The following is a 230,686-nucleotide window of genomic DNA, read 5'->3' on the forward strand; positions in this document are numbered from 1 at the left end:
CACCGAAGGACTCTTCCCGGCTATCCCGATATAGGTTGTACAGCCGCCACACATTGGTATATCCCCCGCCATAACTGCTCTCGGCGTCTGCCATATATCGCTTGCAGTGCTCGGCAATCGCCGCCTGCTCCTGCGGGCTCTGCCCCAGCGCACTGCCGGTGGACGCCTGGCAATGCGTAAACAGCTCGGTATTGCCGGCGTTGTTGCGGGTGCCGTCGAAGAACACGCCGATGCGCAGCGTGCAGCGACGTTCGGTGGTCTTGCTCTTGTCGCGATACGGCTGCGGGTCGGTAGACGGTTGCGCGTTGGACGTTGCACCCGCCGTGTCGAACGCAGCGAGGACAGGTCCAGCCTCTACGTCGCTGGTGTGGCTGTAATCCTCGATGTACGACTTCCGCCCGTGGATAGCGACCAGCTTCGGCGGACGATCGCAGTGGCACAGAACGATATCCCCTTCCACGGCTTCAAGCGCCTTGAGGGTTGCGTCGTACATGCGCAAGTCGTGACCCGGCGTGCCTGGCCCGGGCACAATGTCGCCGGCGCTTTTGCATACGCCGCAATAAGCGCGATGCCCGAGGAAGGTCTGGCCACGCATCCTTCCGTCGGGGCCTTCGATCTTGCATTCGGGCGATCCTCCGATGACCTGGCTGCCATGTCCGTTGTCAAGCAGGTCTTCTTCGACGATGTGATAAAAAACGCGCATTGCAATGCCACTCCCGCGTGTTGTATTTGTTTCCGGCTGATCCAGCATGGGTGAATGCCCGCATCGGTCTGCGCGTACCCCCGGGTTTCGATGAGCGGTCCGTTAGGACAAATGGGCTCTGGCTGGGATGAGGATGAAGCAGATAACGAAAGCGCCGGAAAATCATCAGCGTGGAACGTTCTACAATGTAGGCGACATGCCTTAATCTTTGTGAGGCATTACCGTCATTCCAGTCAGAGTGCCGGTCAAGGCTGCGGTGTTCGCGTAATGGGCGTGGGATTCCGACGGGTCCCGCCGTGGCAGGGAAATCCGGCGGCCAGGGACATCCAGGAAGGGCGGCCTGCGGGCGGCGACGCCACCGTGGCCGGTGCGGAAAGCGGCCACTTTTCTTTGCACTAGGCATAAGGCATGAAGGGCGCGGTGGACACCGCGCCCTTTTTCTTCGCGGCGGTGGGCTACGGCATACATTAGGCGATGTGCGCAAAAAAAATCCCGGCGGAGGCCGGGATTCGGATGCGACGCATCGCAAGAGGTTGGCAGTGGGCTTGTTGAATCACCAGTGATAGATCACTTTGGTGTAATAGTAACGCCCATTGAAGCCGTCGGGTGAAAATTCTGAGTAAGGAATCGTCCCGTCGTTGTTGTTCGCGGCGATCACCTTGTCCGGATAGCTGTTGCTGGCATTGTCCACGCCAAGCGTGAAGGTCCAGTTGCCGAGGTTGTAGCTGCCGGCCAGATCCAGCACCCACTGCGGACTGTAGATCTGGTTGAGCAGGTAGGACTCGTTGCTGTACGCGGTGAAGCTGCCATAACGGGTCAGGTTGCCGTTGAACACCCAGCGGCCGAGTGTGTAGTTCTCGTTGAAGATCAGCTTGCTGCGCGGCGTGGAGTTGGCCAGCAGGCCATGAATGTCGCGATAGCTCACGCGTTCGAGTTCCAGTCCCAGCGCCTGCAACTGCTCCGGATTGGGCGCGATGCCGTAAACCAGGGTGCGGTTGTAGTTGTAGCTCAGCGTGCTGTCGAGCACGCCGTCATTGCCGAAGTCGGCGTGGTAGCTGGTGACCAGATCGCCGCCTTGGGTGCGGGTATTGACCGCATTGGTGAAGTACTGCGCCGAGGTGTAGGCCACATTGGTGATGCCATTGGCGGCCAGGTAGTTCACCACCGCCGGATCGTTCAGTCCGCTGAGCGTGCTCGATAGCACGATGCGGTTGAAGATCTGGATCTGATAGATATCGAAGGTCAGCGTCAGCGGATCGATCGGATTGAACACCGCGCCGATGGTGTAGTTGTGCGATTTCTCCGGCCGCAACGCCTGCGCGCCCAGCAGCTGCGCCACCGGATTGCTCACCGGCAGCAGGCCGGTCTGGTAGATGCCGGGCGCGATGCCGGGGCCGGCGCTGCTCGGGGTGAGGTAGAGCGAGCCGATCTGCGAATAATCTTCCTGGGCCAGCGACGGTGCGCGGAAACCGGTCGAGGCGCTGGCGCGCAGTGCAAAGCGGTCGGTGAAGTCGTAACGGGCCGCCAATGCACCGGAGACGGTGTTGCCGAAGTCGTTGTATTCCTCATGGCGTACCGCAATCGAGGTGCCGAGCTTGTCGGTGAGATTGGTTTCCAGGCTCACGTACTGCGCGATATCGCTGCGGCTCCAGGCGCCGGTGCTCACTGGGCTATAGCCACTGAAGCCTTGCGCGCCGCCGCTTACGCCCGAAGTGCCGACGTAATACGAGCTCGGATCACCCGCGCTGATGCTATAGGTTTCGCGCAGGTATTCCGCGCCGAAGGCCAGTGTTAGCGGATTAGGCAGCCAGCCGACCGAGAAATCCTTGGCGATATCCACATCCGCGGCCTGCTGAGCGGATGACACAATGCCGTCGAAGAAACTGGTCGGCGTATAGCCAAAATCATTCAGGAAGGCGTAGTTGGCAGAGTGAATCGTGTCGAGCGAGACCCGGTTGCCGCCGTAATTGGCACTCACATCCCAACGCCAGCCGCTTTCCGTGGTGCCACGCACACCGGCTACCAACGCCTGATCGGTGCTGCGGGATTGCAGCAGCGGCTGATAGCCGTCCGGATAGAGCGCGGTCAGCAACGACGACACCGCCGACGGATACCCGTATGGATTGCGATACAGCTCGTCGGAAATCGCATCGCGCTCGTGATAGCTGCCGTATGCGTAGAACTGCACGTTCTTGCTGATGTCGTATTGCGCGTTCAGAAACACGTTGTGCTGGCTGATCGATGGATCGCCGAACACCTGCTTCTCGCCCAGTTGCGGATAGCGCACATCCACACCGCCGTGATTGGTCGGATCCTGATGACCGTCGTCCAGGCTGATGCGCAGCCAACCCTTGTCGCCGTTGAGCGGAATGCCGAAGTTGGCCGAGCCCTGCCACTGCTGTCCGCCACCGCGCTGGTAGCGGCCGCCGTCCAGTTCCACCGAGCCGCCCTGCGCACCGTGCTTGAGGATGATATTGATCACACCGGCGATGGCGTCGGAGCCGTATTGCGCGGATGCGCCGTCGCGCAGCACTTCAATGTGGTCGATCGCCGAGAGCGGAATGGTGTTCAGATCCACCGGCGCCGAACCGCGGCCGATGGTGCCGTCGGTGTTGATCAGCGCGCTGGTGTGCCAGCGCTTGCCATCGACCAGCACCAGCACTTCATCCGGCGACAAGCCGCGCAACTGGGCGGGACGCTGTGAGTCAGTAGTATCGGTCGCGGCGGGACGCGGGAAGTTGAGCGATGGAATCAGGCGGGCGAGGGCCGTGGCCAGCTCGTTGGTGCCGGTGCTTTGCAGCGCCGAGGCCGGCACCACGTCGATCGGCGACAGCGAACTGCTGTCGGTGCGGTTCTGTGTGCGGGTGCCGGTGACGATCACCGCCTGCAAATTCTTGGCGTTGTTGGACGTGGCGGGAGGAGGGTTTTGCGTGCTGTCTTGTGCGGCGGCCGTGGCGGCGAATGCGAGCAGTACGGCGGCGGCGAGCGGTCTTGCCTTGTGCTGGTTGGAACGATTCCGGTCTTGCTTCATTACGGGCTTCCCCTGACGTGTTAATTGCTGCTGCGCAACAATTTCAGGTTAGTGACAATCGGATCCGGCCGGAACGGATGTTTAGGCGTCTAAAAGTCCGAATAGGAATATCCATGTCGAACAAATAGTTGCTGGCTTGCCTGCGATCGGGTGTCGGCTGCTGACGGCCAGTGACATGGCGAGGCGCAGGTTCATTCACCGCGCTGCCCCCTCGGACTAGGGATGCTCTGATCAATTCTGCGTAGGCGTCACCGGCTCTGTCCGTTCGCAGGCCGCAGGACCGTCGGTGCACGCGGGGAGGGTACAAGGATGTACCCGGCTTTGAGGAGCGAGGAAGGCATGCGGACGGACAGAGCTGGCCCCAACGTATTGAATTTAAATAGTGACGGGGTGATGCCCAGAAAGCACGCAGGCTGTGCCGCGCGTCTTGGCAAGACAGCCAGTCTTCCCGGCGCCGCGCAACACACCCTGCGAGCCTTCTGGACATCATGCCGCCTACGCAGAATTGATCAGAGCATCCCTAGGCGCGCCCGAGGGCAGGCACTAAGATGCCGGGGCCTGAGGTGACGGTCGGCGCAGTGCCGGTCGTTGAAACGGGAATCCGGTGACGCCGTTCAATCTTGCACGGCCATTCCGGAGCTGCCCCCGCAACGGTCAGCGAGCAACGCGATCCCCACATCGCCACTGTGCCTGGGCATGGGAAGGCGGGGATCGGAAGGTCTGAAACCTTCGCTCGCGAGCCCGGAGACCGGCCCAGGCGATAACCGGACGGCGGAGGGCCAGGTCGGGACCGCTGCTGCATGGGTGTCGGTGCCGAGTTCCTTCACAAGTCCCCCCAGGCCTGTGTGCCACCGTGTGAAGGAGAGTTGCTGCGATGAAGCCTTTGTCCCGATCGATCGCCATCGGCGTGTGGGTGTTGCTGACCTTGTTGATGGTCACCACTCGCTTCAAGCATTTCGGCGACGCCTTGCATTTGCCGGATGCCTCGATGGCGGTGTTCTTCCTCGGCGGTCTGTACCTGCGCCGGCATGCAGTCTTCGTGTTCTTCGTGTTGCTGGCGGTTCTGCTCGATTACCTATCGATTCACTACGCTGGCGTCAGCGATTTTTGCGTCACCGCAGCCTATGCGTTCCTGCCGCTTGCCTATGCCGCGCTCTGGTATGGCGGCCGCCTCTATACGCGTGAACTCACTGACAGCATGCGTTCTCTGCTGGGCGCATTCGTGGTGGCCACGGTATGCGCGGCGTTGTCGTTTGCCATTTCCAACGGCTCCTTCTACTGGCTCGGCGGCCGCTATGCGCAGCCGCACATGGCTGAATATCTGCAACGCCTGTGGCAGTGGGGTCCATTGTTTGTGCGCACGACCTGTGGCTACGTCGTGGTGGCGCTGCTGCTCCATGCAGGTCTGCAGCGCTTGATCCATCGCGAAGCCACCGCGCAGGTGCGCGCATGAGCGAGCAGGGTTCGCGTGATGGCATGACGCCGGAAGAGCGTCATCGCGAACGCATGCAGCGCAAAAAGGAACTGATCGATCGCAAGATCGCCCGCGCCACCATCGATCGCGGCGTGCTCGTGGTGAATACCGGCAACGGCAAGGGCAAGAGCTCGTCCGGCTTCGGCATGCTGGCCCGTTCGCTTGGACACGGCTTCAAATGCGGCGTGGTGCAGTTCATCAAGGGCACGTTCTCGACCGGCGAAGAAGCCTTTTTCCGCCACTTCGCCGGTGAGCTGCTCGACTACCACGTCATGGGCGAAGGTTTCACCTGGGAAACCCAGGACAAGGCGCGCGATATCGCCGCGGCGCAGGCTGCATGGGCGGTTGCTGCGCGCATGCTGGCCGATCCGGCGTACGACTTCGTGCTGCTGGATGAGCTCAACATTGCGCTGGTGAAGCAATACGTGCAGCTCGAGCAGGTTCTGGCGGCGGTAACCGCTCGCCCGCCACGGCAGCATGTGGTGATCACCGGACGCGGCGCGCCGGATGGATTGATCGCCGTGGCCGATACGGTCACCGAGATGCGGATGGTGAAGCATGCCTTCGAGGCTGGCATCAAGGCGCAGAAGGGTGTCGAGTTGTGAGCAGTATTCTGACTCCCCGAACGGCAAAGGGAGTGATGCGCGAAATGGCATCGGGGACAGCGTGACGGCTTCCAAAACACATCACTGCCCGGCGTTGCTGATCTCTGCTCCGGCATCAGGCCAAGGCAAAACCTCGGTAACCGCCGCACTGGCACGCTGGCATGCACGCCAGGGACGCCGCGTTCGGGTCTTCAAGACCGGGCCGGATTTTCTCGACCCGATGGTGCTTGAGCGCGCCGCTGGCACGCCGGCCTATCAACTTGATCTGTGGATGTGCGGCGAAGCCGACGTGCTTGCGCGCTTGCACGAAGCAGCGGGCAGCGCCGACCTGATCCTGGTGGAAGGCGTGATGGGCTTGTTTGATGGTGACCCATCGAGCGCGGATCTTGCGCAACGCCTTGGCGTGCCGGTGATGGCGGTGATCGACGGTTCCGCGATGGCGCAGACCTTCGGTGCGCTGGCGTGCGGTCTGGCTGCCTATCGCTCGGACTTGCCGATGTACGGTGTGGCGGCCAATCGCATCGGCAGCGCCTATCACGCGCAACTGTTGAAAGAGAGCCTGCCGCCCTCGCTGCAATGGCTCGGCGCACTGCCACGCGATGCAGCACTGGCGTTGCCGGAACGTCATCTCGGCTTGGTTGCCGCCGCCGAACTGGCCGACATCGACAAGCGCCTTGATGCGCTTGCCGATGCCTGGGCGCAACACGCCGCGACGGCTTTGCCGCAACCGGTTGGGTTCAGCGCGTCATCCAGCGATCCCGTGCCTCCGCTGTTGCGTGGGCAGCGCATCGCGGTCGCGCGGGACGCCGCATTTTGCTTTCTGTATCAAGCCAACATCGATGTGTTGAACGAAGCCGGCGCGGACTTACGCTTCTTCTCGCCGCTGGCAGGCGAAGCCTTGCCGGATTGCGACGCGGTGTGGTTGCCCGGCGGTTATCCCGAATTGCATCTGGATACGCTGTCCAAACAGCAAGGCTTGCATGCGGCTTTGCGCGTGCATCGCGATGCAAATAAGCCGATCCTGGCCGAATGCGGCGGTCTGTTATTTGCGCTGGATTCGCTGGCCGATCGCGACGGATACGAAGCGCCGATGTCCGGCTTGTTACCAGGCCGCGCGGTATTGCAAGCGCGTCTGGCGGCGCTGGGTTTGCAGGGCGTTGCGATGCCCGAAGGCGATTTGCGCGGACACACCTTTCACTACGCACATGCCTGGATCGACGCCGAGCCGCTGGCGCATGCGACCAATCCCAATGGTGGACCCTGTAAAGAAGCGGTCTACCGCCAAGGCCGGCTCACGGCGAGCTTCGTGCATTTCTATTTCCCATCGAATCCACTCGCCGCGATAAGGCTGTTTCTGCCGTGAGCACCGCTTTGGCCATGCTTGCCGCGGTATTGCTGGATGCCTGGCTGGGCGAGCCGCGCCGTGCGCATCCATTGATCGGCTTTGGGCATCTTGCCAAGTGGATCGAGCAGCGCGCGTATGCGGATAGCCGAGTGGCGGGCGTCCTGGCATGGTCGCTCGCCGTGTTGCCGCTGGTGATGGTGTTGTGCAGTGTCCAGCGGCTGATGCCATCCTGGGCGTCGTGGAGTATCGCGGTAGCGATGCTTTATCTGGCGCTGGGATGGCGCAGTCTGGGCGAGCATGCGCGACCGGTTGCGACCGCGCTTGAGGACGATGATCTGGACGCTGCACGTCGCGCGGTCGGCCGCATGGTCAGCCGTGACACCGCCGTGTTGAATCACCGCCAGGTAGCGGCCGCCGCGACCGAATCGGTACTGGAAAACGGTAACGACGCGGTGTTCGGCGCGTTGTTCTGGTTTGCTGTGCTGGGTGCGCCGGGCGCGTTGTTGTACCGGCTGTCCAACACCCTCGACGCGATGTGGGGCTATCGCACGCCGCGCTATGAAAACTTCGGCTGGGCTGCGGCACGCATCGACGATGTACTGAATTTCCTGCCCGCGCGGCTCGCCGCGCTGACCTACGCCATCTGCGGCGGCCGATTCAGCGCGGCGTGGCGGTGCTGGCGCACCCAGGCGCCGCAATGGGACAGTCCCAATGCCGGCCCGGTGATGGCGGCCGGTGCCGGTGCTTTAGGCGTACGTCTGGGTGGACCGGCGCCGTATCACGGGGTGTGGGAACCACGTCCGGAACTGGGTGAGGGCGATCCGCCGAGTGCCGCTTCGATTGTGTGCGCCTTGCGCATGGTGCTTGACGGCGTGCTGATCTGGCTGATGGTGGCCTTGCTGCTCGGCTTGGTTTTTCACGGTGGCGCGCATGCTTGAACATGGCGGTCGTTTGCAGCGTGCGGCGCGCGAGTACGGCATTCCGCTCGAACAATGGCTGGATCTTTCCACCGGCATCAGTCCATTCGGCTGGCCGGTAGCGGCTGTGCCGCCCTCGGTGTGGCAGCGCTTGCCGGAAGACGATGATGGTTTGATCGACGTGGCGCGCGCGTATTACGAAGCGCCCCAATTGCTGCCAGTGGCCGGTTCGCAAGCGGCGATTCAGGCCTTGCCGCGGTTGCGTGGTCCATCACGGGTGGGAATCATCGCGCCCGGTTACGCTGAACACACGCAAGCCTGGCAACGTGCAGGTCATGCAGTAACGTGTCTGGCGGCCGATGTCTTGCTGCAAGACCTGGATCGATGGGATGTGCTGGTGTTGATCCATCCCAACAACCCGGGCGGTGAACGCTTTCCGTTGCAGGAGCTGCTGCGCATGCATGCCCAATTGGCGGCGCGCGGCGGCTGGTTGCTGGTCGATGAGGCCTTTATGGATGTCACACCGGAAGAAAGCCTGTGCCGTTACTCCGATCGCGAAGGGCTGATCGTGTTGCGTTCAGTAGGAAAGTTTTTTGGTCTGGCGGGTGCGCGTGCAGGCTTTGTCTGTGCCGCGGCGCCGCTGCTCGAGGCCCTGCAGGAGAAGCTTGGGCCCTGGACGCTGAGCGGACCGACGCGTTACGTAGTGCGGCAGGCGTTGGGCGATCGTACGTGGCAGGCATCCGCGCGCCCGCGTCTGGTCATGGCCAGCCGGCGTCTGGCCGGCTTGTTGAGCAAGCATGGACGGGCTCCCACAGCAGGCTGTGGTCTGTTTCAGTGGTGCCGTTTCGAGCAGGCATCCGCGCTGCATCGCGCACTGGCCAGACGCGGCATTCTGACGAGGCTGTTCGATACACCGCCCAGCTTGCGTTTCGGCCTGCTTCCCGATGATGCGGCGTTCATGCGGCTGGATAACGCACTAAGCGAGATAGCGTCATGACCGCACGTGTATTGATGGTGCAAGGTTGCACCTCCGATGCCGGCAAGAGCGCCTTGGTCACGGCCTTGTGCCGCTGGGCACATCGGCGCGGTGTGCGCGTGGCACCTTTCAAACCGCAAAACATGGCGTTGAATTCGGCGGTTACTGCAGACGGCGGCGAAATCGGCCGGGCGCAGGCCGTGCAGGCGCAGGCCTGTGGAATCGAGCCCCAGGTGGATTTCAATCCGGTATTGCTCAAGCCCAATAGCGATATCGGCGCGCAGGTCATCGTGCACGGGCATCCCGTGGCGGATATGGACGCGCGCGATTATCACGCTTACAAACGGCGTGCCTTCGATGCGGTGATGGCTTCACACCAGCGTCTGACCCATGCCTACGATGCAGTCATTGTCGAAGGCGCGGGAAGTCCGGCGGAAATCAATCTGCGTGATCGCGATATCGCCAACATGGGGTATGCCGAGGCGGTGGATTGCCCGGTGATCCTGGTGGCGGATATCGATCGCGGCGGGGTGTTCGCGCATCTGGTCGGTACGCTGGCGCTGTTGTCGCCGAGCGAGCAGGCACGCATTGCGGGTTTCGTGATCAATCGTTTTCGCGGTGATCTTGCCTTGCTGCAACCAGGGCTCGATTGGTTGCAACGTGAGACCGGCAAGCCCGTGCTCGGTGTTCTGCCGTATCTGCATGGCTTGTATCTCGAAGCCGAAGATGCGCTGCCGCGCGGGCGGGATCACAAACCCGATGCCCAGCTGCGAGTGGCGGTGCCGGCCTTGCCGCGCATCAGCAATCACACCGATTTCGATGCCTTGCGTGCGCATCCACAGGTCGATCTGCATATCGTGGGGCCAGGGGAGGCTCCGCCCGCCTGTGATCTGATCGTCTTGCCTGGCTCCAAATCCACACGCGCCGATCTTGCCTGGCTGCGGGCACAGGGCTGGGATAGGGCGATCGCGAAACACCTGCGCTACGGCGGCAAGCTGATCGGCATCTGCGGCGGTTTGCAGATGCTGGGACGCACCATACACGACCCGCTGGGCATCGAGAGTGAGCCGGGATCCAGCGTGGCGCTGGGCTGGCTGGAGCTGGAAACAACGCTGGAAATGGGCAAGCAACTGCATCGCGCACGCGGCCATCTGAGCTTTGCCGATGCCCACGTGCATGGTTATGAAATCCACTGCGGCGTGAGTTACGGCCCGGCGCTGGCGCAGCCGTTCGCACAGCTCGACGGCGGTCGCAGCGATGGCGCACTATCGGCGGATGGACAGATCATCGGCACCTACCTGCACGGCGTGTTTGACGATCCACAAGCACTCCATGCCTTGTTGCACTGGGCTGGCTTGCGCAACGCGCAGACGATCAACGTCCATACGCTGCGCGAGGCCAGTATCGATCGGCTTGCCGATGCGCTCGAAGCCCATCTGGACACCGCCAAGCTGGAGCAATTACTCGGAATGACCGCATGCGTACCCTGATCCTCGGCGGCGCCCGCTCCGGCAAAAGCGCCTTGGCCGAACGCTTCGCCGACGACAGCGGATACGAACAGATCTATGTCGCCACGGCGCAGGCGGGTGACGAAGAGATGGCAGCGCGTATTGCACATCATCGCGCACGCCGTTCTGCACAATGGCGTTGCGTGGAGGAGCCGGTGCATCTTGCGGAGGTCTTGCGCGAGCATGCCCGCGCCGAGCGCTGCATCCTGGTCGATTGCCTGACACTTTGGTTGAGTAATCTGCTCGGCGATGCCGATCCCGGACGTTTCGAGCGCGAACGGCAGGCTTTGCTTGAGGTATTACCGCATTTGCCTGGCCAGATCGTGCTGGTCAGCAACGAAGTCGGCCTGGGCATCGTGCCGATGGGAGCGCTGACGCGCCGCTTCGTCGATGAAGCCGGACGCCTGCATCAATCTGTCGCCGCGGTGAGCGAACGGGTGTTGTTCGTCGCAGCAGGACTACCAGTTGTTTTGAAGGGAACCATGTCATGAGTCTCGATTGGCTTTCTGCACCTTGTGCTCAACCTGATACGGCACTCGCCGAGGCGGCGCGTGCGCATCAACTGCAATTGACCAAGCCGCCGGGCTCGCTCGGCATGCTGGAGGCGCTGGCCATCCAGTTGGCATCCTTGCAACACACGCCGCGGCCGGCGGTGGAGCGCGTGTGGATCAGCGTGTTTGCCGGCGATCATGGTGTCGCCGATGAGGGCGTGTCGGCCTTTCCGCAAGTGGTGACCGGTGAGATGGTGCGCAACTTCGCCACCGGCGGCGCAGCGATCAGCGTGTTGGCGCGCAGTCTGGCGGCGACTCTGGACGTGGTGAACCTGGGCACGGTCAATGATCCTGGCGAGATTCCCGGCGTACGCCGCGCCATCATTGCGCCCTCCACGGCCAATTTCTGTCTTGCTCCCGCGATGACGGTTGCACAGTTTGATGCGGCGCTATCCGTGGGCGCAGAAAGCGCGCGGTCCGCGAAGGCTGCCGGTGCGCAGTTGTTCATCGGTGGCGAAATGGGCATTGCCAACACTACGTCGGCAGCGGCCGTGGCGAGCGCGCTGCTCGATGAACCGCCGTCGGTGCTGGCCGGTGCGGGCACGGGTCTCAACGCCGAAGGCATCCGTCACAAAGTGAGCGTGCTGGAACGCGCCCTGGCGCAGCACGCCGGCGCCACGACGGCCCTGGAGCAGCTGCGCTGCCTGGGTGGTTTTGAAATTGCCGCGCTCGTTGGTGCATACATCGCTGCCGCGCAAACCGGGCTGCCGGTGCTGGTGGATGGGTTTATCACCACGACGGCAGCCTTGGCGGCGGTCATGATCAACCCCGATGTGCGTCCATGGTTGCTGTTCGCGCATCGCTCAAAGGAGCACGGTCATGCGCGGCTGCTGCAGGCGTTGAATGCCGAGCCGGTGCTCGATCTGGGCCTTCGTCTGGGCGAAGCCAGCGGCGCCGCCACGGCCGTACCCTTGTTGCGGCTAGCATGTGCGCTGCATAACGGCATGGCAACGTTCGAACAGGCAGGTGTATCGACATCATGACCCCGGGCGGGCTCTTCAAGATCGAACTCCTGCGGCATGGCGATACCGGTCAGCGCAGCTATCGCGGCCAGCTTGACGATGCCTTGAGCGAGCAGGGCTGGGCGCAATTGCGTGCGGCGGTGGAAGGGCGTGTCTGGGACTGCATTGTCTCGTCCAGCCTGCAACGCTGCGCGGCGTTTGCCCGGGAACTCGCACAGGCGCGCCAACTGCCACTACGTCTTGACGCGCGGCTGGCCGAGTACCATTTCGGGCAGTGGCAGGGCATGCCGATCGAGCAGATCGCGCAGGAGCAGGGCGACGCACTGGCCCGTTTCTGGGCTGACCCGGTAGCGTTTCCTCCGCCGGGTGCTGAAACTTTCGAAGCTTTTCGCGATCGGTTAAGTGCTGCACTGGACGACATTGCCGCGCAGGCGGAAAACCAACGTGTATTGGTGGTGACTCATGGAGGCGCGATTCGTTTGCTGCGCTGTCTGGTTGAACAACGAAGCTACGGGGACATGGCCGGCATCGACGTGCCGCATGCCTCCTTGCATGGCCTGCCGTGGCGTAGTGCGGTGACCAGCTGATGCGTAGTTTGCTGGTCGCGATCGGTTTTCTCACGCGATTGCCCGTGCCGATGGGCGCGTTTGACGATGCGCGCGCCAAAGCCTCATCGCTGGTCTGGTATCCGCTGGTGGGTCTGTTGATCGGCTTGTTGCTGGGGGCGCTGGCCTGGCTGCTGCGCGATACACCCCCGCTGTTGACGGCCGGCCTGGTGGTGTTGGTGTGGGTGGTGTTGACCGGCGCACTGCATCTGGACGGCCTGGCCGATAGCGCGGATGCCTGGATTGGCGGAATGGGCGATCGCGAAAAGACCCTGGCGATCATGAAGGATCCCCGTTCCGGGCCCGCCGGGGTGCTGGCCCTGGTGTTGGCCGTATTGCTGAAATTCGCGGCCATCGCCAGCCTGCATCCGGCACCCTGGTCCGAATTGATTCTGGCGCCATTGCTGGCGCGGGCGAGCTTGACCGCGTTGTTTCTCACCACCCCCTATGTGCGTAGCGGCGGTCTGGGCGCGGACTTATCCGGCGCCCCGCGTAATGCTTGCGCGGTCGCTATTGCGATGAGTGCCGGGTTCTGCCTGCTTGGTCGTTGGCACGGCGTGATTGCCTTGGCGGTGGCCGCGGCCGTGTTCGGTCTGTGGCGAGCAGCCTGCATGAAACGGTTGGGCGGCACGACGGGTGATACGGCCGGGGCTCTGGCGGAAATGGTCGAGGTGGCGGTGTTGGCCATCTTGGCCGTGCACTAAGCCGTGCTGTGCGGCAGACATGCCGCACCGTAGCAGTGCGTTCGGCCACGCGTAGTGTTACCGCCAGGCTTGCCAGCGGTAACGTGTGCAGATCCACAGGGGTTTCGTTCAACGCATTACGCTTTCACCGCTTGAGCCACGGCGTTGTTGCATAGGCTACTTTTTTAAGACGACGCGCTGAAAGAAGTGCTGTAGACGTAGTGGCTCATCATCCACCGCGTCCTGCTGGTGGCGTGATTGAGCTATGCGGGCCTATCCAATTCCCTTTATGCGTCCTGAGGTTTATGAACAGGGGCTCTCCGAATTTGTCGATGGACGAATCAGCAGGTTTGCTGCCGCCGTGGCCGTCTGGAATGGCCCAGTATTTGCTCTTCCCGTCTCCGGACTCCGTCAAATAGCGAGAATCCGGTACGGGGCCATAGCCAGAGTAAGGCAATTTCGGTCCTTTCGATGGTGAGTAGGCTTGGGCTTCCCAGGTGCCAGGCTTTGGGGGCCGCGGAGGGGCGGCGTTAGACGCCGAGGTGCCAGACGTTGAGGGAAGTGAAGGGGCGCCGGTGCTCGGCGTGTTTGGATTACTCCACGCGCTTTGGTTGCTATAGGAATGCCCTTGAGTGCCTCTGCTCGAATCGCGCGCGAAGGGTGAAGATTGCGCGCTGCTATGAGCGCGGCTGTAGTCCGCTATGGGCTGGTATCCACCTCCTTTCGACGAATTTTGCCCGCCGCCGGGCAAGCCGTTGTCGAGCTTCCATTGACCCTGGCCATCCTGCACGGCTTGCTTGGCTGTCTGCTTAAGCCCATTCCCGCTCATCGTGTACAGCTGGTGAGGTCCATCGGTACGTTGAGAAGGCTTGATGTAGTAGGTGGTCGAGGGATCGCCCTGCAGCTTGACCGGCGTGGGTTGCAAGCTTGCCAGCAGGCCTGTCGGTTGGCCGCTTGCACCACTGGATACAAACGCACTTCCCGCTGTGATCGAAGGATGGGAGGCGTTCTTCATGGCCGAATCGTTCGACTTAGCATGTTCTTCTGGAACATGTAGATTCGTGCTGACGTGCGTGGTGTTGGTGTGTGAATGAAGTGAGAACATATAAGAGCTTTCCTTGCAACATTGCAGTGTTTATTGGGGATTGCTTCGATTTGTTGGTGATTGCAGAGTGCATGCGAGCCTTGGTCATGCCCTGATGGATAGACAAAGACAACGAACATGACCGCGTGCCACGCCATAACCCTGCGTTGATGGCGAATGCCTCGATGCGCTCCCGACCATTACGCCAAATGAGCTGGCTTGCTTGGTCATAGCATGTTGATCAGAGGCAGCGTGTTTTGACCTTCACGCTTGGCGGGTTCAGTCGAGGCGTATCGTTCTGGCGAATGGAGTGGAGTGGGTATTCCCCACATCCATCGATGACGACCAACGCCGTTGGACGTACAGCAAATGTCAACGAAATCCTACATGACAGCTGTAGCAGCACTCGATTAAAGTGGTGGGGTCATCAACGCAGTTCGCGAAACAGCCAACGCTGATGGCCCAGGCAGCAATGCTTGGAGAGGCGCGAGTCGCGGGAGTTCGAGCTCCCACGACCCGCTAAACCACAAACAACTTCTAGAGAGTTGCTCATGATCTCCCAACATCATACGGCACCGCCGTGCCCCTCGGATCGCAACGATCCAACACCGGCACCCACCTTGAACCTCGACGGCACGCTCCCAGCGCGGAGTTTGGGTCGGGAAATGCGGCAAATCCCCACATCCAGGCAGGCTGACATTGCACTAGCGGTGCTTGTGGCTGAAGGCAAAGGCCGGGTGGACAAAGCCTTCACATCCCATCGCACTGGCGAACGCAACGGCCTGCACGCCGCCCCTCACTTTCTGCATCACCGCGTCGACACGCACACCCCAGCGTAGGGTGGATTAAGCGTGTCCGTATGAGGGCGACCATGTTGGTTCGCTGAGTCAGGACAGTGCGCCATTTTCGGCACGTTGAGTGACAACAACGTGCCGCTTTTTCGGGATGGCAAACCACTCCACATGCAATACGCAGGCTGGGTTAGCGCAGCGTAACCCAGCAAATCAGCATTAAAAGCGTGGACAGTCCTCAGAATGAGAGGCGAAATCGAGGCATGCCCGTCGCTTCAGCACTGCTCCATTCTCCGAAGTCAGTGCGCAGTGGCTTACGCATGTGTCCGTGCTAATAGTAAGAAATATCCTTGCATTACTTGTATAGGTAATCCGCGGCTACGATCCGATCTTCTCGAAAAAACGTAGCGTGCTATGAACATCACCAACAACACTTTGTCGCCGATGCATTATGGGGGCGACACACCCAATAGCGATTTTCCCGCGCCCCACGCATCAAGCAAATTCGATTCGGCGCCGAAGGCTCCCGCGGTGGCACATAACCCCACGCCATTTAATCCGGCGCCGATACGCAAGAATGCAGCTACCCATTCCACCTCCAAGGCCACGCCAAAAACTGGCGAAAGTGGACGGGCTGTCAACCAACGGGAGATGGATTCAGCGGTATCGCAGGACTTGTCGTCGCGAACCGAGCGGCTCAGTCGCGACGAACGCTCACTGGCCGCGAACATTCCCAATTACCATGCCGAAGCTTCCGCTTATATGAAGCAATTCATCAAGGATCATTTCGGTAAGGACATTGATCCGGACCAGGTGTATTTGAACGAATATGACCCTGTATACGAAAACGTGCCGAGCCTCGCCGGCTCAAAGTTTCCTCCTGTCAAGAGAGAGGTGTCTGCCGGAGCCCTTGTTGCATCCACGCCGCTGTCCCAAATTGCTTACGCCAATCAAAGTGCCAACATTGCGCCGGACATCAAGCGCTTTCATATCACTGCGAGTAATGATCCTCACCAAACCTGGGCGGGTCAAAAGGACCTGATCGAACCTCACGATTTTTACAAGTCGCTAAGTGACTTGGATTTCAAGGCTTATTACGCCGGCAAGATCGATCGGTTCTATAAAGAGCATGGTGGCGACATGCGTCGGGTGGCGCAGGAACGGGCCGTGCTTGAACTGGATGCTCAGCACAGTCTTGGGCAGTTGAATGATAAGGACTATGCATTGGCGAAACGGGCTTTCGTGCCGGACCCCCATGATCGGAATCCGCCCAAGGTGTATCCGTTTGAGATAGGTGGATATCAATCCAATGACGGCCTGATGATTATCGGCGAGGATCGCGTCATGGTCTATCTGCGAGGTGAAGATACGCCACTGAAGTGTTTCAACAATCAACAGGCTGTCCAGGCATGGCTTGAAGCACTTGGTGCCAGGAGAGAGGATTTACGCATCTTTGCCAACAAGCATTTCTCGTCAAACGAGGCCGATGGGCGCACAGGAGGGCCCGGGGTGATTGGGGAACTTGATCCTGATTCGAGTTATGCCTTTAAAAACACACATCAGGATATGAGAGTCGATCTCGAGGATATTCGCGCAGATCCCTTTGGCCATCTTGTCGAGGTCAGCCATAGGCATGACAAGGAAGATGCGGATTTCGACATTACCTCCAATGCGGATGTCAATGAAAAGAAAGTCATGGCTCTGATGGATGATCTTCCTATTCCGGTTGCTCCAGGCATATTGGAATTAGTTCTGGGTAAAACAAAATCCCAGAAACTGGACGGGGTGATATCGCTGGGGACGGATATGGTCTCGGAAGGCGCGGCCAAGGTACATCCCCATTTATCTTATGTCTCTGATAGCGCAATTCCTTTGGCGGAGGGCAAGGGCGAGAGTGATCCTGCTCCAGGTCCGGACGCGCGTTCGCGTCCTGTTGATCACGATGATCCGGATAGCCCCGGCAAGGTGAAGTACGGCATGCAGGTATATGGCACGAATAATTGGAATAAAAGTTGGTAGTGTCCATCCGATCGCCATGTGTCTTCGTTCGCATCACATTGGCCCGTGATCAACGAATTGCGGCTCGCGCGCCCATAAATGCCTGACTGCTCCAGGCAGCCCTGGCTCGATACGGAATGCTCCGGTTGCGGCTCAGGGCTGCCTGAGAAAGCTATCCGTGACCAAGCAAGCCCAATGTCGGCAGGAGGGGCTTGGATGTTCTCAAGATCCATAACCTTTCCTGCGTTTCTGGATCACCTGTGTGGCAGCCGGGACTGCTTCGCTCCAGGTAAAGGCTCTTGCGGTCCATGACTTTTAAACAGTGCGATAATGGTGGGGATATATATCGGCCCGAGGCCGATGTTGTTATGGAGAATATGCGCAGTGCCCATCTACGAATTTCAGTGCAATAGCTGCGGCCATCGCTTTGACCGGCTGCAGAAGATGTCCGATGCCGATCCCACCGACTGCCCCAGCTGCGGTGCGCCGCAGGTCCAGCGACGCTTGAGTGCGCCGCAGTTCCGGCTGTCCGGTGGCGGCTGGTACGAGACCGATTTCAAGAAGGACGGCGATAAGAAGCGCAATCTGGCCGGTGATGGCACGGCGGCCAAGCCGGGTGAAAGCACCCCGGCGCCGGCACCGGCGAAAACGGACGCCAAGCCGGCTGCCTCCAGCGGCACCGAGTAATTTGCCGCTTCCTCCGCGCAGGGAAGCGGAAGAACAAGCCATGGCAGTGTTAAGATTCCGGGCCTTTCCCACGTTTATTCGCCGCCTGGGCGGCCCGGAGTTTCGAGCGCATGCGCACGCATTATTGCGGCCTCATCAATGAGTCGCTGGTCGGCCAGACCGTTACCCTGTGCGGCTGGGTCAACACCCTTCGCCTGCAGAGCCACGTCGCCTTCGTCGACCTGCGCGACCATGAGGGCATTGCCCAGGCCGTGATCGAGCGCGAGAACGCCGCTGCCTTCGCCGTGGCGGGCGAGTTGGGCTACGAATACTGCGTGCGCGTCACCGGCACCATCCGCAAGCGCCTGTCGGCCAATGACAAGCTCAAGACCGGTGCGGTCGAGTTGCTGGCGGAGAAGCTGGAGATTCTCAACGCAGCGAAGGATCTGCCGTTCGCCCTGCACGAGAGTCCCAACGAGGACATGCGGATGACCTACCGCTACCTCGATCTGCGCCGTCCCGAGATGCAGACGATGATGCGCACCCGCATCAAGCTGGTGCAGGCGCTGCGCCGCTATCTGGATGCGCGCGGTTTCCAGGACATCGAAACGCCGATCCTCACCAAGGCCACGCCGGAAGGTGCGCGCGATTACCTCGTGCCCAGTCGCGTGCATCCCGGCCAGTTCTACGCCTTGCCGCAGTCGCCGCAGCTGTTCAAGCAGATCCTGATGATGGCCGGTTTCGACCGCTACTATCAGATCGCGCGCTGTTTCCGCGACGAAGACCTGCGCGCCGACCGCCAACCGGAATTCACCCAGCTCGATCTTGAATTCGCCTTCGTCGAAGAGAAGGACGTGCAGGATTTTGTCGAAGGCCTGATCCGCCACGTGTTCAAGGAAGTGGTGGACGTGGCGCTGGATGCGGTGTTCCCGCGCATGACCTGGGAAGAAGCCATGCGCCGCTTCGGTTCGGACAAGCCTGACCTGCGCATTGCGCTGGAGCTGGTGGATGTAGCCGACGCGCTCAAGCATGTCGAATTCAAGGTGTTTGCCGAACCGGCCAACGATCCGGCGGGACGTGTCGCGGCTTTGCGTCTGCCGGGTGGTGCAACGCTCAGCCGCAAGGAGATCGACCAGCTCACCGAATACGTGGCCAAGTACGGCGCGAAGGGGCTGGCGTGGATCAAGGTGGAAGACCTCGCCAAGGGCCGCGAAGGCGTCAATTCGCCGGTAGCGAAGTTCCTCGACGATGCCGCGCTGGAAGCCGTGCTCAAGGCTACTGGCGCGCAGTCGGGCGACATGGTGTTTGTCGGCGCAGGCAAGTGGAAGGCGGTCACCGACTTCATGGGCGCGTTGCGCCTGAAGGTCGGCAAGGATCGCGGTCTGGTCGAAAACAGCTGGAAGCCGCTGTGGGTCACCGATTTTCCGATGTTCGAGTACGACGAAGAAGAACAGCGTTTCGTCGCCCTGCATCACCCGTTCACCGCACCCAAGGTCGACGATATCGCCGATCTGCGCGCGAACGCGGCTGTTGCGGTGAGCCGCGGTTACGACATGGTGCTCAACGGTAACGAGATTGGCGGCGGTTCCATCCGTATCCATCGTCCGGAGATGCAGAGTGCGGTGTTCGAACTGCTCGGCATCGGCGCGGAAGAGGCGCAGATGAAGTTCGGCTTCCTGCTCAAGGCACTGAAGTTCGGCGCACCGCCGCACGGTGGCCTGGCCTTTGGTATCGACCGCATCGCCGCATTGATGGCGGGCACTGAATCGATCCGCGACGTGATTGCCTTCCCCAAGACCACCAGTGCACAGGATTTGATGACCGACGCCCCGTCGGTAGTCAGCGAAGCGCAGCTCAAGGAATTAAACGTGGCGGTGTCCGTCACTCAGGCAGTGAAGCGCTGAGTGGCCATCACCGCGGCCCTCTCTCCCAGAGGTGAGAGGGCCATGGACGTGGCGAGAAGATAGGTATCCATGACCGAACACGTCATCCTGCTGCACGGCCTGTGGATGCGCGGTTTCGCGCTGGGCTTGCTGCATCGCCGCCTGATGGAAGAGGGCCTTCGCGTCCATCGCTTCGACTACATGAGCGTGGCGGCGAATCAGCAGCATGTACTCGCGCGCCTGCGTGCGGGCATGCTGGAGTGCGCTCCGGAAACCGTGCATCTGGTCGGTCATAGCCTGGGCGGCTTGCTCGCCTTGCGCGCATGTCTGGAGCCGGGCGAGCTTCCGCCCGGGCGGATCGTCTGTCTGGGTTCGCCGCTCAAGGGCAGCGCCGCCGCACGGGCTTTTGCCGGCCTGGGGCGCGGTGGCGGGGTGCTGCTGGGATCCAATCGGGTGCTGCTTGAACAGGGCTTCGAAGCCTGGAGCGGACCGCGTGAGGTGGGCATGATCGCCGGGTGCATGCCGATCGGCCTGGGCGCAATGCTCAGCCATATCGCCGGCGAGCATGACGGCACGGTGGCGGTGGAAGAGACCTCGCTGCCGGGTCTTGCCGGCCATTGCGTGGTCGAAACCAGCCATACTGGGCTGCTGCTGTCGGCAGAGGTGGCCAAGCTCACCACCCAGTTCCTGCGTGAAGGGCGCTTCGGACCCGTCCCGAAGGGCGCCGGTTGATGCTGGGGACATCCCTAGATATTTGCGCGATGCAGTAAAATCGCTCGCTTGTCATCAGATCCAGTCAGGAATCGCCATGGGTAGAGGCCCGTCCATCGAAGGTCGCAAGAACGCCGAAGACGCCAAGCGCGCCAAGGTATTCACCAAGCTGATCCGAGAAATCACTGTTGCCACGCGTGCCGGTGTGGCCGATCCGAACCTCAACCCGCGCCTGCGTACGGCGGTGGACAAGGCGCTGACGGCCAACATGTCCAAGGACACCATCGAGCGCGCGATCAAGCGCGGCTCCGGTGCCGACGGCGGCGCGAAGATGGAAGAGCTGCGCTACGAGGGCTATGGTCCGGCCGGTATCGCACTGATCATCGAGTGCTTCACCGACAATCCCACCCGCACGGTGGCCGACGTGCGTCACGCGTTGACCAAGCATGGCGGCAATCTGGGTACCAGCGGTTCGGTGGCGTTCCAGTTCACGCGTTGCGGCGAACTGGTGTTCACCACCGGCGGCGATGCCGCCGCGGAAGAAAAAGTGCTGGAAGCTGCGCTGGAAGCCGGTGCCGATGACGTGATCAACGAAAACGGCGAAAGCACCGTGATCTGTGCGCCGGAACATTTCGAAACGGTGCAGCAGGCGCTGATCGATGCGAAGCTTGATGCACAGCACGCTGGCGTGGTGATGCGTCCGAACAATCGCACTGCCGTAACGGGTGAATCGCTGGAGACGCTCACCGATCTGCTGGAAAAACTCGACGGGCTGGATGACGTCAGCGAGGTATATCACAACGCCTCACTGCCGGCCGACGCCGCGTAAATGACGGCGGCCACAGCTACCTCGCGATGATCCGCATCATTGGCATCGACCCAGGCAGCCAGCGCACTGGCATCGGCATCGTGGATGTCGATGCGGCAGGCAAGCTGTCACATGTTTTTCATGATGCGCTGGTCGTGGCCGGTGAGGACAGCTTTCCGCTGCGCCTGAAACGCATTTTTGATGGCGTCAGTGAGATCATCGCGACCCATCGTCCGGTGGAGTGCGGCATCGAGCGCGTGTTTATGGCGCGCAATGCCGATTCTGCGCTTAAACTCGGGCAGGCACGCGGCGCCGCCATCTGCGCCGTGGTCAATCGGGGGATTGCCGTGCACGAATACGCAGCGACCGAAGTAAAGAAAGCCGTGGTCGGTGGCGGCCGCAGCGACAAGACACAGGTGCAGCACATGATCGGCGTATTGCTCGGGCTGAAGGGCCCCATCCAGGCGGATGCCGCCGATGCGTTGGCCATTGCCGTCGCACATGCGCACACCCGTTCCAGTCTCGAACGCGTGGGTATTCCGCGCACTGCATGGAGGCGTCGCCGATGATCGGTCGACTTCGCGGTATTCTCGTTTCAAAGCAGCCGCCCAGGTTGCTGATCGATGTGGGTGGGGTGGGCTACGAGGTGGAAGCGCCGATGTCCACCATCTACGACCTCCCGCCCACCGGCAAGGAAGTCACCCTGCTTACCCATTACGCGGTCAAGGAAGACAGTGTTGCGCTGTATGGTTTTCTGCATGAATCCGAGCGCACCGTGTTCCGTGATCTGCAGAAAGTAAGCGGCATCGGCGCCAAGATTTCGCTGGCGGTATTGTCCGGTGTATCAACGCAGGAATTTGCGCGCATGGTGCAGGCCGGCGATGTCGTTGCGTTGACCAAGATTCCCGGCATCGGCAAAAAGACCGCCGAGCGCATCGTGGTGGAACTGCGCGATCGCGTGCACGGCCTGGGCGCAAGCGCGCCGGGTTTCTCCGCCGCGTCGGATGCACCGCTTGATCCGACCGCAGAAGCCACCGTTGCGCTCCAGCAACTGGGCTACAAGCCGGCCGAAGTGACTCGGCTGGTGCAGAAAGTCGCCGCCACAGGTGACAGTGCTGAAACCATTATCCGCAAGGCGCTGCGCGCCGCACTCGGGAGTTAGTTCGTGGGCCATGATATTTACCAGGGAATGAGTGAGTCAGAAGCCAGGAAGCGCATGGCGACACTGGCCCTGGGTGCGATCGGCGTCGTGTACGGCGACATCGGCACCAGTCCGCTCTATACCTTGCAGACCACGCTCAGCTACGAGGGCAAAACGCCGCATGCGGATAGCATTTTCGGTGTGTTGTCGCTGATTTTCTGGGCGCAGATCATCGTGGTGTCGTTGAAGTATGTGGTGTTCATCATGCGCGCCGACAACAAGGGTGAAGGCGGCATCATGGCGTTGATGGCGCTGGCGCTGCGTGGTGTGCGCGGCAGCGCAAGGATGCGTTGGTTGCTGGCGATCATCGGCATTTTCGGCGCGGCGCTGTTCTACGGTGACGGCGTGATCACGCCGGCTATTTCGGTGCTGTCGGCGGTTGAAGGCGTGAAAGTGGCGGCGCCCGGCTTGGGGCACTGGGTGATGCCAGTCAGTGCGGTCATCCTGTTTTTCCTGTTTGCGCTGCAGAAGCACGGCACCGATCGTGTGGGCAAGCTATTCGGGCCGGTGATGGTGGTGTGGTTTATCGTCATCGCGGTGATCGGTGTGCAGAACATCGTGCAAAACCCCAGCATTTTGCGCGCGCTTTCTCCCCACTACGGTCTCGAATTTTTCATGCATCACGGCTGGAGCGCGTTCGTTGCGCTGGGCGGTGTGGTGCTGGCGCTGACCGGCGCCGAGGCGCTGTACGCAGACATGGGGCATTTCGGCAAGCGGCCGATCCAGCTGGCATGGTTCAGTTTCATCCTGCCCGCGCTGGTGCTCAATTATTTTGGCCAGGGTGCGTTGCTGTTGCGTGATCCAAGCGCTATCGACAACCCGTTCTTCAAAGCCGTGCCGTCGATGTTCCTGTACCCGATGATCGGGCTGGCGACGATGGCCACGGTGATTGCTTCACAAGCGGTGATTTCCGGCGCGTTCTCGATGACTCGCGAGGCGATGTCGCTGGGTTATTCGCTGCGCATGCCGATCGTGCATACCTCGCGTGAAATGTCGGGGCAGATCTTCGTGCCGTGGGTCAACAGCTTCCTGCTGGTGATGGTGCTGGTGGCGGTGGTGGGATTCGGCAGTTCCGACGCGCTGAGCGCCGCCTACGGTATTGCCGTGACGGGCACGATGAGCATCACAACGATCCTGGCGCTGTTCGTTGCGCGTCATCAATGGGGTTGGCGCCTGCCCTGGCTGATCGTGGTGGGTGCGTGCCTGTTGATCATCGATCTGTCGTTCTTCTCCGCCAACCTGCTGAAGGTCGAGGCCGGTGGCTGGTTCCCGCTGGTGCTCGGCCTGGGCGTGTTCATCGTGATGACCACCTGGCGCCGTGGCCGCGAACTGGTGGTGCGCGAGATCAAGCAGGGGGGGCTGGCGCTGATGCCGTTTATCGAGAACATCATCGAACATCCGCCATTGCGCGTGCCGGGCACCGCCGTATTTCTCACCGCCAACCAGAACGCCGTGCCGCACGCACTGCTGCACAATCTCAAGCACAACAAGGTGCTGCACGAGCGCAACGTGATGTTGACGGTGGACATCCTCGAGACGCCGGTGGCCGAAGCGGAGGAGCGTATCCGCCTGGTACCGATGGACGGCGATTTCTACGGCCTCGAACTGCGCTTCGGTTTTGCCGAAGATCCGAACATACCGCTGGCGCTCTCCAAGTGCGCGAAGAGCGGCCTGCCGTTCGACCTGATGGACACCACCTTCTTTCTCTCGCGCGAGAACGTGGTGGCGGACAAGCGCCGTCCTGGCATGGCGCTGTGGCGCGATCGCCTGTTCGCCTTCATGTCGCGCAATGCGCTGCCGGCGACGGCGTTCTTCCAGATTCCGGGTAACCGCCTGATTGAGCTGGGAACACAGGTGGAAATCTAAGTTCAGGAGATAAGAGATAGAAGTGAGTAGTGAGAGGGTCGCGGGGTCAGCTTTCTCTTACTTCTCACTCCTCTTCCCTCACTCCTCGCCCCATAATGGCTGCCATGACCGACCGCCTCATCACCGCCAATGCCCAGATGGACGACGAAGCCCTCGAGGCGTCGATCCGTCCCAAGCGGCTGGCCGAATACCTCGGTCAGCAGGCGGTGCGCGAGCAGCTGTCGATCTACATCGAGGCTGCCAGGAAGCGTGGCGGGGCGCTGGACCATGTGCTGATCTTCGGGCCACCGGGTCTTGGCAAGACCACGTTGAGCCATGTCATTGCCAATGAGTTGGGCGTCAATCTGCGTTCTACCTCCGGTCCGGTGCTGGAACGCGCGGGCGATCTGGCGGCGCTGCTGACCAATCTTGAAGCACACGATGTGCTGTTTGTCGATGAAATCCATCGTCTTTCGCCCATCGTGGAGGAAGTGCTCTATCCGGCGATGGAGGACTTCCAGATCGACATCATGATTGGCGAGGGTCCGGCGGCGCGTTCGATCAAGCTGGATTTGCCGCCTTTTACGCTGATTGGTGCCACCACGCGCGCGGGTTTGCTGACCGCACCGCTGCGCGATCGCTTCGGTATCGTGCAGCGTCTGGAGTTCTATTCGCCCGAAGAGCTCACCGCCATCGTGCGCCGATCGGCGCGCATTCTTGGTATTGACTGTGACATCGAAGGTGCGCAGGAAATCGCGCGTCGTGCGCGCGGTACGCCACGTATCGCCAACCGCCTGCTGCGCCGTGTGCGTGACTACGCCGAAGTGCGCGCGGGCGGACGCATCACGCGCCAGGCCGCACAAGCCGCGATGGACATGCTCAAGGTGGATGCCGAGGGTTTTGACGAACTCGATCGGCGCCTGCTGACCGTCATCATCGAAAACTTCGATGGTGGTCCGGTCGGTGTCGAATCGCTGGCGGCGGCACTTAGCGAGGATCGTGGCACGCTCGAGGATGTGGTGGAGCCCTATTTGATCCAGCAGGGCTTCCTGGTGCGCACCGCTCGCGGACGCATGGCCAGTGCGAAGGGCTGGCGCCATCTCGGGCTCACGCCGCCGCCGCGTCAGGTTCCGGTGAGCGATTTGTTTGGACCCACGGGGGCAGGGGATGCGTAGCAGGGGTATGGCCACCGTCAGATCGGGCTGTTGTCGTCGCTTTTTTCGATTACGGTAGAGCGGATCCTGGCGGATGAGCCGTTGCTGTTCGCCCACTATTGACTCCCCATCCCTCTCGCCAAGTCTTTGTCATGTCACCAACAAGCCGCTCCCCCTTCAGCTGGCCGGTCCGCGTCTACTGGGAAGATACCGATGCCGGTGGCGTGGTCTACCATGCGAGCTATCTGCGCTTTCTGGAGCGGGCTCGCAGCGAATGGCTGCGTGGGCTGGGCGTCGACCAGCTGGCCCTGAAGGAGACCACCGGGCTGGGCTTCGTGGTGCACCGGATGGAGATCGATTTCCTCCGGGCCGCCCTGCTGGACGATGAACTGATGGTGAGCGTGGAAGTCAAAGAACGCCGTTCAGCCAGTATCCTTTTCACGCAGAGTATTACCCGGGCGGATGGAGCCGCGTTGATCCAGGCGCAGGTGCGTGCCGCATGCGTGGATTTGAAGCGAATGCGACCCGCCCCGATTCCGGTCGATATCACCGGCCGGATCGATCGGGCTTGATCCCCATCCCGGCCTGACCCAAGAACATATACATACCCATGTGGTGGAGTACCCCCAAGCCATGAACGGTGGACTGAACGTTTTCGAGATCGTTGCGGATGCCAGCTGGCCCGTGAAATTCGTGATGCTGGCGCTGATGCTGTTCTCCTTCCTGTCCTGGGTGATCATCATCCGCAAGTACGCGCAGCTGAAGGCGGCGATGGAAAACGCCGAGTCGTTCGAGGAGCGCTTCTGGTCTGGCGCGGATCTGGCCCAGTTGTTCCGCGAGGTCAGCAACAACGGCGGTGACAACGGCGGCATGGAGAACATCTTCGAATCGGGCTTCCGTGAATTCGTGCGCCAGCGCCAGCGCCGTGCCAGCGACATGCGCACGGTGATCGAAGGCTCCGAGCGTGCGATGCGCGTGGCGGGCACGAAGGAAATTGGTGCGCTGGAACGCAATCTGGAATTTCTTGCCAACGTTGGCTCGATCAGCCCCTATGTCGGCCTGTTTGGTACGGTGTGGGGCATCATGGGCGCCTTCCAGGGCCTTGGCGAAATGAAGGATGTGACCATCGCCGTCGTGGCGCCGCACATCTCCGAGGCGCTGATTGCTACCGCGATGGGTCTGTTCGCTGCGATTCCCGCGGTGTGGGCCTATAACCGCTACGCCAACAAGGTGGAGCGAGTGGCTTCGCACTACGAGGTGTTCCAGGAAGAGTTCTCCTCCGTGTTGCAGCGTCAGATCCAGATCGACGACACGAACTGATCGAGGACGCAATCATGCGTAGCTCTGCGCGCCATAAGCGCTTCAAATTGAAATCCGAGATCAACGTCGTGCCTTACATCGACGTGATGCTGGTGCTGTTGATCATCTTCATGGTCACGGCGCCGATGCTCAACGCGAACGTTGATGTAAACCTGCCGCAGGCCAATGCCAAGTCGCTGCAGGACAAGAAGGAGCCGGTGATCGTCTCGGTGGATAGCCAGGGGCAGATGTACCTGACCCTGGGCACCAGTAAGAAAGAGCCGATCGACGCCAATGCCCTGAAGGTCAAGGTTGGTGCGTTCGTGCAGCAGAATCCGGATGTCAGCGTGCTGGTCGCGGGCGATCGCGATGGCAAGTACGACGGCGTCTATCAGGTACTGGCCTTGTTGCAGCAGGCCGGCGTCGCCAAGGTCGGCTTGATGAGTGCGCCGGAGTCGGGCAGCCCGAATGGACGACCGTAACACCAAAGGAACTCCGCTGGCGGTAGTTCTCTCGGCCATCCTGCACCTGGGTATCGTCGCCTTTCTGTTCCTGGCGATGCTGCCGTGCACGCGCTACGACAAATTCCTGAGTGCGCTGGGATTGCCCAATCCCATTACCTGCACGCCGCCGCCATTGCAGCTGTCGGGGCCGCCGATCGAGGCGACCCTGATCGGCAATACCGGTGCGCCGCCGCCGAAGGCACAGCTCGTCAAGCCGATTCCGAACACCGTGCCGCCGCCGCCCGCGGTGCCGCCGCCACCACCCCCGCCGCAGGTGCAGCCGCCACCGAAGCCCAGCCAATTGCCGCCGCCGCCGGAACATCCGGATACGGTGGATCAGGAGCGTGTGGTGCAGGATGCGCTCCAGAAGGCTGAAGATGCCAAGAAGGAGCAGGAGGAGAAGGAGCGTCAGCGTCAATCCGAGTTGGACGCCCAGGCCGCCAAGCGCAAAGAGGAGCAGCAAAAAGTGGATGAGCTGTTCAAGCAGCTCAATGCCGCTTCCCAGCAGACCCAGAAGCTCGACAGCAAGGCCAAGCAGGCCAAGCAGCAGCTGGCGGATCTGAAGAACGCGCAGGACAACGGTCAGCCTGACCTGCCCAACGCCGAGCAGCGACAAAGCGGCAACAATTCCAACAGTACCCTGTTGTCTCAATACATGGCGGCGATTCAGAACGCCGTCACGCAGAATTGGCTAAGGCCGGATAACATGCCGAACGCGCCGTGCGTGGTCCATATCGTGCAGCTTCCGGGCGGCAATGTGCTCAGTGCCAAGGCGTCGCCCAGCTGTCCTTATGACGCGGCCGGCAAGAAGTCCGTCGAAGATGCCGTGCTCCGCGCGCAGCCGCTGCCCTACAAGGGCTTCGAAAGCGTGTTCCATCGCGAAATCGATTTCACCTTCACCCCGCAGTGAGCAAGCCCATGCGCAGATCATCCCGATCATTACTTACCCTCATCCTGCTGTTGGTAGCGGGCCTGATCGTCGGTCCCGCCGCGGCACAGACCTTGAACGTGCAGATCGTCGGTGGCGTAAAGACGGCTACCCCGATTGCCGTGGTGCCGTTTGCACAGCAGGGCGGTTCGCCGTTGCCGACCGACGTTGCCGACGTGATCCGCAATGACCTCAACCGCTGCGGCAAATTCCGCTCGCTGGCAGTGAGCGAAATCGTCGAGCAGCCCAGCCAGGGTTCGGACATCAAGTTCGCCACCTGGCGCCTGCTCAAGCAGGACTACATCGTGATCGGCCGCATCAAGGATGCCGGCAATGGCATGGTGTCCGTCGAATACGAACTGTGGGATGTCAACCGTCAGCAACGCCTGCTCGGTGCGGCCATGCCGCCCGCTTCGGTGAGCGATCTGCGCAGCGTGGCGCACCAGATTGCCGACGCCATCTTCCAGCAGATCACCGGTATCCCGGGGGCATTCTGGACGCGCATCGCCTACATCACTTCGGTGGGCACGGGCGCCAATCAGACCTACTCGCTGATCGTGGCCGACTCCGATGGCTACAACCCGCAGGTCGTGGCCCGTTCGCACGAAGCGCTGCTGTCGCCGAAGTGGTCGCCGGATGGCAGCCGCATCGCTTATGTGTCGTTCGAAAGCGGCAACTCGGCCATCTACGTCCAGAACATTTCGACTGGTGCGCGCCAGCTTATTTCCGGCCGCGGCAAGGGCATCAACAGTGCGCCTGCCTGGTCGCCGGATGGCACCAAGCTTGCGTTGTCGCTGTCGTATACCGGTAATCCAGAGATCTATGTGATGGATCTGGCCAGCCGCCAGGAAACCCGCCTTACGCGCAGCCTGGCGATCAACACAGAGCCGGTCTGGTCGCCGGACGGCCAGAGCATCTATTTCACCTCCGATCGCTCGGGCCGTCCGCAGATCTATCAGATGTCGGCCTCCGGCGGCACGCCACAGCGCATCTCCTTCCAGGGGCAACAGAACCTGGATGCGGCGATCAGTTACGACGGCAAGCAGATGGCAATGGTGCAGGCCAACGGGAACGTGTATCGTATTGCCATCGTGGACCAAAGCCTCGGCGGGCAAGTGCGCTACATCTCGCCCGGTCCGATTGACGAATCGCCAAGCTTTGCACCAAACGCCAGCATGCTGATCTATGCCGCCAGTGATGGACCCCGGGACGTGTTGTATGCCGTTTCGGACGATGGCATGGTCAGGCAGCGGCTGATGCTGGCCGATGGCGACGTCCGCCAGCCGGCGTGGGGACCCTATCGTAAAAACTGAATTTTCGATCCAGCCGTAGCCTTCGGGGCTGCGGCCGGATGCCCTAAGGAGGGCCCGGAATGCTTTTTGAGGTGTTCCGGCAAGGTGGGTCGTGGCACTTTGCCTCGCCCCACAGCGGCCTGAAGCAGTACAATGCGTGGCCGTAAGTTGAAGGTGTAAGAAAAATAAGTAAAACAGCCGGGCCACCGGCGACTACTGTCCCGTAACCGCAATCGTCATTGACTGTCGGAAATCAAACCCGTTTGAAGGAACGTCACCATGAATAAGACCGTTCGTATCGCTCTGGTCGCCCTGCTTTGCGTTGGCGCGGCGGCCTGCTCCAAGAAGCAGGAAGTCAAGCCGCAGCAGGAAGCCCCGCAAGTTGCGCAGGAAACCGCTGCTCCGCAGGGCACCGGCAAGTACACCCCGGCTGACCTCGACACGGATCCTTGCCTGCGTCAGCGCGTTGTCTACTTCGACTTCGACAAGGACGAAGTGAAGCCGGAGTTCGCCCAGATCATGCAGTGCCACGCCAAGTACCTGCAGGATCGTCCGACCGCGCAGATGCGCTTGGAAGGCAACACCGACGAGCGCGGTACGCGTGAATACAACCTCGGCCTCGGCGAGCGCCGCGGTAACGCCGTGTCCAGCGCACTGCAGGCCAATGGCGCCTCGGCCAGCCAGATCAGCGTGATCAGCTACGGCAAAGAGAAGCCGGTGTGCCGCGAGCACAACGAGGATTGCTGGAGCAAGAATCGTCGTGTTGAGATCGTCTACACGGCTGAGTAATGGTGTTTCGGCTGGCTAATCGTTTCACGGCCAGTTTCAGCATGGCGGGCGCCTTGGCGTCCGCCATGCTGTTTATGGCTCCGGCACATGCTCAGGATTCATCGCCGATGAGCCTGTCCGACCGGGTTGCTCGCCTCGAGCAACAACAGCAGAACCAGGATCAGTACCGGACCAACCTGCTCAACCAGCTTCAGCAGATGCAGTCGCAGATGCAGAACATGCAGGGCCAGATCGAAGAACTGCAGCATCAGGTGCAGCAGTTGCAGGATCAGAGCAAGGCGCAGTACACCGATCTGGACAGCCGTGTTGGACGGTTGGAAAAGAGTGCCAGTGCCAATCCGGCACCTGCTGCGAGCAGTAATGGCCCGGCTCCGGCCGCATCCGCTCCTGCTGCCAGCACCAGCTCTGCCCCGGCTGCACCCACGGCGCCATCTGTACCCGCCGAATCCGCCGCGCAAAAGGCTGCGGCGCTCAATGCTTACAACGCGGCCTTCAAATCCATAAAGGCTGGCGATTACGTATCTTCTTCGCGTGGGTTCCGGGAATTCATCGAGAAATACCCGAACGATGCGCTGACTCCGAATGCCTTCTACTGGCTGGGCGAGTCGTACTACGCGACGACCAACTATCAGGTTGCGGTAGAAGCCTTCAAGCACCTGCTGAGTCAGTACCCGCAGAGCGAGAAGGCGCCGGATGCCACCCTCAAGCTCGGTTATAGCCAGCTTGAAATGAAGCAGACGGACGCAGGCACCGCGACGCTGAAACTGGTGGTGAGCAAGTATCCCAATTCCAACGCCGCCAAGCTGGCTCAAGAAAGACTGCGCCGGCTGCCGCAGCAGCCGGCTCGTTGAGTACCACCATGGCGATAGGCAGTCAGGCAAGCGTGGAAGAGACCACGTCGGCGTCGTCAACAGCCGAGCGTTTGCGCATCACCGAGATCTTCCATTCGATCCAGGGTGAGGCGGATGCGATCGGCTGGCGCACGGTATTCGTGCGCCTCACCGGCTGTCCGCTGCGCTGCGTGTGGTGCGATACCGAGTATTCGTTTTACGGCGGCAACTGGCGCGATATCGACGACATTCTTGCCGAGGTCGCGGTGCATGGCGCGAAGCATGTCTGCGTGACCGGTGGCGAACCGCTGGCGCAGAAACGCTGCCTGATCCTGCTGCATAAGCTGTGTGATGCGGGCTATGAGGTTTCGTTGGAGACGTCCGGCGCGATTGATGTGTCCTCGGTCGATGCGCGCGTGCGCAAGGTGATGGATCTGAAGGCGCCGGATTCCGGCGAGAGCCAGCGCAATCTGTGGTCCAACCTGGGTCATTTACTGCCGCATGATCAGGTGAAGATCGTCATCGCCAGTCGCGCCGATTACGAATGGGCGCGTGATGTTGTAGCCGAACACGCGATCGACAAGCGCTGCATGGTGCTGTTCTCACCGGTACATGGCGCGGTAGAGCCGCGGGCACTGGCCGAGTGGATCATCGAGGATAAGTTGCCGGTGCGTTTCCAACTGCAGTTGCATAAGCTGCTGTGGAACGATGCACCGGGGCACTAGTTGATTACGTAAGGAAAGGGGGCCGGTTATGTCTGGTCATCCACCCTTCGATCGCAAGCCGGAATCAAAGCGTCCGTCGTACTGGTGAGCTGCTTTCCGTTGCTTCTGTTTTATGCGCGCCGGCCTGTGTCGCCAGCAAGCGCTTCCAGGCCGGTGACCGGCCGTTTCATCATGTTGGAATCCAACCATGTCAGCATCCAGTCCCCGCAAGGCCGTCATCCTCGTTTCAGGAGGCATGGACTCGGCCGTTACCATCGCCCTCGCCCGTGAACAGGGCTATCAAGTGCATGCCTTGAGCGTGGCTTACGGGCAACGCCACAGTTCCGAGCTTGAGGCCGCCGCACGCGTGGCGAACATGCTGGGTGCTGTCGAACATAAAACGGTACACGTCGACTTGCGCAGCATCGGCGGCTCGGCGTTGACGGCGGATATCGATGTGCCGGAAGAGGGTGGCGAAGGCATTCCCGTAACATACGTACCGGCCCGCAACACCATCATGCTGTCGATTGCACTGGGCTGGGCGGAGGTGCTTGGCTCCACGGACATCTGGTGCGGCGTCAACGCCGTGGACTACTCCGGCTATCCCGACTGCCGCCCCGCCTTCGTCGAGACGTTCGAGCACCTCGCCAATGTCGCCACCAAGGCTGGTGTGGAAGGGGCGGGCATCCGCATCCATGCCCCGCTGATGGCGATGAGCAAGGCTGATATAGCTCGGGAGGGCCAGCGCTTGGGCGTGGACTTTGCCGCCACGGTCAGCTGCTACCAGGCCGATGCCGAGGGCCGTGCGTGTGGCCACTGCGACGCCTGCCGACTGCGCGCCCAGGGTTTCCGTGCCGCCGGCCTGCCTGATCCGACCCGATATGCGTGATGCGCTTGTGCCACAAGCGCTCAGGTCATAAAATTGCCAGCTAACTTTTTTACGGGCCGTTAGCTCAGTCGGTAGAGCAGTAGACTTTTAATCTATTGGTCGACAGTTCGAATCTGTCACGGCCCACCAGCATTCAGAGGGACTTACGGCGACGTAAGTCCTTTTTTTGTGTTTGGCGGATCGATCTGATGCTCATTCCCGGTCTTCGTGTTTGGGGCCAATGTCGCAATAATCTGAGACTTTGTCCGCAGGGCTCCCCTCGAAGTCGCATGTTAATATCGTAAGAATCTTGGCTAGTACCCTGTAAAGGTGCCAGAGGCCAAGCAGGGGATGTCGCGGCAGACGTTGCATCCAGGGGTTCTGTAACAGGCGGGCAGATCACGCCGGCGCGGTTTATTGCGTGCCTCGCGGATAAGTGCGCCTGTCATGTCGAACAGAAGATGGCGGGGATATGGGGTTTCGGAAGGATATCAATGGACTGAGGGCGGTCGCCGTTGTCCTCGTGCTCTTGTTTCACGGTGGCGTGACCGCGTTCCCATCCGGCTTTATCGGCGTGGATGTGTTCTTTGTCATCTCCGGGTTTCTGATCACCTCCATCGTCAGGGCCGATCTGGCTGCTGGCACATTTTCGTTCCGTGGCTTCTACGTACGCAGGCTTTGGCGCATCCAGGTTGCGCTGCTCGCTGTGGTCGCTGCGACCTTCATGGTTGCGGCAATCTTCTATCTGCCCGACGACTTCAACGTCTATTTCAAGTCGGCGATGCAGACGATCGGGCTCTCGTCGAACTACTACTTCGCCAAAACGACCACCGCTTATGCAGCGACAGGGTCGCAGACGCTGTTGCTGCTGCATACCTGGTCGCTTTCGGTCGAATGGCAGTGGTACCTGATCATGCCGGTGGCGATGTGGCTGCTGTATCGCTATGTGTCGCCACTGCAAACCCGGCTGATGCTTCTGACCGCGCTGGTCGCGCTGGCTTGGTATGCGTTGCGCCAGCCGGTCATGCATGGTGACGCGGCGTATTTCTGGTTCTCGACGCGCATTTTTGAATTTCTGTTTGGTGCAACCTTGGCCGTACTGGTCGAGGGACGAAGCGCGCCTCCGGATGCGCTGCTGTTGAACCTGCTAGGCGTGTTGGCGCTGGCGGTGATTTTTGGCATTGCTGCGATGCACGGGGTGATTGCGGACTACCCGAATCGTTACGCGGTATTGCTGTGTGCGGCTTGCGTCGTCGTGCTCTGGATGGGCGCGAACGAAAAGTCCTGGGTGTCGTGGCTGCTCTCGCTGGCGCCGGTGGTGTTCATCGGCGATATCTCCTATTCGCTTTATCTCTGGCACTGGCCGATTTTTGCGACCTGGCGGTACCTGGAACTGCCGGAAAGCGCCGCAACCCTATTGCTTTGCTACGGACTGACGTTCGCGCTCGGTTATCTCTCTTACCGCTTTATCGAACAGCCTTATCGCCGCCTGCGCCCGAGCTTTGGACGATCAGTGGCGGTACTGGTAGTTGTTCCGCTGTTTGCGGTGGCGGCGCTGTTTGTCGTCGCGCAGAAGCATGAGTTCTTCCCGGCGCGTTTCGGTCCGGAACTGGCTTACGTGGATGGCTCGCTGAGCAAATACGACCCGCCGATGCGCAGGCATTGTCTGCAAGGCCGTGGCACGAATGGCGGGAACGTGGACCTCCGCTATCTGGATGTCTGCGTGATCGGGCACAAGGGTGTACCGGTTACCGGTTTGATGATTGGCGATTCCTATTCCAATCAATATTGGAATTTCATCGATCGGCTATCCAATGCGGCGGGTGTGTCGGTGGCGTCGCTGGCCACGCCTTCCTGCCTCGCACTGCCCGGCGTGACGCTTTATGACTGGCATTCCATCAATTACCAGCAATATCGCGTTTGCGAAGATCGCACCAAGAATTACTACAGCATCATTCAGTCGCACAAATTCAAATACGTGATCATCGGCGAGAACTGGGTGTATTACGACTTTCCGGCGATTGTGAACAAGCCAGGCGACCTGCAATCCAAAGAACTGGGGCGGGCGCGCATTGAGGCGGCGATGCGGCATGCGTTGGACATCGTCACTTCAACCGGCGCGATACCGGTGGTGATCAAGGGGGCGGCAACGATGCCTGACGATTTTCAGGGCTGCTTCTATCAGCATTTCAAGCTACGCCAGAGGTCGGGTGGAGCCGACTGCACGCTGGGAAGCACCAAGGGCGACGTGGATGTCTGGTATGACCAGCTCTTCGAGCGGCTGAAAACGAGCTATCCAACCTTGGTGTTGATCGACCCGCGCCTTGTGCAATGCTCGGGCGACAGCTGCATGACCACCTACAAAGGGGTGCCGATCTACCGGGACACCGGGCATATGTCGGACTACGGCTCCTACCAGCTGGGGCAGCTTTACCTGGAGAGCCAGCCTAATCCGTTCACGGAGCATGTGCCGTCAGCGGTTGCGCCTTCGGGCTGACGGCCGGCAAACAACAAGCGTCGTGGTGTCAGGCAGATATCAAGACTGGTCCGGGCGATTGTCCGGACGAGGTGTCGACGGGTGCCAGCGCGATTTCAGCCGTTCCAGGACTAAGGGCACCAGCGACAACAAGGCCAATACGCCCAGCGGCGCCAGGACGCCGGGATCGAACATCAACCCAAGGCCAATCTGTTGGCCGTGACTGAGCGCCTTCCCCAGTCCCGCGCCTATCGAGGTTTCGAAGCCCAGCATGATCGTGCCGCCGAACCAGGTGGCGCCGAGAAACAGCCAGAGCGAGCAGCGCAGCCAGGCCAGCGCCACGGTGATCAGGCCAAAGGGCGCTACCGGTACCAGCCGCAGGAACAGGGTGTAGACCACCGGATGGCGTTCGAAACCATGATGCAGCTTGTCGGCGATAGCCGGCGGGTGTTTGCTGCCTGCCCCGAATGCATAGCGGCTGGCAAGGAACAGCACCAGCGAGCCCAGGGTCAGGCCGATGGAGGAGTAGATGGTGCCCTCCACCACGCCGAAGGCGAATCCCCCGGCCAGGATCAGCACGATGGTCACCGGGATGCCCGTGCAAGTCGCCAGGATCAGCAGGCCGATGTAGACCAGCCGGCTTAGCCAGGGGTCCTCATTGATGCGCGTGTGGAATTCTTGCTGATGCGCGACCAGTTGCTCGGGGTGGATGCGATCGAACAAGCCCGATGCAAGCAGCACAATGCCTGCTGCGATCAGCAAGAGCAGCGGCAGTGCTGCGCGCAGGCGTTTCAATAGCTGGCCCCGGTGGTGCCGTAAGCGGCCAGTACCGCGCGGGCTTCGTTGCGCAGGATGTCCCGGCGCACGGCAATGCCGCGGCGTTCCAGTTCGCCGACCCAGTCGGTCGGCAAGGGGCCCTCGTCGAATTCGGTAAGCGCCTCGACGTCCTCGGCGCGGGCGCCGATCAGCAGCGTGTCGACGCCGGCCCAGACGGTGGCGCCATAGCATTGGCAACAGGGCTGGGAACTGGTGGCCAAGGTGTAGTGGCCGCCCTGCTCATTGAGCCGGTAGCTCGCCAGGCGCTGCTGAGCTGCCATATAGGCAAGCATTTCCGCATGCGCCACCGAGCAGGTCTGGGGGACCACGCGGTTGGTCGCAGCGGCAATCAGCCGGCCGTGCTCGTCGAATACGGCGGCGCCGAACGGCCCGCCACTACCGTGCTGGATATTGCGCTGCGACAGTTCAATCGCCAGCCCTACACGCTCCTCATCGGTGAGATAGCGCCGACCGGCGTCAGCCACTTCCTCGATCCAGGGCGGTAGGGTGAGATGGATCTGCAACGGCAGCATCATGCCTGTTTGGCCCAGGTGTCGCGCAGGGTGACCGTGCGGTTGAACACCGGGGCTTCCGGGCGATGGTCGAGGCGATCGGCCACGAAATAGCCCAGGCGCTCGAACTGGTAGCGCTGCTCGGGTTCGGCGCTGGCCGCGGATGGTTCCAGCCAGCCGCGCACGGTGCGCTTGGCGTCCGGATTGATGTGCTCGATCCAGCTCTTGCCGTCGCTTTCGTCGTCCGGGGTAGGGACGTTGAACAGGCGGTCGTAAATGCGGATTTCCGCCGCAACGCCGTGTTTGGCGCTCACCCAGTGGATGGTGCCTTTGACCTTGCGATCGGCTCCGGGCATGCCGGAACGGGAATCCAGGTCGAGCGTGCCATGCAGCTCGGTAACGTTACCGGCGGCATCCTTGACGACCTGCTCGCACTTCACGATGCCCACGCCACGCAGGCGCACTTCGCCTTCCGGCTTCAGGCGATGAAAGCCCTTGGGCGGTATTTCGGCGAAGTCCTCGCGTTCTATCCACAGTTCACGCGAGAACGGCACTTGGCGGGTCCCGAAGCTCTCATCCTTGGGATGATTCGGGAAGCTCAGCGTTTCTTCGTGCCCCTCGGGCAGATTGGTGATCACCAGCTTCAGCGGATCGATCACCGCCATGCGGCGCGCGGCGCTGGCATCGAGGTCTTCGCGGACGCAGTTCTCGAAGATGGCGTAGTCGATCATGCTGTTCTGCTTGCTTATGCCCAGGCGCTCGATCAGCAGGCGAATACCGCCCGGCGTGAAACCGCGGCGGCGCAGACCGCGCAGGGTATTCATGCGCGGATCGTCCCAGCCATCGACCAGCCCCTCGTTCACCAGCTGGGCAAGCTTGCGCTTGCTGGTGATGCTGTAGCTGAGATTGAGGCGGGAGAACTCGATCTGTCGCGGCTTGGCCGGTTCGGTGCGAAAACCGGCATCGCGCATGTGCTGCCACAGCTCCGGGTGGTTCGGCAGGTCCACGTTGTCCACGAACCAGTCGTAGAGCGGGCGGTGATCCTCGAACTCCAGCGTGCACAGCGAATGGGTGATACCTTCCAGTGCATCCGAAAGGCAGTGCGCGTAGTCGTACATCGGGTAGATCGGCCACGCGTCGCCGGTGTTCTGGTGGGTAACCTTGCGGATGCGGTAGATCGCCGGATCGCGCAAATTGATGTTGCCCGAGGTCATGTCGATCTTGGCGCGCAGCGTCTTGCTGCCGTCCTCGAACTCGCCCGCGCGCATGCGGCGGAACAGATCCAGATTCTCCGCCACGCTACGATCACGGAAGGGGGAATGACGTCCCGGCTCGGTCAGCGTGCCGCGGTATTCGCGCATCTGCTCGGCGGTGAGGTCGTCCACATAGGCGTGGCCATCCTCGATCAGCTTGAGCGCGGCGCGGTAGAAAACTTCAAAGTAGTCCGAGGCATGGCGCAGGTCATGCCACTCGTAACCCAGCCAGCGCACATCATCCTTGATGCCCTCGACAAACTCAGGGTCTTCCTTGCCCGGGTTGGTGTCGTCCAGGCGCAGGTTGCACCAGCCCTCAAACTCCCGGGCGATACCGAAATCCAGGCAGATTGCCTTGGCGTGACCAATATGCAGGTAGCCGTTGGGTTCCGGCGGGAAGCGGGTGCGGATGGCCGTGTGCTTGCCTTTGGCCAGGTCCTCGCGAATGATCTGGCGGACGAAATCGCGCGGCGCGTCGGTCTCAAGGGTTTCAGCAGGCTTGGCGGCGGCGGATTCGGTGGACATCGGGTTCAAAAGTCTGCACGAGGGGCGGGAATCCCCAAGTTTAACCGGTTGAAAGAGTTGCGTAACCGCTGGCCGAAGGGGTGTCTTTGGCCGCAGTTAACGCCGGTCAGCGGCCAATTCAAGGTAGCGTTGATGCAGGGCGGCTACCTGGGCGTCCAGCGTAGCCTCCGGGCCCGCGTTGTCGATCACATCATCCGCCAGCGCCAGGCGGGCGGAGCGGGAGGCCTGGCTGGCCAGGATGCGCGTGGCAAGCGTCTCCTCGATCCCGTCTCGCGCGATCAGCCGCGCCATCTGGGTAGCTTCCGGCACATCCACCACCACAATCCGGTCCACCCAGCGGTAATGTCCGATGTTCTCCGCAAGCAGCGGAATAGACAGCATGACGTAGGGCCCCTCGGCACGCTGCGCATGCTCCAGCATCCACTGTCGCACGCGCGGATGCACGATGGATTCCAGGGTCTTGCGCGCGGAAGGATCGGCGAAGACACGCTGGCGCATCGCTGGTCGGTCGAGGTTGCCATGCGGATCCAGGACGTCAGGGCCGAAAGCGGCAACGATGGCAGCAAGGCCGTCGCTGCCTGGCTCTACGACGACACGTGCGGCGTAATCCGCATCGCATACCCGCACCCCCAGCGCCTTGAAGCGTTGTTCCACCACGCTTTTGCCGGAGGCGATGCCACCTGTAAGGGCTGCTGTAAATGGCATGGGGCGGCTTATCGGATACCAGAGAAACTCATATAGGCGTGCCACAGGTAATCACCTGCCACAAACCAGATCCAGCCCGCCAGGGCGATAAAGGGCCCAAATGGCATCGGTACCTCGCGCGCGTGTTTGCGCAGGACAATCATGGTGCCGCCGATAAGCGCGCCTACCAATGAGGACAGCAGTATCACCGGCAGCAATGAAACCGGTCCCATCCATGCTCCGAGCGCGGCGAGCAATTTGAAGTCACCAAATCCCATGCCTTCCTTGCCCGTCAGCAGTTTGAACAGCCAGTACACACTCCACAGACTGAGATAGCCGATCGCGGCACCAAGAATGGCCGCATTCGGTTCGACGAAAAGATGGCAAAGGCTCAGAGCAAGCCCAGCCCAAAGCAAGGGCTGGGTGATCTGGTCCGGTAGCAGTTGGGTACGGAAATCGATACCCGACAACGCCACCAATGCCCAGGTAAAGAACAAGCCTGCCAAGGCAGCCCAGGTCGGGCCGAATTTCCACACCACAATCGCGCTAAGAACGGCGGTCAGCGCCTCAACCAATGGGTATTGGATCGAAATAGGGGCCCGGCAATAGCGGCAGCGTCCGCCCAGCAGTAGCCAGCTGAAAAGCGGGATATTGTCGTACGCTGCCAAGGGATGCTTGCAATGTGGGCAATGTGACCGCTCACGCACGATACCCGGCGGCAATGGCTCGACCGGCGTATCCACGCCCAGTACTTCGCGGGCTTCCTGTTGCCATAGAGCATCCAGTCGCACCGGTAGCCGCAAAATCACCACATTAAGAAAACTGCCGATCAGCAGGCCGAACACCCCGGCGATAAGCGCCCACATGATCAGTGGCAAGTCGGGCATGCCTGGATCCTGGTTATGAAAACGCGCCACATTATCGCCGTAATGCGGCAATCCTGTGGCGCGGTTAGAGACGATTGATTAGAAGGTGCCGGCGAGTTTGAAGATGGGGAGGTATAGGGCGATCACTATGCCGCCGACCAATACACCCAGGATCACCATCATCAAAGGTTCTAGCAGCGAAGCCAACGAGTCGACGGCGTTGCTAACTTCCTCTTCATAGAATTCAGCGCACTTGAACAACATGTGATCCAGGGCGCCGGATTCTTCACCGATGGCGACCATCTGCGTGACCATGTTTGGGAAAAGCCCGGTCTGTCGCATTGCCAGCTGTAGTTGGTGACCCACCGCGACGTCGTCACGCATCTGGTGTACACCCTCGGCGTATACAACGCTGCCTGTCGCACCGGCAACGGCATCCATCGCCTCGACAAGCGGCACGCCGGCACGGAAGGTAACGCCCAAGGTGCGCGAAAAACGTGCAATAGCTGACTGACGAAGGATGTTGCCCATCACGGGTAATTTGAGGGTTAGGCGATCGAGGAAATGAGCAAACTTCACCGACCGCTTCTTTGCCATGACCAGGGCTACGATCGCGCCGGCACCTCCAAAGATGATCACCCACCAATACTGCTGCATGAATTGCGAGAGGTTCACAAGAAGCTGAGTCGGTGCCGGCAACTGTGCGCCTGCATCCTTGAAGGTTTTGGCAAAAACTGGCACGACGAACAACAACATGATCATGATGACGGCAACGGCGACCACCATGACCATGATTGGATAGAAAAGCGCCTTCTTGATCTTGCCCTTGATGCTCTCGGTTTTCTCTTTGTAGGTGGCGACGGTGTCGAGAATGGTATCGAGCACACCTGCCGACTCACCTGCCCGAACAAGATTTCGGTAGAGCTCATCGAATTGCACGGGATACTGGCCCAGGGCTTCGTGCAGGGTCGAGCCGCCTTCGATGTTCTGTTTGACATCGATCAGCATGTTCTTGAAACGGGGGTTTTTCTGGCCGTCGGCAATAATGTCGAAAGCCTGCACCATGGGCACGCCTGATGCCATCATGGTGGCGATCTGTCGGCTGAAAATGGCCACATCACGGGGCTTGACCGCTTTGCCGCTGGAGCCGAACAGGGGCTTGGCGCGTTCGCGAACGGTCTGGGGGTTCATGCCTTGGCGGCGCAGCTCGGCCTTTACCAGCGAGGCATTTTTTGCCTGTGTGGAACCCTTCATGCGTTTGCCGCGCTTATCCAGCGCCACCCAGTCATAGGTGGGCAACTGGCTGATCTGAGCACGTTCAATGCCCTGTTGCCGGGTGTTCTTCGTGGCAGCGGTAGCCGTGGCCATGCGTATCTTCCCCCAATAATTCGGTCCGTCGCCTCTGTGGGGCGACGGGCAGGACAGCGTGCAGCTTACGTCATTTCAAAACGGGATTTTCGTGGCCCTTGGCGCAAGTCCATTATCAAAATGTTTCGAATTGCCCCATCCCGGACGTCAGTCCTTGGTCACACGGTCAATTTCTGCCAAGCTCGTCACGCCTTGCTTGACTTTGAGCAGGGCCGATGCCCGCAGATCATTGATGCCCAGTTTGCGGGCGACTTCGGCGATCTGCAGCGCGTTCCCACCCTCCAGCACGATCTTCTGGATGTCCTCGACCATGGGCATGACCTGGTAGATGCCCACGCGTCCCTTATAACCTTCGTTGCAGTCGGGGCAGCCGACGGCTTCATAGACGGTCAGCCCGTCGTCGATATCCTGCTGGGTGAAACCGGCGTCCAGCAAGGTTTTGGGTATGAGGCTCATCTGCTTCTTGCAGCTATGCAAACGACGCGCCAGACGCTGGGCAATGACCAGGGTGACGGACGAGGTGATGTTGTAGGGCGCAATGCCCATGTTCATCAAGCGCGAGATGGTCTGAGGCGCGTCGTTGGTGTGCAGGGTGGACAACACCATGTGACCGGTCTGGGCGGCTTTGATGGCGATTTCGGCTGTTTCCAGGTCACGGATTTCGCCCACCATGATCACATCAGGATCCTGGCGCAAAAACGAGCGAAGCGCTGCCGCAAAGGTCATGCCGCGCTTGGTGTTCTGCTGGACCTGGTTGATGCCTTCGACACGGATTTCGACCGGATCTTCCACCGTAGAAATATTGCGTTCGGCGGTGTTGAGAATGTTCAGTGCTGTATAAAGCGATACGGTTTTGCCCGAGCCAGTGGGTCCGGTGACCAATACCATGCCGTAGGGCTTGTGGATGGCATCGATGTAGAGCTGTTTTTGATGTTCCTCATAGCCCAGCTTATCGATGCCGAGCTTGGCCGATGAGCTATCCAGGATACGCAGCACGATCTTCTCGCCGAACAGCGTGGGCAGTGTGCTCACGCGGAAGTCCATCGCATGGCTCTTCGACAGGTTCAGCTTGATGCGCCCGTCCTGCGGTACGCGCCTTTCGGCGATATCCAGGCCGGCCATCACCTTCAGGCGTGATGAGATACGGTTGGAAAGTTTTATCGGCGGACTGGCTACGGCACGCAGCATGCCGTCCATGCGCAAGCGTACTCGGTACTGGCTTTCGAAAGGCTCGAAATGGATGTCGGAGGCGCCGCGCCGTATGGCGTCTACCAGAATCTTGTTGACGAACTTCACGACCGGAGCGTCGTCGTTGGCGTTGGCATCAATGCCGCTGCCTGTACTGTCGTCGTCCCCATCCCCGGTTTCGAGCGCAAGATCCTCCAGATCTCCCCCGCCCAGGTCGGGAGTGACATTGTTAAGTGTGCTTATCGCGTTTTCGATGGCACGGTTCAGCTGGCTGCGTTCAACCAGGATCGGTTCCACCATGCAATTGGAGTGGAACTTGATTTCATCCAGGGCGTGCAACTGCATGGGATCGGCGATGCCGACAAATAATCGCTTGCCGCGCTTGAGTAGCGGCAGTGCCTGATGCTTACTGATCAGTTCCTGGCTGATCAGGCTTAATGGCATGCTGGCAGGTGCCAGAGCCGCCACATCCATCATGGGCATGCCGAATTCGGCGGAAGCAATCTGGGCGAGGCGGTTGTTATCCACCAGGCCCTGATCCAACAGCCATGAGGTCAGCGTTTTTTTTTGCTGAAGCGAATCGGCGACGGCTTTACGGACGTCTGTCTCGGGCAGTAGACCTTCGGCCACGAGGCGACGGGCCATGCCGGACAGGCCTAGCGCGGTTGGCTGTGGTTGCGATGACATGAGTAAACCTGCTTAAAACCCCTGATTGAACTCGAATTTAGCGCACATTGGGGCGCCAGGCTATGAGTACCGGCCAGTTTGGCAAATCCGGGCACATCCCCGGCGGAGTTCCGCTCGATCAAGGCCGGGCCCACGGGCAAAACGCAGGCCTGGGAAGGAAGAGTGACCTGGGCAGCAGTTCGGCCGGAATCTTCGAGAACCGGCCGGCCGGCGCGGTAGGTGCTTCATGCTTCACGCGTTATTATCGGCTGCCTCATGGGGAATCGACCTGATTGAATAGTCTCAGCATCATCCTGCCTGCCAAGAATGAAGGCCCTGCTCTGGCCGAGTTGCTGCCGCGTTTGCGCGCCATGTACCCAGCCGCCGAGATCATCGTGGTGGACGATGGTTCCACCGACGACACGCGGGTCATCTGCACCCGCAACGATGTGAAGTGCCTAAGTTCACCCTATTCCATGGGTAATGGTGCAGCCATCAAGCGAGGGGCCAGGGCCGCGACTGGCGAGATCCTGGTTTTCATGGACGGCGATGGCCAGCATGATCCGGCGGATGTGACACGCTTGATCGAAAAACTGGAGCAGGGATACGACATGGCGGTGGGGGCCCGCGATTGGGGTAGCCAGGCCGGCGTCGGGCGAGGCATCGCGAACACTTTATATAACTGGCTTGCCACCCAGATGACGGGTCATGCAGTGGCGGACCTCACTTCTGGTTTTCGTGCAGTGAGAGCAGACCGGTTTCAAGAGTTTCTGTATCTCTTGCCAAATGGATTCTCGTACCCGACGACCAGCACCATGGCTTTTTTCCGCAGCGCCTACCCAGTGGCTTATGTGCCGATCAAGGCCGCACAGCGGGTCGGGAAGAGCCACATCAAGCCGTTGCGCGATGGCTTGCGGTTCTTGCTGATCATCTTCAAGATCGCCACGCTTTATTCGCCATTGAAGCTGTTCGTCCCCGCGAGCGCGGTGTTTTTTTTGCTCGGTTGCGCCAATTACGCATGGACTTACATTCGTGAGGGCCGACTGACGAACATGAGTACCCTGATGTGGAGTGCTGCCGTGATCGTTTTTCTGATTGGTCTGGTTTCCGAGCAGATAACGGCGTTGACGTACCGGCGTCATGGGTGAGCCGCCTCGTTCCACGCTTTTGGTACTGGCCTCGACCTATCCACGCTGGCGTGGAGATCCCGAACCGGGTTTTGTGCATGAGCTGTGCCGACGTCTTGCGGATCGATTTCATGTCATTGCATTAGTGCCGGATGCACCTGGAGCGGATCCGGACGGGGTGCTGGATGGTGTCGAGGTTGTGCGCTTTCGTTACGCACCGCGCCGTTGGCAGACGCTAGTCAGCCATGGTGGTATCGTCAGTAATTTGCGCCATCACAAGTGGAAGTGGCTGCTGGTGCCCGGATTCATTGTGGGACAGTATCTGGCGGCAAGACAGCTTATCCGGCATAGACAGGTCGACGTCATTCACGCGCATTGGCTGATCCCTCAGGGCATGATCGCTCGCCAGCTGAGGAGTGTTGCGCGCATCCCATATATCGTGACTTCCCACGGCGGGGATCTCTATGGCTTGCGAGGTGCGTTGCTTGCGAAATTGAAACAAAAAGTAGCCGATGCTTCATCCGGCATGACAGTGGTGAGCACAGCCATGCAAGCTGAAGCGCAGACAATAGGGCTTATGCCTCCGAAGCTTGCCGTGTTGCCTATGGGCGTCGATTTGCGCGGGCGTTTTGTCGTGGACTCAAACGTAAAGCGAGCCGATAACGAATTGCTTTTCGTAGGCCGCTTGGTAGCAAAAAAGGGATTGCCGGCGCTCTTGAAAGCGATGCCCTTGGTGCTTGCGCATCGGCCGGAAGCGGTCCTGACCATTGCCGGCTTTGGTCCTGAAGAGTCGGAGCTGCGTGCGCTGGCGCATCAATGGGGTATCGTCGAACAGGTAAGGTTTCTTGGGGCGATGACTCAAGACAGATTGCCGGAGCTTTATCGCCGCGCAACGGTCTTCGTTGCTCCTTTTATTCGCGATACCTCGGGCGATCAGGAGGGACTGCCGGTGGTTCTTATGGAGGCAATCGGTTGTGGATGCCCAGTGATAGTGGGAGACGTAGCGGGCATTCGTGATTTGCTGGGTAATGCGGCGGAGGAAGTATGTGTGGATCCCATGGATACTCAGGCGCTTGCGGCATCCATCCTCGCCGTGTTGGAGCATCCAGAGCGGGCTCAGGACCAGACCCGGAAAATACGTGAAACGGCGGCTAAACGTATCGACTGGGCCACGGTAGCAGATGGTTATGCCCGCATCATCGAGGACTGTGTCGAAGGATCGGTCGAGGGGAGCGGCTAATCGTGACCAGTGTATTGATCTGTGGCGGAGCTGGTTATGTCGGCGCGCATATGCTTAAGATGTTTGCGCTCCAGGGCCACGATGTCGTCGTATTCGATAACTTGTCGACCGGCCATCACGCCGCGGTGCGATGGGGCAGCTGGTCGAAGACGATATCCTGGATCCTCTTGCGCTGGAACGGCTATTCGGCACACATCAGTTTGATGTGGTTATGCACTTCTGTGCACTATCGCAAGTGGGGGAGTCGGTAAGGGATCCGTATAGCTATTATCGAAACAATGTCACTGGCACCCTTAATTTGCTTAAGGCGATGCGTCGCGCCGGGGTGGCAGGCTCGTATTTTCTTCAACAGCGGCGGTCTACGGCGTTCCCAGAGATAATGGTCGCCTCGACGAATGGCATCCTACGATACCTATCAATCCATACGGAGCTGGCAAGCTGATGGTGGAGCGAGTGCTTGAGGACGCAGCGCGTGCCTATGGGCTTCGCTCAGTCGCATTGCGTTACTTCAACTCTGCCGGCGCGGATCCCACCGGAAATATCGGGGAGTCGCATATGCCAGAAACGCATCTAATTCCCAATGTATTGCGTGCAGCGTTGGGTGTGGGTGACGGGGTGCTAAAGATTATGGGGACGATTACGATACTTGTGACGGTACTTGCGTGCGCGATTACGTGCACGTCAATGATTTGACAAGTGCACATCTTCAGGCGGTGCACTTTCTCGAAAATCGTGGCGGCGCACATTGTTTCAATCTTGGCAGCGGGAGAGGGGTTGCAGTGATGGAGATCATCGCAGCTTCACGCGAAGTAACCGGCTGTGAGATTGCATTTAAGCGCAAGCCTCGTCGCTCAGGTGATCCGCCGACACTGGTGGCTGATACACGACGCGCAGAAACGGAGCTCTTTTGGCAGCCGGCATTTGCTGATACCAGGGCTATTATCGAAACAGAGTGGCGCTGGCCTTGTTCGCCGCATTACTGAGATACATCTTCGATGAAGAAGCAGCCAAAACTTATTTTGCGGGAAAGTTGCGTCAATGACCTGAGCGGGATGTGGCCTGTCGGGCGATTTGTCGAAATGGGTGCCGGTACCGGGCATATGACGCGGATTTTTCTTGAGCGAGGGTTTTACGGCGCTTGCTACGATCTTGGTATGAATAGTCGCCAGATATTGCGCGAAAATCTCGCGTATGTGGGTGAGCGCATGCTGGTGGTGGATCGGTTATCCGAATTGGCGGCAGAATCGTTCGACTATGTGTTTGCGTTTGAGGTGCTTGAGCATATTAAAGAAGATGGCGCAATGCTGCGGGAATGGATGCGATACCTGAAGCCGGGCGGGCGTATTCTTCTGTCTGTTCCAGCGCACCAACGAAAGTACGGCAAGTCTGACGAGCTTGTTGGGCATATGAGGCGTTACGAAAAAGAAGATTTACACGCGCTCTTGTCAGATGCGGGTGCAGGCGACATCCATATCGTAAATTATGGTTTTCCGGTTACTGAACTTACCCGTAGGCTGTCCAATCGTTTGATCAAGAACGATCATAGCTGCGATCAAATGACACCTGAGCAACGAAGTATTCGTAGCGCGCAAGCTAGGCCGGTAGTTATTAACAGGGTGCTTTCAGCCGTAAGTGGTGATTTATTTGTTCCATTTTGCAGCATACAGCGTTGGTTTTACCGTTACGACCTTGGGGATGGTTATGTGGCTAGTGGAGTAAAGCGCTAAGCTTCGTGATCCACTAATTGGATCAGTCGTGGCTCAAGCGAGCTAATTAGTTGTGCCCAGTCATCGATTGCCACAGTGGGAGAGAGTGGATTGTTGAGCTGAGTAAGCAGAGTGCTAGCCAGGCTATCTGGATTAGCCGCTTGATAAAGAGCTGAGGGCGTATCAGCTAATAAGTCTGCCATTGCTCCAACGCTGGCAGCGGCTACCGGTAATCCGCAGGCTAGCATTTCGTAGGCTTTTTGCGGGAAGCAATAACGACCAAATGGCGTATCCAGGATACAGATGGCGCCGACATCTAATGCGTTGAACAGCTCGGCTGTACGCGGATGCGGTAGAGAGCCGAGATAGTGGATCCGGCTACTGGACGGTGGAGGAAAATGCGAATCGATGGGGCCCGCGAGCACCAAGTGCACATCAGGATGCCGTTTTTCGACCACTTTCCAGGCTTCATAAAGTGTCTCTACGCCCTTGTCTCGGTAGAGGCCTCCAGCGGTGCCAATCAAGGGAATATTGGCGGGCAGTCCGAGCGATTTGCGGCATGCAGCCTTATCCAGTGGTCGAAAGACCGCTTTGTCTACCGTGCTCGGCATCGATATAACCTCGCCACGTGCACGATAGACATCAGTCACAAAATCTTTCAGCGGTTTGCTGGTAGTTGTAACGAGTGCTGCATTGTGTACCGTCCTGCGTAACGTAGGCACCATGCCCGGTATGCGTGCTTGCCCAAAGCCCTCGAAATTGTCGTAAAGATCCACTGCATAAGGCCGCTTGAGCCGCTTGGCCAGCCATGCAGATAAAACTACATGTGGTATGTCTGATGCCCCTATCAATAGGTCGGGTGCGAACTCGCGTAGGCGGCGTAGTAACCTATATGGATAAGCAATAAGCGCAGGTGCATATAGACGACCTAGGGATTGCGATTCCCATCGCAATTGCCCAGGTAAGGCTTCGTGCGTTTCGTAAATATCATCGTGCTTCTGGTAACTGAGGCAGAATCCCCTCACGTCATGCCCAAGCTTGGCGAGCTGGAAAGGAATTTCGTACAGTCGGGCGTAGCGGTCGACGATAACGTCCTTGCTCATATAGCGACGCTTGCAAAGAAATGCTATGCGCATCCAGGTCAGCCCGTCAGTCGCTTGGCGGCTGCCAGGGCGGCACCTACAACCTGATCCATGTTGTAGTAGCGATATTGCGCCAGCCGACCTACAAACGTCACATTTGATTCCTTCATGGACAGGTCTTCATAGCGCTTGAATAGTGCTTCGTTTTCTGCTCGAGGCACAGGGTAATAGGGATCGCCTTCGGCCTGTGGGTATTCGCGCACGATAGACGTTCCTTTATGTTTTTGCCCAGTTAAATGTTTGAACTCCGTTATTCGGGTGTAGGCATGGTCATTCGGATAATTGATCGTGCCTGTTTCCTGATATTGCTCGACATTTGGCAGATGTTCGTGCTCGAAACGTAAAGAGCGATAGGGGAGGTGGCCGTGGCAATGATTGAAGTAAGCATCGATCGGGCCGGTATAGACGATATGCGACGCTTTTATATTCACGCGTACGTCGGCAAAGTCCACACCAAGCTCCACGGAAATGTTTGGGTGGTCAAGCATGGACTCGAACATTTTTGTATAGCCATGCAGCGGCATGGCCTGGAAGGTGTCAGTGAAATAGCGATCATCCGTATTCGTGCGAACTGGTATGCGGGCCGCCACACCAGCCTTTAGTCTTGATGGGTCCAGTCCCCATTGCTTCCGTGTGTAGTTTAGGAAGAATTTTTCGTACAGGTCACGACCTACGCTGTTCAATACGACATCTTCGCTGCTGAGTACGGGGTCGCGGGGTTCGCGCACCTGCTCAAAAAAAGCCGCTGCGCCCGCCTCATCCAGGTCCAGGCCATAGAGTTGATTGAGCGTGTCGCGGTTGATTGGGAACGGGTAGCTCTTGCCACCGACGATGCCGCGTACTCGGTGCTCATAGGGTCGCCATTCGGTGAACCGCGACAGGTATTCGAAGATCCGCTCACCGCTGGTGTGGAAGATATGTGGGCCGTAGCGGTGGACCAGGATGCCGTGGGTATCCAGTTCGTCATAGGCGTTGCCGGCGATGTGGGGCCGCTTGTCGATGACGTGCACGTGCCGACCGGCGTCCGCCAATTCGCGTGCAACCACGCTTCCGGCGAAGCCGGCGCCGACGATCAGGATGTAAGGAGCAGCTTGCATCTGGATATCCTATCGAAGCGGTATTGTCAGCATTTCGGCTTAAATGGCTGGCTCTACCCTTTGAAGCGGTTTCGCAGGGAGTCAACAAAAAGTACGAACTCCAAAGGGATGCGAACATGCCATGGGGAAAGGGCCATCGAACCCTCCAGCCACATGAAGGAGGGAGATTCGAAACTCTTCCTCTTCGATAGTGCCATGGAGATAACGGTCCATACATCATTTGGGCGCAAGGGGCGGCATAGTGGTTTCACGAATGATTTCTCGTGCCGCATGTCGGCGACAGTACCAAACGTGGCCATCGCGCGCGCATCCGACTTGTGCGGATGTCGCAGCAAGCCTTCCGCGGTGGAAAGGATCTCGCCAACGTGCTCGGTCAATGCGGCCGCGATCTTGGGGTTGGCAGAGACCAGGCGTGCGGCGGAAACGGCTGCTTCGTGCAGCCGCGTTACATAGGCTAACTCTGCTTCGCTTCGTAGTTCCGGGCCAAAGACGGGGATGCTCCGATTTCCTTCCATGCGATAACCACGCGTGGTCGCGTGTGTGGAGGGTAGGAAACAGTGCTCGATGACGACGCGGCGCCGAGAGAAGATGGATCCGGCTTTGGAAATAAATGGGTAGGCAACGCCTGCTTGAGCCTCGTCGAGATGATCGCGAGCCAGCGCGAGGTAATAGCCTTGCGGGGCATAATGTGAGGCTCCCCCGATATCCATGATGCGTTTGAGGGCCGCCTGGGAGTTCAGAGACCAGCCCGCGTCGACCAGGGCCCAGGATACATCCTCGAAAAGCCCTTCTTGCTTAAAGTATGAAAGCGCGATTTCACGTTTCCGAGTGACCGATGAAACGATCAATTCCGAGGTGGAGGTGTCGCCCATCAGCTCGTCCAGGAAGCGGCGAGCCTGGTCGTGGGACAAGTGCTTCGACCACTCGGTGGCGTTGCAGGAAAGCAACTTTCGGATAGTCTCCTGGGTGCCGTTGTCCAGTCCCATCCTCGCAGTAATGTCGTGTCTGCTGCTGGCCTGGCCGGGAATCACGAGCAAACGCTGCCAATCGGCATTGTCCTGGCTGATAGAGGGCGATAACCACGCTCGGCGTGATCCGTAAAAGTAGTGCAGTTCTATGCCATTGCCTTCGCTCTGCAGCGCTTGTGCCATCCGAAACATGACCTCGGCATCGCGGGCTACGAAATAAAGCCGGTGTATGCCGTTGCGCTTTGCATGATCCAGAACCCACATGACGTAAGCCAACAGTAGAGGTACGATGATGCCTTGGATCGCATGGTCCAGTGGGTCGTCTTTATGATCGAGTTGTGCGGCCCCGAATAGGCGCAGCCGCCTGGTCAGCGCGGGCAGGAATGACCTGGCCCTGTGCCTGGGTAGTTGGTGGCCAGCCATGCTGGCTTCGCGGGCGGTCAACATGCCGCCGCGGAAATGGCTGGCTTTGATGCTGGCCCTGGTTGCCATCCGGATGTCTGCATGCAGATTGTCACCGCTGTGGATAAGTTGCGATGCGTCCAACCCTTCCGCCTTTAGGACGTGTTGGAAGAGTTGTCCATAGTGTTTCGTAACGCCGACATCGCAGGAAACATATAGCGCGTCTTCTTCCTTCATCACGCCACGCTCCTTGAGTATGGGGGCGAGGAGGGCAGACGGCAGATACATGTCAGAAATGAAGATGATCCGGTGACCCATCCGGCGCAGGTTTTCAATGTGGGAAACTACTGCTGGGATGGGATAGATGCTGTCTCGCTCGAGATCGATCTCTGCCCGTATCAGGTCTTGCGTCTGGGTGGCTAGGCTATGCGGTATAGGAAAATGTGCGTAGATTTCGTCAATCGTCACTGCTTGGCGTGGTTGCGCGTGCCTGTACGCTCTCTTCTCGGCGCGTATGCGTAAGGACTGGAAACGCGCGGCAAACTTAAGCTTTTCCTTATCCGTGAGGCCCGCAGGGGCGAGGCGCAGTCCCAGTTCGTAAAAGAGGTCTCTCGGGTGCGCGCATGTCCGTGTGATGCAGGTGTCGAAGACGTCGAAGGAATATGCGACGGGTCGCAGATTGTCAGAGAAAGACATGGATTGCCGTATTTCCTTTAGCGCCGTGATCTATGAGGCTGGGGAGTGCCTGTTAGTTATGGCATGCGCGGTATGTCGCGGTTAATGAATTTTGACCATAGCCGAATGAAGCCACCGATGACAGGATGCTCGTACAAGCGCCTAAGTCGTTGTGAGGAGAAACCCTGTTGGAGCAATGCGGCCAATGCAGGGTTGTATGTCTCACTCCGTAACATGCGATTTCGCACTATCCCCTCGTATAAAGCGAAATGATTGGACTTGTCTATAACAGAGTTGGCCATAATCCCGGAGCTGGCACTGCGGACGTGGTAGTTGGCTAGCGCCTCGGGTATTACACCGACGTCAAATTTGGCGATGAATCTGAGCAAAAAATCCCAGTCTCCCAGCACAGGTAGGGATTCATCAAATGGTCCTACAACTGTGTAGGCTTGGCGCCTGAAAAGAAACGATATTGGAGGTATTTGGTTGACTTCGGCGATTTGAGCAGCAGACAAGCAGCCACCAAGGGCTCGGAATTGCTTTTCACTTACTTTTGAAACAAGATCGCCCTCTACCTTCTCATCAATCTGTAGTGTCAGGGTGGCGACACCATGGATGGTCGGATATGGTGGGTTGTCGATATAGGCCATCGTTTTCTCTAGAAAACGTTCATTCAACGAGTCATCATCGTCATGAATAAGGATGTAATCCGAATGGCTTTGGGCGATGCCAATATTGGATGCTGCCTCCATGCCGTGAGATCGATTGTTATGGATAATTTTTAGGCGGCCATTGTATTTTTTGGCGTTTTCGCGTCCAAGGGCTTCTACGGGAGCCGAATCGCCCCCATCATTAACGATGATATGTGTCCAGTTTTCTTGGGTCTGGTTCAGTACGCTATATATGGCGCGCTTGAGTAGTAAAGGACGGTTCTTCGTCCTGGTGATAATAGCCGTAAGCGTGCTCATACAGGATCCTTCATAATGCGCTTGGAATTAGACTTTTGTTGCTTCTAACGTCATGGTTTCAAGTTCAAGAAACCCTTCGGGCATCCTATTTCTATTTTCCAATCCAATAAATTCACTCGATTGGCTCTCATTTAATTTACATTTCTTGATTTCAGTAAATCCACATTTTTTCAACGAGTGGCGTAGGGTTCGCTCTGAATAAATGAATTGATGCCCCCAGTCACGAAAGAAATTATTTATTACAAAGGTAGGGTCGTCAGGTAGTGCGTCCTTCAAGAATGTTTCTGCTGACCATTTCACATATAACTGATGCAGCGGTCTTGTTTTTTGGTAGAGTTTGGCTAGGAAGAAAATATCTGGGGTCGATATCCGAATTCTTCCGCCTTTGCGAAGAATTCTGTGGCACTCGGATAGCATATTTACACCATCTTTGTATGATATGTGTTCGATCATGTGTTCGGTGAATATGAAGTCGAATGACTGATCAGAGAACGGGAATCGTTTTGTTGCATCTAAGTGGAATACATGGGGGGATGTTGGGTGCAAATCGGCATTGATGAAATCATTTAGGGTATGATTTCCGCATCCAATATGTAATTTCCACTTATTATCTTTTGGCTTGTAATTGGAGATTAGTTTTTTTTCGACTCTTGCAAGCATCCGTTTTGCGTTCTCTGCGAATAGCCGCGTCTTTCTATAAGCCTTGATCGCAAGGCGGCGCAGTGAGCTTTCCTTGATTGCTGTGATCATGAGATGGGCTCTGGCAAGGATTTTTTTCGCGTAGCAAAAGTGATTTCTATCACAATTTCGGCGTGCTCTTGTTTTTCCTATTTTTTGGTGCTTTTGCTTTTTTATCTGCTTTTACAGGGCTATTTGGGATAAAAATTGGGGCGCAATAGTCTTTTAAGTTGGTGGCCGGCTAAGTATTTTATGGCTAACTGAAGTGGTTTTTTTTTCCTAAGGAGTGCTTTGTGAGTTATAGGGGCATCACGTAGGACGGCTCGAAACATCGATAGATTGAAGTAACTGTGATACCAGGCTAACCATGTGTCGCATGCTTTTCGAGCATAGGCCTGATGAGGGCCTGGGAATTCTGCCATTGCTTTCAAGCGTAAGGCGTCCTCGTCCAGGAAGTTTTTTCTCTGCGATGTAGAGTGGTTGTTCGCAGCAGCTTGAGTTATTGATGCATCATGGCGCCGATAGTCGACCAGCACTTCGTCAAGGTAGGCGACATAGTTAAGGTTAGATGCGACAAATGCTAACCACCAGTCGTGTGGCACCATTTTTATAGCTCCGTAACCATTCAGTATGTGCTTACGGAATATCATGGCATGCCCAAGTACGGAGTTGCTAAAGAGGAAGGGGCGCGGGTCGTTGCCCTGAATCATGTTGAGGGTGTCTGCCAGGGTGGAGCCTGAAGGCCGGCCCTTGTCGTCGATGAGCCGGCTATTGCAATAAACGAGTAGAGCATCTTTCATGTTTTCGATAAGACGACGGGTCTTGCTGGGGTACCAAATATCGTCTTGGTCGCAGGGTGAAATCAGTTCGCCGCGGCAAGCTGAGAAGCAGTGCGCGAAATTTTGAATAATCCCATGATTTCCATTGCGAGTTAGGAGGCGTATGCGCTGATCTTTCGAGGCGTATCTCTCCAGTATTTGCCAAGTAGCATCAGTAGAACCATCATCCGAGACAATAATCTCGAAATTCGAGTAGTCCTGCGCCAGCAGTGAATCCATCTGCTGTGCAAGGAATTTCTCGCCGTTAAAGGTCGCAAGTGCGATGGAAACGAGTGGCGGGTTATTCATGAGTGTCTTCTTGCTTCGGTGTGACAGCTAGATCAACTCCGAATGATCGCTTTGAGCTGCACTGTTCGTTTCCCCCGAGGGGGTGGGCTCATTGCCGACCACGACCATTTTCTGGCAATGCCGCAGCGATGCTTCTTTATGTGCGATGACAATGATGGTTTTACTGCCAGATAGAGCTCGGATCGCCTCGTTCAGCGCCTCTTCGGTCTGCTCGTCCAGTGCGCTGGTCGCTTCGTCCATGAGCAACACGGAAGGGTCGCGATACAGCGCACGGGCGACGCCGAGGCGTTGGCGCTGTCCTCCGGACAAGCGTATGCCGCGATCGCCGACTTGGGTGTCGTAGGCCTGCGGCAGCTCGTCGACGACGAAGTCGTGGATTTGCGCGGCACGGGCGGCGCGTTCCACGGCGGCCATGTCGATAGCATCGCGGGGTACGCCGAAGGCGATGTTCTCGGCGACGCTGGTGTCCGAGAGGTAGATATGCTGTGGTACATAGCCGATGGTACACCGCCAGTTTGCTGCGTTGTCGGCAGTGATGGGGACGCCGTCCACACTCACCGTGCCTGATTGCGGATGAAGCAGGCCGAGCAGGATATCCATAAGAGTGCTTTTGCCGGCGCCGCTTTTGCCCACGATACCCATGCTGCTGTTGGCGGGGATAACTAGGTTAAATCTATCGAAGATCCATTTATCCGGTGCTGATGGGTAGGCGTAGCGGATGCCCTGCAGGCGGATCTCCTGGTGCAGGGGCATGACGGTGGCTGGCGTTGCGGCGGGTTCCTTAGGCAGGTTCAGGTCCCGAGCGATGGAGTCCAGGGTAGACGACGCAAATCGTATCTTTGCGAGGCCCCGATACATGATCTGAGCCGAAGGCAGCATGCGATAGGCCGCGAAGCCATATAGGCCTAGCGCAGGAAGTACGTGGGCGATGTCGTTGGTTCTCTGCAGTAGCACTAGGGCGATCACAATGAGCCCGGTATAACCCGTGGCCTCAACCAGATATAGGGGCGACTGGGCTAAGGTCTCGTTGGTGGCGAAGTGCCGGGAAAATAGGCGCGATGCACGTTCAAAGTGACCGAGATAGGCCTTGGTGGAGTGAGTGACCTTGACGTCCTTGATGCCGCCCAGAGCTTCGTTGCAGGCTTGGTAGCGGTGCCCATCGGCCGCCTGGCGCTCCAGCCCGATGCTGGTCAGGCGCTTGCGCACCAAACCGTAGATGGTGCCGTACAGCACCCCCAAGGTAGCCATGATGCAGATGGCCGTCAGTGCGTCGTAGCAAAGGATCAGCACTGTCATGGCCAGTAGTACGGCGCCCTGGGCCAGCAGTTGCGACAGGGGTTGCACCAGCTCGAAGAGCAGTTGGTCAACTTCGGAAAGGACGTTCCTAGAAAGAATCGAAGGATTGTGGGTCAGGAAGAACTCGTAAGGCTGCTGGAGGTAGCGTGACAGCAGGCGTGTGCTGACGGAGTGCCGCTCCATGTGCACGAAGCGGTTCAGGGTGTGCAGTGTGATGCTCTTGAACAGGGAAGAAGCAATGACCAGCGCGATGGATGCGAAACCGAGAAGGAAGATGAACTGGCGCGTATCGGTCAGTCCAAGCCGAAGATAGGCGGCCATGAGCACCGGTGTCTCCTGGATGATGGTCGGCCGGCCGAGCACCGAGAGGAAGGGCATAATGGACAGTACGCTGGCGGTCTCCGCCATCGCCATCAGCACGACCAACACGAGCATCCGTATCGCTTTGCGCCGCTCGGCTGGCGTAAATATGCTCCAGATTTTTCTCAGAGTGTCGAACATGTAGGGCGCTGTCGAGAGGAGATTTGATCAGGGCTTGGTAGTGGAAGCGGGCTGACTATGGGCTTCGATCATATCGAGTAGGCTCTTCAATTCCTGATCGAGTCTACCTCCGACATTCATCAGTGCCAGCTGCTGATATCCACACATGGCTTCCGATGTCTGGCCAAGCACTACACGCATACGTATCAGGGTGATCCGGTAAGTCGTTTCACTCGGGTCCGCTTTAACGGCCTTTTCGGCCATGCGCACGCCCAAGTCTCTATCATCAAGTACGTTCCATGCATAGTCGCCATACATGGCAAGTAAACGCGCGCTTGGATTTGGGTGCGATAGCGCTGCCAGATAGGCATCTATCATGTGTTGAGGGGGAAGATCGCAGTCATGATCGCGGGCGCAGTCGGTCAAGGCGCCGAGCGAACTTTCGTCCTGTACGCCCGGAGGGCGGGATTTCAGCTTTTCTATCATGCTGGTCCACCATGCATCCTTCAGTGGTAGGTGCATGCGGGAGTTCATGAAAATAAGCGCTTGTTGCGGAAGAATGGAGGAGTCGGGCAGTGCTGCGGCACGTTCCAGCGGCGCGTAGGCCATGGCTGTAAATGGTGAGCTCGGGTCGTAATGCGAGTAAATGATATAGGTGCGACCCAGTTCGTATTCTGCGCGCGGCGAGCCGGGTGCCCGGGTTGCCAGTGTCTCAGCCAAACTGAGCGGCGAGCTCCACGCGATGGCGGTGATGGCTGTTTCGAAGGTCCACAACAACAACAGTGTAGCCAACGTGGTGCTGCGGGCAAGGATAAAACCCTGCGCTGGCTGTGAGGCCTGGCGCGAGAGGCCCGTGGTTAGCAGAGGTACCACGGCGAGCAAGAGCCCGAAGCTTGCGAAGTAGTTGCGGTGTTCGTAGACCAGTTCCAACGGCAGGATGGTGGCGGTAAGTAGGTGAGCGCCTAAAAACAGTGCTATACCAAGTGATGCCAGCGGACGTCGCTGGCGCAGTACGAGTACCAGCCCGGCCATGGCAACCAGTATCAGGATGCAGGGAAGTGTGGTCCATGGATGCCACAGTCCCGTCGAGATGACGAAATTGTCGTGGTAGAAGGAGAGCGCATGTGGAGTAGGCAATAAGGTCCAGATGATGTAGTCCACCACGATGCGGGCTTCGCTGAGCAGCCGTGTGCTCAAGGTAAAGTTGCGCGTAGCCCAGCTTTCCGGCCTTAGCAGGCTGGGTAGCAGCCATGCAAGGCCGACAATGAGTGGAATAAGCAATCCGATTGTATAGAGGCTGATAAGGCGCCACTCCCGCAAATGAGTATTCTGCGAAGGTGTGATTGGTCTCCTGTAGAAGCCGAATAGAACCCACTCGATCAGAAACGCATAGAGCGGCAACATCACAGCTGTTTCTTTGGCCAGCAGCCCAATGAGAGTGAAAATAGCGAGGCTGGCCGCACAGATGCCAAACCCGCCCCAGTCGGATCGGAATTGACTGGAAAACGGGTTGTTGGATTGGGTCAGCATGAGCTTACGTCCCGCTACATAACCGATCAGGCCCATCAACACAAACAAGTTGGCGAGGCTTTCCATGCGTTGGACGACATAAAGCACGCCAGTAAGGTTGATCGGCAATAGCATCCAGCCGCATGCAATAAGCGCGGCGATCACACCGGTGCGTTGCGTTTCGATGGTAACTGCTCTTTGCGCAAGGGCAATTAGAGCGCGGGCAAGTAGAAAGACCAGCCATCCGTTGAGCAGGTGAATGACCAGATTGGTCAGTTTCATCCAGTACGGATCGAGTCCGGTCAGTAGATAGTTCGCAGCAAAAGTCAGTGATGACAATGGCCGCTTGAATTCGCTTGAGGGCGATGACAGTGCTGCGTTGATCAGTGACGGAAGTGAGGCGTCGGTGGGCTGCACGCCTTTGTTGTCTACGATGTTGGGGTTGTCATCAAAAAAAAAGCTGCCGGAAAGCCCCGGCCAATAAATTGCGGCGGTAAGTGCGAGCCCGAGGATCAGTAGGCTCGCCGGAAACCAGCGATGTTGTACGGTTTGCTTGACGAGTCGGCTGAAGGTCATGGATGGCTGATGGCTTGGCGCGTGGCGTCTCGCTGCAGTGTAACGCGCAGGTGCGCCATCTCGCGGGGCCAGTATTGTTGTCGTTGTAATACCCAGGCGTGCAGGCGCGGCATGCCGAAATCCGGCTGGGCTTCGCGGTCGCGTTCGGCATCGTAGTGATCGAGATGCGCCAGGCCAAGCGCAGGGTAACCCGCGGCCCCGAGCATGGCAGCCTGCTCCAGCGCTGCAGAAGCGCGCACCTGGACATCCAGTGCCTGATTGAAGTCGTTCAGCGCTGTTTGCGCATCGCCCTGGATGAGTGCCAGGCGCCCCTTTAAAAAATAAATGTCCTGTTTACGTCCGGGGGTGGCGGCAAAGTATGGGTTGATGAGTGCGGCATCCAGCAGGTTGCCAAGGGTGTCGTAGGTCAGTTGCGGGCAGGGGCGTGCGGCGACTTGATCCATGGCGCGGTCGAACCAGTTGGCAAGCAAGGTGCCTGGATCGCGGGCTGTACTCAGCGCGAGGCGGGTGACCTGGAGCGCATTCGTATCGATCTGACCTAGCTGGCATTCGGCGTCGAAAAGGGACAATGCCAGCTGTAATTGGTCAGGGTGTTTGGCCAGTAAAGGCTGCAGGGCGGCAATGGCTAGGGACGGGCGACCGCCTGCTAACTCGACGTCGGCGGCATAAGCCTGGGCGCGCGGGGAATCGGGGTTAAGCCTTGCCCACAGCAACGCCTGATCGCGGCTATCGCCCCATAGCTCGGCGCGGGCGTGTGTCATCACGCCAAGGCCTAGCAGGATCAGCGCAGCGAGCGCTGGCTTTGCAAAACTCTGGGTGACGAGGCGTGGCCGAGTACCTTCAACGGTTTGCGGGGCGAGGGGGGACACGTCACACAGCCACAACGCAAGTGGCCAGAACATCAGTATGGCCGGCAAATAATTGCGGTGCTCGAAATACAGTTCGAGGGCGACCGTACTGGATTCGAGCGACTGTCCCACAAAGTAGAACAGTATCGCCGCGGCCCACGCCGGCCAGCGCCGACGCAACCGCCAACTGGTTACGATCAGCACGGCAATGGCACAGAGCGCAGGTAGTGTCGTTATCGGCGCCCAAAGCGACGTGGAAGCTTGAATCTGATCGTTGAACAGTCCGGGCGTAAACGGACGCGGCAGCCACAGCAGGGTGAGGTAATCCATCAACACGCGAGGCTCGGTCAGCAGACGCTGCCCCAAGGTCCAGGGCCGGATGGAGGAAATGCCATGAGTAAATCCGCTCCAGCCCTCATACAGCAGATAGGCGGCAACTACCGCCGCTGGCAGCCACCCAAATAGCAGCATGATGCTGCGATAGGCTACTTGGTCGCGTCGGTAAACGTTTGAAGTGGGCAGTGCCACGCCAGCGGTGGTTGCCGTTCCGGCGTTTCTCAGCAACACGTATTCCACTACCATGGCCTGGGCGGGAAGCAGAATCCCATTGGCTTTGCTGAGCAGGGCAAGCAGTGTGCAGGCGCCTAATCCGGCGATGATCCAAATGAGGCCTTGCGCAATATACCCTTGCCTTATCGTCCGCCGTCCGTGCAGCCACCAAAGCAAGCCGATCAGCGTAAACGTGGTCGGCAGTATCGCTTCCCGTTGCACGATGTAGAGCGTGGTGGATACGAACAGTGGGTGTAGCAGCCAGAATGCGGCGCCCAGCAGGGCAGCCATTTCGATGCGTGTGTCGTTATGCGGTCTCGCATTTTCTTGAGGATGACCGCTAAGGTGACGGCCCAATTGCCGCAGCAATAAGGCGAGCAGTGCACCATTAAGCAGGTGCAGCAGCAGATTGGTTCGTTTGAATGGAAGCGGGCTGGCCGGCCAGTCGTGTGCGTCGAGCAAAAAGCTCAGCAAGGCGAGCGAGCGTCCAGTGGGATCGGCGTGTCCACTGGTTATGTAGCGCCAGAATGTGGCCCAGTGGTTGATCGGCCCCGTTTCGCCCAGGGCAGGCAAGCTGCCGTAATCGTCGAACAGAAAAACGCCGTGCAGTCCTGGCACGTAGAGCAGCCAGGCCGCGAGCAAAAGCAGCCCAAGCAATGGCCAAAACAAAAAAAGGCGTTGACCTAAACGCACGCGATCGTTCAACCGTGATGAGTGGCATAAAAACGAAGGGCCACCATGGGTGGCCCTTCGCATGTGGTACCGACAAAACGAAAATTAATTAATTGCCCGGGCGGCACGAAGTCGGCAGGTATTGCGCCGGTACAGTTGTACTATTGCTGTTGCTGCAGCTCCAGCCAATTGAGCCATTGGTGACGGTGGCGGAAAGGCCAAAAGTATCACTTGAGATAGCCGAATTCGCCTTCGGACCATCGAAACTGGCCACGATAAAGCCGGAGCCGGAGACGGTAACCTGGCCTACATAATTGCCGCTGATGGACGTGTCCGTTGCGAGACCAGCCGAGGCGTTGTTGGTCGGGAAATGTCCGGTGTTCGAATAAAATTCCGCTACGGCGGTCTTGGCGCCATCGGTCAGCACGGCACCTTCACTCACTTGCGAACGGATCAGATAGTTCTGGTACGCCGGAATAGCGATAGCGGCCAGGATCGCGATGATCGCCACCACGATCATCAGTTCGATCAAGGTAAAACCTTTTTGCATGGTCTTCATGGTTGTTCCTCTGTTTTGGTTAGCTAACCGTAGACGCCCCCTGAGCCCCAGCCCCGAGCCCCCTAGGCGGGATCGGACCCATTCATCATGGTCAGGAAAGACCAGGAAGCCGTGAAAGTCGAAGCACTATACATGCCATTTTGTCGTTTGATTAACGCCCTTGAACGCTGCAATACCGCACTCTGTGGGGACCATCACGAAAGGCATCTACCTTTGTCGGGCGTGCCTATTCGAGGTGTAAGGCTGATAAAGCTTGAATAACCGTTCCGCAGACCTTGCGGGTCTGAATGTGACGTTTTTTGTCAGCTTTTGCCTCGCGACGAGGGGCTTGCGTCACATCCAGTGCCTATCAGTCGCGGCAACTACTGGGAAGGTATTCGCCGGAAACCGTCGTGTTGGGTGGACCGCAGGTCCAGGTGATGCTGCCGGTGCTGATAGTCGGCGAAAGCACCAGTAGCTGACCGCTAAGCGCAGTATTGGCCTTGGGCCCGGAAAAAGCGACCGTGACCTGTCCGCCAGAAACATTCACGCTGGATACGTAATCGCCAGATATGGAGCCGGGTGTTGCCAGGCCGGCGGACTGGTTGCTGGGTGGAAAGTGCCCCGTATTGGCTGCGAAATCCCATACCGCTGTTTTGGCCCCGGTCGCCAGGCTAAAACCTTCAGCGACTTGTGCGCGGATCAGATAGTTTTGATAAGCCGGAATCGCAATTGCCGCGAGAATGGCGATGATTGCCACCACGATCATCAGCTCGATTAAGGTAAAGCCTTGTGCAAGTTTTGGCCGAAGCATGTGATGTCCCCCTTGTCTAATCTAGGGCAGAAGCACCCTCCGTACCAAAGTGGCGCGGATGTGAGCCTAAAGACGGGTTTCAGTCCGCGCTGATGCCATGAGCGTGATGGGGTTCGCAGTGTGGGGCTGAGACGACTCACAACTTTCGCTAGAGCATGGCCAGGGCGAGATGTTGGAAACTGGGCGTTTCGAATTCTGTGTTAGTGCCCTGCAGGTGTGCTAAGGCTTTTTGGCGAACTGTCGTGAAGCTGTTGCAGAAAACGTGCAAACCATCGCTGCTGTTGTTCGCGCTGGCTGGGTTCCATTAACGCGATGGCCGTATTTTCCACTTGTATGGCTTCGTCGGTGCTCCCCTGTATCGCCAGCGCTTCTGCTAGGAATAGCTGGGGGTTAGGATCGAGCTTTTCTCGGCTGGCGGCCAGACGCTCCACTCGTTCGGCCACTTCAGCATGGCCTTCCATAAGTTGTAGGGCGCCGATATCAGTGAGGTAGACGCGAACTGAGGTGGGATTGTCATATAGATCCCGCTCATCCTTGATTCTTTGCAGGAAAAAATCGGCGCGCGTAGTGTTGTGTTCGCGCAGCGCAAGGGTGGCTGCATTCAACATACAGTTGGTGCATGGCGTGTTGCTGGCTAACAGTCCATCGATAAGCCGCCAGGCATCGGCGTGATCTCCTGCATCGATATATCCGCTGATGAGTTCGTCCTTGGCGGTAATGGAGTCAGGGTTTTCCTGCAGAGCCCATTGCCATAGATTCACCTGCGTAGACCACAGGGGAATAGTCACCCTGATATTCATAACTGCCAAGACCATCCAGATAGCGAGACCCACGTAGGCTACCAGCGATAGCGTGCGCTGCATGTTTCGAGGCGCGGGAATCTCCGATAACGCCGACGGAAACCATGCGCACGCGATGGCCAGCGCAGTGAGGGCATAGCGCTCGTGGTACAGGCTGGTATCGAAGTTTGCGGCAATGATGTGCAGCACTGGGAAGAGCGCTAATGTCACGCAAAATATCAGTGCTCCGACATACCTGCGGCGTATCGTAAGAACGATACTCGTCGCTACGATGCAAAATCCCAAGGCATCCTGCAGTAGCGACCGGGCGTTAATCTTGAGAAATCGATCGATGTCCACCTGATGGATGGGACCCATGTGCACTGTGGGCCAGAAAAACATGCGCCAATAATGAAGGTAGAGAAAATTTGCTTCCTGCAGACGCCCCCATAGCGGCAATATTTTACCGGCGGTATTCGGGATGAGATTGCCCAGTGCCAAGTGTCTCAGGGCAAGGTATACGATGCCGGCCAGCAACACGCCGATGTAAGTCGCAGCATGTTGCATGAGCAGTTTGCGTAGTTGGGCAAATAAGGATTCGTCCTGCGATACCTCTAGGGTAAGCCAATTCAGCACGATCAGAATGGGGAAGAAGGCAATGGCGGACTCTTTGGCGCACGCCGCAAGGAAAAAGCAGGCGGTTACGCTAGCGGCACGAGGCATTGGGCGTTTGATGCGAATGCCTATAAGCCAGCCCAATAGCATGAATAATGTGGCCGCAAGGTCGAACTGGCAGCCGATCCACACAACGGGTTCCACCAGGACTGGGTGCAAGCCGTAGAGCAGCATGGGCAATACCATGGTACGAACGCGCCTACTTTTTTTAAGTTGTTCCCCGCCAAGTTCCAGAGCTAGTACACCTACCAGCAGGGTGTTGATCAGATGGATCAGCAAGGAAACCATGTGCATGGGGCCGGGTGTGCTGTCGAAAGCGCGCACTTCGGCGGTAAACAAGGCAACCCCTAGCGGGCGAAAATAGGCAGCCCAGTCATTAAATCTATTCAGCAGCAAGTGTACCCAGTCATTGCCATGGCGAAGCCAGCCCATTCGCTGAAAATCGACAATATCATCCCAGACGAATTGCGCATGTCGCACTGGCCAATAGGTCAGTGCAATGATCAATGTGACGACTAGGACGCTGATGCCTGCCAGCCATTTCTTTTCGCGTATGTCGGTGCTGGGTGATACGTTCAAGCGACAATCCCCTTAGTGGACCTGCCAAAATATCCTATCAGGCGACACTGTTGCGAGTAAGCGCTGGGGGCAGGGTCGGCGATGCATCGGGTATTTTGGATTTGCCGAGCGCCGGCCGGGCTGGACTTACGCCAATATTTATTAACCGAGTGGAGATCGTTGTTTGGGCTACACGGAGTGCGGCTAGCTTATGGCGCGCGTCTTACAGGTGGATTGCTCGTCAATCCCATTGGCGCATCCGGAAATGAATTCTTATGCGGTGGCTCGGCGAGAACGTGCGCGTAGGTATGCTACCTTCCCAGATAGCCAATAGGCGGAAAACATGCCAAGCAAGATCTCAGGGCCTCGATAAGGAATGGAGTAACGCGGTTCTGCTTGCAAAATGCTGTAAACCAGCGTGACGAAAAGCAGCATGAGTGCTGTTGCGGTCATTGAAAGTGGGGCCCTGGAACGCATGGCGAGTATGCAGCCCGCCGCGGCAAGCAAAAGCAACAATGGGTTGATGGCGTAGCAAATGGCAGATATCGCACGCCACGTTGGAACAGTGTCATAGGGGGAGTTGCGGGTGCCGTAGACGTAGATACCCCCCTCTCCGATCCGGATGCTCCAACCCCACATCAAAGCTGGCTTCGTTAGATACCAGTGAACATATTTCCATGGATCACCCGCAAGTCGGTGCAGAATCGCCAGAGTGCCTGCAGCCGGGTGGGCATTTATAAGATCGACTTCCTGATTGATCTGGGTCAATACGCCACTGGTTTTTGGATCGCCACTTCGCGCCCAAGTCATATAGGCGTCGTGGTATTCAGGCCATGATCCTTGCACCAGATTCATCCGTGCCCGGGATGTCGAGGATAGGTGTCCACCAGGCAACATGGTGTTTCGGATTGACCAGGGAGCTAGCGTGCACAGCGCAACTGCAACGAAGACGCCTGCGGTCTTTGTGCTCATTTTTCGTTGCATTCGTGCGTAGATGGCAAGACAGATGCCAAAGGGAAGCATGACGGCGTTGGTAAGCGCAGCAAGCGAAAAGCTGATGCCGCTGATGGCTATCGAGCCTGTATTGTTTCGATTTGTTGCTATGCGAAATAGCAGCATGGACATCGCGCAAAGGAATCCGAACAGGGTTTCAGAAAGAATGTAACTGCTCATGGTTACGCTGTGCGGCCAAACTCCCATAAGGAGGCCTGCTGCAACCAGATAGGGCGTGGGCATCCATTCGCGTCCGACACCCATCCATAGGACAACCGTTATTGCGCCAAGCAACGCTTGGAAAATGAGCACGGCGGCATACCAAGTACCCCATGATTTGAACGCCAATAATAGGCCTGCAAGCAAGACCGGGTAACCGGGGTCACGAAAATTGTCCGGTTTGGGTTCGCTGTTGGATGGTAAGTCTAAAGAAAATACCGAATGCCTTAGCAGATTCACGGCATAGTGGTAATACTGAGCGCCATCGCCATGCACATTAGCCAGGTAAACCGGCTGGAAAACAACCGAATGCGTAACATAATAAATGCGTATCCCGAAAGCTAAAGTGCCCAAGGCCAGGATGAAGAGCCACCAATGCCATTTGGGGGGCGAAGGGGGTAAGGCAGCATCGGACAGGCCTTTATTTTCGTCAGCGGTTATGGGGAGCAGGTTGCGCATGTACTATTTGTCCAATAAGGGCGCTGTCGAACGTATCGCACAATCTTAAGCGGTTAGAGTTTGCGCGGGTTGGACCTGTTCGTGGGTTTTGATTTTTGTCAGTTGGGAGTTCTCATGAAAACTCTGTTCATCGCGTTATCGCTGACCTTGGCGACGACATTTGCCGCAGCCGCGGACATCACCACCGGTACGCTGGTGGAAAGCAAAGCTCCGCACGCTTTTGACATAAGCGATCTGGTCATGATGGATCGTGTGAGCGACCCGCAGCTTTCTCCTGATGGCCACTACGCTGCCTTTAGTGTACGCAGCACCGATTACGCCGCCAATAAGGGCGTCAACGCGATCTACGTGAAGGATGTAAGCGCGGCGGGCGTTCAGCCGGTCAAGGTGGTGGCGAAGCAGGCTTCATCGCCGCGCTGGTCGCCGGATGGCCGCAGCCTGTACTACGTGGCACCTGCGGGTAGCGTCGCCCAACTCTGGCGACTGGATTTTCCGGCCGGCAAGCACGGTTTGGACCTGGCCGCGGCCGGTGCGCCAGTGCAGATCAGTCACGGTCCGCTGGATATAGATGACTACAAACTCTCGCCGGATGGCAAGAGTGTGCTGCTGTCCTACGCCGTATTCACCGACTGCAACGACCTGGCCTGCACCAAGGAGCGCCTCGATGGCCGCGCCCAGGACAAATCCACCGGTACGCTTTATAACAAGTTGTTCGTGCGGCACTGGGATACCTGGTCCGACGGTCGCCGCAGCCAGCTCTATCTCGCCCATTTCGGGGCGGACGGCAGCCTGCCGGTCGAGCCGACCCGGCTGAGCCGCGGTATCGACGGCGATATCCCCAGCAAGCCATTCGGCGACGATAGCGAATTCGCCTTTTCGCCCGATGGGAGCACGGTGTACTTCGATGCGCGCATTGCCGGCAACAGCGAGCCGTGGTCGACCAATTTCGACGTGTTCAAAGTGCCAGCGGACGGATCATCTGCGCCGCAAGATCTCACTACGGCAAACAAGGCCTGGGATGCCTATCCCGTGCCTTCGCCGGACGGCAAGACGTTGTACTACCTCGCCATGAAAACGCCCGGCTTTGAGGCCGATCGTTTCGGCATCATGGCAATGGATCTGACCACGGGTACCATCCGTGAGGTGGATCCCTCTTGGGACCGCTCCCCTGGCAGTATGCAGATCAGCGCCGATGGCAAAACTTTGTTCGTAACGGCGGATGATGAGGGGCAACACCCACTGTTTGCCGTGGACGTCGCCAGTGGCAAGGTCGACAAGCTGGTCGATAACGGATCGGTGAGCGCGTATTCCATTGCCGGCAAGCGCATCCTGCTGGCGCGTGATGACCTTAAGCACCCTTCCGATCTCTACACGGCAGCGACTGATGGCAACGATCTGAGGCAAGTCACACATTTCAATGTGGAACGCCTGAAGAACGCGAGGATGGGTGATGTGCAGTTCTTCACCTTTCAGGGCTGGAACAATCAGACCGTGCAGGGCTATGTGGTGAAGCCGGTCGACTATAAGGCTGGCCAAAAGTACCCGGTCGCCTTCATCATTCATGGTGGTCCACAGGGTGCCATGAACAACGACTGGAGCTATCGCTGGAATCCGCAGACCTACGCGGGGCAAGGCTTTGCGGTAGTTACTATCAACTTCCATGGTTCCACTGGCTATGGCCAAGCCTTCACCGATTCCATCTCCGGTGATTGGGGCGGCAAGCCGCTGGAAGATCTAAAGCTTGGCTGGCAGGCCGCGCTGGACAAGTATCACTTCCTCGACGGTGACCATGCCTGCGCACTCGGTGCCAGCTATGGCGGATATATGACCTACTGGATTGCCGGCGTATGGAACAAGCCATGGAGGTGTCTGGTCGATCACGACGGTGTGTTCGATGCCCGCATGATGTATTACGCCACCGACGAGTTATGGTTCGAAGAACATGAAAACGGCGGTCCTCAGTTCGACGTGCCGGAGAATTACGAGAAGTTCAATCCGCTCAACCATGTGAAGGATTGGCGCGTGCCGATGCTGGTCATCCATTCGGGCGATGACTTCCGCATCCCGATTACCCAAGGTCTGGGCGCCTTCACAGCGTTGCAGCGTCAGGGCATTCCCAGTGAACTTCTGACCTTCCCTGATGAGAATCACTGGGTGCTGAAGCCGCATAACAGCGTGTTGTGGCATGAGACCGTGAATGCTTGGCTTAAAAAATGGACTGCGCCAGATGCCGCATCCATCAAGCAATAAGCCCTTTTGTTGTTGATGGCGTCAAGGAGATGGTCGCGGTATGCGGCCATCGTTTTTTTGCTTGTTCGTGGTTGCCGGCGTCAATTAGCTGTTGCCGGCATGGTTATTCATCAAGCGACTGGTGTTTTACGAAAGGTGGAGTCATGGCGCTAGATCAACATGGAAGGCTGGAGCGCATCCTGATAGGGGTGGTATTACTGCAATTTCTGGCTTTGGTTGCCATACCGTTGTGCGCAATTCCGTTGCATGTATCCAGAAACTACAACGAGGGATGGAATGCGTATTTCGCCCAGATTGCGTTGCATGGTGGAGTGCTGTATCCACCCGTCGATGCCATGGTTACAAACAACTATCCGCCCCTGTCGTTCTATTTGGTGGGGGCGGTTGGGAAAGTGGTGGGAGACAATATCGTCGCCGGTCGTTTGCTCGCCGTGTTATCGCTGATAGTTGTCAGCATCAACGTGGGGCGATTCAGTCGTTGGTTAGGTGCTGGCCGGGCATTGTCGGTGCTGGCCTCGGCGCTGTTTCTGTTGGGCGTTTACACCCTAATGCCTGACTATATTGCAATTAACGATCCACAATTTTTGGCCCACGCTTTCGTTACCTCGGGTGCTTTGGTTTTTCTCAAGGCAAGCTCTGGGCGTTTTTGGAAATCGATGTTGTTGTCGGCGGGGCTGATCGTGGTCGGTGGGCTGGTAAAGCACAGCGTGATTTCGTTGCCGCTGGCACTTTGTGCCTGGGCGTTATTTTATGATCGCCGTCGTCTTGGGGTATTTCTTGTCTCAAGTCTTGTGGTGGGGATCACTGCGTGCACCGTGGTTTATATGGCCTGGGGCGAACCAATGGTGCGGGATCTCCTGTTTAATGCCAGACTTGCTAATCTAAGCCGCGCTTTTCCTATCATGGGATACGTTCTGCGTTTTCTGTGGCCTTACGTCGTCATGGTCATCGTGGGGTGGTGGCGGTTGGGGCATCGGGACAAGGCATCATTCGTTGTCTTGTACCTGACATGGTCGATGCTAAACGCATTCTGGATGCTCGCCGGAGCGGGTGTAAACCTGAACGTGCTTTGCGATGTAGCTATTGCGTTGACGCTTGGGGCTGTGCTCTTTGTGAAGGCTCTATCGGGTGATGAGCGACCTGTGCGAATATTTCACGGTCATGCAAAAACGGTGGCATGCTTGTTGATGGTGCTCCCGTGGATGGTCGCAAGCCTTTTTATTTATTTTTCAAGGCCCGATGCCCACAACGTAAATGACCTTGCGGATGTGCATCAGTGGGAGGGGCTCTCGCGAACGCTTTCGCTAACAAAGGGTGAGGTGGCGTGCGAGACCCTGGCGGTTTGCTATTGGGCGCATAAGCCAATGGAGATCGACTTTTTTAATTACGGTGAAAAAGTTTACGCGGGATCGGTATATGCCGATGCGCCTGAGGGCTTCTTGGTCAAGGTTACCCAAAAATCCTACGCTTATGTGGTAATAGAAAAGAACTCTCTGATTTACGGCCGTCTTCCGTCGGTCTTGATGCGTGCTCTGTTTGATAACTACAAGCCAGTGGCGATGGTTGCGGATGAGGAAGTGCTGATGGCGCCCCGCAAGTGATGGATGGTATTTCTTGCGTGTGCACAGCCAGTACGGCTTAGAGCCACTTTGCCCGCTTGAGCGCTATATAGATGGTTGAGACCAGGCAGGCGACCACCACCATGATGGTGGGATAAGCCCAAGGTTTTTCCAATTCGGGCATATGTGTAAAGTTCATGCCATACCAGCTTGTAATCAACGTCGGCGCAGCCAGCATGGCAGCCCAACCAGCAAGCTTTTTCATCACCTCGTTCTGCCCGAATGTGACCAGTGAGAGGTTGACGTTGATGGCAGCGGCGAGCATTTCCCGCATGGCGCTGATGGATTCGTTGACGCGGAAGACGTGGTCATAAACATCGCGAAAGTAGACGCGCAGTTCGTCGGGAATCAGTTCGGGGTGCAGGCGTACGAGTTGGTTGATGACATCCTGCATCGGTGCGACGGCGAGGCGTAGGGACATCAGGTCGCGTTGCATGTCGTAGAGGCGGCGGATGGTATTGCGGTTGAAGGTGTCGGCGAAGATGTCGTTTTCCAGTGTCTGCAGTTCCTCACGGAACTCGCGCACAATGGGGGGCAGATTGTCGACGATGAAGTCGAGCACGCCGTATAGACCGTAACTGGGGCCGTGCGCCAGCAGATCGGGTGTTTTTTCGCAGGTATGCCGTGCCGGGGTGTAGGAGAGCGATGCACCATGTCTAACGGTGATGAGATAGCGCTGTCCGAGGAAGATGTGTGTTTCGCCGAAGGCGATGTGGCCGCTGATCAGTTGTGCGGTTTGCACCACGATAAACAGCGAGTCGCCATAGGTTTCGACTTTGGTGCGCTGGTGCGCCTGTTGGGCATCTTCGATGGCCAGGTCATGCAGATCGAATTCTTCCTGCAATTTGAGCAGCAACGGCTCATCGGGTTCGAGCAGGCCGACCCAGACAAAGGTGTCGGGTTCTTTCAGTATTTCACTGATGTCGTCGATGTTTATATCGCGCAGGCGTGTGCCATTGTTCCGGTAAGCCACACAGTTCACCACCATGGGGCTTTTGGGCCTGCTTGCGGTTGCTGCTAGAGCATCAAAGGTGTCCATGGGGCGATGATGCTACGCGTTAGAAGTGCAGGCAATGTGGATGGATCAAGCAGCTTTGTTTTGCCTTAGCGTCCACGCCAGCGCCAGCCAGCAAGGCAGGGCGAACAGAATCCAGGGTTGGTTTTGCTGCACGACGCCGGGCATCAGGTGCAAGAGCAGGGCGGCCAGCAGGGCGATCAGTTGCAATAGCAGTACGCCGTTGGCGAATCGCGAAGGCGGATTGTCGCGACGTGCGCGCCACAGCGGCCGCAGCAGCGCGTAGGCAAGCGGATTGAAGAGCAGGAGATTGGCGTTGGCCCAGGCTGAGTGATGCGCGGTCAGCGTCCAAAGAAGCAACATCAACAGGCCGGCTGTGCCTGCAAGGAGCAAATATAGGTTACCCAGCAGGGCGTAGACGATGGGTGCGCGGCGCCATGCCAGCACGATCAGTACGGCGAGCAACAAGCCGGCCAAGCCAAGTGGAATGCGTAGATCAGGTGGTGTGGCCGGCGGTACGCTGAGGTGGTTGGGAGCGAGCAGATCTTCGTTCTGCACCAGCGGTTGCATGCCACCGTGGCCATCGGAGACGGTGACATCGCGGAGCGTCATTTGCAGCTCTTCAGGCAGGAAGCTTTCCTGCCAAGCGCTGAGCGGGTGGTCGGCATACGGGCCAAGGCCGAGGTCGAGGATGAGCATCAGCCATGGTTGTGCGCTCATCAAGCGCACGGTCTGCTGGCGATAGGTCATGCCGCCGGGCAGGGTGGTCAGGCGTGCCTTGATGATGCCCCCGAGCGCACGATCCAGCGCATCGCGTACGCGGGTGGTGCAATTGTCGATGTAGTAGTCGTAGTTGTAGACCGCGTTTTCAGGGCGCAGATTCCACAGCAGGAAGTCACGCAACGCGGCAGCTTGATCGGGCGTTAGTGCCAGACGTTGCTTAGTGATCGAGCGTCCGGCCTGCTTGTAGAAGCCTTCTTCATCCGTGGTGACTTCCGCATCGATCAGATAGTGCATGCGACCGCGTGCGAAGTTGAGGAAGAAGTTCTTCTCGTCGAAGTTGAATACGCCGTAGTTGAAGTTCACTTCTTCGCCGCTGACGGTGTCGCGCAGTTCGATCGCGTCGTGGCCGAAGCGTTCCCAATAGATATCGCCGGGGCCGTAGGTGATCAGCGAGACTTCCAGTTCCGCGCCTGACGCATTGCTTATATCGGCCCAGGCAGGCACGCATGCGCCGCACAGGATCAGGGCAAGGGTTAGCAGCAGGCGGCTGGCGAGCGTCATGGGGGAGCCGTTGGAATGGTGAAGTGCGTAGCTTATCGGGAACTGCTTAGAGAGATTTGTTCGTCCGTGTTTAGCGCGAGGCAAGAGCAGCCCCTCACCCCAGCCCTCCCCCGAAGGGGAGAGGGGGCAATAATTGAGGGGCGACGGAATTAGCGGCGGACGACGCGGAACTGCTGCACGCGGCGGTCATCCGCCTGAGTGACATGGAACTCGAAGTTGCCAATGGAGATCTGCTCGCCCACTTCCGGCAGGTGCCCGAATTCGGAGGTGGCCATGCCGCCGATGGTGTCGAATTCCTCATCGGAAAAGGATGCACCGATTTCTTCGTTGAAATCCGCGATCGGGGTGAGCGCATCCACGATCCATTCGCCCTCGGCCTGGGCGTGCATCAGATCGGGTTCTTCCTCGTCGTCGTGCTCGTCATCGATCTCGCCGACGATTTCTTCCAGCACGTCCTCGATGGTGATCAGGCCGGCGACGCCGCCATATTCGTCCACCACCAGCGCCATATGGTTGCGGCTGCGACGAAACTCGGCGAGCAGCACGTTCAGGCGCATGGACTCGGGAATCAGCACGGCCGGGCGCAGGATCGAGCGGATGTCGAAGTCGTGACCGTTGCCGAAGTACTTGAGCAGGTCCTTGGCAAGCAGGATGCCGAGGATGTCGTCCTTGTCTTCGCCATGTACCGGGAAGCGCGAGTGCCCGGATTCGACCACGGCGGCAAGGATGTCCGAGAGGGGCGCGTCGACATCGATCATCACGATCTGTACGCGAGGCACCATCACGTCGTCGACGTTGAGCTCGGTGACTCGCAGCGCGCCTTCCAGCATGGGAAGGGTGTCGGCGCTTAGCAGGCCGTTGGCCTGGGCGGTGCGCAACTCGTCGATCAGTTCTTCGCGGTTGCGGGGCTCGCCGGAAAACAGATGGCCCAGTCGATCCCACCATGATCGGTGGACCGGGCCGCTGGTACTGCCAGGGTCCTCGTTCATTACTCTTGAAAATACTGCCCATAAACGGGCGGGGAACCAGTTTAGCGGAAAAAACGTGACGATTCAGGAACAAGGCGCGGTGGACAGGGGCGGTGCCCCGCCGCACCGCACCGGCACGGCTTTACTGGGAGACCGTGGCAGACTGCCGTTGCGCTGTTGCTCTGGCCGCGTTGTTGCCGGCAGTGGGTGCTGGCATTTCCCGCCAGCCACCACCCAAGGCTTTGTAAAGGTTGACCTGATTGACCGCCTGGTCCAGCTGCAGACTGACCAGTTTCTCCTGGGCGGCGTACAGTGAGCGCTGGGCATCCTGGGTGGCGAGGTAGTCGTCCATGCCCTCCTTGAAGCGCACCTGCGAAATTGCATAGACGCGCTGTGACTCGTCCACAAGTTCTTGCTGGGCCTGCAATTCGGGCTCGATGTGGTCGCGCACGGCCAGGTCATCGGCCACCTCACGGAAGGCTTCCTGCACCGTGCCCTCATAGGCAGCCACGGCTCCGCCGTAGCGGGCCTTGCTGGCGCCGAGTTCACTCTCATTTTTGCCCCAGTCCAGCAGCGGCACGCTGCCGGACAGGCCCGTGCTCCAGGCTGACGAGCCGGCGCGGAACAGGTTGGACAAGCCGCCACTCAGCGTACCCAGCACGGCGGTCAGCGCGATATTGGGGAAGAAGGCGGCGCGGGCGCGTCCGATATCGGCATTGGCGGCGCGCAGACGGTCTTCGGCGGCGACAATGTCCGGGCGGCGGTCCAGCAGCGAGGAAGGCAGGCCGGCGGGTACGTCGGTCAGCAGCGGGGCTTGCCAGGTGTGCGGCGTGTCATAGCTGGAAGGCACCGGCTCGCCGATCAGTACGGCCAGGGCATCCATGTCCTTGGCGATGCGGATCTGCATGTCCTGCACATCCACCTCGGCCGCGTCCACCTGGGTCTGCGAACGGCGCATGTCGAATTCCGATACGCCGCCGTCGTTGTAGGCCTTGTGCATGACGTTGGCGTGGTACTGCTGTGCGCTATCGGTTTGCTGCGCCAACTGCAACAGGGCACGGTCGGCGTTGAGCGAGAGGTAGGCGTTGGCCACTTCGCCGATCAATGCGATACGCGCTGACTGGTAATCGGCTGCGGTGGCCTCGGCCAGCTTGCCCGATTCGTGTGTAATGGATCGTTGGTGGCCAAAGAAATCCAGTTCATAGCTGGTCAGGCCGGCCTGCACCTGGAAGGTATTGAAGGTGGTCGCGGTGTTGCGATTGTTCTGGATCGGCCCCAACAAACCGGCGGCTGGTTGCTGCGACATGGCGGGCAGGCGCTGGCGTCCGCCATAGCCTTGCAGATCGATCTCCGGAAACAGGTTCGCGCGTGTTTCGCCGTAATCAGCGCGTGCTTCGGCCATCTTGGCGGCAGCGACGCGCAAGTCGCGATTGTTGTTCAGTGCAATGTTGATCAGACTTTGCAGCACCGGGTCGCGGAAGAACGCGTGCCAATCCGTCTCGGCCGCATCGATCGGCGCGGCACCCAATACAGGAGTCGCTGATGTGCCTGTGCTCGATGGATAGCTGTTCGGCACGGGCAACGCCGGTCGCTGATACGTCGGCTCCATTGAGCACCCGGCCAGCACGCAACCGGCGAAGGCAGCGGAAAAGAGCAGTGGTTTCATGACGTTCTCCAGGTCATCGCGGAGGGGAGTTGGATACGCCGGCCATGCGCATCAGCTGTGCGAAGGCGCGCAGTGGTCGTGCCTTGATGGCGATGTTGTGCGGGGCCTGGCAGAAAATCAGCCTGATCAGGCGATGGCGCGTGGCTTCATCCGGTTTGAATTGCACACACAAGCGATGTCGGTTCAGGCGGGCGACCCGCGCCGGCACCCAGCCGACCTCGGGCACCGACACCTCCAGCGATTCGCCTTCTATCGGCATGACGGCACTGGTGTGCAGGGCTGCGCCGTTCAGCGAGATATCGATGAACTGGCTGGCCTGCACATGGCGGCCTTGTCGCCATTGCGTCATGCGGGTGAACGGGAAGCGTTCTTCCTGCCGCAATCGTGGCAGATCCACGCAGGCGATGATGGCGGCCAGGTCCAGCATCAGCGCGATGAGTGTCCAGGCCAGGTTGAACACGATGCTGCCGCTCATAGGCGCGGTCATTACGGTGTTAACCGCGCCGGCCATCAGGCACAACATCAACGCGATGAAGAAACCGGCGAGCTTCCAATGCACCACCACCTTGCTGCGATCAAGCCCTTTGGCGGTGACTTTGAACGGACGGCCAAACGGACGTATGCAGGCGGAAATCATGGTGCGGGTGACTGCGTAGGCGGCCACCAACTGGGTGACTTCGGTAAAAATCGGCAGCGTCTTGCGCTCGGTGATCCACGGCCCATAGAACCAGAACCCGATCAGTGCCGGCAGACCGTAGAACATGAAGGCATCGGGCGTGGTGTAGAACGCGGCGATGCCGAAGTACCAGTACAGCACCGGTGCAATCAGCATCAGCAACAGGAACGGCTTGCCGATCCAGTGCAGCATGCCGTGAACGTAGTGCAGGCGATCGATCAGGCTGTAGCCCTCGCCGCGCAACGGGCCGTTCTTCAGTATGGCCACCTGCATGGTGCCCAGGCACCAGCGGCCGCGCTGGTTGATGTACTCGATCAGGCCCTCGGCAGACAATCCGATTGAAAGGCGTTCGTTGAGCCAACGCGTGATAAAGCCGTGCTTGCGCAGCACGTAAGTGGTGTGAATGTCTTCGCACACGCTATCGGTAGGAAAGCCGCCGGCTTCAGTAATGGCTTTGCGTGATATGACAAAGGACGTGCCGACGCAGAAGGCCGAATTCCAGGCATCGCGTGAAGGCTGGAATACGTCGAAGAACACGCGCTGCTCGTCGACCCAGCTATCCGTCGTCCCCAGGTTGTGCTGGATCGGATCGGCGTTGTAATAAAACTGCGGCGTCTGCACCAGCGCGACATTGGGTTCGGAGAACAGTCCCATCACGCGATACAGAATGTTTTTCTGCGGCGCGAAGTCGGCGTCCAGCACCAGGATGTAGGGGGCGTTGGTGTGCTGCGCGGACAGCCGCAGGCCGTTGTTCATATTGCCGGCCTTGGCGTGGCGGTTGTCGGGTCGACGCACGTAATGCACGCCGATCCTGGCGCAGTAATCGCGCAGCCAGTCACGCCGGGTATCGTCCAGCACCCAGACATCGACATGCGGATAGTCGATGGCCTTCGCTGCGATGATGGTTTTTTCGAGGATCTGCAGATCTTCGTTATACGTGGCGATAAACACGTCCACGGCCGGCACGTTACGTCCCGCCGCGCGCAATCGTGCTTCGCCCGCGTCGGCAAATGGGCGTGAATCGCGTCGGCGGACCATGACCACAATCGTTGCCAGCGTATAGACGATCGAGACCATCTCGAACGCATAGAACACGTAAGACCACACGCTCGCAAAGCCATGACTGGGGTCAGGCAAGGTATAGCTGGTCCGCCACACGGCGTAGCGGAGCAGAAGCACGCCGGAGAACGCGCCGAATACCAGCCGGTCCAGCGCGCGATGCGGATTGGCAAAGTGCGCCATGCCAACCCCGAACAACAAGGTGAGCGCAATCAACTGTAACAATGCCATCGGGTCGACGGGAAAGCTCATGGCGTGTTCTCCGTGCGAGTGATCGGGCCGCCGGTGAAGGGGTTCCAGCCTTTAGCGGCCAGCGCAGTCCAGGCCGTCGCGCCCAGATGCGGATAGTGGTAGTAGAAGAAATCCGCATAGGTGGAGGTGGGGCCGATGGCGAAGTCGGTGCTGATGCGCGCTTGTGGCGTGGCGTAGAGCATGCCGTCGCCACTGTTCTGCGCGGCGAGCAGTTGCCATAACGCATCCGGTACCGGCGTGCCGCTGGCCTGCATCGCGGCGGCGACTTGCGCAGTGCCCTCCGTCCACACGCCATCGGGTTGACGGCGATAGCCATAACCGTCGCCGCTGCGATGCTGCGTGTCGACCCACGTCCACACTTGATTCCATTCGGCAGGATGCGGGTTGAAGGCAAGCAGCGGCCAGACTTGCGCATCCAGTCCGGACTTGTCGCGCGAGAGGGTCTTGCCGTCATCCAGCGTGCCGACCAGGAAACGATGCTGCGTGTTGTCCCACATTGCATAGACGAAACTGCTGGCCAGTTTGGCCTGCTGTGCAAGCGTTGCGTCCTGGGTGTCTCTGCTGGCCCAGGTGGCCGCCGCATAGACATCGATATTGTGTTCGGTGGCTTTCCAGTGTTGTTGACGCTGTGCATTGTCGTAACCGAACAGGCCGCCTTCGTAGGCAGGTGGCGCGCTGCCGGTGGTGTGCGCCTGGATCCAGTGCAATTGCGCGACGGCGGCATCCAGGTAGCGCCGATCGTGCGTGTTGTCGTAAATGGTCAACAGCAGCAAAGCTGCCCAGGCTACATTGCCGGTGGCGGTGCCGACCTGATAGGGATCCTGGCTCCAGTAATTGCCACGGGTTTGCCAGTAGCCGGGAAGCTCAACCTTGCCGTTGTCGACGCCGCCGCTGCGATAGGCATTGCGGAGCCGGCCATCCTTGAAGCTTGGGTCATGCGCTGCGGCGAGCAGCAAGGCGTCGGCAATGCGTCGCGCTTGGGCGGAGTCTCCGCAGGCGGTCAGGGCAATGCCGGCGAGGGCGTTGTCGTAGACGAAAGCGACATTTTCCAGGGCCTTGGTAGCGTCATCGCCCTGTTTGAGGGTGGGGTAGCTGGGCAGCAGCATCGGGCCGTTGCCCGGTATTGCCGCCGCCGCCGAACGCAAGGCCGAACAACTGCTGTCGGCGAGTCGCTGGCGGGTTACGTCCGTTGCATGAGCGTCAGTCGCTGCAACAACCATAAAAGTCAGCCCGATGCTTGCAAGCAGATGCCATAGCATGAACATGCCAATCTCCGTCGATATCACCTCAGCGTAGGCTCGCGACCACGCTGCGGCCAGGGGTGCAGGCGTGTGGCAGGTTGGTAGCGTTGCGGTCGTCATCCCACTGCGCGACGGCATACACCGAGCCGTCCTCAGCGTAAGGGAAGGGGGCGCTGTAACCATTCTGCTGGGATTCGGTAGCCTTCGGCAGCAATTGCGTAATGTGCGCGTCGCGTGGCCGGCTGGCGCCGCTTACGCGTACACGCAGTTCCGTGCCGATGTTGAGATTCGGCGTCATACGCGCAGGGAACACCGCGACCACGTCGGTCTTGCTGCAGTCTGTGGCGCGGACCAGGGTGGCGCCAGCGGTCACCTCCGCACCCACCGGAGCGACCACTTCCTGTGCCGTCCCCGGTGCATAGGCTTTGACGACATAGTCGGAGAGCGCGTGTACGCGATCCTGTTCGTGATCGATCAGCTGGTTGAGGCTTGCAAGTTGCTGACCCAATGCATCGGCCTGTGCTTGTTCGTCCTTGATACTGCTTTGCAGATCGGCGCGGCGCTGGGATAGCTGCGGGAGCTGGCCATCACTGTTCTGCCCGGGGGAAACGTAGACACCGCGCTGTGCGGCAGCGATGCCGGCGCTGATGCTCTGCGCATTTTGATCAAGCGCATCGGCTTCACTACGTGCAGCGTCGGCTTCCGAGCGCGCTTCTTCCACGGCCGAGGCGCTCACCGCGCCATCGCGTTCCAAAGCCATGGCGCGCGCGTATTTGGTGTCGAGTTCTTCCAGTTTTGCGGAGGTTGCATCCTGTTGCGCCTGAACAGATTCGTAGGCGCTTTGGAGCTGTGCCGTGCTGGCATGTTGATATTTCTGGTACTGCTTATCGGTGTAGTCGAGCATGTGCTGATCGGCTTGCAGACGGCTGTTGAGATCGTCCAGATGGCTTTGCAAAGTCAGTCGCTGGGTGAGCAGCGTGGTCAGCGCATCGCGGGCCACGGTGTTGTTCTTCACCACGGCAATGGTTTGTCCTGGCTTGATCGGTTGACCGTTTTGCGCGTACTCGGCACTCACCGTGCCGCTGATCGGTGTAGTGATCAGCACCGCGGGCGCGTTGAGAATGGCGCGTGTCGCGCTGGAGGAAAACCATGGCTCAAACAGCGTGGACATCAGCAGCCACGCGATGAAGGCCATCAACGCATAGCCAGCCAATCGCGGCACAAAGGCAAGCGGCGACGACTTCTTGACGGGCTCGATGTCGCGAGCAGGCGGCGAAGCAGGTTGTGGCAGCGGTTCAGTAGGAAGCAACTGGGTCTTCAAGACGATTCGCCTCTGTCAAATGACGTCGCGCAGACGCCTACGCCCATGCGCTAAAGCGGGACGGAAAAGAGGGCACATCTCATGCGAGATGGCACAACCGATGGCTTACGTCCGGTGCACAGATGGGCTTACGTGCCGCGACTCGTCGCTATGACGGTTCCTGATTGATGCGCTGCGTCAGCACCGAACGCATAAACAAATAGTTGGAACGCAATGAACCTCGCCTGTCTTGAATCGTGTAAGTGCTCAAGATCAGTTAGATTTCAGTTCAAATAATGAATCTGCTTAACGCAGTGAAGACATCTACACAACAAACGCGCGACGGATGTTTAGCACTTAGCTGGCGCGTTGCAGCATGTTGTCTGGCTAAGCTATTGATAGACGTACATGGAGGGGGATGTGCCAGTCGCGGCGGCAGGCACGGTTGCCGCAAGGCGCTGTTTAACTTGTGGCAGATGTTTCGTCGCAGCAGTGGAAATGCTTTCGAAACATTCAGGTGTCGCGCTCGACGGCATAGGGATCGTTGATGCCGAGCTTGGCCAGGATGCGTGTTTCCAGTGTTTCCATCACTTCGGCGTCGGCGTCTTCGATGTGGTCGTAGCCGAGCAGATGCAACACACCGTGTACGGTCATGTGCGCCCAGTGATGATTTACCGGCTTGCCTTGTTCGGCGGCTTCGCGAGTGACCACCGGCGCGCAAATGGCCAGATCGCCGATCAACGGCAAGGATACGCCGGGGGGTAAATCGATCGGAAATGACAACACGTTCGTCGCGTAATCCTTGCCACGATAATCGCGATTGAGGTGACGACCTTCGCGCGTGCCGACAATGCGGATGGCGAGTTCTGCCGGTTTGCGTCGCTTGGCTCCGGCCAGCGCGGCATCCACCCAGCGGCGGAAGCTGAGGGGCGATGGCAGTCCTTTGCGAGCAGCGCCGTAGCTGATGTGCACCTGATGAGCGCTGTGCGACGTCTTATTTCGAGCCATCACCCTGCTTCCCGTCGTTGGCGTTTTCAAAGGCTTCGTAGGCACGCACGATCTTTGCCACCAGCGGATGGCGCACCACATCGCGTGACGTAAAGAAGGTGAAGCTGATGCCATCCACGCCGCGCAACACTTCGATCGCGTGGCGCAGACCGGAGCGGACGTGGCGAGGCAAGTCGATCTGGCTGACGTCGCCGGTGATCACCGCCACCGAACCGAAGCCGATGCGGGTGAGGAACATCTTCATCTGCTCGACGGTGGTGTTCTGCGCTTCATCGAGAATGACATAGGAATCGTTGAGCGTACGGCCGCGCATATAGGCCAGCGGGGCGATCTCGATGACATTGCGCTCGATCAGCTTGGCAACTTTCTCGAAGCCGAGCATTTCGTAGAGCGCGTCGTACAGCGGGCGCAGATAGGGATCGACCTTTTGCGACAGATCGCCGGGCAGAAAGCCAAGCTTCTCACCCGCTTCGACCGCCGGACGCACCAGCAACAGACGCTGCACACGGTTGGCTTCGAGTGCTTCCACTGCGCTGGCGACCGCCAGATAGGTCTTGCCGGTGCCGGCAGGGCCGACGCCGAAGTTGATGTCGTGCGTGGTGATGGCATGCAGATAGCGCGCCTGATTGGGGCCGCGGCCCTGGATTACGCCGCGCTTCACCTTGATGACGACTTCTTGTGCGCCCTCGGCAGCCTCATCGGTGATCGCATCAATGCCTGATTCGGCCAGGTGCAGGTTGATCCTGGCACCGCTGAGTGATTCGTTCTCGGTGGCAGCGTAGAGCGCTTTCAGGACTTTCTCGCCGGCACGGGCGGCGCCTTCCTCGCCGATCACCTGGAACAGGTTGCCGCGGTGATCGATCTCCACGCCCAGGCGCAGTTCCACCTGACGCAGGTGTTCGTCGAAGGGGCCGCAGAGGTTGGCGAGCCGGGCGTTGTCTTCCGGATCGAGGGAGAAATCACGTTGGTTCAAGCCGTTGGTCATAGCGCTCGGTGCATTACGTAGATGTCGGTCGGGCCGTGCACGGCGTGGCGGAATGCTCCCGGTACCTGCCCGACAATGGTGAAACCGAGACGCTGCCACAGGCGCACCGCGGTGGTATTGGTGGAGACGACAAAATTGAACTGCATGGCGGTAAAGCCAGCCTGACGCGCTTGCTGCATCGAATGCTCACACATCTTGCCGGCGATGCCTTGCCCGCGCGCCCTGGGTGAAACCATGTAGCCGGCATTGGCGACATGATCCCCCAGGCCCGGCTGATTGGGTTTGAACATGTAACAGCCAAGTATCTCTTCGTCGCGTTCGGCAACAAAGCAGCGAGACGGCGGGGTGGTCCACCACTCGCGCGCCTGTTCCATGCTGAGATCGGGCGGGTAGCTGTAAGTATCGCCGGTGGCGATCACCGCCTGGAAAATCGGCCATACACGCGGGAATTCGTCGGCGCGGAGTTCGCGAAAGGCGAGTTCAGCGGTTGTGGTGGAGTCGCTCATCCGTATCTCTGATCGCTTCAGTGTCGACTCGCCGTCATTCCGGTTTTCAGCGGGATGACGGGCGAGTTTGAGGCACGGTTCAGGCATCGCGTTAAGCTGCTGCGCTGCCCGATGCATGCATCGCCGCACTGAAATGCGCAGGCTGGTGCGGTACGACTTGCGTTTGTACACCTAAGCTCGCGGCATCTGCGCTCATGCGGTTGTCAGGCGGCCTGGCTGTCGGCGCTGCCGATCCGTCCACGCAGCGAGTTGGTCATCGCCTCGGTGATCACCACGTCCACGAACTGGCCGATCAGGTGGCTCGGGCCAGGGAAGTTCACGTAGCGCATGTTCTCGGTGCGGCCGGTGAGTTCGTTCGCGTTCTTCTTGCTCGGCTTTTCCACCAGCACGCGCTGTACGGTGCCGACCATCGCTTCGTTGATCTTTTTCGCGTTGGCGTTGAGCACGGCCTGCAGTCGCGCGAGGCGCTCGCTCTTCACGGAAGCGGGCGTCTCATCGGCCAGATTGGCGGCCGGCGTGCCGGGGCGCGAGGAGAAGATGAAGGAGAAGCTTTGGTCGAAGCCGATATCGTCGATCAGCTTCATGGTCTTCTCGAAGTCTTCGTCCGTTTCGCCGGGGAAGCCGACGATGAAATCCGAGGAGATGCAGATGTCCGGGCGCACTGCGCGCAGCTTGCGGATCTTCTGCTTGAACTCCAGTGCGGTGTAGCCGCGCTTCATCGCCGCCAGGATGCGATCCGATCCGGCCTGCACCGGCAGGTGCAGGAAGTTGGCCAGTTTGGGAACGTTGGCGTAAGCCTCGATCAGCGAATCGGAGAACTCCAGCGGATGCGAGGTAGTGAAGCGGATGCGGCCGATGCCTTCGAGCTGCGCGATGGCGTGGATCAGGACGGCCAGGTCGGCGGTGCCGCCGTCGTGCGTGGGGCCGCGATAGGCGTTGACGTTCTGGCCGAGCAGGATCACTTCGCGCACACCCTGGTCGGCCAGCTGCGCCACCTCCACGATCACGTCGTCGAACGGGCGGCTGATCTCTTCGCCGCGGGTGTAGGGCACCACGCAATAAGAGCAGTACTTGGAACAGCCTTCCATGATGGAGACGAAAGCGGTAGGGCCTTCGGCGCGCGGTTCGGGCAGGCGGTCGAACTTTTCGATCTCGGGGAAGCTGATGTCCACCTGCGGCTTGCCGGTGGCACGCTTGGCCTCGATCAGTTCAGGCAGGCGGTGCAGGGTCTGCGGGCCGAACACCAGGTCCACGAAGGGGGCGCGCTTGATGATCGCCTCGCCTTCCTGCGAGGCCACGCAGCCGCCCACGCCGATCAGTACCGGTTTTTCGCCTTGCTTGTGTTCCTTCCAGCGGCCGAGCTGGCTGAAGACCTTTTCCTGGGCTTTTTCGCGGATCGAACAGGTGTTGATCAGGATTACGTCCGCTTCCGACTCGTCCTGGGTCAATTCCAGGCCGTGCGACGCCTTGAGCACGTCAGCCATTTTGGCCGAGTCGTACTCGTTCATCTGGCAGCCGTGGGTCTTGATGAAAAGCTTGCCGCTCATGGCGCTGGGTACCGTGGAGTCGAAAGACGGGGCGCTGCTTGCGCCGAACCCTATATTTTACTAGGCCATAGCGTTGTCCGCCACAAAGGGCCGCCGATGGATCAATCACTTGCAGGAGAAGGGCCGAGGCATGAGGGGAAGCCAGGCAATCATGCCCTGGCGCACGAAATCATCCACTTAGGCTTGGCTCGGGCCAGGCATCGGGGCACACTGCCGCCATGTTTGCTGCCGTACGCCAAGGGGGAGGCGCCGGCCTCCGGGCAAATCGCCTCCCCGCGCTTCTGTTGATCCTGTTCCAGGCGGTGCTTGGCTGCGCCTTTTTTGCGGTCTTGTGCGGGGCGGGGCCGGCCCGCGCCGGCACCCTTTATCGTTGCGCGGGTGCACAAGGCGAGGCGGTTTTTACCAGCAGCACGGTGGGCTATCACGAATGCAAGCCGCTTGCTTCGTACGTCAACGCAGCGCCGCGCGCCGCTTCGCGACAGAGCACCTCGAAAGAAGTCACGTCGCTGGCCTGGGTGACCGGATGGGCTGATACCACCGCTCAGCCGGTCGTGATATCGGTGGCGCATGTGGCTGGCGGGGTGGAGACGTCGGCACGTGCCGTGCAGGACACATCGCCATTTGCTGGCAAGCAGGGGCAGTGGACGTATAGCGAGTCGAAGGATGCGCTTCCGGCAGCCTTGGCCTCGGTCGCCGATACGCAGGACTCTGCGGACAACCGCGTGCTACGCGGCGCGGTGTATCGCGTCGTGCATCGCGACGGCAGTGTGGAATACACCAACATCGAGCCGTCCGGCGGATTGGCGCGCAATGTCACGCGGCTCTTCAGCTATATCGCCACGTGCATGGCGTGCAATCTGCATTCGCCGATCAACTGGGGCACCGTGCGGCTGGATCTGACCGATTACGCCGATGTGATCCATAACGCGAGCGTGGAATCGGGCGTTGACGAGGCGTTGATCCGCGCGATCATCCACGCCGAAAGCGCCTTCAATCCGCGCGCGATGTCGCTGAAGGGCGCCCAAGGTTTGATGCAGCTCATGCCCGGTACGGCGAACGACATGGGCGTGCTGGATGCCTTCGATCCGGTCCAGAACATCCGCGGCGGCGCGCGCTACCTCGGCCTGCTGCTGAAGAACTTCAATGGTGATGTGCGGCTCGCTGCCGCAGCCTATAACGCGGGGCCGGCAGCCGTGCAGCACTACAACGGCGTGCCACCGTTTGCCGAGACGCAGGTTTATGTGCAGCGCGTCGGCGAGTTGCTGCAGCGCTATAACAAGGCGTTGCATACGCCGGAGTCGGCGAGCCTCTAGGGCAGGAGTGAGTGGAGAGGAGTGAGAAGTAAGAGAGAGCCAGAGCCGGCACGCTTTTCTCTCACTTCTCACTCCTCTCCACTCTCTCTTAGCTCTCGCTTCCGTCAGCGGCGGCTGCCGTAGGTGCCTTCGGCGGCCGCTGCGCCACTGTCAGCATCACGTGGAAAGGCGTGCCATTGCGCAGTCCCGATACTTCAACCTTGCTGCCGGGCTTGAGCGCTGCCTCGCGGCGGCTGAGATCGGCCGGGTCGCGGATGTCGTCATCGCCCAGCTGCAACACGATGTCATGAAGCTGCAGCCCCCCGATGGCGGCGGGGCCGTTGGGGTAGATTTCCGTGATTTGCGCGCCCCGCACGGCGGCGGCCGGCAATCCGCTGTCCGCCGTCACCGGTACGATGCCGTAATCGGCGCCCAGCCAGCCACGGATCACGTGTCCGGTTGCGATTAATTGTCGCAGGACGTTGGTAGCTGTATCGACAGGAATGGCAAACCCGATACCTTCGGCATTTGCCGCCTTGCCGATCAGTAACGTGTTGATGCCAACCAGATCGCCATTGCTATTCACCAGCGCGCCACCGGAGTTGCCGAGGTTGATGGCGGCGTCGGTCTGGATGAAATCTTCCGGGCTGCTGTTGCTGAGCTGGCGGCCGATTGCGCTGATGATGCCCATCGTTACCGTCTGGTTGAGACCGAGCGGGTTGCCGATGGCGAGCACCACATCGCCCACGCGCAGCTTCTTCGGGTCGGCCATCTGGATCACCGGCAGATTGCTGGCATCGATGATTTTCAGCACGGCAAGATCGGTTTCCTCGTCGGCGCCGACCAGCTTGGCTTTGGCCACGCGTCCGTCGTACAGCAGGACCTCGATGTCATCGGCGTTGGCGATCACATGATTATTCGTGAGCACATAGCCTTCGGGGCTGACGATCACGCCGGAGCCGAGGTTCTGCTCGCGCCGCGCGACCGGGGGGCCGGCCGGTGTGCCGCCAAACAGTTGTTGCATCAGCGGATCGGTGAACATGCGCACGGCCTGTTCGGTGACGACCTTGTTGGCGTAGATATTGACCACCGACGGCGCCGCCTTGGCGACCGCATCGGCATACGAAGCGGGCGCGCTGATATTGCTGGGTGTGGATGGCAAGGCATTGTTCGCCACCGCAGCGGGTGCATGTTGAAACCCAAAGCGTGCACGCAGACGGTCGCCAACCCCCGGTACGATCAGGCTGATCACAAATGCAAGCGCCAGCCCAAGCACCACGAAGCGGGCAATAAAGGCGACGATGCCGGCGGCATGCTTCATGTCGTAATGCGATCCGTAACCGTTTCGTGGAGTGTGGCGGAGCGACGTGACCGCCCGTCCAGTTTTATTGTAGGGTGCTGAACCTGAGACTAGACTAACGTGATTTTTGTAAGGTAACGCGATTTTTGCAGGGGCACGATCCTGGGGCGGTCGGCGAAGCGCAACCTTTTTCGTCCGCAAGGCAGTATCTGGTTTCTGCATTCTCAATGGCATGCAAGTACCGGAGAGCCTGATGGCGAACGAAGTCGTCGATCAAGGCCGCCGCCGCTTTCTCACTACGACAACGGCTGTTGTGGGGGGAGTGGGCGTGGTGGCGGCAGCTGTGCCTTTCATCAAGTCGTGGGAACCCAGTGCAAGAGCCAAGGCGGCCGGTGCTCCGGTTACCCAGTCACTCAAGAAAATCGAGCCCGGCCAGCAGTTGATCGTGGCTTGGCGCAGTCTCCCGGTATTTATTGTCAATCGTTCGCCTGCACAGCTTGCGGCGTTGCCCAAGCAGGACCCGCGTCTGGTTGATCCGAAGTCCGACGGCACTTCTTCCGACCAGCAGCCCAAGTACGCACAAAACGGTACCCGTTCCATCAAGCCCGAATGGCTGGTGATGGTCGGCATCTGCACCCACCTGGGCTGCGTGCCCGACTACGTGGGTGAAATGAAGGCCGAACCCTTCGATCCGAACTGGCAGGGTGGCTACTACTGCCCCTGCCATCACTCGCGCTATGACATGGCGGGGCGTGTTTACCAGGGGGTGCCGGCACCGAAGAACATGGTGATTCCGCCGTATCACTTTCTCGATGACACGACGGTGCAGATCGGCGTGGATCCGCAGGGGGCAGCGTAATGGCGAACGTCTTCTCGAATATCGGTGAATGGGTCAATGAGCGTGCGCCAGGCCTGATGCCGGTGTATCGCAAACACATGACCGAGTATTACGCACCGAAGAACTTCAACCTTTGGTATTACTTCGGCTCGCTTGCCCTGCTGGTGCTGGTCAATCAGATCGTCACCGGCATCTTCCTCACCATGAACTACGACCCGAGCGCGGCAGGCGCGTTCGATTCGGTGCAGTACATCATGCGTGACGTGGAGTGGGGCTGGCTGATCCGCTACATGCACACGACAGGTGCGTCACTGTTCTTCGTGGTGATCTATCTGCACATGTTCCGCGGCATCCTCTACGGCTCATACAAGAAGCCGCGCGAGCTGGTGTGGCTGCTCGGCATGCTGATCTTCCTGGTGCTGATGGCCGAAGCCTTTATGGGCTACGTGCTGCCCTGGGGCAACATGTCGTTCTGGGGAGCGAAGGTGATCGTGTCCCTGTTCGGCACGATTCCGGTGATCGGCAAGGATCTGGTCGAATGGATCATGGGTGATTTCCTGCCTGCCGATGCCACGCTCAACCGCTTCTTCGCCCTGCACGTGATCGCGCTGCCATTGGTGTTGCTGCTGCTGGTGGTGTTGCACCTGGCCGCACTGCACGAAGTGGGTTCCAACAATCCGGACGGCGTCGACGTCAAGCATGGCCCGAAGGGTAATCGCTGGGATCCGACCAAGCCGGCCGATGGCATTCCGTTCCATCCGTATTACACGGTGAAGGATCTGGTCGGCGTCGGTTTGTTCCTCGCCATCGCCGCTTTCATCATCTTCTTCCAGCCAACCTTTGGCGGTTGGTTCCTCGAGCACGACAACTCGATCGCCGCGAACAATCTGGTGACGCCGGCGCAGATCAAGCCGGTGTGGTACTTCACCGCGTTCTACGCGATCGTTCGCATGATTCCCTCGGCGCTCGGCACCGCCGTGTGGGGCGTGCTGGGGATGTTCGGTTCAATCGCCCTGCTGTTTGCGTTGCCCTGGATCGACGTGGGTCCGGTCAGGTCGATTCGCTATCGCGGGACGGGCTACAAGGTGGCGCTCACGCTGTTCGTGCTGGCCTTCCTGGGGCTGATGATGATCGGCACGGACTTTACCGACGAGCTGTTTCCCAAACTGTTCGGCAGCGATATCGACATTACGGCTTGGGATAACACCTTCGGTCGCGTGATGACGTTGATCTACTTCGGCTTCTTCGTATTCCTGTGGCTGTACACGCATCTTGGTTGGGAAAAAACCAAGCCGGTTCCGGAACGGGTGACGACGCATGATTAAGCGCTACATTTCCACCTTTGCGCTGGCATTCGGCCTGCTGCTCGGCACGACAGCAGCGATGGCCGAGGGGCCGGAGCTGCCGTCCGCCGGTACCAACCTGCGCGACACCGCTTCCCTCCAACGCGGCGCCCACCTGTTCTTCAATTACTGTGTGGGTTGCCACTCGCTCAAGTACATGCGTTACGAGCGCATCGCGGACGACCTCGGCCTGACCGAGAACGACGTGATGAGCAACTTCAACTTCACCGGCGCCAAGTTCGGCGACACGGTGATTTCGCACATGCCCGCCGATGATGCGCAGAAGTTCTTCGGCAAGGCGCCGCCGGATCTGTCGTTGGAAGTGGCGGCCAAGGGTCCGGATTGGGTCTATGCCTACCTCAATTCGTTCTATCTGGACCCCAAGAGTCCGATCGGTTGGAACAACCTGATCCTGCCCAATGCCGCCATGCCTTTCCCGCTGTGGGAGCTGCAGGGCGAGCAGGTGCCGGTGATGGGGGCGGCCAAGCCGGGCGACGAACCGCAGATTGAAAAGCTCAAGCTGCTGCATCAGGGCCGCCTCACCCCCGAGCAGTACCAGCAGGCGACCCGCGACCTGACCAACTTCCTCGAATACGTCTCCGAGCCGGCGGCCTTGCAGCGGCGGCACTACGGCATCTGGGTGGTGCTGTTCCTGCTGGCTTTCACCTTCCTGGCCTATCTGCTAAAGAAGGAATATTGGAAGGACGTTCATTAAAGGGATTTGTGACCGCCGCGTGATGGCGAGGGCCATCCCCGGCGGTCATACACATGGGGAGGTCGTGCATGGTCCAGAACGCTCGTTCCCGGACAGTACTCGCCCTGTACTCCGCTGCCGATGACATCCAATGTCACCGCGTACGGCTGGTGCTGGCGGCGAAGGGGGTCACGTATGACCTGATCCAGGTCGACCCGGCCAAGCCACCGGAAGACCTGATCGATCTCAATCCCTATAACAGCTTGCCGACCCTGGTCGATCGCGACCTCACCCTATACGACACCTCGGTGGTGTGTGAATACCTGGACGAACGCTACCCGCATCCACCCCTGATGCCGATTGACCCGCTTTCCCGTGCCCGTCTGCGCCTGGCCGCAGTACGTATCGAGCGCGACTGGTTGCCGGAAATCGAGCACATTCGTGCCGGTGGACGCCCGGCGGAGGCCGCCCGCAAGCGGTTGCGCGAACATCTGCTGGCCGCCTTGCCGCTGTTCAAGGCGTCGAAGTTTTTCCTCAACCCGGAAATGAGCCTGGCCGATTGCCTGGTGACCCCGGTGGTCTGGCGGCTACCCTCGCTGGGGGTCGATCTGGGCCGGGAAGGCAAGCCGATCATGGATTACGGCGAGCGCCTGTTTCACAGTCAAGGCTATGCTCGCAGTCTGACGTCAGAGGAAAAGGCTCTGAGGGCGTCCTGATCGATTCCGCGCAGACGGCATGGTGTCTCCGGAAGGCCCGCAGGCGGGTTGCGTGGTGCAGCCAAGACTGACCGTCTCATCCAGCCTCGCGGCACGCGCCGCGGGCCTTCTGGACATCACCCAACATTTCAAATTCAATACGCGAGGGCCGGCTGTGTCTGTCCGCATACCTTCGGTGCGCCGGCTCGACAGACAGCCAGTCTGCTTTCGCCGACGCCCCTGTGGCCTGCGAACAGACAAGGCCGGTGACGCCTACGCAGAATCGATCAGGATGCCCTCTAGGTGACACAGCAGGACCATGGTATGACTTCGAATCGCCCGTATCTGTTGCGGGCGATCTACGACTGGATCAGCGACAACAACCTCACGCCCTATATGCTGGTGGATGCCACGCGCAGCGGCGTGCGGGTGCCGACGCATGTGATCAAGAACGGGCAGGTGGTGCTCAACCTGGCCATGCGTGCCGTGGCCAACCTGGATCTGGGCAACGAGTGGATCAGTTTCCAGGCGCGCTTCTCCGGGGTCAGTCACAGCATCCAGATTCCGATTCCGGCGGTGCTGGCCCTGTACGCCCAGGAGAACGGGCAGGGCATGATGTTTCCGGCGGATGAGGATGGCGGGGATCCGCCGTCCGATACGCCACCACCGCCACCGGCGCCCGAGCCGCCGACCACCGATGGCGACAAGCCGAAGCGTGGCGGGTCGCATCTGCGAGTGGTGAAGTAATTCGCGATCTGTGCCGGGCCCATCCAGGGCGTAAGTAGGGTTGGCGCGCTAACCCTACTTGAGCTGCGGATGGGATTCAGTGGCGGACATCCCGATCACCGCTTTGGCGCCGAAACGGCAGCACATTTCCGCCGGGTGCGATCGGTGTCTGTTCGACCGAAGGGTCCGCCAGCTCCGGCGTATACAGCTCGATGGTCGGCAGGATCAGCGCGGTGAGCGTGTTGCCGATCATCCATAGATGCCCCGCTTCCCGATCATCCCCATCGATGCTGACTTCAAAACTGTAGCGCCGCTCTACCACGCGCCGGTCGCCGACGCGTCGCAGGCGCAGCCCGCTCAATCCGACGGTCTCATCCAGCAGCTGCAGGCCGTGTTGCTGGCAGCGCGTGCGTGCTTCCTGGACGGCGCGGTCGCGGGCTCGGCTGAGCCTTAGCCATGTCCCGGCTATACCCAGCAGGGCAAAGAGCAGGAAAAGAGTAGTGAAGTCGCCCATTCACCGAGTGTGTGGGCGACCTGCCGCGGCTGCAAGATCAGCCGATCTTCAAACGCAACGAAAGATCGATCGCCCGCACATGCTTGGTCAGTGCGCCGACCGAGATGTAATCGACCCCGGTGCGGGCATAGTCGCCGATGGTGTCGAGATCGACGTTGCCGGAAATCTCCAGCGGGACCCGTCCGCCGGTCCGGACCACGGCTTCACGCATCAGTGGCAAGGTGAAGTTGTCCAGCATGATGCGGTCGACGCCGGCATCCAGCGCCTGTTGCAGCTCGTCGAGGTTTTCCACCTCCACTTCCAGCAGCAGGGTGGGGTGCAGCTGGCGCGCCGCCAGCACGGCGGCGGCGATGCTGCCGGCGGCGATGATGTGGTTTTCTTTGATCAGGATCGCGTCGTACAGGCCGATGCGATGGTTATGGCCACCGCCGCAACGAACGGCATATTTCTGTGCCAGGCGCAGGCCGGGTACGGTCTTGCGGGTGTCGAGCACCCGCACGTTGGTGCCCGCGGTGGCGGCGACGTAAGCCGCCGTGTTGGTGGCGGTGCCGGATAGCAGCTGCAGAAAGTTCAGGGCGGAGCGCTCGGCGCTGACCAGCGCGCGTGCATTGCCATGCATGTGGCAGACCACGGTGCCGGGCGCGACCCGGTCGCCATCGTTCACTTGCCAGTTGATCTGCGCCGTCGGATCGAGCTTGTGTACGCAAGCGTCGAACCACGGAATACCTGCGATCACCGCATCTTCGCGGCAGGTGAGTTGCGCGGTGGCCTGCGCTGCGGCAGGCAAAAGACTCGCAGTGGCATCGCCCTTGCCGAGGTCCTCGGCAAAGGCGCGTTCCACATCAGCGTTGATTGTTGCTTGATCGGGTGGTGTGAAGCTCAGGGCAGTACTCATTCTGGATCGCTGGTGCGAGCGTCTTCATGGCTCAGTCGGTCAACGATAGCATCCATGGCGCGATCGAACAGCGCGTTCGAGGCGAGGATGCGAGCACGCCCTTCGACCATCACCGTGGCCAATTCATAAGGCGAGTAGTCGGCGACTTTCAGGCCGCGACGGTTGACGAACAGGTAGCGGCCGCTCATCGGGCTGATCCAGGACAGCTTGGCACGCTCGAAGTGTTCGGCATCGGTGTTGAATTCCAGCCAGGTACCCGGCTTGAGCGTATTGACGAGCTCAAGTTGCTCGCGCACTTCCGGCGCGATCGCCGCGGCTTCGGGCTCTGCCTCGGCCGGATCGTCTTCCAGATCGGCCATGCTTTCGGCCAGCGGCTGGATGCTTTCCGGAATCGGCAGCGGTGAGGGTGTGCTATCCGATGTCTGTGGCGCTTGTTCGGCAGCGGGAACCGCTTCGCCCAATTGCTGGCGGTAGTAGGTAAGCAGCTGGCTGAGCAGGCGCTCGATGTCCGCGTCCTGGAACGCAACGTTGGTCAGGCCTTTGCGCAGCGCGCGCTCGATGCCCGGCAACAACTGGCGCAGGTCGCGCTTGGCTTCGGGCGTGCGTACCGGCTTGGTGCTGGCGATGAAGGCGTCGACAAAACGCAGTGCTTCGCGGAACTCGGTGGATTCTTCACCCTTGCGCAGGATGGTAAGCACCATGTAGTTCGCCCAGGCGCGCGACAGCACCCCATGGATCAGCGGCGGCAGCACGTTATCGCCGATGCGGTTGAGGATTTCGCGCGCGGCGCGGCGACGCGCCTGCTCCAGTTTTTCGCGGCCGCGGGTGGATTCGGCTACGCGCTGCTCGGCCAGTTCGGCGCGGCGGCGATTGGCATCCTGGAATTGCTGCAGCTCGGCGTTGAGACGATCGAAGATCGTCATGTCATCGTCGAATTCTTGCAGCAGACGTTCGACGATGGCCTTGATGGTGTCGTGCAGGCGGCCGTCGCGGTCCGATTCTTCCGACCAGCTCTTGGCCGCATCGGCCAGGCCATCGAGCAGGCGGCGCGCCGGATGCTGGCGGTGTGCGAACAATTTGCGATCGAGGATCGCGGCCTTCAGATACGGAATCTGCAACCGCGCCAGCATCACCTGCATCTGCGACGGCAGGTTGCGGTCCTCGAGGATGAACTCGAACAGCATGCCGACCAGATCGATGGTGTCTTCGTCCATCGTGGCGATCTGGCCGGGACGCTGGCCGCGCAGCGAACCGAGCTGCGACAGGAGCTGCTCTTTCAATTGCAGCACCTGCTGGGTGATATCCAGCGTGCTGACAGCCGTGGTCATCGGCGCCACCGGCACCGTAGCGGCCTGACTTTGCAGGACGCTGAGTGCGCCGATCAATTCATTGGCTGTCGGCAGCGGCCCGTGAGCTATCGCCGACAGCGGCACGTTCGGATGGGCGCGGCGCGCACCGAACAAGGTGCGCAGTGTCTGCAGCAGTTCGGCCGAGGCTTCGCTATCGTCCGCGGCCATCGGCGCCGTCACATCGCCGGCTGCGCCAGTTGCTCCGCCTGTTGCCGCGGCCGAGGCTCCGCCTTGGCGCAGCACTTCATGACGCAGCTGTGGCAGCACGCCGGCGCGCATCAGCTCGGCGTTGGTTTCCTGATACAGCTCGTCCAGCGACGCCATCACGTAGCGGTCGAACAGTTTGTAGATGATCAGCTTTACGCGCATGTCGGCGCTGAGTTCGCGCATCGACTGGCGGAACGCCTGCGCAAGCAACGCAGGGCCGATCGGATTGGTGGCGTCCTCGATCTTCGCGCCGCCGCAGATCACCGACAGGCGCTGATTCACCGCGAACAGGTCGCGGGCGAGGCGGGTCTCGTTCTTGCCGATCATGCTGGTGATGGCGAGCGATTCTTCCAGCTCGTTATCGGCCACCAGTGAGAGTTCGATCGAGCCGGCCTGTGGTGCCGGCGTGCTGCTGCTCTGCGGCGTCGTGCGGTTGCCGCTGACGAAATCGTTCAGTTCGCGCGAAACCTGGGCCAGAAAAGTGCGTTCGATCACCGGACGGCGTTTGCGCACTTCGCGCATGCCGTCGAAATAGTGCATCTGTGCGGCGTTGTTCTCGGCTTTCTCGGCCAGGTCGAACAGCGCATCGTCGACGTGTTCGAACATGTTGCCGATATATTGCTGCAGGCGGCGGCTGGCGATACTGCGAACGGCATTCAACAGGTCGCCTCCACGGCCGCTGGCGGGATCCAGGCGCTGGCTAAGATTGACGATGTTCGATGGCTCGTTGGCTGGATTCATCGCCACACCCCTGTGGTTGGCCTAATTTAGTTACGACGACGGCCTTTTGGCTGATCTGTGCAACATAAGCGAAAATGGGCCTCCCTGCCATGCTGAGCGTCATGGATTTGTGTTTTGGGGTTCAGCCTGGCCGGGACCAGGGGGGAGGGGTAAGCCTGGCTTAAGCCGCCGCCGGGAAATCGGTGAGCTGGGTGGTGCCGATGCCTTCCTCGGGCAGCATCACGGGGATACCGTCCTCGACCCGGTAGACCACCTTGCGGTCGACCGTGATCAGCCCTTCGCTCAGCCGGCCTTGGACCGCGGCACCGGCCACACTGACTACCTGGCCGGCATCGATCGCCTTGTTCAGAGCACTGAGTTCGCTGCTGTTGAGCGGGCGCACCGGGGTCTTGCTTACCGGGCAGCAGAGAATGTCGAGCAGGCGCTTGTCCATGGTGCGGGGCGGGTATCGTTGCGGTGCGGGGAAGTACGTACAATATCCCCTTTTGGACGACCGGGCCATGACGGTAACAACGGCAGCACCGAAGGTTGGTGTGGTGATGGGGTCGCGTTCGGATTGGGAAACCATGACGCACGCCGCCGATGTGCTCCAGGAACTGGGCGTGCCCCACGAGGTACGGGTGGTTTCCGCGCACCGCACACCGGATCTGTTGTTCCAGTACGCCGAAGAGGCAGTGGGTCGTGGTATCCAGGTGATCATCGCCGGCGCCGGTGGCGCGGCACATCTGCCGGGCATGCTGGCGGCCAAGACCCGCTTGCCGGTGCTCGGCGTACCGGTGCAGTCCAAGGCGCTCAACGGCATGGACTCCCTGCTTTCCATTGCACAGATGCCGGCCGGCATCCCGGTGGGCACCCTGGCGATCGGCCGGGCCGGTGCGGTCAATGCGGGTCTGCTTGCCGCTGCGGTGCTGGCTTTGCACGACCCGGCGCTGGCCAGGGCCGTCGACACTTATCGTTCTCGTCAGACCCAGACTGTTCTAGACAATCCGGATCCACGCTCGTGATCGAGAGCCTGCTTTCATACTCCAAGCGCCCCGCGTTGCGTCTGAGCCGCCGTCAGGTGGTAGCGCGTGGCGCAGCGCTTGACTGGCTGTCAAGTCAAGCCGCGCGCTGCCGCATGGCGGCGGCTCAGACGCGACCCTTCGGGCCGGATCTGTTTGCCCGCAAAGCTGCGTCATCGCTCAGTTATGTATCGACATACGCGCCCTCGCTCTTCCTTGCCTTGCGCGCAAACAGCTTCCGGCGCGGGGTGCTTGGAGTATGAAAGCAGGCTCTAGACGTCAGCCCGTCCTGGGCATTCTGGGTGGTGGCCAACTGGCCAGAATGCTTGCTTTAGCCGCCGCACCGCTCGGCGTGAATACCTTGGTGGTCGACAGCGCCCCGGACGCTTGCGCCGGGCAAGTGGCGCCGTTGCGGCTGGCTGACTGGACCGATTACGCCGCGCTGGAAAAATTCGCCGCCGAAGTGGATGTGGTGACCTTCGACTTCGAGAACGTGCCGGCCGAGTCCGCCCATTGGCTGGCCGAGCGCGTGGCGGTGTTCCCGGACCCGCGTGCCTTGGCGGTGGCGCAGGATCGGCTGGCCGAGAAAACCCTGTTCCGCGAATGCGGGTTGCAGACCCCCGCGTTCCAGGCGGTTGATACCCGCGACGATCTGGATCGGGCGTTGGCGGCTATCGGTGCGCCGGCCATTCTCAAGACGCGTCGCCTGGGTTACGACGGTAAAGGTCAGTTTCGTATCAAGCAGTTGTCCGATGCGGATGCTGCCTGGGCGGCCTTGGGGGCGCAGGCCAGTGCACATGGCCTGATCCTCGAGGCGTTTGTGCCGTTCGACCGCGAGCTGTCGGTCTTGGCGGTGCGTACGCGCGATGGTGACTTCCGCATCTGGCCGCTGACCCAGAACTGGCATACCGATGGCGTGCTTAGCCTCAGCCTTGCGCCGGCGTTGGATGTGGACGCGTTGCAGACCCGCGCCGCGGAGCTGGCGCGCATTCTTGCCGAGCGCCTGGGTTACGTCGGCGTGTTTGCGCTGGAATTGTTCGTCAAGGATGGGCAACTGCTCGGCAACGAAATGGCACCGCGTGTGCACAATTCGGGTCACTGGACCATCGAGGGCGCGGTCGCCAGCCAGTTTGAGAATCATGTACGCGCCGTGCTGGGCCTGCCGCTGGGGGATACCTCGGCGCACGGTTTCTCGGCGATGTTCAACTGGATTGGCGAGTTGCCTGATCCGGCTCCCGTGCTGAGCACGGTGGATGGGCACTGGCACGATTACGGCAAGCAGCCGCGGCCAGGGCGCAAGGTGGGACATGCCACGGTGTGCGCGAAGGATGCAGGAACGCTGGCTGCGCGTATCGGCGAAATCGCCCAGGCCTTGCAGCGCGAGGAACAGGCGGCGCCTGCGCTACGCGTACTTTGAGGGGGTGCGGGGCGAGCAGCCTTAAATAAGGAAGGCGGAGCCGTGGCCGGCTCCGCCTTGCACATCGCCAGGACGACGGCTGGGTATCAGGCGAGATTCTTCGCCGCGAAGTCCCAGTTCACCAGGTTCCAGAACGATTCCACGTATTTCGGACGCGCGTTGCGGTAGTCGATGTAGTAAGCGTGTTCCCACACATCGATGGTGAACAGCGGCTTGTCACTGCCGGTGATCGGCGTGGCGGCGTTGGAGGTATTCACGATGCCCAGCGAACCGTCCGGACGCTGCACCAGCCAGGTCCAGCCCGAGCCGAAGTTGCCCACGGCCGACTTGGTGAATTCTTCCTTGAACTTGTCGAAGGAACCGAAGGCCTTGTTGATCGCGTCCGCCAGTTTGCCGGTCGGCGCGTTGCTCTCGAGCGGCTTGCGCATCGAGTGCCAGTAGAAGGTGTGGTTCCAGATCTGCGCGGCATTGTTGAACACGCCACCGGAGGACTTCTTGATGATGTCTTCCAGCGAGGCGCTTTCGAACTCGGTGCCCTTGATCAGGTTGTTGAGGTTGGTCACATAGGCCTGGTGGTGCTTGCCGTAGTGGAACTCCAGCGTCTCGGCCGAGATATTCGGCTCCAGCGCGTTCTTTTCATAAGGCAGCGGGGGAAGTTCGATCGCCATGGGTAACTCCTGGGCGTTGGCTGAGGAAGGCAGATGCGCCGGCTCGGATGGGGTGCCGGGGCGGCTGGTACACTATCGATCTGCCGCATTGTAGTGATGAATCGGAACTTATGGACGTCAACGAACGAATCAAGGCGGTGCTAGCCGAGTACCCGATCGTGCTCTTCATGAAGGGCACGCCAGAGTTCCCGATGTGCGGCTTCTCCAGCCGCGCCGCGCAGGCGCTCAAGGAAGCGAACGCCACCTTCCATGCCGTGAACGTGCTGGCTGATCCGGAAATCCGCGCTGCACTGCCGCACTACGCCAACTGGCCGACCTTCCCGCAGCTTTTCATCCAGGGCGAGCTCATTGGCGGCTGCGATATCGTGGAGGACCTGAAAGCCTCCGGTGAATTGGCGCGCATGGCGCATGACGTCGCCGGCGAGAGTCACGCATGAGCCTGCCTCTGCAGCGTCTGCCCGCTACCTGGGCGCCATCCAGTGATGCATTACATGGCAGGGTCATATTGGTCACCGGCGCGTATGGCGGATTGGGCAGCGCCGTCGCGCGTGCGGCGGCGCGTGCTGGCGCAACCGTGGTGATCACCGGCAAACGCAAGCGTCAGCTTGAGCAGCTTTACGATGCGATGATCAAGGAAGGGCTGCCCGAGGCCGTCATCCATCCACTGGACATGGAGTCGGCCACGCCGCGCGATTACGACGCGCTGGCTGAAGGCTTGCAGCGCGATCTGGGGCGGCTCGATGGCATCGTGCATACCGCGGCGAGTTTTGCCGGCTTGATGCCGATATCGATGCACAAGCCCGATGCGTGGTTGCGTGCCTTGCACGTCAATGTCTCCGCACCGTTTGCGCTGACCCAGGCATGCCTGCCCTTGCTCACCGCCGCGCCGGACAGCGCTGCGGTATTCGTGCTGGATAATCCCGAGCTCGTGCAGCGCGCGCACTGGGGCGCCTACGGGGTATCGAAGGCAGCGCTGGAGCGCTTCGTCGCGATCCTGCACGAAGAACACGACAGCGACGCATTCCGCGTGCACGCCCTGTTGCCTGCGCCGATGCGTACCACTTTGCGGCGCACCGCGTATTTCGGTGAAGACACTACCCAGCAACCGCTGCCGGACGCTACGGCAGAAGCGGTGGTGTATCTGCTGAGCAAGCAGGCCGTCGCCGTGCGTGGTGCCGTGCTCGATCTGCGCGTGGCATGATCAGCGCGAGCGGCAACCTGCCGCGATGGGCATGCACGGATAAGGGGGTGGGATGGAGACGCAGATGACGACTTTGTCGGCGGCGATCCTGCTGTTCCTGATCATGGACCCGCTCGGCAACATCCCGATCTTCCTGAGCCTGCTCAAGGGTGTGCCGCCCAAGCGCCGCCGCGCAGTGATGGTGCGCGAATTGCTGATTGCGCTGGCGGTGTTGCTGGTGTTCCTGATGGGCGGGCAGTTGATCCTCAAGCTGCTGCAATTGCGGGAGGAGTCGATCAGCATCGCCGGTGGCATCGTGCTGTTTCTGATCGGCATACGGATGGTGTTTCCACCGGCCGATGGCGGCGGCATTTTCGGCGGCTCCAGCGAGGGCGAGCCTTTCATCGTGCCGATGGCGATTCCCGGCGTGGCCGGACCATCGGCGATGGCCGCCTTGCTCCTGCTTACCAATACGCATCCCGGTCGCACGGCCGACTGGGCCACCGCCTTGCTGTGCGCGTGGCTGGCCACGGCGGTAATCCTGTTGAGTTCTACGTATCTGTACCGCTGGCTGGGCGAAAGCGTGCTCACCGCACTGGAGCGGGTGATGGGCATGCTGCTGATTGCATTGTCGGTACAGATGTTCCTGGGTGGCATTGCCGCCTACCTGCATCTGACTGTCTAGGTCAGTTTCCCTGTGTGCCAACAGGTTTCCCTGATGTTTGCCAATCCGCTTGAACGAGCTCTTAAGAAATCGTCCCTGACTCATCGTGTATTCTTGCGAACCAGGCAAGTTCGCGTGCGTAATTTCGCGTAGTTGTCACACTTGATCGGCAACATGGATTAAAACCAAGGGAGGCGGTCATGCTTCGCGTTGAACAGGCCCTTACCGAACGTCTGCCGTGGCTTGCACAACACCCGATGATCCGTCGGCCTGTTGCTGGCATGCTGGGTCGGCTTGCCGACGAAGCGGGCTTCAATCGTGTCCTTGATCGGCTTGCCGACACGATAGGCTTCGACTTCGTCGAGAAGGTGCTCGATTTTCTGGGCTGCAGTTATCACGTTGTGCAACGCGAGCGGGAAAACATTCCCGTGGAAGGCGGTGTACTTGTTGTCGCCAATCATCCGCTCGGCATGCTCGACGCACTGGCCTTGCTGCAATTGGTCGGTTCGGTGCGCCCGGATGTTCGCATTCTTGGTAATGACTGGCTTGCCGCGGTTCCGCAGCTGGGACCGCTGCTGCTGCCGGTGGATGTCTTCGGCAGTGGCGCGGCGTCGCGCCTGCGCAATGTGTTCCGTGCCCTGGAGCGCGGTGAAGCGCTGATTGTTTTCCCTGCCGGCGAAGTCTCGCGGATGGGGCCGGCAGGTGTGCGCGATGGACGCTGGGCCGATGGTTTCGCGCGGCTGGCCATGCGCAGCAAGGTGCCAGTACTGCCGATCCATGTCGCGGCCCGCAATTCGGCGATGTTCTACGGCTTGTCCATGCTGGCCAAGCCACTCAGCACCGCCATGCTGCCGCGTGAAGCGGTGGCCACCAGCGTGAGCCGCATCGGTTTCAGCGTGGGCGCGCTGGTCAGTGCCGAAGAAATGGAGAGTCGTAGCGAAGGTTCGCCCCAGCGTGCGGCGGATCTCATGCGCCGTCATGTGTATCGCATCGGCCGTCGGCGCGGTTTGATCTTCGGCGGTCAGGTGCCGCTGGCACATCCGGAGCCGGTCGATCGCGTGGCGATGGAACTGTCGCAGTGCGAGAAGCTTGCCGACCTTGCCGACGGCAAACAGATCATGGTGCTGCGTGGTTCCACCGATGGTGCCGCATTGCGCGAGATTGGACGTCTACGCGAACTGACCTTCCGCAAGGTGGGTGAGGGCACCAATACACGGCGCGACCTGGATGTTTACGACGCGCACTACGAACACCTGGTGCTGTGGGATCCCAAGGTCTTGCGCATCGTAGGTTCCTATCGTCTGGGACACGGTGGTCGCCTGATTACCGCGCGCGGAATGAACGGGCTCTACACCGCCAGCCTGTTCAATTATTCGCCTGCGCTGGAGTCGCGCCTTGCACAAGGTCTTGAGCTTGGACGCAGCTTTGTCGCTCCGGCTTACTGGCGCTCTCGCGCACTGGACCAACTGTGGCAGGGTATCGGGCTCTATCTGCAGCGCTATCCGGAACTGCGTTACCTGTTTGGCCCGGTCAGCATGTCGGTGAGCCTGCCGCGTCAGGCACGTGAGTGGATCGCCGCCGCACATCAGCATTATTTCGGAGTGTCTGGACTTGCTTCAGCGCGTCAGCCGTTCAAGGTTTCACCGGATGTACTTGAAGGCGTGCGTCGCGAACTGGAGGGACTGGATCCGGCTACGGGTTTGGGGCGGCTGCGGAATCATCTTGATGCCTTGGGTGTCAGCCTGCCGGTGTTGTATCGCCAATATGTAGATCTGGTTGAACCGGATGGTGTCCAGTTCCTGGATTTTGGTGAGGACCCGGGCTTTTCAGGTTGTGTCGATGGTCTGGTGATGTTGGATCTTGCACGGTTGAAGCCAGCCAAGCGCGCGCGTTATCTGGGCAAGGGCGCTTAAAGCCAGGCGCTTTATTTTTTTATCTTGCATCTTGCATCTTGCACAAGGCCGCCATCAGGCGGCCTTGTCGTATCTGCGTTCAACGTGTGCCACAAACACTCGAGATATGTCTTAGGACATAGATGTCTCGATTGAGATAAATCGGTAAAAAAATTGTAAGGCTTACATGTAATCGTACTAAGGTATCGCTAAGGATGCGTGACGGCTTCCCCTATCTGCTGTTCCCAACAGACAGCAGATAAAGCCAGCGAACCAGTCGGCTCACACGTCTTTCTCATCCAAGGTTATGCATTGGGATTGAGGGCCTTCCGCCTCGACCCACACAAAAATCGCAAGACCTGGGGATCCACCAAGAGGTCGCACACGACTCATGTTGCATGAGCCGCGGGGCGTTTTTGTGCCGATGAGTCAGTGCCTGTAGCAGCCCGTAAGGGCTGGCTGTAGCCGAGTGTCGCAAGAGCTGTTCAAGACGTCACGAAAAGCGATGCCGAAGAAATATCGCAACTAACAGATCCGGACTACGGGGCTCTTAATGAAACGAACGCATCTTTCCGCAGCGATCGCCATGGCATGTTGCATGTCTGTGGGCGTTGCCATGGCGCAGACCGCCAACAACGATCAGACCCAAGGCAGCCAGAGCGCTGCCGGCAGCCAGCAACGCGTCAATGCATCCAGCACCTCCAACACCACCACGTCCAACGCCACCGAGCGTGACGTGAAGCAGATGTCGGCAGTGACCGTGCAAGGCCAATCGCTGTCGCTCGGCGGTGGTTTGATGTCGGTGCAGACGGCGCCGAAAGCCGTGTCGACCATCACGCGTGATGCGATCGAAAAGGCTAGCCCCGGCAGCAACTTCACCCAGATGATCGGAACCATTCCCGGCGTGAACGCCGCGACGGATGACGTCACCGGTCTGGCCAACGGCCACTACAGCATGCGTGGCTACGATTCGTCGGACATCGGCATGACGGTGAACGGCGCGCCGATTACCGATACTGGCAGCTACTCCGTGTATGCCACTGAGTACGGCGATTCGGAGAACATGGGCGATATCACCGTGTTGCAGGGCATTCCGGATATCGACATGCCCGACTCCGGCGCCAGCGGCGGCCACATTGGCTGGGCGACCATCGATCCGTCGCACCAGGGCGGCGTGGATTTCACCCAGAGCATCGGCAGCAACGACTATCGCCGTACCTTCGTGCGCCTGAACACTGGCGATACCGGTCCGGTGCGTTCGTGGATCTCGTTCTCCGACAACACCGCCAACATGTGGCGCGGTGAGGGCGATTTGCGCGTCACCAAGGTGGACGGCAAGTCGGTGTGGACCATCGACGACAACAACTCCATCAGCGCCTCGCTGCAGTACAGCCGCCAGAGCAACGACGAATACGCAGCGGTGACCAAGCAGCAGGAAGAGCAGCTCGGCTACAACTGGAGCTACAACGACACCTGGATTCCGCTGAATAACCTCAAGGGCTCGGCGCTGAAGACCGCAGCGACCGATGACGAGAACTACTGGGCACTGCACACCAATCCGTACAAGAGCTACATGTTCAGCATGGACGGTGAGTTCAAGCTGGCCGATAGCACGCACCTGTCGGTGATTCCGTACTTCTGGTACGGCGACGGTGGTGGCGGCGGCGGTGGCGTGGCGCAGGAAAGCACCTCGCTGATCAACAAGTACCTGTATGCGAACGTCGATCTCAACGGCGACGGCCAGATCACCAACAGCACCAAGACCAACTTCTCCGGCGGCACGGTTTACGCGTATTCCTCCGCGTTGACGTATCGCCCGGGCGTGATCATCAAGGCCAATACCGATCTGGGCATGGACAACAGCCTGGAATACGGCTTCTGGTATGAGCGTTCGCGCAAGAGCCAGGCCGAAGACTATGGCCTGGTCAATCCGTTCACCGGTCAGCCGGATGACATCTGGTTGAACTCCTCGTACCTGCTTTATCCAGGCGGCCAGATCGAGCAGTACTACGACGAATACACCACCACGGAACTCAAGAAGGGCTTCGTCACCGACAACTGGACGCCGAACGACTACTGGACCTTCCAGGCAGGCCTGGCTTACCTGTATGCGACGCGTACCGGTTTCGCCTTCGACTATCCCAATTCCACCACGCAGACGTCCACCAACTTCAACAACAACTGGCATCGCATCCTGCCGGCGGTGGGCGTGAAGTACCAGCTTGACGAGCGCAACCAGTTCTACATCGGCAGCGGTAAAACCTTCCGCGTACCGAGCAATACCGCCATCCTGCTGGACTCGCTGGCCGGCGTGAACAACGGTGCGCCGGAAATGACCTGGAATACCGACCTGGGCTACCGCTACTACGGCGACACGATTTCGGGCAGCGCCGACGTCTATCACAGCAACTACTTCAACAAGCAGGAAGTGGGTTACACCGAGCAGGGTTCCGAGTTCTACACCACCATCCCGCACATGGACATGCGCGGCTTCAACGGCGAGCTGAGCTGGAAGCTGGCACAGAATTGGACCGTGTACTCCTCCTACACCTATACGGAAGCCACGATCCGCGGCAACCTCGACGGCGGCCTCGGCAATGCCTACGACGGCGGCAACGGCATCTATCCGACCAATGGCAAGACCATGCCGGATACCGCGCGCAACATCGGCAACCTGAGCCTGGGTTACGACGACTCGCGTATTTGGGCCACGCTGAATGGCCGCGTGACCAGCTCGCTGTACGGTGACTACGCGAACACCGAAAGCGTCGGCGGCTTCACCACCTTCAATTTCAGCGCCGGTTACCGCTTTGGCGACTGGGGCTGGATGAAGAAGCCGTACATCAAGCTCAACGTCACCAACCTGACCGATCACGAAGCCTACTCGTACGTGTACTCGGCGACGCTGCTGTCCAAGTCGACCGATGCGACGGCCTTGGCCAAGTATCTGTACGCGTCCGCACCGGAATACGGTCTGTTGGAGCCGCGTGCCTTCGTGCTCACGTTCGGTACCTCGTTCCAGTAAGCAATGACCTGCGCGGTACCGCTTCGGCGGTACCGCCCGGTTCACGCCATGAAAAGCCCCGCGGCATGCTGCGGGGCTTTTTTTATGCGGGGCGGATTCGTGGCCCGGATTGACCGCATCGCCCCGGAAGCGGGATGCTAGACGGCCGCACGCGCGGCGCAGGCGTATCTGCGCCGCGTTGAAGTGGCTGGAGAATGATGGAAATGAATGACACGCAGATCGACAAGTCCGGCAAGCCCGCCACGGTAAGCGCCCGTATCTCGCCGGCCGGCGGCCTGGATATCCTTTCCCGCAACGAAGTGGCGCGCCTGCGCGACGCCAGCGGCTCGGGCCTGCACGGACTGTTGCGGCGCTGCGCGCTGGCGACGCTGACATCCGGCGATATCAGCGACGATCCGCGCGGCATGTTCGAGCAGTATCCGGATTTCGACATCCAGGTGCTGCAACAGGATCGCGGCATCAAGATCGAGCTGTCGCATGCACCCGCCAAGGCATTCGTCGACGGTCACATCATCCGCGGCGTCAACGAACTGCTGGTCGCGGTGGTGCGCGATATCGTCTACGTATCGACGCAGCTGGAGCAGGGCACCTTCGATCTGGATGATTCCTCAGGCATTACCCATGCCGTGTTCGAGATCCTGCGCAACGCGCGCATTCTCAAACCGCAGATCGATCCCAATCTTGCGGTGTGCTGGGGCGGCCACTCGATCTCGCGCGATGAATACGAATACACCAAGCTGGTCGGCTATCAGCTTGGCCTGCGCGGTCTGGATATCTGCACTGGTTGCGGTCCCGGCGCGATGAAAGGCCCGATGAAGGGCGCCACCATTGCGCACGCCAAGCAGCGCCGCCGCAATAACCGTTATATCGGCATTACCGAGCCGGGCATCATCGCCGCCGAGTCGCCCAATCCGATCGTCAACCAGCTGGTGATCATGCCGGACATCGAGAAGCGCCTCGAAGCCTTCGTGCGCATGGGGCACGGCATCATCGTGTTCCCGGGCGGCGTCGGTACGGCAGAAGAAATTCTCTATCTGCTAGGCATTCTGCTGCATCCGGACAATGCCGGCATTCCGTTCCCGCTGATCTTCACCGGGCCCAAGCAATCGGCCGCCTATTTCGAGCAGATCGACAAGTTCCTGAAATTGACGCTGGGCGAGGATGTTGCGCAGCACTACAAGATCATCGTCGACGATCCGATCGCCGTATCGCATGCGATGGTGCGTGGCATCGACAAGGTGCGCAATCATCGCCTGGACAACAAGGATGCGTTTTTCTTCAATTGGTCCCTGAACATTCCGCGGGCGTTCCAGCAACCCTTCATGCCCACGCACGAGGCGATGCGCGGACTGGCGATCCATCGCAATCGCCCGCGTCACGAGTTGGCGGCCGACCTGCGCCGCGCCTTCTCCGGCATCGTGGCCGGCAACGTGAAGGACGAAGGCGTGCGCGCGATCGAAAAGCACGGCCCGTTCGAAATCGATGGCGAAGCCGAGGTCATGCGCGCGCTGGACCACCTGCTGCAGGCCTTCGTGGCGCAGCACCGCATGAAGCTGCCCGGCGGCTCCGCCTACGTACCGTGCTACCGTGTGCTGACGCGTTGAAAGCTAGCGAGAGATTAAGGCCCGTGGCTTGACAGCCATGGGCCCGATTCCCCAAACTATGCAGCTCCCCGCCCGAATAGCTCAGCCGGTTAGAGCACTTGACTGTTAATCAGGGGGTCGTTGGTTCGAGTCCAACTTCGGGCGCCAAATATCAAGGGCTGCGAGCGATCGCGGCCCTTTTTGTTTGTCCCTTCCGTGATGGGCCTGAGCTGCCCTGACTCGGCGGGCAGCCATCCTGCCTGTGCAACTACCGGGCGTGTGAAAAGCTGGCGTCATGCTTGGGCGCCGCCCACCTGTGAGTTTGCCGATACAAAACGCGGCAACTTTTCCGTCAACACGAATCCGCATTCCCTGACACAACATCGTTCCTGCTTATGGGATCGTGTGTATATCGAGTGTGCTCATCCCGCTCGATAACAACGACACGTCCGACATGCCGTGGAGTCAATGGAAAACGTACGGACAAATCCGTGCGGTTCCGGAATCTTGGCGTGACGGCCTCTTGAGAGATATCGATCGGGCGCGCGGTGACGCCACTGCTAAATCCGTGGTCAACCTCCGAACGGTCAGGCTGTCTAGTTAGCGAATGGAACATTGGAAATTTCGTATCAACGCATGCACGCCACAACCGGTCACGCGAGAGGGGCCTCGATTCCAAAGAGGCTACGTCAGGCTGACTTGACGTTCACACCCTGCTGAACGCTTTCGCTGAGAAACCCGGCTGGAGTCTCTGAAGATGGGCGAAGTCGGCTTACGACCGGTGTCGTCGACATCTGACTCACTAATCATCAATGACATTTTGGAGCACTACATCCATGGAACGGAAAATCAGCTTGTCCCACATGGCCTTTTATCGTGGTTGGCTCAACGGTTTATCGTTGCGAGAGGTGGCCGACCTGTACCTGGAAACCGGCCTGGACCTGTCCCGGGCACGCAGCACCCTGCTGTGGATCCAGGACACCTTGTGCCAGGCGGTATTGCGGCACGGGCGCCACGGTGAAGCCCATTTGCTGCGCCTGCGGCTATTCGATCGGCGTGGCGGTGCCTACACCTCGGGGGCGGTGCCGACTATCGAAGACTTCCGCGCGCAGCTCGATCCGGGCGAGTTGTGGTCCGATGACGAACTCCAAGTTCGATATCGAAAGGCGTACCCGCACGCGCTTGAACGGAGGTGGCTGCGCCGTGCGGCCCTGCTGGCCCGGCAAGCTGCCACGCTGACATGGTTGGAGCAATGGCTGGTTACAGCCCCGACGCTGGCCGATCCGCTCGCCGCCTGGCTGGATGCGAGTCTGGTGGCCTATTTGGCCAAGGCTCGCTTGACCACGGTGGGTGATCTGAAGGCCCTTATGGTCAATCGGGGGTATCACTGGTATGCGGCTGTGCCGGCGCTGGGCAGGGTCAAGGCCGCGCGCCTGGTGCAATGGGTCCAAGGCTTCGCCGGGAGTTGGGGCTCCCTGCCTGCGACGGTGCTCAATCCACCTCGCGCGATACCGGCCGGCGCTGCGCAACGCTTGTTGGCTCTGGTGGCCGGTTCGACTGGAGCCCTCACGATCGCCCCGCTGGAAGTGTTCGTGGTTCCGCGGCGGGTACCCGATCCGTCCGGCGTGACACCGCTCATTGACGCGACCGATGATCGAGGGGCGGTAACGGCCTGGCTGTATGCGCGCGCCGGGAGCACGCAGGCCCATCGGGCCTACCGTAAGGAAGCCGAGCGTCTGCTGCTGTGGGCGCACCTTGAGTGTGGGCGCGGCTTCGGCCAGCTCACCGAGGAGGATGCCGCCGCGTACCGAGACTTCTTGCTGGGCCTCGGACGGACGAGGACCGCCGCATGGCCCTTCAGGATCAGCCAATCCGATTGGTGCGCGCCACGTCATACCTCTCGGCAACATGCCCGGTGGCGGCCCTTTGATGGGCCGATGACGCCCCAGTCAGTGGTGTACGCGCTCAGTGTGGTGCGCATCCTGTTTGCGTGGCTGGCGGCCGTTGCCTACGTGCCGCGCGACCCGTGGGCAACTTTGGCGGCGCCCACCGCGCAGTTCGGGCCCTCACCGTACAGCAAGCACGCCCGCATGGTTTCAGTGGCCGCGTGGGAAGGCTTGCAAGCGGGCGTCGCAGGCATGTCCTCGCCGGGCAGGGAACGCGCGGAAGCCATGCTATGGCTCGCAGTGGTGACGGGGCTGGGCCAGGTCGACTTGGCCACGGCGACCACTGACCGCTTGTATACGGTGCAGGACCAGGACGGTGGCACCCGCTGGATGTTGAAAGTACCGGGTAGGAAGGCGGTGTCGCTGCCGGACGGGGTCATGCAGCGCCTTACCGCCTGGTGGGAGTCGGCGGGGCTCGCTACTGATCCCGCTGTTCTGCCTTCGGGCTTTCCGTTGATCGGGCGACTCGATTCCCGGCAGCGACATATACCGCTGACCCCGACCGGGGTGTCGCTGTTGATGAAAAGGCTATTTACCATCGGCCGGGCCGCCTGCCGGCGCGCCGGGGACTTCGATGGGGCTGGGCTGTTGGCCAAGGCCAGCGTCCACTGGGTGCGGCGTACCACTGGCGGTGTGTCGGCCGAAGCCAGCGCTCTGCTGTTTCAGATTCAACAGTTGTTGGGCCTTAGCATCGCTACGACACCTAACGATGCGGCGCCCTGGCAGAATTTTCCTGGCGAAGACTCAGCTGTGGAAAACATCGCACAGCAGAAGCGTGCGTGGGAACGCTGCTTTCCCTCCGCTCCTTTTCGCGTGGAGGAGCGAGAAGAGGAATGAGGTGAGGAGACAATCTTGCGATGAATGTCCAAAGAAACGCTATACGCTTTTCTTCCTCTCCCCTCCGGGGAGAGGACTGAGGTGAGGGGCCAACCTCGCGACGAGCTTGCAAAGAAACATCGAGCAAGCTCTGAATTTCCCCGCAAGCGCAGCCCCTCACCCCAACCCTCTCCCCGGAGGGGAGAGGGAGCTATCACGGCAAGGCGGGAGAGCGACGCAAACGCGACGAAATTTCCATCGCCACAAATTCGCCTCTTCTTGAACAACATCGATCTTGCTTATGCAATCGTATGCGTGTCGGGCGTGCCCATCCGAGCGATGACCACGACACGCCCGACACTAGAGAAGTAGCGCGGATCGCCTGGGGTAGTGACCCAAACGATCCGCTGGCCATAACAAACTAGATGAGAGTTCACCATGGTTATCCCCGATTTTACGGCACGCACGCTAACCCGTGCCCCCGCCTTGCCGACATTTGCGCTACTTCACCGCCGCTCAGACTGCGCGGCGTCGGGCCCAAGTGGGTAATCGTCCCAGCGGAAGTTGGCCATTCCGCTGAAACGAGCAGGTTTTTCCTGCAGTCCCTTCGCCCGCGCGCAATGCGCGGGCGACCTAAACCCGTGGAGCATACCGATGCAAGGCACCTACGATGACCCGACCGGGTCGCGACACTATCTGCTGTCCGCCGAAGAGTACGACGAACTGAAAAACCTCCAGCAACTGCTGTTGATCATGGCGAACGTCGCCTGCAACGAAGAGCAGCACCCCGACGAAGACGAGGCCATGACCATTCCTCGCTGGGAAATGAAACTCACCTTTCAACTGATCAGCAAACTGATTGGCGAGGCCCTGGAGCATTTGGAGCAACGGAATCACATCGATCATCGAAGACCGACGTTGCAGTGATCAAGCGAAAGCTTGCCTTCGCCAGCATGATCGGGTGATGGACCTCATCCGCGAAACGATGTGCCCGAAGTGAGTTGAACGAATCGGGCATTTCCCGTTGTCCGGCGCAACGCGCCGAATAAACCACCCGCTTCAGCCCAAGGCGCACATGGCCGATGTGCGGGCGGTGGGGTATGCCCGCACATCTACCCGTACCGAGCGCAAAAAGATACGAAGGTAGGGATTTTCAATGCGCCCCCGTTATTACAGTTCGGAGTAACAGCTGACAGGTCGGAATGGCGAAGCCGACTCCGCCTGTCAGCGGGTTGCGAGCGAGTGGAGGGGAGATCCACTGGCTGTCTGACGTCCAGGTGTCTTTGCCGGGATAGCAGCACCGCTCAGCGGCTTGTTCTGCCAGAAATCCATGATCAGGGGGGATAGCCAAGGCGGTCGTGAACTATTTCGTTGCGCGGAAAAGTGAGTCGCTTGGCTCACGCGAAAAAAGAAGCATGAAATGTTCAGCGAGCTACGCCGCAAGTCATCGGTACGTGTTGTAACGCGAACGCGATTCGCGGTTTTTTTGAGGGAGCCGTCGCTCGGCTTGTCGCTTTAAACGAACGGCATGAGCGGCGCGTGTGACGAGGGTTGCGCCTATTCGGTTGCCCGCGGAACAAGAAAATCAATCACAGAATCGGGCTGAGGGAGCCTTTCATGTTGAAAACACCCATTGCCGCGGCCGTTCTGGCTGCGCTGTCGCTTGGCTTTGTCGCAAACGTATATGCCGACACCACGCCAGTTAACACCACGTCGGTTACCAGCCAGTCCTCGTCGCAGGACACCACGCAGTCGACCGGGCCGGATTCGTCCAGCACCAGCTCGACGGATCAGCAGGTCAAGAAACTTGACCAGGTCGTGGTCAGCGGTTCGCTGATCAATAACGCGCAGATCCAGACGGCAACGCCGACGTACACGATCACGGCTGACGAGATCAAGGCGCGCGGCTTCAACAGCGTTACCGAGGTGCTGCAGAACGCCGTGCAGGCTACCGGTTCCGTGCAAGGCCCTCAGCAGAGTGGTGGCTTTACGCAGGGTGCACAGACGGTCAGCCTGTATGGCCTCAGCCCGGAATTCACGCTGCTGCTGATCGATGGCAAGCCGATCACCAACTTCGGCCAGCTGTATAACGGCCAAAGCAATTTCAACAACATCTCGAATATTCCGATCTCGCTGATCGATCACATCGACGTGATGCCGGGTGGCGGTTCGTCGATCTACGGTTCGAGCGCGATTGCAGGCGTGGTCAATATCGTCACCAAGCAGCATATGGACGGCGGTGAGATCACCGTGCGCACCGGCACCTATGACGGCGGTGGCGGCGCCAATCAGCGCATCACCGCTGGTTACGGCCATGACTTCGGCAAGCTCAATGTGCTGACCGCGTTCGAGTTTGATAACTCCTCGCCGCTGTGGGGCTATCAGCGCCACCTGACCGATGGTTCCCTAGGCGACCCGGCGGGAGCCACGCCGGAGTTGGTCACCGGCGTACTGAATTACGGTAACGTCAATACCTTCAATGGCGTGCAGCAGGGCTGGATTACTCCTCCGGCCAATTGCGGCGGCAGCAGTGGTCTATTCGGTGGTTCGACCGTCCTGACCAATGCCGGTCCGAACGCCGCCCCGGGGCAGTATTGCGGTTCGACCAAGGTGAACGGCTATACGACGCTCATCAACCAGTCCCGCAGCTACGACGGCATGCTAAAGCTGCGCTATGACGTCAATGACAACGTGCGTTTGTACAGCGACATCCTGCTCGATTGGCAGCAGCAGAAGTACACCCAGGGCGCGCAGTACATTTTCTGGGAGCCGCTTAATCAGGGTATTTACGTCCAGGATCAATACGGCAACATCGTTACGCCCGTTCACATCTTTGCGCCGGAAGAAATGCCCGGAGGCTATCCTGACCAGCTGAACAACCAGGACGACCTGATGTATCAGGCGGACATTGGCGCGAACGGCCAGTTCGGCAATTCGGGTTGGGATTGGGATGTCTACTACCTGCGCTCCGGCGATCGCACGACGACCAGCGACCCTGTGCGCATGGCGGCGGCCGTCGATAATTATTTCCTTACCCATGTCATGACGCCGACCGGCCAGACCAATGCCTACGGCATGGGTATCTACAACATCAACTACAACGCCCTCTATCAGCCGATCTCACCGGCAGCGTTCGCCAGCTTCAACCAGGATATCGCCGGTTTCTCCAATACCTGGGTGAACGATACGCGCGCCACGATCAGCAACAGCAGCTTGTTCAGCCTGCCGGGTGGCGACGCCGGTATCGCGGCTTTGATCGAGGGCGGTAACGAGGCATGGTTTGACCCGGTCAATCCGCTGATCGCGAACGGTGATGTATGGGGCCTGACGGCAGGATCCGGCGGTGGTACTCGCCAGCATGGTGCGTCGGCCTTCGAATTTAACGCGCCGATCTTGAAGGAGCTCACCCTCGACCTTTCCGGTCGTTATGACTACTACAAGACCGATGGCGGTACCAACAACAAGTTCACCTACAAGATTGGTCTGGAATATCGTCCGTTCGATACCTGGCTGCTGCGCGGCAATTACTCGACCGCGTTCCGTGCGCCGGACATGTCCGCGCTGTTCCTTGGGCCGAGCGGATTCTTTGAGACCCTGCCCGATCCGTATCAGTGCGCCCTGGCACACGCCACCAACTGCGGTGCGCAGCAGTTCCAGTACCAGTTCACGGGTAACTTGCTGTCCAATCCGAAGTTGCAGCCGACCACGGCCTCGAGCTGGACGGCGGGTACGGTATGGTCTCCGATCAATAACCTGAGCCTGAGCGTGGACTACCTGCACATCGACATCACCAATGAGGTGGTGCAGCAGGATATTCCCACCTTGCTGGCGCTCGATTCGCAATGCTTGCTCGGCCAACTGCCGACCAATTCGCTCGAGTGCCAACAGGCCATATCGCAGGTGCAGCGTAATGGCGCCGGCATTATCACGAACGTCAACACGTACTTTGTAAACCTTGCCGCCGAAAAGACCGACTCGATCACCGCTGAAGCGAAATACACGTTCCCGAACACGTATGTCGGTCAGTTCAGCGTACAGGTCGACTATAACGACATGCTCAAGCATTCGTACCAGTTGACACCGGGCTCGGCGCCAATCAACGACTTGACCAATTCGTTCTATAGCTCGGAGTTCAAGGACATCGCCACGACGTCGGTGAGCTGGAACCTGCACAACAAGTGGAGCAGCACGCTGTATTGGCACCGCGACAGCCCATCGCCGAACTACATTGGCATGTACCAGGGCATCAATGCGCCGGGTGCGGGCCGGGTGGGGATTTGGAGCACCTTCAATTACAGCCTGACCTATACGCCGGTGCCCAATCTGGATCTGTCGTTGCTGATCAATAACCTGTTCAACAAGATGCCGCCGAGCGATCCGACTTACACTGCGTATCCGTATTACAACCCGCAGAACTACAACGTGTATGGACGCGAATACATGCTGCAGGCCAGCTTCCGTTTTGGAGGCAAAACGAACTGATATTCCGGCCGTGCAGTCGGCAATACGAAACCGGGCCCTAGCGGGCCCGGTTTTTTTTATGGATTCAGCGATGAAGCGACAGGTTGCCGGATGTCAGCCACCGCGCGCGATGACCCAGGTGACTTACATCACCTTGTCGCCGATCAACACCACATCGGCCGGCCGCCGTGCGAACAAGCCCACCGTGACGATGCCGGGAATCTGATTGAGGTCGTTCTCCAACGCGACCGGATCGGCGATCTGCCAGCCGTGCACGTCGATGATCCAGTTGCCGTTGTCGGTGACCACGCCGTCGCGCCAGACCGGATTGCCGCCGCGCCGGACGATTTCGCGACCGACGAGGCTGCGTGCCATCGGGATCACTTCGATCGGCAGCGGAAATTTGCCCAGCAGGTCGACGCGCTTGCTGGAATCAATGATGCAGACAAACTTCTGCGCGGCCTCCGCGATGATCTTTTCGCGGGTCAGCGCGGCGCCGCCGCCCTTGATCAGGCGCTTGTGCGGATCGCACTCGTCCGCGCCGTCGACGTACAGCGCCAGCGGGCCCATGGCGTTGAGATCAAAGACCGGGATGCCGTGCTTTTTCAGCTGCGCGGTGGATTGTTCGGAACTGGACACCGCGCCTTGGATGCGGTCTTTGATGCCGGCCAGTGCATCGATAAAGAACGCCACGGTGGAGCCGGTCCCCACGCCGACGATGGCGCCGTCTTCCACATACTTGATGGCGGCCTCGCCCGCTATGCGCTTTTCTTCACTGTTGCTCATGGCATCACCTGGGAAATCCAAAAGACGAATGATCGTTGATTTGGCGTCTCGCCGCACCTTCAACCGGTTTGGCAGTCTCGCGAGGACTTGCTAGGGTGGCGCCATCTGCCGGCCCTGGAGCCGTACAGCGGACGATACGGAGACGGTATGGCTTCCGATCCCCTGCAACAACGCTGGCGCCTGTTTCTGCAGTGGTGGGCGGGTGTCCTGCGCAAACACGGCTGGTTTCCGCATGTGCCGTTGGCGGTCTTTCTGGCCGCTGGCGCACTCAAGCTGCTGCATGCCGATGTGGGCCAGGATTGGCAGCGCCATCTGGCCCTGCTGGCGGAGGGGCAGTTCGACCAGCATCCGGCGCTGCTGCCGCCCTTGTTGATCGGGTTGGGGCAGTTGACCATGTCGGTGGGTTTGCTGATGCGCTCGCGCCTGGCCTGGACCATGGCCTTGCTGCTGGTCATCGCGGCCTTGGCCAGCCTGGCGTTCGGCATGCACCGGAGTGTGCCGATGCTGGTCTATTTCGCGCTGCTGTTGCTGGCCTTGCTGGCCAGCTGGCGAAGCTTCGACCATTCCAGCCTGGCGGCCAGCACGCTGTATGCCTTTACCGCGATAGCGATGCTGGTGATGTACGCCACCCTGGGCAGCTACTACCTCGGTGCGCAATTCTCCCCGCCGATCAAGGATCTGATCACTGCCTTGTATTACGCGATGATCACCATGACCACGGTGGGTTATGGCGACATCGTCCCGCGCACGCCCGAGTCGCGCCTGTTTGCCGTATCGGTGGTGGTGCTGGGCGTGGCGGTATTCGCCACTTCGCTGACCGCCGTGGTCTCACCCATGATCAAGCGCAGCCTGCAGCGCATCGTCAATCAGAAGGGCTACACCATGAAGCGCAAGGATCATTACGTCGTCATCGGCAATACCTCGTTGGCCGTCAACACGTGGCGTGAACTCGCCAAGCGCGGGCAGGCGGTGACGCGGCTGCTGCGCGATGCACCCGAAGAGGGCGAGCTGGCGGATGTCGATATCGTGGTGGGCGACTCCAGCAATGTTGATGTATTGCGGCAGGCCGGCGCGCATCAGGCCAAGGCGGTGCTGGCCATGCGCGATGACGATGCGGAAAACGCGTTTGCGGTGCTGGCCGTGAAGGAACTTGGCGGCACGGCGCGCACGGTGGCCGCCGTGAATGATGCGCGGCATCTGAGCCGCATCAAGCTGGTTCAGCCGGACGTGATCGTGGCGCCGCAGGTACTGGGCGGCGAGCTGACGGCCATGTTGCTGACCGGCGAAAAGGTGACGGCGGATTTTGTGCTGGAGCGGGTGTTTCAGTAGGCGTCGGCGGCTCGGAAGGGGCTTACTCAAGCCCCACGATGTACTTCCATTCCGCCGCGTCCACCGGCATCACCGACAGGCGGTTACCCTTGCGCAGCAGGGCCATGCCTTCCAGTTTCGGATGATTTTTCAGCTCGTCGAGCGTGATGGTGCGCTTGAGCTTGCGCACGAACTTCACGTCCACCAGCATCCAGCGCGGGTTGTCGCGCGAACTGCCGGGATCGAAATATTTGCTCTTTGGATCGAATTGGCTGGGATCGGGATAGGCGTCGCTGGCTACTTCGGCAAGGCCCGCAATGCCCGGTTCGGCGCAATTGGAGTGATAGAAGAACACGCCATCGCCGATCCGCATGCCGTCGCGCATGAAGTTACGCGCCTGGTAGTTGCGCACGCCATCCCAGGCCTCGCGCTTTTTGTGTTTCAGATCATCGATCGAAAACGCGTCGGGCTCGGATTTCATCAACCAATAATTCATGCGCTGGCATCTCCCGTGGTGCTGGCCCGGCAGTCGATCAGTTCGTGGTCGGTGGCGATGAAATCCAGCGTCACATCCCAGCTTTCCGGTGCGATCTCCGGTATTTCCTGAAAATCGTAGGCGATGCCTACCAGCAGCGGCTCGGTGGGGCGCAGCTGGTCTTTGAGAAAGCTGAAGCTGCGGTCGTAATAACCGCCGCCGTAGCCGATCCGGTTGCCGCGACGGTCGAAGCCGAGCAGGGGCACCAGCACCAGGTCCAGTTGGAAAGGGGCGAACCACTCGTGCGGCGTTACCGGTTCAGGAATGCCGAACCGATTGGGCTGTACCTCGTCCCCGGCCGCCCAGGGCGCGAAACGCAGCAGGTTGTCCTGGCCGATCAGCGGCAGCAGGAATTGCTGGCCCCGGGTCGCCAGGGGCGGAATCACCAGGTTGAGCGGCAGTTCGCCGTCGCAGGCCCAGTAGCCGGCCACGCGGTGATCCGTATGGTATTCGGGAAGGTGTTCCAGGCTGCGCCGCAGGCCCTGAGCGGCAACCATGCGCTGGGGCGGGGTCAGTGCGCGGCGGCGCTCGGCGAGTCGCTGGCGCAGTTCACGGCGTCGTGCGGCGGTATCCACGTCGCGCGTCTCCTAGGAGTGTTCTGATCGATGCTGCGCAGGCGTCACCGGCGCTGTCCGTTTGCAGGCCCCAGGGCCAGCGGCGCACGCGGGGAGGGCATAGCAAGCCTTCTGGACATCATGGCACCTGGGCTGAACCGGTCAGAGTATCCACTAACTACGCCCACGGATTCCCGGTTGGCGATCCGCTCCCCGGAAGCCGTGGTACGGCTTCCGGGCTGGGAATGAGGTGGCGTGAACCGCGATGCCGCTGCCCACCAAACGACCTTGATCCGAGTGGGATCAGGTGGGAGGGAGATCAAGGCTTCGAGGCTTTCCGCTCGCGGCGGACATGCACAACAGCCTTAAGTAACCGTCCCGGGGCCGTATATAGGAACAAGGCAAATGTAAGAGTGTGCTGGCGCACACCGCAGAAAACGCCGTTGACTATTTTAGTTGCGCGTCGAGTGCGGCTTCAAGCTTGCGACGTAAAGTCGCCAAACCTTCAGCGATGCCAGGTTCAGACATGTTGTTGTCGGAACTGACCGCAGGACGCTTCTGCAATTGCAAATACTCGTGCGTGATGCTGATGGCGGCGAGCACGGCCAAGCGATCAAAACCCGGCGTCTTCGCATGTGCGCGCAATTCACGCATCTTGCGATCGAGAAAGCTTGCCGCTTCCAGCAAGCCTTCGCGCTCTTCCGGCGGACATGCAATCAAGAATTCGCGATCGATCAGCCGCAGTGCAACCGGTTCGTTGGTGGTCGTACTGATGACGTCAGCCATTGTTCTCGAGCGCCTTGAGTCGTTGGATCATGGCCTCAACCCGGCTACGCGCCTGTTCGTTGCGAGCCAACAAGCCGGCGCGTTCATTGGCCAATTGTTCCTGGCTATGGCGCAGGCTGCGATTTTCTTCGGTCAACCGATGCACATGCTCAAGCAGCCGATCAAGCTGCTGGCTTAGGGCGGCAAGCTCGTACTGGGCGGTGTCGGGTGTTTTCATGGCCCGAACTATATCAGGACGCCGACAGAAATCTGCGGCCCGGAACGCCTGGCTGTGCCAGTGGATTAAACTTGTGCTTTGACCGTTGAAGGAGTTCCGCGATGACCGCCCCCGACCTGATCGGTCATGACGAGTTGGACGATGTCATCGCGCACCTGCGCCTGGCTCTCAGCCCTAGTGAGTTTCACGGTTCCCTATGCGGCTTCCTGGCCGGGAACGGCCGGTTGGGACGTCGGCCGTTGCTGGAAGTGCTGCAGTTGGATGCAGGCGGTGTCAAGGTTGCCCCGGTCGATCAGGCCGTTCTGGATCAGTTGGTACGCCAGAGCCAAGCCGAACTGGAGGATTCCGAACTGGGTTTTGAACCATTGCTACCGGCCGATGATCGCCCCTTGCCAGAACGTGCCGATGCGTTGGTCGACTGGTGCCGCGGTTTCCTGGGCGGTTTCGGTCTTGGCGGTCCCGATATGCTTGAGCGGCTTTCGAACGAGGGCAAGGAAGTCCTGCGCGATCTTGGCGCCATCGCCTCGGCGTCGCTTGATTTTGGCAATGAAGACGAAGACGAGGATGCCCTGATCGAGGTCCATGAGTTCGTCCGCATGGCCGCCATGTTGTTGTTTACCGAATGCCGCATTCCCAACCAGCCTTCCAGCGACACCTTGCATTGAATATTGCCCTGGATGAATTCGCGCGCAGGCGCCGTCAGCTTATGAAAATGGCTGGCGAAGACGCGGTGGTGCTGATCGCCACCGCGCCCGAACGCATGCGTAATGCCGACGCGGCCTGGCCTTATCGCCAGGATTCGGATTTCCATTACCTCAGCGGCTTTCCCGAGCCTGACGCTGTATTGGCGCTGCTGCCCGGGCGGCAGCATGGCGAAGTCGTGCTGTTTTGCCGCGAACGCGATCCTGAGCACGAACGCTGGCACGGCCCATCGATTGGCACGGAGCGTGCGGTTGCCGATTACGGCATGGACGATGCCTTTCCCATCGACGATATCGACGACATCCTGCCCGGCATGATTGAAGGCAGGGGGCGTGTCTACTGTCATTTTGGGCGCGAGCCGCAATTCGATGCGCAGTTGCTGGGATGGATGCGCCGCTTGCGCCAATTGCGTGGTGGTGGCGTGGTCCCGAAGGAATTCGTGGCGTTGGGTCATCTGCTGCACGATTTGCGCTTGTACAAATCACGCGGCGAACTGAAGGTGATGCGGGCCTCCGCGGCGATTGCCGCCGAAGCGCATGTGGCGGCGATGACGCTGGCGCGGGCAGGGCGTCATGAATACGAGGTCGAAGCCGAGGTTTTGCGCATCATGCGCAGTCGCGGTGCGGTCGCGGCCTTTCCGCCGATTGTCGCGGGCGGCGTGAATGCTTGCACTATGCATTACGTCGCCAATCGTGCGCCGTTGAAGAGTGGCGATCTGTTGCTGATCGACGCGGGCGCCGAGCTGGAATGCTATGCATCCGATATCAGTCGCACATTTCCGATCAATGGCCGTTTCAGTCGCGAACAACGCGCGCTGTACGAAGTAGTGCTTACCGCACAGCAGGCGGCCATTGATGAGGTGCAGCCGGGGCGTTCCTACAGCGCCGCGCACGATGTCGCCATCCATGTGATTACCGAAGGCCTGTGCGCGCTCGGTCTGCTCAAGGGTGATCCCGCCGAGGTGATTGCTCAAGGCAGCTATAAACGTTTCTACCCGGCCAAGACCAGCCATTGGCTTGGCCTGGATGTGCATGACGTGGGTGATTATCGCGTCGATGGCGAGTCACGCGTGCTCGAGCCCGGGATGGTGCTTACGGTGGAGCCCGGTATCTATATTCCGCCGGATGATATGTCGGTCCCCGAAGCATGGCGCGGCATCGGTATCCGCATCGAAGACGATGTGGCGGTGACGCGTGATGGTCATGAGGTGCTTACGGCTGGTGTGCCCAAGGAGCCGGAAGCGCTTGAGGCGTTGTTGGCGGCGCGATAGCGGCCGGGTCCGATGAGCATCGGGATACCCCTTCGCCATCACCGTCATTTCGAAGAAAGTTGATGCCGCGGATATTGCTGTCTATACAACTAGAGTTCTAGATATTTAGGGCCGCAAATCGCATGTGTGCGCGGCAGATGTGAACAATACGCCAACGCGCTAAGCATGCGACTGTGATGAAGCGCAAAGCCCCGCGACGGTATTACGTCATGTCGCACGGTTGACATGTTCGCGCACGAGCATCGCGCAACATGTCCGTGCCGCCAGGAAGAATGCACCATGCCGACTTCGATGAATCGCCGCAGGTTTTTGCAGTTGCTTGGAAGCACCGCGCTTGCCTCCGCGCTTCCCGCCAGCATCGCGCGTGCCCTGGAAATTCCAGCCAATCGACGGACGGGTTCCATTGAGGATATCGAGCACATCGTCATCCTCATGCAGGAGAACCGGTCTTTCGATCACTATTTCGGCTCACTGAAAGGCGTGCGCGGGTTTGGTGATCCACGTCCGGTGAATCTGTCCAGCGGCAAATCGGTGTGGTATCAGCCCAACGGTTCGGATTACGTGTTGCCTTTTCATCCCACTGCGCCGGATCTGGGCCTGCAGTTCCTGGAAGATCTCGCGCATGACTGGACGAGCACGCATGCGGCGTGGAACCAGGGTCAATACGATCAGTGGGTGCCGAGCAAAGGCACCACGACCATGGCGTACCTCACCCGCGACGATATTCCATTCCACTACGCGCTTGCGGATGCGTTCACCGTTTGCGACGCCTATCACTGCTCGGTACTGGGCCCGACCGATCCGAACCGCTATTACATGTGGACAGGTTGGGTGGGTAATGACGGCGCGGGTGGCGGTCCGGTGATCGACAATGCCGAAGCTGGCTATTCCTGGTCCACTTACCCGGAAGTGCTGGAGAAAGCCGGTGTTTCGTGGAAGATCTATCAGGACATCGGCACCGGCCTGAATGCCGACGGTTATTGGGGCTGGACCGACGACGCCTATATCGGCAATTACGGCGATAACTCGCTGCTGTATTTCTTCCAATATCGCAACGCGTTACCCGGCAGTCCCTTGTATCAAGGCGCGCGCACCGGCACCGATATCTCGGTGAGCGGTACCTTGTTCGACATCCTGCGCGCTGACGTGATGGGCAATACCTTGCCGCAGGTTTCCTGGATTGCTGCGCCCGAAGCTTATACGGAACATCCGAACTGGCCGGCCAATTACGGTGCCTGGTATGTCTCGCAGGTGCTGGATGCGCTGACCAGCAATCCGGATGTTTTCAGCAAGACGGCGCTGTTCATCACCTTCGACGAAAACGATGGTTTCTTCGATCACATGGTGCCGCCTTGTGTGCCGCCGTCCAGTACGCAAGGTCAATCGACCGTCTCGATTGCCAACGAAATCTTCCCGGGCAGCAGCAGTTATGAAAGCGGACCCTATGGCATGGGGCCGCGTGTGCCGATGATCGTGGTATCGCCGTGGAGCAAGGGTGGCTGGGTTTGCTCGGAAGTGTTTGATCACACATCGCTGATCCGCTTTATCGAACGCCGTTTCGAAAAGCAGTATGCGGGCTTGCAGGAGCCCAACATCACGGCATGGCGCCGTACCGTCGCGGGCGATCTGACTTCCGCTTTCGATTTTTCGCGCCCGGACGGCGGCCTGCCTGCGTTGCCGAGCACCAGCGCGTATCAGCCGCCGAATGACCAGCGCTACCCGGACTACGTGCCGACGCCACCCAGCGATCAGAGCCTGCCGAATCAGGAGCCCGGCACCAAACCGGCGCGTGCGCTGCCGTATGAGCTGCACGCGACGGCGTTGTTCGGCGAATCGGGTAGTTTTGGTATCAAGTTGGAAAATACCGGGCGCGCGGGCGTTTGCTTCCACGTGCGTTCGGCCGCGGCGTCGAATGGGCCGTGGTACTACACCGTGGAAGCGGATAAATCGCTGGACGCAGCGTGGCCGACGCAAGCGAGTTACGACTACAGCGTATATGGCCCGAACGGTTTCATGCGGCACTTCAAGGGTGATCTTTCATCCAGCAAGACGACCTTGCAGGTCGCGCTTCGCTATGACGTCAGTGACGGTAGCGTGGTCATGATTCTCGTCAACGAAGGTCACGATTTCTGCAACGTATCCGTGGAAAATGTGTACAGCGGCGTATCACTTTCCTACGCCCTGCGCCCTGGTGAGCAGCAGGAAAGGAAATGGTATCTGGGCGATAGCTACGGTTGGTACGACCTGGTCGTGCGCGCCGATGCCCAGAACGGTTTCGTACAGCGTTTCGCCGGTCACGTGGAAACCGGCGTGCCGAGCCTGACCGACCCGGCGATCGCGCAGGTGCGCTGGCAGAATCTGCAAAACGCCTGAACCGGTACGATGTGATGACCAAGGGCGCCCGTTGCGGCGCCCTTTGATCAGGTGTGCTGCGCTGTCCTTCAATTCAGCTTTGCGAAGGCCTCGCGCGTGAGATTTTCCGGTTCGCCGTGTGTACACACGACGTCATCCTCGATGCGAATACCGCCATAAGGACGGAAGGCATCGACCTTTGCCCAATCGACATCCTTGGCTTCCGGTTTGCTGCGCAGTTCTTCCAGCAACATGTCGATGAAGTACAGGCCCGGCTCGATGGTTACCACCATGCCCGGTTCCAGCACGCGCGTCATGCGCAGATACGGATGCCCTTCGGGGCGTGGAATGCTGCCGCCGTTTTCACTGGCCTGGAAGCCCGCCACGTCATGCACTTGCAAGCCGATCGGGTGGCCCAGGCCGTGCGGAAAGAAGGTGGCGCTGACGCCCGATTGCACGGCGCTTTCGGCGCTCATGCGAATCACCCCGTGCTCACGCAGCACATCGGCCAGTACGTGGTGGGCATGGATGTGCAGCTCCGGATAGCTCTGGCCCGCTTTCACCTTGGCGACAAAACCAAGCTGCGCCTTTTCGACGCTATCGATCAGGGCCTGGAATTCGCTGTGGCCGCTGGCGGCATAGGTGCGGGTGATATCGCTGGCATAACCAGCTGCGCTGCAGCCGGCATCGATCAGGAAAGAGCGGCTCTGCTTCGGCGGCAAGCGATCGAAGTTCGTGTAGTGCAGCACGGCGCCGTGTTCATTGAGGCCCACGATGCTGGCGTAGGGCAGCTCGGCGTCGATTTGCCGCGCGGCGGCGAGGTAGGCCATGTGAATGCCCAGTTCGCTCTCGCCGGCACGGAAGGCCTTTTCGGCCGCGCGATGCGCGCGCGTGCCGACGCGGCTGGCTTCACGCATCAATTCCAGTTCGTAAGGCGTCTTGTAGCTACGGTGCCAGTGCAGGTAGTCGAGCACCGGTTGCGGGTTGTTGACCTCTACACCGTCGATCTCGGGGCAATTGGGCGCGATCACCGCACGCTTGCCCTTCGGCAAGGCGGCGACGGCTTCGGTGGCGGTGCGGACGATGGTGATGTCGAATTGATCGACCCAGTAACCGCTCGGTGCGGCCGGCACGACGTGCCAGTAATTGCGCGGCTGCACAAAGACCAGTTTCGGCTTGTGGCCGGGTGTGTAGACCACCCAACTGCCGGGGGCGTCGGTCAGCGGCAGCCAGTGGCGGAAATGTGGATTGGCGACGAAGGGGTAATCCTGGTCGTCGAGAAATTTGCGCAACGGCGTGCTGGCGGAGATCAGCAGGTGATCAAAACCGCCCAGTGACAGGGCATTGTCGGTGCGCGCCCGCAACGTGGCGATGTGTTGGGCAAAGAGCGGAGCAAGATCGTGACTCATACGACATTCCGGCGGGGCTTTAGTCCGCCAGTGTAGCTCTTGAGGAAATGCGGGATGGCAAACAGGAACTGACGAAGCGCTCGGGCGCGGCATGAGCGTCTGCGCGGCACCGACGCAAGCTGGGATGACGGCAACACCGTGCTGAAACCTCGCGTTGGTTCGATTACAGAACCGGATCGGTAACGCCGTTCTTGATTTCCGATTTCCGAAAAATCAGGTCTGCTGTAGCCAATGATCGAGCTGCGTGGCATCAGCGCTGCCAATCGCGATGATCCGATATCCAGCCCAGGTTTGCCCCGGCGTGGCAGCCGGCTCGTGCCATTGTTCCTGGATGCCGATCTCGATAGTCGGAGCGGTGCCGTCGTGCCGTGGCAGCGGCAGGCTGACCTGGTACACCGCTTCGCTGCGCGGCACGCGCTGGCCAATCAACAGCATGCCGTTGCTCGACAGATTGCCCAGATGCCCGAGCGGCTGGCCGGTGATGGAGTCGGTGACCGCCACGCTGTAATCCGGACGCTTGCGTGGCGCGCGGCGTTGTTCGGGGGTATTCATGAGCGGGCTTCCGGCAAGGGCGATGCAGGCCGCAGCAGGCTGGCGGTAAGGGCATGCCAGGCGCGATCGAGCAGGTTTTCTTCCTGTGGCGGCAACTCGCGCACGCGGCCATTGGCGATGGCGCGCGCCAGTTCCTGCAAGTTCATGACATCGCTGCGTTGACCGCGCCGATTGACGAACAGGCTGTTGCCAGACAGCGGGGAGAACCATGCCAGCTTGCGTTGGGTGGCTTCACCGGTGGCTGGATCGATGAATTCGAACCAGCTGCCGAAGGGCAACTGGCGCAGGCGATTGTGGATCCGCGCTTCGCGCAGACCCAGCGGCGGCACGACCGCAACGTTGGTGGCGGCAGGCGGGGTTTCGTGCCCTCGCTGCTCGCCAAGGCGCTGGCGCTGCTTGAGGCGGATGGCCAGGTCGGTGGCACTGGGTGCCTCGGCCGTGCGGGCCGCCGCAACCTTGGGTTTTTCTGGTATGGCCGTTGGCGCAGGCGGTGGCGCTTGCGGCAAGGGGGGCGCAACGGCTGGTTTTTCCTCGACACTGGCTTTCGTGCTGGCTGCCGGAGGCGCAACGTCCGCCGCCGCGGCTTCGGGTGTCAGGACGGTGGCTTCGGGCGCCGCCGCGGTATCGATGCCGATCAAGCGCTGCGCGACCTGCTCGGCTTCATCGACATTCATGCCGATCTGCTGCAGGCCGGTTTCCACCTCATGCCGCAACAGCACGGGATCATTCACCGGGAACTGGCCGAGCAGTTGATCGGTGACACGCAATTGCTGGCGGAAGGCGTCGCTGTGTTCGCCATGACGAAGCAGGTTGAGCGCCAACACATCGGTCCATGCGCGTTCGAGCAAGGTACGCAGCAGACCACGCGGCGAAGCAAGCTTGAAGCGTTCGGACATCAGCTCATCGGCGCGATGGCGAGCCTGTTCCAGGCGCTCGCGCCCTTGCATGGCTTCGACGTGCCGGCGCTCGGAGGCCTGCGCTTTGCGGGACAGTTGTGCGAGGTGATGTTCGATATCCGCCAGCAAGCTGGTGTAGAGGCCCGCGGTGGGGGGCTCTTGCTGGGTACGCTCCACCAGTTGGCTGAGCTTGGCCAGCAGTTGATGATCGACTTCGCCATCCGGCCCGTCTAGCCAGCTATTGACGGTTTCGGCAAGCTTGCCCAGTACCTGGCGGGCAGGATGTTCTTGTTGATTGAAGAACTCGCGATCGTTGATGGCCAGGCGCAACAAGGGCAGTTGCAGGTTGCTCAACAGCACGCGTGCGTCGGGACCGTGATGCAGCTGTTTGGCCAGTTCTTCGAACAACATCGCGACCAGTTCTACGGTGTCACCCTGTTCGGCCGTCAGTTGCGTGTGTGGCACACCAGGAGGCAACCCGGCGTTAAGTTGCAGCAGCAGCTCTTCGTGCAGGCGCTGCGCGCTGCGCAGCTCGCGACTGGTGTGATCAGTGACCTGGATCATGTGCTGCTGCAGGGCCGACAGGGCAAGCTGCAATTCATCCTGCGTCGCGGTGCGCCCGCCCGCGCTCGGCGCGGGGCCGACGCGCTGGCGCGACAGCAGGTCGCGCAAGGTTTCCAGTACGGCGATGGGTTCGCTGCGTTCGGCTGCGCCTCCCGCCGCAGGTGCCGGTGTTGCGGCGGCGGGGGTTGCCGTCGGTGATGCACTTTGGGTTGGGCCGTGGGTGGGACGTACGGCCGCAAAGGCACGTAACTGCGGCAGGATGCCATCGGCCAGCAGTTTGGAGTTGATGGCTTCGTAGAGCGATACCATCGTGCCGCCCACCGAGCTTTCGAACACCTGCAGCAGCATCAGGCGGTGCTCGATAGGCAAGTTCAGCGGATCGCTGGCGGCGCGCAGGATATGCGCCATGTTTTGCGGCCCTGAAGGCAGTTCCTCGCCTTCCAGCGGCGGCGTGCCGACCAGTACTGCCAGGCGATAGGACAGCTCGGACAACAAGGCGCCGTTGTGTGCCTCAAGGCGCGATGCGAGTTTGTCGAGCGCGGCGGTCAATTCGTGCTCGGTGCGGTCGAGCAGGGTCAGCGATTGCAGGCTGAGCGGCTGCTCGGTGTCCTTGTCGTCGACGCTGCCCATCTGTTCGAAGCTGTCACGCAGGCGGGAGGCGAACGACTGGATGAATCCCTCGCGACCTTGCTGCACCAGGTTGCGGCTGTCGAAACAGCGCTGCTGCTCAAGATGGTTGCGTGACTTTTCCGCCTGGTCGTACAGCCGCTTGTCGAAGCGGTCCAGGCACAGGCGCAGGGTGGGCTCGATCCAGTGATCGCTCAGTGTGCAGGCGATATCGATCAGTCGACGCGCGCGTAACGGCAATTCAACGCGGCTGGCGCGGTGAATACGATCGCGTGCAGTGTACGAATCGAGCCTCGGTTCGACATCCATGACTCAAATCTCAGAATTTCCCCAGGGCAAAGTGTATGCCGTATCACGCTTGCCGTCATGAGGCTGACAAGGCTTAGGGCCTGTTCGCACTATTGGGGCGGGCCACGCCAATAGTGCGAACAGGCCCTGGATGCTCAATCGAGGAAACTGGCGATCACGTCATTGAGGAAGCGCTGGCCCAATGGGGTTGTGCCCAGGCGCTGGGGATCGGCGTCCAGCCAGCCTCGCCGGCGGCCTTCGGCCAGCCGGGCGGCAATCTGTTGCAGGGGTAGGCCGGTGCGGGTTGGGAAATCGCCGGCCGGAACCCCGTCGATCAACCGCAGAGCATTGAGCATGTATTCGAACGGCAGCTCGCCAGCAGCGACGGCGGCATGGCCGCCCACTCGGGCCGGTCCACCGGCGGCTTGGAGATAGGCATTGGGGTGGCGGATTTTCCAGCGGCGGTATATCTCGCCCCTGGCCGCATCCGTGAGCTTGCCGTGCGCGCCGGCGCCTAGCCCCAGGTAATCGCCAAAGCGCCAGTAATTGAGATTGTGTTCGCAGCGCCGGCCTGGTTGTGCATAGGCGGAGATCTCGTATTGCGCATAGCCGGCTGCGGCCAGCCTGGCTTCGCAGGCTTCCTGCATGGCCCAGGCGTCGTCGTCGTCCGGCAGCGGCGGCGGGTGGGCGGCAAAGACGGTGTTGGGTTCCAGGGTGAGCTGGTAGTGCGAGATGTGCGTGGGCTGCAGGCTGACCGCACGATCCACGTCAGCCAGTGCACCGTCGAGGGATTGCTCGGGCAGGGCATACATCAGGTCGAGGTTGATGTTGCCGACGCCGGCGTCCTGCGCCGACTTCACGGCGGCTTCGGCTTCCCTGGCCGAATGGATGCGGCCGAGGCGCTTGAGCTTGTCGTCGTCGAAGCTCTGGATGCCGAAGGAAATGCGATTGACCCCTGCCGCCAGATAACCGTCGAAGCGCCCATGCTCGACCGTGCCGGGGTTGGTTTCCAGCGTCACCTCGCATTCCGCCGCAAACGGCAGGCGGGCCTGTGCGCCATCGAGAAAACGGGCGATCAGCTCGGGCGAAAACAGGCTGGGCGTGCCACCACCGAAAAACACGCTGACGATGGGTCTGCCATCCAGCGCGTTGCCGAAATCGGCGCGGTCGGCATCCAGATCGGTGAGCAAGGTGTCTACATAGGTTGCGTAGGGCGGTTCGCCGCGCAGCCCGTGCGAGTTGAAATCGCAGTACGGGCATTTTTTCACGCACCACGGCATGTGGACATAAAGCGCCAGCGGTGGAGCGATCAACGACATAAGTCAGGTGTGCAATTCAGCGATGCGTGCGTGCAATTGGGCCATTGCCTGGGCGCGGTGGCTCAGGCGGTTCTTCACGGCGGGTTCCAGTTCGGCCGCACTGAGCAGTTGTTCGTGCGGCAGGAACAAGGGGTCATAACCGAAGCCATGCGTACCGCGCGGCGCCTCCAGCACACGGCCATGCCAGCGGCCTTCCGCGATGATGGGGGCGGGATCGTCGGCGTGTTTGAGCAACGCCAGCACGCTGATAAAGAACGCGCTGCGTTGTTCGGCGGGGACGCCATCGAGTTCGTGCAGCAGCTTGGCATTGTTCGCGGCATTGTCACCGTGCTGGCCGGTGTAGCGCGCGGAATAGAGGCCGGGTGCACCGCGTAGATGCGCCACGCACAGTCCCGAATCATCGGCCAGTGCCGGCAGCCCGGTGATGCGAGCAGCGTGGCGTGCCTTGAGCAACGCGTTTTCGACAAAGGTGAGGCCGGTTTCTTCAGCATCGTCCACGCCGAGTTCGCCCTGCGTGACGACTTCAAAATGGCTGTCGGCAAGCAATGCATTGAATTCGGCGAGCTTGCCGCGATTGCTGCTGGCGAGAACGATACGTTGCATAGACTTTGTCGGTGAGTAGTCAAAGGCGGGGGCTTCATCGACCCAGCCGCGATAGCGTAGTGGCTGAGGCGACGGACTCAGTTCGATTCCAGCGCTTCCCGCTGCAAACGAATCAGTTCGCCAATGCCTTTCTCGGCCAGATCGAGCATGGCGTCCATTTCGTGGCGGCGGAAGGCGTGGCCTTCGGCGGTACCCTGTACTTCGATCAGGCCGCCGCCGTCGTTCATGACCACGTTCATGTCAGTGTCGCAGTTGGCGTCTTCGGCGTAATCCAGGTCGAGCACCGGCATGCCCTGATATACGCCGACCGAAATGGCGGCCACTGCGCCGATGATCGGATTGCGGCGCAGGTTTTCGCGTTTCAACAGGACATTGACCGCATCGACCAGCGCCACATAAGCGCCGGTAATGGCGGCGGTGCGCGTGCCGCCATCGGCTTGCAGCACATCGCAGTCGAGGGTGATGACGCGCTCACCCAGAGCCTGGCGGTCGACGCAGGCGCGCAGGCTGCGGCCGATCAGGCGCTGGATTTCCATGGTGCGGCCACCCTGGCTGCCACGCGTGGCTTCGCGCTGTGTGCGGGTGGCCGTGGCGCGCGGCAGCATGCCGTATTCGGCAGTGACCCAGCCTTCGCCTTTGCCGCGCAACCAGGGCGGCAGGCGCTCTTCGACGCTGGCGGTGCAGAGCACGCGGGTATCGCCACAGGCGATCAGCACGGAGCCTTCGGCGTGGCGGGTGTAGTGACGCTCGATCGTGATGTTGCGCAACTGGTCATGGGCACGGCCGCTCGGGCGGGACACTGTCATAAGGTCGTGTTGGGCAAGTCAGGGTGGGACAGTTTACCATTGACCCCTTTCTCCACCGTTCGGGCTGTCCTACATGATTCGCAGCATGACTGCTTACGCCTCCGCCGAGGCCGCTACCCCTGTCGGGGCGCTGACGTGCGAGCTGCGTACGGTCAATCATCGCTACCTCGAGATCAGCCCGCGCTTGCCCGAAGATCTGCGCGGCTTCGAACCGGCCTTGCGCGAATGCATCGCGGGCCGGCTTTCGCGCGGCAAGGTGGATGTGATCGTCCGTCGCGGCGAGTCGCGTGGTGAGTCGCTGCAGGTCGACAACACCATGGTCACCCGTTTGTCGGAGTTGGCGTTGGATATGGAGGGCCGCTTTCCGCGCATGCGCATCGAATTCACGGAACTGCTGCGCTTTCCCGGCGTGCTGCAGCACGCGGAAGTGGACCAGGAAGCCCAGCAGGCGGCGTTGGTCGGTGTGCTCGATCGCGCGCTGGACGCGCTGACTGCCACGCGTGAGCGTGAAGGTGCCAAGCTGGCGGAGATCCTGCGCGAACGCCTGGATGGCATCGAACGTATCGTGGCCAACGTGCGCAACTGGATGCCGGAGATTCGCACGGCCTTGCGCGCTCGCCTCGAATCGCGCCTGGCCGACCTCAAGCAGCCTGCCGATCCGGGTCGCCTGGAGCAGGAACTGGTGTTGCAGGTCACGCGATCCGATGTGGACGAAGAGCTCGATCGCCTTAGCACGCATATCGTCGAAACGCGACGTGTGCTGGGACTGAAGGAGCCGGTGGGGCGGCGGCTGGATTTCCTGATGCAGGAGTTCAATCGCGAGGCGAATACGCTGGGTTCCAAGTCGGTCGACGCACGCAGTACCAATGCGGCGGTGGAGTTGAAGGTGCTGATCGAGCAGATGCGCGAACAAGTGCAGAACATCGAATGAAAACGCCGCGCATCGCCGTCACACTGCGCGTGTGGGAGCCTCTCACCCCCATCCTCTCCCCGAGGGGAAGAGGGAGCGAAGGAGCTTCGCATCATGTCGCTTGATAGCAGTGGCACGCTCTTCATCGTTGCCGCGCCGTCCGGTGCGGGCAAGTCCACGCTGGTCAACGCCTTGCTGGAGCGCGAGCCAGGCATTTCCCTGTCGATCTCGCACACCACGCGTCCGCCGCGGCCGGGTGAGGAATACGGCCGTCATTATTATTTCGTCGAGCGTGCCGAGTTCGAGCGTGAGGTGGCCGAGGGCGTTTTTCTTGAGCACGCAGAAGTGCATGGCAACTTCTACGGTACCTCGCGCAATACGGTTCAGGATCTGCTGCAGCAGGGCCGGGATGTCCTGCTGGAAATCGATTGGCAGGGTGCCGCACAGATACGCAAGGCGAAGTCTGATTGCGTAAGCGTGTTTATCCTGCCACCTTCACGTGCCGAACTTGAACGCCGCCTGCGTGGTCGAGGATCGGACAGTGCCGAGGTCATCGAGCGCCGGTTGCGCAATTCACGCGGTGAGATCGCCCACGCCCATGAGTTCGACTACATCATCGTCAACGACCGGTTCGAGGATGCGTTGGACGGTCTCCGGGCCATTGTGCAGGCGGTACGCCAGCGCAGCGGACTGCAGTGCCAGCGGCATGCGGACCTGATCCGGGAGCTGCTGGCCGAAGGCTAGGTAGTTCGGTACAAAATGATTACTGCACTGGTCCGTATAGCATTAGATGCCCACTTCAGTTAACTTCACCACTTTGGTCTTACCCCTTGCCCATGACTGATACCGTTCAAGCCAAGCCCGACGATCGCGCTCTGGTGCGCATCCGTGGCCTAACCACGGTGCTCAGCGGCAAGACCGTGTTCGATGCCCTGGATCTGGACATCCCGCGTGGCAAGGTCACGGCCATCATGGGACCCAGCGGCACGGGCAAGACCACGTTGCTCAAGCACATCACCGGCCAGATGCGCGGTGACAAGGGCGAGGTGCGGGTGGATGGGCTGAACGTGCCGGAGCTGCCCCGCGATCAGTTGTTCGGGCTGCGTGAGCGCATTGGTTATCTGTTCCAGAATTCCGCGCTGCTGACCGATTTCGATGTGTTCGAGAATGTGGCCTTCCCGCTGCGCCAGCACACCAAGCTGCCGGAAGTGCTGATTCGCAATATCGTGCTGACCAAGCTGCAGGCAGTGGGCCTGCGCGGCGCAGCTTCGCTGATGCCGAGCGAACTGTCGGGCGGCATGGCGCGCCGTGTCGCGCTGGCGCGCGCGATCGTGTTCGATCCCATGCTGATTCTCTACGACGAGCCGTTCGTGGGGCTGGACCCGATTGCACTCAACCAGGTGTTGAAGCTGATCCGCACGCTCAACGACACGCTCAACATTACCAGCGTGCTGGTGGCGCATGAGCTCGCGGCAATCAAGGAAGTGGCTGATCACGTGTACCTGATTGCCAACGGCAAGGTCGTCGCGCAGGGCGATCCCAAGAAAATTGCCGATGACGGTTCGCCGTGGACGCGCCAGTTCTTCGGCGGCGACGCGGATGGCCCGGTGCCATTCCAATACCCGGCCGGCGATTACGCGCGGGCGCTGGGTTTCAAAGAAGGTGCCGCATGAGCGCGCAGATGCCGCATAAAAGTATTGTGGTGCAATCACTGGCGCAGATCGGCAACTGCGGCCTGTTCCTGCTGCGAATTCTTGCCGCGGTGCCGAGCAGCCTGCGGCATGTGCGCGAAACCGTGCGGCAGCTCTGGTTTGTGGGGGCGATGAGCCTCACCATCATCATGACCTGCGGACTGTTCGTCGGCATGGTGCTGGGGCTGCAGCTTTATCACGTGCTGGCCATCTTCGGCGGCACTTCGGCGACCGGTTCGGTGGTGGCGCTGGCTATCTATCGCGAGCTGGGGCCGGTGGTGACCGCGCTGCTGTTTGCCGGCCGTGCAGGCACGTCCATCACGGCGGAAATCGGCTTGATGCGTGCCACGGACCAGATCGCCGCGATGGAAATGATGGCCGTCGATCCGATTGCCTACGTGGCTACGCCGCGTTTCCTCGCCGGTGTGATCGCCATGCCGTTGCTGTGTTGCGTGTTCTGCGCCATGGGCATTTTCGGTGGGCACCTGGTTGGCGTGAGCTGGCTGGGTATCGACAACGGCACGTTCTGGTCGAACATGACCGCCAACGTGGACGTGTGGGACGACATTATCAACGGCGTGATGTGGAAGAGCATCGCGTTTGGGGCGGTGGTGTCGCTGATTGCCGTATTCCAGGGCTATACCACGCCGCCGACCAGCGAGGGCGTGGCCTATGCCACGACGCGCACCGTGGTGTCGTCATCGATCGCTATTCTTGCATTGGACTTCGTGCTCACTGCGTTCTTGATGTGAATGGACTGATGAACCGCCATGACTAACTGCTTCTTTCTGAGGACTTTGCCGTGAGCCAGAGAAAATCCTATGCCGTCGGCACCGGCCTGTTCATCGTGCTCGGTTTCGCCGCGCTGGCTTATCTCGCAACGCAGACCAGCTCGGTGGCCAACAGTCACCAGGGCTCCAGTTACACGGTCGATGCGCAGTTCGCCAACATCGGTGCGCTCAAGGAGCGTGCGCCGGTGAAGGTGGCCGGTGTGCGTGTGGGCCAGGTGCAATCGATTACGTTGGAGCCGGGCAAGGACGTCGCGGACGTTACCCTGTCCATCGACAATAAATACAACCAGATTCCGACCGATTCAGTGGCGACGATCTATACCAGCGGCTTGCTGGGGGATCAGTATGTGGGCCTTCAGTTTGGCGGCGCCAAAACTTACGTTGCCAACGGCGGGCACATCGGCCTGACCAAGTCCTCGGCACCGCTGGAGGAAATGCTCGGCAAGTTCCTTGGCTCCGGTGGCGCGGCTGATGCCATCGGCGGTACCTATTCGGTCCGGGCTGATTTCACCAACGTGGGCACGCTCTCGGTTGGGGCGCCGGTGAAGATGGCCGGTGTGGCGATCGGTAGCGTGGCGTCGATCAAGGCCGATCCGGTCAAGCTCGATGCGACGGTGACGCTGTCTATCGACAAGAAGTACAACCAGATCCCGGATGATTCGTCGGTATCAATATTCACCAGTGGTTTGATTGGCAGCCAGTATGTTGCGATCCAGCCCGGTGGCTCGCCGAACTCCCTCAAGGATGGTGACCAGCTCGTGCTGACACAGTCGGCCATGCAGCTGGAAGATCTGATCGGTAAGTTCCTGGTCAATGGTTCGCCCAGCGGCGGCAATAATGCCGGTGGCAACGGTTCATCCAATACCCCTGCCGGCAAGCATTGAGCCGGCCTTACTAGGAGTCATCCATGTTGCGTCACTTGGCTATTGCCACCGCTATTGCCCTGGGCAGCGTCGCGATCGCCGCACCGGCCTTCGCGCAGGATGCATCGAGCGCCCAAACTTCCAATGCATCCACGCCGGAGGTGGTGGTGCAGGGCATCGTTCACGATCTCAACACCCAGATCGCCGCTCACAAGGCGGAACTGCAGAACGACAAACCCAAGCTGGTAACGCTGATCAACCAGATCTTCCTGCCGCACTTCGACACCGATTGGGCGTCGATCCTGGTGCTTGGCATGCATGCCCGTGAAGCCACGCCGGAGCAGCGTGCGCGTTTCGCCAAGGCCTTTTACACCTCGCTGACGAACCGCTATGCGGAAGGTTTGCTGAACTATTCCCAGGGTTCTGTGAACGTTCTGCCGTTCCAGGGCGAACTCAACGACAAATACACCGTGGTCAAGACCCAGGTCACCACCGATGACAAGAAGCAGATCGCGGTGAACTACGTGTTCCACAAGACCGCTGATGGTCAGTGGAAGGCGTATGACGTGATCATCGAGGGCATCTCCTACATCACCAACTATCGCAACCAGGTTGATGCGGAGATCAAGAAGGAAGGCCTCGATAAGCTGATCGCGGATCTGGAGACGCAGGGCGACAAGGCGCTGCAGCAGATGGAACAGGAAAACAAAGGCAATGGCGCCAAGTAAATCCGGCCAGTTTCGGGTTGCTTCCGATGTGCCGGACACGGTATCCGTGTCCGGTACATTGAGTTTCGCGACGGCGGCGAATGCGCTCAACGCCATGCGCGCGGCATTCGCCAAGCATGATTGTCATACCCTGGACCTTGCCGGCGTCACTTGCTGCGACAGTGCCGGCCTGGCGTGCGTGCTGGCGGCGCTGTCGGAGGCCGATCAGGGCGGACACCACGTGTCCGTGCGTCATGTGCCGGAGGGGATGCAGGCGCTGGCACAGGTCTGTGGAATAGAGCCGTTCCTGCATTAACGGCGTTTCCCTACCCAGCTTCAAGCATAAAAAACGGGGCCTTGAGCCCCGTTTTTGATCTGTCGAAGGGCCTACTGGTTGCCCGACGGATTGCTCGGAGGAGGGTTGCCTGAAGGCGGATTGCCCGAAGGCGGCGTGCCCGAATTGTTCTGCTGTTTCTGCTTCTGCTCCCATTCCTGCTGCTCCTTGAGCAACTCGGCAGGGTCGAAGTTGTTGTTCTGATTGTTCGAGCCCTGGCCTTGCTGCAGCTTCAGCATCACGTCTGCCGGCGGATTGCCGTCGTAGAGCTTGTTGAGGCGGGTCTGGCGCCAGGCGTCGCGCACGAACGCATACGGGTCGTAGGCTGTCTTCAGGAAGCTGTCGGCATCAAGCAGCTGCGCGCGCATCTGAATGAAATAGACCACTTCGGGAATGTAGTACTGACCCCAGTGGAAGTGGTGATTACGCTCGAAGTAACTGAGTGGATCGAACAGGTAGCCATCCACCGGGTACTGCCAAACGTCACGCACGGTCGACGGACCGAGTAGCGGCACCATCAGGTAGTCGCCTTCCGGCACGCCCCAGCGGGCCAGCGTAATGCCGAAATCGGTTTCCTTGAGCGGGATCTTCATCTTGGTGGCCGGGTCGAAGAAGCCCGCCAGGCCCACCGTCAGATTGATCAGGAAGCGGCCGGTATCGGTGATCGCATCGCTGGGACGGGCCTGCAGCAAGTTGTTGGCGATGCTGATCGGCAGCTTGATATTGGTGAAGAAGTTGCTGATGCCGGTCTGCACCGGCTTGGGCGTCACCTTGGTGTAACCCACGGCGACCGGGCGCAGCACATGCGTGTCCAGCGCCATATTGAAGGCGTAGCTCTTGCGGTTGAACTTCTCCAGCGGGTCATCCGTGCGAGGCGGCGCAATGGCACAGCCGACCAGCAGGGTGACGGCGGCAATGGGTAGGGTACGGCTCAGTAGACGGCGGGGCAGGGAGGGCATCTAGAGGGGTCCGCTGCAAGAAAGTGGGGATTGTTGGTAAAATTGTACTTTCTAGTTTTATATTGTGCACGACTTGCGCGGCGCTTTCGAGCTGGCGCAGGCCGGTCTGGCATGATAAGAGTCAATCGCGTTGCCAGCCAAGTGGCTGGCCGATAAACTGTAAGACCGCATAAAGTTTCTTATTGTCCAAGGATTTCCCCTATGGCCCGCATTACCGTGGAAGACTGCCTCGAGGTAGTCGATAACCGTTTCGAACTGGTCTTGATGGCGACCAAGCGCGCCCGCCAGCTCGCCAACGGCGCCGAACCGGCCGTCAACCCCGACAACGATAAGCCTACCGTACTGGCACTGCGTGAAATCGCCGACCGCCGCATTGACCAGGCCACCATTGACGAGATCGACCGCGCCGAGCGCGAGCGTGCCGAGCGTGAAGCGCTGGAGTGGGCCGCGCAGGAAGTCGATGACGACCTCTCCAAGGGCGGAGATGACTGATGGATGGCGGCGGCTGTCGGCAGTGCAGTCGTCGATCCGGTAACACCGGACAAGCGGGTAGCGTTGCGCGCCCGATTTGTCTCGAGCCATCTTCCAGGTTCTACCTACATAGCGAGGCGATCGCCTGAACGGGCGTCGTGAATCCATGACGGCGGTTACGCATCCCGCTTCTGAGGATACGTCTGTACTGCCACCCTATGTGCTGGCGCTGAAAGAGCGCATTGCCTACCTCCCGGAGCAGCACGTTGCGCGCGTATTGCGTGCCTACGAAGTGGGCGCGGTGGCGCATGAAGGGCAGATGCGCAAGAGCGGTGAGCCCTACATCACCCATCCGATCGCCGTGGCCGGCATCCTGGCCGAGATGGGCATGGATGCCGAAACCATCATCGCAGCGATCCTGCACGACACGTTGGAAGATACCTCGCTGAGCCGCACCGCGCTGGCCGGGGAATTCGGCGAGACCGTGGCCGAGCTGGTCGACGGCGTCACCAAGCTGGACAAGATGCGCTTCAGCAGCCGCCAGGAGGCCGATGCGGAGAGTTTCCGCAAGATGCTGCTGGCCATGGCGCGCGACCTGCGCGTGATCCTGATCAAGCTGGCTGATCGCCTGCACAACATGCGCACGCTCGGCGCCAAGGAATCCGACTCGCGTCGACGTATCGCACGCGAAACGCTGGAAATCTATGCGCCGATTGCCCAGCGCCTGGGTATGAACAAGATCAAGGCGGAACTGCAGGATCTGGGTTTCCGCGCGCTTTACCCGGATCGTTATCGCGTGATCAGCGAGCGCATCCGGGCCGTGCTGGGCAATCGCCGCGAAGCGATGGGTCGCATCGAGGGCGCTTTGTCCGCGCGATTGATTGAAGAGCGCATTCCGGTGCGCGTGGTCGGCCGCATCAAGTCGCCGTGGAGCATCTATTCGAAGATGCGCAGCGAGCACAAGAGCTTTGCCCAGCTGATGGATGTGTACGGCTTCCGCGTGGTGACGGATAGCGCGATGAGCTGCTACATGGCGCTCGGCGTGGTGCACGCGTTGTACAAGCCGGTCGATCGGCGTTTCAAGGATTTCATCGCCATTCCCAAGGCCAACGGCTACCAGTCCCTGCACACCGTGCTGCTGGGGCCATTCGGCGCGCCGATTGAAGTGCAGGTCCGCACCGAGGAAATGGACTCCGTCGCCGAGCGCGGCGTCGCCGCACATTGGGCTTACAAGACCGAGAGCGGCCCGGCCAACAGCGCGCAAGCGCGTGCACGCGAGTGGCTTGCTTCGCTGGCCGATAGCCAGGCCAACACGCCGGAAGCGGCTGAATTCATCGAGAACGTCAAGATTGACCTGTTCCCGGATGAAACGTATCTGTTCACGCCGCGCGGTGACATTCTTTCTCTGCCGCGTAATGCCACGGCACTGGATTTCGCCTATGCCGTGCACACCGACGTGGGTGATCACGCGGTGGCGGCTCGTGTCGACAAGAAGCTGCTGCCCTTGCGTACGCGACTGGAATCCGGCCAGCTGGTAGAGATCATCACCGCGCCTTCGGCGGTGCCGAATCCGGCCTGGCTGGAGTTCGTGGTTACCGGCAAGGCGCGTACCGCGATTCGCCAATACCTGAAGCATTTGCAGCACGAAGATGCGGTGGATTTCGGCCATCGCATGCTCGATCGCGCGCTTGATGCCTTGGGTACCAGTCTGGACGCCATCCAGCCGGAAGCGCTGGACAAATTCCTGCAGAAGTCGAAGTTCAAGCGTCTGGAAGAACTGCTATCGGATATCGCCCTGGGCAACCGCATGCCCGATCAGGTGGCCAGCCAGCTCGTCGCTTCGCGCGGTACCTCGGCTCGCGGCGCACAGGCACAGGCTGCCCATCCGTCAGAGAAGATTCGCATCACCGGGGCTGAGCGTGGCGTATTGAGCTTCGCCAACTGCTGTCACCCGCTGCCAGGCGACGACATCATTGGCTACCTCTCGCCCGGCAAGGGCATCGTCGTGCATCGCACCGAATGCCCGAACGTGGCCGAGTTGCGCAAATCGCCCGAGCGCTGCGTGGCGATCGAATGGGATCGCGACGTGCAGGGCGATTACCGCGCCGAACTGCGCATCGAGGTCATCAATCGCCCTGGCGTATTGGCGACGGTGGCGGCAGCGATCGCCGCGGCGGATTCCAACATCGAAAACGTCGAATACGTCGAGCGTGATATGGCAGCAGCCACGTTGCTGTTCACTATCGAGGTGAAGAACCGCAAGCATCTGGCTGAGGTGATCCGGCGTGTGCGGCGTACGGGTGTGGTGAGCGGAGCGTATCGATATCCGCTTTGAAGGCTGGGCAGGAAATGGGTGAAATCAGAATGCCGCAAGATTTACCATTCCCCTTTCCTCTGCGCCGTTCCCATTAAACTGTGGCCTTTGACCGCTAATGGATCGACTCATGTCCCGCACTATCATCGCCACGGATAAAGCTCCCGCTGCCATTGGCCCGTACTCGCAGGCTGTACGTGCTGGCAGCACGGTATATTTCTCCGGCCAGATCCCGCTTGATCCGGCCACGGGGGCGCAGGTCGAAGGCGACATCAGCACGCAGACGCGTCGAGTGTTCGACAACCTGGTGGCAGTGGCCGAGGCCGCTGGCGGCTCGCTGAAGCACATCGTGCGGGTGGGTATCTACGTGACGGACCTTGCGAACTTCGCCGCCGTCAACGCGGTGATGGGCGAATACTTTCAGCAGCCTTATCCGGCCCGCTCCACCATTGAAGTTTCCGGCTTGCCGAAAGGTGCGCAGGTCGAAGTCGACGCGATCATGGTGCTGGACTGATCGATACATGTGCCGGCTGCTGACACCTCTTGTCGGCAGTCTCGCCGTCGACGTGTTCCTGTTCGGTTAGTCTTGCACCGATGGCTGCTCTCAAACCGCAAGCACTCGCTGATACCGCTACCGATCCTGGCAACTTGCCTGTGGCAAAGCTGGGGGGCATTGGACCTGCGCTGGTCGAGGCCTTGGCGCGTCTGGGTCTGCATCGTGTGCAGGATTTGTGGTTTCACTTGCCGCTCCGCTACGAAGATCGCACCCATCTGGTCCCGTTGGCTGATCTGCGCCCCGGTATGCGGGCGCAGGTGGTTGGAACGGTCGAGGCGGTTGAAAAAGGGTTTCGCTATCGTCCGCAGCTTAAAGTGGCGATAGGCGATGGTGTCATGCAGACCTTGTTGCTGCGCTTCTTCCATTTCAATCGCGCCCAAGCCGAGCAGTTCCGGGTGGGTGTCAGGGTGCTGTGTTATGGCGAGGCGCGCCAGGGCTCGGGCAGCCTGGAAATGGTGCATCCGCAATATCAGCGTCTGGCTGATGGCGCCGAGGTCGTTCTCGATGAACGTCTCTCACCGGTCTATCCCACCACCGAAGGCTTGGGACAAAAGCGTTTGGCGAGTGTCGCCACCAAAGCTTTGCAATTGCTTCCTGCTGAGGCGGAGCTTGAGCTGATTCCGCCGTCACTGTGTGCGGAACACGGGCTTACATCATTGCGTGAAGCGTTGCTTTACGTGCACCGCCCACCTCCGGATGCGCGGATGGATCAGCTGATCCAGGGCCGTCATCCCGCCCAGCAACGTCTGGCCTTCGAAGAATTGCTGACGCAGCATATGAGTCTGAAGCGGTTGCGCGCAGCGGTGCGCGAGCGCGGCGCGCCTGTGCTGGTTGGTCGCGGTGAATTGCACAAGCGCTGGCTTAAAACCTTGCCGTTTGAGCTTACGCCGGCACAGCAGCGCGTGATCAAGGAAGTGGCTGCGGATGCGTCGCAACCGCGCCCGATGCTTCGTCTGGTGCAGGGTGATGTGGGCTCCGGCAAAACGGCGGTAGCTTGCGCGGCGGCGTTGTCGGCAGTGGAGGCGGGCTATCAGGTTGCCCTGATGGCGCCGACCGAGTTGCTGGCCGAACAGCATCTGCGCAACTTCCGGCATTGGCTGGCACCGATGGATATTGCCGTGGAGTGGCTGGCTGGCAAGCAGCAAGGCAAGGCGCGGCAGCAGGCGATGAAGCGTGTTGCGGAAGGTGCGCCGATTGTTATCGGCACGCACGCGCTCATGCAGGAAGGTGTCGAGTTCGCGCGTTTAGGCCTGGTGATCGTTGATGAGCAGCATCGCTTTGGTGTGCAGCAGCGCCTCGCGCTGCGCGACAAAGGTCTGGAAGGTGAGATGGTGCCGCACCAATTGGTGCTGACGGCGACGCCCATTCCGCGCACCTTGGCGATGAGCGCCTACGCGGACCTGGATATTTCCGCCATCGACGAGCTGCCGCCCGGGCGCACGCCGGTGCAGACCATCGCCGTCTCCAATGCACGACGCACAGAGGTCATCGAGCGTATCCATGCGGCGTGCACGGAAGGACGGCAGGTCTACTGGGTCTGCACCCTGATCGAGGAGTCCGAGCAACTGCGCGCACAGGCCGCCGAAGCGGCGCATACGGAGCTTACGCATGCGCTGACCGACTGCAAGGTTGGCTTGATTCACGGTCGCATGAAGCCCAAGGAAAAACAGGCGGTGATGGATGCGTTCAAGGCCGGCGAACTCGCTGTGCTGGTGGCGACGACGGTGATCGAAGTGGGCGTGGACGTACCCAATGCCAGCTTGATGGTGATCGAAAACAGTGAGCGTCTCGGTCTGGCGCAATTGCACCAATTACGTGGGCGCGTGGGGCGTGGGGCGGTGGCGTCGAACTGCGTGCTGCTTTATCAGCCGCCGCTGGGCCAGCTGGCACAGGAGCGCCTGCAGGTGATGCGCGAAACCAACGATGGTTTTCGTATTGCGGAAAAAGACCTGGAACTGCGCGGCCCCGGTGAGGTGCTCGGTACGCGGCAGACCGGTCAGCTCAGTTTCCGCATGGCCGACCTTGCCCGTGACGCTCATTTGCTGCCGGCTGTACAGCATGTCGGCGAGCAGATGCTTGCGCGTTATCCCGAGCGGGCAGGCCAATTGATCGAGCGCTGGATCGGCGGGGCGGCGCGCTATGTAAACGCGTAAGAGAGAGGCGGGGAGCAAGACATCCATGCACGTGCGCGTATGTCGCTTTACGCTGATGTTCTTGTAGGGGTTGGATCATTTTCGTGTAAGCCTTAAGGTAGGTCAGCCCTGCCATAGGGCTGTCCCTTCCCTGCGCCTTTACATTTATGAGCAAGCCTCAGCTCTTGATTGACACCGACCCGGGTGTGGACGACGCACTCGCCATCCTGATGGCACACGCACACGCCGATGTGCTGGGGTTGAGCATTGCCGCCGGCAATGTCGGTCTTTCCCATACGGTTCGTAATGCGCGCACTCTGGTAGATCTGGCGGGCGCAACCACGCCAGTGTTTGCCGGTTGCCCGACACCACTGGTGCGCTTGCCCGAGGAAGATGCCGCCTTTGTACATGGACGGGATGGTTTGGGCGATGTCGGTTTTCCGGAGCCGATGACGGGTGTCAAAGGCGAGCATGCGGCGCTTGCGCTGTTGCGGCTGACTCGAGAGCATCCGGGTGAGATCACCTTGGTTGCGCTCGCGCCGCTTACCAATCTTGCACTGGCGCTGAAGCTGGATCCTGGCTTGCCGCAACGCGTAAAGCGTCTGGTCGTGATGGGGGGCGCGGTGACGGGACATGGCAATACGGGCCGGGTTCCGGCCGAGTTCAATGTCGGCTTTGACCCGGAAGCGGCGCATATCGTGTTCGAAGGTTTTCCGGATTTCGATCTGGTCGATTGGGAGCTGACCCTGCGTCATGCCTTCGATGAAGCTGATTTTGACGAGTGGCTGGCAGAAGGCGACCGCCGGGCAGCGTTTTTCGGACAGGTGTTCAAAGTGGCGCGGGAGACCAACCGACGCAGTGGGCGTCGTGGGATCATTGCGGCCGATGCCTTGGCTATGGCGGTGGCGATCGACCCGTCCGTAGTCCTGCGTAGCGAGCGCCGTCACGTCGGGGTGGAGCTGGATGGTCGCCTGACCCGCGGCGCCACCGTGGTGGATTGGAATAATCGCTTGAAGCTGCCTGAGCACGCCAATGTGGTGCTGGAGCTGGATCAGGCCAAGTTTGCCGCGATGGTGTGCCGGGCCCTGGGTGCTGAAAAGCCGACATGAGGCTGGATTTATGCTTAAGGCCTAGTCTCGCCAATCTCTGTCTTTGGGAGGGACTGGGTTGACCCAGGCCTAAGAAGCTCAATATAATGCCGCTCTTTTCACCACCGCTTTAGAGCCTGTCATGAAGCCCGATATCCATCCGAATTACCGCCAGGTGGTGTTTCAGGATCTCTCGTCTGATTTCGCGTTCCTGACGCGCTCGACGATTGCTTCCAAGGAAACCACCAAGTGGGAAGACGGCAACGAGTACCCGCTGGTCAAGGTGGATATCTCCAGCCACTCGCACCCGTTCTACACCGGTAAGCAGAAGACGGTCGATGCCGGCGGTCGCGTGGACAAGTTCCGCCGCCGTTACGCGCAGAAGTAATCGTTCTGCATACCCGCTGTCATCAGCGGGTGAGCCATTCGACCCAGGGCAGGCCTTGCGCCTGCCCTGCGTTTTTTTGCGATTGTGGATTGGACCATGCGCGGTCGGATTGTTGTAGGCCGATGTGCGATAATGAGAGGGATGCATCGTCGATTCCCCACGGCGATGTGCGTTTCCCTCACCGGCTGGTTGCCGTTCTGCGGTTGCCCCGGTGGCGACCCATGTGTAGGAGGTTTCCGTGTCCGATTCCAAATCCGTCAAGCTGGTAGATGAGTCCAACGGCCGCAGCAGCGAGCTCCCGTTGCTGACCGGTACGATTGGCCCCGCCTGCATCGACATTGCCCCGCTGTACAAGGACACCGGGCACTTTACTTACGACCCCGGCTACGGCAGCACCGCCAGCACCAAGAGCGCCATCACCTACATCGACGGCGACCAGGGCATCCTGATGTACCGCGGTTATCCGATCGAGCAGTTGGCCGAGAAGTCCAGCTTCCTCGAAGTGGCTTACCTGCTGTTGAACGGTGAGCTGCCGAACAAGGACCAGTTCTCCGCGTTCGAAAATGACATCACGCATCACACGATGATGCATGAGTCGCACAAGAATTTTTTCCAGGGTTTCCATCACGACGCGCATCCGATGGCCATGCTGGCGGCGTCGGTGGCTTCGCTGTCGGCTTTCTATCACGAAGATCTGGACGTCGATGACGCCGCAGACCGCAAGCTGGCTGCGATCCGCCTGATCGCCAAGATGCCGACCATCGCCGCTGCCTGCTATCGCTACTCGATCGGCTGGCCGTTCCGTTATCCGCGCAACAATCTCGAGTACGTCGACCGCTTCCTGCACATGATGTTCGAAGTGCCGAGCGAGCCGCTGACGATGAGTCCGGTGGCGGCCAAGGCGCTTGATCTGTTGTTCATCCTGCACGCCGACCACGAGCAGAATGCGTCCACGTCGACCGTCCGTCTGGTCGGTTCCACCGGTGCCAATCCCTACGCTTCGATCGCTGCGGGCATCACCGCGCTTTGGGGACCGGCGCATGGCGGTGCCAATGAAGCGGTGCTCAAGATGCTGGAAGAGATCGGTACGCCGGACAAGGTGGAAACCGCCGTCAAGCGCGCCAAGGACAAGAACGACAACTTCCGCCTGATGGGCTTTGGCCATCGCGTGTACAAGAACTTCGACCCGCGCGCCAAGATCATCCGCGAGATGTGCCACAAGGTGTTGGCTGAGCTCGGCGTCAATGATCCGTTGCTGGATGTGGCCATGAAGCTGGAAGAAGCCGCGCTGAAGGACGACTACTTCGTCGAGCGCAAGCTGTATCCGAACGTCGACTTCTACTCCGGCATCATCTACAAGGCGCTGGGCATCCCGACCGAAATGTTCACGGTGATGTTTGCCATTGCACGTACTGCCGGCTGGATCGCGCACTGGATCGAACAGCACGAAACGCCAGGTTCGCGCATCGGCCGTCCGCGTCAGCTGTACGTCGGTTCCGACAAGCGCGACTACGTAGCCAAGGACAAGCGCTAAGCGCTTGATCGGTGACATAGACAAAACGCCCGGCTTAGGCCGGGCGTTTTTGTTTGGGTGAAGACAATGCGTTTTGTCTAGCGCAAGGCGGTCGCCAGCTTTCGTTCGAAATCATCCTGCTCGTTGTCTTCCTCCGCCAACATTATCTCCACTGACGCCAGCGAGGCGCGGCGCATGGGTTTCTCATCGATACGATCGAGTGGCGCCTGCCGGAGTGCATTGTGCGGAAGCACGGTCAGATCGAACGGAAGATTGTCGGCTGCGAACAGCAACACCGGATATTCCACTTGCTCTTCGCGGCTGACGCGCAGGCGGCGGGTCTGCGTTTCCACCGGCACACCATGTTCGCGCAGGTAGATGCCGACGGCTTCAGGATCATCGCTGAAGACATGCAGGCAGACGGCCGAATGTGAATCGGCGGTGCCATCCAGTACAGCGCCGACCAGTCGGGGCTCGAAGCGCTGCAGGAAGCGCATGGCTTCGATGGCGGCCTCGCGCCGGGCCCTTACCAATTGCGGCTGGCTCTCGCCCTGGAAAATGCGCTGGTGCTCGCGCAGCGCCTGCTCGATCTCGTGATTGCGGGGCAGGGCTTGTTCATCAAGGACACCCAGCCGTTCGGCGGCCTTGCGTTTTGCGTGGTGGAAGTCGCGGATACCGTGCTCGCTCATCAGTCGCGCCGCCTCCTGGGCGACGCGTAACCGGTTGCGCTGCACGCGGTCGTGTGCGTGGATGCGATGGTGCTCGCCTCGTGCCATTGCTCCGGCCCTCAATTGCGCGTCCGGGGCAAGACTACCGGAAAATTATCAGGATGTTGAGAACATCCTTTACTGCACTTTCTCAACTCCCCGAGTACAGCTTTCATCTCCGAGCCCGGGAGAGCTTGACGAGCGATCCACGCTCCCGGAATTGCTTGCGGCTTGTTCATCTACGCTTGTCAGCCATTGGCGGGATGTTCAGAAAGCACTGTTCTGCACCTTTTCACCCCGCCGAACTCGCGAGTGCCCGAGTTCTATTCGGTGCATCAAGCACTTGGAGCGCCCGAGCTGCGGCAGGCCCACCTTGTGGGCTGCCGCCAGGAGGCCGTTTCTCGACAGTCTCTTAAAAAATGTCGTTGGCTTGTTGCTGGTCCTGGCTCTGCTGCTGTTGCTGCAGAGCTTGGTTGTGCAGGCGGTCCACGTCTTCAACCTTGAAGATTTCCGGCATTGCATCCGGATCACCCTGTTCAGTCGGCAGGCCGCTTTCGCGGTTGATCAGTACGGTGGTGATGCCCGGCGGCATTGGCAGGCTGGCCTGCGGCAGCTCTTTCAGTGCATCGCCCATGTAGTCGATCCAGATCGGCAGAGCAGCCTTGGCGCCGAACTCGCCCTTGCCCAGCGAACTGAAATCGTCAAAGCCCACCCATACGGCTGTAGTCAGGTCACCGTTGAAGCCGACGAACCATGCGTCGCGGTGATCGTTGGTTGAGCCCGTCTTGCCGGCGAGATCCGGGCGATTGAGCACCTTGGCCGCGTAACCGGTGCCCATCGGGGACTGGATTACGTCCTTCATCAGGGAGGTGACGAGGTAGTCGTTGCGAATATCGATCACATGTGGTGCCAGTACTGGATTGGCTTCGCCGCCGTGGGCGTCGGCCGGCAACGCAGTCTCCCCGGCTGCGGCAATGCTGCTGGCTGCTGGGGCAGGGGCGGTCGAGCTTGCCGCCACACCGTTGGTCAGCATGCTCGCCGGCGGAGGCGCGGGCGGGCTGTTTTGCAGCAGGCGTGCCTGGCAGTTGGCGCAGGCGCGGGCAGGATTGGCGACATAAACCGGCTTGCCGTCACGATCGTCGATTTCGCTGATGAAATACGGGGTGACCAGATAGCCGCCGTTGGCGAACACGGAATAGCCACGTGCCATGCTCAACGGCGAGACGGATGCCGTACCGAGCGCCATCGACAGGTTGTTCGGCAAGGCATCGAGCGGGAAGCCGAAGCGGGTGACGTAGTCACGCGCATAGCGCACACCAATCGCATCGAGCAGGCGCACCGATACCAGGTTCTTGGATTCGATCAATGCCTCGCGCAAGCGCATCGGGCCGGCGAACTTGTCGTCATCGTTGCTTGGGGTCCACAGGCCATTCGGCTGGGATGGATCAGGCAGGGCCAATGGTGCGTCGTTGACAATCGATGCGGCGGTAAAGCCACGGTCAAAGGCTGCTGAATAGATGAACGGCTTGAAGCTGGAGCCTGGCTGTCGCGCTGCCATGACGGCGCGATTGAACTTGCTGCGCTGGAAGTTGAAGCCCCCGACCAGTGACTGGATTGAGCCGTCTTCCGGGTTCAGCGATACCAGGGCCGCCTGGGCCTTGGGAATTTGGGTGAGCTGCCAGTTGCCCTTGTCATCCTGGATCACTCGGATGATGTCGCCAGGTTTGAGCACCTCATTGACAGCGTTGGGTGCGGCACCGACCCGGCTATCGGTGATGTAGGGGTGTGCCCAATCCATGGCGCTGAGGTTGAGCTTGATGGTCTGCTTGGTCGGCAGGTAGACCGAGGCCTCGGTGGCGGACGATGCAATGACTAGGCCCGGCGTCATGCCGGCAAGATCCATATAGCTGGACAGCACATTGCTGTAATCAGCATCTGTGGCGTTCGGGGATAGTTCCTGGTGGGCTTCCGGGCCACGCCAGCCATGGCGGTGGTCGTAGATGGAAAGCCCATCGCGGACAGCGGCGACCGCAGCCAGCTGGCGGGAGCTGAGAATCGTGGTCTTGACGACGTAGCCTTCGGTCAGCGCGTCGTTGCCGAGGCGGTCCAGGGCCTGCAGGCGAGCCATTTCAGCCAGGTAGGGGGCGTCCACCTGGATCGGTTGTTCGTGCGGGGCCGCGTCATCCGGGGCATTGATGGCCTCCTGATACTGCGGCTGGCTGATGTACTTGTGCTCCAGCATTTGCCCAAGCACCCAGTTGCGGCGGGCGATCAGTCGCTGCGTATTGGTCAGTGGATTGACCGCCGAGGGCAACTGGAAGGTGGAGGCGATCGCCGCGCATTGCGCAACAGTCAGCTGATCCAGCCGCTTGCCGTAGTAGTACTCGGCCGCGGCGGCAATGCCGTAGGAGCGGTGTCCCAGGAACATTTTGTTGAGGTAGAGCTCCAGGATCTGGTCCTTGGTCAGCTCACCTTCCATGCGCAGGGCGATGAACATCTCGATCAGCTTGCGCGAGTACAGCTTTTCCGGGCTCAGGAAGAAGTTGCGCGCCACCTGCTGGGTAATGGTGGAGCCGCCCTGGGTCTTGTTGCCACCGGAGGCCAGCACATGGAAACCGGCGCGCATCACGCCGCGCCAATCCACGCCAGGGTGGCTATAGAAGTCCGCGTCTTCGGCCGAGAGCACGGCGTGCTTCATCATGTCCGGCACCTGATCGATGGAGACCGGGATGCGGCGCGTCTCACCAAAGGTTGCGATCAGCTTGCCGTCAGCGCTCAAGATACGCAGCGGCACCTGCATGTGGTAATCCTTAAGCACCGCTACCGAAGGAAGCCGGGGGGCCACCAGCCAGTAGGCCACTCCGGCGGCTGCGGCAATAAGCAGGAGACCACTGAAGCCGAGGATGAGAAACCAGCGCAGGAGGGCTTTCAGAATTCGCGTCATGTTGTTTTTAGCGGAGCGGACCGACAGGGTCAGTCACAACGTATTGAATTTTAAAAGGATGGTGTGATATCCAGGAGGCCAGGCAGCGCATGCTTCGCGGCTTGAGCAAGCCCGCAGGCCCGTTTCCCGTTGCCGAACTACACGCCTTGCAAGCCGTTGGGCATCACGCCACTGCGCAAAAGAAACCAGATCATTCCAATCGAGACCTGAGTCAAAACAGTTCAGAGTATAGATGTTGCAGTATGTGCAGCATGAGCGGCTGATTAGCAAAACCTTAATCGCGGTACCCGGCGGGTTGGCTCAAATGTGCAGGCCATCACGTCAAAAGTCTCGAAGAAGATCGCGTAGGCCGTTGCTATTGCGTTAATTTTTGGATCTAATGACCCGGCAATCCTGCCAGTTACTGGCGGAAGCGCCAGGGGTCAAGGGGGAATCATCGTGGGGCTCTTTACACCCAAGAAGCCGCCGCTCGTTGGTGTCGACATCAGTTCGACGGCCGTCAAGCTGCTGCAGCTCAGCCAGGCCGGTGGCCGTTATCGCGTGGAGCATTACGCGATCGAGCCACTGCCCCCCAACGCCGTTGTCGAGAAGAACATTGTCGAGGTCGAGGCCGTCGGCGAAGCGGTCCGCCGTGCGTTGGCGCGTTCGGGCGCCAAGATCAAGCATGCGGCAGCGGCAGTAGCCGGCTCGGCAGTAATCACCCGTATCGTGCCGATGTCCGCCGAGCTTTCCGATGAAGATCTGGAAGGCCAGATCCAGGTGGAAGCCAACCAGTACATCCCGTATCCGATCGAGGAAGTCAGCCTCGATTTCGAAGTGCTCGGTCCGGTTCGCGACAACCCCGAAATGAACAACGTGCTGCTGGCGGCGTCGCGCACGGAAAACGTCGATATGCGCGTGGCCGCGCTGGACCTGGGCGGACTGGCTGCGCAGGTCATCGACGTGGAAGCCTTCGCGATGGAGAACGCTTTCGCGCTGATCGCCGACCAGTTGAATGTAGGTCGCGATGCACTGGTGGCGGTGGTCGATATCGGCGCCACCATGACCACGCTGTCGGTACTGAAAAACCAGCGCACCATCTACTCGCGCGAGCAGGTCTTTGGTGGCAAGCAGCTTACCGACGAAATCATGCGCCGCTATGGGCTTTCCTATGAGGAAGCCGGTCGCGCCAAGCGCAAAGGCGGTTTGCCGGAGTCTTACGAAACCGAAGCGCTGCAGCCGTTCAAGGAATCGCTGGTGCAGCAGATCAGCCGTCTGCTGCAGTTCTTCTATGCCGGCAGTGAATACAGCAAGGTCGATCAGGTGGTGCTGGCGGGCGGTTGCGCGTCCATCGAAGGGATCAGCGCAATGCTGGAAGAGCAGCTTGGCCTGCCTTGCATCGTTGCCAACCCGCTAGCCCGCATGTCGCTGTCGAGCCGAGTGCAGGCCCAGTCGCTGACCCAGGATGCGCCGGCCCTGATGATCGCGGTCGGACTCGCCATGAGGAGTTTCGACTGATGGCACGCATCAACCTACTTCCCTGGCGCGCGGAGCGCCGCAAGCAACGGCAGCGCGAGTTCTTCATGCAACTCGGCGCCGCTGCAGTAGCTGCGATCGGATTCCTGATGTTGTGGGGATTCTGGATGGGCATGCGCATCGACAACCAGAATGAGCGCAACGCTTATCTGCAGGATCAGATCAAGCAGGTCGATGCGCGCTTGACCAAGATCAGCGATCTGGAGAAGGTGCGTGCCCAATTGCTGGCGCGTAAGCAGATCATCGAGCAACTGCAGGCCAACCGCTCGCAGATGGTGCACTTGTTCGACGAACTGGTTAAGACGATTCCTGGCAGCGCGCGCCTGACCTCGATCAAGCAGAACGGCGATCAGATGGTGCTTGGCGGGGTTGCGCAATCCAACGCAAGCGTTGCCGAGTACATGCGCAATATCGAGGCATCGCCGTGGATGGGGCAGGCTGACCTGAGCCAAACCGAGAACAGCCATGATGCCTCGCGCATGCCCTACAGCTTTGGTCTGACCGTCGCGCTGCAAAAGCCGAAGGATGATGGCACGGGTCAAGGGGTGGCCCCGGCATCCTCCAGCACTGCTGGCGCAATGGCAGCCCCATTCACACCCACAACATCTCAGCCGAAGCCGGGCAGTGTGCCGGCATCGGTCCCGCCTGCTACTGCGCCAGTCAAGGGAGGAGCCAAATAATGAAACTCCTCGAAGACCTGCGGAGTCTGGATCGCAACAACATCGGTGGCTGGCCGGCGTCGGTCAAGACGTTCTTTACGGTGCTGCTGTTTATCGTGATCGTGTTTCTCGGCTGGTATACCTTTATCAGTGATCAACAGAACACCTTGCAAAACCTGGCTGGCAAGGAAGACAAGCTCAGGCAGGAGTTCTCCGAGAAGCAGGCCAAGTCGGTCAATCTCGAAGCACTGCAGCAGCAGCTTGATGAGATGAAAGACATGCTTCGTCAACTGCTGCGCCAGTTGCCGAGCAGGACCGAAATGCCTGAGTTGCTGGTGGACGTTTCGCAGACTGCATTGTCGGCGGGCCTGCAGCAGGAGCTGTTCCAGCCGGGCACCGAAGTGCCCAAGGACTTCTACGCCGAGAAGCCGATTAAGCTGAAGATGGTTGGCACCTATCATCAGTTTGGTGCTTTCATCAGTGGCGTGGCCTCGCTGCCACGCGTGGTGATTCTTACCATGCATGATGTTTCGCTGACACCGCTCAACCCGCCCGCCAAGGGTGCTGAGCCGGGGCCGGATCAGTTGCTGGTATTGCAGGGCACGGTGAAGACGTATCGCTACCTCGAGGACTCTGAGACGGGCGAGGCGAGTGGCAAAGGCAAAAAGGTAGGGGGGGGGAAATGAGGAACCTGTCTGCCATCAAGCCAGCTCACTTGGCGAAGGTATTCTTGTTGGGCAGCGCGATATTGACACTCGCGGGCTGCACACGCGGCATGTCGGATCTGCGTGACTGGGTGGCGCAGGAAAAGGCCAAGCGTGGTGCTCCGATTCCGGCGCTGCCAGTGATCAAGACCTTCGAGACATTTATCTATAACGATCAGGACAAACGCGATCCGTTCAGTCCGAGTCCGGATGAGCTCAACCAGAACAACGGGCCACGACCGGATGAAGGACGGGCTCGGCAACCGCTCGAAGCCTACGCTTTGGATAGCCTGACAATGGTTGGCACGATTGGCAGCGGAACCAATACGGAGGCCCTGATCAAGGACCCTACCGGTGTCATCCATCGCGTGCGTGCTAACGAATATATGGGCGAGAACTATGGCCGCATCACTGCTATCAGCAGCGATCGGGTCGACTTGGTCGAATTGGTTTCCAACGGCAATGGCGGCTGGATGGAACGTCCTGCCAGCATCGCGCTCGTCGCCAAATAGGAATACAGGGGCTGATGCAATGACTAATCCAATCAAACCAGTCCGGAGCCGTGCCATGCACTTGGCGAGCCGTTGCCTGATGACAATGATGGTGCTCGGCGCCGCTGCATGGGCCAATGCAGCGGTTGCAGCCAGCACGCTGCAGAACATTACTTACAAGACCCTGCCTGGCGGGCGTGTCGAGTTGCGCATGAACTTCGACAACAGCCAGCTGCCCCAGCCCAGTATTTTCACCACGGATAATCCGCCGCGTATCGCGATCGATTTTCCTGATACGACCAACGATGCCTCGCGGCACCAGGATATCGGGGTGGGCACCACCACGGGTGTATCGGCGGTATCGGCCGGGGGGCGTACTCGCGTCGTCGTGGAGCTGATGCAGGCGTCGAGCTACAAGTCGCGCGTTGAGGGCAACAGTCTGGTGCTGGTGGTCAATAACGGCACGCAATCGCAGCCGGTAACCACGGCCGCCACCATTGATCCGTCGAAGGCGTTGCCATCGGCGATGAATGGCCCGGCGATCAGCAATATCGACTTCCAGCGCGGTGCCAACGGCTCCGGTCGGGTCCTGATCAATTTCAGCAGTTCCGGCGCCAACGCCAATATGCGTCGGCAGGGCAGCGATATTCTCGTTGACATCGACAACGCGCAACTCCCTGCCAGCCAATCCCAGCGCTTGAACGTCCTCGATTTCGCCACACCAGTGCAGTCCATCTCGCCAAGTTCAACGCCCAGTGGCGTGCACCTGGACATCGCCTATACTGGCGACGTGGAGACTTCCTCGTATCAGACGGGCAATCAGTACGTCATCGAGGTTACGCCCAAGAAAGAGAGCGCGAAGAACACCAATCCCGGTTCGTTCGCGCAGCCTGTTTATACGGGCAGCCGCCTCACCTTCAATTTCCAGGACATCCCGGTTCGTTCGGCCTTGCAGCTGCTGGCAGACTATTCGGGCTTGAACCTGGTGGCGTCGGATACGGTGGGTGGCAGCATCACCCTGCACTTGGTCAATGTTCCTTGGGATCAGGCACTGGATGTGATCCTGCGTGCCAAGGATCTGGACAAGCGCCGTGACGGCAACGTGATCTGGATTGCTCCGCAGAAGGAACTGGCCGATTACGAACAGAGCCTGTCCGATGCACGCTTCAAGGCCGAGGATACGGCCCCGCTGATTACGACCTATGTGCCGATCAGCTATGGCAAGGCGCAGGATATTGCCAAATTGCTGACAACCGGCAGCATGCAGAGTATTACTGGTGGTGGTGCCGCTGGCCAAGCAGCGCAGCATCGCGGGTTTCTCTCGCCACGCGGTAGTGTCAGCTTTGATATACGAACCAACACGCTGTTGATTAACGACACGGCTGAAAAGACAGCTGAATTGCGAGGCATCATTGCCGAGCTCGATCGTCCGGTGCAGCAGGTCCTGATTGAATCCCGCATTGTGATCGCCACCGATGACTTTGAGCGGGACTTGGGCGTGCAATGGGGCGTCAGCGGCAATCGCACCAATCCGAGCGGCCAGACTCTGCAGGTCGGCACCGGGATCGGCAATTCTCAAGGCAACAATTCGAGCACTTCCACGCTTGGCGGTGGATTGAGTAACTTGAATGTGAATCTGCCCGCAGCTCCAACGACCGGTACGGCATCGACGCTCGCGGCAGCCATTCTCGGCAAGAATTATGCGCTGGATCTGGAACTTTCCGCTGCCCAGGCCGAAGGCCGCAGTGAGGTCGTTTCCAGTCCGCGTGTGATCACCGCCAACCAGCAGGAAGCCGATATTCGCCAGGGTCAGGAAATCGGCTACGTAACGTTCCAGAACACATCGGGTGGAGCGGGCACGAGTGGCACAGCTACGGTGGCATTCAAGGACGCCGTGCTTGAGCTGAAGGTGACCCCGACGATTACGGCTGATAACCGTGTCTATCTGGCGATCAATGTGAATAAGGACTCGCTGGATCACTACATCACCGTAACCGGCAGCGGTCAGGTTCCCGTGATTGACACGCGCTCGCTCAACACCTCGGTGCTGGTGGACGACGGTCAAACCGTGGTGCTTGGCGGTATCTACGAAGTGACCAAGTCAGATACCATCAACAAGGTCCCTGGACTGGGCGACATACCAGGTTTGGGTATCCTGTTCCGCAATACACAGCATGTGAATGACAAGGATGAGCTGCTGATCTTCGTCACGCCGCGAATCCTGAGCGATAGCTTGCAATAGGCTGGCTGGACTCGACGCAAAGTAAAAGGGGCGGCCAGTGTGCCGCCCCTTTTTGCGTTAAAAGATCATTCCCGGCAAACTTTCCCGCGCGTCCGCGGTCTGAGCCGGCACGAAGCAGTACAGGATATTCGGATGGATATGCCCCAAGTCCCCACTCCCGGGCGTCTGCAACAAGCCTTTTCACGACTCCGCGATGATCTCCAGCGCCAAATCATCGGCCAGCCTCGACTTATCGATTGCTTGCTGATCGCCCTGCTGGCCGATGGCCACCTGCTAGTCGAAGGAGCGCCCGGGCTGGCCAAAACCACCGCCGTCAAGGCGCTGGCTGGGCGTATCGAAGCCGATTTCCATCGCGTGCAATTTACGCCCGACCTGTTGCCGGCCGATCTCACTGGTACCGACGTATTCCGGCCTCAATCGGGCAGCTTCGAGTTCGAGCGTGGACCGTTGTTCCACAACATTGTCCTTGCCGACGAAATCAACCGTGCACCGGCAAAAGTACAGTCGGCGCTGCTCGAAGCGATGGCCGAACGGCAGATTACCGTGGGGCGAAGCACCTGGCGCTTGCCCGAGCTTTTCATGGTGATGGCGACGCAGAATCCGATCGAGCAAGAGGGCACCTTTGCCCTGCCGGAGGCACAGCTCGACCGCTTCGTCATGCATGTGACGATCGGTTATCCGGATGCTGCATCGGAGTTGGCCATCTTGCGCTTGGCTCGTGAACAAGCCACCAGGCCAGCGCATCAACCCGCGCACGTACTGTCCGTCGTCACGCAGCAGGACGTTTTTGCGGGTCGCGAAGCAGCCTTGGCTGTACACATGGCACCTGCGCTGGAGCAATATTTGGCGCAACTGGTGTTGGCAACGCGCGATGCAGGACGCTATGGTCCTGAGCTGAAGCGCTGGATCGCCTGGGGCGCAAGCCCGCGCGCCACGATTGCGCTTGATCGCTGTGCCCGTGCTCACGCCTGGTTGAGCGGTCGCGATTTTGTGCTGCCAGAAGATGTTCACGCCGTTGTGTACGAAGTGCTGCGTCATCGCGTGTTGCTGAGTTACGAAGCGGAAGCCGAAGGCATACGCAGTGACAAGGTTATTCATCGATTGCTGGACCTTGTGCCGCTGCCGTGAACGCTGTGGCCTCGAATCAGTTGGATGGTGATGGCCGTGTACGAGTATCACTGGCGGAGCTGATTGCCTTGCGCAGTCGCGTCGCACGCTTGCGCTTGCCGCCGCAAGACAGTCGCGCGACACGGGTCGGCATTCAGTCCAGTCGTTTATATGGCCGCGGCATGGATTACGCCGAATCGCGAGCGTATCAGCCTGGCGACGATGTGCGCCGTCTCGATTGGCGCCTGACAGCCCGTAGTGGTCGCTTGCATACCAAATTGTTCCAGGAGGAACGCGAAGGACAACTGCTGATCCTTCTCGATCGGCATGCGAGCATGCATTTCGGAACGCGGGTTCGCTTCAAGTCCGTTCAGGCGGCAAAGGCAGCAGCGCTGGCTGCATGGTATGCCGTGCGCGCAGGCGAGCGCGTTGGCTTGATGCAATTTGGCGGATATACACATTTACAACGTCCGCGTGCCGGTTTGCATGGTGCATTGGACGTGTGTGGCGCCCTGGCCAAGGGCGACACATTCGTGTCCGATCATCGCGAGCCGCTTTCGCAGGTGCTGCAGCATGTCATCAAGTTTCAACATGGTGCAAACCGCGTGCTGTTGATCAGTGATGGTCAGTGTAGCGATGAGCTGGCGCGGCATCGTCTGCTGGAAATGATGCGGCATACGGCGGTGCGGTTGCTGGTGGTGGCCGATGCACTTGAGCTGACCGCGGTGCCGGCCGGGCATTACCCCATCGAACACGAAGGCCAGCGGCGCACGATGGTGCTGGAATCGGCACGTCAGCGTGAGTCGTTCCAAAAGAGTCTGGGGGCGGGACAGGTCCGATTGGTTGCCACGGCGCAGTCGCTTGGTGTCCCCTCCCGCATCATCGATACCGCGAGTGATCCCATGGATGCCGTCACAGCACTGCTGCGTGACGGAGGCAAAAGGCGATGAGCGGGTCATTTCCCGAGCCGGAAGACGGCCTGACCTTGCGTGATATTCACATGCCTCCTGCGCCGTCCTGGTGGCCACCAGCCCCGGGGTGGTGGGTGCTTTTCGGTACAGTGTGCTTGATCGTGATCCTGGCATGGCTGTTCTATCAAAGCTCGCAAAAGAAGCGCATGGCCCGCCAACGAATACTTGCTGAAATCGAGCAATTGGCAGGACGCCATCCCGACGATGACACCGCTTACGCGGCATCCCTGCATCAACTTCTGCGGCGCGCCGCGCGCCGTTACGCCGCCGACGCGCATCTCACACAGGGTGATCGCTGGCGGCAGGTGCTGGCACGTATTCCCGTGGATGACGCAACGCTGGATGCGTTGATGAGCCTGGACGCGCGCATGTATCAACCGCATGCAGACTTCGATCGTCAACGCGTGCAGGCGGCAGCGCAATATTGGCTGGATGCGGCGTTACGGCATGCCAGAATCACGGAGGTCGGGCATGCCTGAGTTTGCCTGGCCTTGGGTGTTCGTGCTGCTGCCATTGCCCTGGCTGGTATGGGGCGCGCTAAAACCCGCGTCGCCGGCGCAGGCGTTGCACTTGCCCCACGCTTCACTGGTTTGGAGTGGCGGTGATCGCGCCGCGACACGTAGCTCAGGCTCCTGGCTATTGGCGCTGGGCTGGCTGTGCCTGCTCGTTGCGGCCGCAAGGCCGCAGACGCTAGGTCCACCGCAGGCGCAACAACATAGTGGCCGCGCGATGATGCTCGCAGTCGATCTGTCCGGCAGCATGCAAACACCCGACATGCAGCTGGGTGGCCAGCAGCTCAGTCGCTTCGGTGCGGTGGAGGCAATTGCCGGGGACTTCATCTCGCGCCGCAGGGGTGACGAACTCGGATTGGTGCTCTTTGGCACGCATGCTTATCTTGTTACGCCGATCACGTATGACCTGGATGCGGTGCGCGCCCAGTTGCAGAGCGCCGCCATCGGGCTGCCCGGTACCGAAACCGCCATTGGCGATGCGATTGCCGTAGCGACCAAGCGCCTGGCCGCGTTGCCGGAACAAGCCCGTGTGCTGATCTTATTGACCGACGGTGTCAACAACTCCGGCAGCATCTCGCCGCAGGATGCCGCCAGAGCCGCGAAAGCAGCCGGTGTACGCATCTACACCATCGGCATCGGTGCCACTCGCATGACGGTGCCGGGATTGTTCGGCGATAGCGTGATCAATCCCTCGGCCGATCTCGACGTTGACATGCTGACCTATATTGCGCATGAAACCGGCGGGCAATTTTATCGAGCCACAGACGGTAACCAGCTCGCCGATGCCTATCGGGCCATTGATGCGCTGGAGCCGATGCCGCAGCACGGCCCAAGCCTGCGCTTGCGACATGAGCTATTTCGGACGCCGTTGATCGCTGCAGCGCTGTGTCTGTTGTTCGGTATGTTGTGGCCACGTCTGCGGGGAGTCGGTGCATGAGCGACGCCCTGCATCAATTTCATTTTCTACAGCCGTGGTGGTTATTCGGTCTGCTGGCCTTGCCCGTGCTGTTATGGTTCGGTTCGCGCAGCAACGCCTCACAGCGCGAACTCAGCCGTCTCGCCGATCCGGAATTGCTGCCGCATCTGCTGAGTGGTTCTGAAAAGCACGCGCCATGGCCGTCGGGTTTATTTGCGCTAGGTTGGACACTGGGGGTGCTGGCCTTGTCGGGGCCTACCTGGAGCCGTATTGCCGAGCCGCTCTATGCCGATCGTGCTGTACAGGTTGTCGCCATCTCGCTATCGCAGCACATGCAGACACGCGATGTGCAGCCAAACCGCATGGATCGAGTGCGTTACAAAGCACGTGATCTGCTCGCGTCGAACAAGGATGGCTTGAATGCATTGATCGGTTATGCCGGCCAGTCGTTTGTCGTTGCGCCACTGACCAGCGATGCACATAGTCTGGATGATCTGCTCAATGCGATGGGGCCGGACGTCATGCCGGTGGATGGCGACAACGCGGCGCAGGCTATCGAGCAGGGTGTGCAACTCATCCAGAGTGCCAAGGTCGGCGCTGGCTCCCTGGTGCTCATCACCGATGACGCCGATACCGACGCGCAGGCTGCCGCACGCAAGGCGCTGGCCGCCGGCGTCCATGTTTCCGTGCTGGGCATCGGCACGGAGCAGGGCGCGCCGGTGCCCCAGGCAGACGGTAGTTTCATGCATGACGACCAGGGCAATCTGGTCGTTGCGAGGCGAAATGACGAAGACCTGCGCGCGTTGGCTCGGGCTGGAGGCGGTATTTATGTCCCGATGAGTGAGAGTGGCAGCGATATCGCTGCATTGCATGCTTCATTGAAGCCGGTGGGACATGCTTCACTCGTCCAGGGACAGAGCGGCGATGCGTGGCAGGATCGTGGTCCGTGGTTGTTGTTGCCACTGTTGCTGGTTGCAGCCATGGCGTTTCGGCGCGGATGGGTGCTGATGCTGCCGCTGGTTTTGCTACCGTTGTGGCCGGTTACGGCAAAAGCGACGACCTGGCAGGATTGGTGGCGGCGTCCCGACCAGCAAGCAGCAAGCGCGTTGAAGCAAGGCAACGCCGGCAAGGCGCAACAGTTGGCGGAGGATCCCGCATTGCGGGGCGCCGCAGCCTATCGTGCCAAGGATTACGCTGCGGCTGTGCAATCACTTGAACAGGCTAAAGGTGCGGACGCGCAATACAACCTCGGCAATGCGCTTGCCAGGCTGGGCCGCTACCCCGATGCGATCAAGGCTTACGATCAGGCGTTGAAGCTCGATCCGCATGATGATGATGCGCGCGCGAATCGCAAGGCTGTAGAAGAGGCTATGCGCAAGCCGCCGCAGAATGGTTCCTCGCAACAACAGCAGAAATCAGGTAGCGGGCAGGGTAGCCAGAATAAGCAAGGTGGCCAGAATGGCAGCTCTGGGCAGTCGCAAGGTGACAGTGGCCAGCCGCAGAGCAACAACGCATCTGACCAGCAACAACGCAGCGGACAACAGGGTAGCCAGAATCCAAACGGCCAGAACCAGCAAGGCCAAGGCCAGAACGGTCAACAGCAGGATCGCCAGCAGCAAAACAATGCGAATGCATCGCAGGCGATGCAGCAGGGCGATAAGCAACAAGGCCAGGATACGCAGCAAGGCAACCAGTCTTCCCCATCTCAGGATGTATCCAGACAGAACCCTGCTCCGGCATCGTCCAGTGAACGCACTCAGGCTCAAAAGGCACAGCAGGGCTTGCAGCAGCAGATGAATCAGGCCCTTGCCCAGGCAAAATCCACGACCAAACCAGCACCACGGACACACGAACTTGGCGCCGTAGACAGTGACGATCCGCTGTCCAAACTTCCCAATGACGTTCGCCGTGATCTGGAACGCGTACCGGATGACCCCGGTGCCCTGCTGCGTCGAAAGTTCGAACTGGAATACCGGGAGCGCATGGGCGCACAGCCGGATGTGGGAGATCAGCAATGAGCTATCGCTGGCTATTCTTGCTCTGCCTGCTGCTGCCCATCAGTGCAATGGCGGCCAGCGTGCAGGCATCACTGGATCGCAATGATGTGCACCTTGGCGAAACCGTAACGCTGAATCTGCGCATTGACGGCAGCATGAATGCCGACACCCCGGATCTCAGTGCGCTAGATAACGATTTTGAGGTGCTGGGCAGTTCCACCAACAGCACGCTCAGTGTCATCAATGGGCGCCAAAGCGCCGAGTTGATCATTGGCATTGCCTTGCGCCCCAAGCACACCGGCGATCTGCAGATACCATCGCTGACAGTGGCAGGTAGCCAGACATCGCCGTTGACCTTGCATGTCGGTCCGCCGGACAGTTCCGCCGATGCGGATACACACAAAGATATCTTCATTGAAACGACGGCCAGTCCGGATCACGTCTATGCCGGTCAGCAGCTGCTCTATACCGTGCGCTTGTTCTTTGATGTCGACCTCAATAGCGGCAGCTTGCCCGATCCGCATCCCGACGGTACGGATGTACGCAAGCTCGGTGGCGATACCGATTACGAGTCGGTCCGCAACGGTCGTCGCTATCACGTTATCGAAAGACGCTACGCGCTGATCCCGCAACATGCCGGCACGCTGACGATTCCCTCGATCGAGTTCCAGGGCGAAGCGGTTGATCCGGCCAACCCGAATGATCCGGGCAGTTATTTTGGCCAAAGTGGGCTGTTCGGAAACACCTCGCCGGTGACTGCCGATTCCTCGCCGGTCAGCGTGAATGTGCAAACTGCGCCGGCTGATTGGGGTGCGACGACATGGCTGCCTGCGCGTGCGCTTACGCTCAAGCTGGAAGGCCTGCCGGGAGACGACAAGGCTCAGATCGGCCAGCCCATCAATCTGCATATGAGTGTGGATGCGCAGGGCCTGCCCGCCGATGCGTTGCCGCAGCTGAGCCTTCCTGCGATCGACGGCGCAACGGTCTACCCCGATCAATCCACGGACACCACGCATGATGACGGCCAATGGCTGACCGGGCATCGCGAGCGCAGTTTTGCGATCTTTCCGCAACATGCAGGATCGCTGACCATTCCGGCGATCAGCTTGACCTGGTTCAACACGCAAACGGGGCAGAAACAAGTCACCACCATTCCTGCGCATACCTTGACCGTGTTTCAGGCAGCGGCTGGTGCACCGGCGACACCATCTTCTGCAATGCAGACCGCAATGCCGGGGACTTCGCCAAGCACGGCAAGTAGCGCTGTTGCGATACCGAATGCTGGCTCGATCCCCTCGTCTGCCACACCATCAACGCTCTGGCGCTGGATTGCGATAGGTAGCCTCGGTTTGTGGCTGCTCAGTGCGGCGATGTTCTGGTGGTGGCGCCGAAGCAAGCCTGCGTTACCCGAAGTGTCCTCCGCAAAACCTGCAACCCATGATTCCACGCGTACGTCGCGTCACGCCTTCATGGAGGCGGCGCGTGGCAAGGATCGCGCAGCGCAGGCGCGGCGTCTGCTGGCTTGGGCGCGCAGTGAGCGACCTGGTTTGCAGAATCTTGGACAGTTGTCGGAAGCGTTGGCATCCGAACAGCAGCGTGCGGCGATCGACCAATTGCAGCGGCTGCAATATGCGGGTGCCGGCGCGGATGAAGCGATGGATTTGTCTGCCGTATTCGCGCAAGGGTTTGCCTGGCGGCATGAAGACCAGCCGGATCAGGATTCACCATTGCCGCCGCTTTATCCTTTCAAGCTTGATTGAGCGCGTGTTGCCAGATGGCCGCCATCCGCTGGTCGAAACAGCAAAGCTGCACGTCCAGCGCAGGATGTGCAGCCGGTACATCGCGTAAGGCGGTGATCGCCACGCTGGCCGCCTGCTCCGGCGGGTAACCGTACACGCCGCAGCTGATCGCGGGGAAGCCAATGCCTTGCAGATCGTGTGCAACGGCCAGTGCAATGCACGCGCGATAGCAACTGGCCAGCAACGCCGCTTCCCCTGCATGTCCCCCATGCCAGATGGGCCCCACGGTATGAATCACGTAACGGGCAGGAAGCTTGAAGCCCGGTGTGATGCGCGCCTCGCCGGTCGGGCAGCGCACACCGGGCGTAACCTCGGACAGTGCGCGGCAGGCGGCCAGCAACGCGGGGCCGGCGGCTCGATGGATGGCGCCGTCGACACCACCGCCGCCCAGCAGCCCAGGATTGGCCGCGTTCACGATGGCGTCCAGCGCCAGTCGGGTGAGGTCGGCAGTGACGACAGTAATGGTCATCCGTCAAGACTGTTTAGGCTTATGCTTGGCGCATATCACAGGGTGACACTCAGAGTGCTGCATCATGCCAAAAACGGAAGACATTTCCTTTGGTTACCTGCTGAACGACGTAACGTTGCTGTTCCGCAAGCATTTTGACCGGCGCGCCGTGAAATTCGGGCTAACCCGCGCCCAGTGGCGCGCGACCAAGATGCTGTATCACCGCGAGGGTCTGCGGCAGACGGAGCTGGCGGAATTCCTGGAAATGGAGCCGATCGCCGTGGGGCGCGTGATCGATCGGCTGCAGGCAGCGGGTTTTGTCGAACGCAGGCCCGATCCCAAAGACCGGCGCGCCTGGCGCCTGTATACCACCGCGCAGGCCAGCGGGGTGATCGACGACATGGAGCGCATCGCCTATGAGCTGCGCCGCGAATGCACGGCCGGCGTCACCTACGAGGAGCTGGCGCAGGCGATGGAGGTGATGACCCGCATCAAGGAAAACCTGCAAGCCCTCGACACGACGGAAGCGCCTGTCGAGCAGGTAAAAGAAGAGGGCTGAGCGCCATCAACGAGAAAGGCGGCCATCGGCCGCCCTTCTTTGGGATACGAGCTGACAGAGACCCTTATTCCTCCGCGCCATCGCCCGCGAACGCGCCCGGTGCCGAGCCGAAATCGCCGTTGGCTTGGGCCGCCATATAGGTGAACACCGCATACACGGCCACGTTCTGCGCCAGCTTTTTTGGATCGATCTTGTCCAGCGTGTCGTTGGCGGTGTGGTGCCAGTCGAAGTAGTAAGTCGCGTCCTGATCCAACGATAGCGCCGCCATGCCCTTGTGGTGCATCTGGGAGAGATCCGAACCGCCGCCGCCAGGCAGCTTGGGATCGTAGGCGACGCCAATCGGGGCAAGCACCTTGGCGATCTGTTCAATCGCACCGCGTGCCTCCGGCTTGACGCTGGCGCTCATCTGCCAGACCGGGTCCGCGCCCAGATCGGATTCGGATCCAAGCTGGAACTTACCGACCTCGGCGGCATGTTTGTCCGCATAGGCGCGTCCGCCCCACAGCCCCATTTCCTCGTTGGCGAACGCGATGACACGGACGGTGCGGTCCGGGCGCTGCGGCAGGTCGTGAATCAGTTTGGCGGCGCCCAGGGCAATCGCCAGGCCGGCGCCGTCATCGATGGCACCGGTGCCCAGATCCCAGGAATCGAGATGACCGCCGATCACCACTACCTGATCCGGATGCTTGCGGCCGACAAGATCGCCGATCACGTTGTAGCCGGTGTATTGGCCTTCGATGCCGCAGTCCAGATCCAGCTTCACCGTCACGGGTTTGCCGTAGGCCAGGACGCGTTCCAACTGGTCGGCATCCGGGTTGGAGAGCGCCGCCGCCGGAATCGACTTGGCTGGATCAGTAAAACCGGTCACACCGGTGTGGGGTGTGCGGCTATTGGCGTCGGTGCCCGCCGAGCGCAGCAGGAAGCCTGCCGCGCCCTTGCCCATGGCAACGACTGGCCCGTCAATCCGGATGCTTGAGCCTATGCCGTAGTCGCGACCATCCTTGGTGCGGTGCATGCGGTAGCCGATGTAGACGATCTTGCCCTTCACTGTGGCCGGGTTGGCTGCCTTGAGCGCGTCCAGGCTGGGGAACTGCACCACCTCGGCCGTGAGGCCGCCTTTGGGCGTACCCGGTGAATAGCCCAGCGCGGTCAGCGTCAGCGACTGCGGGAAGGGCGCGACGATGGCGCCGTGCTCACTGCGGCGCACCCACAACGGATACGTCACCGGCTCGGTATAGACCTTGTCGAAACCCAGGGCCTTGAACTTGGCGATGGCCCACTCCCGGGCACGTGCATCGTTCGCGCTGCCTGCCAGGCGCTCGCCCACTTCGGTGGTCAGTGCTTCGACCGTCTTGTACGCAGTGTCATCGTGCAGGGCCTTGTCGCGCAATTGCTCAGCCGTCTGCACGGCGGCGGCGGGAATCGTGGTCGGCGCATCTGCGGCGGAAGCAAGTCCATAAGCCAGCATCAGGCCGGCGGTGAGCAGGGTAAGGGCAGGGCGGTGCATGAATGGCTCCAAGGTGATCTGACCGGTTCTTCGCAGGTGACTCAGGGTCGCGCGGGCTTTACCGCCAACCATCTCGCATTACGCACTCACCACCCGTCCCCCTGTGTCTGTATGCAACAGAGAGGGTGGCGCTTGCGAGTTCGATCGGAGCCCCTGTGCCCCCCATTATGGAGGGCATCCCGGGCGGTGCTTAGGCCGGAAGTCACGTTTGCTGCCGGCTGATGCCGGCGTGTTACGGCTTGTTCTTCAGCAAGTCGCGAATTTCGGTCAGCAACGTCACTTCCGGCGGCGTGGCCGCGGCCGCGGTGGTGCTGATACGCATCTTGTTGATGATCTTGATCAGAATGAAGATGGCAAAGGCGACGATCACAAACGCAATGATGGTGTTGACGAAGCTGCCGTAATTGATGGAGATCTCTGCAATCTTGTGCGCGGGATTGCTGTTGTCGGCGGGCCTGATCACCCATTTCATGGCCGAGAAGTCGATGCCGCCGGTAATCCAGCCGATCGGCGGCATGATGATGTCGCTGACCAGCGACGAAACGATCTTGCCGAACGCGCCGCCAATGACGATACCGACCGCCATGTCGACCACGTTGCCACGCATCGCAAATGCTTTGAATTCCTGCAGCATGCCCATTGTTGTCTCCCCAAGGTAGTGCGCCTGATGGCGGGGTCGACTTTAACAAATCAAGTAAAAAGAGTTGCAATCCGGCAGGAGCGGGGCGTAAGGCACCTCGCCGGCTATTGAGAGACAACCTGATCGAGCCCCCGGCACTGCCCTGGCTCGTTGCAGCACATTCGCGTCGCTGCTGCGGGACGGTGCTTCAGACGACTTTGCCGTCCAGCGTGGCAATGCCCTGTAGTGCGGCGTGGAATCGGTCACCGCGCTGAAGCGCTGCCACGCCTGCCGGTGTGCCGGTGAAAATGATGTCGCCGGGCTTGAGCTCGAACAGCGTGGACAGCGCCTTGATGATGGCCACCACGCTATGCACCATCTCGCCAAGATGTCCGTGCTGGCGCAAGCTGCCATTCACATGCAGGCTGAGCTCGGTATCTGCCTGTGGCGACGCCTCGCTCGCCACACGTAGTGCTGACACCGGCGCGGAATAGTCGAAGGCTTTGGCCACATCCCACGGATGGCTCTTGGCCTTGGCGATCGCCTGCAGATCGCGGCGGGTCAGGTCCAGGCCCACGCCGTAGCCGAAGATCGCCTCCGTTGCCTGGGCCTCATTCAGGTCGCGGCCGCCAGCCTTCAGGGCCACCACCATTTCGACCTCGTGGTGCAGGTCCGACGTGGCCTGCGGGTACGGCAGGTCGGCACCATCGGTGACCACGGCATCGGCCGGCTTGCAGAAGAACATCGGCATCGAGGTATCCACGGTGCCACCCATTTCACGCGCATGTTCGGCGTAGTTGCGCCCGACGCAGAACACGCGGCGGATCGGGAAACGTTCCTCGCGGCCGATGACGGGGAGGCTGGTAATGGCGGGGGGATCGATGACGTAGCGCATGGCGTGAAGGGTAGCAGCTAGGCGCCCCGGTTGGCCAAGGAAGATGCCGTGACAGGTATCGCCGTCGTTGCCGCCGCGGCGCGTCCGGGTCAGTCTTGTGCAAGTAAAAGCCTGGAACTTGGGCGTGTACGCACGATAGGGTGTTTGTCGATTCGCGCGAAGCCGGCACGTCGTATGACATGACAGCTGTCACGGATAAGTGTTGATGAGCGCGCATAGTAGAGCCCTCAACGAATGACTATCGTGCACCAAACAGGGACCACGGGGCATACGTGTGAGCAACACTGATCTCTTGAAGGAACTGCGCATTGAGCGTCATCAGCGTGAGGATCACAACAGCGGTGGTCCTGGGCGCTGGGTATGGATAGCTGGCGCAATCATCCTGGTAGTGGCGGCGATCGGTGCGGGAGGATGGTGGTCGCTTGCGCATCGCGCCATCCCCGTACAAACGACAACAGCCATCGCGGCGGGTAGCGACCCATCCACCGGCGCCGTGCTGCAAGCAACCGGTTATGTCACTGCACGTCGCCAAGCCACCGTTTCGGCGCAAATCACCGGCACCTTGACGGAAGTGCTGATCGAAGAAGGCGACCGGGTCAAGAAAGATCAGGTGCTGGCGCGGCTGGATGACAGTGCGTACAAAGCTGCGCTCGATACGGCGATAGCGCAGGCGAAAGCTGCGCATGCCTTGGTCGATCAATACCGGGCCCAACTGGCCCAGAACCTGCGCGACGCAGCGCGTGACGACACACTTGCCAAACAGGGGCTGGTTTCCAAACAGCTGGCTGAACAGGCGCGCACGTTGGCCGATAGCACGCGTGCACAGCTGGTTTCGCAGGAGAAGCAGGCCGTTGCGGCGGATGCCAATACGGTGCAGGCGCAAGTGAACTTTGATTATTGCGTGGTGCATGCGCCATTCGATGGCGTGATCACCACCAAGGATGCGCAGGTTGGCGAAATCATTTCGCCGTTTTCGGCGGGCGGGGGCTTCACGCGGACCGGCATCGGCACCATCGTGGACATGGATTCGCTGGAAGTCGATGTCGACGTCAACGAGGCTTATATCGGCCGCGTCACGCCGAACATGCCGGCGGAAGCGGTACTCGACGCCTATCCGGACTGGAAGATTCCGGCGCACGTGATCGCCATCGTGCCGGCGGCTGACCGCGGCAAGGCCACGGTAAAGGTGCGTGTGGCGATGGAACAGAAAGATGCGCGCATCGTGCCGGATATGGGCGTGCGCGTGTCATTCCTTGAGAACAAGCCCGCGGCTGCCATGCAGGCACCGAAGGGCGTACTGGTGCCGGCCAAGGCGATTGTCCAGCGCGATGGCAGCGACAGCGTTTTTATCGTCGTGAACGGCAAGGCTCATCGGCAGTCCGTGCAGCCATCTTCGCAGGATTACGGCGACATGCGTCTGGTGCCTGCTTCCGTCAATGCGGGAGACGATGTGGTGGTATCACCGCCGGATTCTCTGCACGACGGTGCCGACGTAAGCGTGCAAGCCCATTGATCATGAAACCAGCACCGGCATTCCACGCGCCGGCGATAGAGATGCACTAGGGAGGCTGTAGCTATGGGTACGTTGATCGAGATTCGCGATCTTTCCAAGATCTATACGCGCGGCAAGCAGAAAGTCGAGGTGCTGCATCACATCAATCTCAGCATTGCCGAAGGCGACTTTCTTGCCTTGATGGGGCCATCCGGCTCGGGCAAGACCACCTTGCTTAATCTGGCCGGTGGTCTGGATATTCCGACGGGTGGCAGCATCACCGTTGCCGGCCAGCGCATCGATCAGTTGAACGCCGGCGCGCTGGCGCGCTGGCGTGCATCGAACGTGGGCTTCGTGTTCCAGTTCTACAACCTGATGCCAACGCTGAGTGCACAGAAAAATGTCGAATTGCCACTGTTGTTGACCAAGCTATCCGCTGCGCAGCGGCGCAAGAATGCGTCGATCGCCTTGCAATTGGTGGGCCTGGCCGAGCGGGCTTCGCACAAGCCTGCCGAGCTGTCAGGTGGTCAGCAGCAGCGCGTGGCGATCGCGCGTGCCATCGTTTCCGATCCCGGCCTGTTGGTCTGTGACGAACCGACCGGCGACCTGGATCGTCAATCGGCTGAAGAGGTACTTGGCCTGTTGCGCCAGCTCAATCGTGAACATGGCAAGACCATCGTGATGGTGACGCACGATCCCAAGGCGGCGGAATACGCCAATCACACGTTGCATCTGGACAAGGGCACCTTGGTCGATGCGAGTCGTATCCAGTCAGCCACCGCGGCTTGAAGGAGATGGGCGATGAAATATTTCCATCTCATCTGGGCGGCGCTGTTTCGGCGCAAGACACGCACGATCCTGACGCTGGTATCGATCATGGCCGCGTTCCTGCTGTTCGGCATGCTGGATGCCGTACGCAGTTCATTTGACCAGGCTGGCGCTACCGCCGGTGGCGCCGAGCGCCTGCGTGTGATGTCCAAGCTGTCATTCATCCAGCCCTTGCCGCAAAGCCTCGGGGCCGAGATTGCGCAAGTGCAGGGCGTGAAATCCGTCGCGTATGGCAACTGGTTCGGCGGCGCCTATCAGGATCCGCACAACCAGATATTCACTTTTGCGGTGAGCGACAACTACCTCGATCAATATCCCGAGGTGGACGTCAGCCCGGAAGATCGCAAGCGATTTGATACCACGCGCATGGGCATTCTGGTCGGCGAAGAACTGGCCAAGACCTATAACTGGAAGGTGGGCGACCAGATTCCGCTGCAGTCGAACATTTTTCCGCAACGCGACGGCAGCAAAACCTGGGTGGTGAACATCGCCGGCATCTTGCATCCCAAGGATCCAGGTGTCGCGGCGTGGAACAAGCTCATCCTGATGCACTGGAAATACTTCGATGAGTCTAATCCCTATAACGGCGGATTGGTCGGCTGGTACGTGGTGCGCCTCAACGATGTGAATCAGGCCGATCAGGTGATCAAGGCGATCGACGCGCGCAACGCCAATTCCGATCACGAAACCAGGACGGTGACGGAAGCCGCGTTGATCGCCTCTTTCGTCAAGCAATTCGCCGACATCGGGCTCATCGTCGGTTCCATCATGGGTGCGGTGTTTTTCACGCTGCTGCTGCTTACCGGCAATACCATGATGCAGGCGGTGCGCGAGCGAACCTCTGAACTCGCGGTGCTGAAAACCATCGGCTTTTCCAATAGCACGGTGCTGGCGCTGGTGCTGGCCGAATCGGTGTTGCTATTGCTGCTGGGTGGGGTCATCGGTGTTGCCTTGGCGACCTTGCTGATTCCTGGCGTAAGTGAACACAGCGGTGGCCTGCTCAATCTGCCCAACGTAGGGCTCGATAACTGGATGCTCGGTATCGGTCTGATGGTGACGATCGGCCTGGTCATCGGTGCTGTACCCGCATGGCGTGCAATGCGCCTGAATATCGTTGATGCCCTGGCTGGCCGCTAAGGAGGGATGCCATGAATATGCTGGTTATTTTTGCAGTCGTGCTGGCGATGGCGTTGCTGTTTGCGCTGTGGATGGCATTCACCCGCACCGGTCATCAGGCCGCGTCGGTTACCGGCGTGGGTCTTAGTACGCTGCGACAGCGCATGGGCGCTTCCGCGGTGGTGGTGATTGGCATCGCCGGCGTGGTGGCGGTGGTGGTGGCGTTGCTGGCGATGGGGGAGGGTTACACCGAAACCCTGCGCAAGACCGGTAGCGCGGACAGTGCCATCGTGATGCGCGGCGGTTCGGACAACGAGGTGTCATCCGTGCTGACGCATGACAGCATCGTGGTGATTCCCAACGCGCCCGGCATCGCGCGCGACCCGCAAGGCAAGCCTATCGTTTCGCCGGAAGTCGTGGTGGCGGCGGATCTGCCGATGAAGAGCAGCCGCAAGGGCGAAGAGGGCAGCGCGCAATTGCGCGGCGTAAGCGACGAAGCATGGGCAGTACGTCCGAATCTGAAGATCATCGCAGGACGCAAGTTCCAGTCCGGCATGCGGGAGCTGATCGTGGGGCAGGGCGCAGAACGGCAGTTTGCCGGTCTGGAGCCGGGGCGCGAAGTCATGCTGGGTAACCAGCGATGGCTGGTTACCGGGGTGTTTGCCTCGGGGGACGCGATGGACTCGGAAATCTGGGGCGACGCATCGGTAATCGCTGATGCTAATCGTCGCGGCAGCAGCCGCAGTTCGGTGTTGGTCAAGCTCACCGATGCGACCGCTTTCGAAGGCTTCAAGGCCGCGCTGACGCGCGATCCGCGCTTGCAGGTCGACGTGACCACCACGCTGGATTACTTCAGCAAGCAATCGGCAAACATGGCCAAGATGATTTCGGTGATGGTCGCGGTCGTCGGGGTGATCATGGCGCTGGGTGCGGTATTTGGTGCCTTGAACACGATGTTCGCCGCTGTCGCAACGCGTGCTCGTGAGATTGCCACCTTGCGCGCGATCGGCTTTCGCGGCGTGCCGGTGGTGGTCGCGGTGCTGCTGGAGACCATGCTGCTGGCCCTGGCTGGTGGTGTGATCGGTGGCTTCCTGGCCTGGCTGATCTTCGATGACTACACCGCATCGACCATGGCGATGGGCACGGTGGGGACGGTGTCGTTCGCCTTTCATGTATCGCCGGTCTTGCTGGGGCAAGGCTTGTTATGGGCCTTGGTGATCGGCTTTATCGGTGGCCTGTTCCCGGCGGTAAGAGCGGCGCGCTTGCCCGTTACCACCGCGTTGCGCGAGCTGTAGGCAAGACGCACGGACGCAGGCATTGCCTGCGTCAGGTTTATTGGATCAGCGATCCGCGTTGCAGCATCAGCCGCACAACATGGGTCAAGGCGTTCGCCGCTGGCGAGCCAGGGTGATGGTGACCACGCCGAGCAGGATGATCGCCATGCCGGCCAGATCGTAAGGTCCTACTTTCTCGCCCAGCAACATCACGCCAAACAACACCGCGATCGGTGGATTGACATAGGCATAACTGGTCGCCAATGCTGGCCGCGCATGCTTGAGTACATACAGGTATGCGCTGAATGCAATGAGCGATCCGAATATCACCAGGTACGCGGCGGCCATGGTGGCATGCCAGGTTGGATGAGCAGGCAGTTTTTCGCCGCTGGCGAATCCCGCTATCAATAGCGCGACGCTGCCGCAAAGCATCTGTGCTGCCGTATTCATCATGCCGGTGGGCATATCCTGGCGGCGACTCCAGACAGAGCCGAACGCCCAGGCCATGGCGGCGATCAACAAGGCCACCGCGCCGACATGCGACGCGGTCAGCGAACTGCCGAAGTTCAAAATGACGACGCCGATAAAACCGATAAACAAACCGAGCGTTTCGCGGCGCGTAGCCCATTCGCCGTACATCCCTGTGAACAGCGCGGCGAACAACGGCATACTCGCCACCGCCACGGCGGAGATGCCGGAACTAACGCTTTCTTCCGCAAAGCAAACGAGGCCGTTGCCGAATCCGAGCAAGAGCACGCCCGTAAACGCCGCATTGCGCCACTGGCGTGCGGTCGGCATCGCGGCGCCGCGCCAGCGCAAGTAGCTCAGCATCAACAAGCCGGCAATGGCGAAGCGAATCCCGGCCAGCAGGAACGGCGGATAGCTTTGCAGTGCCACGCGTATGCCGAGGTAGGTCGAGCCCCAGATGATGTAGAGCGCAAACATCGAGAGCGGTACCCAGGTGCGGGTGCTGCTCTGATCGCGTAATGGGGTGGCGATGGTGGTGGGGGTGGCGGAGTCGTTCATCAGCGGATTGGCTTTGGGCAGCGCATACGATAACTGCAAGGTATGCCTGTCCAGTAGCGCGGGTGTTGCAAGCCTGTGTTGAATCAGGGGCAAACAGAGGAGGTGTTATGGCGTACACGAAACATTCGGCTGTTGTCAGACGAAGGCCAGGGCTCACTGACTAGACAGTTTCGGTGATTGCAAAAACATCGGCGCCCGACCTCGCCGGGACAACGGCTTTTAGCACTTCGGAGCATTCGAAGACGTTGCGGTCGGGGCCTTTACGCTTTAGCGTTTCCGGCCGCGTGGCGGCTTATTTGCCTTGTGCTGCTGCTCTTCCTGCGCAAGCAGCACGCGCTTTCGTTCCACGCCCCAACGCCAGCCGCCCAGTGCGCCGTCCTCGCGCACAATGCGATGGCAGGGCACCAGCAGGGCGAGACGATTACTGCCGCAGGCCTGACCGATGGCGCGCGCGGCGCCTGGTTTTCCAAGTTCCGCGGCAAGTTCGCCGTAGCTCTTGGTGGTGCCGGCAGGGATGCGGGTCAATGCATCCCATACGCGCCATTGGAAGGCCGTGGCGGCCACGTCGAGTGGTGGCATGTCCGGCGCTTCGCGATCGCTCCAGCCCAGATCGCTGGCAATGCGTGCGATCACTGCGTCGAGCCATTCCTCGCGGCCGTTGTCGACACGCTCGCGCGAGGCTTTGGGAAATTCATCCGCCAGGTGTTGTTCCAGTTCCTCATCGCTGGCGCCGATCGTCACCGCGCAGATGCCTTTGGCCGTGGCCGCAACCAACAACTGCCCCAAAGGTGTGGTGATGGTGGTGTAGCGAATGCTGGCGCCGGCACCACCGGCGCGATAGCTGGCCGGTGTCATGCCAAGCAGGCGATTGGTGTGTTCGTAGACGCGGCTACCGGAACCGAAGCCGGCGTCGTACACCGCATCTGCTACGGCCGAGCCTTTGCGCAAGGCACTTTTGAATTGGCCGAAGCGACGCGCGCGATGGTATTCGGCCGGACTCATGCCGTAGCGGCGGCGAAAAGCCCGCTGTAGATGGCTAGGACTGAGCTGGGCCGCGCTGGCGAGGGCCGTCAGCGACGGCGCTTCTGTCGCACGCTCGATCAGCGCGCGGACTTTTTCCAGCGGGGCTTCAAGTGTGGCGAGGGCGTTGCGCATGATGGCATCCGGGGCAGGGTGCCATCAGCTTAGGTGGGGCGCGTGATGGCAGCTATCCGAATCTTGCGCTTTCTTGGCGAGCGTCAATGGTGGGTGACAGGCCGCGAATTGCGGATGACCACGTACTCGCCTTCCAGCACTTCAGGTTGACGCGCTTCACGCGCAGCCGGGCGAGCCATGCTGCCGCGCTTCCACTGACGCCACACCAGCCACAGTGCGCCACCGACCATCAGCACGCCTGCCACGACCAGCCCGAATACCATCAATACACCGATGACGAGCAGACCCATGACCAGGGACAATGCCTGGACCAGCGGGTTACGGCGGCGATGCATCAACGGTAAAACGATGCGCATGTTAAAAATCCGTGTGGTAAAATCAATGACTTACGCGTGCAACGATGAGGCTTCACGGCCTCCAAGGCAAGTGCCGATGGATACAGCAACCTCTCCCCGCCGCCTCTGCCGGCTCGATGACATGCCCGATGGCGAGGCGATAGCGCTGGATGTGCTGCTGCCCGAAGGCGAGGAAAGCGTGATCCTGCACAGGCAGGGCGGGCAGGTAAACGCCTGGCTCAACATCTGCCCGCACGCCGGGCGCCGTCTCGACTGGGCGCCGGGCAAATTCCTGATCTCGAAGGGCATGCTGATTTGCGCCGCACATGGCGCCAGCTTCAATGTCGACAACGGCGAATGCATCGGGGGCCCGTGCAAGGGTGAGAGCCTGCGTGGCGTGCCGGTGCGCGTGGAGTTGGGCGAAGTGCTGCTCGCTGACTGAAGCTTGCAGCGAGACCGGGTAGGTTGGGTTAGCAGCGTAACCCAACGGAACTTCGTCGAAGCCCTGAAAAAAGTTGGGTTACGCTGCGCTAACCCAACCTACCCAACCCTTTTGGCGTTACAGACGTCCGTCGACGCGTTCTTTCGGCAGCACGCCCTTGATGTCGTAGACCACGCCGTTGGACATGGTCAGTGCGCGCGTGTCGTAAGTGCCGCCGGGATAGAACTGCTGGTGCGCAACGGCGAGCACGACAGCGGCATAGCCGCCGTTTGTTTCGACTTTCGGCAGTAGGCGCAAGCCGTAGCTCTTGTGTGCTTCGTCTGCATCGGCCCAAGGATCATGCACGTCGACGGCTGCGCCGTAGCTTTCCAGTTCACGCACCAGATCGACCACGCGCGTGTTGCGCAGGTCAGGGCAGTTTTCCTTGAAGGTGAGCCCGAGCACCAGCACGCGGCTGCCACGGATTGCATGCCCTTGACCGACCATCAGCTTGATCACTTCGCTGGCGACATGCTGGCCCATGGCATCGTTGATGCGGCGGCAGGCGAGCAGGATATCCGGGTAATAGCCGGTCGATTGCGCTTTCTGGATCAGGTAGTACGGATCGACGCCGATGCAGTGGCCACCGACCAGGCCGGGTTGAAAGGGCAGGAAGTTCCACTTGGTGCCCGCCGCCGCGAGTACGTCCTGGGTGTCGATGCCGAGCCGGTGGAAGATCAGCGCGAACTCGTTGATCAGCGCGATATTCGCATCGCGCTGCGTGTTCTCGATCACCTTGGCCGCCTCGGCCACCTTCAGGCTCGGCGCCTTGTGCGTGCCGGCGGTGATGATGCGCGAGTACAGCGCATCGACAAAGTCGGCGGTTTCCGGCGTGGAACCGGAAGTGATTTTGGGGATGGTAGTTAAACGCCGCAGCTTGTCGCCGGGGTTGATCCGTTCCGGGCTGTAGCCAACGGTGAAATCGCGATTGAAGTGCAGGCCGGAAGCGCGCTCCAGCTCAGGCACGCAGATTTCCTCGGTAGCGCCGGGATACACGGTCGATTCGTAGATCACGACATCACCCTGACGCAGCACACTACCCACCATCTGGCTGGCGTGGATCAGTGGGCTGAAGTCCGGGCGCTTGTGCTCGTCCACCGGCGTCGGCACGGTGATGATGAAGACATTGCGATCGCGCAAGGCTTCGACATCGGTCGTGAAGTTCAACCGCGTGGCAACTGCGAGTTCATCGGCAGTGGTTTCCTGATTGCCATCTGCGCCGCGTTTAAGCGCATCGACACGTGCGGCATCGATGTCGTAGCCGAGCGTATCGAACAGGCGGCCGAATTCGACTGCGAGCGGCAGGCCGACATAGCCGAGCCCGATGATGGCAAGGCGAGGATCGCTAGGGTGTGTGGTCACAGATGTTTGCCAGGTCGCTGGATACGGGTGAAGTAGGTCCGACGTCATCTCCGCGAAAGCGGGAATGACGGCTTTGGTCGTACTGGATGGCCCCCGATGTTACAGCGCCCGTGCGGCTTATCAACGGTACATAAGATTGATCGCCACCAGCGTGATCACCAGCACGATAAACGTCAACGGCAAACCTGCGCGAAAGAAGTCCCTGCTGCTGTAGTCGCCCGGGCCGGTCACCATCATCAGCGCCGGATGGCCGGAGCTCAGCAGGAAGGTGTTGGACGAGGACACCGCCACGATCAGCGCGTAGGCGGATGGATTGCCGCCGGTTGCGACAGCCACGCTGATCGCCACCGGCACCATCATCACCGTCGCGCCCACGTTGGACATCACCTGCGAGAACAGCAGGGTGAGAATGGCCAGTGATGTTTGCAGCACCCACGGCGACGCATGCCCAAGATGCAGCAAGACTTCCTGTGCCACCCATGCCGCTGTGCCGGTGGTGTCCATCGACCAGCCCAGCGGAATCAGGCAGGCGGTGACGAAGATGGTCTTCCAGTTCACCGCCTTGTAGGCCTCATCCATGTTCAGCACGCCACTCAGCAGCATGCCGATGGCGCCGGTCATCATCGCGACCGAAAGGTCGAGATTGGTGAACAACGCCAGGCCCTTCGCCAGCAGGAAAAAACCTACGGCTTGCCACAGCTTGTTGGGCCGCTGTTCTTCGCGCGGAATGTCGGTAACGATGACCAGATCCTTGTCTTCCGACGCATCCTGCAGTGCCTTCCAGCTCGAATGCAGTACCAGGGTGTCACCCGTGCGCAGGCTCAGGGCGCGCAGGTCATCGCGATAGACATGATCACCACGTGTCACCGCCAGCACCGAAATGCCATAGCGCTTGCGCAGGCGCAGTTCGCCGACCGACTGCTTGAGGAAGCGGGAACTGGGCGGAATCACCGCCTCGGAAATGCCGGCGCGGGTTGGATTGAACAGCTCGCCCAACTGACGCATGCGCGGTGACACTTTGCACAGCTGATTGTTGGCGAAGCGGTTGAGTTCATCGCGTGGTCCCAGCACGCCGAGGACCGAGCCGACCCAGATGACCTGGTCGGCCGGTGGTGCCATGCGGGCTTCGTTGCCGCTTCTGATCGCCAGGATCAGCGGCGCCCCATGCAATTGCTCCACCTCGCCGATGCTCATGCCGACCAGCGGGCTTTCCGCCGTTACGGTGAGTTCGGCCGTTTCGCCGACGATGCCATAGGTCTCGGCAAAGTAGCTTTCAGTACGGCCCGGCGTCACCTTCTGCCGTTCGTCCTCGCGATCCGGCAGCAGCTTGTTGGTGAACAGGTAGAAGAACAACACGCCGGCGATGGCCAGGGCGAGGCCGACCGGTGTCACGCTGAACAGGCCGAATTTGGGCACCGTTTGCGCGCCCGGCGGCAGGTTGGCGTTGGCGCTGGCGATCAGATCGTTGAGTACGATCAGCGGGGAATTCGCGATCAGCGTGGTGTTGGTCGCGGTAAGGATGCAGAACGCCATCGGCAGCAACAGCCGCGAGATCGGCACACCGGTACGTGCGGACAGGCGGCTGGTCACCGGGATCATCAGTGCGGCCAAGGCCTGGCTGGGAATCACGGCGCTGAAAAGGCTGGTCACCGCATTGATCACCACGCCCAGGCGCGACTCCTTGCCGCGCGCCATGCGCATCACGAACTGCGCGGTCAGGCCCAGCACACCGGCCCGGTCCAGCCCGGCGCCCATGATCATGATCGCGATGATGGCGATCACGGCGTTACCGGCAAAACCATTGAAAACGCGGTCAGAAGGGATCAGGCCGGTCAGGCCGATCACCACCACGACCAGCAGCGCCACCATGTCGGCGCGAATCCACTCCAGCACCAGCATGAGCATGGTGAAACACACCAGCCCGAGTACCAGGATCATTTCGGGGGTGAGGGTTAGCGCCACTATGGGTCGTCCCTGTCGGGCGCTGTGCAAGGCTGGAAATGGGGCAGCGGTCGCTTCACGCGGTGACTCTTCCCTGTTTGACGGGAAAGTATAAGCGTCACAGCGTGCCGGCTGGTGAACCGGGGCCACATCGCCGGCCATTTCCTCGTGGAAGGAGGCCCGGTCAACAGACAGGCTGGTAGGTTGGGTTAGCGCAGCGTAACCCAACTGATCTTCATCGAAGCGACGAACCACCGTTGGGTTACGCTGCGCTAACCCAACCTACCCGGATCGCGTGGCTCAGGCTTTTCGGTAGAGCAGATCCCACACGCCATGGCCGAGCTTCAAGCCGCGGCGTTCGAAGTGGGTCTCGATGCGCCATGGCGGTTTTTCGGCGTATTGGCCCGGGCCTACGGCGTTGCGCCAGTGGGGCGAGGCCTCCATCACTTCGAGCATATGCTGGGCATAGGGCTCCCAGTCGGTCGCCAGGTGCAGCAGGCCGTCTGGGGCCATGCGCGTGGCCAGCAGGGCGACGAACTCGGGCTGGATGATGCGCCGCTTGTTGTGGCGCTTCTTGTGCCAGGGGTCGGGAAACCAGATGCGCGCTTCGGCAAGCGTGCCGGCAGGAATCTCGTGCTCCAGCACTTCCACCGCATCATGCTTGTAGATCCGCACGTTGGCCGCATCGCGTGCAGCCAGGGCGTTCATCAGCCGGCCGACGCCGGGACCATGCACTTCCACGCCGATATAGTCGCGCGCCAGATCGTGTTCGCTGGCCCAGGCCAGGGCTTCGCCATTGCCGAAACCGATCTCCAGCACGCGTGGCGAGTGGCGGCCGAAGCGTGCGTCGAAATCCTGTGCGCCGCCGCTGTAATCGATGCCGAAACGGGCCCAATGCTCGTCGAACGCACGTTGCTGGGCCGGCGTCATGCGGCCTTCACGCAACACGAAGCTGCGGATCCGGCGAAGGTGGAGGCTGTCTTGGTCGGGGGAGTTGGTCATGCGAGATGTTTGCGCTGCCTCCCCATCGGGACAACCCGAAGGGGAGTAGGGGCTAAATTTTCAGCCGATGGTGCCATCGATCGGGCTGGAGGCCGACGCGTAACGCTTGCGCGGAATGCGGCCGGCACGGAAGGCGGCACGACCGGCCTCGATGGCCAGCTTCATCGCATGAGCCATCAGCACCGGATCCTTGGCCCCGGCGATGGCGGTATTCATCAACACGCCGTCGCAGCCCAGCTCCATCGCAATGGCCGCATCCGAGGCCGTGCCGACGCCGGCATCGACGATGATCGGCACCTTGGCGTTCTCGATGATTTCCAGCAGGTTGTAGCGGTTCTGGATGCCAAGGCCGGAGCCGATCGGGGCGGCCAGCGGCATCACGGCAACGCAGCCGATCTCCTCCAGCCGGCGAGCCAGGATCGGGTCATCGCTGGTGTAGACCATGACGTCAAAGCCGTCGGCAACGAGTTGCTCGGCGGCTTTCAGGGTTTCCACGACATCCGGGAACAGGGTGCGTTCGTCGCCGAGCACTTCCAGCTTCACCAGCTTGTGGCCGTCGAGCAGTTCGCGTGCCAGCTTGCAGGTGCGGACTGCGTCCACCGCGTTGTAGCAGCCGGCGGTGTTGGGCAGCAGGGTGAATTCGTGCGGCGGCAACGCATCGAGCAGGCTCGGCGCATTCGGATCCTGGCCCAGGTTCACGCGGCGGATGGCGGCGGTGACGATCTCGGCACCGGCAGCCTGGGTGGCGCGGCGCGTTTCATCCAGATCCTTGTACTTGCCGGTGCCGGTCAGCAGGCGTGAACCGTAGCTTTTGCCGGCGATGATCAGGGGATCGGTGCGGTCGAGCGTTTTGATATTCATGGCGATACCGGCTTGCGGAAGCGGGGAAGGGGCGGATCAACCGCCGCCGATGGCGTGGACGATCTCGACTCGATCGCCTTCGTGCAGTTCGTGACCATCGTGCATGCTGCGCGGCACGATTTCGTGATTGACCTCTACCGCAACGCGGCGGCCGGCATAGCCGGCCTGGTGGAGCAATTGGGTGATGGTGCTGCCTTGGCCGCAGTCATGCGGGTGGCCGTTCAAGGTGATCTGCATCCACCTATTGTAACGGCAGGGCATGGTGGTTGGCCCCGCCAGTGCTCCCACGGTGCAGATTGACTCCTTTCCGCGCTGCGAAAAGGGAGTCAGCAGGGTTAAGGATGGCCCTCGCCACGCGACGGCGCGGGCGCGCTTTCGCGTCCCCGTGGCGCACTTTGCGGATGCATCTCTTCTCCACCGCGTCCCTGTTGCTCGGGCCGCGCAAAATCCGGCCGCTGGTACGGCTGGTAGGAGGGATTGATCTCTGGCGGGCGCTGCTCGGGCACGTATTGGTGCGACCGTTCGGCCGTCTCAAACCGATCCTGTTCGGGATTTTCCTCACGCGGCGCATAGGATTGCGTGACCGGCTGATAGCGCGGGACCTGCTGCGCCGACTCGAAATGCGGCACTTGCGGCAGCGTGGCCGGACTCGACTCGGCGGCCTCCTGTTCGACCCGCTGTGGCGCGGATTGAGGTGGTGTAAAGCGCGGCTGCCGCACGATCTCCGCGCTGCCCACGACTTGCGCATGACTGCTGACCGGCGTGCTGGGACGGACGCTAAGCACGCGCACATTGGAAGCAGGTTGCCCGGCGCTGACGGATGCGGTCGCCGATACCGCGGCCGCCGGCCGGCCGACCGCTACCACCTGGCGATTGAATCCCGCGGATGGCAACGACCGTCCATCGATCAGACGCGGCTGGCCGAAGCTGCTGGTGGTCGGACGTTGCAGCGCTGTCGGCGCGACCATCGATGCGGCGGCCAACTGCTGCGCGTTCACTTGCACCAGGTTGTTCTGCACATTGCGGGCACTGGCAAAGTTTTGTGCCGAGACGGCGGACAACGCCTCCGGTGCATTGCGATACGCATAGGCATTGCCGGGCGCGGCACGTCCGATCTGATACAGGCCGTACTGATTGTGGATGGTGTCGATCAGCGCGGTTTGGTCGTTATAGCGGCCGACGCCGATGTTGGCGAGGTTCACGTTGGTGTAGTAATTGCGGGAAGCGTGATACCACGGGCTGTAGACGTCGCGCGGCCCGAGTGGGAACCAGCCCACCGGATGGCCGGCGCCCATGCCGACAAAGGCAACCAGGGCGGGCGCATAGATCGGGCGCACTTGCCGTGGTCCGGGTATCCAGCCCCACCGCTGGTGGATGAAGGCCCAGCGGCCATAGTGATAGGGCGCGAAACCCCAGGGTGCGTTGTCGATCCAGGTCCAGCCCCAGGGCCAGATCCACGCCCAATGGCCGAAACGATAGGGCGCCCAGCCAAACCCGACCACCGCGGGATACCAGATGTCGCCGTAATCCTCGTCTTCTTCCCAACTGCCAGCGTTATCCAGATCGTCGCCGCCAACCATGTCGTTGGAGACGTACTGGGCGCTGCTGTCGTTGGCTTCCTGGGTATCGCGATCGTTGCACCACAGATCGAAGGCATCGCCGCTCACGAAGTCGCTTACCGTGACATCGCTGAGGGTGGAGTTATTGAACTGGTAGCGGCGCCCGCTGTAGATCTCGCGTTGTGCGTTGTTCTCGCCGTATACCGTGGCCAGGCCGTCGCTGACGGCAACGGTGGTGGAATTGCCATCGCCGGGTACATCGACGCGGAAGCTACCGGGTTGGTCGATCACCACGGCGAGGGTCGGGGTGTCGATTTCATAAGTCGCCCCCTGATCAATGTTGCGCACCGTGATGTTCAAGCTGCCTCGGGGCAATTCGAACTGGCCGGTCTGGCCGTTGAGATTGAGAATGCCGATATCGCTCTGGCCATCGATACGCAGCGCGGCGCCGCCGAGATCCAGTTCGGCCCGGGAGTCGGGGCCGCTGGAAAGTTTGTCGCCATTGGTGAGCGGACGATTGACGTCGGCCGAGGTCCATTCGGTACTGCCTGCCGGCAGCAGGCCAAGGTCGCCATTGGCAATGGCAAGGCGTGCGACGCGTGGGGGTGGGTCATTCGCGTTGCTGTCCTGGCCGGCGTCCGATTGGGCGTAGGTCATGCCGGTGCAGATAAGCAACAAGAGGCTCAGGCCGATCTGCCATGTACGCGAAAGGGATGCATTGAACACACGCATGGGTCTGTCCGTGCGATACCGCGCGAAACGGTCGCGCTTCCGTTAGCGTCCGTGACTGTGTGGCGATTATGTGCGCGATGCACAAGGGCCGGCATATGCCATACGTGGTGCCTGGGCAGGGTGATTCAGCCAACTGCTACCTGCGGTTCACCTTAGGGCCTGTTAGCACTATTGGCGTAACCCGCGCCGGGTCTGTTTGCCCGCCATCCGGCGTCATCGCTCAGTCGTGTACCGACGTACACTCCCTCACTCTTTCTTGGCTGGCGCGCAAACAGCTCCCGGCGCGGGCCACGCCAATAGTGCTAACAGGCCCTAAAGGTTTCCAAAACCAGGATTCCAAAAGCCCCATTCGCCGGTTACCATCGCCGAACGTTGCGGGTGTAGCTCAATGGTAGAGCTGTAGCTTCCCAAGCTACTGACGAGGGTTCGATTCCCTTCACCCGCTCCAGATTCTTTCCGGCGCCCCACCGAGATCTTCCAAACCCGACAGCGTGAGCTGACATGGCGGACATGATTACCCTCGGTTGGCGGGAGCGGCTGGCATTGCCCCAGTTCGGCATCCTTGCGCTCAAGGCCAAGCTCGATACCGGTGCACGCAGCAGTTCGCTGCATGTGGACGAGCTTGAAACCTTTACCCGTGATGGCGATACCTGGCTGCGTTTTGCCGTCGGCCTGGGGCGGCGTTCCGCACACAAGGTGCAATGCGAGGCGCCTGCCTGCGACCGGCGGGTGGTGGTCGATACCGGTGGCGGACGCAGCGAACGCTGGTTCATCCGCACCGAAGTCATGCTTGCCGGCGAGCGTTTCGAGGTTGACATGAATCTGACTGATCGCCGGCACATGCTATTCCCTATGCTATTGGGGCGTACCGCATTGGTCGGACGCTTCGCCGTCAATCCCGCACTTTCCTACACCCTGCCCAAGCCCGCGCACACGATGGTCGATAAGCCATGAAAATTGCCATCCTCTCGCGCAACACGCGCTTGTATTCCACGCAGCGCCTGGTTGAAGTGGCGCGTGAACGAGGCCATGTGGTGCGTGTGCTCGATCCGCTGCGCTGCTACGTGCGCATCGCGCCGGGTGAAGTAAAGATTCGTTACAAGGGCAAGACCTTGCACGATATCGATGCGGCGATCCCGCGCATCGGCACCTCCAGTACGTTCTACGGCACCGCGGTGCTACGCCAGCTGGAGATGATGGGGGTGTATACGCCCAACTCCTCCGATGCGGTGCTGCGTGCGCGCGACAAATTGCGCTGCCTGCAGATTCTTGCTGCGAAAGGATTGGACATGCCGGTGACAGTCTTTGGGGACAACCCGGATGACACCACCGACGTGCTGGAAATGCTCGGCGAGCCGCCGCATGTGATCAAACTCAACGAAGGCAGCCAGGGTACCGGCGTGGTACTCGCAGAAAAGCGCAGCGCCTCGCAAAGCGTGGTGGAAGCGTTCCGCGGCTTGTACGCCAATTTCCTGGTACAGGAGTTCATCGCCGAGGCCAAGGGCTCCGACCTGCGTTGTTTCGTGGTCGGTGGACAAGTGGTGGCGGCGATGCAGCGCGACGCAGTGCCCGGCGAGTTCCGCGCCAACCTGCACCGCGGCGGCAGCGCGGTAGCGGCCAAGCTGACCGCCGACGAAAAACGCATCGCCGTGAGTGCCGCGCAGGCGCTTGGGCTGGGGATCGCCGGTGTCGACCTGCTGCGCTCCAATCGCGGTCCGCTGGTCTTGGAAGTGAACGCATCGCCCGGCCTGGAAGGGATCGAGGCGGCCACGGGCGTGAACGTGTCCGAGTACATCATCAAGCATCTCGAACGGAACGCAGGCAAGGGTGCAAAACGCGAAAAGGAGAATGGGGAGAGGTCAAAGTGACCCGCCTTATTCACTCGATTGTTGCCCGTTAACCCAGCAGTGAGTACGAGTTAACTGTCGCGTAACCCCCCCACCCCTATAAAGGATCCACTGTTTGTTTGCTCGCCACTTCAATCGCAAGGTCCGGTGACAGCAGACGACGGTATCGGGGCAGTAGCTTCAGCCCGGATGTAGCGACGTAAGGTCGCGGCGTCCGGGCTTTTTCTTTGGGCGCTGGATAAAGCGCCACCTGCCGTTCAGTATTCCGCTTAACATTTGCCGGGCGCAGTCGTTAAGCTTGTGCCTCCTGCGGCCGTCTGTGCCGGCTGCGTAGCGGGAGAGACGCATGCGCGTTCTGGTGATTGAAGACAACAGCGATATTGCGACCAACATCGGCGACTATCTGGAAGATCGCGGCCATGTGGTGGATTTCGCCGGAGATGGCGTTACTGGCCTGCATTTGGCGGTCGTGCACGAGTTCGACGTGATCGTGCTGGACCTGACCCTGCCCGGCATGGACGGCCTGGATGTGGCCCGCAAACTGCGCCACGAAGCCCACAAGCAGACGCCGGTGCTGATGCTGACCGCCCGCGATGCCCTGGAGCAGAAGCTCACCGGCTTCGAATCCGGCGCCGATGACTACATGACCAAGCCCTTTGCCCTGCAGGAGCTGGCGGCCCGTCTGGAAGTGCTGGCGCGCCGTGGCAAGGGCCCCCAGAGCCGAGTACTGAAGGTCGCCGACCTCACCTATAACCTGGACACCCTTACGGTGACCCGCGAAGGCAAGTCGATCCAGCTCAACCCGATCGGCCTGAAGCTGCTGCAGGCATTGATGGAGGCCAGCCCTTCGGTCGTCACGCGCCAGGATCTGGAGCAGAAGGTGTGGGGCGAGGAGCTGCCCGACAGCGACAGCCTGCGTGTGCACATCCACGGCCTGCGTGCCGCGATCGACAAGCCGTTCGAGAAGGCGTTGATCCACACCAGACACGGCATCGGTTACCGCATGGTCGATCCGGATGCAGTCCAGGCGTAAGCTGCGATTTCGCCTCATTGTTTCGTTCGCGCTGTTTGGATTTGGCCTCAGCGCGTTGTTTGCCATGGCGTCGTTGTATGTGCGTGCCAAGGTGGAAGACCAGCTTGTCGCGGCAGCCTTGCAGAGCGACGTCGATCAGGCGGTCGACAAGACGCTTAGCAACCAACCGGCTCAATCCGAGCTGATCGAGGCGTGGATCAAGAGCGACCGCACGCTCTACAAAATGCCGCTGGGCTGGCAGAACCTCGATACCGGCGTCCACGACATGTATGACGTGGATGCCGGTGGCCGTACCAGGCACTACAAGCTTGCGGTGCGGCGCAAAGACGGCGTCATCGGTTTTGAGCGCTATGACATCAGCCGGGAAGATCTCGGCAAACGCCAGCTGATTACTGCGCTGGGTGCGGCAGTGATCTTGTTCAGCCTGCTCTCGCTGGCGATCGGCTTGTGGCTGTCACGCAAAGTGCTCAAGCCGGTAAGCGAACTGGCACGGCGCCTGCGCGATTTTCGCAAGACCGGACGGGCCGAATTGCTGGCGCCCCATTTCGCCGACGACGAAGTGGGTGAGCTGGCGCAGGCACTCGATGAATACTCCACCCGCCTGACGGCGATCGTCGAGCGCGACCGCGAATTCAACTCCGACGTCAGCCATGAATTGCGCACGCCCTTGGCAGTGATTTCGAGCACCACCGAACTCTTGCAAGGCTCGCCCGATCTTACCGACAAGCTGCGCGAACGCCTCAAGCGCATCGAGCGCGCGTCGCGTCAGGCGACCGAGCTGATCGAGGCGCTGTTGCTGCTTTCTCGCGCCGAACGGCGCGGGCCGACGCGTGGCGAAACGACCGAGGTCGCCAAAGTTGCCGCCGATGTCATCGAAAGCCAGCGGCCGCAAGTGCGCGATAAGCCGGTGGAGATCGAGCTGATCGAAAACAGCCCGGTCAGCGTCAATGCGCCGGCATCGGTGCTGGCGGTGGCGCTCACCAACATCATCGGCAACGCCATCAAATACACGCTGGAAGGCAACGTCACCGTGCAGGTGGAGAGTGGCCGTATCGATGTGATCGATACCGGCCCGGGCATCAAGCCGGAAGATGCCGAACGCCTGTTCCAGCGCGGTGTTCGCGGCGAAGGCGCGGGTGGCAGCGGTGCAGGCCTGGGTCTGGCGATCGTGCGCCGCCTGTGCGAACTGTATGGCTGGGATGTGTCGATCAGGCCGCGCACCGATGCCAACGGTGCGATCGCCAGCATCGTGTTCGAGCGCGAAGCACGTTGATTCAATGAGTTGATGTGGTTTGGGTTACCCGGACTTGCCGGGGTAGCCCAACCGACTTCTCAGCACTCGATCACGTTGACGGCGAGGCCGCCGCGCGAGGTTTCCTTGTACTTGTCCTTCATGTCGCGACCGGTGTCGCGCATGGTCTTGATCACCTTGTCGAGCGAAACGCGGTGCTTGCCATCGCTCTTCAACGCCATGCGGCTGGCGTTGATGGCTTTGACCGAACCCATCGCATTGCGCTCGATGCATGGAATCTGCACCAGGCCGCCGATCGGATCGCAGGTCAGACCCAGATTGTGTTCCATGCCGATCTCGGCAGCGTTCTCGATCTGCCACACGCTGCCGCCGAGCGCAGCGGTGAGCCCACCGGCCGCCATCGAGCAGGCCACGCCGACTTCGCCCTGGCAGCCCACTTCCGCACCGGAAATGGAAGCGTTCTCCTTGTAGAGAATGCCAATGGCCGCCGCGGTGAGCAGGAAATCGATCACGCCGTTTTCGTCGGACTTCGGGCAGAAGCGGTGGTAGTAGTGCAATACGGCCGGCACAATGCCCGCGGCGCCATTGGTCGGCGCGGTGACCACGCGGCCGCCGGCGGCATTTTCTTCGTTGACGGCCAGCGCGTAGAGATTGACCCAGTCCAGAATCGTCAGTGGATCCTTGAGTGCGGCTTCGGGCTGGTTGCGCAATTCGGCGGCCATCGCCGGTGCGCGGCGCGCCACCTTCAAGCCTCCCGGCAGCACGCCCGGTGAGCGCAAGCCGCGCTCGACACAGCCTTGCATGGCCTTCCAGATATTGAGCAGACCGCTACGAATATCCGCTTCACTGCGCCACACCTTTTCGTTTTCCAGCATCAATTGGGCGATGGTCAGGCCGTGCTGTTCGCACAGCGCCAGCAACTGATCACCGCTTTCGAACGGGTAGGGCTGTTCGGTGGTATCCGCGACGATACGGTCTTCCGCCGCCTCATCGTGATTGACGACGAAGCCGCCACCCACCGAGTAATAGTCGCGTGTGGCCAATTCATTGCCATCGGCGTCGTAAGCGGAGAAGCGCATGCCATTGGTGTGGAATGGCAGCTTCTGGCGCTTGTTGAAGATCAGGTCTTGCTTCTCGTCGAAATCGATCTCGTGCTTGCCGAGGACCCGGATGCGATGCGTGGTACGGATGCGCTTGAGAATGTCCGGGATGTGGTCCGGATCGACCGTATCGGGATGTTCTCCCTCGAAGCCCAGCAACACGGCTTTGTCCGTGCCGTGCCCGCGACCGGTCATGGCCAGCGATCCATACAACTCCGCGCGCACGCGCACGACCTTGTCGAGTACGCCTTTCTCTTCCAGCCAGCGCTCGGAGAAACGCGCCGCCGCGCGCATCGGGCCAACGGTATGCGAGGACGACGGACCAATGCCGATCTTGAAAATGTCGAAAGCGCTGACAGCCATGGGTGCACTGCGATATCGGGGACGAAGTAGCTATTCTACGCGTGCCTTCCTTCCAGGGCAGTCTATTCGCTGACGTATGGCCGAATTTGTGCTCTATCAACGGGACTATTGCCACCTGTGCGATCAGGCCCTGGCGGTACTGGCGCAGGCGCGTGCGCCGGACTTTGACAGTATCTGGGTGGACGATAGCGTGGAGCTGGCCGCGCGCTATGGCACGCGTGTGCCGGTGCTGCGGGACCTGCGCGACGGGCGGGAACTGGACTGGCCGTTCGATGCGGTGCAGGTATCGCGCTGGATGAGCGACGGGGCGCAGGCTGGATGACGCTGCGCCAGCCCAAGCCCTGTTTGCCATCAATGCGTCTGCGCGCGCTCTACGCTGACTTCACTCTGCGCCACTGCATCCACCAGGCCGGCAATCTGAAAACTCAGATCACCAAACAGCTGCCCGATCAGGCTGCGGCGGACGAAATGGATGACGTCGTTTTCGCCATTCGTGCTGGCTGTGCCGGCGAGTTGCGCCATCAGCAGAAGATGGTCGCGGAGCATGCGTAGTTCGTAGAAGTGTTCTTCGGATAGCAGGTAGCTACGCGCGATGGGCGCGGTGTGGGTGGGCTTGTTCATGGGCCTGTTCCATTAGGTTAGGTCGCCCGCGCATTGCACGCGGGCGAAGGGACTGCAGGAAAAAATCCTGCTCGTTTCAGCGGAATGTGCCTCTTCCGCTTGGACGATTACCCACTTGGGCCCGACGCTATGCAGTCTGCATGGCGCTGAAGTAGGACTAATACCGGCTTGGCGGGGTCACGCGTAGGCGTGCATGCCGTAAGATCGAGAGTAACCATTGCTAACTGCCTTTGAGTTGGTTTTGGCCAGCGGATCGTTTGGGCTGCAATCCCAGGCGATCCGCGCTACTTCAGTCACGTCGGGCGTGTCGTGTTCATCACTGGCGATGGGCACGCCCGACCTATTCAAGATCGCATAAGTACGACGCGGGTGGGGCGAAAGGGCGCGAAATTTTTGGCGACGGGAAATTTGTCGCAATTGCGACGCTTTGGCTCCCTCTCCCCTCCGGGCGACGCAAAGCTAGTCCCTGTGGGAGAGAGGGTTGGGGTGAGGGGCCGGGCTTGCCTCTAACCTCAGCGGCAACGTTATGTTTTTTGATTCGCTCACGCTGCGCATCAACTTCTTCGCAAGAGTGACCCCTCACCCCAGCCCTCTCTCCCACAGGGACTAGCTTTGCGTCGCCCGGAGGGGAGAGGGGGAAAAGCGTGTGAAGGTTTGTCGCGAGGCTGGCCCCTCACCTCGATCCTCTCTCCCACAGGGACTAGCTTTGCGTCGCCCGGAGGGGAGAGGAGGAAAAGCTTTACTTCGCCGCAAGCACCAAGTGCGCCGTCACCTTTACATCCGCACCAATCACCGACGTGTCCTTGTACTGCCCGCCGCCAACGCCGAAATCGAGCCGGTTCACCGAGCCGCTGACGTCCAGCGTTGCACCATTGCCTTGCGGCTTGAAGGTGACATTCAAGCTCACCGGCTTGGTGACGCCGCGCAGTGTCAGCGTGCCATCGGCCATCACCTGGTTGCCCTGCTGATGGAAACCGGTGGTGACGAAATGCGCCTGCGGGAATTTGGCCACATCGAAGAAGTCCGGCCCGGGCAGGGCGCCGTCGCGGTCGCTGTCACCGGTCTTGGCGCTGGACAGGTCGACCGTGACATCGAACTTGGAGGTGGCGAGCTTGGCAGCGTCGTAGCTGATCGCGGCCGTCCATTTGTTGAACTGGCCGTCGAAGTTGCTGCCCTGGAAGCTGCTGGTGAAGCCCAGTGTGCTGCCCGCTTGCACGGTGTAGTCAGCGGCGCTGGCGACGCACGGCGCGGCCAGTGCGAGCAGCAACGCAAATGAACGATGGGTAAGGCGATTCATGGCGTTTCTCCTGAGGGGGCTTTGCTTGAACGCACGCGGCCGAATGGCAGCATGCGGCGCAATACGTTGTCCTGATCTAACACATGATGCTTCAGTGCGGCGCCCACATGGCCGATCAGCACCAGCAGCAACAGATAGAACAGGTATTCGTGCACGGCGTGTGCGGTATGCGCCAACTCTTGGTTCTTACCGGCCAGCGCGGGCAGGTTGAACAACTTGAACCATTGCAGCGGATAACCGTGCAGCGAGTTGTAGAGCCATCCGCTCAACGGCAACGCGAGGATGAAGCCGTAGAGCAGGATATGCGTGGCGTGCGCGACGATGCGCTGCCAGCGTGGCGCCGGTTCGTCCGGCGGTGCGCGATCGAACAGGCGCCAGGCCACGCGCAAGGCGAACAACGCCAGGATAGTCAGCCCGATCGATTTATGCAGCGCGTAAATGTTGATCTTGCTCATCGACGGCGACATGTCGGTCATCAGCAAGCCCCACACGCCATTGCCCAGAATGCCCAAGGCCACGATCCAATGGAAGAACTTGGCAACCGATCCCCATTGCCGGTGGTTACTGCGCAGACTCATGGGTGCTCCTTGTCGTTGGTCGAGTTCTGACTGTCGCGGATGCCTTCCAGTTCCAGCCAGACCGCTACATCGTGGCCGATCGCATTCGGAAATCCGTTGATGCCGAAGGCGGTGCGATCGAGCGAAGCCGTGGCGGAAAATCCTGCGATGGTATGCAGGCCATAGATGGTCTTGCCGACGCGATTCACGCGAAAAGAAATATCCAGCGGCCGGCTGATGCCATGCAGGTTCAGTACGCCATGCAGCACGCCATGTGTGGCGTCCTTGCGCTCCACGGACGTGCTGGTGAAGTGCGCGGTGGGATAGGTTTTGCAATCGAGCAACGCGGGTTTGCAAACCGCGTCGTTCCAGGCGGCATCGCCCATGTCGACGCGGGTCATGTCGATATCCAGTTCCGTGGCGGAGCGGGACCAGTCATCCGGATCGAAGCGCAGCCAGCCGCTGGCGATGTGCAATCGGCCCAGCGGACGCGAAAAGCCATCGTGATCGATGCTGAAAACGATCTGGCTGTGCACCGGGTCATAGCGATAGCTATCGGCCGCGGCGTGGGTCAGGGCCGGTGCCATGGCCAATCCGATACATAGCGTCAGGGATGCGTAAGCAGGCCGGTAAGTCATGGCGGGAGTCTGGCGGAAACGCCACAGGCCTGCCAGCGCAGCGGCAAGAACAGATTGTTGCCGTGCCGACGACAGCTGCCCGCCTACGTCTGTCATCGAAAAGACATGCGATTAAGCGCTGGATTTGGCATGATCCCCTTGGTGTGGGGTGCGTGAAGGGACCGCCCTGCGTGACGCGCCTGAGGGGGCCTTAGTGTCGGTTTTCGTGTTCGGGCTGGCCTTCCTGCTGGGAGCTTCCATGCCCAGCGGCTCCACATCGACGGCGGCCCCGCCGTCTACGCCCGTTCCCTCGGCAGCGATCCACGCGCCGGACGCGGCACCGCTGCCCACGCCCCAGTTTCGTCGCTACAGCATGGACGATGGCCTGCCCAGCACCAGCGTCTACGCGATCGCGCAAGATCATGATGGCGCCATGTGGTTTGGCACCAAGAGCGGTATCGCCCGCTTCGATGGCGTGCACTTCCAAGTGTTCCGACATATCGAAAACGATCCCGACTCGCTCTTCAACAACAACATCTCGACCTTGCTCGTCGATCGTCAGGGCATGGTCTGGGCCGGTGGTCTGGATGGCGGCCTGAGCCGCTATGACCCTGCCACCGGAAAATTCAGTCACTGGGGCCACGATCCCGGCAATCCGAATAGCCTGATCAGCGATCGCGTCTGGGTGATTGCGCAAACGCCCGATGGCGTGATTTGGGTCGGTACCAGTGATGGGCTCGATCGCATGCTGCCCGACGGACACAGCTTCGAGCACATCAGCAATCCGCTGCTTGGCCTTTATCCGCGGGATATGGGCACTGTCGACGCGCTGTATGCCGATCCCAAAGGCCGGCTCTGGGTGGGTACTGAGCGTGGTGTGTTCCGCCGCGATACGGACGGGCAATTCGTTTCGATCAAGCCGCTCGACCCGGATCAGTCGATGGATGCCTGGCGCATCGATGGCGAAGGCGACGAGGTGCGCATTTCCACCGAACGTGGTTTGTTGGTGGTGGGTGCCGACGATCAGGCGCGCTTGTTTGGCGCGCCGGTGATTCCGCATGAACTCAACGTCATGACCAGTACGCGTGATGCCGCCGGCCATTTGTGGATCGGCACGCAGCGCGGCATGTACCTGCAAGTGCGTCCCGATGGTCCGATTACGGCGGTGATGGATCAGCCGCTGCTGTTCGGCAATCTGCCGGGCAGCTGGGTGTGGCAGACCTTTGTGGATCGCGAAGGCGGATTATGGGTGGCGATGCTCGATGGCGGCGTGGCCTATCTTGCGCCGCGCTGGAACAGCTTCAGCCGATTCACCCACGTTCCCGATGATCCGGACAGCTTGCGCGATTCGCAGGCGACCACCATGGCACGCGGACGCGATGGCCGGCATATCTGGGTCGGCGAACGCGATGGACGCATCGATCGCCTCGATCCGATCACGGGCAGCGTGGAACACATCCTCAGCGGCCTGCACGGCAGCGTGCTCGGCATGACCGAAGACGGCCGTCAACGGCTGTGGATCGCCGTGCAAGGTGCGCTGTATCGCTACGACTACGTGCACAACCGGCTCGATCAGGTCGATCCGCAAATGACCAAGCTCAACCGTCCGCTGGAGGTGGAGCCGGGACCGGACGGCAATATGTACGCGCGCACCTTTGGTTACGGTTTGTTCCGGGTTGATCCGGACACGCTGGCCGTGACCGAAGTGGCGATGGACAAGCCGAACGAAAAGGTGATGTGGGGCAGCGAAATGATGCTCTACAAAGGCGCCTTCTGGTACGCCAGCGACGGCGGCTTGATGTGGCTCGACCAGGCGCATGATCGCTTCGTGATGGTGCCGGGCGTGCCCACCAATCAGCCGATCAACGCTTTCGACTTCGATCGCACCGGCATCTGGCTGGTCACCGAGGACGGCCTCACCCATTACCACCGCCAAGGGCCCGGGCTGGTGCTCGATCGCACGGTGGCAGCGTCCGAGGGTTGGCCGTCATTGCAGGCGGTCGATCTGGACGTCGACTGTTTTGGACGCTTGTGGATTTTCAGCGTCGATGGCTTGTGGCGTTTCGATCCGGCGCACGACAGCTTTCATCAGCTTGGCTTGCAAGATGGGCTCGCCAATGGCGAATTCAGCCGCGGCTACGCCTTGCTGCCTAACGGTAATCTCTACGCCGCTACGATGGGCGGCGTCGTCGGCTTCAATCCGGACAAGCAGGATGTGACGCCGGTTACTCCGGTACTTTCGGTCACCCAGGTCACGGTGATGCGCAAGGGTGTGCTGCAAAGCCTGCCGTTGAGCCCGCAGCCGATCAAGGTGGGCTGGCATGACAGCCAGTTGCATGTGCAGGCGCGGCTGTTCTCATACATCAATCCGGGCGCCAATCATTACCGTTTCCGCCTCGATGGTTTCGATGGCGAATGGGTCGATCACGACAACCATGGCGAGCGTGAATTCACCGGCCTGGGCAGCGGTGACTACACACTGGAGATCATGGCGCACGGTGCGGATGGCGGTTGGGTGCATCTGGATTCGCCTCTGCGCATCCATGTGCAATCACCACCGTGGCTGCGCTGGTGGGCCTGGCTGCTGTATGCCTGCCTGATCGCGGCCTTGGCATGTCTTTCACTGCTGGCGTGGCGCCGTCGTCTTGCGCATCGTCATCGCATCCAGCTGGCGGAGCAGCGGCATCAGATTGCCGAGCAGGCGAGTGCGGCGAAGAGCCAGTTCCTGGCTACGCTAAGTCACGAGATCCGTACGCCGATGACCGGTGTGATCGGCATGGCGGAGTTGCTGCTGAGCACGCCGCTGAATGAAACGCAGCGCGAATATGCCGAATCCATGCAGCGCTCAAGCAATGTGCTGCTGAAATTGTTGAACGATGCGTTGGACATGGCGCGCATCGAAGCGGGCAGGCTGGTGCTGGAACCCGCGCCGTTCGATGTGCGTGCATTGGTGCAGGATGTGGAGCGACTGCAAAAGAATGCCGCCAAGGCCAAGGGTCTGGCGTTCGATGTGCAAGTCGATGATGGCGTTCCGGCTTCGCTGATCGGCGATCCGTTGCGCATCCGCCAGGTGCTGTTCAACCTGGCTAATAACGCGGTGAAGTTCACTGTGCATGGTCGTGTTTCCATCCAGGTCCGCTGGCTGGATGATCATTTGTGGCTGGATGTCAGTGACACCGGTCCTGGCATCTCCGAACACAGCCGCGTTCGCATGTTCCGTCGTTTCGAGCAGGACGAAGGTCCGCAGCGCAGCGTCGGGAGCGGCCTGGGCTTGGCCATCTGCAGCGAACTGGTCAACCTGATGGGCGGCAATCTGAGCCTGGAATCAGCGCTCGGGAAGGGCAGTACCTTCCGCGTGTGTCTGCCGTTGCGGGTATCGCAGGAAGCCGTGCGTGCCAACTCGGACAAGCCCGAGTCATCGGAGAAGCGCGCGCTGGATGTGCTGCTGGTGGAAAGCGATGCCACGGTGGCCAGCGCCATTCGTGGCATGCTGGAGCATCAGGGGCATCGCGTGCGTTGTGCCAGTCATGGATTGAACGCGCTGGCCGAGTTGGCGCAGGAATCCTGTGATGTAATCCTGCTCGATCTGGAATTGCCCGGTATCGATGGATTCCAGCTCGCGCAGTTGATACGCCAGGGCGAAGGCGATGGAGATCGCATGCCGATCATTGCCATAAGCAGTCGCACGCACGCAGAAGAAGCCGCGCGCGGCCATCAGGCGGGCATCGATGGTTTTCTGCACAAGCCGCTAACGGGCGGGCAGCTTTCCTCGGCATTGTCGGCAGCCTTGTCCGTGCGCGCTGCCATCAAGTCGGAAGCGGACTCGGCGTGTTGACGCTGGTGATCGACTCTCTTGCCTAGCGCGCTCGCGAGGTGTGCCTGAAGGCACACGAACTACATGTCGAACTTGCTGACATCAAATCCAAGCCGCTGATATTCGCGCCAGCGCACCCGTGATCCATCGCGTTCGGCCGGATCGGCGGCAACCACTTCCAGCACGCGCTCGCCATAGCTCTGCGGGCATTGCTCGCGAAGGTTGATCGTCAGCGTACGCGTCGGCGTATCGACGCCAGGTGGAACGATCAGCACGGCGGTGTGGGCGTCGTCGTCGTCACCGGCCAGTTGATGCGGAATAAAGGCATCTTCGTCGAATGACCACAGCAGATCATCCAGGGCTTCGGCTTGTGCGAAATCGCGGGTGAGGATCAGCGTGGGCTGCTGTGTGGCAAAAGCCTTGCGCGCCAGTTCGCAAACCAGCAACAGAGGTTGCTCGCTGAAACGTGGCTTGGCGATCAGGTAGAAGTCGGCGCGAGGCATTTTCTAGGAGAGAGGAGTTAGGAGTGAGGAGTGAGAGAGGAGCTTGACTGCGGTGAGTGGCTCCTCTCACCTCTCGTTGCTTACTTCTCGATGCGGTCAATCAGCCATTGGGCGAGCAGTGGTACCGGGCGGCCGGTGGCGAGGCCCTTGCGGCCTTCGTCCCAGGCGGTGCCGGCGATGTCCAGATGCGCCCAGCGCTGGCCTTCGGTGAAGCGCGACAGGAAGCAGCCTGCGGTGATGGCGCCAGCGTTCTTGCCGCCGATGTTGGCGACGTCGGCGAAGCCGGATTCCAGTTGGATCTGATAGTCATCCCACAGCGGCAGGCGCCAGGCGCGGTCGAGGGTATGTTCGCCAGCGCTGAGCAGTTCTTCGGCGAGATCGTCGTGCTTGCTCATCAGGCCGCTGGCGTATTTGCCCAGGGCGATCACGCACGCGCCGGTCAGCGTGGCGGCGTCGATCAATGCCTTCGGCTGGAAGGTCTGTGCGGTATAGGTGAGGGCGTCACACAGGATCAGGCGGCCTTCGGCATCGGTGTTGAGCACTTCGATGGTGATGCCGGACAGGCTGGTGAGTACGTCGCTCGGGCGATAAGCGTCGCCGTCGGGCATGTTTTCCACCGCCGGCACCACGCACACCAGGTTGAGCTTCAGGCCCATCTTCACGGCAGACACGAATGCGCCAAGCACGCCCGCGGCGCCACCCATGTCGAATTTCATTTCTTCCATGCCCGGGCCGGGCTTGAGGCTGATGCCGCCGGTATCGAAGGTGATGCCTTTGCCGACAAAGGCATAGGGCTTTTCGTCCGCAGCGCCACCCTTGTATTCGAGCACGATCAGCTTGGGCTTGTTGGCCGAACCACGGCCGACTGCCAACAGGGAGCCGAAGCCGAGCCGGTCCATGTCTTCGTGATCGAGCACCTTGCAGCTGACCGTATCGTGCGCTTCGGCAAACGTCACGGCCTGCTCGGCAATGTAGGCCGGGTTGCAGATGTTGGGCGGCAGGTTGGCCAGCTCGCGGGCAAAGCGCACGCCTTCGGCGATGGCCGCCGCCTGCTCGATACCGGCCTGGGCCTCGTCGTTGCCGGCGAAGCTGATGCCTGCGAGCTCCGGCTGGCCGTTCTTGTCGCGGGGCTTCACCGTCGCGGTATAGCGGTAGGTGGCATGGTCGGCGGCCAGGGCGGCGGTACGCACGCGCCAGGCGGCATCGCGGCCGGGGACGTCCACCTCGGCAAGGTAGGATACGGCGCTGTCGATCGGCAGGCGCGCCATCGCACGGGCCGCTTCGAGGTTCACCTTCTGGAAGCGGGCCGCATCGAAGGTTTTCTGGGAACCCAGGCCCACCACCAGCACGCGCTTGGCCTTGACGCCCTCGGCCGCGAACAGCACGGTGGTGCTGGCCGCTTTGCCGTTGATGTCGCCGCTTTCCACCTGGCGCTTGATCGCGCCACCGGCGGCACTGTCCACGCGCGCTGCCGCGCTGGTCAGCAGGCCGTTTTCGTACACGCCGACCACCACGCAAGGGGAATCGACGGTTTCGGGGGCGGCGGAGCCAAGACTGAATTGGAGCGTCATCATCAAGTTCCTGCGGGAGGCCGGCGCGCGTTGAACCGGCTAGACTAAAGGTTTGCCTCTCCACGGCTGGAGGGGCATGGAACCCACGATTCTATCGCATGCTGAGCATCCTAGACCGATACTTCCTACGTGAGCTTGGCCAAACCGTTGGCGCCACTGTCATTGTGCTGCTGGTGATCATGGCTGGCACCTCTTTTGCGCACGTGCTGGAACAGGTCGCCAAAGGCAGCTTTCCGGCCAGCGTAATGTTCCAGGTGCTGGGCCTGAACATGGTGGACAGCCTCTCCACCATGCTGCCGCTGGCCGGCTTCCTGGGCGTGCTGCAATCGTTTGGTCGCATGTACCGCGAAAGCGAGATGCACGTGCTGGCCTCCTCGGGCATGGGCATGGCCGGGCTGCTGCGTCCGACCTCGATCGTTGCGGCGGTCATGATTGTCGCGGTGAGCACGGTGTCGCTGTGGCTGGGGCCGCTGGCTTCAAAGACCTCGGATGACCTGGTTGCCGCGGCCAACCGATCCATCATCGCCGCGGGCCTCGACGCCGGCCGCTTTACCGAACTGCCGGGCAAGGGCGGCATCATCCTGGTCGACTACCTGAGCCGCGACGGACAAGTGCTGGGCAATACCTTCATCGCGCAGGAGCGCGTCAACAAGGACGGCAGCCTGACCATGAAGATGGCCACCGGCAAAAACGGCCACCTGTATTCCAACAGCGATTCCAGCGATCGCTATCTGGCCCTCAATACCGGCTGGCAGTACGAAATTCCACTGGGCGCCGATAACTGGCGCCGCATGAAATACGTGCGCAATGACAGCGCGCTGTCCGCCATTCAGTCCGACGACGAGGCTGATCCGATCCATAACCTGGACATGAGCGATCTGATAAAGAACACCACGCCGGACGGGCGCGCCGAGTTAGCCTGGCGCACCGTGGTGCCGATGATGACGCTCGCGCTGCTGATGCTGGCGATGCCGCTGTCGCGGCAGACCCCGCGTGAACCGCGTTATGGACGCATGTTGATCGCGGTGCTCGGTTTCTTTCTGTATTACAACTTGCTGGCACTGTGCCGCGGCCAATTGGCCAAGGGCCACTGGCATCATGCCTGGCCGATGTGGTTGCTTAGCGTCGCGCTGTTCATGATTGCGGCGTCGGCTTTCCGCAACCATTACATCGCGCGCAAGCCGCGCAAGGCGAGTGCCTGATGGCGGCTGTACGTATCAAACGCGTGGATTGGCTGATCGGCGTGACCGTGCTCGGTTCAATGATGCTGGTCTGGCTGGTGCTGATCGGCCTGGACGCGATGATGCAGTTCGTGCGCCAGCTCGGCTACATCGGCCGTAACGGCTACACGTTGAGCAATGCGATCTTCTACGTGGTGGTGACGATTCCGCGCCGCATGTACGAGATGTTTACCTTCGCGTCGCTGATCGGGGGTCTGCTTGGCCTCGGCGGCCTGGCATCGACCGGCGAACTGACGGCCTTGCGCGCGGCCGGCATGTCGCGCCTGCGGATTGCGGTGTCGGCGGTCGGCGTCGTGGCGTTGCTGGTGGCCGGCGTGGTGGTGATGGGCGAAACCGTCGGCCCCTGGGGCGACCAGCAGGCGCAGAACCTGGAGTTGCTCCTGCGCTCCAACGGCAATATGGGCATGACCAACAGTGGTTTGTGGGCGCGCGACGGTGATCGCATCATCAATGCGAAGAACAGTGCCTTGCGCAATGCCGGCGATCACTCGTACGTACAGCTGAGCGACGTGCGCGTTTTCACGCTGACGCCCGATGGCCAGCAGTTGAGCCGCTTCGATCAGGCGAACACCGCCGAACAGGTGGGCAGGGAATGGGTGCTGGACAATGTGCGCAGCACCACGCTGGACGACAACGGCGTGCACAGTCATACCGCGACCAGCGAGCGCTGGGATTCCAAGCTCGACCCGGAAGTGCTGCAGCAGTCGCTGGTACAGCCGCAGTACCTGGCCATGCGCGACCTGGAACACATCATCGACTACAAGAAGAAAAACGGCGAAAACACCCGGCCCTATGAAATTCCGCTGTGGAGCCGCGTGATGTATCCGTTCAACGTGCTCGTGCTGGTGTTGTGCTCGATGCCGTTCGCCTTCGGCGCCTTGCGTTCCGGCGGCCTGGGCAAGCGCATCTTCATGGGCATGATCCTGGCGATCAGCTGGTACTTCGTGCAGAAGGCGATCGTGAGCTTCGGTACCGTGTACGGCATTCCGCCATTGCTGGCGAATATTCTGCCGGCCATATTGCTGGCAGGTGTCGGCTGGTACTACTTCCGTAATCACGCCTGATACGGGCGGCATGATGTCGCCGGTGCCGCCGCGGTTTGTTCCGGACACGAACGTCTGCCTGGATCTGTTCGTGTTCGACGACCCGCAGTGCGCTTCACTGCTGCATGCCCTGCGTGATGGTGATATCGAACTGATCACGCGTGCCGATTGCCGCGACGAATGGCGAGCGGTATTGAGCTATCCGCAGCTGAAGCTGAGCGAGCAGCGTCGTGCACAGGCAAGCGAACGCTTTGAGAACTACGTTCGCTGCGTGACGTTGGATACGCCGGAACCGGGTCGCATGGCCTTGCCACGCTGCCGTGATCCGGACGATCAGAAATTCCTTGAATTGGCATACCAATCCGCTGCGGTGGCCTTGCTGACCCGCGACGACGCGCTGCTGCGGCTGGCCCGCCGTACGAAGCGCGAGGGACTTTTTGTCATCCTGCCGCCCGCGTTATGGCGAGAGGCGCTAAGCGGGCCATAAACGCTTGCCGATTGCCGCGGTGCTCGGCAAAGTGGCCTATCTTTGTGTAGCGAGAGAGGTGTGCCATGGGTTGGGTCGACTTGCGCAGTGACACGGTAACCAAGCCGACGTCCGCCATGCGTGCGGCGATGCTTGATGCAGACGTGGGCGACGACGTCTATGGTGAAGATCCCACGGTCAATGCCTTGCAGCAGCGTCTTGCGGCAGATCTCGGTTTCGAGGCTGGGTTGTTTGTTCCCTCCGGAACCCAGTCGAATCTGCTTGCATTGATGTCCCATTGCGAGCGCGGCGACGAATACATCGTTGGTGCGGATGCGCACACTTACAAATTCGAGGGTGGTGGCGCGGCGGTGCTGGGTTCGATTCAGCCGCAGCCGATTGCGCACGATGTGGATGGCTCCCTGCCGTTGGATAAGGTAGCCGCAGCCATCAAGCCGATCGATCCGCATTTTGCGCGCACGCGCTTGCTGGCGCTGGAAAACACCTGGCACGGACGCGTGTTGCCGATGGATTACCTGCGTGCCGCACGCGATTTCACGCGTGAGCGTGGACTTGCGCTGCACCTGGATGGCGCCCGGCTTTACAACGCGGCCGTTGCCGGCGGCGTGCCGGCGCGCGAGATCGCTCATCATTTCGACAGCGTCTCGATCTGCCTCTCCAAAGGACTGGGCGCACCAGTCGGCTCCGTGCTGGTGGGTTCTTCAGCCTTGATCGACAAGGCACGGCGCTGGCGCAAGGTGGCGGGTGGCGGTTGGCGCCAGGCTGGCATGTTGGCGGCGGCGTGTCTTTATGCGCTGGATCATCATGTCGCGCGGCTGGCGGAGGATCATGCGCGTGCGGCGCGGCTGGCCGAAGGCCTGCGCGATATTTCCGGCGTGAAACTGCTTGGCTTGCACACCAACATGGTGTTCGTCGATGTGCCACAGGCGCGCTTGCGCGAACTGGATGCGCATCTGCGTGCCGCTTCGGTGCGAATCAGTATTGGCTATTTGCCGACGCTGCGGCTGGTGACGCATCTGGATGTTGATGATGCCGGCGTGGAACGCGTGATTGATGCGTTCAGGACATTCTTCGCCGCTTAGCGTTGCTGCACGCTTGTTCCCTCTCCCCAAAGGGGAGAGGGAGTGAGTGCTTGGCTGAAAACTGCACTTGAAATCAGGCCTGCTTGGCCACCAACGCCACATCCGAGCGCCGAATAAAATCGCGCACCTGCGGATACACCACCTCGCGCCAGCGGCGACCGCTAAAGATGCCGTAGTGACCAGCACCCTCAATCACCTTATGCGCACGGCGCGTTGACGGAATGCCGGTGCACAGATCGTGCGCCGCTTCCGTCTGGCCGATACCGGAGATATCGTCCAGTTCGCCTTCAATGGTCAGCAGGCTGGTGCGCTTGATCGCGGCCGGATTTACCCGCTCGCCATTTACGTCCCATAGACCGCGCGGCAGCAGGAACTGCTGGAACACGGCGTTGATCGTGTCGAGGTAATACTCGGCGGGCATGTCCAGCACGGCGTTGTATTCGTCGTAGAACTTGCGGTGTGCCTGCGCATCGTCCAGATCGCCGCGCAACAGATTGAGATAGAAATCCCAGTGCGAGTTGAAGTGGCGGTTCGGATTCATGGCAATGAACCCGGCGTGCTGCAGAAAGCCGGGATAGACCTCGCGGCCATGGCCCGGATAGTTGGTCGGCACGGTGTGGATCACGTTGCCCTTGAACCAGCTCAGCGGTTGCGTCATAGCCAGGTTGTTGACCTGGGTCGGGCTGCGGCGCGGATCGATCGGGCCGCCCATCATGGTCATGCTGCGTGGCGTGACTTCACCGCGCGATGCCATCAGCGAGATCGCCGCCAGCACCGGCACGGTGGGCTGACACACCGAGATCACGTGCAGCGATTCTGCGCCGATGTGGCGGATGAATTGCTCGATGGTCGCGACGTAATCGTCCAGATGGAACGGACCGGCCGCGGCCGGGATCATGCGCGCATCGATCCAGTCGGTGATGTACACCTTATGGTCGATCAGCAGCGTACGCACCGTGTCGCGCAGCAGCGTGGCGTGATGGCCCGACAGTGGCGCCACCACCAATACCACCGGCTCGTTCTTCATCTTCTCGATGGTTGCCGGGTCGTCGCTGAAGCGCTTGAAGCGGCGGAGCTGGCAGAACGGGGTTTCCAGATCCACGCGCTCGACGATGGCGATCTGGTTGCCCTGGGGATTGGTGATGCTGTGGATGTCGAACGAGGGTTTCTCGTAGTCCTTGCCCAGGCGGTAGATCAGCTCATAGCCGGCTGCCGCGCGCTGAGCGCCCGGTAGCTGGGCCAGCGGACTGCTGGGATCGGTAAGCATGCGGGCGCTGGCTTCGGCGTAGTAACTGAGCGGGCCGAGGAAGGCGCGTTGCCATTCGTGAATTTGATAAAGCATGGCGGCAGACCGGGGGTTCTTCTAAAGCTGCATGATAGCTCGTTATGAGCCCGAATTGCTGCGCTGCGACAGATTGTTGATGTCTTTCAAATCAAAGACTTGTAAATCAACGACTTGCTAATTCGGGATCGTCCTAAGTGTTATTAGACGCCAGAAGCCCGCGAATATTTATAGGACTAGCCGGATTTCTGTCCCCGCCGCAAGGTCATGCAGGGCACGGCGACGTGGGGCAAACAGGGCCGTCGCAAACCAGGCCACCCAACCGCCGGCGACCGCCCAGAGCGCCGTCTTCAGGCCGAGCGCCGGCGCCAGCAGCAGGAGCAGCAAGGGCAGGGCAGCGACCAGCACGCGGACCAGGGCCTGCCGGGCGGAGATCCGCCCGCCGTCGCCGGCAGTGACCCGAATGCGCCAGGGCCGCATGCCCAGGGTCTGGCCGCCGCGCAGCCACGACACTACGAAATAGGCTGCCACCACCACGGCTTGTAGCGGCTGGTACCACCAGGCGATATGCACCTGTGAGCCGGTAGTAATCAACTGGCCACGGGTGGCCAGTTGGCAAAGCAAGCCCACCACCATCACGATCGCGAGCGTCGCGACCAGGTCATAGACCAGGGCGATCAGCCGCCGCCACAGTGGGCAAATCACATCCATCGTCGTCGCTTGGGTCATCGGATAGCTTGCAAGGCGCCTGCGCAATGCCCAGCATCGTGCGCATGAAAGCAAGCACCCGTAAAGAGCAAGTCAGTCAGGAAGGCCAGGCCGGTGTCGCCGAAGCCGACGCGCAGGAGATCGCCGCCTTCGTCGAACGGGTCTGGTCCGAGGATGGTTTGGCCCAGCGCACGCTCGATGCCTATCGGCAGGACCTGGAGACGTTGGCGCGTTGGCTGGCGGCGCGCGGACGAAACCTGCGCAACGCACAGCGCGAAGATCTGTCGGCTTTTCATGGGGCGCAGCCGGTGGCGGTGCGCTCGATGGCCCGGCGCCAATCGGCCTTCCGCCGCTTTTATGCGTCGCTGGCGCGCAACGAGCCCGGTTTCGATGATCCAACCCTGCTGATCGAGCGTCCCAAAATGCCGCGCAGCCTGCCCAAGGCGCTGGCGGAACGGGAGATCGAAGCGCTGCTCGACTCCCCCGATGCAAGCACCATGCTGGGGCTGCGCGACCGGGCGATGTTCGAACTGATGTACGCCTCGGGTTTGCGCGTGTCCGAACTGGTGGAATTGCCGCTGGCCGCGTTGAATCCTCGCCAGGGTGTATTGCGGGTGACCGGCAAGGGCGGCAAGGACCGGCTGGTGCCAGTCGGCGAGGTAGCGCTGGAGCGTATTCAGGCCTACCTGGCCGAGGTACGTCCGGTGCTTGCCAAGGGCAGGCAGCCCGCCGCGCTGTTTCTGAGCAAACGCGGTGAGGGCATGACCCGCCAGATGTTCTGGACGCTGGTGAAACGCTATGCCACATCGGTCGGCATCAACGCCAAGCGCATTTCGCCGCACGTGTTGCGGCATTCCTTTGCCACCCATCTGTTGAACCACGGTGCGGATCTGCGTGCTCTGCAGATGTTGCTGGGGCACAGCGTCCTGAGCACCACGCAAATTTATACGTTGGTGGCCAAGGAAGGTCTGAAGCGTTTGCATGCCCAACATCACCCGCGTGGGTGATGGTTGTTCGCGCATGGAATTTGGTGACCGGTTGAGCAGCCCTTTACAGCCGGTATGCGATACTTCACGCCTCTAACGGCCTGTGATTTCGCACGGCGCCGGCTTGCAGTGAGGTTGTGATGTCGAAGAAGTTCTGGTTGATGCTTTGCGCTGGTGCACTGGCCATCCATGCCGGCGCCAGCATGGCCCAGGCTGCTGTTTCAACGCCGCCGCCAGCCGCCAACACACCTGAAAACACCGTGCGGCAGACGATTCTCCGGCTTGTGCCCAAGGCGCAGATCGATCAGATTACGCCCGCGCCCATGCCCGGGTTTTATCAGGTGATCGCTTCCGGCCATCTGGTTTATGTCAGTACCGATGGCAAGTATGTAATGAATGGCGACCTGATCGATGGCGTCAAAGGCGTGAGCCTGACCGACGATGCCTGGGCCAGCTATCGCAAGACGGAACTGGCCAAGGTGCCGGTCACCGACCGTATCGTATTTGCGCCGAAGAATCCGAAGTACACGGTGACAGTGTTCACTGACGTGACCTGTCCCTATTGCCGCGTGCTGCATCAGCAGATCGACGCATTCAACAAGGAAGGCATCGCGGTGCAGTACCTGGCCTGGCCGCGCAGCGGTGTGATTGGCGAGGACGGCAAGCCCACCCAGACCTACAACGAGATGGTGTCGATCTGGTGCGCTTCGGATCGCAATGAGGCGTTCACAGCCGCCAAGAAAGGACATGACCCCAAGCCGGCCACCTGCAACAACCCGGTCAAGGATCAGTTCGACCTCGGCTTGAAGCTGGGCGTGACCGGTACGCCGGCCGTCTATGCCGAGGACGGGACCCAGATCGGTGGTTACCTGTCGCCGGCCGAGATGCTGGAAGCGGTGCAGGAGCACTCTACGACGGGTGGTTGACCGATCGTTTCATCCCTGACACCTCCCCACAATGCGTTCGTGTTCGCGCCGCTGTTCAAACCAGCCGGCGCGCGCCACTCACACGCAGGGAGGTGTTTATGCGAAAGCCTTTGCGACCGGCAAGCGCGCTTTGCGTTCTGCCGCTTCTGATCGGACTCGTCGGCCATCCGGTTTACGCCGTCAGTGCTACGCCGTCGCCGGTGATGTTGGCGAACGTCTATCACCCGGGTGTTGCACTGGGCGATTACTGGGTCAGTGAAAAATACGATGGTGTGCGCGGCTATTGGGATGGCGAAAAACTGCTCAGCCGCAGCGGTGCCGTGATCCCGGCACCGGCATGGTTCACCGCAAACTGGCCCAGAACCCCGATGGATGGCGAGCTCTGGGCCGGGCGTGGCCAGTTCGAACTGGCCTCCGGCACCGTTCGCCAGCAGCCGGCCAGTGATGAGGCCTGGCGTCATATCCGCTACATGGTGTTCGATGTGCCTGGACAGCCGGGAACTTTCGATCAGCGCATCCCGGTGCTGCAACGGCAGGTAGCCAGGCTGGACCTGCCCTGGGTGCAGGCGGTGAGGCAGTTCAAGGTCGCTGACGAAGCCGAATTGAAGCGGCGGATGGATGACGTGGTGCGCGGCGGCGGTGAGGGCCTGGTCCTGCATCGCGGCGCATCGCTCTATCACGCCGGGCGCAACGGCGATCTGCTCAAGTTCAAACCCTATGACGATGCCGAGGCCAAGGTGGTGGGTTATGCGCCCGGCAAGGGCAAGTACGACGGCATGATGGGCGCGTTGCTGGTGGAAATGCCCGATGGCACACGTTTTCGTATCGGTACGGGTTTCACCGATGAGCAGCGCCGCAACCCACCACCCGTGGGCAGCCTGGTGACGTACCGCTACCAGGGCACGACAGCCGGCTGCAAGCCGCGTTTTGCGCGCTTCATGCGGACTCACGAAGAGCTTTAAAGCAAGGGTTGACGGCAGGGCATGCTTGGTCGGTGCTGCTGCCATCGGCCTGATTCGTGCCCATCGGTCTGAGGGGATGTTCCCCGAGGACATTCTCGAAGCGGGCGGTCGCAGCGCCGCTAAGGTACAATACGGCGCTCCACCGCTTAGCGCCTTTTCCCCCGCATGATCGCACTCGACGGGCAGAGCGCCCTCTCGCCTTTTCGTCTGGAACGCCTCAACGCCCGCCTGGATGCCTTGCATCGTGGCGTCAAAGTGCAGGCTTCCTGGTTTGTCTACTTCATCGACGCCGCGGCCATGCCCGAAGGCGAGCAGCATACGCAGCTGCTGGAAGCGCTGGAGGCCAAAGATGGCCGGCCCCAGCCCGCATCGCTGTGGGTGGTGCCGCGTCTGGGCACCATTTCGCCGTGGTCCAGCAAGGCTACCGATATCCTGCATGGCGCCGGTTTCAACGTGCGCCGGGTTGAGCGTGGCCTGGCTTGGCAGGTAAGCGGGCTGCCTGCTGCGGGTGATGCCGCTTACAAGGATGTGTTGGGCGTGCTGCACGACGCGATGACGCAGTCGGTGCTGGCCAGCCTCGGTCAGGCACAGGGTTTGTTCCTGGGCGGCAAGCCCGGCGACCTGGTCCATGTGGCGCTCGGTGCCGATCCGCGCACCGCGCTCGCCAAGGCGAATGCCGAACTGGGTCTGGCCCTGGCCGATGACGAGATTGAATACCTCGCCGAGCGCTACGCCGAACTGGGGCGCGATCCGACTGACGCGGAACTCTTCATGTTCGCGCAGGCCAACTCGGAGCATTGCCGCCACAAGGTCTTCAACGCGAGCTGGACGCTGGATGGCGAGGCGCAGGACAAGAGCCTGTTCGCCATGATCAAGAACACGCACCAGCATTCTCCCGCGCATACGCTGTCCGCCTACAAGGACAACGCAGCGGTGATCGAAGGCAACACCGGCAAACGTTTCGTCAGTGGCGCCGATGGCGTCTGGCGTGCCAGCGAAGAGCGCATCGATTACGCCATCAAGGTGGAAACGCATAACCATCCCACCGCGATTGCGCCGTGGCCCGGTGCCGCGACCGGTGCAGGTGGCGAAATCCGCGACGAGGGCGCGACCGGCCGCGGCGCCAAGCCGAAGGCTGGCCTGACCGGTTTTTCCGTGTCGGACCTGCGCATTCCCGGTTATCCGCAGCCGTGGGAAGTGGATCGCCCGCTGCCGCCGCGCATGGCCAGCGCTTTTGAAATCATGCGCGATGGTCCGCTCGGCTCCGCTGCGTTCAACAACGAATTCGGTCGTCCGTGTCTGGGCGGCTACTTCCGCACCTACGAACATGAAACCGGCGAAGCCGGCGTACGCCGCGGCTATGACAAACCGATCATGATCGCCGGCGGTCTCGCCAACATCCGTCGCGAACACGTGCAGAAGCGCGAGGTGCAACCCGGTCAGGCGGTGATCGTGCTGGGTGGTCCGGCCATGCTGATCGGCCTGGGTGGTGGCGCAGCGTCGTCGGTGGCTTCCGGTGCGTCGAGCGCAGAACTCGATTTTGCCTCCGTGCAGCGTGACAACGCCGAAATGGAGCGCCGCTGCCAGCAAGTGATCGATGCCTGCTGGTCGCGTGGCGATCAGAATCCGATCGTCAGCATCCACGACGTGGGCGCGGGCGGCTTGTCCAACGCCATCCCCGAACTGCTCAACGATGCCGGCGTAGGCGGCGACATCGATCTGTCGAAAGTGCCTTGTGACGATCCGTCGCTGTCACCGATGCAGGTATGGAGCAACGAATCGCAGGAACGCTATGTGCTGGCGATCGCCACGGCGGATCTGCCGGAGTTCGAGGCGTATTGCAAACGCGAGCGCTGTCCTTACGCCGTGGTCGGCCATGCCACGCAGGAGCGTGTGTTGCGCGTTACCGATCCGCGCCGTGATCTCACGGTGATCGATCTGCCGATGGATGTGTTGTTCGGCAAACCACCGCGCATGCATCGCGATGCCAAGCGCATCAAGCCACGCATCGACCTGGTGCCGGATCTCAGCGGCATCGCCATGGAAGAAGCGCTGATGCGCGTGTTGCGCCTGCCGACGGTCGGCAGCAAGAGCTTCCTGATCACCATCGGCGACCGTACCGTGGGTGGCCTTTGCGCACGCGATCCAATGGTCGGCCCGTGGCAGGTGCCGGTGGCCGATTGCGCAGTCACGCTGCTCGATTTCGACGGCTACCAGGGCGAAGCGATGGCGATGGCCGAACGCGCGCCGGTGGCCCTGCTCAATAGTGCCGATGCCGCGCGTCTGGCGGTCGGCGAAGCCATTACCAATCTCGCCGCGGCGCCGATCGACAATCTGGGTGAGATCCGTCTTTCCGCCAACTGGATGGCGGCGGTCAATCATCCGGGCGAAGACGCCGCGCTGTTCGAAGCGGTCAAGGCCGTGGGCATGGAGCTGTGTCCGGAGCTGGATATTTCCATTCCGGTAGGCAAGGACTCACTGTCCATGCAAACCGTGTGGAAGGATGGCGATACGCCGCAGCGCACGGTTGCGCCGGTGTCGCTGGTCATCACCGGTTTTGCGCGTGTCGGCGATGTGCGTCGTACGCTCACGCCGCAGTTGCGGCTTGATCGTGGCGATTCCGATCTGTGGTTGATCGATCTGGGGGCTGGTCGCGCGCGTCTTGGCGGTTCGTGCCTGACGCAGGTGTTCAATCGCGGCGGTGGCGTGCCGCCGGATCTCGACGATGCCAAGCGCCTGAAAGCGCTGTTCGACCTCGTGCAGGAAGCGAATCGCAGCGGCTTGTTGCTGGCTTATCACGACCGCTCCGACGGCGGCGTCATCGTCACGTTGCTGGAGATGGCTTTTGCCGGACACTGCGGTCTGGAAATCACCCTGGACGGCTGGGGCGAGCCCACCCTGCGCGCATTGTTCAACGAAGAACTCGGCGCAGTGCTGCAAGTGACCACGGCCAATCGCGAAGCTTTCGAAGCCTTGCTGGTGAAGCATGGCCTGGCCGGCATGACCAGCCGCATCGGCCGTCCGAAGGAAAAACTCGGCATCAAGTTGTTCCTCAGTGGCGAGACGCTGTTCAAGTGGAATTGGACGCAGTTGTTCAAAGCGTGGAACGAAACCAGCCATGCCATGCAGCGCCTGCGCGACAACCCTGCAAGCGCCGATGCGGAAATGGCCTGGCGCACCGACGATGCCGACGCCGGCATCAGTCCCAAGCTCAGCTTCGATCCGGCCGAAGACATCGCGGCGCCGTATCTGAAGCAATCCGCGCGGCCGCGCGTGGCGATCCTGCGCGAGCAGGGCGTGAACGGCCAGGTCGAGATGGCGGCGGCGTTTACCCGCGCCGGTTTCGAGGCGGTGGATGTGCACATGTCCGATCTCGCCAGCGGCCGCATCAAGCTCGGCGATTTCCGCGGCTTTGCCGCCTGCGGCGGTTTCTCGTACGGCGACGTGCTTGGCGCCGGCCGCGGCTGGGCTGCGTCGATTCTGTACAACGAGATGCTGCGTGCCGAGTTCACGGCATTCTTCGCCGATCCCAGCAAGTTCGCGCTGGGTGTGTGTAACGGTTGCCAGATGATGAGCCAGCTCAAGGACATCATCCCCGGCGCACAGCATTGGCCGAAATTCCTGCGCAACGCGTCCGAGCAGTACGAAGCGCGTCTGGCGACGGTCGAGGTGATCGACTCGCCGAGCGTGTTCTTCAGGGGCATGGGCGGCTCGCGCATTCCGGTCGTGGTGGCGCACGGCGAAGGGCGCGTGAACTTTTCGCCGTCGAGCAACCCGGTTAAATCCGGCAATGCGCTGCGTTTTGTCGACAATCGCGGCAAGCCGACCGAAAACTTCCCGCTCAACCCGAACGGTTCACCGGGAGGCATGGCTGGTTTCACCGCAGCGGATGGCCGCGTGACGATCATGATGCCGCATCCCGAGCGCGTGTTCCGCACCGCCCAGATGAGCTGGCATCCGGATACCTGGGGCGAGGATTCGCCGTGGATGCGCATATTCCGCAACGCAAGGGTGTGGTGCGGATAAACCGCACCCATCCATGGCGTGGATGGCCAGCGTGGTTGTTGGCCATCGTGTGGACGGTATTGCTCGCGTATCTACCGTGGTGGTTCGATCTGCCGTTGCTGCTGGGATTGGCCGCCACCCAGCTGTTACATCTGCCGCGCCTGCATCGCTGGAGCGAGATCGTCAGGTTGGCTCTGCGCTGGGGGCTGGCCGGTTTGCTGATCGCTACTTACCGGTCACTTGACACGCATCCCTCGACATTGACGTTGACGTTGCTGGCGGCGCTGGTTGGTTTTTCACTGCTGATGCTGTTGGAGTCCTGGCAGGATCACAAGCCACTGCGCAATGCCGCGATGGCGGCAGCCTCGCCCGAATGGCGCGACCTGGCCATGAACTCGGTGGGGCCCTCTGCAAAGCTCATCGAACTGCAGCCGCCAGTGTGGTTGCCTCTGGATGATTCCGCGGAGATCGCGTCCATGGATGTGTCGTGGATGCATGAACGGCGTTGTCGCATCGGCGAGAGCATAGTTATCGATCACGTCGAGCCAACCATCTCGGTGGCACCGGGCCAGGTCTGGTTCGCCCTGCCGATGGCGCATGGACGCGGTGTAGTGCTGTACGATCGTGTACACGATCGGTCATACCGGCTGCGCGGATGGCAGCTATATGGCTGGCATGCCAGCGAAGCCTGGCTGAGTCGAGGCGAGGATCAGCCACCCTTGGCGTTGTCCCATGTGCTGGGGCAGGATCTGCGTGAAGAGTGATGCGATGGTTAGCTGGCGACGCCGGTCTTCAGCTGGTCGTCATGCCGGGGAGTCCTCAGTCATCCATTACGAGTGAACTGAGTTTTCGTACGATCAGGAAATCTTGAAGTCCGCGCCCAATCATGCCCGCTATCGACTCATTCCAGCCGCAAGTCAGTGTCATCATCGTTTCCGCCGATAGTGGCGCGAGCCTGCGTGATTGTGTGAATAGTGTGCTCGCCTGTACTACGCCGCTTGAGCTGTTGCTGATCGACAATGCTTCGTCTGATGGCGTTCCGCAGGCAATCGCGCGAGCGCACGAAAATGATGCGCGCCTGAAGATGATCTACAACCGGGGCAATCTGGGCTTCGGTCCGGCGGTGAACCGCGCGGCGGCTCAGACGCGTGGGCAGGTTTTGCTGATCCTCAATCCTGACTGTCTGCTCCAGCAATCCGCCTTGCAGCGCTTGCTCGACGTGTTGGCAAAGGAACCGAAGGCAGGGTTGGTGGGAGCGGTGGTGTGCGATGCGCAAGGCGTTCCCGATCCGGCTTCATATCGCCGCGACCCCGTCATGCAGCGTGCGCTTGCCAGCCTGTTCAAGCGTGGCGGTGAAGGGGTGAATGTTACGGGTGAGATGCCCGATCATCTTGTCGAGGCCGAAGCTGTATCGGGCGCGGTGATGCTGATGCCGCGGCGCGTGTTCGAATGGTTGAATGGATTCGACGAAAAATACTTCCTGCATTGCGAAGATCTGGATCTGTGTCGTCGCGTGCGCGATGGCGGCTGGCGCGTGCTGCTGGCGGGCGATGTCCGTATATGGCACGGCAAAGGCGGATCGAGCCGGCATCGTCCGGTGTTTGTGAGCTATCACAAGCATCGCGGCATGTGGCGCTGGTTTCGCAAGTTCGATCCGGCCGCGCGCAAGCCGCATCTTGCTGCCGTGGTCTGGCTGGGTATCTGGGCGCATTTCGTGGTGAAGATCCCAGGCCAGTTGCGCCGGTCGATGGCTCGATGAGTACTTCCTCGCGCGTGAGCCTGCTGGCAACCCTGGGTTTGCTGGTGATGACGGCGGTATGGGGTTCCACCTTTGTATTGATCAAAGCGGTGGTCGGTCGCATGCCGGTCGCGGACTTTCTTGCGGTGCGCTTTGCCATCGCGGCGATCGCCATGTTCGCGCTGTTCCACCGCCACGTAGTGCGTCTGGAACGCCGGCAGTTATGGCGTGGGGCTCTGCTTGGCGCGGTGTACGGTTCGGGGCAATTGCTGCAGACCTGGGGGCTGGCATTGATCTCTCCCAGTGTCAGTGGTTTTGTCACCGGCATGTATGTGGTGTTTACACCGATTCTCGCCACGATCCTGCTGCGTCAGCGCACGCCACCCGTGGTATGGGTGGCAGTGACGCTTGCGACCTCGGGACTGGCCCTGCTTTCCCTCAACGGTTTTTCGGTGGACAAGGGCGTGTGGCTGACCTTGCTGTCGGCCTTGCTTTACGGCTTGCATATCGTGGGCTTGGGGCATTGGTCACGCCCCGATGAAGCCTTTGGTCTTTCCGCGGTACAGATGGTGGTTATTGCGCTCGTGTGCCTGTTGGCAACAGTGGGTCATGGCGGTCCGATGCTGCCGCCTGATGGCGATGCGTGGATCGCCACGTTGTACATGGCATTGATAGCCGGCGCCGGCGCCATGCTGATGCAAACCTGGGCACAGGCACATTTGCCCGCGGCACGCGCAGCGATTGTGATGACTACCGAACCCGTTTTCGCCGCAGGTTTTGCGGTGGCCTTGGGTGTGGATGCGCTGACCTGGCGCATGCTGGTGGGTGGCGGATTGGTGCTGGCGGCGATGTATCTGGTTGAGTTGATGCCGCGTCGAAGGGGTGCGAACGCCATGCCATCTGAATCCGTGCACCATGAAGTGTGATGTGTAGGTGTCTGCGCACACAGCTTCATGGCTTGGCTGGATTGTCGATGATTGCGACATTTCCGTGCTGATATGAAACACAACCGATGCATGGTTGGATGTGTTTATGTATTGCAGATCAGTTCCGGCGATGCGGCTGCATCGCAAGGCGGACCAGATAAACCACAATCGCCACATTCGCCAGTAGCGCAGCCACTTTCAGCAAGCTGAACTTGTGGAACACTTCGTAAATTTCGAAGGGAATCAGCGAGCCGGTGGCGATCACCGTGAACCATTCCGCCCAGTGTTTGCGCAGCCACAGGCCGGTGCCTTCGGTGGCAAAAATGGCGGCATAGGCCAGCGCTACGGCGCCGATGGCCACGAACTTGCCAGGACCCATCTGTTCCAGCAACTGCACCAACTGCCAGCGCAGGCCGTTGCTGTCGGTCAGGGATAGGTGTTCCAGCGCATGCACCAGATGATCGAAGTTCTTCTCTCGATGCAGACCGAACGCCACGATGGCCACGATGATCAGGCAGACCGTCTTGATCGCCTTGTAGATGGCGATGACGCGCAAACCCAGGCTGTGTTGAGCCTCGATCTCGGAAGTGGGCTTGGTAATGCGGCGGTCGCCTGGAGGCATAGTGATGGGACGCGGACGGCGTGGAGGAACAAGTCTAACCGGTGGGGATTACAAAGAGAGGCCATGCTTTCATAAGGACATGGCCTTGGCTTTCCTGGCATGGCAAGGCGGAGTGTTCAGCAACAGCGCCCACCGGTGCCCTTGTAGCGTGCGGCCTGCCGCTCACGGAAGAACTCGGCATAGGTGGGAATCTTCCGTTCGGGGTGGTGCGTACGCAGATGGGTGACGTAGACGTCATAGTCCGGTATGCCACAGCTTAAACGCGCGGTTTGCACCAGACGATGCCACAACTGTACGAGCTTCGTGTTCATGGGGTTTGGCCTGCCACGCTGGTCAGCGCTACACGAGGTGCTTCGTGCGCCGTCGGGATATGGCTGCGCCAGGCTTTCATCATCGCGTAGATGCTGAAGCCGCACATGGTCAGCACCAGCAACATAAACACGGCGGTAAGCGTGGCATCGACACTATTGTTGGTGATGATGCGCTGCATCTCGGCGAGATTCTTGGCAGGGGCCATCAGCTTGCCCGCCTGCATCGCCTGCGCGTAAGTCTGGCTGGCCACGGTAAAGCTGATCGGGCCGGAAAGTTTTTCCCAGCCTGCGGTCAGCGTGCACACGACCAGCCAGGTGGCGGGAATGCCGGGTACCCACACGTAGCGCTGGCGCTTGAGTTTCACCGTCACCACGGTAGCCAGCATCAGCGCAATCGCTGCGAGCATCTGGTTGGCGATGCCGAACAAGGGCCACAGGGTATTGATGCCGCCAAGTGGATCCACCGAGCCCTGGTACAGGAAATAACCCCACAGGCCCACGCAGATCGAGGTGGCCAGCACGTTACCGATCCACGACTCGGTGCTCTTCAGTGGTTCGTGCACCAGTCCGGCGATTTCCTGGATCATGAAACGGCCAACGCGCGTTCCGGCGTCCACCGTGGTGAGAATAAATAGTGCTTCGAACAGAATGGCGTAGTGGTACCAGAACGCCATCATCCGTTCGCCCGGCATGATGTTGTGCAGCAGTTGCGCCATCCCTACCGCCAGGGTGGGCGCGCCGCCTGCACGGCTGAGGATGCCGGTTTCACCGATGTCATGCGCGGTGCGCGATAACTCATCCGGTGTCACTACGAAGCCCCATTGGCTGATCGTTGCTGCCGCATGTTCCACCGTGGTGCCGATCAGAGCCGACGGCGAGTTCATCGCGAAGTACACGCCAGGATGAAGCGAGGCGGCGGCGATCAGCGCCATGATCGCGACGAATGCCTCCATCAGCATGCCGCCATAACCGACCATGCGTGCCTGGCCTTCATTGGCAAGCAGCTTCGGCGTGGTGCCCGAGGCGATGATCGAATGCCAGCCCGACACCGCGCCACAGGCGATCGTGATGAACAGGAACGGGAACAGCTGCCCCTGGAACACTGGCCCGGTGCCGTCGATAAAGCGTGATACGGCGGGCATCTGCAGATCAGGTGCGGCAAACAGGATCGCGACGGCCAGCAGCACGATCGTGCCGATCTTCAGGAAGGTGGAAAGGTAATCGCGCGGGGCCAGCAACAGCCACACCGGAAGCACCGAGGCAAAGAAGCCATAGCCGATCAGCAGCCAGGCCAGCGCCTTCGCATCGAAGTCAAACAGATTGGCCAGCACCGGCGTTGCCGCGACATGCGCGCCATAGGCAATCGAGGTCAGCAGCAAGACCAGCCCGATCAGTGACACTTCCAGAATCCGCCCCGGTCGCAGCCAGCGCAGGTAGATCCCCATGAGCAGCGCAATCGGGATCGTGCAGGCGACGGAGAACGTTCCCCACGGGCTATGCGTCAGCGCCTTGACCACCACCAGCGCCAATACCGCCAGCACGATCATCATCAAAGCCAGCAAGCCGAACATCGCGACCACGCCGGCAAACGGGCCCAGCTCTTCGCGCAGCATGTGACCCAGCGAACGCGCATCGCGTCGAATCGACAGGCCCAGCACCATGAAGTCCTGCACGGCGCCACCCAGCACTACGCCGAACAGGATCCACAGCGTCCCGGGCAGGTAACCCATCTGCGCGGCCAGCACTGGGCCAACCAGGGGGCCGGCGCCGGCAATGGCCGCGAAATGGTGGCCGAATACCACCCATTTGTCGGTCGGTACGTAATCCAGGCCATCGTTGTGCAGTACCGATGGCGGTGCGCGGCCCGGGTCCATCTGCAGGACGCGCAGCTCGATAAAGCGGCCGTAGAAGCGGTAGCCGATCAGGAACACAGCCACCGCTGCCGCGACCAGCCAGATGGCATTGATGGGTTCGCCGCGCCGCAGCGCGATTACTCCGAGGCAAGCCGCCCCGATGATGGCAATGATCACCCAGACAACCTTGCTCGCCACACCGGCCGGCCTTGTTGCGATGGTTTCCATGGAGGGGCTCCAGATCGATCGATAAGAGAGTCAGCTCAATCTCATCGCGTGCCTTGGTACATCCCTACGGCATCCCGGCCGCGCGAAGGCTTTGAATCGGGTTCTAGAGTCGTCCTGTCGGCGGCGAGGGTCAATAGCGCCCGGCTTTAAGCGAGGGAATCCCGCCTCGGAGCTCATGCCGGCGATGAAAAGCAGATAGCGATACGTGGCGTGCGCGCGAAGTGGTCGGCATGTGGTGGACAGAAAATCTCGTTGGAGATGTTTGTCCGCGTTCCAAGGAACTCAGGTCTTCCATTATGGGTGTGGGGCCTGGCACGTTTACCGGAATCATCTAAAAATCACGAATTGCCAATACCCTTTGCATGGCTTAGAAAAGGTCCAGGCGGCTTGAGTTCATGGCTTGCCGTCCACAGTTATCCATAAGACTCTGCTTGCGTGAGGTTGGCATGATTCGCGAGATTCTGAAGATGGGCGATCCGCGTTTGCTGCGTGTCGCGCCTCCTGTTCCGGATGCGATGATCGGCAGCGCCGAGCTCGATGCCCTGATCGCCGACATGTTCGACACCATGCATGATGCCGGCGGCGTCGGCCTGGCCGCACCGCAGATCGGCGTCGATCTGCAACTGGTGATCTTCGGTTTCGATCGTTCCGAGCGTTATCCCGACGCACCGCCGGTGCCGAAAACGATCCTGCTCAATCCGGTGATTACTCCGTTATCGCAGGATATGGAGGAGGGTTGGGAGGGCTGCCTGTCGGTACCGGGTTTGCGCGGTGCGGTGAACCGCTATTCGCTCATCCGCTACGAAGGCGTCGATCCGAAAGGCGAGCGCATCGATCGGCGCGCGGAAGGTTTCCATGCCCGAGTGGTGCAGCATGAATGCGACCACCTGATCGGACGGCTTTATCCCTCGCGCATTACCGACTTCACCAAGTTTGGCTTTACCGAAGTGCTGTTTCCGGATATGGATCCGGGTGAGGACGAATAAGATTCACGCGCGGGTCCTGATTGCCGCGCATGGTGGATTGATCAAGCGGCATCGTCGGATTTCGATTGCAAAAAGGCCCCTTTCTTTGAAGGGGCCTTTGCTATTCGATGATTTGACAGCTTAGAGGATCTGCTGGAAGCCGCTTACGCCGGCTGCGGATGCAGCAGGAACCAGGCGAGAAACACGGCGCCGGCGATCACGCAATAGGTGCCGAACGATGTCAGGCGCCCGCGACCTTCGAAGTAGCGCATCAGAAAGCGCAGGCTCAGCCACGCTGCAATCGCCGTCAGCACCCCACCGAGGAAGGCGTCAGCCAACTGTTCCGGCGCCTTGAACAGCTTGGGAATTTCCAGCAGACCAGCGGCGAGAATGATCGGTGTGCCGAGCAGGAACGAAAATTCCGCGGCCTTTTCCTTGTCCAGTCCCGTGGCCGAGCCGGCGATCATGGTCAGGCCGCTGCGCGAGAAGCCCGGGATCAGTGCGCCGATCTGCGCCAGGCCGACCAGAAACGCCTGGCGGAAGCTCAGCTTCTCCGGTGGCTTGTGCGCACGCGAGCGTTCCAGGCGATCGCCCAGCCACAGCAGCACGCCGTTGGCGATCAAGGCGACAGCGACGATGCGCAGATCCTTGAACACCAGTTCCAGTTTCTTTTCCAGCAGCAGGCCTACCAGACCGGCCGGAACGGTGCCGATGATCAGTGCCCACATCATGTGTCCGTCATCATTGCGGCGGCCACCCAGCGAGGCGAAGAAGCCGCGGACCAAGGCGACCCAGCGATGACGGAAATACCCGAGCAGCGCCAGCGCCGTGCCCAGGTGCAGCGCTACCAGGAAGGGGATGAGTTGCGGCGCATGCTTGTCGATATGCATGCCGAACAGGGCGGGCACCAGCAAAGTGTGGCCAAGGCTGCTGACCGGGAATAATTCGGTTACACCCTGCAGCACGCTAAGGAAGATCAGAAACCACAAGCTCACGCATTCATCCCTCTGAAGTTGACGGGCCATTATCGCAGCCGGGCCGGCACTTACGACAAGTGGTGCCGGTACGAAACGCCCAGCCGATCGTTATCGCGATGCCGTGACCGCGGGAGCGCCGCTCATGCAGTCATCAGTGCCCACCACCTGGAGGTGATCCCGGTGGCAGGCAGTCTTGATCAGGGCGACTTGATTTTGAACTGCTGGGTCAGCTGGCTGAGCTTTACCTTCATCTCTTGCGGCTTGTGCGCGCTCTGGGTTGCGTAGAAAGCCGTGTAAAGCTCGGTGGGTGTGCTCTTGGCGCGCGGATCAATGACCGTGGCGATATCCATCTCATCGCCATCGTTATAGGCGATGCCATCGTAGGGATGCTGCTTGTGCAGCAGCTTGCCCCAGGCTTCCTTGAAGTTGTCGTCCAGATCCTGACTGGGTGCTACATGCCGCCTGATGCTGATGCGGTCCGGGTCAGTGATGTTGAGGCGAATCTGAATGTAATTGGTTTGCAGCGTGATCTTGCCGCTGTCGCTGAAGTACCCGAAACCCACGGCCAGCATGTTGTCAGGCGCGATGGTTTGCAGTGATGAGGGATAGTTGAAGGAGACCTGATCGGAGTCGTAGCTGAGGCGCTTGCCGTAATCAAAATCCATTCGGGTGTTCTTCAAGACTTGCGGCAGCAGCGAATTTTCGGCGAGAAATTCCTTCCACTGCGCCAGTGATCCGCCGTAATCGACATTGAAGAAATCGGTGAGCGCTTTCATGTCGATCATGCTGTCGTGCGTGATCATTGAGGGGTTCATGCGCATCATGATCGCGTAGCCATCAGGCACGGGCAGCGCAAACAAGATGATTTCGGAATTTATGTACGGTTGCGGCCAGACGAAAACCTTCCATTGCCGTTGCCACGCATCGGTGTAGGTGGCGTCGGTGGTGGGTTTGCCCAGCGAGGTGATCTTGATCTTTTCCGGACCGACCTGGCGGTACCAGTAGCCGGTCTGCAGCAACAGATCCATCATCTGCTTGGGATCGTTGTAGAACGTATCGGCCTTCATGTCGTCGGGCCGGCGCAGATGCATCAGGAAATTATGGCCGACGTAGCCACTGGCGACATAACCATTGCCGCTGAGCGGTACGCGGTTGAGTTCGCGCCCTGCATATTGCCACTGGCCACTACGATTGCGTGCGATCAGGGACGGGAAAAAGCTGAGCTGGGGATCGTCATGCAGAATGCGGTTGGCGCCAGGGCCATGCGGGAACAGTTGGTCGCTCTGCTGCTGTAGCAGGGCTTTCAATTGCTGTTCGTTGAAACTGTTTTGCAGTTTCAAAAAGGTGGCGCTGAAATCGGCATAGCTGGCCGGCAGTGGGAATTGCGCCTTGAAGCTGCCGTTCTGGTCGTAATCCAGCACATCCAGCTGATAGGACTCCTGTTTGTCCATCACCGCCAGGTTATCGGGCGCCTTCAGTACTTCGTTGATGGGCAGGGCGTAATTGAGATTTTCGTTGGCCGACTTCATCAGCACCACGCCGATCGCCTTGCCGTCCTGATCCAGTAATGGACCACCGCTATTGCCGGGCGATGCGGCAGCGGAAAAGCGCATCCATTCCCAGCGGCCGTTTTCTTCCTCGGGCGTATTGGAGGTGTACAGGCCATCGCGGATCACGACACCGGTGCCAAGCGCGTTGCCTACGGCATACACCACGCTGTTCAACACCGGCTTGGTGTCGATCGCCAATGCGGCATTGCTCGGCTGATCCTTCAGCGAGAACACCGCGAAATCTTGCTGAAGCGAAAACTTTTCGATCTTGTCGATGGCATAGACATGGCCACTGGCATCGCGCAGCGAAGGCGGGCCGGTGAGGTCGCCGACGGCAAGCAGCAAGACGTGTCCGGCGGTGACGTAGCGGTTGTTGCCGATGGCAAACGCCGTGCCAATCGAGAAGTATTTATCGGTGCGCTCCTGGTACGGCAGCAGTTCGAGTGGCAGCGGCTTTTCGTAAGTCAGTGGATCGTCGACCGCCCTGGGAATCACCACTTCGAACGTGGCGGCATCCACTTTTGACACCAGGCTTGTATCCAGACTCGCTGCCTGTGCGCGACCGGCCGCAGTCAACACCAACAAGGCAAACAGCAGTGCCAGCGAGGCACGATGCAGAAAATCCATCATTCTTGCACTCATGTGACGACCCCACCCGTTCAGTACCTGCATACGTTTCCTTCGTATGGTTGTCGGCCGACGAAAAGCCGGCGCTGCGCGGCTGATACTGACATAGCGCCACGGGGTGGTGGGAGGGCCTAAAGACGGTTTTTTTGCGAATGGATCGCATTGAAAGTGCGATCCGGCCATGTTTCAACAGGTGCCCGGACCGATATTCCATGGAGCGTTATCCCCCGCAACAGCGGCCTCGCAGCGGTCCATGAATTCAGGGGGATATGTCCCGGGCAAGTCACCTGTGAATCAGGCACATCGTCCTGCGTAGACGAGGCCGAGCGGGATCAGCCGAGGAAGTCCGGCCTGGCACAGGGCGCTCCTCGATGGAGAGACCTTCCGGGCGGGTCAGTGCTTGCGGTACTGATTGATGCTGTCGCGCAGCTCGAGTGCCGCCGAACGGGCAGCCCGCGCAAAGTCCTCACCCTTGCCGGCATAAAGAATGGCACGCGACGAACTGATCATCAGCCCGGTGCCGTCCGCCGTGCAGCCGTTGCGGACGACGGCTTCCACATCGCCACCCTGCGCGCCGATGCCGGGAACCAGCAACGGCACATCGCCAACCAGCGTGCGCACTTCGGCAAGCTGTTCCGGCCAGGTGGCGCCGGTTACCAGCGCGCAATTGCCGTGGGTGTTCCAGTCACGGGCGATGATCTGCGCAACATGCTGGTACAGCGGCTTGCCACCGACGTCCAGGTCCTGCAGATCGGCGGCGCCGGGGTTGGAGGTGTGGCACAGCAGGATCACGCCTTTGTCGGCACGATCCAGGAACGGTTGCACGGAGTCGCGTCCCAGGTAGGGATTGAGCGTCACCGCATCGGCGGCGTAGCGATCGAACGCTTCGCTGACATAATGCTGCGCCGTGCTGCCGATATCACCGCGCTTGGCGTCGAGGATGACCGGGATGCCGGGATGCTTCGCATGAATATGCGCAATCAGGCGTTCAAGCGCATCGTCGGCACGCAGTGCGGCGAAGTGCGCGATCTGCGGCTTGTAGCTGCATACCAGATCGGCGGTGGCATCGACGATGTCACGGCAGAACTCGAACACGGCGTCCGCGCGTCCTTGCAGGTGAGCCGGGAATTTGGAGGGTTCGGGATCGAGGCCGACGCAGACCAGCGAGTTGTTGCGGGTCCATGCCTGTTGCAGGGCTTGCATGAAATGCATGGTCTCTCTCCGTTATTCCCCTCTCCCCTCCGGGGAGAGGGGTAGGGGTGAGGGGGCGATCTTGCGATGTGGTTCGATCGAAGCGTGGTTCCATTGAAGGTTTGGGGCGAGCGTGGCCCCTCACCCCAGCCCTCTCTCCCACGGGACTAGCTTCGCGTCGCCCGGAGGGGAGAGGGAGAAAAGCGGGGGTTAGGCCAGCTTCTTGTACTTCACGCGGTGCGGCTTGGCCGCCTCGTCACCCAGGCGGCGCTTCTTGTCCGCTTCGTACTCGTTGTAGTTGCCGGGGAAGAACTCGACGTGCGAGTCGCCTTCGAAGGCCAGGATGTGCGTGGCGATGCGGTCGAGGAACCAGCGATCGTGCGAGATCACCATCGCGCAGCCGGGGAATTCCAGCAGCGCGTCTTCCAGCGCGCGCAGGGTTTCCACGTCCAGGTCGTTCGACGGCTCGTCGAGCAGCAGCACGTTGCCGCCCTGCAGCAGGGTCTTGGCCAGGTGGAGGCGGCCGCGTTCACCGCCGGACAGGTTGCCGACGATCTTCTGCTGGTCCACGCCCTTGAAGTTGAAGCGGCCGATGTAGGCGCGCGACTGGATCTCGAAGTTGCCGATGGTGAGGATGTCCGCACCGCCGGACACTTCCTGCCAGACATTGTTCTTGGCTTCGAGCGCACCACGCGACTGGTCGACGTAGGCGAGCTTCACCGTGTGGCCCAGCTTCACTTCGCCGGAATCGGGTTGCTCCTTGCCCATGATCAACTTCATCAGCGTGGACTTACCCGCACCGTTCGGGCCCATGATGCCCACGATGGCGCCCGGCGGGACCTTGAACGACAGGTCGTCGATCAGCAGGCGATCGCCGAAGGACTTGCTGACATTCTTGAACTCGATCACTTCCTGGCCCAGGCGCTCGCCCGGCGGAATGAAGATTTCATTGGTTTCGTTGCGGCGCTGGTATTCGACCGCGTTCAGTTCTTCAAAGCGGTTCAAGCGCGCCTTGCCCTTGGACTGACGGCCCTTGGCGGCCGAGCGCACCCACTCCAGTTCCTTCTCGATGGCTTTCTGGCGCGACTTTTCCTGCTGCGCTTCCTGCTTGAGGCGAGCGTCCTTCTGCTCCAGCCACTCGGTGTAGTTGCCCTTCCAAGGAATGCCGCGGCCGCGGTCGAGTTCCAGAATCCACTCGGCCGCGTTGTCGAGGAAGTAGCGATCATGGGTGACGGCCACCACGGTGCCCGGGTAGTCCTGCAGGAAGTGCTCCAGCCACTCGACCGACTCGGCGTCCAAGTGGTTGGTGGGTTCGTCCAGCAGCAGCATGTCCGGCTTGGACAGCAGCAGGCGGCACAGCGCCACGCGGCGCTTCTCGCCACCGGACAGCGGGCCGATCTTGGCATCCCACGGCGGCAGGCGCAGCGCGTCGGCGGCCACTTCCAGCTGGCGCTCCAGGGCATGGGCGTCGTTGGCAGCGAGGACGTTTTCCAGTTCCTGCTGCTCGGCGGCGAGCTTGTCGAAGTCGGCGCCTTCCTCGGCGTAGGCGGCGTACACCTCTTCAAGACGCTTTTGCGCGTCCAGGACCACCGACACGCCTTCCTCGACCGCTTCGCGTACGGTCTTTTCCGGATCGAGCTGCGGCTCCTGCGCCAGGTAGCCGACCTTGATGCCCGGCTGCGGACGGGCTTCGCCCTGAAAATCGGTATCCACGCCGGCCATGATGCGCAGCACGGTGGACTTGCCCGCGCCGTTCAGACCCAGCAGGCCGATCTTGGCGCCGGGGAAGAAGCTCAGCGAAATGTCCTTGATGATCTGGCGCTTCGGGGGAACGATCTTGCTGACCCCGTTCATGGTGTAGATGTATTGCATGCTGGCTCCGAAGGCATGCGCGTGGCCGGCCCGGATGGATGGGCGACGCGCAGGGGCGTGGGTATCAAACGGGGGATTATAGCGGCTTATCGGTAAATCCCGATGACGCTGGTCCGAAGCGCATCGGCCGCGTTATCGCGAGCCAATCGTCACTTGCTCGCCATTTTTTGCGTCTGATTGGCCCCGCGGGACGGCCAGTCTGTCCGGTGACATGCATCGGAGCCGGACGATGGAGCGCAGCCACCCTTTCACCTTGCTCAGCGCCATCCGGCGGATGGACGATCGCGTCGGTGCCTGGGCGTGGTCGCGCGGCCGTTGCGCCATCGCGCTGCACGAGTTCGTCTGCTTTGGCGCGAAGCAGGCGTCGGCCTGTCTGTTCGGTGGCTGCATGGTGCTGTTGCTGGGTCTCACCTGGGCGTGCTATCCGCATCAGGCCGTCTTGACGCGCTACGACTTTCTTACCCTGGCGGCGGTGTTGATCCAGTGCCTGCTGCTTGCCGCGCGCCTGGAGACCTGGGAAGAAACCAGGGTCATCATGCTGTTTCACGTGGTCGGCACGGTGATGGAAGTGTTCAAGACCGCGATGGGATCGTGGATCTATCCCGAAGCATGTTTGCTGCACATCGGCGGTGTGCCGCTATTTACGGGATTCATGTACGGATCGATCGGCAGCTACATCGCGCGCGCATGGCGACTGTTCGAGTTTCGCTTCACCCATCATCCGCCGCTGTTTGCCACGGTATCGCTGGCGATTGCGATCTACGTGAATTTCTTCACCCATCATTTTTTTGCAGATATCCGGCTGCTGCTGTTTGCCGCGGCAGCGCTGCTGTTTGGCCGCACCTGGGTGCATTTCCGCATTCGCCGCGTGCATCGGCGCATGCCGTTGTTGCTGGGCTTTGTACTGGTAGCGACGTTTATCTGGATCGCGGAGAACGTCGGCACCTTCACAGCGGTATGGCGCTATCCGGCGCAGCATCACGGTTGGCGCATGGTGCCGTTGTCGAAGCTGGGGGCGTGGTTTTTGCTGATGATCATCAGCTACGTGATGGTGAGTGCGGTGGCGAGGCGGCGATCTGCCCGGGCATCACGGCAAGGTCGTCATTGAAGTAAAACCAATAGCTTACGTCGCTCGCCAAGCCGGACGACCGGCATGCCCTGCGCACCTGGAACACAGGCGCCAATGCACCATCCGACAACGCTTGTCCAGCGTCCGGCGGTGGCCGTAAACCCGCTTAACTATTACACTTTCAAGTCTTACCCCGCTTGCAACCCCAAGAGGCTCGAATGTTCCCGAAGACCGACACCATCGCCGGCTATGACGATGAACTGGCCAAGGCCATTGCCGACGAAGCGCGACGCCAGGAAGACCACGTCGAGCTGATCGCCTCCGAGAACTACGCCAGTCCGCGCGTGCTGGAAGCCCAGGGTTCGGTCCTCACCAACAAATACGCCGAGGGTTATCCCGGCAAGCGCTACTACGGCGGTTGCGAATATGTGGACGTGGCCGAGCGCCTCGCCATCGAACGCCTCAAGCAGCTGTTCGGCGCCACCTATGCCAACGTGCAGCCGCATTCCGGCTCGCAAGCCAACCAGGCGGTTTACTTCGCGCTGCTCAATCCGGGCGACACCATCCTGGGCATGAGCCTGGCGCACGGCGGCCATCTCACCCACGGCGCCAAGGTGAACATCTCCGGCAAGCTGCTCAACGCGATCCAGTACGGCGTGAACGAGCATGGCCTGGTCGATTACGACGAAGTCGAGCGCCTGGCAGTCGAACACAAGCCGAAGATGATCGTGGCCGGTTTCAGCGCCTATTCGCAGGTCATGGACTGGGCGCGCTTCCGTGCCATCGCCGACAAGGTGGGCGCCTATCTGTTCGTCGACATGGCCCACGTGGCCGGTCTGATCGCCGCGGGTGTCTATCCCAGCCCGCTGCCGCACGCGCATGTGGTGACGTCCACCACGCACAAGACCCTGCGTGGTCCGCGCGGCGGCTTCGTGATCGCCAAGGATGCGAGCGAAGAGATGGAGAAGAAGCTGCAATCCATCGTGTTTCCCGCCCTCCAGGGCGGCCCGCTGATGCATGTCATCGCCGCCAAGGCAGTAGCCTTCAAGGAAGCGTTGGAGCCGTCCTTCAAGGCATACCAGACGCAAGTGGTGAAGAACGCCAAGGCGATGGCCAAGACGCTGATCGAGCGCGGCTACAAGGTGGTGTCCGGGGGTACCGAAAACCACCTGATGCTGGTCGACCTGATCGGCCGCGACGTCACCGGCAAGGACGCGGAAGCTGCACTCGGCAAGGCGCACATCACAGTCAACAAGAACGCCGTGCCGAACGACCCGCGCTCGCCGTTCGTCACCTCCGGTCTGCGCGTTGGTACGCCGGCGGTCACCACCCGCGGCTACAAGGAAGCGGATGTGATCGAATTGACCAACTGGATCTGCGACGTATTGGACGCCCCCACGGACGAAACTGTCATCAAGGCCGTGCGCGAAAAAGTCTCGGCCCAGTGCAAGAAATTCCCGGTCTACGGCTGAGCCACGAGGAGCGAACGATGAGTAAACGCCACCTCACCGCACCGGCCTTATCTCACTCTTCACTCCTCTCCACTCACTCCTAACCCGATGCATTGCCCCTTCTGCCAGCATGAAGACACCCGCGTGATCGATTCACGCCTTGCCGACGATGGCGCCACCGTGCGCCGTCGCCGCGAGTGTCCGGAATGCGGCGAGCGCTTCAATACGTTCGAGACGGCCGAGTTGAAACTACCGGCCATCGTGAAGAGCGGTGAGCGGCGCGAGAGTTTCGACGAGCGCAAGTTGCGTATCAGTTTCGAGCGTGCCTTGCAGAAACGCCCGGTGGCGAGCCATGCCGTGGATGCGGCGGTGCGTGCGGTTATCGACGATCTGCGCAAGAGCGGCGAGCGTGAGGTGCCCTCGCGTCATGTAGGCGAACTGGTGATGCGTGAGCTGAAGAAGCTCGACCAGGTGGCCTATGTGCGCTTCGCTTCGGTTTATCGCAAGTTTGAGGATGTGCACGCGTTCCGCGAAGAAATCGAAAAGCTGGAGCGCGATCTTCCGCCGGGATTGGAAAATCTGCAGCTTTCATTGCTCGGCGAAGCTGCGGCAGCGGCAAAGCGCCATCCCCGCAAGAGCTAGCCCGGCTTTGCGCACGGGTAACACCTAGCCGCGTAGGTTGGAGTAAGCGCCAGCGCACTCCAACATCGCCATCTCCGACACCACGATGAATCATTGCTGGCCCAGGGTTGTTTTCAAGGCAAGCCATGACATGGCGGCGTTGGGGTGCGCTGGCGCTTACCCCAACCTACCCATCGCGTGATGCGGGAGGGTAATAGGTGTTGCCCATGTGTCCAGTCCGTATACGGGGTGCGCTAACCCAGGCTGTCCAGCCACGCGTCGTCCGAACCTTCCTCCACACCTTCGAACAGGAAGGTGGAGATATAGCGTTCACCCGTATCCGGCAGCATCGCCAGGATCACGCTGCCATGCTCGGCGGTTTCTGCATATTTCAGCGCCGCGGCGACGGTTGCGCCGGCCGAGATGCCGACAAAGATGCCTTCCTCCTTCGCCAGGCGGCGGGAAGTGTCGCGGGCGAGCACGTCGTCCACCGGCAGATCGATGTCAAAGATTTTGCGATTGAGCACCTCGGGCACGAAGTCCGGCGTCCAGCCCTGGATCTTGTGCGGCTGCCACGGCTGGTCCTTGAGCAGCGATGCGCCGGCCGGCTCGGAGACGACAATCTTTACCTCGGGGCGGGCCACTTTGAGCACTTCGCCCACGCCGGTCAGCGTGCCGCCGGTGCCCCAGCCGGTGACGAAGGCGTCGAGGCGGCGTCCGGCGAAATCGCGCAGGATTTCCGCTGCGGTGGTATTGCGGTGATAGGCCGGGTTGGCCGGATTCTGGAACTGGCGCGGCAGGAACCAGCCGTGCTTTGCCGCCAGTTCCTCCGCGCGCCGGACCATGCCGCTGCCGCGTTCGGCCGCCGGTGTCAGGATCACCTTGGCGCCGTAGGCGCGCATCAGCTTGCGCCGCTCGACGGAGAAGGTTTCGGTCATGGTGGCCACGAAGCGATAGCCGCGCGCCGCGCAAACCATCGCCAGCGCCACGCCGGTATTGCCGGAGGTGGCCTCGACCACGGTGTCGCCCGGCTTCAGCAGCCCCTTTTTTTCCGCATCAAGGATCACCGCGATCGCGAGACGGTCCTTCACCGAACCGCCGGGATTGAACGCTTCTATCTTGGTGTAAAGCGTGACATGCGCGGGCGCGATGCGATGAAGGCGGACGATGGGCGTATGGCCGATGGTGTCTAGGATGTTCTCGTAAATCATGGCTGTTTCCCGGGACGGAGGACATGACGTTAGATGGTGGGCGCTGGTTTGTGCTTACCCTTTCCTCACCGCAGCGAGGGTTACTGACGAGCAAGCTTGCGGCGCCGTCGAAACATGGCGCCAGGGTGAAGGCATTAAGGCTACTCCTGCCGGATGCGGCGCGACAAACGCTGCCTGATCGCGCACACTGACAATCATGCATATCGTTATTCAGACGTCTCCATGAACTTCTCCGTCATCGATGTTGCACATATGACACAGGCCCTGCGCCTGGCCGAGCGTGGCCTTTACACCACGCAACCGAATCCGCGGGTGGGCTGCATCATCGCGCATGGCGAACGGGTGGTAGGGCAGGGGTGGCATGAGCGGGCCGGTCAGCCGCATGCCGAGGTGTTTGCCTTGCGCGAGGCGGGTGAGCAGGCGCGTGGCGCCACCGCTTACGTCACGCTGGAGCCGTGCGCGCATTACGGCCGCACGCCGCCCTGTGCCGATGCGCTGGTCGCGGCGGGCGTTGCGCGGGTGGTGATCGCTGCGGAAGATCCGTTCCCGCAAGTGGCCGGCCGTGGCATCGAAAAGTTGCGTGCGGCGGGCATCATCGTGGAAAGCGGGCTGCTGCGCGACGCCGCACGCGAGCTCAATATCGGCTTTTTCAGCCGTATAGAGCGCCAGCGTCCGTGGGTACGGGTCAAGCTGGCGATGAGCCTGGATGGCCGCACGGCGCTGGCCAACGGCGAATCCAAATGGATTACCGGCGAAGCCGCGCGTGCCGATGTGCAACGTTGGCGCGCGCGCAGCTCGGCCATCCTTACCGGTGGCGGAACGGTACTTGCCGACAACCCGCTGCTTACTGTTCGCCTCACCGATCAGCCGTTCACGCCGCCGCTGCGGGTGGTGCTGGATCGTCGTCTGCGTACGCCTGCCGGCAGCCATGTGCTCGATGGCACCACGCCCACGTTGATCATGCATGCGGCCAGCGCCCGCATTACGGACAACCGCTTTGATCAGGTCGAGCGTGTGGTCGTCCCCGAACAGGGTGATGTCCTGGCCGTGATGGCCTTGCTCGCCGAGCGCGGTTGCAGTGAATTGCATGTCGAGGCGGGACCCGCGCTGTGCGGGGCATTGTTCGCGGCGGGACTGGTGGACGAGCTGCTGCTCTACATCGCGCCGCTCATGCTGGGCGACTGTGCGCTTCCGCTGATGTATCTGCCCGCGTTGACGGCTATGGCCGATCGCTGGTCGCTGCGCGCGATCGATCAGCGCCGGGTCGGCCAGGACTGGCGCCTGCAACTGCGGCCGGGATCGGCATAAAGTCACGGGCCGGACCCCTGCGCCGGACACATTGTCCCGCCCCGTGGACAGTCATGGGGCAGGCGGCGCGGCGATCAGTGCTAAACTTCGCCGGCCGGCTCGTCCGGCATATAACCAACGTCTTCAGGGCGGGGCGGAATTCCCCACCGGCGGTAGGGACCGCAAGGTCCGAGCCCGCGAGCGCTTCCGGTTCCACCGGAAGGTCAGCAGATCCGGTCAAATGCCGGGGCCGACGGTTTACGTTGTAGCGGTTCGCCGCCACAGCGCACAGTCCGGATGAAAGAAGACGGCGGCATGCATCGCGCAAGCGGTGCATGTGCCTCATGCCTTGGGGCGTTCCCACTGACTTTGCGTGGAGAACGTTCATGTCTACCTGTCATTGCCAAGCCTTGCCCACCTTCCTTGTGGAGGTGCGCTGATGTTTACCGGTATTGTTCAAAGCGTGGGCCGCATTGCGCGGCTGGAACCGCGTGGTGGCGACGTGCGCCTGCATGTCGACACCGCCGGTCTGGATCTTTCCGATGTGCAGCTGGGTGACAGCATTGCCGTGTCTGGCGTGTGCCTGACCGCGGTGACTCTGGAAGCGCGCGGCTTTGCCGCCGATGTATCCAATGAAACGTTGTCGCTCACGACGCTGGGCAAGCACAAGGCGGGCGATCCGGTGAATCTGGAAAAAGCCTTGCGGCTGGCGGATCGTCTTGGCGGCCATCTGGTGTCCGGCCATGTCGATGGCGTGGGCAAGGTGATCGCCGTGACCCCCGATGGCCGTTCGCTGCGTTGGACTTTTGAAGTGCCGGCCCAGCTTGCGCGCTATATCGCCTCGAAGGGTTCGATTTGCATCGACGGCACCAGCCTGACCGTCAACGAAGTGAACGGAAACCGCTTCGGCGTGAACCTGATTCCGCACACGGTCGAGCACACGGCCTTTCATGCACGGCGTCCCGGTGATGCGGTGAATATCGAAGTGGATGTGGTGGCGCGCTATGTGGAGCGCCTGATCGGTGGCGGAGGAGAGTCGCGGATCGACGAGGCGTTTTTGAAGCAACACGGTTTTGCGTGATGCCTTGCTGATCGCTTGGCCTGCAACCTTTCTCATCAAGATAACCACATAACGATGACGCCTATCACCACGGGCCGTCATTCCCGCGAAAGCGGGAATCCATTTGCACTTGATGCAAAGAGCGAAAATGGGTTCCCGCTTTCGCGGGAATGACGGTCGTGAATAGGCGGCATCCTGCAATTTAAGGAATAGAACATGGCATTCAACACCATTCCCGAAATCCTCGAAGACATCCGCGCCGGTCGCATGGTGGTGATTCTCGACGACGAAGATCGCGAGAACGAAGGCGATCTGATCATGGCCGCGCAGATGGTGCGGCCGGAGGACATCAACTTCATGGTGCGCGAAGCGCGCGGCCTGGTCTGCCTTACGCTGACCGAACAGCGCACGCGCCAGCTCGGCCTGCGTCCGATGGTGAGCGACAACACCTCGCCCTATCAGACCAACTTCACCGTTTCGATCGAAGCGGCCGAAGGTGTCACCACCGGCATTTCCGCGCACGACCGCGCACGCACCATCCAGGTGGCGGTGAAGGCGGATGCGAAGCCGCAGGATCTCTCGCAGCCGGGCCACATCTTTCCGCTCACGGCGCAGCCGGGCGGTGTGTTGACGCGTGCGGGGCACACCGAAGCGGGCTGTGATCTCGCTGCGTTGGCGGGCCTTGAGCCTTCGGCGGTACTGATCGAAGTGCTGCATGAAGATGGTTCGATGGCACGCCGGCCCGAGCTGGAAATTTTTGCGAAAAAACATGGCCTGAAGATCGGCTCGATTGCGGATCTGATCCGTTACCGCCTGGAAACCGAAAAAACGGTCAAGCGCGTGTACGAGGAAGATGTGCAGACCGAATTCGGTGCGTTCCGGCTGGTGGCCTATCGCGATGCGATTCGTCACGGCCTGCATTTCGCCCTGGTGCGCGGCAAGGTGGACGATGGCGCGGCCGTGCTGTCGCGCGTGCACGTGCGCAATACGCTGTCTGATGTGCTGCATTTGCAACGCGACGATCTCGGCCTGACCGTCACCGCGGCCCTGCGCCGGATTGCCGATGAAGGCCGTGGCGTGCTGCTGGTGCTCTCCGGTGAAGACACGCCCGATGCGTTGCTGCGCCGTCTCAACCGGCAGCCGGTGACGCAGGGGCCCGAAGAAGTGCAGCAACAAGAGTGGCGACAGCATGGCCTGGGCGCGCAGATCCTTACCGATCTGGGTGTGCATCGTCTGCGCGTGTTGGGCACGCCGCGCAAGTTGGTGGGTCTGGCTGGATTTGGGCTCGAGGTTGTCGAGCACACGGAATAAGGCACGCGGGTGTTCGTGTCACTCATTCCGTCGTCCCGGCGAAGGCCGGGACCCAGCGACTCTTTCGCATCCAAGGCACTGGGTCCCGGCCTTCGCCGGGACGACGGGACGAGGCGTCGAGCGGCGTGAAGTGCCAGGCTTGTTCCCTATGCCCTGCCACCAATTCCCGTTACTCTGCCCCTGCTAATTCCGCTGAAACGAGGTCGCGATGAAAATCAAGGATCTGCCGTTCGGGCGCGCGCAGGCACGTGCGATAGGTTTGACGATGCTTGCGGTGGCTTGTGGCTCCAGTGCCTTTGCCCAGTCATCCACGCCGGCTTCATCGTCGCCCAGTCCGGATGCGCGCGCCGATCAGCTCGCCAAGCGCATGTCGCTGGACGATATGCATCACATGCTGCAGACCTACAACACCATGGTCGCCAAGCAGCCGCCCGGTGGTATCGGCACGGCCGGTTATGTGTCGGCGCTGCCCAAGCTGGGGATTCCCGCGTTGCAGGAAAACGACGCAGGCATCGGTGTTCACAACTATCCGCTCGATATCGGCAAGAACGGTCAGCCCAATCATGTGCGTGGCGAGCAGGGCAATGCTACGCCGCTGCCGTCGACGCTGGCGCTGGCCGCCAGCTGGAATCCGACGCTCGCCTACGACGGCGGCCGCATGATTGCCGGTGAGGCGCATGCGCAAGGCATCAATGTGCTGCTGGCAGGCGGCATCAACCTCACGCGTGAGCCGCGTGATGGCCGCAATTTCGAATACCTCGGCGAAGATCCGCTGCTGGCTGCGCGCATGGACGGTGCCGAGATTCGCGGTATCCAGTCGCAGCACGTGCTGTCGACCATCAAGCATTTTGCCTTGAACGATCAGGAAACCAATCGCCAGACGGTCAGTTCCAATATCGGCGAGCGCGCGATGCGCGAGTCGGACCTGCTCGCGTTCGAACTGGCGATCGAATATGGCCATCCCGGTTCGGTGATGTGCGGCTACAACAAGGTCAACGGTGTGTGGGATTGTTCCAACAGCCATCTGTTGAATGACATTCTCAAGGGCGATTGGAAATATCCGGGCTGGGTGATGACCGACTGGGGCGGCGACCACGGTGTGATGGATGCGATGGCCGGCACCGATCAGGTTTCCGGCGTCGATCTCAACAGCGGCTTCAGCCTGGGCACCAGTTTCAACAGTTTCGGCGCTCCGCTGCTGCAGGCGCTGGCAAACGGCAGCATTCCGCGCAGCCGCCTGGATGACATGGTGCATCGCATCCTGCGTTCGATGTATGCGGTGGGCCTGTTCGATTATCCGCCGGTGATCAAGCCGCTCGATGCCAATGCCGATGCGCTGGTGTCGCAACATGCCGCCGAGCAGGCGATTGTGTTGTTGAAGAACGGCCAGGAGCAGCTGCCGCTGCAGCCGGGGATCAAGTCCATCGCGATCATCGGTGGTCATGCCGACGCCGGCGTGCTCTCCGGTGGCGGTTCGGCCGAAGTGTGGCCGATTGGCGGTCCGGCGATTCCGGCGGTGAAGGGCGGTGATTGGCAATGGATTGTCTACGATCCTTCCTCGCCGATGAAGGCACTGCAAAAGCTGCTGCCGAATGTGAAAGTCACTTATGACGACGGCAGCGATCCGGCCAGGTCGGCGGCGCTGGCCAAGTCGTCCGATGTCGCCATTGTGTTTGCCACGCAGTGGATGTGCGAAGCGATCGACGCGGCCAATCTGTCCCTGCCCAACCATCAGGATGCGTTGATCGACGCGGTGGCTGCCGCGAACCCGCGCAGCGTGGTCGTGCTGGAAAACGGTGGTCCGGTGAAGATGCCGTGGCTGTCGAAAGTCGGCGCGGTGGTGGAAGCCTGGTATCCGGGCGCACGTGGTGGCGAAGCGATCGCGGAAGTGCTGACCGGCAAGGTGAATCCCTCCGGCCGTTTGCCGGTCACGTTCCCGCAGGACGAACAGCAACTGCCGCGCCCGGTCATCAGCAATGCGCAGGATGTCGATTACAACATCGAAGGCGCAGCCGTCGGCTACAAGTGGTTCGATGAGAAGAAGCTGGAGCCGCTATTCCCGTTCGGCTTCGGTCTCTCTTACAGCAAGTTCGGTTACACCGACCTGCATGTAAGCAGCCACGGTGACAACGTCACGGTGAGTTTCAAGGTGACCAATCTCGGTGATCGTGCGGGCATGGATACGCCGCAGGTGTACGTCGGAATGCCCGCCGGCAGCGGCGAAGCGCCGCGTCGTCTGGTCGGGTTCGACAAGGTGTCGTTGCAGCCGGGGCAGAGCCAGGCGGTAACCGTCACCATCGATCCGCGCTTGCTGGCCATCTTTGATGTCCAAGGACATCAGTGGCAGGTGGCTGCCGGCAGCTATCCGATTGAAGTGGGGCATTCGTCACGTGATTTTGCCTTGCATGGCCATGCATCGGTGACGGCTGCACATATCGCGCCGTAAGCGCTGCTATCTGGAGAAACAGGATTCATGCAGGCTCATTCCTCCTGTCGCGTTCGCCTGATCGCGCCTTCCGGTTATCCGCATGATCGCGACGCGATGACGCGCGGCGTGGCGCGTCTGCGTGACGCGGGATGCACGGTCGACAGCATCGAGGTGCTTGAGCGCACCGAGCAGCGCTACGCGGGCAGCGATACGCAGCGTGTGGCGGACATCAATGGCCTGGCCACGCTCAACAACTTGCCGGATGTCACGCTGTCCATCCGTGGCGGTTATGGCGCGACGCGCCTGCTGGAGCATCTGCATTACGACGCCTTGCGCGAGCGCCTGGCCGGACAGCCGATGGTGCTGGTCGGCCATAGCGACTTCACCGCGCTGCAAATGGCGCTGTATGCCAAGGCCGGTCTGGTCAGCTTCGGCGGCCCGATGCTCGGGCCTGATTTCGGCGCACGGGAACTGAGCCCGCTCACCTGGCGGCATTTCTGGCGCACCATCAGCGCCCCGCAGGGCAATGCGAGCTGGGATTGCGGCGCGGCCGGAGAGCTCGATCTGGAAGGCCCGCTGTGGGGCGGCAACCTCGCCATGTTGTGCAGCCTGTTGCAGACGCCGTATTTCCCGCGCATCGAGGGCGGCATCCTGTTTGTCGAGGACGTGGGCGAGCCGCCGTTCCGCATCGAACGCCTGTTGTACCAGTTGCATCTGTCGGGCGTGCTGGAGCGGCAGCGGGCCCTGATCCTGGCCGACTTCACCCAATGCCGGCCCGCGGCCTACGACAACGGCTACGACCTGGCCGACGGCTTCACCCAGATCCGCCGGATCGCCGGCATCCCGGTGCTTTCCGGGATGCCTTTTGGTCACGACCCGGACAAATTCACCCTGCCGTTCGGCGTGCCGGCGCGGCTGCGGGTGATCGGGCAGCGCGCCAGCCTGGATTTCCACGGTTATCCGCACCTGCGGCACGCGCATGAGCCTTCCATCAGCGCCATCCAAGCAGTCTCCCCCTCAAACCCGTAAAATAACCGGCTCGCACGGGCCGGTTTGACCCAAAGGAATCACGCAGCATGAAGACCATCGAAGGCGATTTCGCCACGCCCAAGGGCCGTTTTGCCATCGTTGCCGGCCGTTTCAACGGTTTTGTCGTCGAGCCGCTGGTCGCCGGTGCGCGCGATGCGCTGGTGCGTCACGGTGTCAGCGATGACGCGATTGATCTGATCCGGGTTCCCGGCGCCTGGGAACTCGGCCTGGCCGCGCACAAGCTGGCGCACTCCGGCAAATACGCCGCGGTGATCGGGCTGGGCGCGGTGATTCGCGGCGCCACCCCGCATTTCGATTTCGTGGCGGGCGAATGCACGAAGGCGCTGGCCCAGGCTGCGCTGGGTTCGGGCGTGCCGGTCGCGTTCGGCGTGCTCACCACCGACACCATCGAGCAGGCGATCGAGCGTTCCGGCACCAAGGCCGGCAACAAGGGCGCCGACGCCGCCATTGCCGCACTGGAGATGGTCAATCTCTACGGAAAGTTGTGATGAGTCCTCGTCCCGAAGGCATCGATCTCGCCGCGCGTTCGCGCGCACGCCGCCGTGCGCTGCAGGCGCTGTATGCGTGGCAGATGAGCGGCAGTTCGATGACTTCGGTGATCGACCAGTTTCGCCACGAGCAGGATATGGAAGTGGCCGATCTGGAGTATTTCGAAGATCTGCTGCGTGGCGTGGAAAAACACCTCGAAACGATCGACGAAGCGCTCAAGCCGTATATCGATCGTGACGTGGCGCAGATCGACCCGATCGAGCGCGCGGCACTGCGCCTGGCTGCCTACGAGCTGCAATTCCGCCCTGACGTGCCGTATCGCGTGATCATCAACGAAGCGATCGAGGTCACCAAGCGCTTTGGTGCCGATCACGGTCACAGCTACGTCAATGGCGTGCTGGATAAATTGGCGGCGCAGATTCGCGTTGCCGAGAAGCGCGGCTGATGGCATTCGCGTAGGTTGGGTCGGTTGGGGTAGGTTGGGTTAGCGCAGCGTAACCCAACGGATCTTCATCGAAGCGGCGAAACACCGTTGGGTTACGCTGCGCTAACCCAACCTACTCACCCGGCGGGTTTATTTCGCAACTTATGGAATTTTCCCTGATCGACCGGATTCGTGAGCGCACCGCGCAAGGGCGCGACGACGTGCGCCTTGGCATCGGTGACGATGCCGCGCTGCTGACGGTACCGGCAGGGCAGGAACTGGCGGTTGCCATCGA

201 protein-coding genes, 3 tRNA genes, 1 other RNA gene, 1 pseudogene and 2 riboswitches (1 of these 208 cut by a window edge) are annotated in these 230,686 nt (G+C 60.7%); of the genes and pseudogenes, 121 read left to right on the forward strand and 85 right to left on the reverse strand.

The features are described 5' to 3' along the window. Positions 1-703 (reverse strand): PAAR domain-containing protein (locus ISP19_RS15715; protein ID WP_484482087.1); only part of this gene is annotated, 703 nt, incomplete at its 3' end. Positions 704-1,256: 553 nt separating this feature from the next. Beyond that, positions 1,257-3,734, reverse strand: a complete 2,478-nt coding sequence (locus tag ISP19_RS15720) for a TonB-dependent receptor plug domain-containing protein (protein ID WP_204683370.1) — start codon at positions 3,732-3,734, stop codon at positions 1,257-1,259. A gap of 543 nt (positions 3,735-4,277) precedes the next feature. Beyond that, positions 4,278-4,505, forward strand: a riboswitch (cobalamin riboswitch). A 103-nt stretch (positions 4,506-4,608) separates the two neighbouring features. On the opposite strand from ISP19_RS15720, the gene ISP19_RS15725 reads away from it, so the two are divergent. From ISP19_RS15725 to ISP19_RS15770, 10 genes are all read left to right on the forward strand, one after another. Then, positions 4,609-5,187 (forward strand): hypothetical protein, encoded by a 579-nt coding sequence (locus ISP19_RS15725; protein ID WP_204683371.1) that lies wholly within the window; start codon positions 4,609-4,611, stop codon positions 5,185-5,187. Between the two features lie 23 nt (positions 5,188-5,210). Further along, positions 5,211-5,813, forward strand: a complete 603-nt coding sequence (gene cobO, locus ISP19_RS15730; RefSeq protein WP_204683842.1) for a cob(I)yrinic acid a,c-diamide adenosyltransferase — start codon at positions 5,211-5,213, stop codon at positions 5,811-5,813. A gap of 61 nt (positions 5,814-5,874) precedes the next feature. Beyond that, complete coding sequence (locus ISP19_RS15735; protein WP_284384753.1) at positions 5,875-7,176, forward strand: cobyrinic acid a,c-diamide synthase CobB; 1,302 nt, start codon at positions 5,875-5,877, stop codon at positions 7,174-7,176. A 14-nt stretch (positions 7,177-7,190) separates the two neighbouring features. Continuing rightward, entirely contained in the window at positions 7,191-8,096 is a 906-nt protein-coding gene (gene cbiB / locus ISP19_RS15740; protein WP_239556907.1) for an adenosylcobinamide-phosphate synthase CbiB, read from the forward strand. Further along, on the forward strand, positions 8,089-9,072 hold the full coding sequence (gene cobD / locus ISP19_RS15745; RefSeq protein WP_204683374.1) for a threonine-phosphate decarboxylase CobD: 984 nt from the start codon (positions 8,089-8,091) through the stop codon (positions 9,070-9,072). Before cbiB ends, cobD begins: the two co-directional genes overlap by 8 nt. Then, positions 9,069-10,541 (forward strand): cobyric acid synthase, encoded by a 1,473-nt coding sequence (locus ISP19_RS15750; protein WP_204683375.1) that lies wholly within the window; start codon positions 9,069-9,071, stop codon positions 10,539-10,541. Before cobD ends, ISP19_RS15750 begins: the two co-directional genes overlap by 4 nt. Beyond that, complete coding sequence (cobU, locus tag ISP19_RS15755; RefSeq protein ID WP_204683376.1) at positions 10,529-11,050, forward strand: bifunctional adenosylcobinamide kinase/adenosylcobinamide-phosphate guanylyltransferase; 522 nt, start codon at positions 10,529-10,531, stop codon at positions 11,048-11,050. The genes ISP19_RS15750 and cobU overlap by 13 nt, the downstream gene beginning before the upstream one ends. After that, complete coding sequence (gene cobT, locus ISP19_RS15760) at positions 11,047-12,093, forward strand: nicotinate-nucleotide--dimethylbenzimidazole phosphoribosyltransferase (protein WP_204683377.1); 1,047 nt, start codon at positions 11,047-11,049, stop codon at positions 12,091-12,093. The genes cobU and cobT overlap by 4 nt, the downstream gene beginning before the upstream one ends. Next, positions 12,090-12,659: a histidine phosphatase family protein gene (locus ISP19_RS15765; RefSeq protein ID WP_204683378.1), complete on the forward strand. Its 570-nt coding sequence runs from the start codon at positions 12,090-12,092 to the stop codon at positions 12,657-12,659. The genes cobT and ISP19_RS15765 overlap by 4 nt, the downstream gene beginning before the upstream one ends. After that, positions 12,659-13,381 carry an adenosylcobinamide-GDP ribazoletransferase gene (locus ISP19_RS15770; RefSeq protein WP_379946097.1) on the forward strand — a complete coding sequence of 241 codons (723 nt, stop codon included), beginning with the start codon at positions 12,659-12,661 and terminating at the stop codon, positions 13,379-13,381. Before ISP19_RS15765 ends, ISP19_RS15770 begins: the two co-directional genes overlap by 1 nt. Positions 13,382-13,589: 208 nt before the next feature. On the opposite strand, the gene ISP19_RS15775 is transcribed toward ISP19_RS15770, so the two are convergent. Continuing rightward, positions 13,590-14,465, reverse strand: a complete 876-nt coding sequence (locus ISP19_RS15775) for a hypothetical protein (RefSeq protein ID WP_204683379.1) — start codon at positions 14,463-14,465, stop codon at positions 13,590-13,592. Positions 14,466-15,649: 1,184 nt separating this feature from the next. On the opposite strand from ISP19_RS15775, the gene ISP19_RS15780 reads away from it, so the two are divergent. From ISP19_RS15780 to ISP19_RS15875, 20 genes are all read left to right on the forward strand, one after another. Further along, a complete protein-coding gene (locus ISP19_RS15780) occupies positions 15,650-17,254 on the forward strand; it encodes a dermonecrotic toxin domain-containing protein (RefSeq protein WP_204683380.1) in 1,605 nt (534 codons plus the stop codon). 363 nt (positions 17,255-17,617) lie between these two features. Further along, complete coding sequence (locus tag ISP19_RS15785) at positions 17,618-17,920, forward strand: FmdB family zinc ribbon protein (protein ID WP_204683381.1); 303 nt, start codon at positions 17,618-17,620, stop codon at positions 17,918-17,920. A 110-nt stretch (positions 17,921-18,030) separates the two neighbouring features. Beyond that, complete coding sequence (gene aspS, locus ISP19_RS15790; RefSeq protein ID WP_204683382.1) at positions 18,031-19,803, forward strand: aspartate--tRNA ligase; 1,773 nt, start codon at positions 18,031-18,033, stop codon at positions 19,801-19,803. A gap of 69 nt (positions 19,804-19,872) precedes the next feature. After that, positions 19,873-20,514, forward strand: a complete 642-nt coding sequence (locus tag ISP19_RS15795; RefSeq protein WP_204683383.1) for an esterase/lipase family protein — start codon at positions 19,873-19,875, stop codon at positions 20,512-20,514. A 76-nt stretch (positions 20,515-20,590) separates the two neighbouring features. Next, a complete protein-coding gene (locus ISP19_RS15800; RefSeq protein WP_204683384.1) occupies positions 20,591-21,322 on the forward strand; it encodes a YebC/PmpR family DNA-binding transcriptional regulator in 732 nt (243 codons plus the stop codon). Between the two features lie 26 nt (positions 21,323-21,348). Continuing rightward, a complete protein-coding gene (gene ruvC, locus ISP19_RS15805) occupies positions 21,349-21,870 on the forward strand; it encodes a crossover junction endodeoxyribonuclease RuvC (protein ID WP_204683385.1) in 522 nt (173 codons plus the stop codon). After that, positions 21,867-22,463, forward strand: a complete 597-nt coding sequence (ruvA, locus tag ISP19_RS15810) for a Holliday junction branch migration protein RuvA (protein ID WP_204683386.1) — start codon at positions 21,867-21,869, stop codon at positions 22,461-22,463. Before ruvC ends, ruvA begins: the two co-directional genes overlap by 4 nt. Before the next feature lie 27 nt (positions 22,464-22,490). Beyond that, entirely contained in the window at positions 22,491-24,368 is a 1,878-nt protein-coding gene (locus tag ISP19_RS15815) for a potassium transporter Kup (protein WP_204683387.1), read from the forward strand. A gap of 104 nt (positions 24,369-24,472) precedes the next feature. Beyond that, a complete protein-coding gene (gene ruvB / locus ISP19_RS15820; protein ID WP_204683388.1) occupies positions 24,473-25,522 on the forward strand; it encodes a Holliday junction branch migration DNA helicase RuvB in 1,050 nt (349 codons plus the stop codon). Between the two features lie 131 nt (positions 25,523-25,653). After that, the gene (ybgC, locus tag ISP19_RS15825) at positions 25,654-26,073 is read left to right on the forward strand and encodes a tol-pal system-associated acyl-CoA thioesterase (RefSeq protein ID WP_204683389.1); all 420 of its coding nucleotides are present in this window, start codon (positions 25,654-25,656) and stop codon (positions 26,071-26,073) included. 61 nt (positions 26,074-26,134) lie between these two features. Then, the gene (gene tolQ, locus ISP19_RS15830) at positions 26,135-26,821 is read left to right on the forward strand and encodes a protein TolQ (RefSeq protein WP_204683390.1); all 687 of its coding nucleotides are present in this window, start codon (positions 26,135-26,137) and stop codon (positions 26,819-26,821) included. A gap of 14 nt (positions 26,822-26,835) precedes the next feature. Then, positions 26,836-27,282, forward strand: coding sequence for a protein TolR (gene tolR / locus ISP19_RS15835; RefSeq protein WP_204683391.1), 447 nt, complete (start codon positions 26,836-26,838; stop codon positions 27,280-27,282). Beyond that, the gene (locus ISP19_RS15840; protein WP_204683392.1) at positions 27,269-28,213 is read left to right on the forward strand and encodes a cell envelope integrity TolA family protein; all 945 of its coding nucleotides are present in this window, start codon (positions 27,269-27,271) and stop codon (positions 28,211-28,213) included. The genes tolR and ISP19_RS15840 overlap by 14 nt, the downstream gene beginning before the upstream one ends. Positions 28,214-28,221: 8 nt before the next feature. After that, positions 28,222-29,544, forward strand: a complete 1,323-nt coding sequence (gene tolB / locus ISP19_RS15845) for a Tol-Pal system beta propeller repeat protein TolB (protein ID WP_204683393.1) — start codon at positions 28,222-28,224, stop codon at positions 29,542-29,544. A 258-nt stretch (positions 29,545-29,802) separates the two neighbouring features. After that, positions 29,803-30,312, forward strand: coding sequence for a peptidoglycan-associated lipoprotein Pal (pal, locus tag ISP19_RS15850; RefSeq protein WP_204683394.1), 510 nt, complete (start codon positions 29,803-29,805; stop codon positions 30,310-30,312). A 107-nt stretch (positions 30,313-30,419) separates the two neighbouring features. Continuing rightward, complete coding sequence (ybgF, locus tag ISP19_RS15855; protein ID WP_379946090.1) at positions 30,420-31,163, forward strand: tol-pal system protein YbgF; 744 nt, start codon at positions 30,420-30,422, stop codon at positions 31,161-31,163. Between the two features lie 8 nt (positions 31,164-31,171). Then, entirely contained in the window at positions 31,172-31,867 is a 696-nt protein-coding gene (gene queE / locus ISP19_RS15860; protein ID WP_204683396.1) for a 7-carboxy-7-deazaguanine synthase QueE, read from the forward strand. Positions 31,868-32,054: 187 nt separating this feature from the next. Next, on the forward strand, positions 32,055-32,735 hold the full coding sequence (queC, locus tag ISP19_RS15865) for a 7-cyano-7-deazaguanine synthase QueC (protein ID WP_204683397.1): 681 nt from the start codon (positions 32,055-32,057) through the stop codon (positions 32,733-32,735). Positions 32,736-32,788: 53 nt separating this feature from the next. Then, positions 32,789-32,864 (forward strand) — tRNA-Lys (locus tag ISP19_RS15870). A gap of 322 nt (positions 32,865-33,186) precedes the next feature. Next, the gene (locus tag ISP19_RS15875) at positions 33,187-35,211 is read left to right on the forward strand and encodes an acyltransferase family protein (protein WP_275577143.1); all 2,025 of its coding nucleotides are present in this window, start codon (positions 33,187-33,189) and stop codon (positions 35,209-35,211) included. Between the two features lie 39 nt (positions 35,212-35,250). On the opposite strand, the gene ISP19_RS15880 is transcribed toward ISP19_RS15875, so the two are convergent. From ISP19_RS15880 to pilB, 7 genes are all read right to left on the reverse strand, one after another. After that, positions 35,251-35,985 carry a TVP38/TMEM64 family protein gene (locus tag ISP19_RS15880; protein WP_204683399.1) on the reverse strand — a complete coding sequence of 245 codons (735 nt, stop codon included), beginning with the start codon at positions 35,983-35,985 and terminating at the stop codon, positions 35,251-35,253. Further along, positions 35,982-36,539, reverse strand: coding sequence for a nucleoside deaminase (locus ISP19_RS15885; protein ID WP_204683844.1), 558 nt, complete (start codon positions 36,537-36,539; stop codon positions 35,982-35,984). Before ISP19_RS15885 ends, ISP19_RS15880 begins: the two co-directional genes overlap by 4 nt. Next, positions 36,539-38,296: a glutamine--tRNA ligase/YqeY domain fusion protein gene (locus tag ISP19_RS15890; RefSeq protein ID WP_204683400.1), complete on the reverse strand. Its 1,758-nt coding sequence runs from the start codon at positions 38,294-38,296 to the stop codon at positions 36,539-36,541. Before ISP19_RS15890 ends, ISP19_RS15885 begins: the two co-directional genes overlap by 1 nt. Before the next feature lie 96 nt (positions 38,297-38,392). Continuing rightward, entirely contained in the window at positions 38,393-39,001 is a 609-nt protein-coding gene (gene coaE, locus ISP19_RS15895) for a dephospho-CoA kinase (protein ID WP_204683401.1), read from the reverse strand. An 8-nt stretch (positions 39,002-39,009) separates the two neighbouring features. Then, positions 39,010-39,867, reverse strand: a complete 858-nt coding sequence (locus ISP19_RS15900; RefSeq protein ID WP_204683402.1) for a prepilin peptidase — start codon at positions 39,865-39,867, stop codon at positions 39,010-39,012. Between the two features lie 78 nt (positions 39,868-39,945). Further along, positions 39,946-41,214, reverse strand: a complete 1,269-nt coding sequence (locus ISP19_RS15905) for a type II secretion system F family protein (RefSeq protein WP_204683403.1) — start codon at positions 41,212-41,214, stop codon at positions 39,946-39,948. A gap of 147 nt (positions 41,215-41,361) precedes the next feature. After that, complete coding sequence (gene pilB / locus ISP19_RS15910; protein WP_204683404.1) at positions 41,362-43,089, reverse strand: type IV-A pilus assembly ATPase PilB; 1,728 nt, start codon at positions 43,087-43,089, stop codon at positions 41,362-41,364. Positions 43,090-43,361: 272 nt separating this feature from the next. Between pilB and ISP19_RS15915 the strand changes: the two genes are divergently transcribed. The 6 genes and pseudogenes from ISP19_RS15915 to ISP19_RS15930 all read left to right on the forward strand — a co-directional run bounded on the left by ISP19_RS15915 (position 43,362) and on the right by ISP19_RS15930 (position 47,162). Further along, entirely contained in the window at positions 43,362-44,216 is an 855-nt protein-coding gene (locus ISP19_RS15915; RefSeq protein ID WP_204683405.1) for a glycosyltransferase family 2 protein, read from the forward strand. After that, on the forward strand, positions 44,209-45,435 hold the full coding sequence (locus ISP19_RS15920; protein ID WP_204683406.1) for a glycosyltransferase: 1,227 nt from the start codon (positions 44,209-44,211) through the stop codon (positions 45,433-45,435). The genes ISP19_RS15915 and ISP19_RS15920 overlap by 8 nt, the downstream gene beginning before the upstream one ends. Positions 45,436-45,437: 2 nt before the next feature. Continuing rightward, the gene (locus tag ISP19_RS21435; RefSeq protein ID WP_284384742.1) at positions 45,438-45,686 is read left to right on the forward strand and encodes an NAD-dependent epimerase/dehydratase family protein; all 249 of its coding nucleotides are present in this window, start codon (positions 45,438-45,440) and stop codon (positions 45,684-45,686) included. Then, positions 45,608-46,128, forward strand: a pseudogene (locus ISP19_RS15925) (NAD-dependent epimerase/dehydratase family protein). Before ISP19_RS21435 ends, ISP19_RS15925 begins: the two are co-directional and overlap by 79 nt. Further along, the gene (locus tag ISP19_RS21340) at positions 46,098-46,418 is read left to right on the forward strand and encodes a hypothetical protein (RefSeq protein WP_239556878.1); all 321 of its coding nucleotides are present in this window, start codon (positions 46,098-46,100) and stop codon (positions 46,416-46,418) included. Before ISP19_RS15925 ends, ISP19_RS21340 begins: the two are co-directional and overlap by 31 nt. 12 nt (positions 46,419-46,430) lie before the next feature. Further along, a complete protein-coding gene (locus ISP19_RS15930; protein ID WP_204683407.1) occupies positions 46,431-47,162 on the forward strand; it encodes a class I SAM-dependent methyltransferase in 732 nt (243 codons plus the stop codon). Here ISP19_RS15930 and ISP19_RS15935 read toward each other — a convergent pair. From ISP19_RS15935 to ISP19_RS15995, 13 genes are all read right to left on the reverse strand, one after another. Further along, entirely contained in the window at positions 47,159-48,244 is a 1,086-nt protein-coding gene (locus tag ISP19_RS15935) for a glycosyltransferase family 4 protein (RefSeq protein WP_239556879.1), read from the reverse strand. The genes ISP19_RS15930 and ISP19_RS15935 overlap by 4 nt on opposite strands. 38 nt (positions 48,245-48,282) lie before the next feature. After that, positions 48,283-49,380 (reverse strand): UDP-galactopyranose mutase, encoded by a 1,098-nt coding sequence (glf, locus tag ISP19_RS15940; RefSeq protein WP_204683409.1) that lies wholly within the window; start codon positions 49,378-49,380, stop codon positions 48,283-48,285. Between the two features lie 53 nt (positions 49,381-49,433). Next, complete coding sequence (locus ISP19_RS15945; RefSeq protein WP_204683410.1) at positions 49,434-51,446, reverse strand: HAD family hydrolase; 2,013 nt, start codon at positions 51,444-51,446, stop codon at positions 49,434-49,436. 56 nt (positions 51,447-51,502) lie between these two features. Next, a complete protein-coding gene (locus ISP19_RS15950) occupies positions 51,503-52,393 on the reverse strand; it encodes a glycosyltransferase family 2 protein (RefSeq protein ID WP_204683411.1) in 891 nt (296 codons plus the stop codon). Positions 52,394-52,420: 27 nt separating this feature from the next. After that, a complete protein-coding gene (locus ISP19_RS15955; RefSeq protein WP_204683412.1) occupies positions 52,421-53,143 on the reverse strand; it encodes a class I SAM-dependent methyltransferase in 723 nt (240 codons plus the stop codon). Positions 53,144-53,262: 119 nt separating this feature from the next. Continuing rightward, entirely contained in the window at positions 53,263-54,198 is a 936-nt protein-coding gene (locus ISP19_RS15960; RefSeq protein ID WP_204683413.1) for a glycosyltransferase, read from the reverse strand. Positions 54,199-54,225: 27 nt separating this feature from the next. Continuing rightward, positions 54,226-55,995, reverse strand: a complete 1,770-nt coding sequence (locus ISP19_RS15965; RefSeq protein WP_204683414.1) for an ABC transporter ATP-binding protein — start codon at positions 55,993-55,995, stop codon at positions 54,226-54,228. A 27-nt stretch (positions 55,996-56,022) separates the two neighbouring features. Then, a complete protein-coding gene (locus ISP19_RS15970) occupies positions 56,023-58,059 on the reverse strand; it encodes a hypothetical protein (RefSeq protein WP_239556880.1) in 2,037 nt (678 codons plus the stop codon). Beyond that, entirely contained in the window at positions 58,056-60,113 is a 2,058-nt protein-coding gene (locus ISP19_RS15975; protein ID WP_204683415.1) for a tetratricopeptide repeat protein, read from the reverse strand. The genes ISP19_RS15970 and ISP19_RS15975 overlap by 4 nt, the downstream gene beginning before the upstream one ends. A 124-nt stretch (positions 60,114-60,237) precedes the next feature. Continuing rightward, positions 60,238-60,687, reverse strand: coding sequence for a pilin (locus ISP19_RS15980; protein ID WP_204683416.1), 450 nt, complete (start codon positions 60,685-60,687; stop codon positions 60,238-60,240). Between the two features lie 349 nt (positions 60,688-61,036). Then, positions 61,037-61,480 (reverse strand): pilin, encoded by a 444-nt coding sequence (locus tag ISP19_RS15985; protein ID WP_204683417.1) that lies wholly within the window; start codon positions 61,478-61,480, stop codon positions 61,037-61,039. Between the two features lie 200 nt (positions 61,481-61,680). Continuing rightward, complete coding sequence (locus tag ISP19_RS15990; RefSeq protein WP_204683418.1) at positions 61,681-63,513, reverse strand: tetratricopeptide repeat protein; 1,833 nt, start codon at positions 63,511-63,513, stop codon at positions 61,681-61,683. 252 nt (positions 63,514-63,765) lie between these two features. Further along, positions 63,766-65,163 carry an ArnT family glycosyltransferase gene (locus ISP19_RS15995; RefSeq protein WP_204683419.1) on the reverse strand — a complete coding sequence of 466 codons (1,398 nt, stop codon included), beginning with the start codon at positions 65,161-65,163 and terminating at the stop codon, positions 63,766-63,768. Between the two features lie 114 nt (positions 65,164-65,277). Between ISP19_RS15995 and ISP19_RS16000 the strand changes: the two genes are divergently transcribed. Further along, the gene (locus ISP19_RS16000; protein WP_204683420.1) at positions 65,278-67,413 is read left to right on the forward strand and encodes an alpha/beta hydrolase family protein; all 2,136 of its coding nucleotides are present in this window, start codon (positions 65,278-65,280) and stop codon (positions 67,411-67,413) included. Positions 67,414-67,556: 143 nt separating this feature from the next. Continuing rightward, a complete protein-coding gene (locus ISP19_RS16005) occupies positions 67,557-69,014 on the forward strand; it encodes an ArnT family glycosyltransferase (protein WP_204683421.1) in 1,458 nt (485 codons plus the stop codon). 37 nt (positions 69,015-69,051) lie between these two features. On the opposite strand, the gene corA is transcribed toward ISP19_RS16005, so the two are convergent. The 11 genes from corA to miaB form a co-directional block, all read right to left on the reverse strand. Continuing rightward, positions 69,052-70,020, reverse strand: a complete 969-nt coding sequence (corA, locus tag ISP19_RS16010) for a magnesium/cobalt transporter CorA (protein WP_204683422.1) — start codon at positions 70,018-70,020, stop codon at positions 69,052-69,054. Positions 70,021-70,116: 96 nt separating this feature from the next. Beyond that, positions 70,117-71,331: a lipoprotein N-acyltransferase Lnb domain-containing protein gene (locus ISP19_RS16015; RefSeq protein ID WP_204683423.1), complete on the reverse strand. Its 1,215-nt coding sequence runs from the start codon at positions 71,329-71,331 to the stop codon at positions 70,117-70,119. 149 nt (positions 71,332-71,480) lie between these two features. Next, entirely contained in the window at positions 71,481-72,320 is an 840-nt protein-coding gene (locus tag ISP19_RS16020) for a CorC family transporter (protein WP_204683424.1), read from the reverse strand. A 121-nt stretch (positions 72,321-72,441) separates the two neighbouring features. Then, positions 72,442-73,965 carry an efflux transporter outer membrane subunit gene (locus ISP19_RS16025; protein ID WP_204683425.1) on the reverse strand — a complete coding sequence of 508 codons (1,524 nt, stop codon included), beginning with the start codon at positions 73,963-73,965 and terminating at the stop codon, positions 72,442-72,444. 13 nt (positions 73,966-73,978) lie between these two features. After that, positions 73,979-75,952 carry a glycosyltransferase gene (locus ISP19_RS16030; protein WP_204683426.1) on the reverse strand — a complete coding sequence of 658 codons (1,974 nt, stop codon included), beginning with the start codon at positions 75,950-75,952 and terminating at the stop codon, positions 73,979-73,981. Beyond that, positions 75,949-77,217, reverse strand: coding sequence for a hypothetical protein (locus tag ISP19_RS16035; RefSeq protein WP_204683427.1), 1,269 nt, complete (start codon positions 77,215-77,217; stop codon positions 75,949-75,951). The genes ISP19_RS16030 and ISP19_RS16035 overlap by 4 nt, the downstream gene beginning before the upstream one ends. 22 nt (positions 77,218-77,239) lie before the next feature. After that, positions 77,240-78,514: an HlyD family secretion protein gene (locus ISP19_RS16040; protein ID WP_204683428.1), complete on the reverse strand. Its 1,275-nt coding sequence runs from the start codon at positions 78,512-78,514 to the stop codon at positions 77,240-77,242. Positions 78,515-79,006: 492 nt separating this feature from the next. After that, positions 79,007-79,501 (reverse strand): rRNA maturation RNase YbeY, encoded by a 495-nt coding sequence (ybeY, locus tag ISP19_RS16045; RefSeq protein ID WP_204683429.1) that lies wholly within the window; start codon positions 79,499-79,501, stop codon positions 79,007-79,009. Beyond that, positions 79,488-80,486: a PhoH family protein gene (locus ISP19_RS16050; protein WP_204683430.1), complete on the reverse strand. Its 999-nt coding sequence runs from the start codon at positions 80,484-80,486 to the stop codon at positions 79,488-79,490. Before ISP19_RS16050 ends, ybeY begins: the two co-directional genes overlap by 14 nt. After that, positions 80,483-80,992, reverse strand: coding sequence for a GNAT family N-acetyltransferase (locus ISP19_RS16055; protein WP_204683431.1), 510 nt, complete (start codon positions 80,990-80,992; stop codon positions 80,483-80,485). Before ISP19_RS16055 ends, ISP19_RS16050 begins: the two co-directional genes overlap by 4 nt. A 203-nt stretch (positions 80,993-81,195) precedes the next feature. Continuing rightward, on the reverse strand, positions 81,196-82,539 hold the full coding sequence (miaB, locus tag ISP19_RS16060) for a tRNA (N6-isopentenyl adenosine(37)-C2)-methylthiotransferase MiaB (RefSeq protein WP_204683432.1): 1,344 nt from the start codon (positions 82,537-82,539) through the stop codon (positions 81,196-81,198). 284 nt (positions 82,540-82,823) lie between these two features. On the opposite strand from miaB, the gene ISP19_RS16065 reads away from it, so the two are divergent. Beyond that, a complete protein-coding gene (locus ISP19_RS16065; RefSeq protein ID WP_239556881.1) occupies positions 82,824-83,852 on the forward strand; it encodes a lytic transglycosylase domain-containing protein in 1,029 nt (342 codons plus the stop codon). Between the two features lie 88 nt (positions 83,853-83,940). Here the strand turns inward: ISP19_RS16065 and ISP19_RS16070 are convergent, their stop codons facing one another. Beyond that, a complete protein-coding gene (locus ISP19_RS16070; protein ID WP_204683434.1) occupies positions 83,941-85,152 on the reverse strand; it encodes a trypsin-like peptidase domain-containing protein in 1,212 nt (403 codons plus the stop codon). 232 nt (positions 85,153-85,384) lie between these two features. Between ISP19_RS16070 and petA the strand changes: the two genes are divergently transcribed. The 5 genes from petA (at position 85,385) to ISP19_RS16095 (ending at position 89,448) form a co-directional block, all read left to right on the forward strand. After that, a complete protein-coding gene (gene petA, locus ISP19_RS16075) occupies positions 85,385-85,990 on the forward strand; it encodes a ubiquinol-cytochrome c reductase iron-sulfur subunit (protein WP_204683435.1) in 606 nt (201 codons plus the stop codon). Next, positions 85,990-87,294 (forward strand): cytochrome b, encoded by a 1,305-nt coding sequence (locus tag ISP19_RS16080; RefSeq protein ID WP_204683436.1) that lies wholly within the window; start codon positions 85,990-85,992, stop codon positions 87,292-87,294. Before petA ends, ISP19_RS16080 begins: the two co-directional genes overlap by 1 nt. After that, entirely contained in the window at positions 87,287-88,027 is a 741-nt protein-coding gene (locus tag ISP19_RS16085; protein WP_204683437.1) for a cytochrome c1, read from the forward strand. Before ISP19_RS16080 ends, ISP19_RS16085 begins: the two co-directional genes overlap by 8 nt. A 68-nt stretch (positions 88,028-88,095) precedes the next feature. Beyond that, positions 88,096-88,722: a glutathione S-transferase N-terminal domain-containing protein gene (locus ISP19_RS16090; protein ID WP_204683438.1), complete on the forward strand. Its 627-nt coding sequence runs from the start codon at positions 88,096-88,098 to the stop codon at positions 88,720-88,722. 303 nt (positions 88,723-89,025) lie between these two features. Continuing rightward, a complete protein-coding gene (locus ISP19_RS16095; protein WP_204683439.1) occupies positions 89,026-89,448 on the forward strand; it encodes a ClpXP protease specificity-enhancing factor in 423 nt (140 codons plus the stop codon). Between the two features lie 76 nt (positions 89,449-89,524). On the opposite strand, the gene ISP19_RS16100 is transcribed toward ISP19_RS16095, so the two are convergent. The 4 genes from ISP19_RS16100 to ISP19_RS16115 all read right to left on the reverse strand — a co-directional run bounded on the left by ISP19_RS16100 (position 89,525) and on the right by ISP19_RS16115 (position 93,566). After that, positions 89,525-89,941, reverse strand: a complete 417-nt coding sequence (locus tag ISP19_RS16100) for a DUF3301 domain-containing protein (protein ID WP_204683440.1) — start codon at positions 89,939-89,941, stop codon at positions 89,525-89,527. 37 nt (positions 89,942-89,978) lie between these two features. Next, positions 89,979-90,836 carry a carboxylating nicotinate-nucleotide diphosphorylase gene (gene nadC / locus ISP19_RS16105; RefSeq protein WP_204683441.1) on the reverse strand — a complete coding sequence of 286 codons (858 nt, stop codon included), beginning with the start codon at positions 90,834-90,836 and terminating at the stop codon, positions 89,979-89,981. Continuing rightward, entirely contained in the window at positions 90,833-93,133 is a 2,301-nt protein-coding gene (locus tag ISP19_RS16110; protein ID WP_204683442.1) for a DUF1631 domain-containing protein, read from the reverse strand. The genes nadC and ISP19_RS16110 overlap by 4 nt, the downstream gene beginning before the upstream one ends. Positions 93,134-93,293: 160 nt before the next feature. Beyond that, the gene (locus tag ISP19_RS16115) at positions 93,294-93,566 is read right to left on the reverse strand and encodes a Trm112 family protein (RefSeq protein ID WP_204683443.1); all 273 of its coding nucleotides are present in this window, start codon (positions 93,564-93,566) and stop codon (positions 93,294-93,296) included. Positions 93,567-93,633: 67 nt separating this feature from the next. Here ISP19_RS16115 and purE point away from each other — a divergent pair, with 67 nt between their 5' ends. Beyond that, on the forward strand, positions 93,634-94,137 hold the full coding sequence (gene purE / locus ISP19_RS16120) for a 5-(carboxyamino)imidazole ribonucleotide mutase (protein ID WP_204683444.1): 504 nt from the start codon (positions 93,634-93,636) through the stop codon (positions 94,135-94,137). A 256-nt stretch (positions 94,138-94,393) separates the two neighbouring features. Next, positions 94,394-95,551 carry a 5-(carboxyamino)imidazole ribonucleotide synthase gene (locus ISP19_RS16125; protein WP_204683445.1) on the forward strand — a complete coding sequence of 386 codons (1,158 nt, stop codon included), beginning with the start codon at positions 94,394-94,396 and terminating at the stop codon, positions 95,549-95,551. 86 nt (positions 95,552-95,637) lie between these two features. Here the strand turns inward: ISP19_RS16125 and ISP19_RS16130 are convergent, their stop codons facing one another. Further along, positions 95,638-96,219 (reverse strand): superoxide dismutase, encoded by a 582-nt coding sequence (locus tag ISP19_RS16130; RefSeq protein ID WP_204683446.1) that lies wholly within the window; start codon positions 96,217-96,219, stop codon positions 95,638-95,640. Between the two features lie 110 nt (positions 96,220-96,329). Between ISP19_RS16130 and grxD the strand changes: the two genes are divergently transcribed. The 10 genes from grxD to ISP19_RS16180 all read left to right on the forward strand — a co-directional run bounded on the left by grxD (position 96,330) and on the right by ISP19_RS16180 (position 111,807). Next, positions 96,330-96,656 carry a Grx4 family monothiol glutaredoxin gene (gene grxD, locus ISP19_RS16135; RefSeq protein ID WP_204683447.1) on the forward strand — a complete coding sequence of 109 codons (327 nt, stop codon included), beginning with the start codon at positions 96,330-96,332 and terminating at the stop codon, positions 96,654-96,656. After that, on the forward strand, positions 96,653-97,420 hold the full coding sequence (locus tag ISP19_RS16140) for an SDR family NAD(P)-dependent oxidoreductase (RefSeq protein WP_204683448.1): 768 nt from the start codon (positions 96,653-96,655) through the stop codon (positions 97,418-97,420). The genes grxD and ISP19_RS16140 overlap by 4 nt, the downstream gene beginning before the upstream one ends. A gap of 64 nt (positions 97,421-97,484) precedes the next feature. Then, positions 97,485-98,084 carry a YhgN family NAAT transporter gene (locus tag ISP19_RS16145; RefSeq protein ID WP_204683449.1) on the forward strand — a complete coding sequence of 200 codons (600 nt, stop codon included), beginning with the start codon at positions 97,485-97,487 and terminating at the stop codon, positions 98,082-98,084. A gap of 179 nt (positions 98,085-98,263) precedes the next feature. Next, positions 98,264-99,976, forward strand: a complete 1,713-nt coding sequence (olsF, locus tag ISP19_RS16150; protein ID WP_204683450.1) for a bifunctional ornithine lipid synthase OlsF — start codon at positions 98,264-98,266, stop codon at positions 99,974-99,976. A 577-nt stretch (positions 99,977-100,553) separates the two neighbouring features. After that, entirely contained in the window at positions 100,554-102,980 is a 2,427-nt protein-coding gene (locus tag ISP19_RS16155) for a TonB-dependent receptor (RefSeq protein WP_239556882.1), read from the forward strand. A gap of 203 nt (positions 102,981-103,183) precedes the next feature. Further along, on the forward strand, positions 103,184-104,584 hold the full coding sequence (ppnN, locus tag ISP19_RS16160; RefSeq protein ID WP_204683452.1) for a nucleotide 5'-monophosphate nucleosidase PpnN: 1,401 nt from the start codon (positions 103,184-103,186) through the stop codon (positions 104,582-104,584). A gap of 70 nt (positions 104,585-104,654) precedes the next feature. Then, positions 104,655-104,731: transfer RNA gene (locus ISP19_RS16165), tRNA-Asn, on the forward strand. A gap of 668 nt (positions 104,732-105,399) precedes the next feature. Then, complete coding sequence (locus tag ISP19_RS16170; protein WP_204683453.1) at positions 105,400-107,346, forward strand: phage integrase family protein; 1,947 nt, start codon at positions 105,400-105,402, stop codon at positions 107,344-107,346. Positions 107,347-107,979: 633 nt separating this feature from the next. Beyond that, positions 107,980-108,252 (forward strand): XAC0095 family protein, encoded by a 273-nt coding sequence (locus tag ISP19_RS16175; RefSeq protein ID WP_204683454.1) that lies wholly within the window; start codon positions 107,980-107,982, stop codon positions 108,250-108,252. Positions 108,253-108,942: 690 nt separating this feature from the next. Next, the gene (locus tag ISP19_RS16180) at positions 108,943-111,807 is read left to right on the forward strand and encodes a TonB-dependent receptor domain-containing protein (RefSeq protein WP_204683455.1); all 2,865 of its coding nucleotides are present in this window, start codon (positions 108,943-108,945) and stop codon (positions 111,805-111,807) included. Between the two features lie 123 nt (positions 111,808-111,930). Here the strand turns inward: ISP19_RS16180 and rpiA are convergent, their stop codons facing one another. Continuing rightward, positions 111,931-112,572 (reverse strand): ribose-5-phosphate isomerase RpiA, encoded by a 642-nt coding sequence (gene rpiA, locus ISP19_RS16185; protein ID WP_204683456.1) that lies wholly within the window; start codon positions 112,570-112,572, stop codon positions 111,931-111,933. A gap of 147 nt (positions 112,573-112,719) precedes the next feature. Between rpiA and ISP19_RS16190 the strand changes: the two genes are divergently transcribed. Further along, a complete protein-coding gene (locus ISP19_RS16190) occupies positions 112,720-113,901 on the forward strand; it encodes an ion channel (RefSeq protein WP_204683457.1) in 1,182 nt (393 codons plus the stop codon). Between the two features lie 22 nt (positions 113,902-113,923). Here the strand turns inward: ISP19_RS16190 and ISP19_RS16195 are convergent, their stop codons facing one another. The 5 genes from ISP19_RS16195 to ISP19_RS16215 all read right to left on the reverse strand — a co-directional run bounded on the left by ISP19_RS16195 (position 113,924) and on the right by ISP19_RS16215 (position 115,972). Continuing rightward, entirely contained in the window at positions 113,924-114,376 is a 453-nt protein-coding gene (locus ISP19_RS16195; protein WP_204683458.1) for an EVE domain-containing protein, read from the reverse strand. Beyond that, on the reverse strand, positions 114,373-114,990 hold the full coding sequence (locus ISP19_RS16200) for a 5-formyltetrahydrofolate cyclo-ligase (RefSeq protein ID WP_204683459.1): 618 nt from the start codon (positions 114,988-114,990) through the stop codon (positions 114,373-114,375). Before ISP19_RS16200 ends, ISP19_RS16195 begins: the two co-directional genes overlap by 4 nt. A 232-nt stretch (positions 114,991-115,222) precedes the next feature. After that, positions 115,223-115,409, reverse strand: a non-coding RNA gene (ssrS, locus tag ISP19_RS16205) — 6S RNA. A 7-nt stretch (positions 115,410-115,416) separates the two neighbouring features. After that, the gene (locus ISP19_RS16210) at positions 115,417-115,755 is read right to left on the reverse strand and encodes a cell division protein ZapA (RefSeq protein ID WP_204683460.1); all 339 of its coding nucleotides are present in this window, start codon (positions 115,753-115,755) and stop codon (positions 115,417-115,419) included. Next, complete coding sequence (locus tag ISP19_RS16215; protein WP_204683461.1) at positions 115,748-115,972, reverse strand: TIGR02449 family protein; 225 nt, start codon at positions 115,970-115,972, stop codon at positions 115,748-115,750. Before ISP19_RS16215 ends, ISP19_RS16210 begins: the two co-directional genes overlap by 8 nt. A gap of 101 nt (positions 115,973-116,073) precedes the next feature. Between ISP19_RS16215 and ISP19_RS16220 the strand changes: the two genes are divergently transcribed. The 3 genes from ISP19_RS16220 (at position 116,074) to ISP19_RS16230 (ending at position 120,317) form a co-directional block, all read left to right on the forward strand. Then, positions 116,074-116,637, forward strand: coding sequence for a UPF0149 family protein (locus tag ISP19_RS16220; protein WP_204683462.1), 564 nt, complete (start codon positions 116,074-116,076; stop codon positions 116,635-116,637). Next, positions 116,595-117,944: an aminopeptidase P N-terminal domain-containing protein gene (locus ISP19_RS16225; protein ID WP_204683463.1), complete on the forward strand. Its 1,350-nt coding sequence runs from the start codon at positions 116,595-116,597 to the stop codon at positions 117,942-117,944. Before ISP19_RS16220 ends, ISP19_RS16225 begins: the two co-directional genes overlap by 43 nt. Positions 117,945-118,223: 279 nt before the next feature. Next, on the forward strand, positions 118,224-120,317 hold the full coding sequence (locus ISP19_RS16230; protein ID WP_204683464.1) for a phosphocholine-specific phospholipase C: 2,094 nt from the start codon (positions 118,224-118,226) through the stop codon (positions 120,315-120,317). A 68-nt stretch (positions 120,318-120,385) separates the two neighbouring features. Here the strand turns inward: ISP19_RS16230 and pepQ are convergent, their stop codons facing one another. From pepQ to rph, 6 genes are all read right to left on the reverse strand, one after another. Next, complete coding sequence (gene pepQ / locus ISP19_RS16235; protein WP_204683465.1) at positions 120,386-121,705, reverse strand: Xaa-Pro dipeptidase; 1,320 nt, start codon at positions 121,703-121,705, stop codon at positions 120,386-120,388. Positions 121,706-121,918: 213 nt separating this feature from the next. Next, entirely contained in the window at positions 121,919-122,257 is a 339-nt protein-coding gene (locus tag ISP19_RS16240; RefSeq protein WP_204683466.1) for a PilZ domain-containing protein, read from the reverse strand. Continuing rightward, on the reverse strand, positions 122,254-124,653 hold the full coding sequence (locus tag ISP19_RS16245) for a DUF1631 family protein (RefSeq protein WP_204683467.1): 2,400 nt from the start codon (positions 124,651-124,653) through the stop codon (positions 122,254-122,256). The genes ISP19_RS16240 and ISP19_RS16245 overlap by 4 nt, the downstream gene beginning before the upstream one ends. Positions 124,654-124,787: 134 nt before the next feature. Beyond that, on the reverse strand, positions 124,788-125,951 hold the full coding sequence (hemW, locus tag ISP19_RS16250) for a radical SAM family heme chaperone HemW (RefSeq protein ID WP_204683468.1): 1,164 nt from the start codon (positions 125,949-125,951) through the stop codon (positions 124,788-124,790). A gap of 3 nt (positions 125,952-125,954) precedes the next feature. Beyond that, entirely contained in the window at positions 125,955-126,554 is a 600-nt protein-coding gene (gene rdgB, locus ISP19_RS16255) for an RdgB/HAM1 family non-canonical purine NTP pyrophosphatase (RefSeq protein WP_204683469.1), read from the reverse strand. Between the two features lie 77 nt (positions 126,555-126,631). Next, positions 126,632-127,360, reverse strand: coding sequence for a ribonuclease PH (gene rph, locus ISP19_RS16260; protein ID WP_204683470.1), 729 nt, complete (start codon positions 127,358-127,360; stop codon positions 126,632-126,634). Between the two features lie 73 nt (positions 127,361-127,433). Here rph and ISP19_RS16265 point away from each other — a divergent pair, with 73 nt between their 5' ends. The 7 genes from ISP19_RS16265 to ISP19_RS16295 all read left to right on the forward strand — a co-directional run bounded on the left by ISP19_RS16265 (position 127,434) and on the right by ISP19_RS16295 (position 132,638). After that, a complete protein-coding gene (locus ISP19_RS16265; RefSeq protein WP_204683471.1) occupies positions 127,434-128,291 on the forward strand; it encodes a YicC/YloC family endoribonuclease in 858 nt (285 codons plus the stop codon). 93 nt (positions 128,292-128,384) lie between these two features. Continuing rightward, positions 128,385-129,014 carry a guanylate kinase gene (gene gmk, locus ISP19_RS16270; RefSeq protein WP_204683472.1) on the forward strand — a complete coding sequence of 210 codons (630 nt, stop codon included), beginning with the start codon at positions 128,385-128,387 and terminating at the stop codon, positions 129,012-129,014. A gap of 92 nt (positions 129,015-129,106) precedes the next feature. Continuing rightward, positions 129,107-129,943: an ABC transporter ATP-binding protein gene (locus ISP19_RS16275; RefSeq protein ID WP_204683473.1), complete on the forward strand. Its 837-nt coding sequence runs from the start codon at positions 129,107-129,109 to the stop codon at positions 129,941-129,943. After that, positions 129,940-130,713, forward strand: a complete 774-nt coding sequence (mlaE, locus tag ISP19_RS16280; protein ID WP_204683474.1) for a lipid asymmetry maintenance ABC transporter permease subunit MlaE — start codon at positions 129,940-129,942, stop codon at positions 130,711-130,713. The genes ISP19_RS16275 and mlaE overlap by 4 nt, the downstream gene beginning before the upstream one ends. A gap of 50 nt (positions 130,714-130,763) precedes the next feature. Continuing rightward, positions 130,764-131,636 (forward strand): outer membrane lipid asymmetry maintenance protein MlaD, encoded by an 873-nt coding sequence (mlaD, locus tag ISP19_RS16285; protein WP_204683475.1) that lies wholly within the window; start codon positions 130,764-130,766, stop codon positions 131,634-131,636. A 23-nt stretch (positions 131,637-131,659) separates the two neighbouring features. Further along, the gene (locus tag ISP19_RS16290) at positions 131,660-132,343 is read left to right on the forward strand and encodes an MlaC/ttg2D family ABC transporter substrate-binding protein (RefSeq protein WP_204683476.1); all 684 of its coding nucleotides are present in this window, start codon (positions 131,660-131,662) and stop codon (positions 132,341-132,343) included. Continuing rightward, on the forward strand, positions 132,330-132,638 hold the full coding sequence (locus ISP19_RS16295) for an STAS domain-containing protein (RefSeq protein ID WP_204683477.1): 309 nt from the start codon (positions 132,330-132,332) through the stop codon (positions 132,636-132,638). Before ISP19_RS16290 ends, ISP19_RS16295 begins: the two co-directional genes overlap by 14 nt. 71 nt (positions 132,639-132,709) lie before the next feature. On the opposite strand, the gene ISP19_RS16300 is transcribed toward ISP19_RS16295, so the two are convergent. Further along, positions 132,710-133,615, reverse strand: a complete 906-nt coding sequence (locus ISP19_RS16300; protein ID WP_204683478.1) for an MlaA family lipoprotein — start codon at positions 133,613-133,615, stop codon at positions 132,710-132,712. Positions 133,616-133,816: 201 nt separating this feature from the next. On the opposite strand from ISP19_RS16300, the gene rpoZ reads away from it, so the two are divergent. The 7 genes from rpoZ to ISP19_RS16335 all read left to right on the forward strand — a co-directional run bounded on the left by rpoZ (position 133,817) and on the right by ISP19_RS16335 (position 142,098). Then, entirely contained in the window at positions 133,817-134,107 is a 291-nt protein-coding gene (gene rpoZ / locus ISP19_RS16305; protein ID WP_126673373.1) for a DNA-directed RNA polymerase subunit omega, read from the forward strand. A 124-nt stretch (positions 134,108-134,231) separates the two neighbouring features. Further along, a complete protein-coding gene (locus ISP19_RS16310; protein ID WP_379946104.1) occupies positions 134,232-136,421 on the forward strand; it encodes a RelA/SpoT family protein in 2,190 nt (729 codons plus the stop codon). A gap of 109 nt (positions 136,422-136,530) precedes the next feature. Beyond that, positions 136,531-136,914 carry a RidA family protein gene (locus ISP19_RS16315; RefSeq protein ID WP_204683480.1) on the forward strand — a complete coding sequence of 128 codons (384 nt, stop codon included), beginning with the start codon at positions 136,531-136,533 and terminating at the stop codon, positions 136,912-136,914. An 80-nt stretch (positions 136,915-136,994) separates the two neighbouring features. Further along, positions 136,995-139,109: an ATP-dependent DNA helicase RecG gene (gene recG, locus ISP19_RS16320; RefSeq protein WP_204683481.1), complete on the forward strand. Its 2,115-nt coding sequence runs from the start codon at positions 136,995-136,997 to the stop codon at positions 139,107-139,109. 146 nt (positions 139,110-139,255) lie between these two features. Beyond that, positions 139,256-140,197, forward strand: a complete 942-nt coding sequence (locus tag ISP19_RS16325) for a nucleoside hydrolase (protein ID WP_204683482.1) — start codon at positions 139,256-139,258, stop codon at positions 140,195-140,197. A gap of 121 nt (positions 140,198-140,318) precedes the next feature. Continuing rightward, positions 140,319-140,564 carry a type B 50S ribosomal protein L31 gene (locus ISP19_RS16330; RefSeq protein WP_204683483.1) on the forward strand — a complete coding sequence of 82 codons (246 nt, stop codon included), beginning with the start codon at positions 140,319-140,321 and terminating at the stop codon, positions 140,562-140,564. A 238-nt stretch (positions 140,565-140,802) separates the two neighbouring features. Further along, a complete protein-coding gene (locus ISP19_RS16335) occupies positions 140,803-142,098 on the forward strand; it encodes a citrate synthase (protein WP_204683484.1) in 1,296 nt (431 codons plus the stop codon). A gap of 77 nt (positions 142,099-142,175) precedes the next feature. Here the strand turns inward: ISP19_RS16335 and ISP19_RS16340 are convergent, their stop codons facing one another. After that, positions 142,176-142,853, reverse strand: coding sequence for a hypothetical protein (locus tag ISP19_RS16340; protein ID WP_204683485.1), 678 nt, complete (start codon positions 142,851-142,853; stop codon positions 142,176-142,178). A gap of 343 nt (positions 142,854-143,196) precedes the next feature. Beyond that, positions 143,197-145,728, reverse strand: a complete 2,532-nt coding sequence (locus tag ISP19_RS16345) for a penicillin-binding protein 1A (RefSeq protein ID WP_204683486.1) — start codon at positions 145,726-145,728, stop codon at positions 143,197-143,199. A 438-nt stretch (positions 145,729-146,166) separates the two neighbouring features. On the opposite strand from ISP19_RS16345, the gene ISP19_RS16350 reads away from it, so the two are divergent. The 11 genes from ISP19_RS16350 to ISP19_RS16400 all read left to right on the forward strand — a co-directional run bounded on the left by ISP19_RS16350 (position 146,167) and on the right by ISP19_RS16400 (position 158,602). Then, positions 146,167-147,225: a pilus assembly protein PilM gene (locus tag ISP19_RS16350; protein ID WP_204683487.1), complete on the forward strand. Its 1,059-nt coding sequence runs from the start codon at positions 146,167-146,169 to the stop codon at positions 147,223-147,225. After that, entirely contained in the window at positions 147,225-147,923 is a 699-nt protein-coding gene (locus ISP19_RS16355) for a PilN domain-containing protein (protein WP_204683488.1), read from the forward strand. The genes ISP19_RS16350 and ISP19_RS16355 overlap by 1 nt, the downstream gene beginning before the upstream one ends. Further along, positions 147,923-148,588, forward strand: a complete 666-nt coding sequence (locus ISP19_RS16360) for a type IV pilus inner membrane component PilO (RefSeq protein ID WP_204683489.1) — start codon at positions 147,923-147,925, stop codon at positions 148,586-148,588. Before ISP19_RS16355 ends, ISP19_RS16360 begins: the two co-directional genes overlap by 1 nt. After that, complete coding sequence (locus tag ISP19_RS16365; protein WP_204683490.1) at positions 148,585-149,118, forward strand: pilus assembly protein PilP; 534 nt, start codon at positions 148,585-148,587, stop codon at positions 149,116-149,118. Before ISP19_RS16360 ends, ISP19_RS16365 begins: the two co-directional genes overlap by 4 nt. A 55-nt stretch (positions 149,119-149,173) precedes the next feature. Further along, the gene (locus ISP19_RS16370) at positions 149,174-151,339 is read left to right on the forward strand and encodes a type IV pilus secretin PilQ (RefSeq protein WP_204683491.1); all 2,166 of its coding nucleotides are present in this window, start codon (positions 149,174-149,176) and stop codon (positions 151,337-151,339) included. 132 nt (positions 151,340-151,471) lie between these two features. After that, the gene (locus ISP19_RS16375; protein ID WP_204683492.1) at positions 151,472-152,467 is read left to right on the forward strand and encodes an AAA family ATPase; all 996 of its coding nucleotides are present in this window, start codon (positions 151,472-151,474) and stop codon (positions 152,465-152,467) included. Then, entirely contained in the window at positions 152,464-153,396 is a 933-nt protein-coding gene (locus tag ISP19_RS16380; protein WP_204683493.1) for a DUF58 domain-containing protein, read from the forward strand. The genes ISP19_RS16375 and ISP19_RS16380 overlap by 4 nt, the downstream gene beginning before the upstream one ends. Continuing rightward, positions 153,393-153,896: a DUF4381 domain-containing protein gene (locus ISP19_RS16385; protein WP_204683494.1), complete on the forward strand. Its 504-nt coding sequence runs from the start codon at positions 153,393-153,395 to the stop codon at positions 153,894-153,896. The genes ISP19_RS16380 and ISP19_RS16385 overlap by 4 nt, the downstream gene beginning before the upstream one ends. Further along, on the forward strand, positions 153,889-154,866 hold the full coding sequence (locus ISP19_RS16390; RefSeq protein WP_204683495.1) for a VWA domain-containing protein: 978 nt from the start codon (positions 153,889-153,891) through the stop codon (positions 154,864-154,866). Before ISP19_RS16385 ends, ISP19_RS16390 begins: the two co-directional genes overlap by 8 nt. Next, complete coding sequence (locus ISP19_RS16395) at positions 154,863-156,863, forward strand: tetratricopeptide repeat protein (protein WP_204683496.1); 2,001 nt, start codon at positions 154,863-154,865, stop codon at positions 156,861-156,863. The genes ISP19_RS16390 and ISP19_RS16395 overlap by 4 nt, the downstream gene beginning before the upstream one ends. Then, on the forward strand, positions 156,860-158,602 hold the full coding sequence (locus ISP19_RS16400; protein ID WP_204683497.1) for a BatD family protein: 1,743 nt from the start codon (positions 156,860-156,862) through the stop codon (positions 158,600-158,602). The genes ISP19_RS16395 and ISP19_RS16400 overlap by 4 nt, the downstream gene beginning before the upstream one ends. Here ISP19_RS16400 and ISP19_RS16405 read toward each other — a convergent pair. Continuing rightward, entirely contained in the window at positions 158,589-159,110 is a 522-nt protein-coding gene (locus ISP19_RS16405; RefSeq protein ID WP_204683498.1) for an O-acetyl-ADP-ribose deacetylase, read from the reverse strand. The genes ISP19_RS16400 and ISP19_RS16405 overlap by 14 nt on opposite strands. Positions 159,111-159,174: 64 nt before the next feature. Between ISP19_RS16405 and ISP19_RS16410 the strand changes: the two genes are divergently transcribed. Then, complete coding sequence (locus ISP19_RS16410) at positions 159,175-159,648, forward strand: MarR family winged helix-turn-helix transcriptional regulator (protein WP_204683499.1); 474 nt, start codon at positions 159,175-159,177, stop codon at positions 159,646-159,648. A 64-nt stretch (positions 159,649-159,712) separates the two neighbouring features. Here the strand turns inward: ISP19_RS16410 and ISP19_RS16415 are convergent, their stop codons facing one another. From ISP19_RS16415 to ISP19_RS16425, 3 genes are all read right to left on the reverse strand, one after another. After that, entirely contained in the window at positions 159,713-161,155 is a 1,443-nt protein-coding gene (locus tag ISP19_RS16415; protein ID WP_204683500.1) for a M20/M25/M40 family metallo-hydrolase, read from the reverse strand. A 232-nt stretch (positions 161,156-161,387) separates the two neighbouring features. Next, a complete protein-coding gene (mscL, locus tag ISP19_RS16420) occupies positions 161,388-161,795 on the reverse strand; it encodes a large-conductance mechanosensitive channel protein MscL (RefSeq protein WP_204683501.1) in 408 nt (135 codons plus the stop codon). 187 nt (positions 161,796-161,982) lie between these two features. Beyond that, positions 161,983-162,669 (reverse strand): fumarylacetoacetate hydrolase family protein, encoded by a 687-nt coding sequence (locus tag ISP19_RS16425; RefSeq protein ID WP_204683502.1) that lies wholly within the window; start codon positions 162,667-162,669, stop codon positions 161,983-161,985. Positions 162,670-162,943: 274 nt separating this feature from the next. Here ISP19_RS16425 and ISP19_RS16430 point away from each other — a divergent pair, with 274 nt between their 5' ends. From ISP19_RS16430 to ISP19_RS16445, 4 genes are all read left to right on the forward strand, one after another. After that, positions 162,944-164,182 carry an efflux RND transporter periplasmic adaptor subunit gene (locus tag ISP19_RS16430; protein WP_204683503.1) on the forward strand — a complete coding sequence of 413 codons (1,239 nt, stop codon included), beginning with the start codon at positions 162,944-162,946 and terminating at the stop codon, positions 164,180-164,182. A 63-nt stretch (positions 164,183-164,245) separates the two neighbouring features. Next, positions 164,246-164,950, forward strand: coding sequence for an ABC transporter ATP-binding protein (locus ISP19_RS16435; protein ID WP_204683504.1), 705 nt, complete (start codon positions 164,246-164,248; stop codon positions 164,948-164,950). 12 nt (positions 164,951-164,962) lie between these two features. Next, positions 164,963-166,126, forward strand: a complete 1,164-nt coding sequence (locus tag ISP19_RS16440) for an ABC transporter permease (RefSeq protein WP_204683505.1) — start codon at positions 164,963-164,965, stop codon at positions 166,124-166,126. A gap of 11 nt (positions 166,127-166,137) precedes the next feature. Further along, entirely contained in the window at positions 166,138-167,400 is a 1,263-nt protein-coding gene (locus tag ISP19_RS16445) for an ABC transporter permease (protein ID WP_204683506.1), read from the forward strand. Positions 167,401-167,484: 84 nt separating this feature from the next. Here ISP19_RS16445 and yedA read toward each other — a convergent pair whose 3' ends face one another. The 3 genes from yedA to ISP19_RS16460 form a co-directional block, all read right to left on the reverse strand. Next, the gene (yedA, locus tag ISP19_RS16450; protein WP_204683846.1) at positions 167,485-168,405 is read right to left on the reverse strand and encodes a drug/metabolite exporter YedA; all 921 of its coding nucleotides are present in this window, start codon (positions 168,403-168,405) and stop codon (positions 167,485-167,487) included. A 267-nt stretch (positions 168,406-168,672) separates the two neighbouring features. Further along, positions 168,673-169,560 carry a methylated-DNA--[protein]-cysteine S-methyltransferase gene (locus ISP19_RS16455; protein WP_204683507.1) on the reverse strand — a complete coding sequence of 296 codons (888 nt, stop codon included), beginning with the start codon at positions 169,558-169,560 and terminating at the stop codon, positions 168,673-168,675. An 83-nt stretch (positions 169,561-169,643) separates the two neighbouring features. Then, positions 169,644-169,916 (reverse strand): hypothetical protein, encoded by a 273-nt coding sequence (locus ISP19_RS16460; protein ID WP_204683508.1) that lies wholly within the window; start codon positions 169,914-169,916, stop codon positions 169,644-169,646. Positions 169,917-169,992: 76 nt separating this feature from the next. Here ISP19_RS16460 and ISP19_RS16465 point away from each other — a divergent pair, with 76 nt between their 5' ends. Then, positions 169,993-170,337: a Rieske (2Fe-2S) protein gene (locus ISP19_RS16465; RefSeq protein ID WP_204683509.1), complete on the forward strand. Its 345-nt coding sequence runs from the start codon at positions 169,993-169,995 to the stop codon at positions 170,335-170,337. Between the two features lie 117 nt (positions 170,338-170,454). Here ISP19_RS16465 and ISP19_RS16470 read toward each other — a convergent pair whose 3' ends face one another. From ISP19_RS16470 to ISP19_RS16495, 6 genes are all read right to left on the reverse strand, one after another. After that, positions 170,455-171,738, reverse strand: a complete 1,284-nt coding sequence (locus tag ISP19_RS16470) for a nucleotide sugar dehydrogenase (RefSeq protein WP_284384726.1) — start codon at positions 171,736-171,738, stop codon at positions 170,455-170,457. A gap of 120 nt (positions 171,739-171,858) precedes the next feature. Then, a complete protein-coding gene (locus ISP19_RS16475) occupies positions 171,859-173,676 on the reverse strand; it encodes an SLC13 family permease (protein ID WP_204683847.1) in 1,818 nt (605 codons plus the stop codon). Positions 173,677-173,979: 303 nt separating this feature from the next. Continuing rightward, a complete protein-coding gene (gene trmB / locus ISP19_RS16480; protein ID WP_204683511.1) occupies positions 173,980-174,681 on the reverse strand; it encodes a tRNA (guanosine(46)-N7)-methyltransferase TrmB in 702 nt (233 codons plus the stop codon). 60 nt (positions 174,682-174,741) lie between these two features. Further along, positions 174,742-175,542 (reverse strand): thiazole synthase, encoded by an 801-nt coding sequence (locus tag ISP19_RS16485; RefSeq protein WP_204683512.1) that lies wholly within the window; start codon positions 175,540-175,542, stop codon positions 174,742-174,744. 36 nt (positions 175,543-175,578) lie between these two features. Beyond that, a complete protein-coding gene (gene thiS / locus ISP19_RS16490) occupies positions 175,579-175,779 on the reverse strand; it encodes a sulfur carrier protein ThiS (RefSeq protein WP_204683513.1) in 201 nt (66 codons plus the stop codon). 98 nt (positions 175,780-175,877) lie between these two features. Next, the gene (locus tag ISP19_RS16495; RefSeq protein ID WP_204683514.1) at positions 175,878-177,833 is read right to left on the reverse strand and encodes a DUF6600 domain-containing protein; all 1,956 of its coding nucleotides are present in this window, start codon (positions 177,831-177,833) and stop codon (positions 175,878-175,880) included. A gap of 374 nt (positions 177,834-178,207) precedes the next feature. On the opposite strand from ISP19_RS16495, the gene ISP19_RS16500 reads away from it, so the two are divergent. The 5 genes from ISP19_RS16500 (at position 178,208) to ISP19_RS16520 (ending at position 181,986) form a co-directional block, all read left to right on the forward strand. After that, positions 178,208-178,281, forward strand: a tRNA-Gly gene (locus ISP19_RS16500). Positions 178,282-178,334: 53 nt separating this feature from the next. Further along, positions 178,335-178,787, forward strand: a complete 453-nt coding sequence (locus tag ISP19_RS16505) for an ATP-dependent zinc protease family protein (protein ID WP_204683515.1) — start codon at positions 178,335-178,337, stop codon at positions 178,785-178,787. Continuing rightward, a complete protein-coding gene (gene rimK, locus ISP19_RS16510) occupies positions 178,784-179,701 on the forward strand; it encodes a 30S ribosomal protein S6--L-glutamate ligase (RefSeq protein WP_204683516.1) in 918 nt (305 codons plus the stop codon). The genes ISP19_RS16505 and rimK overlap by 4 nt, the downstream gene beginning before the upstream one ends. Before the next feature lie 325 nt (positions 179,702-180,026). After that, positions 180,027-180,713, forward strand: coding sequence for a response regulator transcription factor (locus ISP19_RS16515; RefSeq protein ID WP_204683517.1), 687 nt, complete (start codon positions 180,027-180,029; stop codon positions 180,711-180,713). Continuing rightward, on the forward strand, positions 180,697-181,986 hold the full coding sequence (locus tag ISP19_RS16520) for a sensor histidine kinase (RefSeq protein ID WP_204683518.1): 1,290 nt from the start codon (positions 180,697-180,699) through the stop codon (positions 181,984-181,986). Before ISP19_RS16515 ends, ISP19_RS16520 begins: the two co-directional genes overlap by 17 nt. A gap of 59 nt (positions 181,987-182,045) precedes the next feature. Here the strand turns inward: ISP19_RS16520 and ISP19_RS16525 are convergent, their stop codons facing one another. Further along, complete coding sequence (locus ISP19_RS16525) at positions 182,046-183,428, reverse strand: L-serine ammonia-lyase (RefSeq protein ID WP_204683519.1); 1,383 nt, start codon at positions 183,426-183,428, stop codon at positions 182,046-182,048. Between the two features lie 76 nt (positions 183,429-183,504). On the opposite strand from ISP19_RS16525, the gene ISP19_RS16530 reads away from it, so the two are divergent. Further along, positions 183,505-183,750, forward strand: a complete 246-nt coding sequence (locus ISP19_RS16530; protein WP_204683520.1) for a glutaredoxin family protein — start codon at positions 183,505-183,507, stop codon at positions 183,748-183,750. A 29-nt stretch (positions 183,751-183,779) separates the two neighbouring features. Here ISP19_RS16530 and ISP19_RS16535 read toward each other — a convergent pair whose 3' ends face one another. The 4 genes from ISP19_RS16535 to ISP19_RS16550 all read right to left on the reverse strand — a co-directional run bounded on the left by ISP19_RS16535 (position 183,780) and on the right by ISP19_RS16550 (position 186,637). Next, a complete protein-coding gene (locus tag ISP19_RS16535; RefSeq protein WP_204683521.1) occupies positions 183,780-184,049 on the reverse strand; it encodes an XAC0095 family protein in 270 nt (89 codons plus the stop codon). A 739-nt stretch (positions 184,050-184,788) separates the two neighbouring features. Beyond that, complete coding sequence (locus ISP19_RS16540) at positions 184,789-185,346, reverse strand: YceI family protein (RefSeq protein WP_204683522.1); 558 nt, start codon at positions 185,344-185,346, stop codon at positions 184,789-184,791. Further along, complete coding sequence (locus tag ISP19_RS16545) at positions 185,343-185,924, reverse strand: cytochrome b (protein WP_204683523.1); 582 nt, start codon at positions 185,922-185,924, stop codon at positions 185,343-185,345. Before ISP19_RS16545 ends, ISP19_RS16540 begins: the two co-directional genes overlap by 4 nt. Beyond that, entirely contained in the window at positions 185,921-186,637 is a 717-nt protein-coding gene (locus ISP19_RS16550) for a YceI family protein (protein ID WP_338082390.1), read from the reverse strand. The genes ISP19_RS16545 and ISP19_RS16550 overlap by 4 nt, the downstream gene beginning before the upstream one ends. Positions 186,638-186,734: 97 nt before the next feature. Between ISP19_RS16550 and ISP19_RS16555 the strand changes: the two genes are divergently transcribed. After that, a complete protein-coding gene (locus tag ISP19_RS16555; RefSeq protein ID WP_284384724.1) occupies positions 186,735-190,355 on the forward strand; it encodes a hybrid sensor histidine kinase/response regulator in 3,621 nt (1,206 codons plus the stop codon). 59 nt (positions 190,356-190,414) lie between these two features. Here ISP19_RS16555 and ISP19_RS16560 read toward each other — a convergent pair whose 3' ends face one another. Together ISP19_RS16560 and ISP19_RS16565 are read right to left on the reverse strand one after the other, a co-directional pair. After that, entirely contained in the window at positions 190,415-190,837 is a 423-nt protein-coding gene (locus ISP19_RS16560) for a DNA polymerase III subunit chi (protein WP_204683524.1), read from the reverse strand. 80 nt (positions 190,838-190,917) lie between these two features. After that, positions 190,918-192,408, reverse strand: coding sequence for a leucyl aminopeptidase (locus tag ISP19_RS16565; RefSeq protein ID WP_204683850.1), 1,491 nt, complete (start codon positions 192,406-192,408; stop codon positions 190,918-190,920). A 98-nt stretch (positions 192,409-192,506) separates the two neighbouring features. Between ISP19_RS16565 and lptF the strand changes: the two genes are divergently transcribed. The 4 genes from lptF (at position 192,507) to ltaE (ending at position 196,261) form a co-directional block, all read left to right on the forward strand. After that, positions 192,507-193,610 carry an LPS export ABC transporter permease LptF gene (gene lptF, locus ISP19_RS16570; protein ID WP_204683525.1) on the forward strand — a complete coding sequence of 368 codons (1,104 nt, stop codon included), beginning with the start codon at positions 192,507-192,509 and terminating at the stop codon, positions 193,608-193,610. Further along, positions 193,610-194,713, forward strand: coding sequence for an LPS export ABC transporter permease LptG (lptG, locus tag ISP19_RS16575; protein WP_204683526.1), 1,104 nt, complete (start codon positions 193,610-193,612; stop codon positions 194,711-194,713). The genes lptF and lptG overlap by 1 nt, the downstream gene beginning before the upstream one ends. Positions 194,714-194,723: 10 nt before the next feature. Beyond that, positions 194,724-195,179 (forward strand): putative toxin-antitoxin system toxin component, PIN family, encoded by a 456-nt coding sequence (locus ISP19_RS16580; protein WP_204683527.1) that lies wholly within the window; start codon positions 194,724-194,726, stop codon positions 195,177-195,179. A gap of 65 nt (positions 195,180-195,244) precedes the next feature. Beyond that, positions 195,245-196,261 (forward strand): low-specificity L-threonine aldolase, encoded by a 1,017-nt coding sequence (gene ltaE / locus ISP19_RS16585; protein ID WP_204683528.1) that lies wholly within the window; start codon positions 195,245-195,247, stop codon positions 196,259-196,261. 73 nt (positions 196,262-196,334) lie between these two features. On the opposite strand, the gene ISP19_RS16590 is transcribed toward ltaE, so the two are convergent. Both ISP19_RS16590 and ISP19_RS16595 read right to left on the reverse strand, forming a co-directional pair. Then, on the reverse strand, positions 196,335-197,603 hold the full coding sequence (locus ISP19_RS16590) for a polyhydroxyalkanoate depolymerase (protein WP_204683529.1): 1,269 nt from the start codon (positions 197,601-197,603) through the stop codon (positions 196,335-196,337). A gap of 168 nt (positions 197,604-197,771) precedes the next feature. Further along, positions 197,772-198,272 (reverse strand): RDD family protein, encoded by a 501-nt coding sequence (locus tag ISP19_RS16595; protein ID WP_239556883.1) that lies wholly within the window; start codon positions 198,270-198,272, stop codon positions 197,772-197,774. Positions 198,273-198,316: 44 nt separating this feature from the next. Here ISP19_RS16595 and xerD point away from each other — a divergent pair, with 44 nt between their 5' ends. From xerD to ISP19_RS16630, 7 genes are all read left to right on the forward strand, one after another. After that, a complete protein-coding gene (gene xerD / locus ISP19_RS16600; protein ID WP_239556884.1) occupies positions 198,317-199,258 on the forward strand; it encodes a site-specific tyrosine recombinase XerD in 942 nt (313 codons plus the stop codon). 119 nt (positions 199,259-199,377) lie between these two features. Next, positions 199,378-200,163 (forward strand): thioredoxin fold domain-containing protein, encoded by a 786-nt coding sequence (locus ISP19_RS16605; RefSeq protein ID WP_204683531.1) that lies wholly within the window; start codon positions 199,378-199,380, stop codon positions 200,161-200,163. A 98-nt stretch (positions 200,164-200,261) separates the two neighbouring features. Beyond that, complete coding sequence (locus ISP19_RS16610) at positions 200,262-201,125, forward strand: DNA ligase (RefSeq protein WP_204683532.1); 864 nt, start codon at positions 200,262-200,264, stop codon at positions 201,123-201,125. Between the two features lie 165 nt (positions 201,126-201,290). Continuing rightward, the gene (purL, locus tag ISP19_RS16615; protein WP_204683533.1) at positions 201,291-205,151 is read left to right on the forward strand and encodes a phosphoribosylformylglycinamidine synthase; all 3,861 of its coding nucleotides are present in this window, start codon (positions 201,291-201,293) and stop codon (positions 205,149-205,151) included. Then, positions 205,109-205,894 (forward strand): hypothetical protein, encoded by a 786-nt coding sequence (locus ISP19_RS16620; RefSeq protein WP_204683534.1) that lies wholly within the window; start codon positions 205,109-205,111, stop codon positions 205,892-205,894. Before purL ends, ISP19_RS16620 begins: the two co-directional genes overlap by 43 nt. A gap of 122 nt (positions 205,895-206,016) precedes the next feature. Continuing rightward, positions 206,017-206,889, forward strand: coding sequence for a glycosyltransferase family 2 protein (locus ISP19_RS16625; RefSeq protein ID WP_204683535.1), 873 nt, complete (start codon positions 206,017-206,019; stop codon positions 206,887-206,889). Continuing rightward, complete coding sequence (locus ISP19_RS16630) at positions 206,886-207,794, forward strand: DMT family transporter (RefSeq protein WP_204683536.1); 909 nt, start codon at positions 206,886-206,888, stop codon at positions 207,792-207,794. The genes ISP19_RS16625 and ISP19_RS16630 overlap by 4 nt, the downstream gene beginning before the upstream one ends. Positions 207,795-207,912: 118 nt before the next feature. Here ISP19_RS16630 and ISP19_RS16635 read toward each other — a convergent pair whose 3' ends face one another. From ISP19_RS16635 to ISP19_RS16645, 3 genes are all read right to left on the reverse strand, one after another. After that, positions 207,913-208,416: a DUF2127 domain-containing protein gene (locus tag ISP19_RS16635; RefSeq protein WP_204683537.1), complete on the reverse strand. Its 504-nt coding sequence runs from the start codon at positions 208,414-208,416 to the stop codon at positions 207,913-207,915. A gap of 116 nt (positions 208,417-208,532) precedes the next feature. Continuing rightward, on the reverse strand, positions 208,533-208,727 hold the full coding sequence (locus ISP19_RS16640) for a YbdD/YjiX family protein (protein ID WP_204683538.1): 195 nt from the start codon (positions 208,725-208,727) through the stop codon (positions 208,533-208,535). Next, complete coding sequence (locus ISP19_RS16645) at positions 208,724-210,808, reverse strand: carbon starvation CstA family protein (protein ID WP_204683539.1); 2,085 nt, start codon at positions 210,806-210,808, stop codon at positions 208,724-208,726. Before ISP19_RS16645 ends, ISP19_RS16640 begins: the two co-directional genes overlap by 4 nt. Before the next feature lie 446 nt (positions 210,809-211,254). Between ISP19_RS16645 and def the strand changes: the two genes are divergently transcribed. After that, the gene (gene def, locus ISP19_RS16650; protein WP_204683540.1) at positions 211,255-211,794 is read left to right on the forward strand and encodes a peptide deformylase; all 540 of its coding nucleotides are present in this window, start codon (positions 211,255-211,257) and stop codon (positions 211,792-211,794) included. A gap of 143 nt (positions 211,795-211,937) precedes the next feature. On the opposite strand, the gene ISP19_RS16655 is transcribed toward def, so the two are convergent. The 4 genes from ISP19_RS16655 to ettA all read right to left on the reverse strand — a co-directional run bounded on the left by ISP19_RS16655 (position 211,938) and on the right by ettA (position 217,990). After that, positions 211,938-212,768 (reverse strand): undecaprenyl-diphosphate phosphatase, encoded by an 831-nt coding sequence (locus tag ISP19_RS16655; RefSeq protein ID WP_204683541.1) that lies wholly within the window; start codon positions 212,766-212,768, stop codon positions 211,938-211,940. Between the two features lie 179 nt (positions 212,769-212,947). Further along, the gene (locus ISP19_RS16660) at positions 212,948-214,942 is read right to left on the reverse strand and encodes a S1 family peptidase (RefSeq protein ID WP_239556885.1); all 1,995 of its coding nucleotides are present in this window, start codon (positions 214,940-214,942) and stop codon (positions 212,948-212,950) included. A gap of 378 nt (positions 214,943-215,320) precedes the next feature. Next, a complete protein-coding gene (gene pyrF, locus ISP19_RS16665) occupies positions 215,321-216,139 on the reverse strand; it encodes an orotidine-5'-phosphate decarboxylase (RefSeq protein WP_204683542.1) in 819 nt (272 codons plus the stop codon). Positions 216,140-216,328: 189 nt separating this feature from the next. Beyond that, positions 216,329-217,990, reverse strand: a complete 1,662-nt coding sequence (gene ettA, locus ISP19_RS16670; protein WP_204683543.1) for an energy-dependent translational throttle protein EttA — start codon at positions 217,988-217,990, stop codon at positions 216,329-216,331. Between the two features lie 229 nt (positions 217,991-218,219). On the opposite strand from ettA, the gene ISP19_RS16675 reads away from it, so the two are divergent. From ISP19_RS16675 to nrdR, 3 genes are all read left to right on the forward strand, one after another. Further along, entirely contained in the window at positions 218,220-219,098 is an 879-nt protein-coding gene (locus ISP19_RS16675; RefSeq protein ID WP_204683544.1) for a DUF817 domain-containing protein, read from the forward strand. A 179-nt stretch (positions 219,099-219,277) separates the two neighbouring features. Continuing rightward, positions 219,278-220,531 carry a serine hydroxymethyltransferase gene (gene glyA / locus ISP19_RS16680; RefSeq protein WP_204683545.1) on the forward strand — a complete coding sequence of 418 codons (1,254 nt, stop codon included), beginning with the start codon at positions 219,278-219,280 and terminating at the stop codon, positions 220,529-220,531. Positions 220,532-220,618: 87 nt separating this feature from the next. Next, on the forward strand, positions 220,619-221,152 hold the full coding sequence (nrdR, locus tag ISP19_RS16685) for a transcriptional regulator NrdR (RefSeq protein WP_204683546.1): 534 nt from the start codon (positions 220,619-220,621) through the stop codon (positions 221,150-221,152). A gap of 233 nt (positions 221,153-221,385) precedes the next feature. Here nrdR and cysK read toward each other — a convergent pair whose 3' ends face one another. Continuing rightward, positions 221,386-222,342 carry a cysteine synthase A gene (gene cysK, locus ISP19_RS16690; protein WP_204683547.1) on the reverse strand — a complete coding sequence of 319 codons (957 nt, stop codon included), beginning with the start codon at positions 222,340-222,342 and terminating at the stop codon, positions 221,386-221,388. A 222-nt stretch (positions 222,343-222,564) separates the two neighbouring features. On the opposite strand from cysK, the gene ribD reads away from it, so the two are divergent. From ribD to thiL, 8 genes are all read left to right on the forward strand, one after another. Then, positions 222,565-223,650, forward strand: a complete 1,086-nt coding sequence (gene ribD / locus ISP19_RS16695; protein ID WP_379946052.1) for a bifunctional diaminohydroxyphosphoribosylaminopyrimidine deaminase/5-amino-6-(5-phosphoribosylamino)uracil reductase RibD — start codon at positions 222,565-222,567, stop codon at positions 223,648-223,650. Between the two features lie 115 nt (positions 223,651-223,765). After that, positions 223,766-223,942, forward strand: a riboswitch (FMN riboswitch). A 126-nt stretch (positions 223,943-224,068) separates the two neighbouring features. Then, positions 224,069-224,710: a riboflavin synthase gene (locus ISP19_RS16700; RefSeq protein ID WP_204683548.1), complete on the forward strand. Its 642-nt coding sequence runs from the start codon at positions 224,069-224,071 to the stop codon at positions 224,708-224,710. Between the two features lie 195 nt (positions 224,711-224,905). Next, a complete protein-coding gene (gene ribBA / locus ISP19_RS16705; protein ID WP_204683549.1) occupies positions 224,906-226,000 on the forward strand; it encodes a bifunctional 3,4-dihydroxy-2-butanone-4-phosphate synthase/GTP cyclohydrolase II in 1,095 nt (364 codons plus the stop codon). A 208-nt stretch (positions 226,001-226,208) separates the two neighbouring features. Next, entirely contained in the window at positions 226,209-228,446 is a 2,238-nt protein-coding gene (locus ISP19_RS16710) for a beta-glucosidase family protein (protein ID WP_239556886.1), read from the forward strand. Positions 228,447-228,473: 27 nt separating this feature from the next. After that, positions 228,474-229,457 carry a muramoyltetrapeptide carboxypeptidase gene (ldcA, locus tag ISP19_RS16715; RefSeq protein WP_204683550.1) on the forward strand — a complete coding sequence of 328 codons (984 nt, stop codon included), beginning with the start codon at positions 228,474-228,476 and terminating at the stop codon, positions 229,455-229,457. A gap of 47 nt (positions 229,458-229,504) precedes the next feature. Next, positions 229,505-229,966: a 6,7-dimethyl-8-ribityllumazine synthase gene (gene ribH / locus ISP19_RS16720; protein ID WP_204683551.1), complete on the forward strand. Its 462-nt coding sequence runs from the start codon at positions 229,505-229,507 to the stop codon at positions 229,964-229,966. Further along, a complete protein-coding gene (gene nusB / locus ISP19_RS16725) occupies positions 229,966-230,412 on the forward strand; it encodes a transcription antitermination factor NusB (RefSeq protein WP_204683552.1) in 447 nt (148 codons plus the stop codon). The genes ribH and nusB overlap by 1 nt, the downstream gene beginning before the upstream one ends. Positions 230,413-230,555: 143 nt before the next feature. Next, positions 230,556-230,686, forward strand: the 5' end (the start) of a protein-coding gene (thiL, locus tag ISP19_RS16730; protein ID WP_204683553.1) for a thiamine-phosphate kinase. 829 nt of this gene lie beyond the right edge of the window; the window shows 131 of its 960 coding nt (coding positions 1-131); it begins with the start codon at positions 230,556-230,558; its stop codon lies off the right edge, out of view.

It is taken from the genome of Dyella flava (assembly GCF_016904955.1).
Lineage (GTDB): Bacteria > Pseudomonadota > Gammaproteobacteria > Xanthomonadales > Rhodanobacteraceae > Dyella_B > Dyella_B flava.

Bases quoted from the DNA above. Each gene is read 5' to 3' on its own strand.
- ISP19_RS15960 (WP_204683413.1), bottom strand. From the start codon at position 54,198: ATGAATAACCCGCCACTCGTTTCCATCGCACTTGCGACCTTTAACGGC.
- ISP19_RS16415 (WP_204683500.1), bottom strand. From the start codon at position 161,155: ATGCACCGCCCTGCCCTTACCCTGCTCACCGCCGGCCTGATGCTGGCT.
- mlaE (WP_204683474.1), top strand. From the start codon at position 129,940: ATGAGCGCGCAGATGCCGCATAAAAGTATTGTGGTGCAATCACTGGCG.
- ISP19_RS16495 (WP_204683514.1), bottom strand. From the start codon at position 177,833: ATGCGTGTGTTCAATGCATCCCTTTCGCGTACATGGCAGATCGGCCTG.
- ISP19_RS16410 (WP_204683499.1), top strand. From the start codon at position 159,175: ATGCCAAAAACGGAAGACATTTCCTTTGGTTACCTGCTGAACGACGTA.
- ISP19_RS16540 (WP_204683522.1), bottom strand. From the start codon at position 185,346: ATGAATCGCCTTACCCATCGTTCATTTGCGTTGCTGCTCGCACTGGCC.
- ISP19_RS16465 (WP_204683509.1), top strand. From the start codon at position 169,993: ATGGATACAGCAACCTCTCCCCGCCGCCTCTGCCGGCTCGATGACATG.
- ISP19_RS16505 (WP_204683515.1), top strand. From the start codon at position 178,335: ATGGCGGACATGATTACCCTCGGTTGGCGGGAGCGGCTGGCATTGCCC.
- ISP19_RS16275 (WP_204683473.1), top strand. From the start codon at position 129,107: ATGACTGATACCGTTCAAGCCAAGCCCGACGATCGCGCTCTGGTGCGC.
- ldcA (WP_204683550.1), top strand. From the start codon at position 228,474: ATGCAGGCTCATTCCTCCTGTCGCGTTCGCCTGATCGCGCCTTCCGGT.
- yedA (WP_204683846.1), bottom strand. From the start codon at position 168,405: ATGAACGACTCCGCCACCCCCACCACCATCGCCACCCCATTACGCGAT.
- ISP19_RS15775 (WP_204683379.1), bottom strand. From the start codon at position 14,465: ATGTTCTCACTTCATTCACACACCAACACCACGCACGTCAGCACGAAT.
- rimK (WP_204683516.1), top strand. From the start codon at position 178,784: ATGAAAATTGCCATCCTCTCGCGCAACACGCGCTTGTATTCCACGCAG.
- ISP19_RS16175 (WP_204683454.1), top strand. From the start codon at position 107,980: ATGCAAGGCACCTACGATGACCCGACCGGGTCGCGACACTATCTGCTG.
- tolR (WP_204683391.1), top strand. From the start codon at position 26,836: ATGCGTAGCTCTGCGCGCCATAAGCGCTTCAAATTGAAATCCGAGATC.
- ISP19_RS16605 (WP_204683531.1), top strand. From the start codon at position 199,378: ATGTCGAAGAAGTTCTGGTTGATGCTTTGCGCTGGTGCACTGGCCATC.
- ISP19_RS16030 (WP_204683426.1), bottom strand. From the start codon at position 75,952: ATGAGCTTTCCCGTCGACCCGATGGCATTGTTACAGTTGATTGCGCTC.
- ISP19_RS16435 (WP_204683504.1), top strand. From the start codon at position 164,246: ATGGGTACGTTGATCGAGATTCGCGATCTTTCCAAGATCTATACGCGC.
- cobU (WP_204683376.1), top strand. From the start codon at position 10,529: ATGCGTACCCTGATCCTCGGCGGCGCCCGCTCCGGCAAAAGCGCCTTG.
- ISP19_RS15840 (WP_204683392.1), top strand. From the start codon at position 27,269: ATGGACGACCGTAACACCAAAGGAACTCCGCTGGCGGTAGTTCTCTCG.
- ISP19_RS16710 (WP_239556886.1), top strand. From the start codon at position 226,209: ATGAAAATCAAGGATCTGCCGTTCGGGCGCGCGCAGGCACGTGCGATA.
- ISP19_RS15780 (WP_204683380.1), top strand. From the start codon at position 15,650: ATGAACATCACCAACAACACTTTGTCGCCGATGCATTATGGGGGCGAC.
- ISP19_RS15770 (WP_379946097.1), top strand. From the start codon at position 12,659: ATGCGTAGTTTGCTGGTCGCGATCGGTTTTCTCACGCGATTGCCCGTG.
- ISP19_RS16370 (WP_204683491.1), top strand. From the start codon at position 149,174: ATGCACTTGGCGAGCCGTTGCCTGATGACAATGATGGTGCTCGGCGCC.
- ybgF (WP_379946090.1), top strand. From the start codon at position 30,420: ATGAGCCTGTCCGACCGGGTTGCTCGCCTCGAGCAACAACAGCAGAAC.
- rdgB (WP_204683469.1), bottom strand. From the start codon at position 126,554: ATGCAACGTATCGTTCTCGCCAGCAGCAATCGCGGCAAGCTCGCCGAA.
- ruvC (WP_204683385.1), top strand. From the start codon at position 21,349: ATGATCCGCATCATTGGCATCGACCCAGGCAGCCAGCGCACTGGCATC.
- lptF (WP_204683525.1), top strand. From the start codon at position 192,507: ATGCTGAGCATCCTAGACCGATACTTCCTACGTGAGCTTGGCCAAACC.
- ISP19_RS16405 (WP_204683498.1), bottom strand. From the start codon at position 159,110: ATGACCATTACTGTCGTCACTGCCGACCTCACCCGACTGGCGCTGGAC.
- ISP19_RS16215 (WP_204683461.1), bottom strand. From the start codon at position 115,972: ATGAAAACACCCGACACCGCCCAGTACGAGCTTGCCGCCCTAAGCCAG.
- ISP19_RS16385 (WP_204683494.1), top strand. From the start codon at position 153,393: ATGAGCGGGTCATTTCCCGAGCCGGAAGACGGCCTGACCTTGCGTGAT.
- grxD (WP_204683447.1), top strand. From the start codon at position 96,330: ATGGACGTCAACGAACGAATCAAGGCGGTGCTAGCCGAGTACCCGATC.
- pepQ (WP_204683465.1), bottom strand. From the start codon at position 121,705: ATGAGTCACGATCTTGCTCCGCTCTTTGCCCAACACATCGCCACGTTG.
- nadC (WP_204683441.1), bottom strand. From the start codon at position 90,836: ATGAGTACTGCCCTGAGCTTCACACCACCCGATCAAGCAACAATCAAC.
- ISP19_RS15950 (WP_204683411.1), bottom strand. From the start codon at position 52,393: ATGAGCACGCTTACGGCTATTATCACCAGGACGAAGAACCGTCCTTTA.
- olsF (WP_204683450.1), top strand. From the start codon at position 98,264: ATGCTTCGCGTTGAACAGGCCCTTACCGAACGTCTGCCGTGGCTTGCA.
- xerD (WP_239556884.1), top strand. From the start codon at position 198,317: ATGAAAGCAAGCACCCGTAAAGAGCAAGTCAGTCAGGAAGGCCAGGCC.
- ISP19_RS16535 (WP_204683521.1), bottom strand. From the start codon at position 184,049: ATGAACAAGCCCACCCACACCGCGCCCATCGCGCGTAGCTACCTGCTA.
- ISP19_RS15985 (WP_204683417.1), bottom strand. From the start codon at position 61,480: ATGCTTCGGCCAAAACTTGCACAAGGCTTTACCTTAATCGAGCTGATG.
- ISP19_RS16330 (WP_204683483.1), top strand. From the start codon at position 140,319: ATGAAGCCCGATATCCATCCGAATTACCGCCAGGTGGTGTTTCAGGAT.
- thiS (WP_204683513.1), bottom strand. From the start codon at position 175,779: ATGCAGATCACCTTGAACGGCCACCCGCATGACTGCGGCCAAGGCAGC.
- ISP19_RS16640 (WP_204683538.1), bottom strand. From the start codon at position 208,727: ATGAACACGAAGCTCGTACAGTTGTGGCATCGTCTGGTGCAAACCGCG.
- ISP19_RS15965 (WP_204683414.1), bottom strand. From the start codon at position 55,995: ATGTTCGACACTCTGAGAAAAATCTGGAGCATATTTACGCCAGCCGAG.
- ISP19_RS16265 (WP_204683471.1), top strand. From the start codon at position 127,434: ATGATTCGCAGCATGACTGCTTACGCCTCCGCCGAGGCCGCTACCCCT.
- hemW (WP_204683468.1), bottom strand. From the start codon at position 125,951: ATGTCGTTGATCGCTCCACCGCTGGCGCTTTATGTCCACATGCCGTGG.
- ISP19_RS16565 (WP_204683850.1), bottom strand. From the start codon at position 192,408: ATGACGCTCCAATTCAGTCTTGGCTCCGCCGCCCCCGAAACCGTCGAT.
- ISP19_RS16015 (WP_204683423.1), bottom strand. From the start codon at position 71,331: ATGACGCTCGCCAGCCGCCTGCTGCTAACCCTTGCCCTGATCCTGTGC.
- rpoZ (WP_126673373.1), top strand. From the start codon at position 133,817: ATGGCCCGCATTACCGTGGAAGACTGCCTCGAGGTAGTCGATAACCGT.
- ISP19_RS15995 (WP_204683419.1), bottom strand. From the start codon at position 65,163: ATGCGCAACCTGCTCCCCATAACCGCTGACGAAAATAAAGGCCTGTCC.
- ISP19_RS16365 (WP_204683490.1), top strand. From the start codon at position 148,585: ATGAGGAACCTGTCTGCCATCAAGCCAGCTCACTTGGCGAAGGTATTC.
- ISP19_RS16055 (WP_204683431.1), bottom strand. From the start codon at position 80,992: ATGAGCGACTCCACCACAACCGCTGAACTCGCCTTTCGCGAACTCCGC.
- ISP19_RS16400 (WP_204683497.1), top strand. From the start codon at position 156,860: ATGAGCTATCGCTGGCTATTCTTGCTCTGCCTGCTGCTGCCCATCAGT.
- ISP19_RS15900 (WP_204683402.1), bottom strand. From the start codon at position 39,867: ATGCCCGACTTGCCACTGATCATGTGGGCGCTTATCGCCGGGGTGTTC.
- ISP19_RS15815 (WP_204683387.1), top strand. From the start codon at position 22,491: ATGAGTGAGTCAGAAGCCAGGAAGCGCATGGCGACACTGGCCCTGGGT.
- ISP19_RS16085 (WP_204683437.1), top strand. From the start codon at position 87,287: ATGATTAAGCGCTACATTTCCACCTTTGCGCTGGCATTCGGCCTGCTG.
- ISP19_RS15970 (WP_239556880.1), bottom strand. From the start codon at position 58,059: ATGACCTTCAGCCGACTCGTCAAGCAAACCGTACAACATCGCTGGTTT.
- ltaE (WP_204683528.1), top strand. From the start codon at position 195,245: ATGGGTTGGGTCGACTTGCGCAGTGACACGGTAACCAAGCCGACGTCC.
- ppnN (WP_204683452.1), top strand. From the start codon at position 103,184: ATGAATGACACGCAGATCGACAAGTCCGGCAAGCCCGCCACGGTAAGC.
- pal (WP_204683394.1), top strand. From the start codon at position 29,803: ATGAATAAGACCGTTCGTATCGCTCTGGTCGCCCTGCTTTGCGTTGGC.
- coaE (WP_204683401.1), bottom strand. From the start codon at position 39,001: ATGCCATTTACAGCAGCCCTTACAGGTGGCATCGCCTCCGGCAAAAGC.
- cobO (WP_204683842.1), top strand. From the start codon at position 5,211: ATGACGCCGGAAGAGCGTCATCGCGAACGCATGCAGCGCAAAAAGGAA.
- ISP19_RS16095 (WP_204683439.1), top strand. From the start codon at position 89,026: ATGACTTCGAATCGCCCGTATCTGTTGCGGGCGATCTACGACTGGATC.
- ISP19_RS16315 (WP_204683480.1), top strand. From the start codon at position 136,531: ATGTCCCGCACTATCATCGCCACGGATAAAGCTCCCGCTGCCATTGGC.
- ISP19_RS16660 (WP_239556885.1), bottom strand. From the start codon at position 214,942: ATGAGTGCAAGAATGATGGATTTTCTGCATCGTGCCTCGCTGGCACTG.
- ISP19_RS16090 (WP_204683438.1), top strand. From the start codon at position 88,096: ATGGTCCAGAACGCTCGTTCCCGGACAGTACTCGCCCTGTACTCCGCT.
- ISP19_RS16125 (WP_204683445.1), top strand. From the start codon at position 94,394: ATGAAAGCAGGCTCTAGACGTCAGCCCGTCCTGGGCATTCTGGGTGGT.
- ISP19_RS16530 (WP_204683520.1), top strand. From the start codon at position 183,505: ATGGCCGAATTTGTGCTCTATCAACGGGACTATTGCCACCTGTGCGAT.
- ISP19_RS16035 (WP_204683427.1), bottom strand. From the start codon at position 77,217: ATGTTCATGCTATGGCATCTGCTTGCAAGCATCGGGCTGACTTTTATG.
- queE (WP_204683396.1), top strand. From the start codon at position 31,172: ATGGCGATAGGCAGTCAGGCAAGCGTGGAAGAGACCACGTCGGCGTCG.
- ISP19_RS16195 (WP_204683458.1), bottom strand. From the start codon at position 114,376: ATGAATTATTGGTTGATGAAATCCGAGCCCGACGCGTTTTCGATCGAT.
- ISP19_RS16630 (WP_204683536.1), top strand. From the start codon at position 206,886: ATGAGTACTTCCTCGCGCGTGAGCCTGCTGGCAACCCTGGGTTTGCTG.
- ISP19_RS16190 (WP_204683457.1), top strand. From the start codon at position 112,720: ATGGCTTCCGATCCCCTGCAACAACGCTGGCGCCTGTTTCTGCAGTGG.
- ISP19_RS16625 (WP_204683535.1), top strand. From the start codon at position 206,017: ATGCCCGCTATCGACTCATTCCAGCCGCAAGTCAGTGTCATCATCGTT.
- ruvB (WP_204683388.1), top strand. From the start codon at position 24,473: ATGACCGACCGCCTCATCACCGCCAATGCCCAGATGGACGACGAAGCC.
- ISP19_RS16020 (WP_204683424.1), bottom strand. From the start codon at position 72,320: ATGAACGAGGACCCTGGCAGTACCAGCGGCCCGGTCCACCGATCATGG.
- ISP19_RS16445 (WP_204683506.1), top strand. From the start codon at position 166,138: ATGAATATGCTGGTTATTTTTGCAGTCGTGCTGGCGATGGCGTTGCTG.
- ISP19_RS16220 (WP_204683462.1), top strand. From the start codon at position 116,074: ATGACCGCCCCCGACCTGATCGGTCATGACGAGTTGGACGATGTCATC.
- ISP19_RS16180 (WP_204683455.1), top strand. From the start codon at position 108,943: ATGTTGAAAACACCCATTGCCGCGGCCGTTCTGGCTGCGCTGTCGCTT.
- cbiB (WP_239556907.1), top strand. From the start codon at position 7,191: ATGCTTGCCGCGGTATTGCTGGATGCCTGGCTGGGCGAGCCGCGCCGT.
- def (WP_204683540.1), top strand. From the start codon at position 211,255: ATGATTCGCGAGATTCTGAAGATGGGCGATCCGCGTTTGCTGCGTGTC.
- ribD (WP_379946052.1), top strand. From the start codon at position 222,565: ATGAACTTCTCCGTCATCGATGTTGCACATATGACACAGGCCCTGCGC.
- ISP19_RS16345 (WP_204683486.1), bottom strand. From the start codon at position 145,728: ATGACGCGAATTCTGAAAGCCCTCCTGCGCTGGTTTCTCATCCTCGGC.
- ISP19_RS15885 (WP_204683844.1), bottom strand. From the start codon at position 36,539: ATGCTGCCGTTGCAGATCCATCTCACCCTACCGCCCTGGATCGAGGAA.
- lptG (WP_204683526.1), top strand. From the start codon at position 193,610: ATGGCGGCTGTACGTATCAAACGCGTGGATTGGCTGATCGGCGTGACC.
- ISP19_RS16355 (WP_204683488.1), top strand. From the start codon at position 147,225: ATGGCACGCATCAACCTACTTCCCTGGCGCGCGGAGCGCCGCAAGCAA.
- ISP19_RS16025 (WP_204683425.1), bottom strand. From the start codon at position 73,965: ATGAAACCACTGCTCTTTTCCGCTGCCTTCGCCGGTTGCGTGCTGGCC.
- ISP19_RS16440 (WP_204683505.1), top strand. From the start codon at position 164,963: ATGAAATATTTCCATCTCATCTGGGCGGCGCTGTTTCGGCGCAAGACA.
- ISP19_RS16005 (WP_204683421.1), top strand. From the start codon at position 67,557: ATGGCGCTAGATCAACATGGAAGGCTGGAGCGCATCCTGATAGGGGTG.
- pyrF (WP_204683542.1), bottom strand. From the start codon at position 216,139: ATGCATTTCATGCAAGCCCTGCAACAGGCATGGACCCGCAACAACTCG.
- tolB (WP_204683393.1), top strand. From the start codon at position 28,222: ATGCGCAGATCATCCCGATCATTACTTACCCTCATCCTGCTGTTGGTA.
- ybgC (WP_204683389.1), top strand. From the start codon at position 25,654: ATGTCACCAACAAGCCGCTCCCCCTTCAGCTGGCCGGTCCGCGTCTAC.
- corA (WP_204683422.1), bottom strand. From the start codon at position 70,020: ATGGTGGTGAACTGTGTGGCTTACCGGAACAATGGCACACGCCTGCGC.
- ISP19_RS16580 (WP_204683527.1), top strand. From the start codon at position 194,724: ATGATGTCGCCGGTGCCGCCGCGGTTTGTTCCGGACACGAACGTCTGC.
- ISP19_RS16525 (WP_204683519.1), bottom strand. From the start codon at position 183,428: ATGGCTGTCAGCGCTTTCGACATTTTCAAGATCGGCATTGGTCCGTCG.
- nusB (WP_204683552.1), top strand. From the start codon at position 229,966: ATGAGTCCTCGTCCCGAAGGCATCGATCTCGCCGCGCGTTCGCGCGCA.
- ISP19_RS16375 (WP_204683492.1), top strand. From the start codon at position 151,472: ATGGATATGCCCCAAGTCCCCACTCCCGGGCGTCTGCAACAAGCCTTT.
- ISP19_RS15800 (WP_204683384.1), top strand. From the start codon at position 20,591: ATGGGTAGAGGCCCGTCCATCGAAGGTCGCAAGAACGCCGAAGACGCC.
- glf (WP_204683409.1), bottom strand. From the start codon at position 49,380: ATGCAAGCTGCTCCTTACATCCTGATCGTCGGCGCCGGCTTCGCCGGA.
- purE (WP_204683444.1), top strand. From the start codon at position 93,634: ATGACGGTAACAACGGCAGCACCGAAGGTTGGTGTGGTGATGGGGTCG.
- ISP19_RS15875 (WP_275577143.1), top strand. From the start codon at position 33,187: ATGGGGTTTCGGAAGGATATCAATGGACTGAGGGCGGTCGCCGTTGTC.
- ISP19_RS16210 (WP_204683460.1), bottom strand. From the start codon at position 115,755: ATGGCTGACGTCATCAGTACGACCACCAACGAACCGGTTGCACTGCGG.
- ISP19_RS16520 (WP_204683518.1), top strand. From the start codon at position 180,697: ATGCAGTCCAGGCGTAAGCTGCGATTTCGCCTCATTGTTTCGTTCGCG.
- ISP19_RS16610 (WP_204683532.1), top strand. From the start codon at position 200,262: ATGCGAAAGCCTTTGCGACCGGCAAGCGCGCTTTGCGTTCTGCCGCTT.
- ISP19_RS16100 (WP_204683440.1), bottom strand. From the start codon at position 89,941: ATGGGCGACTTCACTACTCTTTTCCTGCTCTTTGCCCTGCTGGGTATA.
- ruvA (WP_204683386.1), top strand. From the start codon at position 21,867: ATGATCGGTCGACTTCGCGGTATTCTCGTTTCAAAGCAGCCGCCCAGG.
- ISP19_RS16300 (WP_204683478.1), bottom strand. From the start codon at position 133,615: ATGCCCTCCCTGCCCCGCCGTCTACTGAGCCGTACCCTACCCATTGCC.
- nrdR (WP_204683546.1), top strand. From the start codon at position 220,619: ATGCATTGCCCCTTCTGCCAGCATGAAGACACCCGCGTGATCGATTCA.
- ISP19_RS15930 (WP_204683407.1), top strand. From the start codon at position 46,431: ATGAAGAAGCAGCCAAAACTTATTTTGCGGGAAAGTTGCGTCAATGAC.
- mscL (WP_204683501.1), bottom strand. From the start codon at position 161,795: ATGGGCATGCTGCAGGAATTCAAAGCATTTGCGATGCGTGGCAACGTG.
- ybeY (WP_204683429.1), bottom strand. From the start codon at position 79,501: ATGGCTCGAAATAAGACGTCGCACAGCGCTCATCAGGTGCACATCAGC.
- ISP19_RS16360 (WP_204683489.1), top strand. From the start codon at position 147,923: ATGAAACTCCTCGAAGACCTGCGGAGTCTGGATCGCAACAACATCGGT.
- ISP19_RS16675 (WP_204683544.1), top strand. From the start codon at position 218,220: ATGGAGCGCAGCCACCCTTTCACCTTGCTCAGCGCCATCCGGCGGATG.
- ISP19_RS16340 (WP_204683485.1), bottom strand. From the start codon at position 142,853: ATGGCACGAGGCGAGCACCATCGCATCCACGCACACGACCGCGTGCAG.
- ISP19_RS16080 (WP_204683436.1), top strand. From the start codon at position 85,990: ATGGCGAACGTCTTCTCGAATATCGGTGAATGGGTCAATGAGCGTGCG.
- ISP19_RS16325 (WP_204683482.1), top strand. From the start codon at position 139,256: ATGAGCAAGCCTCAGCTCTTGATTGACACCGACCCGGGTGTGGACGAC.
- ISP19_RS16225 (WP_204683463.1), top strand. From the start codon at position 116,595: ATGCCGCATTCCCAACCAGCCTTCCAGCGACACCTTGCATTGAATATT.
- ISP19_RS15945 (WP_204683410.1), bottom strand. From the start codon at position 51,446: ATGTCTTTCTCTGACAATCTGCGACCCGTCGCATATTCCTTCGACGTC.
- ISP19_RS15765 (WP_204683378.1), top strand. From the start codon at position 12,090: ATGACCCCGGGCGGGCTCTTCAAGATCGAACTCCTGCGGCATGGCGAT.
- cobD (WP_204683374.1), top strand. From the start codon at position 8,089: ATGCTTGAACATGGCGGTCGTTTGCAGCGTGCGGCGCGCGAGTACGGC.
- ISP19_RS16595 (WP_239556883.1), bottom strand. From the start codon at position 198,272: ATGACCCAAGCGACGACGATGGATGTGATTTGCCCACTGTGGCGGCGG.
- ribBA (WP_204683549.1), top strand. From the start codon at position 224,906: ATGGCATTCAACACCATTCCCGAAATCCTCGAAGACATCCGCGCCGGT.
- cysK (WP_204683547.1), bottom strand. From the start codon at position 222,342: ATGATTTACGAGAACATCCTAGACACCATCGGCCATACGCCCATCGTC.
- ISP19_RS16130 (WP_204683446.1), bottom strand. From the start codon at position 96,219: ATGGCGATCGAACTTCCCCCGCTGCCTTATGAAAAGAACGCGCTGGAG.
- rph (WP_204683470.1), bottom strand. From the start codon at position 127,360: ATGACAGTGTCCCGCCCGAGCGGCCGTGCCCATGACCAGTTGCGCAAC.
- miaB (WP_204683432.1), bottom strand. From the start codon at position 82,539: ATGAGCGGCAAGCTTTTCATCAAGACCCACGGCTGCCAGATGAACGAG.
- ISP19_RS15905 (WP_204683403.1), bottom strand. From the start codon at position 41,214: ATGGCCACGGCTACCGCTGCCACGAAGAACACCCGGCAACAGGGCATT.
- ISP19_RS16460 (WP_204683508.1), bottom strand. From the start codon at position 169,916: ATGCGCATCGTTTTACCGTTGATGCATCGCCGCCGTAACCCGCTGGTC.
- ISP19_RS16070 (WP_204683434.1), bottom strand. From the start codon at position 85,152: ATGAAGCATGCCGCCGGCATCGTCGCCTTTATTGCCCGCTTCGTGGTG.
- ISP19_RS15935 (WP_239556879.1), bottom strand. From the start codon at position 48,244: ATGAGCAAGGACGTTATCGTCGACCGCTACGCCCGACTGTACGAAATT.
- ISP19_RS16170 (WP_204683453.1), top strand. From the start codon at position 105,400: ATGGAACGGAAAATCAGCTTGTCCCACATGGCCTTTTATCGTGGTTGG.
- ISP19_RS16645 (WP_204683539.1), bottom strand. From the start codon at position 210,808: ATGGAAACCATCGCAACAAGGCCGGCCGGTGTGGCGAGCAAGGTTGTC.
- trmB (WP_204683511.1), bottom strand. From the start codon at position 174,681: ATGACCAACTCCCCCGACCAAGACAGCCTCCACCTTCGCCGGATCCGC.
- ISP19_RS16545 (WP_204683523.1), bottom strand. From the start codon at position 185,924: ATGAGTCTGCGCAGTAACCACCGGCAATGGGGATCGGTTGCCAAGTTC.
- ISP19_RS16290 (WP_204683476.1), top strand. From the start codon at position 131,660: ATGTTGCGTCACTTGGCTATTGCCACCGCTATTGCCCTGGGCAGCGTC.
- ISP19_RS16700 (WP_204683548.1), top strand. From the start codon at position 224,069: ATGTTTACCGGTATTGTTCAAAGCGTGGGCCGCATTGCGCGGCTGGAA.
- ISP19_RS15890 (WP_204683400.1), bottom strand. From the start codon at position 38,296: ATGTCCACCGAATCCGCCGCCGCCAAGCCTGCTGAAACCCTTGAGACC.
- ISP19_RS16485 (WP_204683512.1), bottom strand. From the start codon at position 175,542: ATGAATATCAAAACGCTCGACCGCACCGATCCCCTGATCATCGCCGGC.
- ISP19_RS16475 (WP_204683847.1), bottom strand. From the start codon at position 173,676: ATGATCCTGGTACTCGGGCTGGTGTGTTTCACCATGCTCATGCTGGTG.
- aspS (WP_204683382.1), top strand. From the start codon at position 18,031: ATGCGCACGCATTATTGCGGCCTCATCAATGAGTCGCTGGTCGGCCAG.
- ISP19_RS16050 (WP_204683430.1), bottom strand. From the start codon at position 80,486: ATGACCAACGGCTTGAACCAACGTGATTTCTCCCTCGATCCGGAAGAC.
- pilB (WP_204683404.1), bottom strand. From the start codon at position 43,089: ATGTCATCGCAACCACAGCCAACCGCGCTAGGCCTGTCCGGCATGGCC.
- recG (WP_204683481.1), top strand. From the start codon at position 136,995: ATGGCTGCTCTCAAACCGCAAGCACTCGCTGATACCGCTACCGATCCT.
- ISP19_RS16295 (WP_204683477.1), top strand. From the start codon at position 132,330: ATGGCGCCAAGTAAATCCGGCCAGTTTCGGGTTGCTTCCGATGTGCCG.
- glyA (WP_204683545.1), top strand. From the start codon at position 219,278: ATGTTCCCGAAGACCGACACCATCGCCGGCTATGACGATGAACTGGCC.
- ISP19_RS16515 (WP_204683517.1), top strand. From the start codon at position 180,027: ATGCGCGTTCTGGTGATTGAAGACAACAGCGATATTGCGACCAACATC.
- ribH (WP_204683551.1), top strand. From the start codon at position 229,505: ATGAAGACCATCGAAGGCGATTTCGCCACGCCCAAGGGCCGTTTTGCC.
- ISP19_RS16155 (WP_239556882.1), top strand. From the start codon at position 100,554: ATGTCTGTGGGCGTTGCCATGGCGCAGACCGCCAACAACGATCAGACC.
- ISP19_RS16230 (WP_204683464.1), top strand. From the start codon at position 118,224: ATGCCGACTTCGATGAATCGCCGCAGGTTTTTGCAGTTGCTTGGAAGC.
- ISP19_RS16000 (WP_204683420.1), top strand. From the start codon at position 65,278: ATGAAAACTCTGTTCATCGCGTTATCGCTGACCTTGGCGACGACATTT.
- ISP19_RS15750 (WP_204683375.1), top strand. From the start codon at position 9,069: ATGACCGCACGTGTATTGATGGTGCAAGGTTGCACCTCCGATGCCGGC.
- ISP19_RS16550 (WP_338082390.1), bottom strand. From the start codon at position 186,637: ATGACAGACGTAGGCGGGCAGCTGTCGTCGGCACGGCAACAATCTGTT.
- ISP19_RS16590 (WP_204683529.1), bottom strand. From the start codon at position 197,603: ATGCTTTATCAAATTCACGAATGGCAACGCGCCTTCCTCGGCCCGCTC.
- ISP19_RS15795 (WP_204683383.1), top strand. From the start codon at position 19,873: ATGACCGAACACGTCATCCTGCTGCACGGCCTGTGGATGCGCGGTTTC.
- ISP19_RS16425 (WP_204683502.1), bottom strand. From the start codon at position 162,669: ATGCGCTACGTCATCGATCCCCCCGCCATTACCAGCCTCCCCGTCATC.
- ISP19_RS16140 (WP_204683448.1), top strand. From the start codon at position 96,653: ATGAGCCTGCCTCTGCAGCGTCTGCCCGCTACCTGGGCGCCATCCAGT.
- ettA (WP_204683543.1), bottom strand. From the start codon at position 217,990: ATGCAATACATCTACACCATGAACGGGGTCAGCAAGATCGTTCCCCCG.
- ISP19_RS16245 (WP_204683467.1), bottom strand. From the start codon at position 124,653: ATGGATGTCGAACCGAGGCTCGATTCGTACACTGCACGCGATCGTATT.
- ISP19_RS16560 (WP_204683524.1), bottom strand. From the start codon at position 190,837: ATGCCTCGCGCCGACTTCTACCTGATCGCCAAGCCACGTTTCAGCGAG.
- ISP19_RS15720 (WP_204683370.1), bottom strand. From the start codon at position 3,734: ATGAAGCAAGACCGGAATCGTTCCAACCAGCACAAGGCAAGACCGCTC.
- cobT (WP_204683377.1), top strand. From the start codon at position 11,047: ATGAGTCTCGATTGGCTTTCTGCACCTTGTGCTCAACCTGATACGGCA.
- ISP19_RS15955 (WP_204683412.1), bottom strand. From the start codon at position 53,143: ATGATCACAGCAATCAAGGAAAGCTCACTGCGCCGCCTTGCGATCAAG.
- rpiA (WP_204683456.1), bottom strand. From the start codon at position 112,572: ATGAGCAACAGTGAAGAAAAGCGCATAGCGGGCGAGGCCGCCATCAAG.
- ISP19_RS16145 (WP_204683449.1), top strand. From the start codon at position 97,485: ATGACGACTTTGTCGGCGGCGATCCTGCTGTTCCTGATCATGGACCCG.
- ISP19_RS16455 (WP_204683507.1), bottom strand. From the start codon at position 169,560: ATGCGCAACGCCCTCGCCACACTTGAAGCCCCGCTGGAAAAAGTCCGC.
- ISP19_RS16115 (WP_204683443.1), bottom strand. From the start codon at position 93,566: ATGGACAAGCGCCTGCTCGACATTCTCTGCTGCCCGGTAAGCAAGACC.
- ISP19_RS15980 (WP_204683416.1), bottom strand. From the start codon at position 60,687: ATGAAGACCATGCAAAAAGGTTTTACCTTGATCGAACTGATGATCGTG.
- ISP19_RS15920 (WP_204683406.1), top strand. From the start codon at position 44,209: ATGGGTGAGCCGCCTCGTTCCACGCTTTTGGTACTGGCCTCGACCTAT.
- queC (WP_204683397.1), top strand. From the start codon at position 32,055: ATGTCAGCATCCAGTCCCCGCAAGGCCGTCATCCTCGTTTCAGGAGGC.
- purL (WP_204683533.1), top strand. From the start codon at position 201,291: ATGATCGCACTCGACGGGCAGAGCGCCCTCTCGCCTTTTCGTCTGGAA.
- ISP19_RS15725 (WP_204683371.1), top strand. From the start codon at position 4,609: ATGAAGCCTTTGTCCCGATCGATCGCCATCGGCGTGTGGGTGTTGCTG.
- ISP19_RS16390 (WP_204683495.1), top strand. From the start codon at position 153,889: ATGCCTGAGTTTGCCTGGCCTTGGGTGTTCGTGCTGCTGCCATTGCCC.
- tolQ (WP_204683390.1), top strand. From the start codon at position 26,135: ATGAACGGTGGACTGAACGTTTTCGAGATCGTTGCGGATGCCAGCTGG.
- ISP19_RS16395 (WP_204683496.1), top strand. From the start codon at position 154,863: ATGAGCGACGCCCTGCATCAATTTCATTTTCTACAGCCGTGGTGGTTA.
- ISP19_RS16110 (WP_204683442.1), bottom strand. From the start codon at position 93,133: ATGAATCCAGCCAACGAGCCATCGAACATCGTCAATCTTAGCCAGCGC.
- gmk (WP_204683472.1), top strand. From the start codon at position 128,385: ATGTCGCTTGATAGCAGTGGCACGCTCTTCATCGTTGCCGCGCCGTCC.
- petA (WP_204683435.1), top strand. From the start codon at position 85,385: ATGGCGAACGAAGTCGTCGATCAAGGCCGCCGCCGCTTTCTCACTACG.
- ISP19_RS16635 (WP_204683537.1), bottom strand. From the start codon at position 208,416: ATGCCTCCAGGCGACCGCCGCATTACCAAGCCCACTTCCGAGATCGAG.
- ISP19_RS16240 (WP_204683466.1), bottom strand. From the start codon at position 122,257: ATGAATACCCCCGAACAACGCCGCGCGCCACGCAAGCGTCCGGATTAC.